Source organism: Ureibacillus yapensis (genome assembly GCF_003515775.1).
Classification (GTDB): Bacteria; Bacillota; Bacilli; order Bacillales_A; family Planococcaceae; genus Ureibacillus; species Ureibacillus yapensis.
Genome location: NZ_QWEI01000004.1, coordinates 57672 through 288357 on the forward strand (window position 1 = coordinate 57672; position 230686 = coordinate 288357).

General features: G+C 39.5%; 227 protein-coding genes, 1 tRNA gene, 2 other RNA genes, 3 pseudogenes and 2 riboswitches (1 of these 235 running past the window's edge). Of the genes and pseudogenes, 175 read left to right on the forward strand and 58 right to left on the reverse strand.

Translation table 11 applies throughout. The features are described 5' to 3' along the window. Positions 1-387: the final stretch of an enoyl-CoA hydratase gene (locus tag D1B33_RS09370; RefSeq protein WP_118876128.1), read on the forward strand. The gene continues 396 nt to the left of window position 1, outside the view; 387 of the gene's 783 nt are visible here — the last part of the coding sequence; the start codon falls outside the window, past its left edge; the stop codon is at positions 385-387. Positions 388-486: 99 nt separating this feature from the next. Here the strand turns inward: D1B33_RS09370 and D1B33_RS09375 are convergent, their stop codons facing one another. Further along, the gene (locus tag D1B33_RS09375) at positions 487-672 is read right to left on the reverse strand and encodes a YhzD family protein (RefSeq protein WP_118876129.1); all 186 of its coding nucleotides are present in this window, start codon (positions 670-672) and stop codon (positions 487-489) included. 181 nt (positions 673-853) lie between these two features. Between D1B33_RS09375 and yhaM the strand changes: the two genes are divergently transcribed. Further along, positions 854-1789, forward strand: a complete 936-nt coding sequence (gene yhaM, locus D1B33_RS09380) for a 3'-5' exoribonuclease YhaM (protein WP_118876130.1) — start codon at positions 854-856, stop codon at positions 1787-1789. Between the two features lie 219 nt (positions 1790-2008). Then, a complete protein-coding gene (locus D1B33_RS09385) occupies positions 2009-2341 on the forward strand; it encodes a zinc ribbon domain-containing protein YjdM (protein WP_118876131.1) in 333 nt (110 codons plus the stop codon). A 60-nt stretch (positions 2342-2401) separates the two neighbouring features. Here the strand turns inward: D1B33_RS09385 and D1B33_RS09390 are convergent, their stop codons facing one another. Next, positions 2402-3313, reverse strand: a complete 912-nt coding sequence (locus tag D1B33_RS09390; protein WP_118876132.1) for a peptidylprolyl isomerase — start codon at positions 3311-3313, stop codon at positions 2402-2404. Positions 3314-3456: 143 nt separating this feature from the next. Between D1B33_RS09390 and D1B33_RS09395 the strand changes: the two genes are divergently transcribed. Then, positions 3457-3549 (forward strand): YjcZ family sporulation protein, encoded by a 93-nt coding sequence (locus tag D1B33_RS09395; RefSeq protein ID WP_118876133.1) that lies wholly within the window; start codon positions 3457-3459, stop codon positions 3547-3549. Between the two features lie 74 nt (positions 3550-3623). On the opposite strand, the gene D1B33_RS09400 is transcribed toward D1B33_RS09395, so the two are convergent. The 6 genes from D1B33_RS09400 to D1B33_RS09425 all read right to left on the reverse strand — a co-directional run bounded on the left by D1B33_RS09400 (position 3624) and on the right by D1B33_RS09425 (position 7039). After that, positions 3624-3809 (reverse strand): hypothetical protein, encoded by a 186-nt coding sequence (locus tag D1B33_RS09400; protein ID WP_118876134.1) that lies wholly within the window; start codon positions 3807-3809, stop codon positions 3624-3626. 117 nt (positions 3810-3926) lie between these two features. Further along, positions 3927-4466 (reverse strand): DUF3267 domain-containing protein, encoded by a 540-nt coding sequence (locus D1B33_RS09405; protein ID WP_118876135.1) that lies wholly within the window; start codon positions 4464-4466, stop codon positions 3927-3929. A gap of 177 nt (positions 4467-4643) precedes the next feature. After that, positions 4644-5198, reverse strand: coding sequence for an HTH-type transcriptional regulator Hpr (locus D1B33_RS09410; protein WP_118876136.1), 555 nt, complete (start codon positions 5196-5198; stop codon positions 4644-4646). A gap of 166 nt (positions 5199-5364) precedes the next feature. Further along, the gene (locus tag D1B33_RS09415) at positions 5365-5754 is read right to left on the reverse strand and encodes a YtxH domain-containing protein (RefSeq protein ID WP_118876137.1); all 390 of its coding nucleotides are present in this window, start codon (positions 5752-5754) and stop codon (positions 5365-5367) included. Between the two features lie 170 nt (positions 5755-5924). After that, positions 5925-6458, reverse strand: coding sequence for a tryptophan transporter (locus D1B33_RS09420; RefSeq protein ID WP_118876138.1), 534 nt, complete (start codon positions 6456-6458; stop codon positions 5925-5927). 152 nt (positions 6459-6610) lie between these two features. Beyond that, positions 6611-7039 (reverse strand): HIT family protein, encoded by a 429-nt coding sequence (locus tag D1B33_RS09425; protein WP_118876139.1) that lies wholly within the window; start codon positions 7037-7039, stop codon positions 6611-6613. A gap of 130 nt (positions 7040-7169) precedes the next feature. Between D1B33_RS09425 and D1B33_RS09430 the strand changes: the two genes are divergently transcribed. Then, positions 7170-7910, forward strand: coding sequence for an ABC transporter ATP-binding protein (locus tag D1B33_RS09430; RefSeq protein ID WP_118876140.1), 741 nt, complete (start codon positions 7170-7172; stop codon positions 7908-7910). Next, the gene (locus D1B33_RS09435) at positions 7903-9105 is read left to right on the forward strand and encodes an ABC transporter permease (protein WP_118876141.1); all 1203 of its coding nucleotides are present in this window, start codon (positions 7903-7905) and stop codon (positions 9103-9105) included. Before D1B33_RS09430 ends, D1B33_RS09435 begins: the two co-directional genes overlap by 8 nt. A 508-nt stretch (positions 9106-9613) precedes the next feature. Here D1B33_RS09435 and D1B33_RS09440 read toward each other — a convergent pair. After that, positions 9614-10132: an antibiotic biosynthesis monooxygenase family protein gene (locus tag D1B33_RS09440; protein ID WP_118876142.1), complete on the reverse strand. Its 519-nt coding sequence runs from the start codon at positions 10130-10132 to the stop codon at positions 9614-9616. A gap of 312 nt (positions 10133-10444) precedes the next feature. Between D1B33_RS09440 and hemE the strand changes: the two genes are divergently transcribed. The 4 genes from hemE to D1B33_RS09460 all read left to right on the forward strand — a co-directional run bounded on the left by hemE (position 10445) and on the right by D1B33_RS09460 (position 14617). After that, positions 10445-11494, forward strand: a complete 1050-nt coding sequence (hemE, locus tag D1B33_RS09445) for a uroporphyrinogen decarboxylase (RefSeq protein ID WP_118876143.1) — start codon at positions 10445-10447, stop codon at positions 11492-11494. Positions 11495-11530: 36 nt separating this feature from the next. After that, complete coding sequence (gene hemH, locus D1B33_RS09450; RefSeq protein ID WP_118876144.1) at positions 11531-12463, forward strand: ferrochelatase; 933 nt, start codon at positions 11531-11533, stop codon at positions 12461-12463. A gap of 17 nt (positions 12464-12480) precedes the next feature. Beyond that, complete coding sequence (gene hemY, locus D1B33_RS09455; RefSeq protein WP_199677390.1) at positions 12481-13899, forward strand: protoporphyrinogen oxidase; 1419 nt, start codon at positions 12481-12483, stop codon at positions 13897-13899. Positions 13900-14080: 181 nt separating this feature from the next. Next, positions 14081-14617: a FixH family protein gene (locus D1B33_RS09460; RefSeq protein ID WP_118876146.1), complete on the forward strand. Its 537-nt coding sequence runs from the start codon at positions 14081-14083 to the stop codon at positions 14615-14617. Positions 14618-15226: 609 nt separating this feature from the next. On the opposite strand, the gene yhfH is transcribed toward D1B33_RS09460, so the two are convergent. Then, on the reverse strand, positions 15227-15352 hold the full coding sequence (gene yhfH, locus D1B33_RS09465; RefSeq protein WP_118876147.1) for a protein YhfH: 126 nt from the start codon (positions 15350-15352) through the stop codon (positions 15227-15229). 489 nt (positions 15353-15841) lie between these two features. Here yhfH and D1B33_RS09470 point away from each other — a divergent pair, with 489 nt between their 5' ends. The 29 genes from D1B33_RS09470 (at position 15842) to D1B33_RS09610 (ending at position 43878) form a co-directional block, all read left to right on the forward strand. Then, positions 15842-16834: a lipoate--protein ligase gene (locus D1B33_RS09470; RefSeq protein ID WP_118876148.1), complete on the forward strand. Its 993-nt coding sequence runs from the start codon at positions 15842-15844 to the stop codon at positions 16832-16834. 204 nt (positions 16835-17038) lie between these two features. After that, positions 17039-17743: a response regulator transcription factor gene (locus D1B33_RS09475; protein ID WP_118876149.1), complete on the forward strand. Its 705-nt coding sequence runs from the start codon at positions 17039-17041 to the stop codon at positions 17741-17743. Beyond that, positions 17743-18729, forward strand: coding sequence for a sensor histidine kinase (locus tag D1B33_RS09480; RefSeq protein WP_118876150.1), 987 nt, complete (start codon positions 17743-17745; stop codon positions 18727-18729). The genes D1B33_RS09475 and D1B33_RS09480 overlap by 1 nt, the downstream gene beginning before the upstream one ends. 154 nt (positions 18730-18883) lie before the next feature. Further along, positions 18884-19660: an ABC transporter ATP-binding protein gene (locus tag D1B33_RS09485; RefSeq protein ID WP_118876151.1), complete on the forward strand. Its 777-nt coding sequence runs from the start codon at positions 18884-18886 to the stop codon at positions 19658-19660. After that, positions 19632-21578 carry an ABC transporter permease gene (locus D1B33_RS09490; RefSeq protein WP_118876152.1) on the forward strand — a complete coding sequence of 649 codons (1947 nt, stop codon included), beginning with the start codon at positions 19632-19634 and terminating at the stop codon, positions 21576-21578. The genes D1B33_RS09485 and D1B33_RS09490 overlap by 29 nt, the downstream gene beginning before the upstream one ends. A gap of 54 nt (positions 21579-21632) precedes the next feature. After that, positions 21633-23171 (forward strand): long-chain-fatty-acid--CoA ligase, encoded by a 1539-nt coding sequence (locus D1B33_RS09495; RefSeq protein WP_118876153.1) that lies wholly within the window; start codon positions 21633-21635, stop codon positions 23169-23171. Between the two features lie 110 nt (positions 23172-23281). Beyond that, a complete protein-coding gene (locus D1B33_RS09500; RefSeq protein WP_118876154.1) occupies positions 23282-23749 on the forward strand; it encodes an S-ribosylhomocysteine lyase in 468 nt (155 codons plus the stop codon). Between the two features lie 125 nt (positions 23750-23874). After that, complete coding sequence (locus D1B33_RS09505; RefSeq protein WP_118876155.1) at positions 23875-25107, forward strand: EAL and HDOD domain-containing protein; 1233 nt, start codon at positions 23875-23877, stop codon at positions 25105-25107. A gap of 147 nt (positions 25108-25254) precedes the next feature. Next, entirely contained in the window at positions 25255-26115 is an 861-nt protein-coding gene (locus D1B33_RS09510; protein ID WP_233549443.1) for a YitT family protein, read from the forward strand. A gap of 90 nt (positions 26116-26205) precedes the next feature. Next, a complete protein-coding gene (gene cccB, locus D1B33_RS09515) occupies positions 26206-26583 on the forward strand; it encodes a cytochrome c551 (protein WP_118876156.1) in 378 nt (125 codons plus the stop codon). Between the two features lie 689 nt (positions 26584-27272). Beyond that, positions 27273-28211, forward strand: a complete 939-nt coding sequence (hprK, locus tag D1B33_RS09520) for an HPr(Ser) kinase/phosphatase (protein WP_118876157.1) — start codon at positions 27273-27275, stop codon at positions 28209-28211. Between the two features lie 26 nt (positions 28212-28237). Next, positions 28238-29101, forward strand: a complete 864-nt coding sequence (gene lgt, locus D1B33_RS09525) for a prolipoprotein diacylglyceryl transferase (protein WP_118876158.1) — start codon at positions 28238-28240, stop codon at positions 29099-29101. A 30-nt stretch (positions 29102-29131) separates the two neighbouring features. After that, on the forward strand, positions 29132-29767 hold the full coding sequence (gene ppaX / locus D1B33_RS09530; protein ID WP_118876159.1) for a pyrophosphatase PpaX: 636 nt from the start codon (positions 29132-29134) through the stop codon (positions 29765-29767). Between the two features lie 4 nt (positions 29768-29771). Continuing rightward, on the forward strand, positions 29772-30281 hold the full coding sequence (locus tag D1B33_RS09535) for an acyltransferase (RefSeq protein WP_118876160.1): 510 nt from the start codon (positions 29772-29774) through the stop codon (positions 30279-30281). A gap of 198 nt (positions 30282-30479) precedes the next feature. Next, a complete protein-coding gene (locus D1B33_RS09540) occupies positions 30480-31646 on the forward strand; it encodes an ATP phosphoribosyltransferase regulatory subunit (protein WP_118876161.1) in 1167 nt (388 codons plus the stop codon). Continuing rightward, complete coding sequence (hisG, locus tag D1B33_RS09545) at positions 31643-32266, forward strand: ATP phosphoribosyltransferase (protein WP_118876162.1); 624 nt, start codon at positions 31643-31645, stop codon at positions 32264-32266. The genes D1B33_RS09540 and hisG overlap by 4 nt, the downstream gene beginning before the upstream one ends. A 15-nt stretch (positions 32267-32281) precedes the next feature. Then, positions 32282-33562 carry a histidinol dehydrogenase gene (gene hisD / locus D1B33_RS09550; RefSeq protein ID WP_118876163.1) on the forward strand — a complete coding sequence of 427 codons (1281 nt, stop codon included), beginning with the start codon at positions 32282-32284 and terminating at the stop codon, positions 33560-33562. A gap of 1 nt (position 33563) precedes the next feature. Further along, complete coding sequence (gene hisB / locus D1B33_RS09555) at positions 33564-34169, forward strand: imidazoleglycerol-phosphate dehydratase HisB (protein ID WP_118876164.1); 606 nt, start codon at positions 33564-33566, stop codon at positions 34167-34169. Continuing rightward, positions 34166-34804: an imidazole glycerol phosphate synthase subunit HisH gene (hisH, locus tag D1B33_RS09560; RefSeq protein WP_118876165.1), complete on the forward strand. Its 639-nt coding sequence runs from the start codon at positions 34166-34168 to the stop codon at positions 34802-34804. The genes hisB and hisH overlap by 4 nt, the downstream gene beginning before the upstream one ends. Before the next feature lies 1 nt (position 34805). Beyond that, on the forward strand, positions 34806-35564 hold the full coding sequence (gene hisF / locus D1B33_RS09565) for an imidazole glycerol phosphate synthase subunit HisF (RefSeq protein ID WP_118876166.1): 759 nt from the start codon (positions 34806-34808) through the stop codon (positions 35562-35564). Then, positions 35561-36202 (forward strand): bifunctional phosphoribosyl-AMP cyclohydrolase/phosphoribosyl-ATP diphosphatase HisIE, encoded by a 642-nt coding sequence (hisIE, locus tag D1B33_RS09570; RefSeq protein WP_118876167.1) that lies wholly within the window; start codon positions 35561-35563, stop codon positions 36200-36202. The genes hisF and hisIE overlap by 4 nt, the downstream gene beginning before the upstream one ends. A gap of 283 nt (positions 36203-36485) precedes the next feature. Next, positions 36486-38009, forward strand: coding sequence for a tetratricopeptide repeat protein (locus tag D1B33_RS09575; protein ID WP_118876168.1), 1524 nt, complete (start codon positions 36486-36488; stop codon positions 38007-38009). A 120-nt stretch (positions 38010-38129) separates the two neighbouring features. Beyond that, a complete protein-coding gene (gene trxB, locus D1B33_RS09580; protein WP_118876169.1) occupies positions 38130-39077 on the forward strand; it encodes a thioredoxin-disulfide reductase in 948 nt (315 codons plus the stop codon). 296 nt (positions 39078-39373) lie between these two features. Beyond that, positions 39374-39835, forward strand: a complete 462-nt coding sequence (locus D1B33_RS09585) for an NUDIX hydrolase (RefSeq protein WP_118876170.1) — start codon at positions 39374-39376, stop codon at positions 39833-39835. A 21-nt stretch (positions 39836-39856) separates the two neighbouring features. Then, on the forward strand, positions 39857-40741 hold the full coding sequence (gene rapZ, locus D1B33_RS09590) for an RNase adapter RapZ (RefSeq protein WP_118876171.1): 885 nt from the start codon (positions 39857-39859) through the stop codon (positions 40739-40741). A gap of 4 nt (positions 40742-40745) precedes the next feature. Beyond that, positions 40746-41711 (forward strand): gluconeogenesis factor YvcK family protein, encoded by a 966-nt coding sequence (locus D1B33_RS09595; protein ID WP_118876172.1) that lies wholly within the window; start codon positions 40746-40748, stop codon positions 41709-41711. Between the two features lie 69 nt (positions 41712-41780). Next, on the forward strand, positions 41781-42725 hold the full coding sequence (whiA, locus tag D1B33_RS09600) for a DNA-binding protein WhiA (protein WP_118876173.1): 945 nt from the start codon (positions 41781-41783) through the stop codon (positions 42723-42725). A 112-nt stretch (positions 42726-42837) separates the two neighbouring features. Next, entirely contained in the window at positions 42838-43095 is a 258-nt protein-coding gene (locus D1B33_RS09605; protein WP_118876174.1) for an HPr family phosphocarrier protein, read from the forward strand. 144 nt (positions 43096-43239) lie between these two features. Then, positions 43240-43878 carry an alpha/beta hydrolase gene (locus D1B33_RS09610; protein ID WP_118876175.1) on the forward strand — a complete coding sequence of 213 codons (639 nt, stop codon included), beginning with the start codon at positions 43240-43242 and terminating at the stop codon, positions 43876-43878. Between the two features lie 51 nt (positions 43879-43929). Here the strand turns inward: D1B33_RS09610 and clpP are convergent, their stop codons facing one another. Continuing rightward, a complete protein-coding gene (gene clpP / locus D1B33_RS09615; RefSeq protein ID WP_118876176.1) occupies positions 43930-44520 on the reverse strand; it encodes an ATP-dependent Clp endopeptidase proteolytic subunit ClpP in 591 nt (196 codons plus the stop codon). A 325-nt stretch (positions 44521-44845) separates the two neighbouring features. On the opposite strand from clpP, the gene D1B33_RS09620 reads away from it, so the two are divergent. Further along, positions 44846-44920, forward strand: a tRNA-Arg gene (locus tag D1B33_RS09620). Positions 44921-45349: 429 nt separating this feature from the next. On the opposite strand, the gene D1B33_RS18445 is transcribed toward D1B33_RS09620, so the two are convergent. Further along, on the reverse strand, positions 45350-45535 hold the full coding sequence (locus tag D1B33_RS18445; RefSeq protein WP_158582955.1) for a hypothetical protein: 186 nt from the start codon (positions 45533-45535) through the stop codon (positions 45350-45352). A gap of 213 nt (positions 45536-45748) precedes the next feature. After that, the gene (locus tag D1B33_RS09625; protein WP_233549444.1) at positions 45749-46375 is read right to left on the reverse strand and encodes a spore coat protein; all 627 of its coding nucleotides are present in this window, start codon (positions 46373-46375) and stop codon (positions 45749-45751) included. A gap of 124 nt (positions 46376-46499) precedes the next feature. Here D1B33_RS09625 and D1B33_RS09630 point away from each other — a divergent pair, with 124 nt between their 5' ends. The 9 genes from D1B33_RS09630 (at position 46500) to D1B33_RS09670 (ending at position 55312) form a co-directional block, all read left to right on the forward strand. Then, positions 46500-46730 (forward strand): glutaredoxin family protein, encoded by a 231-nt coding sequence (locus D1B33_RS09630; protein WP_118876177.1) that lies wholly within the window; start codon positions 46500-46502, stop codon positions 46728-46730. Positions 46731-46851: 121 nt separating this feature from the next. Continuing rightward, a complete protein-coding gene (locus D1B33_RS09635) occupies positions 46852-47880 on the forward strand; it encodes a sugar-binding transcriptional regulator (RefSeq protein ID WP_199677391.1) in 1029 nt (342 codons plus the stop codon). 116 nt (positions 47881-47996) lie between these two features. Beyond that, positions 47997-48995, forward strand: coding sequence for a type I glyceraldehyde-3-phosphate dehydrogenase (gap, locus tag D1B33_RS09640; RefSeq protein WP_118876178.1), 999 nt, complete (start codon positions 47997-47999; stop codon positions 48993-48995). A gap of 295 nt (positions 48996-49290) precedes the next feature. Then, positions 49291-50475 carry a phosphoglycerate kinase gene (locus D1B33_RS09645; protein WP_118876179.1) on the forward strand — a complete coding sequence of 395 codons (1185 nt, stop codon included), beginning with the start codon at positions 49291-49293 and terminating at the stop codon, positions 50473-50475. 12 nt (positions 50476-50487) lie between these two features. After that, positions 50488-51246: a triose-phosphate isomerase gene (tpiA, locus tag D1B33_RS09650; RefSeq protein ID WP_118876180.1), complete on the forward strand. Its 759-nt coding sequence runs from the start codon at positions 50488-50490 to the stop codon at positions 51244-51246. Between the two features lie 91 nt (positions 51247-51337). Next, complete coding sequence (gene gpmI / locus D1B33_RS09655) at positions 51338-52891, forward strand: 2,3-bisphosphoglycerate-independent phosphoglycerate mutase (RefSeq protein WP_118876181.1); 1554 nt, start codon at positions 51338-51340, stop codon at positions 52889-52891. A gap of 145 nt (positions 52892-53036) precedes the next feature. Further along, positions 53037-54329 (forward strand): phosphopyruvate hydratase, encoded by a 1293-nt coding sequence (eno, locus tag D1B33_RS09660; RefSeq protein ID WP_118876182.1) that lies wholly within the window; start codon positions 53037-53039, stop codon positions 54327-54329. A gap of 178 nt (positions 54330-54507) precedes the next feature. Then, positions 54508-54693, forward strand: a complete 186-nt coding sequence (locus D1B33_RS09665) for a hypothetical protein (protein WP_118876183.1) — start codon at positions 54508-54510, stop codon at positions 54691-54693. A 46-nt stretch (positions 54694-54739) separates the two neighbouring features. Continuing rightward, on the forward strand, positions 54740-55312 hold the full coding sequence (locus D1B33_RS09670; protein ID WP_118876184.1) for a DUF6241 domain-containing protein: 573 nt from the start codon (positions 54740-54742) through the stop codon (positions 55310-55312). Between the two features lie 137 nt (positions 55313-55449). Here D1B33_RS09670 and D1B33_RS09675 read toward each other — a convergent pair whose 3' ends face one another. Next, positions 55450-57102 (reverse strand): alkaline phosphatase, encoded by a 1653-nt coding sequence (locus D1B33_RS09675; RefSeq protein WP_118876185.1) that lies wholly within the window; start codon positions 57100-57102, stop codon positions 55450-55452. A 254-nt stretch (positions 57103-57356) separates the two neighbouring features. On the opposite strand from D1B33_RS09675, the gene D1B33_RS09680 reads away from it, so the two are divergent. From D1B33_RS09680 to D1B33_RS09730, 11 genes are all read left to right on the forward strand, one after another. After that, positions 57357-58286 carry a DMT family transporter gene (locus D1B33_RS09680; protein WP_158582956.1) on the forward strand — a complete coding sequence of 310 codons (930 nt, stop codon included), beginning with the start codon at positions 57357-57359 and terminating at the stop codon, positions 58284-58286. A gap of 219 nt (positions 58287-58505) precedes the next feature. Then, entirely contained in the window at positions 58506-58733 is a 228-nt protein-coding gene (secG, locus tag D1B33_RS09685; RefSeq protein ID WP_118876187.1) for a preprotein translocase subunit SecG, read from the forward strand. A gap of 104 nt (positions 58734-58837) precedes the next feature. Further along, complete coding sequence (locus D1B33_RS09690) at positions 58838-59587, forward strand: alpha/beta hydrolase (protein ID WP_118876188.1); 750 nt, start codon at positions 58838-58840, stop codon at positions 59585-59587. Positions 59588-59633: 46 nt separating this feature from the next. Further along, positions 59634-62009 (forward strand): ribonuclease R, encoded by a 2376-nt coding sequence (gene rnr / locus D1B33_RS09695; RefSeq protein ID WP_118876189.1) that lies wholly within the window; start codon positions 59634-59636, stop codon positions 62007-62009. A gap of 104 nt (positions 62010-62113) precedes the next feature. Continuing rightward, on the forward strand, positions 62114-62581 hold the full coding sequence (smpB, locus tag D1B33_RS09700; RefSeq protein ID WP_118876190.1) for an SsrA-binding protein SmpB: 468 nt from the start codon (positions 62114-62116) through the stop codon (positions 62579-62581). A 158-nt stretch (positions 62582-62739) separates the two neighbouring features. Further along, positions 62740-63095, forward strand: a transfer-messenger RNA (tmRNA) gene (ssrA, locus tag D1B33_RS09705). A gap of 180 nt (positions 63096-63275) precedes the next feature. Beyond that, entirely contained in the window at positions 63276-64238 is a 963-nt protein-coding gene (locus D1B33_RS09710; protein ID WP_118876191.1) for a tyrosine-type recombinase/integrase, read from the forward strand. A 793-nt stretch (positions 64239-65031) separates the two neighbouring features. After that, complete coding sequence (locus D1B33_RS09715; protein WP_118876192.1) at positions 65032-65490, forward strand: helix-turn-helix domain-containing protein; 459 nt, start codon at positions 65032-65034, stop codon at positions 65488-65490. Positions 65491-65854: 364 nt separating this feature from the next. Beyond that, positions 65855-66136, forward strand: coding sequence for a hypothetical protein (locus D1B33_RS09720; RefSeq protein WP_118876193.1), 282 nt, complete (start codon positions 65855-65857; stop codon positions 66134-66136). Positions 66137-66266: 130 nt separating this feature from the next. Next, positions 66267-66554 carry a hypothetical protein gene (locus D1B33_RS09725; RefSeq protein WP_118876194.1) on the forward strand — a complete coding sequence of 96 codons (288 nt, stop codon included), beginning with the start codon at positions 66267-66269 and terminating at the stop codon, positions 66552-66554. 706 nt (positions 66555-67260) lie between these two features. Beyond that, a complete protein-coding gene (locus tag D1B33_RS09730) occupies positions 67261-67467 on the forward strand; it encodes a hypothetical protein (RefSeq protein WP_118876195.1) in 207 nt (68 codons plus the stop codon). Between the two features lie 210 nt (positions 67468-67677). On the opposite strand, the gene D1B33_RS09735 is transcribed toward D1B33_RS09730, so the two are convergent. The 9 genes from D1B33_RS09735 to D1B33_RS09785 form a co-directional block, all read right to left on the reverse strand. Then, a complete protein-coding gene (locus tag D1B33_RS09735) occupies positions 67678-68295 on the reverse strand; it encodes a recombinase family protein (RefSeq protein ID WP_118876196.1) in 618 nt (205 codons plus the stop codon). A 180-nt stretch (positions 68296-68475) separates the two neighbouring features. Beyond that, entirely contained in the window at positions 68476-68841 is a 366-nt protein-coding gene (locus D1B33_RS09740) for a hypothetical protein (RefSeq protein WP_118876197.1), read from the reverse strand. Positions 68842-69831: 990 nt separating this feature from the next. Next, positions 69832-70221, reverse strand: a complete 390-nt coding sequence (locus D1B33_RS09755; protein WP_118876199.1) for an adenylate kinase — start codon at positions 70219-70221, stop codon at positions 69832-69834. A gap of 80 nt (positions 70222-70301) precedes the next feature. Beyond that, positions 70302-70655, reverse strand: coding sequence for a hypothetical protein (locus tag D1B33_RS09760; protein ID WP_118876200.1), 354 nt, complete (start codon positions 70653-70655; stop codon positions 70302-70304). Positions 70656-71254: 599 nt separating this feature from the next. Further along, a complete protein-coding gene (locus tag D1B33_RS09765; protein WP_118876201.1) occupies positions 71255-71743 on the reverse strand; it encodes a hypothetical protein in 489 nt (162 codons plus the stop codon). A 70-nt stretch (positions 71744-71813) separates the two neighbouring features. Next, positions 71814-72467, reverse strand: coding sequence for a hypothetical protein (locus tag D1B33_RS09770; protein ID WP_118876202.1), 654 nt, complete (start codon positions 72465-72467; stop codon positions 71814-71816). 56 nt (positions 72468-72523) lie between these two features. Continuing rightward, a complete protein-coding gene (locus D1B33_RS09775) occupies positions 72524-73228 on the reverse strand; it encodes a hypothetical protein (protein WP_118876203.1) in 705 nt (234 codons plus the stop codon). 24 nt (positions 73229-73252) lie between these two features. Next, positions 73253-74086 (reverse strand): HNH endonuclease, encoded by an 834-nt coding sequence (locus D1B33_RS09780; RefSeq protein WP_118876204.1) that lies wholly within the window; start codon positions 74084-74086, stop codon positions 73253-73255. 281 nt (positions 74087-74367) lie between these two features. Beyond that, positions 74368-74565, reverse strand: a complete 198-nt coding sequence (locus D1B33_RS09785; RefSeq protein ID WP_158582957.1) for a GIY-YIG nuclease family protein — start codon at positions 74563-74565, stop codon at positions 74368-74370. Positions 74566-74697: 132 nt separating this feature from the next. On the opposite strand from D1B33_RS09785, the gene D1B33_RS09790 reads away from it, so the two are divergent. The 3 genes from D1B33_RS09790 to D1B33_RS09795 all read left to right on the forward strand — a co-directional run bounded on the left by D1B33_RS09790 (position 74698) and on the right by D1B33_RS09795 (position 78550). Further along, on the forward strand, positions 74698-76788 hold the full coding sequence (locus tag D1B33_RS09790; RefSeq protein ID WP_118876206.1) for an NERD domain-containing protein: 2091 nt from the start codon (positions 74698-74700) through the stop codon (positions 76786-76788). 17 nt (positions 76789-76805) lie between these two features. Further along, positions 76806-77104, forward strand: a transfer-messenger RNA (tmRNA) gene (ssrA, locus tag D1B33_RS18950). A 513-nt stretch (positions 77105-77617) separates the two neighbouring features. Then, positions 77618-78550 carry a hypothetical protein gene (locus D1B33_RS09795; protein ID WP_118876207.1) on the forward strand — a complete coding sequence of 311 codons (933 nt, stop codon included), beginning with the start codon at positions 77618-77620 and terminating at the stop codon, positions 78548-78550. A gap of 191 nt (positions 78551-78741) precedes the next feature. Here D1B33_RS09795 and D1B33_RS09800 read toward each other — a convergent pair whose 3' ends face one another. After that, complete coding sequence (locus D1B33_RS09800) at positions 78742-80676, reverse strand: DUF2075 domain-containing protein (RefSeq protein ID WP_118876208.1); 1935 nt, start codon at positions 80674-80676, stop codon at positions 78742-78744. Positions 80677-80939: 263 nt separating this feature from the next. Between D1B33_RS09800 and D1B33_RS09805 the strand changes: the two genes are divergently transcribed. Beyond that, on the forward strand, positions 80940-81779 hold the full coding sequence (locus D1B33_RS09805) for an aldo/keto reductase (protein WP_118876209.1): 840 nt from the start codon (positions 80940-80942) through the stop codon (positions 81777-81779). A gap of 517 nt (positions 81780-82296) precedes the next feature. On the opposite strand, the gene D1B33_RS09810 is transcribed toward D1B33_RS09805, so the two are convergent. The 3 genes and pseudogenes from D1B33_RS09810 to D1B33_RS09820 form a co-directional block, all read right to left on the reverse strand. Further along, positions 82297-82938, reverse strand: coding sequence for a hypothetical protein (locus D1B33_RS09810; protein WP_118876210.1), 642 nt, complete (start codon positions 82936-82938; stop codon positions 82297-82299). A gap of 63 nt (positions 82939-83001) precedes the next feature. Then, the gene (locus D1B33_RS09815) at positions 83002-83652 is read right to left on the reverse strand and encodes a hypothetical protein (protein ID WP_118876211.1); all 651 of its coding nucleotides are present in this window, start codon (positions 83650-83652) and stop codon (positions 83002-83004) included. 426 nt (positions 83653-84078) lie between these two features. Beyond that, positions 84079-84249, reverse strand: a pseudogene (locus tag D1B33_RS09820) (DNA/RNA helicase domain-containing protein); the annotation flags it as partial. A 246-nt stretch (positions 84250-84495) separates the two neighbouring features. Here D1B33_RS09820 and D1B33_RS09825 point away from each other — a divergent pair. The 3 genes from D1B33_RS09825 to D1B33_RS09835 all read left to right on the forward strand — a co-directional run bounded on the left by D1B33_RS09825 (position 84496) and on the right by D1B33_RS09835 (position 86896). Further along, entirely contained in the window at positions 84496-84978 is a 483-nt protein-coding gene (locus D1B33_RS09825) for an N-acetyltransferase (protein ID WP_118876213.1), read from the forward strand. 242 nt (positions 84979-85220) lie between these two features. After that, complete coding sequence (locus tag D1B33_RS09830; protein ID WP_118876214.1) at positions 85221-85952, forward strand: IclR family transcriptional regulator; 732 nt, start codon at positions 85221-85223, stop codon at positions 85950-85952. Positions 85953-86143: 191 nt separating this feature from the next. Further along, positions 86144-86896 (forward strand): SDR family NAD(P)-dependent oxidoreductase, encoded by a 753-nt coding sequence (locus D1B33_RS09835; protein ID WP_118876215.1) that lies wholly within the window; start codon positions 86144-86146, stop codon positions 86894-86896. An 83-nt stretch (positions 86897-86979) separates the two neighbouring features. On the opposite strand, the gene D1B33_RS09840 is transcribed toward D1B33_RS09835, so the two are convergent. The 4 genes from D1B33_RS09840 to D1B33_RS09855 form a co-directional block, all read right to left on the reverse strand. Then, positions 86980-88392, reverse strand: a complete 1413-nt coding sequence (locus tag D1B33_RS09840) for an amino acid permease (protein ID WP_118876376.1) — start codon at positions 88390-88392, stop codon at positions 86980-86982. A gap of 132 nt (positions 88393-88524) precedes the next feature. Further along, positions 88525-90144, reverse strand: coding sequence for a M20/M25/M40 family metallo-hydrolase (locus D1B33_RS09845; protein ID WP_118876216.1), 1620 nt, complete (start codon positions 90142-90144; stop codon positions 88525-88527). Between the two features lie 53 nt (positions 90145-90197). After that, complete coding sequence (locus tag D1B33_RS09850) at positions 90198-90998, reverse strand: dimethylarginine dimethylaminohydrolase family protein (protein WP_118876217.1); 801 nt, start codon at positions 90996-90998, stop codon at positions 90198-90200. Between the two features lie 49 nt (positions 90999-91047). After that, positions 91048-91938 carry a dimethylarginine dimethylaminohydrolase family protein gene (locus D1B33_RS09855; RefSeq protein ID WP_233549446.1) on the reverse strand — a complete coding sequence of 297 codons (891 nt, stop codon included), beginning with the start codon at positions 91936-91938 and terminating at the stop codon, positions 91048-91050. A gap of 344 nt (positions 91939-92282) precedes the next feature. Between D1B33_RS09855 and D1B33_RS09860 the strand changes: the two genes are divergently transcribed. The 9 genes from D1B33_RS09860 to D1B33_RS09900 all read left to right on the forward strand — a co-directional run bounded on the left by D1B33_RS09860 (position 92283) and on the right by D1B33_RS09900 (position 102427). Further along, on the forward strand, positions 92283-92534 hold the full coding sequence (locus D1B33_RS09860) for a hypothetical protein (RefSeq protein WP_118876218.1): 252 nt from the start codon (positions 92283-92285) through the stop codon (positions 92532-92534). 377 nt (positions 92535-92911) lie between these two features. Continuing rightward, positions 92912-93778 (forward strand): basic amino acid ABC transporter substrate-binding protein, encoded by an 867-nt coding sequence (locus tag D1B33_RS09865; RefSeq protein WP_118876219.1) that lies wholly within the window; start codon positions 92912-92914, stop codon positions 93776-93778. A gap of 241 nt (positions 93779-94019) precedes the next feature. After that, the gene (locus tag D1B33_RS09870; RefSeq protein WP_118876220.1) at positions 94020-94694 is read left to right on the forward strand and encodes an amino acid ABC transporter permease; all 675 of its coding nucleotides are present in this window, start codon (positions 94020-94022) and stop codon (positions 94692-94694) included. Further along, positions 94681-95403 (forward strand): amino acid ABC transporter ATP-binding protein, encoded by a 723-nt coding sequence (locus tag D1B33_RS09875; protein WP_118876221.1) that lies wholly within the window; start codon positions 94681-94683, stop codon positions 95401-95403. The genes D1B33_RS09870 and D1B33_RS09875 overlap by 14 nt, the downstream gene beginning before the upstream one ends. A 493-nt stretch (positions 95404-95896) precedes the next feature. After that, positions 95897-98485, forward strand: coding sequence for a cation-translocating P-type ATPase (locus D1B33_RS09880; protein WP_118876222.1), 2589 nt, complete (start codon positions 95897-95899; stop codon positions 98483-98485). Between the two features lie 128 nt (positions 98486-98613). After that, a riboswitch (TPP riboswitch) is annotated at positions 98614-98719 on the forward strand. Between the two features lie 101 nt (positions 98720-98820). After that, positions 98821-99426 (forward strand): YkoF family thiamine/hydroxymethylpyrimidine-binding protein, encoded by a 606-nt coding sequence (locus D1B33_RS09885; RefSeq protein ID WP_118876223.1) that lies wholly within the window; start codon positions 98821-98823, stop codon positions 99424-99426. After that, on the forward strand, positions 99419-99997 hold the full coding sequence (locus D1B33_RS09890; protein ID WP_118876224.1) for an ECF transporter S component: 579 nt from the start codon (positions 99419-99421) through the stop codon (positions 99995-99997). Before D1B33_RS09885 ends, D1B33_RS09890 begins: the two co-directional genes overlap by 8 nt. Next, positions 99994-101667 carry an ABC transporter ATP-binding protein gene (locus D1B33_RS09895; protein ID WP_118876225.1) on the forward strand — a complete coding sequence of 558 codons (1674 nt, stop codon included), beginning with the start codon at positions 99994-99996 and terminating at the stop codon, positions 101665-101667. The genes D1B33_RS09890 and D1B33_RS09895 overlap by 4 nt, the downstream gene beginning before the upstream one ends. Continuing rightward, a complete protein-coding gene (locus D1B33_RS09900) occupies positions 101648-102427 on the forward strand; it encodes an energy-coupling factor transporter transmembrane component T family protein (RefSeq protein ID WP_118876226.1) in 780 nt (259 codons plus the stop codon). The genes D1B33_RS09895 and D1B33_RS09900 overlap by 20 nt, the downstream gene beginning before the upstream one ends. A gap of 98 nt (positions 102428-102525) precedes the next feature. On the opposite strand, the gene D1B33_RS09905 is transcribed toward D1B33_RS09900, so the two are convergent. Continuing rightward, positions 102526-103290 carry an IclR family transcriptional regulator gene (locus D1B33_RS09905; protein ID WP_118876227.1) on the reverse strand — a complete coding sequence of 255 codons (765 nt, stop codon included), beginning with the start codon at positions 103288-103290 and terminating at the stop codon, positions 102526-102528. Positions 103291-103563: 273 nt separating this feature from the next. Here D1B33_RS09905 and D1B33_RS09910 point away from each other — a divergent pair, with 273 nt between their 5' ends. From D1B33_RS09910 to D1B33_RS09930, 5 genes are all read left to right on the forward strand, one after another. Beyond that, positions 103564-104370 (forward strand): ABC transporter ATP-binding protein, encoded by an 807-nt coding sequence (locus D1B33_RS09910; RefSeq protein ID WP_118876228.1) that lies wholly within the window; start codon positions 103564-103566, stop codon positions 104368-104370. Next, positions 104367-105191: an ABC transporter permease gene (locus D1B33_RS09915; RefSeq protein WP_118876229.1), complete on the forward strand. Its 825-nt coding sequence runs from the start codon at positions 104367-104369 to the stop codon at positions 105189-105191. The genes D1B33_RS09910 and D1B33_RS09915 overlap by 4 nt, the downstream gene beginning before the upstream one ends. A gap of 18 nt (positions 105192-105209) precedes the next feature. Then, entirely contained in the window at positions 105210-106283 is a 1074-nt protein-coding gene (locus tag D1B33_RS09920) for an ABC transporter substrate-binding protein (protein ID WP_118876230.1), read from the forward strand. Between the two features lie 451 nt (positions 106284-106734). Continuing rightward, positions 106735-107160, forward strand: coding sequence for an SRPBCC family protein (locus D1B33_RS09925; RefSeq protein WP_118876378.1), 426 nt, complete (start codon positions 106735-106737; stop codon positions 107158-107160). A gap of 53 nt (positions 107161-107213) precedes the next feature. Next, positions 107214-107588: a nuclear transport factor 2 family protein gene (locus D1B33_RS09930; protein WP_118876231.1), complete on the forward strand. Its 375-nt coding sequence runs from the start codon at positions 107214-107216 to the stop codon at positions 107586-107588. Positions 107589-107749: 161 nt separating this feature from the next. On the opposite strand, the gene D1B33_RS09935 is transcribed toward D1B33_RS09930, so the two are convergent. Both D1B33_RS09935 and D1B33_RS09940 read right to left on the reverse strand, forming a co-directional pair. Then, positions 107750-108682, reverse strand: a complete 933-nt coding sequence (locus D1B33_RS09935) for a DsbA family protein (RefSeq protein ID WP_118876232.1) — start codon at positions 108680-108682, stop codon at positions 107750-107752. 16 nt (positions 108683-108698) lie between these two features. Next, positions 108699-109262: an NADPH-dependent FMN reductase gene (locus D1B33_RS09940; protein WP_118876233.1), complete on the reverse strand. Its 564-nt coding sequence runs from the start codon at positions 109260-109262 to the stop codon at positions 108699-108701. Between the two features lie 165 nt (positions 109263-109427). On the opposite strand from D1B33_RS09940, the gene D1B33_RS09945 reads away from it, so the two are divergent. The 4 genes from D1B33_RS09945 (at position 109428) to D1B33_RS09960 (ending at position 113984) form a co-directional block, all read left to right on the forward strand. Further along, positions 109428-109997: a TetR/AcrR family transcriptional regulator gene (locus D1B33_RS09945; protein WP_118876234.1), complete on the forward strand. Its 570-nt coding sequence runs from the start codon at positions 109428-109430 to the stop codon at positions 109995-109997. An 857-nt stretch (positions 109998-110854) separates the two neighbouring features. Then, complete coding sequence (locus D1B33_RS09950) at positions 110855-112045, forward strand: hypothetical protein (RefSeq protein ID WP_118876235.1); 1191 nt, start codon at positions 110855-110857, stop codon at positions 112043-112045. 47 nt (positions 112046-112092) lie between these two features. Next, positions 112093-113268, forward strand: coding sequence for a M20 metallopeptidase family protein (locus D1B33_RS09955; RefSeq protein WP_118876236.1), 1176 nt, complete (start codon positions 112093-112095; stop codon positions 113266-113268). Between the two features lie 179 nt (positions 113269-113447). Further along, on the forward strand, positions 113448-113984 hold the full coding sequence (locus D1B33_RS09960) for a DoxX family membrane protein (protein ID WP_118876237.1): 537 nt from the start codon (positions 113448-113450) through the stop codon (positions 113982-113984). A gap of 78 nt (positions 113985-114062) precedes the next feature. On the opposite strand, the gene D1B33_RS09965 is transcribed toward D1B33_RS09960, so the two are convergent. Then, the gene (locus tag D1B33_RS09965) at positions 114063-115754 is read right to left on the reverse strand and encodes a methyl-accepting chemotaxis protein (protein ID WP_118876238.1); all 1692 of its coding nucleotides are present in this window, start codon (positions 115752-115754) and stop codon (positions 114063-114065) included. Positions 115755-116340: 586 nt separating this feature from the next. On the opposite strand from D1B33_RS09965, the gene D1B33_RS09970 reads away from it, so the two are divergent. The 4 genes from D1B33_RS09970 (at position 116341) to D1B33_RS09985 (ending at position 120841) form a co-directional block, all read left to right on the forward strand. After that, positions 116341-116877 (forward strand): DoxX family protein, encoded by a 537-nt coding sequence (locus D1B33_RS09970; protein ID WP_118876379.1) that lies wholly within the window; start codon positions 116341-116343, stop codon positions 116875-116877. Positions 116878-117227: 350 nt separating this feature from the next. Then, complete coding sequence (locus D1B33_RS09975) at positions 117228-118181, forward strand: ABC transporter ATP-binding protein (RefSeq protein ID WP_118876239.1); 954 nt, start codon at positions 117228-117230, stop codon at positions 118179-118181. Then, positions 118174-119697 carry an ABC transporter permease/substrate-binding protein gene (locus D1B33_RS09980; protein ID WP_407656722.1) on the forward strand — a complete coding sequence of 508 codons (1524 nt, stop codon included), beginning with the start codon at positions 118174-118176 and terminating at the stop codon, positions 119695-119697. Before D1B33_RS09975 ends, D1B33_RS09980 begins: the two co-directional genes overlap by 8 nt. A 178-nt stretch (positions 119698-119875) precedes the next feature. Beyond that, positions 119876-120841, forward strand: coding sequence for a quinone oxidoreductase family protein (locus D1B33_RS09985; protein ID WP_118876240.1), 966 nt, complete (start codon positions 119876-119878; stop codon positions 120839-120841). A gap of 163 nt (positions 120842-121004) precedes the next feature. Here the strand turns inward: D1B33_RS09985 and D1B33_RS09990 are convergent, their stop codons facing one another. Both D1B33_RS09990 and D1B33_RS09995 read right to left on the reverse strand, forming a co-directional pair. Beyond that, positions 121005-122213: a YhgE/Pip domain-containing protein gene (locus D1B33_RS09990; RefSeq protein ID WP_118876241.1), complete on the reverse strand. Its 1209-nt coding sequence runs from the start codon at positions 122211-122213 to the stop codon at positions 121005-121007. Between the two features lie 140 nt (positions 122214-122353). Further along, positions 122354-123298, reverse strand: coding sequence for an urea transporter (locus D1B33_RS09995; RefSeq protein ID WP_158582958.1), 945 nt, complete (start codon positions 123296-123298; stop codon positions 122354-122356). 150 nt (positions 123299-123448) lie between these two features. Between D1B33_RS09995 and D1B33_RS10000 the strand changes: the two genes are divergently transcribed. From D1B33_RS10000 to D1B33_RS10090, 20 genes are all read left to right on the forward strand, one after another. Beyond that, positions 123449-123751, forward strand: a complete 303-nt coding sequence (locus D1B33_RS10000) for an urease subunit gamma (protein ID WP_118876243.1) — start codon at positions 123449-123451, stop codon at positions 123749-123751. 36 nt (positions 123752-123787) lie between these two features. Next, positions 123788-124111 (forward strand): urease subunit beta, encoded by a 324-nt coding sequence (ureB, locus tag D1B33_RS10005; protein WP_118876381.1) that lies wholly within the window; start codon positions 123788-123790, stop codon positions 124109-124111. Continuing rightward, positions 124108-125820: an urease subunit alpha gene (gene ureC, locus D1B33_RS10010; protein ID WP_118876244.1), complete on the forward strand. Its 1713-nt coding sequence runs from the start codon at positions 124108-124110 to the stop codon at positions 125818-125820. Before ureB ends, ureC begins: the two co-directional genes overlap by 4 nt. A gap of 10 nt (positions 125821-125830) precedes the next feature. Beyond that, positions 125831-126286, forward strand: coding sequence for an urease accessory protein UreE (gene ureE / locus D1B33_RS10015; protein ID WP_118876245.1), 456 nt, complete (start codon positions 125831-125833; stop codon positions 126284-126286). Next, entirely contained in the window at positions 126279-126965 is a 687-nt protein-coding gene (locus D1B33_RS10020; RefSeq protein ID WP_118876246.1) for an urease accessory protein UreF, read from the forward strand. Before ureE ends, D1B33_RS10020 begins: the two co-directional genes overlap by 8 nt. An 18-nt stretch (positions 126966-126983) precedes the next feature. Then, positions 126984-127595: an urease accessory protein UreG gene (gene ureG, locus D1B33_RS10025; RefSeq protein ID WP_118876247.1), complete on the forward strand. Its 612-nt coding sequence runs from the start codon at positions 126984-126986 to the stop codon at positions 127593-127595. Position 127596: 1 nt separating this feature from the next. Continuing rightward, a complete protein-coding gene (locus D1B33_RS10030; protein WP_118876248.1) occupies positions 127597-128421 on the forward strand; it encodes an urease accessory protein UreD in 825 nt (274 codons plus the stop codon). A 46-nt stretch (positions 128422-128467) separates the two neighbouring features. Beyond that, positions 128468-129175, forward strand: coding sequence for a HoxN/HupN/NixA family nickel/cobalt transporter (locus D1B33_RS10035; protein WP_118876249.1), 708 nt, complete (start codon positions 128468-128470; stop codon positions 129173-129175). 169 nt (positions 129176-129344) lie between these two features. Beyond that, positions 129345-129812 carry a hypothetical protein gene (locus tag D1B33_RS10040; protein ID WP_233549448.1) on the forward strand — a complete coding sequence of 156 codons (468 nt, stop codon included), beginning with the start codon at positions 129345-129347 and terminating at the stop codon, positions 129810-129812. 379 nt (positions 129813-130191) lie between these two features. Further along, the gene (locus D1B33_RS10045) at positions 130192-132711 is read left to right on the forward strand and encodes an EAL domain-containing protein (RefSeq protein WP_118876251.1); all 2520 of its coding nucleotides are present in this window, start codon (positions 130192-130194) and stop codon (positions 132709-132711) included. A gap of 456 nt (positions 132712-133167) precedes the next feature. After that, entirely contained in the window at positions 133168-134259 is a 1092-nt protein-coding gene (locus D1B33_RS10050; protein ID WP_118876252.1) for an ABC transporter substrate-binding protein, read from the forward strand. Beyond that, the gene (locus tag D1B33_RS10055) at positions 134249-135106 is read left to right on the forward strand and encodes an alkaline phosphatase family protein (RefSeq protein WP_118876253.1); all 858 of its coding nucleotides are present in this window, start codon (positions 134249-134251) and stop codon (positions 135104-135106) included. The genes D1B33_RS10050 and D1B33_RS10055 overlap by 11 nt, the downstream gene beginning before the upstream one ends. Beyond that, complete coding sequence (locus D1B33_RS10060; protein ID WP_233549449.1) at positions 135084-135932, forward strand: ABC transporter permease; 849 nt, start codon at positions 135084-135086, stop codon at positions 135930-135932. The genes D1B33_RS10055 and D1B33_RS10060 overlap by 23 nt, the downstream gene beginning before the upstream one ends. Further along, complete coding sequence (locus D1B33_RS10065; protein ID WP_118876254.1) at positions 135929-136828, forward strand: ABC transporter permease; 900 nt, start codon at positions 135929-135931, stop codon at positions 136826-136828. The genes D1B33_RS10060 and D1B33_RS10065 overlap by 4 nt, the downstream gene beginning before the upstream one ends. Continuing rightward, positions 136825-137841, forward strand: a complete 1017-nt coding sequence (locus D1B33_RS10070) for an ABC transporter ATP-binding protein (protein ID WP_118876255.1) — start codon at positions 136825-136827, stop codon at positions 137839-137841. The genes D1B33_RS10065 and D1B33_RS10070 overlap by 4 nt, the downstream gene beginning before the upstream one ends. A 30-nt stretch (positions 137842-137871) precedes the next feature. Then, positions 137872-138642, forward strand: a complete 771-nt coding sequence (locus D1B33_RS10075; protein ID WP_118876256.1) for a DeoR/GlpR family DNA-binding transcription regulator — start codon at positions 137872-137874, stop codon at positions 138640-138642. A gap of 15 nt (positions 138643-138657) precedes the next feature. Continuing rightward, positions 138658-139659, forward strand: coding sequence for a histidinol phosphate phosphatase domain-containing protein (locus D1B33_RS10080; RefSeq protein ID WP_118876257.1), 1002 nt, complete (start codon positions 138658-138660; stop codon positions 139657-139659). Positions 139660-139721: 62 nt separating this feature from the next. Next, positions 139722-139880 (forward strand): hypothetical protein, encoded by a 159-nt coding sequence (locus tag D1B33_RS18455; RefSeq protein WP_158582959.1) that lies wholly within the window; start codon positions 139722-139724, stop codon positions 139878-139880. A 444-nt stretch (positions 139881-140324) separates the two neighbouring features. Beyond that, positions 140325-140984: a hypothetical protein gene (locus D1B33_RS10085; RefSeq protein ID WP_118876258.1), complete on the forward strand. Its 660-nt coding sequence runs from the start codon at positions 140325-140327 to the stop codon at positions 140982-140984. A 125-nt stretch (positions 140985-141109) separates the two neighbouring features. Beyond that, the gene (locus D1B33_RS10090; protein WP_118876259.1) at positions 141110-141748 is read left to right on the forward strand and encodes an NAD(P)-dependent oxidoreductase; all 639 of its coding nucleotides are present in this window, start codon (positions 141110-141112) and stop codon (positions 141746-141748) included. 19 nt (positions 141749-141767) lie between these two features. On the opposite strand, the gene D1B33_RS10095 is transcribed toward D1B33_RS10090, so the two are convergent. The 3 genes from D1B33_RS10095 to D1B33_RS10105 form a co-directional block, all read right to left on the reverse strand. After that, on the reverse strand, positions 141768-142499 hold the full coding sequence (locus tag D1B33_RS10095) for a ZIP family metal transporter (RefSeq protein WP_118876260.1): 732 nt from the start codon (positions 142497-142499) through the stop codon (positions 141768-141770). A 360-nt stretch (positions 142500-142859) separates the two neighbouring features. Beyond that, positions 142860-143513: a YczE/YyaS/YitT family protein gene (locus tag D1B33_RS10100; protein WP_233549456.1), complete on the reverse strand. Its 654-nt coding sequence runs from the start codon at positions 143511-143513 to the stop codon at positions 142860-142862. A gap of 2 nt (positions 143514-143515) precedes the next feature. Continuing rightward, entirely contained in the window at positions 143516-143956 is a 441-nt protein-coding gene (locus D1B33_RS10105) for a GNAT family N-acetyltransferase (protein ID WP_118876261.1), read from the reverse strand. Positions 143957-144070: 114 nt separating this feature from the next. On the opposite strand from D1B33_RS10105, the gene D1B33_RS10110 reads away from it, so the two are divergent. The 3 genes and pseudogenes from D1B33_RS10110 to D1B33_RS10120 all read left to right on the forward strand — a co-directional run bounded on the left by D1B33_RS10110 (position 144071) and on the right by D1B33_RS10120 (position 146219). After that, positions 144071-144523: a MarR family winged helix-turn-helix transcriptional regulator gene (locus D1B33_RS10110; RefSeq protein ID WP_118876262.1), complete on the forward strand. Its 453-nt coding sequence runs from the start codon at positions 144071-144073 to the stop codon at positions 144521-144523. A 16-nt stretch (positions 144524-144539) separates the two neighbouring features. Continuing rightward, positions 144540-144662: pseudogene (locus D1B33_RS10115) on the forward strand (GNAT family N-acetyltransferase); the annotation flags it as partial. Positions 144663-144884: 222 nt separating this feature from the next. Then, positions 144885-146219, forward strand: a complete 1335-nt coding sequence (locus tag D1B33_RS10120) for a vWA domain-containing protein (protein WP_118876263.1) — start codon at positions 144885-144887, stop codon at positions 146217-146219. Positions 146220-146340: 121 nt separating this feature from the next. Here the strand turns inward: D1B33_RS10120 and D1B33_RS10125 are convergent, their stop codons facing one another. Continuing rightward, positions 146341-147834 (reverse strand): aldehyde dehydrogenase family protein, encoded by a 1494-nt coding sequence (locus D1B33_RS10125; protein WP_118876264.1) that lies wholly within the window; start codon positions 147832-147834, stop codon positions 146341-146343. A 1121-nt stretch (positions 147835-148955) separates the two neighbouring features. Between D1B33_RS10125 and D1B33_RS10130 the strand changes: the two genes are divergently transcribed. The 3 genes from D1B33_RS10130 to D1B33_RS10140 all read left to right on the forward strand — a co-directional run bounded on the left by D1B33_RS10130 (position 148956) and on the right by D1B33_RS10140 (position 152744). Continuing rightward, a complete protein-coding gene (locus tag D1B33_RS10130) occupies positions 148956-150533 on the forward strand; it encodes an ATP-binding protein (protein WP_118876265.1) in 1578 nt (525 codons plus the stop codon). Positions 150534-150551: 18 nt separating this feature from the next. After that, the gene (locus D1B33_RS10135) at positions 150552-151232 is read left to right on the forward strand and encodes a response regulator (RefSeq protein ID WP_118876383.1); all 681 of its coding nucleotides are present in this window, start codon (positions 150552-150554) and stop codon (positions 151230-151232) included. A gap of 219 nt (positions 151233-151451) precedes the next feature. After that, positions 151452-152744, forward strand: coding sequence for a CitMHS family transporter (locus D1B33_RS10140; RefSeq protein ID WP_118876266.1), 1293 nt, complete (start codon positions 151452-151454; stop codon positions 152742-152744). A gap of 55 nt (positions 152745-152799) precedes the next feature. On the opposite strand, the gene D1B33_RS10145 is transcribed toward D1B33_RS10140, so the two are convergent. Continuing rightward, the gene (locus tag D1B33_RS10145; protein ID WP_118876267.1) at positions 152800-154128 is read right to left on the reverse strand and encodes a glycoside hydrolase family 18 protein; all 1329 of its coding nucleotides are present in this window, start codon (positions 154126-154128) and stop codon (positions 152800-152802) included. Positions 154129-154283: 155 nt separating this feature from the next. On the opposite strand from D1B33_RS10145, the gene D1B33_RS10150 reads away from it, so the two are divergent. The 4 genes from D1B33_RS10150 (at position 154284) to glsA (ending at position 159428) form a co-directional block, all read left to right on the forward strand. Further along, positions 154284-155603, forward strand: a complete 1320-nt coding sequence (locus D1B33_RS10150) for a hypothetical protein (RefSeq protein WP_118876268.1) — start codon at positions 154284-154286, stop codon at positions 155601-155603. Positions 155604-155809: 206 nt separating this feature from the next. Continuing rightward, the gene (locus D1B33_RS10155) at positions 155810-157027 is read left to right on the forward strand and encodes an MFS transporter (protein WP_118876269.1); all 1218 of its coding nucleotides are present in this window, start codon (positions 155810-155812) and stop codon (positions 157025-157027) included. Then, the gene (locus tag D1B33_RS10160; protein ID WP_118876270.1) at positions 157024-158430 is read left to right on the forward strand and encodes an amidohydrolase; all 1407 of its coding nucleotides are present in this window, start codon (positions 157024-157026) and stop codon (positions 158428-158430) included. The genes D1B33_RS10155 and D1B33_RS10160 overlap by 4 nt, the downstream gene beginning before the upstream one ends. A gap of 68 nt (positions 158431-158498) precedes the next feature. Further along, positions 158499-159428, forward strand: a complete 930-nt coding sequence (glsA, locus tag D1B33_RS10165) for a glutaminase A (protein ID WP_118876271.1) — start codon at positions 158499-158501, stop codon at positions 159426-159428. A gap of 66 nt (positions 159429-159494) precedes the next feature. Here the strand turns inward: glsA and D1B33_RS10170 are convergent, their stop codons facing one another. Then, positions 159495-160961 (reverse strand): phospholipase D family protein, encoded by a 1467-nt coding sequence (locus tag D1B33_RS10170; RefSeq protein WP_118876272.1) that lies wholly within the window; start codon positions 160959-160961, stop codon positions 159495-159497. Between the two features lie 179 nt (positions 160962-161140). Between D1B33_RS10170 and D1B33_RS10175 the strand changes: the two genes are divergently transcribed. The 3 genes from D1B33_RS10175 to D1B33_RS10185 all read left to right on the forward strand — a co-directional run bounded on the left by D1B33_RS10175 (position 161141) and on the right by D1B33_RS10185 (position 162221). Beyond that, positions 161141-161428 carry a hypothetical protein gene (locus D1B33_RS10175; protein WP_118876273.1) on the forward strand — a complete coding sequence of 96 codons (288 nt, stop codon included), beginning with the start codon at positions 161141-161143 and terminating at the stop codon, positions 161426-161428. Between the two features lie 169 nt (positions 161429-161597). Beyond that, positions 161598-161915 carry a hypothetical protein gene (locus D1B33_RS10180; RefSeq protein ID WP_118876274.1) on the forward strand — a complete coding sequence of 106 codons (318 nt, stop codon included), beginning with the start codon at positions 161598-161600 and terminating at the stop codon, positions 161913-161915. A 36-nt stretch (positions 161916-161951) separates the two neighbouring features. Further along, the gene (locus tag D1B33_RS10185; protein ID WP_118876275.1) at positions 161952-162221 is read left to right on the forward strand and encodes a hypothetical protein; all 270 of its coding nucleotides are present in this window, start codon (positions 161952-161954) and stop codon (positions 162219-162221) included. Positions 162222-162921: 700 nt separating this feature from the next. Here D1B33_RS10185 and D1B33_RS10190 read toward each other — a convergent pair. Together D1B33_RS10190 and D1B33_RS10195 are read right to left on the reverse strand one after the other, a co-directional pair. Continuing rightward, positions 162922-163833, reverse strand: coding sequence for an SDR family oxidoreductase (locus D1B33_RS10190; protein WP_118876276.1), 912 nt, complete (start codon positions 163831-163833; stop codon positions 162922-162924). A gap of 119 nt (positions 163834-163952) precedes the next feature. Continuing rightward, positions 163953-165944, reverse strand: coding sequence for a catalase (locus tag D1B33_RS10195; protein ID WP_118876277.1), 1992 nt, complete (start codon positions 165942-165944; stop codon positions 163953-163955). Positions 165945-166402: 458 nt separating this feature from the next. Between D1B33_RS10195 and D1B33_RS10205 the strand changes: the two genes are divergently transcribed. The 4 genes from D1B33_RS10205 (at position 166403) to D1B33_RS10220 (ending at position 172526) form a co-directional block, all read left to right on the forward strand. After that, positions 166403-167680 (forward strand): MFS transporter, encoded by a 1278-nt coding sequence (locus D1B33_RS10205; protein ID WP_233549450.1) that lies wholly within the window; start codon positions 166403-166405, stop codon positions 167678-167680. Positions 167681-168073: 393 nt separating this feature from the next. Then, positions 168074-169441, forward strand: coding sequence for an MFS transporter (locus D1B33_RS10210; protein WP_233549451.1), 1368 nt, complete (start codon positions 168074-168076; stop codon positions 169439-169441). Between the two features lie 469 nt (positions 169442-169910). Further along, the gene (locus D1B33_RS10215) at positions 169911-170801 is read left to right on the forward strand and encodes a helix-turn-helix domain-containing protein (RefSeq protein WP_118876279.1); all 891 of its coding nucleotides are present in this window, start codon (positions 169911-169913) and stop codon (positions 170799-170801) included. Positions 170802-170939: 138 nt separating this feature from the next. Further along, positions 170940-172526: a putative bifunctional diguanylate cyclase/phosphodiesterase gene (locus D1B33_RS10220; protein WP_118876280.1), complete on the forward strand. Its 1587-nt coding sequence runs from the start codon at positions 170940-170942 to the stop codon at positions 172524-172526. A gap of 85 nt (positions 172527-172611) precedes the next feature. Here the strand turns inward: D1B33_RS10220 and D1B33_RS10225 are convergent, their stop codons facing one another. Next, positions 172612-172812, reverse strand: coding sequence for a cold-shock protein (locus D1B33_RS10225; protein ID WP_118876281.1), 201 nt, complete (start codon positions 172810-172812; stop codon positions 172612-172614). Positions 172813-173397: 585 nt separating this feature from the next. Here D1B33_RS10225 and D1B33_RS10230 point away from each other — a divergent pair. The 5 genes from D1B33_RS10230 (at position 173398) to D1B33_RS10250 (ending at position 178905) form a co-directional block, all read left to right on the forward strand. After that, on the forward strand, positions 173398-174165 hold the full coding sequence (locus D1B33_RS10230; RefSeq protein ID WP_118876282.1) for a metallophosphoesterase: 768 nt from the start codon (positions 173398-173400) through the stop codon (positions 174163-174165). Between the two features lie 43 nt (positions 174166-174208). Beyond that, complete coding sequence (locus D1B33_RS10235) at positions 174209-174661, forward strand: SACOL1771 family peroxiredoxin (protein ID WP_118876283.1); 453 nt, start codon at positions 174209-174211, stop codon at positions 174659-174661. Between the two features lie 23 nt (positions 174662-174684). Next, positions 174685-176673, forward strand: coding sequence for an ABC1 kinase family protein (locus D1B33_RS10240; RefSeq protein WP_118876284.1), 1989 nt, complete (start codon positions 174685-174687; stop codon positions 176671-176673). A gap of 494 nt (positions 176674-177167) precedes the next feature. Beyond that, complete coding sequence (locus D1B33_RS10245) at positions 177168-177893, forward strand: hypothetical protein (RefSeq protein WP_118876285.1); 726 nt, start codon at positions 177168-177170, stop codon at positions 177891-177893. A 124-nt stretch (positions 177894-178017) separates the two neighbouring features. Continuing rightward, entirely contained in the window at positions 178018-178905 is an 888-nt protein-coding gene (locus tag D1B33_RS10250) for a 5'-3' exonuclease (RefSeq protein ID WP_118876286.1), read from the forward strand. A gap of 25 nt (positions 178906-178930) precedes the next feature. Here the strand turns inward: D1B33_RS10250 and D1B33_RS10255 are convergent, their stop codons facing one another. The 3 genes from D1B33_RS10255 to D1B33_RS10265 form a co-directional block, all read right to left on the reverse strand. Next, the gene (locus tag D1B33_RS10255; RefSeq protein ID WP_118876287.1) at positions 178931-179443 is read right to left on the reverse strand and encodes a C39 family peptidase; all 513 of its coding nucleotides are present in this window, start codon (positions 179441-179443) and stop codon (positions 178931-178933) included. Positions 179444-179612: 169 nt separating this feature from the next. Beyond that, complete coding sequence (locus D1B33_RS10260; protein WP_118876288.1) at positions 179613-179816, reverse strand: 2-hydroxymuconate tautomerase family protein; 204 nt, start codon at positions 179814-179816, stop codon at positions 179613-179615. 315 nt (positions 179817-180131) lie between these two features. Next, positions 180132-180449, reverse strand: a complete 318-nt coding sequence (locus tag D1B33_RS10265; protein WP_118876289.1) for a thioredoxin family protein — start codon at positions 180447-180449, stop codon at positions 180132-180134. Between the two features lie 252 nt (positions 180450-180701). Here D1B33_RS10265 and D1B33_RS10270 point away from each other — a divergent pair, with 252 nt between their 5' ends. The 10 genes from D1B33_RS10270 (at position 180702) to D1B33_RS10315 (ending at position 191102) form a co-directional block, all read left to right on the forward strand. Further along, positions 180702-183086: a 3-hydroxyacyl-CoA dehydrogenase/enoyl-CoA hydratase family protein gene (locus tag D1B33_RS10270; protein WP_118876290.1), complete on the forward strand. Its 2385-nt coding sequence runs from the start codon at positions 180702-180704 to the stop codon at positions 183084-183086. Between the two features lie 54 nt (positions 183087-183140). Then, positions 183141-184313, forward strand: coding sequence for an acetyl-CoA C-acetyltransferase (locus tag D1B33_RS10275; RefSeq protein ID WP_118876291.1), 1173 nt, complete (start codon positions 183141-183143; stop codon positions 184311-184313). An 89-nt stretch (positions 184314-184402) separates the two neighbouring features. Further along, entirely contained in the window at positions 184403-186184 is a 1782-nt protein-coding gene (locus D1B33_RS10280; protein WP_118876292.1) for an acyl-CoA dehydrogenase family protein, read from the forward strand. A gap of 112 nt (positions 186185-186296) precedes the next feature. Further along, entirely contained in the window at positions 186297-186653 is a 357-nt protein-coding gene (locus D1B33_RS10285) for an arsenate reductase family protein (protein WP_118876293.1), read from the forward strand. 84 nt (positions 186654-186737) lie between these two features. Further along, complete coding sequence (gcvH, locus tag D1B33_RS10290; protein ID WP_118876294.1) at positions 186738-187118, forward strand: glycine cleavage system protein GcvH; 381 nt, start codon at positions 186738-186740, stop codon at positions 187116-187118. 331 nt (positions 187119-187449) lie between these two features. Beyond that, on the forward strand, positions 187450-187809 hold the full coding sequence (locus D1B33_RS10295; protein ID WP_118876295.1) for a toprim domain-containing protein: 360 nt from the start codon (positions 187450-187452) through the stop codon (positions 187807-187809). 40 nt (positions 187810-187849) lie between these two features. Next, on the forward strand, positions 187850-188155 hold the full coding sequence (locus D1B33_RS10300; protein ID WP_118876296.1) for a thioredoxin family protein: 306 nt from the start codon (positions 187850-187852) through the stop codon (positions 188153-188155). Positions 188156-188210: 55 nt separating this feature from the next. Continuing rightward, positions 188211-188316: riboswitch (SAM riboswitch) on the forward strand. A 163-nt stretch (positions 188317-188479) separates the two neighbouring features. Continuing rightward, a complete protein-coding gene (locus D1B33_RS10305) occupies positions 188480-189505 on the forward strand; it encodes a methionine ABC transporter ATP-binding protein (protein ID WP_118876297.1) in 1026 nt (341 codons plus the stop codon). Further along, positions 189498-190166 carry a methionine ABC transporter permease gene (locus tag D1B33_RS10310; RefSeq protein WP_118876298.1) on the forward strand — a complete coding sequence of 223 codons (669 nt, stop codon included), beginning with the start codon at positions 189498-189500 and terminating at the stop codon, positions 190164-190166. Before D1B33_RS10305 ends, D1B33_RS10310 begins: the two co-directional genes overlap by 8 nt. 72 nt (positions 190167-190238) lie before the next feature. After that, on the forward strand, positions 190239-191102 hold the full coding sequence (locus D1B33_RS10315; RefSeq protein ID WP_118876299.1) for a MetQ/NlpA family ABC transporter substrate-binding protein: 864 nt from the start codon (positions 190239-190241) through the stop codon (positions 191100-191102). A 239-nt stretch (positions 191103-191341) separates the two neighbouring features. Here D1B33_RS10315 and D1B33_RS10320 read toward each other — a convergent pair whose 3' ends face one another. After that, positions 191342-192244, reverse strand: a complete 903-nt coding sequence (locus D1B33_RS10320; protein WP_118876300.1) for a glutamate biosynthesis transcriptional regulator GltC — start codon at positions 192242-192244, stop codon at positions 191342-191344. A gap of 648 nt (positions 192245-192892) precedes the next feature. Here D1B33_RS10320 and sufC point away from each other — a divergent pair. The 12 genes from sufC (at position 192893) to D1B33_RS10380 (ending at position 204507) form a co-directional block, all read left to right on the forward strand. Further along, complete coding sequence (sufC, locus tag D1B33_RS10325) at positions 192893-193675, forward strand: Fe-S cluster assembly ATPase SufC (protein ID WP_118876301.1); 783 nt, start codon at positions 192893-192895, stop codon at positions 193673-193675. Positions 193676-193693: 18 nt separating this feature from the next. Next, entirely contained in the window at positions 193694-195001 is a 1308-nt protein-coding gene (gene sufD, locus D1B33_RS10330; RefSeq protein WP_118876302.1) for a Fe-S cluster assembly protein SufD, read from the forward strand. Continuing rightward, complete coding sequence (locus D1B33_RS10335) at positions 195001-196224, forward strand: cysteine desulfurase (protein WP_118876303.1); 1224 nt, start codon at positions 195001-195003, stop codon at positions 196222-196224. Before sufD ends, D1B33_RS10335 begins: the two co-directional genes overlap by 1 nt. Further along, positions 196214-196648, forward strand: coding sequence for a Fe-S cluster assembly sulfur transfer protein SufU (sufU, locus tag D1B33_RS10340; RefSeq protein WP_118876304.1), 435 nt, complete (start codon positions 196214-196216; stop codon positions 196646-196648). Before D1B33_RS10335 ends, sufU begins: the two co-directional genes overlap by 11 nt. 22 nt (positions 196649-196670) lie before the next feature. Continuing rightward, a complete protein-coding gene (sufB, locus tag D1B33_RS10345) occupies positions 196671-198068 on the forward strand; it encodes a Fe-S cluster assembly protein SufB (RefSeq protein ID WP_118876305.1) in 1398 nt (465 codons plus the stop codon). 210 nt (positions 198069-198278) lie between these two features. After that, positions 198279-199262 (forward strand): NAD(P)-dependent alcohol dehydrogenase, encoded by a 984-nt coding sequence (locus D1B33_RS10350; protein ID WP_118876306.1) that lies wholly within the window; start codon positions 198279-198281, stop codon positions 199260-199262. A 302-nt stretch (positions 199263-199564) separates the two neighbouring features. Next, the gene (locus D1B33_RS10355; protein ID WP_233549452.1) at positions 199565-200332 is read left to right on the forward strand and encodes an ABC transporter ATP-binding protein; all 768 of its coding nucleotides are present in this window, start codon (positions 199565-199567) and stop codon (positions 200330-200332) included. A gap of 17 nt (positions 200333-200349) precedes the next feature. Continuing rightward, the gene (locus tag D1B33_RS10360) at positions 200350-201342 is read left to right on the forward strand and encodes an aliphatic sulfonate ABC transporter substrate-binding protein (RefSeq protein ID WP_118876308.1); all 993 of its coding nucleotides are present in this window, start codon (positions 200350-200352) and stop codon (positions 201340-201342) included. Positions 201343-201345: 3 nt separating this feature from the next. Then, positions 201346-202176 carry an ABC transporter permease gene (locus D1B33_RS10365; RefSeq protein WP_118876309.1) on the forward strand — a complete coding sequence of 277 codons (831 nt, stop codon included), beginning with the start codon at positions 201346-201348 and terminating at the stop codon, positions 202174-202176. A 24-nt stretch (positions 202177-202200) separates the two neighbouring features. After that, positions 202201-203334: an FMNH2-dependent alkanesulfonate monooxygenase gene (gene ssuD, locus D1B33_RS10370; protein ID WP_118876310.1), complete on the forward strand. Its 1134-nt coding sequence runs from the start codon at positions 202201-202203 to the stop codon at positions 203332-203334. 483 nt (positions 203335-203817) lie between these two features. Further along, positions 203818-204219, forward strand: a complete 402-nt coding sequence (locus D1B33_RS10375; protein ID WP_118876311.1) for a riboflavin kinase — start codon at positions 203818-203820, stop codon at positions 204217-204219. A gap of 12 nt (positions 204220-204231) precedes the next feature. Beyond that, complete coding sequence (locus D1B33_RS10380) at positions 204232-204507, forward strand: hypothetical protein (RefSeq protein ID WP_233549453.1); 276 nt, start codon at positions 204232-204234, stop codon at positions 204505-204507. Between the two features lie 166 nt (positions 204508-204673). Here the strand turns inward: D1B33_RS10380 and cysC are convergent, their stop codons facing one another. From cysC to D1B33_RS10395, 3 genes are all read right to left on the reverse strand, one after another. Beyond that, positions 204674-205270 carry an adenylyl-sulfate kinase gene (gene cysC, locus D1B33_RS10385; protein WP_118876313.1) on the reverse strand — a complete coding sequence of 199 codons (597 nt, stop codon included), beginning with the start codon at positions 205268-205270 and terminating at the stop codon, positions 204674-204676. Between the two features lie 235 nt (positions 205271-205505). Next, the gene (gene sat, locus D1B33_RS10390) at positions 205506-206645 is read right to left on the reverse strand and encodes a sulfate adenylyltransferase (protein WP_118876314.1); all 1140 of its coding nucleotides are present in this window, start codon (positions 206643-206645) and stop codon (positions 205506-205508) included. A gap of 103 nt (positions 206646-206748) precedes the next feature. Then, on the reverse strand, positions 206749-207456 hold the full coding sequence (locus D1B33_RS10395) for a phosphoadenylyl-sulfate reductase (protein ID WP_118876315.1): 708 nt from the start codon (positions 207454-207456) through the stop codon (positions 206749-206751). A gap of 390 nt (positions 207457-207846) precedes the next feature. Between D1B33_RS10395 and D1B33_RS10400 the strand changes: the two genes are divergently transcribed. The 13 genes from D1B33_RS10400 to D1B33_RS10460 all read left to right on the forward strand — a co-directional run bounded on the left by D1B33_RS10400 (position 207847) and on the right by D1B33_RS10460 (position 219968). Beyond that, positions 207847-208920 (forward strand): sulfate ABC transporter substrate-binding protein, encoded by a 1074-nt coding sequence (locus tag D1B33_RS10400; RefSeq protein WP_118876316.1) that lies wholly within the window; start codon positions 207847-207849, stop codon positions 208918-208920. Between the two features lie 177 nt (positions 208921-209097). Further along, entirely contained in the window at positions 209098-209934 is an 837-nt protein-coding gene (gene cysT, locus D1B33_RS10405) for a sulfate ABC transporter permease subunit CysT (RefSeq protein ID WP_118876317.1), read from the forward strand. A gap of 14 nt (positions 209935-209948) precedes the next feature. Then, complete coding sequence (gene cysW, locus D1B33_RS10410; protein WP_118876318.1) at positions 209949-210827, forward strand: sulfate ABC transporter permease subunit CysW; 879 nt, start codon at positions 209949-209951, stop codon at positions 210825-210827. Between the two features lie 12 nt (positions 210828-210839). After that, positions 210840-211910, forward strand: a complete 1071-nt coding sequence (locus D1B33_RS10415; protein ID WP_118876319.1) for a sulfate/molybdate ABC transporter ATP-binding protein — start codon at positions 210840-210842, stop codon at positions 211908-211910. Positions 211911-212171: 261 nt separating this feature from the next. Then, complete coding sequence (gene ssuE, locus D1B33_RS10420) at positions 212172-212705, forward strand: NADPH-dependent FMN reductase (protein ID WP_118876320.1); 534 nt, start codon at positions 212172-212174, stop codon at positions 212703-212705. A 100-nt stretch (positions 212706-212805) separates the two neighbouring features. After that, positions 212806-212952, forward strand: a complete 147-nt coding sequence (locus D1B33_RS10425; RefSeq protein ID WP_118876321.1) for a YezD family protein — start codon at positions 212806-212808, stop codon at positions 212950-212952. Between the two features lie 169 nt (positions 212953-213121). After that, entirely contained in the window at positions 213122-213979 is an 858-nt protein-coding gene (locus tag D1B33_RS10430; RefSeq protein WP_118876322.1) for a DUF72 domain-containing protein, read from the forward strand. Then, positions 213979-214800 (forward strand): sulfite exporter TauE/SafE family protein, encoded by an 822-nt coding sequence (locus D1B33_RS10435; protein WP_118876323.1) that lies wholly within the window; start codon positions 213979-213981, stop codon positions 214798-214800. The genes D1B33_RS10430 and D1B33_RS10435 overlap by 1 nt, the downstream gene beginning before the upstream one ends. Positions 214801-214834: 34 nt before the next feature. Then, complete coding sequence (locus D1B33_RS10440; protein WP_118876324.1) at positions 214835-216196, forward strand: bifunctional metallophosphatase/5'-nucleotidase; 1362 nt, start codon at positions 214835-214837, stop codon at positions 216194-216196. A 400-nt stretch (positions 216197-216596) separates the two neighbouring features. Continuing rightward, positions 216597-217700 (forward strand): HD-GYP domain-containing protein, encoded by a 1104-nt coding sequence (locus tag D1B33_RS10445; protein ID WP_118876325.1) that lies wholly within the window; start codon positions 216597-216599, stop codon positions 217698-217700. Between the two features lie 42 nt (positions 217701-217742). After that, positions 217743-218525, forward strand: a complete 783-nt coding sequence (gene yunB, locus D1B33_RS10450) for a sporulation protein YunB (protein WP_233549454.1) — start codon at positions 217743-217745, stop codon at positions 218523-218525. Between the two features lie 133 nt (positions 218526-218658). After that, the gene (gene lipA, locus D1B33_RS10455; RefSeq protein WP_118876326.1) at positions 218659-219576 is read left to right on the forward strand and encodes a lipoyl synthase; all 918 of its coding nucleotides are present in this window, start codon (positions 218659-218661) and stop codon (positions 219574-219576) included. Between the two features lie 38 nt (positions 219577-219614). Continuing rightward, the gene (locus D1B33_RS10460; protein WP_118876327.1) at positions 219615-219968 is read left to right on the forward strand and encodes a YutD family protein; all 354 of its coding nucleotides are present in this window, start codon (positions 219615-219617) and stop codon (positions 219966-219968) included. A 100-nt stretch (positions 219969-220068) separates the two neighbouring features. Here the strand turns inward: D1B33_RS10460 and D1B33_RS10465 are convergent, their stop codons facing one another. Further along, positions 220069-220335 carry a DUF3055 domain-containing protein gene (locus D1B33_RS10465; protein WP_118876328.1) on the reverse strand — a complete coding sequence of 89 codons (267 nt, stop codon included), beginning with the start codon at positions 220333-220335 and terminating at the stop codon, positions 220069-220071. 83 nt (positions 220336-220418) lie between these two features. Between D1B33_RS10465 and D1B33_RS10470 the strand changes: the two genes are divergently transcribed. Together D1B33_RS10470 and D1B33_RS10475 are read left to right on the forward strand one after the other, a co-directional pair. Continuing rightward, complete coding sequence (locus D1B33_RS10470) at positions 220419-220871, forward strand: DUF86 domain-containing protein (protein WP_118876329.1); 453 nt, start codon at positions 220419-220421, stop codon at positions 220869-220871. Then, positions 220868-221635, forward strand: a complete 768-nt coding sequence (locus D1B33_RS10475) for a TIGR01457 family HAD-type hydrolase (protein ID WP_118876330.1) — start codon at positions 220868-220870, stop codon at positions 221633-221635. Before D1B33_RS10470 ends, D1B33_RS10475 begins: the two co-directional genes overlap by 4 nt. Positions 221636-221959: 324 nt before the next feature. On the opposite strand, the gene D1B33_RS10480 is transcribed toward D1B33_RS10475, so the two are convergent. Continuing rightward, positions 221960-222196: a YuzB family protein gene (locus D1B33_RS10480; protein ID WP_118876331.1), complete on the reverse strand. Its 237-nt coding sequence runs from the start codon at positions 222194-222196 to the stop codon at positions 221960-221962. Between the two features lie 180 nt (positions 222197-222376). On the opposite strand from D1B33_RS10480, the gene D1B33_RS10485 reads away from it, so the two are divergent. After that, positions 222377-223447, forward strand: coding sequence for an NAD(P)/FAD-dependent oxidoreductase (locus D1B33_RS10485; RefSeq protein ID WP_118876332.1), 1071 nt, complete (start codon positions 222377-222379; stop codon positions 223445-223447). Positions 223448-223513: 66 nt separating this feature from the next. On the opposite strand, the gene D1B33_RS10490 is transcribed toward D1B33_RS10485, so the two are convergent. Beyond that, positions 223514-223843 carry a YuzD family protein gene (locus D1B33_RS10490; protein WP_118876333.1) on the reverse strand — a complete coding sequence of 110 codons (330 nt, stop codon included), beginning with the start codon at positions 223841-223843 and terminating at the stop codon, positions 223514-223516. Between the two features lie 27 nt (positions 223844-223870). Here D1B33_RS10490 and D1B33_RS10495 point away from each other — a divergent pair. Continuing rightward, positions 223871-224163 (forward strand): annotated as a pseudogene (locus D1B33_RS10495) (NifU family protein). A gap of 141 nt (positions 224164-224304) precedes the next feature. Here D1B33_RS10495 and D1B33_RS10500 read toward each other — a convergent pair. Continuing rightward, positions 224305-225003, reverse strand: a complete 699-nt coding sequence (locus D1B33_RS10500; protein WP_118876335.1) for a DUF2225 domain-containing protein — start codon at positions 225001-225003, stop codon at positions 224305-224307. A 165-nt stretch (positions 225004-225168) separates the two neighbouring features. After that, positions 225169-226026: a manganese catalase family protein gene (locus tag D1B33_RS10505; RefSeq protein ID WP_118876336.1), complete on the reverse strand. Its 858-nt coding sequence runs from the start codon at positions 226024-226026 to the stop codon at positions 225169-225171. 190 nt (positions 226027-226216) lie between these two features. Between D1B33_RS10505 and D1B33_RS10510 the strand changes: the two genes are divergently transcribed. The 5 genes from D1B33_RS10510 (at position 226217) to D1B33_RS10530 (ending at position 230249) form a co-directional block, all read left to right on the forward strand. Then, complete coding sequence (locus D1B33_RS10510; protein ID WP_118876386.1) at positions 226217-226591, forward strand: HesB/IscA family protein; 375 nt, start codon at positions 226217-226219, stop codon at positions 226589-226591. Positions 226592-226883: 292 nt separating this feature from the next. Next, positions 226884-227159 carry a hypothetical protein gene (locus tag D1B33_RS10515; RefSeq protein ID WP_118876337.1) on the forward strand — a complete coding sequence of 92 codons (276 nt, stop codon included), beginning with the start codon at positions 226884-226886 and terminating at the stop codon, positions 227157-227159. Positions 227160-227196: 37 nt separating this feature from the next. Beyond that, the gene (locus D1B33_RS10520) at positions 227197-227685 is read left to right on the forward strand and encodes a spore coat protein (protein ID WP_118876338.1); all 489 of its coding nucleotides are present in this window, start codon (positions 227197-227199) and stop codon (positions 227683-227685) included. Positions 227686-227797: 112 nt separating this feature from the next. Next, the gene (locus D1B33_RS10525; protein WP_118876339.1) at positions 227798-228295 is read left to right on the forward strand and encodes an NUDIX domain-containing protein; all 498 of its coding nucleotides are present in this window, start codon (positions 227798-227800) and stop codon (positions 228293-228295) included. 157 nt (positions 228296-228452) lie between these two features. Continuing rightward, the gene (locus D1B33_RS10530; RefSeq protein WP_118876340.1) at positions 228453-230249 is read left to right on the forward strand and encodes a carbon starvation CstA family protein; all 1797 of its coding nucleotides are present in this window, start codon (positions 228453-228455) and stop codon (positions 230247-230249) included. Positions 230250-230686: the final 437 nt, after the last annotated feature.

Below are 230686 nucleotides of genomic sequence, written 5' to 3' on the forward strand. Positions count from 1 at the left end.
AATTTTATCGGTATCGGGTTAATCCCGGACGGTGGGGGTCATTTCTTCTTATCGGAACGAGTGGGCATACCAAAGGCAAAACAGATCATTTGGAATGGCAACATCATGAACCCGGAAGAAGCTTATCAACAGGGGCTAATTGATTATAAAGTGGAAGAAGGAGAACTGGATAGCTTTGTGGATCAGTTGGTTGGCAAATTTTTATCTTCACCGATCTTGGCGATGCTTGAATCAAAAAAAATCCTTCATGCTCAAAAGCTGCCTGAATTGACAGCTATATTGAAAAATGAAGCAGAAGGGCAAATCAAGATGCGAAAAACTGAAGATCATCTGGAAGGAATAAAAGCATTTATCGAAAAGAGAACCCAGCAATTCAAAGGGAAATAAGAAGCATAAAATGTGCATTTAGCTTTAGGTGATAGAACAGTGTCTACTTATACTTAGAAAAAGGCGTCCCCAATTTCGGGACGCCTTTGTTGCTTGCTCTTATACATGAAATAAAACTAGTTTCCCTCTGGAGTTTACCAAGCGATGTGTTTGATCGGCTACTCCTTTTTCGTCAATTTGTTTTTGGCCTTCTCTCTTCGCAATCTCTTCACTCTCGAAAGCCCATACTTCATCAAATAAAATTTCCCCTGTTTTTTCAAATGCAGTAAAACGATAATTTTCCATTCTATCCACCCCTTTGTAGAAGATATACAACATTATACATAAAAAAACGCCTTATTTCATTGTAAAAGGGGAAATGAGGAAGTGAAATCTTTCACGCAAATGTTGGTCGTAACCGCTATGGATGCATGGTACAATAGGAGTATCGTAAAAAACAAGTAAATAAAAAAGGAGTGTTTTCTTTATGAAAGGAATCACGCAACTCCAAGCGGGTGAACCAGTTAGCCAATTTTTATTAATCAAGCAAGCTACTAAAGGAGTTACAACAGTAGGCAAACCTTTCATGACACTCATCTTGCAAGATAAGAGTGGGGATATTGAAGCCAAGCTATGGGATACAAATGACGATCATGAAAAAATGTATCGGCCTGAAGTAATCGTACATATTGGCGGGGAAATTCATGATTATCGGGGAAAAAACCAACTGCGCATTAAGCAAATTCGCATTGCCAAACCTGAAGAAGGCGTTGGAATCAATGATCTTTTACCTTCCTCCACAACACCGAAAGAAGAGCTGTTTGAAGAGTTAACGCAATTTTTCTTTGAAATAAAAAATCCAAACATCTCACGCATCACTAGATACATCATTAAAAAGCATCAAAATGAGTTGATTGTTTTTCCGGCGGCATCTAAAAACCACCATGATTATGCTTCAGGGCTGCTGGATCACGTTGTTTCCATGCTGCGTCTTGGAAAGTCGATTTGTGACCTCTATCCGTCATTGAATCGAGATTTAATTTATGCAGGCGTTATTTTGCATGACGTTGGAAAAGTAAAAGAACTAACGGGACCAATCGCAACGGCCTATACAGTTGAAGGAAACTTGCTCGGACATATTTCCATCATGGTCGATGAAATAGGGCAGGCGGCTAAAGAACTGGGGATTGATGGAGAAGAAGTGGTGATATTAAAACATATCGTCCTTTCCCACCATGGCAAGGAAGAGTGGGGAAGCCCGAAAAAACCGATGATTCAGGAAGCTGAAATCCTTCACTATATCGATAACATCGACGCCAAAATGAACATGCTGACAAGAGCATTGGACAAAACAAAACCTGGAGAATTTACGGAAAGGCTGTTCCCGTTGGATAACCGCTCTTTCTATAAACCGAACTTTTAATCTTATTCAGTGAATTTGTGACGAAAGCTTGCGGCAGTTGATATGTTTTTGTCTGTACCGAAAGCGTAGCGACAGGTAACGACTGAGCCCAGCCGTATTCGATGTATTAAACTTAAAGCAGGGTGCCCATATTTTATATTGGGTGCCTTGTGTTTATTTACCGGCAAGTAAAAGAATTGACCTATAAATCATTAAAAGGAATTGAAGGAGGAACCAAAAATGAATTTACCAAATTGCCCAATGTGCCAGTCAACCTATACCTATGAGGATGGCAATCTTTTTGTTTGTCCGGAATGTGGACATGAATGGACAGGAGAAGAGGAAATTGTTGAGGAGTCGCCTGTTGTCAAAGATGCCAATGGGAATGTGTTATCGGATGGAGACTCAGTCTCAGTAATTAAGGATTTAAAAGTAAAAGGGAGTTCGTCCACATTGAAAGTCGGGACGAAAGTTAAGAATATCCGTCTAGTAGAGGGTGACCATAATATCGATTGTAAAATTGATGGGTTCGGGGCGATGAAGTTAAAGTCGGAATTCGTAAAGAAAATATAATAAGTGATGAAAAAGGGGCTGTAGCCGAAAATCATTTCCCGGCACAGCCCCTCATTCATATTATTTTTCAGTTTTTTCTTCTTTAGATTCTTCTTCAGTAGCAGCATCATCTTTAGCCGGCTCTTCTTTGGCTTCGTACTTGTCCAAAGCACCTTTTAAATCTTCGTCTTCGATCTTAACATCTGCTCCATTAACCAACTCGGTAACTTTTGCATTCCAGTCGCCTTTTGTTGCAGCAATTGTTTCTCTAATTTCATCTTTTTTCTCTTCCAATGTTCCGTAATCTTTTACTTCACGCTTGTCCGTTACTTGGATGATGTGGTAGCCAAATTCAGATTGAACCGGTTCGCTGATTTCATCGATTTCAAGGGCATAGGCCGCATCGTTGAATTCCGGAACCATTTTTCCTACAGTAAACCAACCAAGCTCTCCGCCTTGTGCAGCCGAACCATCAGTTGAATATTCTTTGGCCATTGCAGCAAAATCTTCGCCGGCTTTCAATTTTTCATATACTGTACGAGCCGTTTCTTCGTCAGGCACTAAAATGTGACGTGCATTCAGTTCGTATTTTGCTTGATTGTAATATTTTTCGATTTCTTCATCTGTTACTTCAACGTCTTTTACCGCTTTTTCTTGTAATAGAGAGAATCGTACATTTTCTTTAAATGCTTCTTCGGATAAACCATTTGCTTCCAATACAGCGTCAAACGATTCGCCATATTGATCTTTTACCGTTTTGAATTGTTCATCCACTTCTTCATCTGTTACTTCGTAGTTGTTTTCCAAAATTTGTTCAATAACCACTTGCTCAAGCAAGGCATTACCGGCAAGCGATTTAATATCTTCATAAAACTCATCTTTTGTAATATCTCCATATGATGTTGATACTACAACTTCTTCTCCTGAGTTGCTGCATGCCGCAAGGGCTAAAACAGAAGAAGCAAGTGTTAATCCTAAAAATCGTTTTTTCATGTGTAATTGACTCTCCTAACTTCGAATTGAAATCTTAAGTAACTATATCATAAACGCTTTAAAAACAAAATGGGTTGCATGTTTCTTTGCCTAGATGCCGATTCCCCCCATGCATACTATAGTTTTTGAAAGGGGGTGTCGAAATGGGAAATAACTACGGCGGCGGACATGGATTCGCTCTTTTAGTTGTATTGTTCATCCTATTAATTATTGTGGGTGCAGCGTTCATCTACTAATAGCAAAACACAATACCTAAGCAAAATTGGAGCTAAAGGCAAGTGCGCCTTTAGCTCTAAATTATTTTCCGCATTTACATGGCAACATATACTTCCACATAAAAGGATACTAATAAAATCGTGATCAATACATTTATGGTACGGAATATTTTTTCATGTTTTTCTTCAGGAATATCCTTTTGCGTAACAAGTGCATACGTCATACGATTGATCTGGAATAAATAAAATACCGAGAATAGCACTACAACAATAAGTAGCAAGTCTATTCCTCCCCTCTATCACTTCTTTTAAGAATACAAAAAATACCGGTTTAAAACAAGTGAATCGACGTACTCTTCCTATTTTTTCCTGATTGGTATAGTCCTAATCAAGTTTCGTTAAATTTCCGGCACAAGCACTTCGCAGCCCTTCGGTGTTTCTTCGATCAATGAATCCTTGGGTGCTTTCAGCAGGTTTTTAACATATAAAAGATCGATGAAGCAAATGCTGCAATGGTAGGCAAAAAGCAAACAATAAAAATGTGCATACTCCTCGAAAGCGATTGCCATAAAAATTAAAAAACCGTTAATGATAAAGAAAGGTGCAAGCAATGTGAAAAGATAGCGTTTCTTTGGGATAATTGATTTTATGCGCATCCGAATAATCGGAACGAATTTATAATCGATTTTAAACCGAAGTTTCACTGAATCCCTATATTTGAACAATGTTACATAATGTAAAACTTTGTGAAGCGGATAAATAAGCAGGAATAAAAAAACAAACAGCCATAAATAATTATCTTCATAAGTCATGGGAGGAATATCTTCCAACAAGACAAATGAAAATGCAAATACTAGTACAAACAGCAAGGCAGACATAATGGTTAGCCAAGTAGATCCATACTCTCTTTTTATGTTGATCGTTTTCCAACAATGCAAGAAGGACGACTCCTTTTATGTATTATAGTGAAAACATTTTAAATCAAATAAAAAGAAATTGCCACTATATTTTATTTTTGTAAGCGAAAACATAAAAAAAGAGTGTATTTCTACACTCAGATCATTGCTCGTTATAAATATACTTTTCTTGCTCTTCGCTAAGGTTAATCTGTTAAATTACCTTTTTACAATTAGTCTATCTTCGTTTTCAACAATCGAGTCTTTAAAGTTTTTGAATGACCGTTCAAAAATTTCGATGAATTCTTCACCATAAATGTTGCGAATTACGGCCATCACATCCAAAAATTCCGGAAATCTTCCATATAGTTCTTTTAATGCGAGGGATCCATCAAGAATTGAATGGTGTGTATCGTAATAATGATCGTACATTTCCAGGATTAGCTCCGAACCAATTTCTGTCAGTTCGACATACGTATTTCGTTTGTCGTCGTCGCGTTTGGAAAATTTCAAGTATCCTCTTTCTTCCAGCTTCTTGGAAAAGTTGAATGCTGTTGAAACGTGCATAACACCAAATCTAGCAACATCTGAAATGGAAGCCCCTTTTAAGTGGAAAGCGATCCACAAAATATGGTGCTCATTAATATTCAGTTCATATGGCTTGATCCATTGCTGCCAATCTTTTTCCACTGCTTTCCATAATGCTTTTGACAATTGTGCGATCCGTTGGCTATAAAGCATTGCCTCTTTCATTTTGTATGAATCATCGGACAAATCAAGCACCCTCTTTCCTTTACATTATGAAAATATTATAGCAGTAAAAGAAAAAACTTTAAAGTTAGAAAAGTTAAATAATTGAAATTTGCTTGAAAATTGTTATAAATTTCTAAAATACGATTAAAAAATACTCTTTTTATACCCATTTTTTAGGTAAAATTAATTACTGAATCTCTTTGGTTTTGCCTTTGTTTTTCTTCAAATCTGATAGATTCTTCTCGATTTCACCAATAGAATTCTTTAAATCATCTATTTCTTCTTTTAATTTTTCCGTTTTGGGCGTGATTTCTTGCTTATAAGCAGTAAAGGAACCTTTTAAATCATCAATTATTTTAGGTATATTATTTTTCACTTCATTTTTCAGTGTCAAAACAGAATCTTTTACACTTGCTGAACTATTTTTTACTTCATCTATATTGGATTTAGCCGCTTTGGAAGTTTGGGCGATATTGGATCGCAGTTGTTTTCCGGATTGGGGTGTTGTGAAGAGAATGCCCGCTAGTCCTCCAATGATTCCAGTCGACAGTCCAATTAAAAAAGGTTTTGCACGCATATGTTTCACTCCTTAAATTATGTAACGCTAAAAAATTTAATCTTCTATATAAGTTTTCCTTTTGTTAACTATATTAAACCACGTTTGGTTAATTAAAAAAAGAAACGAAAAAACTGGAAGACGAAAAAAGCATAGACAAAGCCCGTAAAAGACTTTGTCTATGCTCAATTTTAAGCTTGTGAAACTGACGTGTTGAAATTTGTTCGTTTTAATAGTCTTGTAATGATAGGGAAGATGATGATAAATGCAATTGCATTTAGCGCAACTGCCGGCAATACAACAGCGACGAATAATGCAGTAAATGCCGCTCCTCCAGGCAAACCAACCAACATGGACGCCATGGACAGGAATACAGTTCCCGAAAGAATTGTACCGAGCGCAACCAACACTGCTCCTACTGCAACTTTTTGCGCTAGATGACGCAATGCTGCAACAATGGCAAAGAACACAATACCTGTTACTACTTTGTCGATAATATTTGGAACAAATCCACCCGGGAAGGAAGAAAACAGTCCAGATAAAACGCCCGTTGTAATAGCCAATAGGAATGTTTCTTTGAAAGTAGGGAACAGCAAGATGCCGATAAACATCATTGTCAGCATAAAGTCGGGCTTCATTCCTTCGCCATAGCCTGGAATCACCAAATAAAGCACCGCTCCTACCCCAACTAAAAGCGCCATTAAAACTAGATTTTTTGTATTCATACTCGTAAACTCTCCTCTACAATTCTATGCTCTTCGATTCCTAACGTGCACTCATTGCCGTTAGCGAAACTTAACTTGATTTTAATCGGTATATAAGTATTTTGCAACAACATATAATAGAATACTAAATAGGAAAACCGATACTATTTAACTTAGTTGTTGTTCAACTTTTCATTAATTTCCGCCGCAATGGATTGCAGAATTTCCGGCGTGAATTCACCTTGTTTCGTTTCCCATTTCATTTTTAACCCATCTGTTTCATCGTAACGTGGGATGAAATGCAGGTGATAGTGGAAAACAGACTGTCCTGCAAAAGCGCCATTATTATTCAATGTGTTCATTCCTTGTGGATTGAAAGCCGCTTTAATGGCATTGGCAATTTTGGGTGCTACCGCATAAAGATTTCTTGCCACATCTTCCGGCATCTCAAATAAATCTTGTACATGCTGTTTTGGGACAAGCAGCGTGTGTCCTTTTGTCAGAGGTGAAACATCCATGAAGGCATAAACGTTTTCATCTTCGTAGACTTTTGTACTTGGAATTGATCCATCAATAATTTTGCAAAAAATGCACTCACTCATGTGTAGCCATCCTTTCGAATTTCACCATAGATGATGAGAAATCATGTTTTTCTTACATTTTACCATATGATAACTGAATCCATTCGCATTTTTTGTTAAACTGTAGAAAGAATAGGAGTGACGTAAAATAATGACAGTATTGCAACTAACGAACGTTACAGGCGGATATACACGAAAGCCGGTAATCAAGGAACTTTCTTTTACAATCGGTGAAGGAGAACTAGTTGGGTTAATCGGATTGAATGGTGCCGGAAAAAGTACGACGATTAAGCATATTATCGGGACACTCCTGCCTCAAAATGGGGAAATCCGATTGAATGGGGTCACGCTGAATGAAAATTTAAACCAGTACCGTTCTTCATTTTCATTTATACCTGAAACACCTGTTTTATATGATGAATTAACATTGAAAGAGCATTTGGAATTAACGGCAATGGCCTATGGAATAGACCGGCAAACATTGAAATCACGGTCGGAAGTGCTGTTGAAAGAGTTCCGGATGGAAAAAAGGCTCAATTGGTTTCCATCCCACTTTTCAAAAGGAATGCGCCAAAAAGTAATGATCATGTGTGCGTTTTTGGTAGATCCACAATTATATATTATCGATGAACCGTTTGTCGGGTTGGATCCACTTGGTATCCAATCGTTGCTCGATCAGATGGATGAGAAGAAAAAAGCGGGTGCTTCCATCTTAATGTCGACGCACATTTTATCAACTGCGGAAAAGCATTGTGACCGAATTATTTTATTGCATGAAGGACGAGTTCGAGCACAAGGAACGATGAATGATTTGCGACGCGCCTTCAAAATGCCCGATGCGACATTGGACGATTTGTATATCGCCATGACGAAGGAGCAAGACAATGAATAATTTGCAGGAAGTTTGGTCAAAGCGATTCAATCATTATATGAATGAAGTGCAAAAATATATGCGCTTTGTATTCACCGGACATTTGGCGCTAGTGTTCGTTTTTGTGCTTGGTGCGTTGGGCTACCAATATAGCGAATGGTTGGAAGCAGTAGATGACACGTTTCCGGCAGAGTGGGTTGTGGCATCCGTAGTGGGCTTCATTATGGCATTAAGCCGTCCAGTTACTTTGCTTCGGGAACCGGATCAGGTGTATTTATTGCCTTTGGAATCCAAGATGCCTTTCTATTTTAAAAAAGCTTTAACTTATACACTTTGGTCACAAATAGGGCTGGTCGTGATTCTTTATCTTGTAGCGGTTCCGTTATTAAGGACAGTTACGGAACTATCATCATCTCAAATTTGGTTAATCCTCATTGTCATCATTATTTTAAAATATTTAAATGTTCATATAGAATTCAATTATCGTTATGCCAACCGTGGGGGCAACCTGCTAATCGATCGAATTGCGAGGATGTTTCTTTCAATACTTGCAATCGAATCAGCACTAACGTTGTCTTATAGCTTTGTAATCATTTTGCTTGTCTTGCTGATTGCTTATAACAGTGCTTTGGCCAAGAAAGTGAAGGAGCAACCCATCCCCTATGAACATTTTGTCAAAGCAGAACAAAACCGCATGATGGGATTCTACCGATTTGCCAACTATTTTACGGATGTTCCGCATCTGCATGGGTCCATTCGTCGAAGAAACTGGCTGAATTTCGTTTATAATCTTGTGCCGTATAGCCAAAAAAGCGCACAAAGTTATTTAGTCTACCGTACGTTCATCCGGACAGATGACCATTTTTATTTGTGGGTGCGATTAACGGCCATTTCCGCTATAGTTGCATTATTCGTTAATATTCCGATGATCACATGGATTGTTGCAGCGGCTTTGGCCTTTGCTACAACGATTCAATTAAAATACGCGTTATTATCATCGGGTGATTTTCGCATGGATCGGCTCTATCCAATTGAGCCAAATCAAAGAAACCAGGCGGTACGCAAAGTATTGCGTCTTTTCATGGTCATTCAAGCGGTCATAGTAATGCTTTGTTCAATTGGACAACCTCTATTTTTCATACCGGCCCTTATCATCATTGCTGTAAGTGAAGCAACATACGTGATGACAAAGGATCCGTCGGTAGAAACAGAATAAATTTTGGAAGAAGTACTTTAAAGCAATTTGCTTTTTAGTGCTTTTTTGTTTGTGTAAGAATCTTGAAGGGGGAGAAGTGCTTTTGCAGAGGAGGTCTCTAGTGTATAGCGCTACATGTGGATGATGAAGGGCAAACGGGGGAGGATTCATCAGTGCAAAGCGCTTCAAGCGGGCGATGAAGTGCAAATCAACACGAATTCTCAAGTGAAAAGCGTTTCATGCGGGTGATGAAGTGCAAACGGGGGAGCATTCATCAATGTAAAGCGCTTCATAAGCCCGATGAACTGCAAATCAACACGAACCCCCAAGTGAAAAGCACTTCATGCAGGCGATGAAGTGCAAATCAACACGAATCCTCAAATGAAAAGCGCTTCATAACCCCGATGAACTGCAAATCAACACGAATCTCCAAATGAAAAGCCCTTCCCAAACCCCATGAAATCCACATCAAAATAAACTCCATAAGAAAAAGCCTTCACCATACCGATGAAGACATCTTTCTTAAAATTTATTCTTGTTCAGATAGTTTTCCAGAGTAAGTAGTAACATAGCTAGCGGCATTGAAAATGTTTTGTTTTTTCACGCCAGGTGTGGCTTGGTCCGGCTTGCTATGAGCTTCTTTAAAGGCTTTTGAATTTTTCCATGCTTCATAAGACTGGGGACCGGTCCACTGTGTAAGGACAACATAGGTGTCGGAACCAATTGGACGCAGCAATCGATAGGCAATAAAACCCGGTTCGTTTTCGATGGCTCCTGCTCGATTTAAAAAGCGGTTTTCAAAGATGGGTCTTCCTTCTTCTGAAACGGGGATATTATTTAGTACAAAGTAGCCGGACTGTTGTATATCATTTACGTGATCAATAACCTCGTATTTGCGTGGTGTGGCAAAGAGAGTTTTTCCTTCCGTCTCATGAAGCAGCATAGAACTTCCCGAGCCGTGCAAAACAATCATCTGTTCCTTCGGCAAATATTTCTTTCTCATGGATTCCATGTATTCTGGAGTTCCAGATGTCAAATAAATAAACATAAACATTACCCCTCTCTATAAAATTCCCTTCCCTTTTTAATAAGAACAAAACCCTGAATTTTTGTCAAAACTTATGAATGCAAAACCCGTGGCGAAAGGACAAATTTATGACATTTAGTTTATATAACTATACAATATGGCGGTAAAAGTATATATTGGAAATCGGATATCAATGTACCATTTTAGTTGGATAAAGAGTGTGCTGCTGTTTCTATTTTATTAGAATTAAGCGCGAAAAAACAGATAGGCTCGAGCCGAAAATCGAGTCCCACTACAGAAAGTGGAGCAATTTTTGAGGGGAAGGTACACACAATGAAAGCGATTAACGATACATTATTGCGTGCTGCAAAAGGAGAGCGTACGGAATACACGCCCGTATGGTATATGCGTCAAGCTGGCCGTTCTCAACCTGAATACCGAAAAATTAAAGAACAATATTCACTTGAAGAAATTACGCATCAGCCGGAACTATGTGCTTATGTAACAAGATTGCCTGTTGAAAACTACAATGTAGATGCAGCCATTTTATATAAAGATATTGTAACGCCTCTACCTGGGATGGGAATTGACGTTAAAATTAAATCCGGTGTCGGTCCCGTCATTTCCAATCCGATCCGTACAGTAGCAGACGTTGAAAAACTGGGTGAATTCAATGCGAAAGAGCATACACCGTTTGTATTGGATACGATTAAATTATTAACGGAAGAACAGCTGAATGTCCCGTTGATTGGCTTTGCAGGTGCACCGTTCACTTTGGCAAGTTATATGATTGAAGGCGGACCTTCAAAAAATTACAACAAAACGAAATCGTTTATGGTGTCCGAGCCGAAAGCGTGGTTTGCTTTAATGGACAAACTGGCTGACATGATTATTGCGGATGTTACAGCGCAAATTGACGCGGGTGCAAAAGCGATTCAAGTATTTGATTCATGGGTTGGCGCTTTGAACGTCGAAGATTACCGTGTTTTCATTAAACCGGTGATGACGCGAATCTTTGGAGAATTGCGAAAAGAAAACGTGCCTTTAATTCAATTTGGAGTGGGTGCAAGTCATTTGGTTAACGAGTGGAACGACCTTCCGATTGATGTGGTTGGCCTCGATTGGCGTATGCCGATTCGCAAAGCCCGCGAGTTGGGGGTCAATAAACCGGTACAAGGAAACCTTGATCCAGCTTTGCTTTTAGCGGACTGGTCCGTGATCGAGCAACGTACAAAAGATATTATCGATCAAGGGCTTGAAGTACCTGGCCACATTTTCAATCTGGGCCATGGCGTATTTCCGGAAGTCAACCCGGATGTGCTAAAGCGATTAACGGCATTTATTCACGAGTATAGCCGCGAGCGTGTAAGTCAGCTAGGTTAATGGTAAATCAGCAAACTAAAATCTGAGGTGAAAAAAGTGAAACCTGTTCGTGGATTATTGGTAATGGCATATGGAACACCTTATAAAGAAGAAGATATTGAAAGATATTACACTCATATTCGTCATGGCCGCAAGCCTTCCGAGGAGCATCTGGATGACTTGAAAAGCCGCTACAAAGCGATTGGCGGAATATCTCCACTGGCTGAAATGACAAAAAAACAAGCCCAGGCGCTGGAAGCTCGCTTAAATGAAGTGCAGGATGAAGTGGAATATAAATTATATATTGGCTTAAAACATATTGAACCGTTTATTGAAGATGCGGTAGAATCAATGGTAAAAGATGGTATTGAGGAAGCGATTTCAATCGTCTTGGCGCCGCACTTCTCAACATTCTCCATTAAATCGTACAATGGCCGTGCAAAAGAAACGATTGAACAATTGGGCAGTACCATGAAATTAACTTCTGTAGAATCATGGTATTACCAGCCAAAGTTCATTGAATACTGGAAACAAGCTGTAAATAATGCATTTGCGGAAATGACGGAAGAGGAACGCGAAAAAGCATGCTTAATCGTTTCGAACCACTCCTTGCCGGAAAAAATTAAACAAGCAGGCGATCCATATGAAGAACAATTAGTCGAAACCGCTCGTTTAATTCAGGAAGCAACAGGGGTAGAAAATGTGGAAGTTGGCTGGCAATCGGCTGGACAAACGCCGGAACCATGGCTCGGACCTGACGTGCAAGATTTAACGCGCGAACTTTTTGAAGAGAAAGGTTTCCGTTCATTTGTTTATGTCCCGGTAGGTTTTGTCACTGAACATTTGGAAGTGCTTTATGATAATGATTATGAATGCAAAGTGGTATGTGAAGAGCTTGGAGCAAACTATCGCCGTCCTCCTATGCCGAATACACATCCTTTATTCATAGATGCGATGGTAGATGCCATTTATAATAAACTGGCGAATTAAATCATGTAGGAAGTGTGATGCGGGTGACTTTGGGAAGACAAAAAGTTGCTGTAGTGGGTGGTGGAATCACTGGTTTAACTGCAGCGTACTATTTACAAAAGAATGCACAACTGAATAATTTGCCTCTGGATGTTGTTTTAATAGAATCATCTCTTCGCCTCGGGGGGAAAATTGAAACTTTGAGAAAAGATCAATTTATTATCGAACGGGGTCCGGAATCCTTTTTAGACTATAACGGCAGTGTGCGCGGATTAGCAAAGGATTTGGGGATTGACCAACAGATGGTCTCAAACAACGAAGGACAAACTTATGTAGCGGTAGGCAGTCAATTGTATCCCATTCCAGCAAATTTAATTTTTGGTGGCCCTCTTGAAGTCACTCCATTCATTACTTCCGGCTTGTTTTCCTTAAGCGGGAAAATTCGCGCAGCAGGAGACTTATTATTGCCAAAAACGAAAGATCAGGAAGATGAGCCAATCGGTGATTTCTTTAGACGTCGTTTTGGCAAGGAAGTTGTAGAAAATTTGGTGGAACCCGTCCTTGCAGGAACTTTTGCAGGGGACATCGATCATTTAAGCATCAAGTCCATGTTTCCTCAATTTTATCAGCTGGAAAAACAATATCGCAGTTTGATTGTGGGCATGAAAAAATCCGGGGAAACGTTGAAAAGCGGGCATGCCGAATCTTATCAATCATTCCAGAATGGTCTGGGGACATTAGTTGAGGCACTGGAAGAAGAGCTGTCGTCCATTTCCATTTTGAAAGGGCTAAAAGTAGAATCGATGGATACTCTAAATGATGGTTCGGTTCAGTTATTTTTCAATAATATGGCGCCGATTAAGTGTGATGCGGTTATAATGACAACGCCATTTAATGCGGCAAAAGATATTTTGGATTTATCTGGTGTGCTTGATCCTCTGCCGAAAATGCAATATGCTACCATTGCAACGGTCAACATGGCTTTTAACCAGCAAGAGACAGAGAAATACAAAGAGGCAATGAACTTTTTTGTTTCGAGAAATAGTGACCTTGCCATTACCACATGTACATGGTGCAATCATAAATGGAATAATGTGGCGCCGGATGGCTTTGATTTGCTGAGAGTCTACATTGGCCGGGTTGGCGATGAAACGATTGTTGAGCTGTCCGATAGCGACATCGAAAAAACCGTACTTTCGGATTTGAAAAAGGCAATCGGTCTCGACCAGGCCCCTCTTTTTACAGTCGTTTCCCGATGGAAGGAAGCGATGCCTCAGTACACGGTTGGGCATGAAGAGCGAATGGACTTGCTGAGAGAGCAACTATATCCCGATTTTCCAAACGTAAAGCTCGTCGGCAGTTCATACGAAGGAATCAGTGTACCGGATTGTGTGTCACAAGGCAAAAAGGCTGCAGAAGAAATGTTAAAAGAAATATTCGAAATGCAGGTTTCTTAACATGCGCTGTCTAAATCTCCTGGAAAAGGTGGTTAGGCAGCTTTTTTTATTTTTATGGCTTTCTATTAATTCACAATATGTTCGATAGGACAGGCTGCGAGGATACGCTATACTAATATTGGTTCAGGATTTTCCATTTAAACCATAGGGTGAGTAATAGCAAACACTGGGGGAACAAGAAATGAAAAAGTGGTTAGTGAGTTTAGTGGTGGTGCCAGCCTTATTAATGGGCTGTTCATCTAATGAAGCGGAAGTAGATACAAATGATGAGCCTGTAGACGTGGCAGCTTTGGAAGTAATCGTGGATATTTTGACGCCGGAAAAGGTTGGGGTCAACGAAACGGTGGAATTGGCTGCGCATGTTTCCCAAAATAATGAAAATGTCAATGATGCGGAAGCGGTTCAATTTGAAGTATGGGAATCGGGTTATCGTGACCAAGCCCAAAAGATTGACGGCAAGTTGGATGGGGATGGCGTATACAAAGCAGAAACAGCATTCGATCATGATGGAGTCTACTATATGTTTGCCCACATAACGGCGCGCGGCCTGCATGTGATGCCTAAACAACAAATCATTGCGGGGAACCCCGACATGAGCAAAGTAAAAGAAGACGATAGCGATCAGTCCATGGATATGGGTGAAGATCACGGAGACATGTCTGAAGAGGAAATGAACCATGATCAAACAGAAGCTCATAACGAAGGGAATCACAAGTAAAAAGTAAATGGTTTTCAAATAGCGCAATGGGAGTAGAAGGGAATACGGCCTTCTGCTCTTTTTTTAATTCTATTATATTTTTGAAAGGCAAATGGAGGAAAAAATAATCTGAGTGAGGTGCATTTCATAAAGGGAATGATGCCTACAGACGGGATTGAGGTTTGAAAGGTTATATAGGAGAGGGTAAATGACCTTTCCCACGGGGATTGAGGTTGAAGGTTATATAGAAGTGCTGTAAATGCCCTTTTACGCACGATTAGAGGTTGAAAGGTTAAATAGCAGTGCTGTAAATACCCTTTGAAGTGGAAATTGGATTAAAAAGGAAACATAGAAGTGCTGTAAATGCCTTTTAACCCAGGATCTAGCTTTAAAAGGTTATATAGCAACGTTTTTAATCCTCTTTCAAAATGGATCTGGCTGGGGGTACTTAATCAAATTACAAAAAACATGAAAAACCCCACAAAACGAAGTCTCTTGGCTTTGTTTTGTGGGGTTAATTGAGCGAAAGAATCAAACTTTCGCAGTCTAGTAAAATAGTGTAAGCATTTTACTTATAGGTTCATCTTTTTCTAGGTGTAGATTGCAAGAAATCAATAATACGACGGACGACTATAAAGAGTTACATTTTTCGCAAGTGCTGCTGTAGCATTCGCTTTGTTCTTCAATTTTCTCTCCACATTGTACACAAACTTTATCGGGTAGATTTTTGAAAAATTCCACTACATTTTCTAACATGCGTAAGCCCCTCCTTTTGGACATCTGTTATATTACTGATTTGATATTTCTAATTGTATTATAACAGTTTCGTTTCGTCAACACCTTTTCCTTTAAAAAAGTAAATTTTCTGAATTCTCTACTTAAAGCATGAATTTTACTTGCTGAAAGAGAAAAAAATATCCTAACTTAGTCGTTAGGTGTTAAACTTCATTCAGTGGAACACCACTGAAACTAATGAACTTAGACTAAGAACGCCACATCCTGTGGCAATGTCTAAGTGACCAACATCCTGTTGGCCTTAAGCCTCCGGCGGATGTCACAGATTTTTAAAGGAATTTTTAAGAGGAAGTTAGCCTAGGGTCGTCGCGTCCTGCGACAACGGCTAACTGACCTGCATCGTGCAGGCCCTAGCTCGATAAAATCTGGACCCAAATACGCCAAGGCGCATTTGATCATACACTCCGTTCCATTTTGGTGTAAAATAGAGCCCAAAGAGGAGTGGAAACCATGTATTTTATTGATAATAAAGGGATTACAGACCCACGCATCAATTTGGCGATTGAAGAATATGTTCTTCGAAATATGGATATTGAACAGGATGACTATTTGCTGTTCTATATTAATCAACCATCTATTATCATCGGAAAAAACCAGAACACAATCGAGGAAATTAATACAGATTATGTTGAGGAAAATGACATCATTGTGGTGCGTCGATTATCGGGTGGCGGGGCTGTGTATCATGATTTAAATAATTTGAATTTCAGCTTTTTAACAAAAGATGACGGCAATAGTTTTCATAATTACAAGAAGTTCACACAGCCCGTGGTGGATGCATTGGCCAAGCTAGGGGTGAGTGCCGAACTTTCGGGCAGAAATGATATTATGGCGGAAGGCAAAAAGGTATCGGGGAACGCTCAATACGCAACTAGGGGGCGGATGTTCAGCCACGGTACGCTATTATTCAAAACCGATGTCGATGCGGTAGTTTCGGCGTTAAAAGTGAAAAAAGACAAAATAGAATCTAAAGGAATTAAGTCTGTGCGTTCACGTGTAGGGAATATATCAGATTTTCTGAAAGAACCCATGACCATCGAAGAATTCCGAATGATAATTTTAAAATCCATCTTTGGCGGCGAAGAAAACATTCAGTATTATGAACTAACTGAAGAAGATTGGAAGAAAATCCACGAGATCTCCGAGCAGCGCTATCAAAAATGGGAATGGAACTATGGCAAGTCACCTCGTTTCAACATCCAAAAAACGAATCGATTCCCATCAGGCAGCATCGACATTCGCATGGAAGTCAACAAAGGAATCATCGAAGAAATCAAAATCTATGGGGACTTTTTTGGTGTAGGCGATGTACAAGATATTGAAAAGCTTTTAGTCGGAGAAAAATATGATCGCGCCACGATTGAGGAAAAACTGGAAGCAATCGACACAACGCATTATTTCGGAGCAGTTTCCAAGGAAGACTTTTTGAAGTTAATCTATTAAATTATGCAATGACTCTTTTTAGGGTCATTTTTTTGTGGAAAAAAGAATTTTGGCGCTTCCAGCAGTGTCTGGTTTATGGGCAATCGACTTTTTGATACACTAATGAAGTAATACATTGAAGACACACATGTTTTGGCAACAGAGCTTGATAGCAGACATGTTATTCTATAGTTTGTACATTCCATTGCATAAGGAGGAATGAGCATGGAAAATAACCGAATTTTTATCGTGGAGGATGACCAAAAAATCGCCTCCCTTTTAGCTGATACATTAAGAAAATATCAATATGAAGTCGAAATGGTCCGGAACTTTGAAAACATTGTGGAAGAATCCACCGCTTTCAACCCACACATCATTTTGCTGGACATCAATCTCCCATCTTATGATGGCTATTACTGGTGCAGGCAATTGCGGCAACATACAAAATGCCCCATCCTCTTCATATCTGCGCGTTCGGGAGAAATGGATCAAATTTTCGCTTTGGAAAATGGCGGAGATGATTTTATCACTAAACCGTTCAACTATGAAATCGTCCTGGCGAAAATCAAGAGCCATCTAAGAAGGACGTATGGTGAATATTCCGCCAGACAAGAAGAACGCACGATTAGTTTAGGACAGTTAACGCTTTACCTGGAGCGAATGGAACTGCATAAAAAAGATGTGGAGATTCCGCTGCAAAAGAAAGAATGCATCATATTGGACTTATTGATGGGACAATCCCCAAAAGTGGTCTCCCGTGAAAAATTACTGGAGGAACTTTGGGATGATCAAGCCTTTGTTGATGAAAATACACTCAATGTGAATATGACCCGCGTTCGAAAGAAGCTTGCGGATTATGGCATCGTCTCGTCAATTGAAACAGTGCGCGGAGCTGGTTACCGGTTTGTTTTAAACTCGGAGGAAATGTAATGGGGTTAAAGATTTTTATAAAAGAAAATTTATCCTTCCTATTATTTGAGCTCATTATCGTGCTTTTTATTTTATCTGTCTATTGGCTGGACGGCTTCCGAAATATAAGCACAGCGATATACACGATTGTAATCAGTATGGTACTAATTCTATCCTTTTTGGGGATACGCTATTTTTTAAGACAAAGCTATTTAAATAAAATCTCCCAGCTGCCAAACACGATGGAAGATGCTTTGCAGAAAAATGCCAAGTCCATTGAACATATCCAGACGGAAAATTATTTGCATGAGCTTTATCGCGTTTACCAACATGAAGTCCAAGCATTGTATGCCTCGCAGACTCGACAAGAGAAGTTTATGAATCAATGGATCCACCAGATGAAAACCCCTGTGGCGGTATTGGAGTTGCTGCTGCAGGAAGAAGAGCCGCTTGACAAAAAAAGCGTTCAAGAAGAAGTTGACCGCATTAAACGAGGTCTTGAAATGGTCTTGATGAATGCGCGTCTGGAAAAATTTGAAGAAGATATGCAAATTGAACAAGTAAACCTGAAGCAGATTGTCACGGCAACAATCAATGAAAACAAACGTTTATTTATTACACATCACGTTTTCCCGGAAACGCAAATCGACGAAGAGTTAGTGGTTGCAAGCGATTCAAAATGGTTAAAATTTATGTTGGAGCAATTTGTCACAAATGCCGTGAAATACACATTCGAAGAGAATAAACGGGTTTACATCACTGCGACGAATCATGATTCAGAAATAAAGTTAACCATCCGGGATGAAGGCATCGGGATTCCCAAGTCGGATTTATCAAGGGTGACAAAACCCTTTTTCACCGGAGAAAATGGACGGAAAACGGGTGAATCCACAGGAATGGGACTTTATTTGGCAAAAGAAATTTGCGAAAAACTGGGTCATGAATTGGAAATCGATTCCGAAGTTGGTGCCGGGACAACTATCACACTGACGTTTCTTAAAGGATAACGAGAAAAGCGAAAGGCGCCCTGCTTAACCCCAAAAGATTTTGAAGACTCGGACAAGAAGGTATTTAAATCTTCTTTGGAGGAGTAGAAACGGTCGAGGGGCTGGGTGCCGGAGCTATACACTAGTGAAGTAAAAAACAAAGAGGGATGCACAAATGCCAATACTGCAAATAGAGGATGTTACGAAAGTATACGAAGGGAAAGTAACGCACCGTGCGTTGAACCAGCTTACTTTTGAAGTTGAAAAAGGCGAGTTTTTAGCTGTGATGGGCCCCTCTGGCAGCGGAAAATCAACTTTGCTTAATCTCATTTCAACAATTGATCGGCCCACTTCAGGAGAGATTATTTTCAACGATATTAAACCGCAAAACTTGAACAGCACTGAGCTGGCCTTTTTCAGAAGACGCGAGCTTGGCTTTGTGTTCCAGGATTTTAATTTACTGCCGATGTTGACGGTGGAAGAAAATATAGTTTTGCCCTTAACCTTGGACAATCAAACGGTGGAAGTAATGGAGCAGCGATTAGCCTCATTGGCGAAAAAACTTGATTTAACTCACTTTCTGCAAAAGCGACCGAATGAGATTTCAGGCGGACAAGCGCAAAGAGTGGCCATTGCACGTGCGTTAATTCATGAGCCGTCCATGATATTGGCTGATGAACCAACCGGGAATCTGGATTCCAACAGTTCGCGCGAAGTTCTGGAGTTATTGAGCAAGATTAATCGGGAAAGACAAGCAACAATTATCATGGTGACACATGATCCGATTGCGGCAAGTTTTTGTGATCGCGTGCTATTTATTAAAGATGGCGAGTTTTTCAATGAAATTCACCGTGATGATCGGCGCCAGACATTTTTTCAACGCATACTCAATGTGCTTAGTTTATTGGGGGGAGGACAAGTAGGTGACCTTTCATCAATTCGCTTACCGTAACGTAATCCGCAATATCCGTATTTATGCCGCTTTTTTTATGGCGAGCTTTTTTTCGGTATTTGTATTTTTCATCTACTCCATGCTGCTGTTTCATCCGAAAATCGAAAATGGCTATTTGGGGAATGTACCGATTTTTTGGATGGTTATTGCTGAAATCATTCTTGTCGTTTTTTCATGGTTCTTTATATTTTACTCAATGAAGGCTTTTCTGGAAGCAAGAGCAAAGGAATTCGCGATTCTGCTGCACTTGGGAATGGATCGTCAGCAACTTTCAAGGCTTGTCTTTTTGGAAACGATGATGATTGGGGCCATGTCCATTATACTGGGAATCCTTTTTGGCTATTCTTTTTCAAAATTCTTTTTTATGATTGTTCGTGAAATTTTGTTGCTGGATGACTTGCCGCTGTATTTTTCCTTTGAACCGTTTTTATTAACAATCGCTGTTTATCTTAGTGCATTTATACTCGTTTCGTTAATTAGTGTCTACTTTGCACCGGAAAGAAGGATTATCGATTTATTATATGGCCCGAAAACGCAGGAAGTTAGTACTCTCTATACGAAACGCAAAGCCATTCTGGGGATTGTCTTAATCATTTTGGGATATGTCTTATCACTCCTGACAACCAGAACAACAATGATTCTATTTTCAATTTGTATTCCTGTCTTGATTACTGTAGGGACCTATTTTTTCTTCATGGATACGATTCAGTATATTGTCGACCGCGTAAAAAGCAGGAAAAACGTTTATTGGAAAAAATCGAGGATGTTGTCCATAGCTGAACAGAGCATTACGTTTAAAAAGAATGGAAAAATGTTCTTTGTGATGGCCATGGTCACAACGTTGGCCTTTTTATCGATTGGATTGCTTGCCACGCTTTCTTCGTATACTTCTCAATACGACAAGTTGAATCCATTAGGGTTGATTTACAAAGGACATATTGATAATCCATTGGAGCTGCGGCATATTTCCTCGCTTGTCGCAGAGCTGGAGGAACAAGGCCTATCTTATCACTTAACTAGATTTACCGTACTGAAGCAAACATCATCTTTTACAAACTATGAAGTAGAAGTGTTCAGGGAATCTGATATTAATAGCTTGTTGTTTTCTTACGGATACCCGATGGTCCGGCTATCAAAGGGAGAGGGAATGTTCATTCCTTATTCGGAGGAATCCATTAAGCAGCTATCAAACAGAACAGTCCATACCGTATTGCTTGAAAATAAAGTACCAATTACCATTGATCAAGTATACCCGGAAATTATTTTCCCTTCTTCCATCATTAGTTTGAATTCGATTGTGATTAGCGATGAAGATTTTGCCCTGCTCGATCGCCCTTACATGGGTTATCCGGAAGAAGAACCAGGATACCATTTATATACGTTTGATATTCCCCAGTGGGTAGAAGCAGCCGACATTGGGTACAAAATCCAGCAAGTTGTAGCAGCGGAATCTTCAAAAGTAGAATATTCAAAAGAAAAATATCCCCTTCCGTATTATTTTGAAAATGCAGGTTTGAATTATTCTTTTCTATTAGCAACCTATTCTTTATTTACGGTGGTGGGGCTATTGGTTGCGGCAGTCTTTCTGCTGGCTGCCGGAAGCTTTATTTACTTCAAAATACACACGAATTTAGAAGTTGAAAGGAAGAAATTTGATGTGCTAAGACGAATGGGGATTTCCAATAAAGAATTAAAATCATTGGTAACCAAGCATTTGATGCCGCAATTTTTCTTGCCATTGGGAGTAGCGCTTCTGCATAGCTTATTTGCTTTTTTTGCGCTGCAAAGCATTCTGAAAAACTTTGCGAATGTCTCCATTGCTAAAGAAGTTGTATTTTCATTTTTGTTTTTGACGATTATCGAGTTGATTTATTTTATGTTAATCAGATGGCGATATATCGCTTACGTGAGAGAGTAGCCAGGACGGCAATATTATCTTGGTGAAACAATGTCCATAAAGGGGATGGAAGTAGTGAATTTAGTTGATTGTGTTCAAAGAATTGCATTGGAACAACCCGATAAAATCGCCTATCATTTTGGGGGAAGCGATACGACTTACAAGGAATTTGACCAATTGATAAACCGGTTTGCAGCCGGTTTGCACGAGCTTGGGGTAAATAAAGGGGATCATGTAGCGTTTCTGCTTGGTAATACGCCGCATTATTTGATTTCCTTGTATGCAACAATGAAAATCGGGGCCGTTGCCATTCCAATTAATCCGATGTATACGCAGGATGAAATCTCTTATATTATCGAAAATGGAGATGTCAACGCCGTTATTGCACTAGATTCGTTGTTGCCGTTGGTGAAGGCAGGGGTAAAGCTTTTCCCTGGAATCAAAGCATATATTATTTGTGAAACCACACCGGATCTAGAAGGGAAATTTAATGCTTTATCCAATGAGGTGAAGAAAAAGGCATATTTATTCTCTGCCATTGCCGCTTCTTCTCCAAGGAATGAGTCTGTTGAAATTAAAGAAGATGATGTGGCGATTATTTTATATACCTCCGGAACTACGGGGGTTCCAAAAGGCGCCATGTTGACACATAATAATTTATATTCGAACGCGCGGGATGTGGCGCAATTTTTCAAAATGACAAAAGATGATCGCGTGATTGCTACATTGCCGTTATTCCATGTTTTTGCACTGACCGTTGTCGTAAATGCGCCACTTTTCCAAGGTGCCTCAGTTTTGTTGGCCCCGCGTTTTAGTCCGGGAGAGATTTATGAACTAGCTGGCAGCCAAAAAGCAACTGTTTTTGCAGGTGTACCGACCATGTTCAATTTCCTTTATCAGTATGAAGGGAATACGGACAACTTTTCCGAATTAAGGCTAGCCATTTCCGGAGGTGCACCGCTCCCGGTACAAGTACTGTATAATTTCGAAGAGAAATTTAAAATGAGAGTGTCGGAAGGGTATGGCCTTTCAGAAGCCTCGCCTGTTACCTGCTTTAACCCGCCTGAACGGGAAAGGAAAGCGGGCTCAATTGGTACATCCATTCCACATGTTGAAAACAAGGTAGTCGACGAAAAAGGCGTAGAATTACCCCATGGCGAGGTAGGCGAATTGATTGTACGCGGCCCGAATGTCATGGAAGGCTATTACAAGATGCCGGAAGAAACGGCAAGTACGATTCGAAATGGTTGGCTGTATACAGGGGATTTGGCAAAACAAGATGACGAGGGCTATTTTTATATTGTCGATCGCAAAAAAGATATGATCAGCGTTGGTGGGTTCAAAGTATATCCACGTGAGGTAGAGGAAGTGCTATTCACACATCCAGATGTGATTGAAGCCGCTGTAGTTGGCTATCCGGATGAAAACTTGGGAGAAGCAGTTCATGCTTTCGTTGTCGCCGGAAAGCCCGACACAACCGCGTTGGACTTGCAGCAATACTGTGGGGAGCATCTTGTAAAATATAAAGTACCGTCCGTCATTCGATTTTTGGAAGAATTGCCGAAAAGTTCGACTGGTAAAGTATTGCGCCGTTCTTTAAAGGAAATCGAATAAAGGAAGGTCGCCAATATACAGTGCTATTTCGGTGGTAAATATGATGGTCTACCTGTAAAATTAACTATGATTGCACACGTTTAAAAATAATAGAAATGAGGGTTTTATAGATGCCAAAAATGAATGTTGAAAGTTTTAACTTGGATCATACAAAAGTAGCTGCGCCATATGTACGCCTTGCAGGGATTAAAGAAGGGCAAAACGGTGACGTTGTAAGAAAATATGATGTTCGTTTTAAACAGCCGAACAAAGAGCACATGAAAATGGATGCACTACACTCAATCGAGCACTTAATGGCGGAAAATATCCGAAATCATACAGATCATGTAGTTGATATGAGTCCGATGGGATGCCAAACAGGCTTTTATTTAACAATGATTAACCACGATAATTATGACGAGGTACTCGACATATTGGAAAAAACACTGCAAGATGTAGTGAATGCAACAGAAGTTCCTGCATGCAACGAAGTGCAATGCGGCTGGGCTGCAAACCACAGCCTTGAAGGTGCGCAAGAGTTGGCCAAGGAAATCCTTGCTAAACGTGACGAATGGGCAACGATTTTTAAAGAAGATTAAGTTTAATGGAAGACAGTCTCGCTGTGAGACTGTTTTTTTATTCCTAAATATTTGTTAAATAATGTAAAGATTTTAATGCGGTGGTATAATAGATAAGGAATTTACATAAAAGTGAGGAATTGCCTGTGGATGTTTTTTTAGGGAGACAGCCGATATTTAACATAACGGAAGAAATTGTAGCATATGAGCTGCTTTATCGAAATGGAGATTTAAATATCTTTGATAATTCGGCCAAAGATTCTGCAACGCTGGACGTCTTGGTAAATTTTTTGCTTTCAATGGGCAGCGATGAAGTAACAAAAGGGCGTCCGGGTTTTGTGAACTTTACGGAGAATTTATTGATGGATCCTGATGTATTGGAGTTAATTGACCCTTCCAAAGTAGTCATCGAAATTTTGGAAGATGTTCCTATTACACCAAAATTAGTAGAACGAGTGAAAGAACTTAAACAGCGAAATTTTAAAATGGCGCTGGATGACTTTATTTTGGCTGACAGCATGGTGGACAATGAAGAGCTTTTCCAGTATATCGACATCATAAAAATTGATTTTCTGGCAACGCCTCTGCTCAAGCGGATGAAAATCGAAAATCGGGTAAAAAATTCTTTTCCCCATATCGAATTGTTGGCGGAAAAAGTCGAGAACAGAAATCAATTCGATGTAGCAAGACATGCTGGCTATACACTATTTCAAGGCTATTTCTTTGAAAAACCGCAAATCATCAAATCAACGGATATTCCAATGAATACGCTGCAATATTTTCAAATTATGCTCTTGTTTAGAGAAGAAGTCCCCGATCTCAATAAAATCGCCCAAGCGATTGAGCGGGATGTTTCATTATCTTATAAACTATTAAAAGTGATTAATGATACAGGATATCGCCTGAAAAAGAAGGTTAGCTCCATAAAACAGGCCATTTTGCTAATTGGGCTTACGGAATTGCGTAAGTTGATTTATTTATTGGCCTTGCGTGAAGGGGAAACCTCAAACCCATCGGACTTGTTCAGAGAATTGATGAGAACATCTTTATTTCGCGCGAAGATATGCGAAAATCTGGCGAAACAAAAATTCAAAGAGAACTACTCCGAGTATTTTTTGATTGGCATGTTTTCCCTGATTGATGCCCTGCTGCAACGGCCGATGGATGTTATTTTAAAACAGCTTCCTTTTTCGGAAGAAATGATCCGCACCATCTGCGGGAAACCAACATCCATGACACCCTACCTCGAATTTAGCATCGCATTGGACAAGCTGGATTTTGAAAGCATAGACCGATTTGCACAAGCATTTAATTTGAATAAAGACCAAATTAGCGCTTTGTATACGGAAGCACATGATTGGGCTCTTACATCTATTTAGTTGGGGAGGTGTCTCATAAGTACCGGGACAGCTCCTTTTTTTGCGGCCAAAGTGGAACGCATCGCTTGCGTATGAAGCCAAAGTTCTCTTTTCCCTTCCCGTTTGTTATAATCATTGCGGAGAAAAAGGATTAAAGTGAGGAAATCTATGACTGAAAAGAATAACATCACGTATTCAACAAAAGATATCATTCAGGAATACTTTTATGTACTTCTGGGGGCGGCGATAATCGCCTTTGGATTTAATGCTTTTTTATTCCCGAATCAAGTCGCGTCCGGGGGAGTTAGCGGGATCAGTACCATTTTAAACGGCCTTTTTGGCTGGAATGCAGGGGTTGTCCAATATGCATTTAATATTCCGCTCTTTATCGCCGGTGTAGTGGTGCTAGGCAAGAGCTTCGGTTTGAAATCCTTTGTCGGAACAGTTTCCCTTCCGTTCTTTGTCATTTTGTTTGATGGGGTTGGCGCACTAACAACCAACGCTTTGCTGGCATCTCTTTTTGGAGGGATTATTGTTGGATTGGGAATTGGCTTCGTTTTTAAAGGAAACGCTTCGACCGGAGGCACAGATTTATTGGCGCAAATCATTACAAAATATACGGGGCTTACGCTGGGAACCAGTGTCCTGTTGATCGACGGTCTAATCGCTTTAAGTGCGGCCGTGGTCTTTGACATTGAAAAAGGATTATATGCGTTAATCGGACTTTATGTCACAACCAAAACAATCGACCTAGTCCAGTTGGGTGTGAGCCAATCGAAAATGGTCTATATTATCACCAATAAACAAGAAATCATGCGAGATACCATTTATGCCGAAATAGACCGCGGGGTAACCAAGGTACCAGCTTTTGGCGGATATACAGGTGAACAAAAACTCATGCTGATGGTAGTTGTGTATCAATCCGAGTTCACAAAGCTGAAACAAGTTATCAAAACCGTTGATCCGGAGGCATTCGTGATTGTTTCAGATGCGTATGAGGTGTTGGGGAAAGGTTTTAAAAGGGTATAAGTTTGGTATAATAACCAGTGTAATCCATATTCTTGTCCTCATTCTGTAAACTGCACGAAGGATTATCATTATTTCTTGGAGGGAAACAAAATGAAAAAAGCATGGTTGGCACTAGTATTCGGTTCAGCATTATTCTTGGCTGCATGCGGCGGTGGAGATGAAGAAGCGACAAATACGAACAATGAAACAGAAAACACAACAACAGAAAACGAAACAACAAATGAAGGAACATCAGGTGAAACTGCAGCTGCAGAAGGAGAAGCGCTTGTTCGGGAAACATGCGCAACTTGCCATGGCGGGAACTTGCAAGGGATGGGCAATACGCCAAGTTTAGCGGACGTGGGAAGCCGTCTTTCTGAAGAAGAAATCCATGATGTGATTGTAAATGGACGTGGCGGCATGCCTGGCGGATTGCTGCAAGGCGAAGAAGCTGAAGCAGCTGCTGCATGGTTGGCGCAACAAAAATAATGATTCGTTTCAAAGACAAAGCCGGGATCGGAACGGCTTTGTCTTTTTTATTTGGTTAGGCAATGGAGTAGAGCAGTTTGAATGGGGCAAGATTTCTGTACAGGATGCGATGTCCTGGCGATAAAGTGGGGATTGAGCGAGTTTGCAGGAGAACGTTCGATTAGGGAATGGGAATAGTTTTTAGGAAAACACTCGATTAGAGAAAATCTAAAGAGATGTTTAGAGATAGATAGCAGGAATACATTCAATTAGAGAATTCTAAAGTCTTGTTTGATGAAGGTTTCTATGTTCTAAACGCCGATTTAGAGTCACTACATGTTCAAACGGTCGAATAGCCGCGTTCAAAACGCCCATTTAGAGTCACTACATGTCCAAACGGTCGAATAGCCGCGTTCAAAACGCCGATTAAGAGTTACTACATTTCCAAACGGTCGAATAGCCACCATCAAAATGCCGTTACAAAGCAAGCCCAAGCGAAACCGGTCCAATAAATACGTACGTCTAAAATCCCACTTCAAGCCACACCAGTACAACAGCAAAAATTTAAAAGCAAACTCAAAGATCCCAAATAGAAAAAACCAACCCAATCTTTCGGAAATAGATTAATTTAAATACAAACTTTCTGGTACATGCTAAAATAAGGACTATATGCTAGCAAACTTAATAGCAAAGGCAGGGACGATAAACCAGTGATTCAAGTAACGACAAAAGAAATGCAAGAAAAATTCAACTTAACGTTAGTAAGTGGACACGAAGGAATTGGCCGATATATTACAACGAGCGATATTTCCAGACCTGGCCTTGAGATGGCTGGCTATTTTACGCATTACCCGGCAAAACGCGTGCAATTGATCGGCAAGACGGAATTGTCCTTTTTTGAGATGCTTCCAACCGAATTAAAAAAAGAACGAATGCTGAAACTTTGTTCACAGGATACACCTGCGATTGTTGTTTCAAGGGAGATGCCCGTCCCGGAAGAGCTAATCCATGCATCCAACCAAAATGATGTTCCGGTATTAACGACTTCGATGAAAACGACGCAATTTTCAAGCAGGCTAACGAATTACCTTGAGAGTAAACTGGCACCCACAGCGGCAGTTCATGGCGTACTCGTGGATGTCTATGGAATTGGCGTGCTCATTATAGGGAAAAGCGGCGTAGGGAAAAGTGAAACTGCGCTTGAGCTCATTAAAAAGGGCCATCGCTTGGTTGCGGATGATTCGGTAGAAATTCGACAAGAGGCCGAAGATTTAATTATTGGAAGCCCGCCCCCTCTATTGGAACATTTGCTGGAAATCCGGGGAATCGGGATCATTGATATTATGACCTTATTTGGAGCCAGCGCCATTCGCCCCTATAAGCGTATTACCCTGATTATTGAGCTGGAAAACTGGGATCCCGAAAAAGCTTACGATCGTTTAGGGTTGGATGAAGAAAAAATGAGAATCATCGATACCGATATTACAAAATTAACGATTCCTGTCCAGCCAGGCCGAAATGTATCGGTTATTATCGAAGTAGCCGCCATGAATTACCGCCTGAAGAAAATGGGGATTAATACGGCACAAGAATTTTCGAGAAGATTGGATGAAGTGATTGCTATCCAAGATGAAATTGATGATTACTAGCACTAAGTATTGAGAGGGGCTTTTTAATGCAATATACATTACTTGCCATTGACCCTATTGCCTTTTCGATAGGGATTCTAGATGTAAGATGGTATGGTCTGCTGATTGCCTTCGGTATTGTATTGGCATATATCGTGGGTCAACGAGAGGCCGTGAAACGAGGATTGCCGGAAGATTTCCTGGCAGATTTGCTGATTTGGGCGATTCCGATTTCGATTGCTTCTGCCCGCATTTACTATGTGGCCATGAAGTGGGACTATTATGGCGCCCATCCGGAGAAAATCATCCAGATTTGGAATGGCGGCATTGCGATTCATGGTGCATTGATCGGAGCTGTGATTACCGCCTATATTTTCTGCAAAAAGAAAAATGTTAGTTTCCTGAAGGTTGCGGACATCGCGGCACCAAGTATTCTGATTGGCCAAATTATTGGCCGCTGGGGCAACTTTATGAACCAGGAGGCTTTCGGTGGGCCGGTATCGCGCGAATATTTGGAAAGTTTGATGCTTCCAAACTGGATTATTGAACAAATGTATATTGAGGAACTCGCTACATATGTACATCCAACCTTCTTATATGAATCCGTTTGGAATTTTATTGGATTGATTATTTTGCTTGCTTTAAGAAGAGTGAACCTGCATCGCGGGGAAATCTTCTTCAGCTATATGATTTGGTACTCCATTGGCCGTTTCTTTATCGAAGGCATGAGAACGGACAGCTTATATTTGATTGGGGAATTGCGTTCGGCTCAAGTTGTATCCATATTGGCAATTGTAATTGCGGTAACGGCCATTGTTTATAGAAGACTAAAGGTCCGACCAATCGTTCGATATTTGGATGAAGAGAAAGTTGATCAGAAGAAAAAGAATCAAACAAGCAAGAAAAAGTAATAAGCGATTTATAAGGAGATGCACAGCCTGATGAAAGCACTACTTTTTGATTTTGATGGAACATTGCTCGATACAAATGAGTTGATCATTCAAACATTTATGCATGTACTGGAAGAAAGATTTCCTGGGCAATATTCGCCAAAAGATTGCATAAACTTTATTGGTCCGTCATTATATGAAACATTTGAACAATTAACCCCTGATGAAGTGGAAGATATGGTAGAGAAATATCGACTATGGAATCAAACGCACCATGATGAATTAGTAACCGAGTTTGATGGTGTGGTTCCTACTTTGGAGCAATTAAAAGAACAAGGCATTCGAATGGCGATTGTGTCCACAAAAAGAAGGGATACAATTGAAAAAGGTCTGAATCTTATGGGAGCAAAACATCTCTTTGAATTCTGGATTGGGTTGGATGATGTAAAGAACGTGAAACCTCATCCGGAGCCTGTTCTTTTGGCCATCGAGAAATTGGGGGTCGAGAAAGAAGATGTGATGATGATTGGAGATAATTATCATGATATCGAAGCAGGGAAAAACGCAGGAGTGAAATCTGCCGGTGTTGCTTGGTCCCTTAAAGGTGAAGAGTTTTTAATGCAATATAATCCGGACTACATGCTGCAGCATATTTCCGACTTATTAACGATTGTGAAGGAGTCATAGGCATATGAGAAAAACGGAGCGATATTCAGTCCAAGGTGGAAACTCATTATGGAATGTATATAAAACAGTGTCATTCTGGAAGGTGATGAAATGCTTTATTTTCATTCAAATAGGGCGTATTACACCTTTTATGAGTTTGAAAAATTGGATTTATCGTACGTTTTTGCATATGAAAATCGGTGAAAGAACTTCCCTTGCCCTGATGGTCATGCCGGACACGATGTTTCCTGAAAGAATTTCAATAGGGAATAATACAATCATCGGGTTCAATACCACTATATTGGCTCACGAATATTTAATTGAAGAATATCGGTTGGGTGATGTGAAAATTGGCAGCGAGGTCATGATCGGGGCGAATACCACAATCTTGCCGGGTGTCGAAATAGGTGATGGCGCCATCGTTTCTGCGGCAACCTTGGTCCACAAGGATGTTCCTGCAGGATCTATGGTGGGCGGAAATCCTATGCGCATTATTTACACTGCCGAGCAGATGGCCGAAAGAAGAAAACAATAACAAAGAATCCAGAAGCCGCGAAGGGCTTTTGGATTCTTTTTTTATGTTTTTATAGCAAAATTAAGGGATAATATGAAATAGTCATAATCTTATGAACCAATCTAATTGACGAATTGGTTTATATTCGATAAAATACTTTCATATATTAATTCTCTAATTCTCTAGCGCACTAAAGTAAAATTGGTAGGATGTGGTATGATGTCATCGATAAAAATGTTTGAAAAGCCATTAGGAATGCGTGATACATTCCCGATTCCATATGAAAAAACAGAGGAAGTACGTCAAACAGGACGTGATTTCTTGCGTTCGCGCGGATTTGATTTTATTCAAACGCCAAGCTTGGAGTATTTCGATACCGTTGGAAAGGCATCTGCAATTTATGATGCTTCCTTATTTAAACTAGTAGATAGCCAAGGAAATACTTTAGTGCTGCGTCCTGATATGACGACGCCAATTGCACGTGTGGCTACATCTAAATTATTGAAAGAAAAAATTCCATTGCGCCTGGCGTATTTTGCGAATGTTTTCCGCGCCCAGCAAACGGAAGGCGGACGCCCTGCTGAATTTGGCCAAATGGGGATTGAAATCATCGGCGACAAAAGTGTCTATGCAGATGCAGAAGTCATCGTTACGGCCGTTCATTTAATCCAAGCTTTTGGCATTGATTCTTTCAAGATTACAATTGGACATGCAGGCGTGCTGAATTGTATTTTAAGAGATTACACCGACAGCAAGGATCAAGAAGATACATTAAGAAGTTTACTGGTGAAACGCAATTACGTTGGCTTTGAAGAGGCCGTAGAATCGTTTGATTTACCAAAAACAAAATCGGACGCATTGCTGCAATTCATTAGCGAAGCAACAAATTTCGCTTCCATCACTGACATTGAAAAATATGTTCGGAAAAACAATGAACTTGATTATATGCAGCAATTGTTAGAGTTGATCGATACAGCCGGGTTGTCAGAGTATGTGGCACTGGACTTTACTTTATCCAGCCATATGAATTACTACACAGGCATGTTGTTTGAAGTGTTTGCAGATGGCAGCGGCTTTGCATTGGGTAACGGCGGACGATACGATGGCTTATTGAAGCATTTTGGCAGCGAAGTGGGTGCAACCGGCTTTGGCCTGCGTGTGGACCGGCTGCTGGAAGTGATTCCTTCCAAACCATCTGCTGCACAAACAGTGGCCGTGCTATTTGAAGATGAAGCTTTCTCGAAAGCTTTACAAACGGCAAATGCTTTAAGAGAAGAAGGGAAACGGGTTACGTTGCAGTCGCAAAAAGGTTTGGTGAATGTAGAGGCATTCACGAATCACTTTGACGAAGTTGTTACTGTCAGTCAGGAGGATTTAGCAAAATGAGTCATTTAACGATTGCCATGCCAAAAGGGCGAATTTTTGAAGAAGCCTACCAGATGCTGATCGAGGCGGGCTTTAACTTGCCGGAAGAAGTGGAAATGTCCCGCAAGTTGATGATTGATATTCCTGAAGAAGATCTTCGTTTTATCTTGGCAAAACCGATGGATGTTCCGGTGTATGTGGAACATGGTGTTGCCGATATCGGGATTGCCGGAAAAGATACATTATTGGAACTGCGCCGCAATGTACATGAGTTATTGGATTTGAAAATTAGCCAATGCTATATTGCATCTGCCGGGTTGCCAAACACAACAATGAATGAAATCGCCCCACGCATTGCAACAAAATATCCAAATATCGCAATGAATTATTATAAAGAGCTTGGCGAGCAAGTGGAAATCATTGAATTGAATGGATCGATTGAGCTTGCGCCAATGATCGGACTGGCGGATCGCATTGTGGACATTGTCTCCACCGGAAGAACGCTGAAAGAAAACGGATTAGTGGAGTATGAGCATATTACCGATGTTTCTTCGCGACTCATTGCCAACCCTGTTAGCTATCGGATGAAAAGTGCGCGAATTCAGGAACTTGTGTCGCGTCTGAAAAAAATTGTTGGTTAGAAAGAAGGGCTATAAATGAATATTACAAAATTAACGAATGCGGTATCACTGAAACGGCAGCTTGAAGGCGGCAATGAAGAACAGTTGAAAACCGTCCGTCAAGTTCTGCAGGATGTTCGTGAAAACGGCAACGCTGCCCTTCGTAAATATAGCGAAATGTGGGACGGCATTTCACTGGATTCTTTTCGCGTAACACCTGAAGAAATCGAAGCAGCCGTACAAAACTTTGATCCTCAGTTAAAAGTGGATTTAGAAGAAGCCGCTGCGAATATTCGTTATTATCATGAAGCTCAAAAACGCGACGACTATAAGCTTCCATTGGATAATGGCTCTTGGCTTGCTCAACGCATCATTCCTTTGGATGCGGTCGGTTTGTACGTTCCGGGCGGGTTGGCGGCGTACCCATCATCCGTCTTGATGAACGTGATTCCGGCCCAAGTAGCGGGAGTAGAACGAATCGTCATTACATCGCCTGCAGGAAGAGATGGAAAGCTGCCGGATGCTGTCCTGGTTGCCGCATCGATATTAGGGGTAGACGAGATTTATAAAGTTGGTGGAGCCCAGGCAATTGCGGCCCTTGCTTACGGAACGGAAAGCATTGCACCGGTGGATAAAATAACGGGACCGGGAAATATCTTTGTTGCTTTGGCGAAACGGGAAGTATTTGGCGAGGTAGCCATCGATATGATTGCGGGCCCTAGTGAAATTGCCGTGCTGGCCGACGAGACGGCATATGCCGATGAAGTAGCGGCCGATTTGCTGTCACAAGCAGAGCACGATGCATTAGCTTGCGCGGTGCTGATTACAACGAGCGAAAGATTGGCGCAGGACGTTGCACTAGAAGTGGAAAAACAATTAAGTGAATTGCCAAAAGAAGGGATTGCCCGAAAATCGATTGAAAACTTCGGACAAATTTATGTGGCAGAAAACATGGAACAAGCAATTGATGCAGTTAACTCGCTTGCTCCGGAACATTTGGAAATTGTCACTACCAACGCAGAAGAAGATGCATTAAAAGTTCGCCACGCAGGAGCAATCTTCATCGGACGTTACAGCTCGGAACCGGTGGGCGATTATTTTGCAGGAACCAATCACGTACTTCCTACGAATAGTACGGCACGCTTTGCAAGCGGTTTGAATGTGGATGACTTTATCAAAAAAACAAATGTCGTTTATTATACTGAAAAAACTTGGGAAGAGAATGCACCGAAAATCGCCCGTCTTGCAAGAATGGAAGGGCTGGAAGGCCACGCACGAGCAGTAGAATCCCGAGGTTGGACTAAAGGAGATAAATAATATGACAGAATTAAAAAAGAGAGTTGCCAAAATCGAACGAAATACGAATGAAACCAAAATTGCCATCGAGATTGAGTTGGATGGGGAAGGCAAGGCGGAGGTCAATACGGGTGTTCCATTTATGGATCATATGCTGGACCTTTTCATGAAGCATGGCCTGTTTAACGGGAAAATCATTGCAGATGGAGATACGCATATCGATGACCACCACACAACCGAAGATATCGGCATCGTGTTGGGGCAGGCAATCCGCGAAGCGCTTGGCGACAAGAAAGGCATCAAACGCTATGGGAACGCTTTTGTTCCAATGGATGATGCGTTGGCACAAGTTGTTGTGGATTGTTCAAACCGCCCGCACCTGGAATATCGAGTGGAGCCAGCATTAAAAGAAAAAGCGGGAACATTCGATACGGAACTTTTGCATGAGTTTTTATGGAAATTTGCTTTGGAGGCCCGCATGAATGTACATGTAATCGTTCCTTATGGCCACAACACGCATCACATTATTGAAGCAATCTTTAAAGCATTGGCAAGAGCAATTGATGATGCGGTACAGATTGACCCTCGAGTAAAAGGTGTACCATCAACGAAAGGGCTGTTAACATGAAAATAGGGGTAATCGATTATGGCATGGGCAATTTATTCAGCGTAGAACAGGCATTGAAACGTCTGGATTGCGAGGTGGTTGTCTCTTCGGATTCCGAAGAACTGGCAGCAACCGATGCACTGATCCTCCCTGGCGTTGGGGCTTTCCCTGATGCCATGAAACGATTGGCTGAAACAGAGCTGGACCAATTGATCCGTCAACAAGTAGAAGCGCGCAAACCGTTATTGGGCATTTGCCTTGGGATGCAGCTGTTGTTTGAAGAAAGCGAGGAAGTGGCCCCTACAAAAGGATTCGGCTTTTTCAAAGGTAAAATTTCTCGTTTTTCCGGTAAAACTGCCACAGGTGAAGCCTACCGCGTTCCGCATATGGGCTGGAATACATTAGAGTTTCACAGTTTGCCTGAATGGCTGCAAGGCGAAGTGATGCCGGAAAGCAAGTTTGTTTATTTTGTGCATTCCTTTTATGCCGCTGGGGTGAAACGCGAACAGCTAGTGGCAAGTGCGGAATACTTTGATGCGGAAGTACCGGGAGTAGTACAATCCGGAAATGTTTGCGGGATGCAGTTCCATCCTGAAAAGTCGGGGGAATTTGGCGTCTTCCTGCTTGAGCAATGGCTGAAAGGAGTCGGGAAATAACATGCTGACAAAACGAATTATTCCTTGTTTGGATGTAAAAGAAGGCCGAGTTGTCAAAGGGGTGCAATTTGTTGAACTCCGGGATGCCGGCGATCCAGTGGAACTGGCCAAGTTTTATGATGAGCAAGGAGCCGATGAATTAGTATTTCTGGATATTTCGGCTTCCCACGAAGGCCGTGAGACGATGGTGGATGTGGTGCGTCAAACTGCGTCAACACTTGCGATTCCATTTACGGTAGGAGGCGGAATCCGGACGTTGGAAGATATGAAACGCATTTTGCGCGCTGGTGCAGATAAAGTATCCGTCAATACGTCTGCATTGGAGCGTCCCGAACTAATAAAAGAAGGTTCCGATTTCTTTGGTTCACAGTGTATCGTTGTAGCAATCGATGCCAGATTCTCCGAAGAAGATGGCACTTGGATGGTCTATACGCATGGGGGACGCAATAAAACAAAATGGCAAGCTGTCGAGTGGGCGAAGGAAGCAGTCCGTCTTGGGGCAGGCGAAATTCTGCTGACAAGCATGAATCAAGATGGCGAAAAAACCGGGTTTGATCTTGAGCTAACAAAAGCGGTCCGGGATGCAGTAACCGTACCGGTCATTGCCAGCGGAGGGGCCGGAAACGCGGAACATTTCGTAGAAGTATTGCAAGAAGTAGATGCGGATGCAGCACTGGCAGCATCGATTTTCCACTATAAAGAAACGAGCGTGGCGGAAGTAAAATCCGTATTGCGCGAAAGAGGAGTGTGTGTCAGATGATAGAAGGTTTAAAGTTCGATGATAAAGGGTTAATCACGGCGGTGGTTCAAGATGCACAGTCAAAAGAAATTTTAACGGTTGCTTATATGAACGAAGAATCATTAAATAAAACCATTGAAACAGGAGAGACTTGGTTTTACTCCCGTTCCAGACAAGAACTTTGGCATAAAGGCGCAACAAGCGGAAATACGCAAAAGGTGGTTTCCATCAAAGCGGATTGTGACCAAGATGCGCTGGTTGTGGAAGTAGTGCCGGCTGGTCCAGCTTGTCATAACGGTACAACGTCTTGCTTTACTGACGTGCTTTTGCAAAATGAAAAAGTTGGTTCCGTGGACGTTCTTCCACAATTGGCCGAGATAATTCGCAAGCGTGAAGTGGATATGCCTGAAGGTGCTTACACTACATATTTATTTGAAAAAGGAATCGATAAAATTTGTAAAAAAGTCGGCGAAGAAGCAACGGAGGTTGTTATCGGAGCGAAAAATCGCGATGCCGAGGAAGTGAAATGGGAAGCAGCGGATTTGATCTACCATCTGTTGGTGCTTCTTCAAGAGCAAAAAATTGATGTTTATGACGTACTGAAGGTACTTAAAACCCGTCATGAGGAAAAACGTGCAAGTACCAAAAATAATCAATAATTTAACATTAACATAATACTAAATGAATGACGTTGAAAAAAATTATGTTATAATGTAACTAACTGTCCAAGGAACGTATTCTGCGTTCCTTTTGCTTTGTTTTTGGAGACTTTTTAATGCAATAAGAACGATGTCCAGCTGCGAACGCCAGCTCCTCGACAACTTCGGCGCTGCCTAAAAGGGCAAAGAGCGCCCTTTTTTTCAGCCCCTCCAGTTGTTGTCGGAGCTAAACGGGCGTTCTCCGCTTTTCTATGTGTAACAAATATAGTTCGGAGGATGAACTTTGGAAAAACAACGTCAGAAAGAAAAACAAAATAATGTTGTCTCGTTTATTCCAAACGGTGACTATTACTTTCATAAAGCGCTGAAAGCCATTGACAAGGATCAAATGGATAAGGCTTATAAATATATGAAACGGGCTGCTGAACTAAGTCCGGATGATGCCCATGTGCTGATGCAATTTGGCATCTTGGAAATGGAAGCCCAAAATTTCGAGAAAGCATATGAATTGCTCCATACCGCTTACAGTTTAGATCCAAGTGAACCTGAACACGTCTTTTTCTTAGCGGAAATTTCAGGTTGTATCGGGATGAACCGGGATGCCAAAAAATACGCCGAAATGTATCTGAAAATGGAGCCCGATGGCATGTATGTGGAGGAAGCAGAAGATATCCTGGATTTTGTTCAATTCGAGGAAGATGAAATCGAGCCATTTGATGAGGACGATTCGGAAAAATTAATTGTACAGGAAAAAGCTAGACGCTATATGGAAGGCGGTCAATTCGATCAAGCCATTGAAGTGCTGGAACAATTAATTGAACAATATCCCGATTTATGGCCTGCTTACAACAATCTGGCGTTAGCCTATTTTTATGTGGGAGATGCAGAGCAAGCAAGAGCATTGCTGCATCATGTTCTACGGGAAAACCTGGGCAATTTGCATGCGCTCTGTAATTTAGCTGTGATTGCATACTATGAAAAAGAGGATCAAGAGCTTAATAATCTCGTTGAAACACTGAAGAAGATTAATCCTTTCGATTGGGAAAATCGCTACAAGCTGGGAGCAACACTAGCTTTAATCGGGGAATACGAAACATCCTATAAATGGCTGCAAAGCATGAAGCGCAAAGGATATGGAGGCGACGCAGGCTTCTATTTCTGGCTGGCGCAAGCTGCGTATTTTAGCGGCCATCCTGAAGAAGGAAAACAAGCTTGGAAAATCCTTGTGGAAATCGATCCTTCTAAAGAGGGGCTGCAGCCATGGCTGAATGCAGCAGAAGAACATGCCGAAGAATCTTTGGAAAGCAACCGGGAGTTTATTATTGAGAAAATCAGCAGCGAATATAGCACGCATCGCATGTTCGGCTTCTTTTTGCTAAGCAAGTCTGCTTATAAGCAAGAAATTGTTGCACATCCTAAACTGATTGATCTTTCGAAATATAGCGGAATCGAAAAACTTTGTTTGGCGTATGCTCTTCAACATCGATTCAATGACCGCAACCCGTTTGAAAAAAACTTTGTCCGCTCGATGGAAGTGGCGGAAGAATTATATAGAAGCACTTCGAGTATTACGCTGGAAGGCCAATATCTGTTCCAAATGTGGTTTGTATTAAGCGAAAGGGCATTAAAAGATGACTATCCTTTTAAAAATATGAAAGCCCTGGCTGCGGCAGTGGAGTATATGTTCTTTTCTACCATTAATAGCAACAAGGTGACAAAGAAACACTATGCACAAAAATACAACATTTCCGTTGCGACTTTAACAAAGTATATCGAAGAGTTAATGGGCTATCTTCCATTTGATTAGTAGGCAAACTATTTGAAGTTCCTTATTGAATGACCTAGGATAAATATAGAAGACAAAAGAGTTTTACTATTTTTAATTGTATAGAAGCGAAAAATCGCTTTAGATTAGGGGGCTTTTAACGTGGCTGAAGAAAAAATTTATGATGTGTTAATAATTGGAGCGGGTCCTGCAGGAATGACAGCGGCAGTTTATACTTCACGCGGCAGTTTGTCAACATTGATGCTGGAGCGCGGAATTCCCGGTGGTCAAATGGCCAACACGGAGGAAGTGGAAAACTATCCTGGATTTGAAACAATTTTGGGTCCTGAACTTTCGACGAAAATGTATGAACATGCCAAAAAATTCGGTGCGGAATATGCCTATGGCGATGTGTCCGAGATTATTGATGGCGAAGAATATAAAACGGTCAAAGCCGGTTCAAAAGAATATAAAGCACGTTCCATTATCATTTCAACGGGTGCCGAGTACAAAAAAATGGGCATTCCGGGCGAAAAAGAACTTGGCGGACGCGGCGTAAGTTATTGTGCAGTATGTGATGGCGCGTTCTTCAAACAAAAGAACTTGATTGTTGTCGGTGGTGGAGACTCAGCGGTAGAAGAAGGGGTTTATTTAACTCGTTTCGCTGATAAAGTAACAATTGTGCACCGCCGCGATCAGTTGCGTGCTCAAAAAATTCTTCAGGATCGTGCGTTTGCGAACGAAAAAGTCGATTTCATCTGGAATCACACATTAAAGGAAATTAACGAAAAAGACGGTAAAGTGGGCAGTGTAACGCTAGTATCGACGGTGGATGGAAGCGAACAAGAATTCCCAGCGGACGGAGTATTTATCTACATTGGCATGGTTCCATTAACGGCGCCGTTTAAAGACTTGGGCATTCTAAATGAACAGGGCTATGTTGTAACGAACGAAAAAATGGAAACATCCGTGCCAGGAATTTTTGCTGCAGGAGATGTGCGTGATAAAATGCTTCGCCAAATTGTTACGGCAACTGGCGATGGAAGTATCGCAGCACAAACTGCCCAACATTATGTTGAAGAATTAAAAGAAAAAGTCAGCAATAAGTAATAAGGTGAAGGAGTATCATCTCCCCCTTTAAATCGTTGCTTCCATTAAAAAAGTGGAAGCAACTTTTTTTGGCGTATAGTGGTATATTCAGTAAAGTTGCGATATCAACTCGACCTTTTTTGGTCGAGTTGTATTTTTTCCGCTATTTATGAATCCCCACGGTTTTTGAAACGTATAGTTTAGTTAAGACATTTATTTTTCGGTCCAATAAAATCCATACTCCCAATGGCGCGAATATTCATTCTGTAAGGTATAATAGGGATAGTAGAAGTAACAAAGAACTTGAGGTGGTTGTCATGCAACGTATAGCGAATTTGTTAGCAATTCAAGATGGGAAGGTCTTGCTTTTGAGAAAGCCAAGAAGAGGCTGGTATGTTGCTCCGGGAGGAAAGATGGAAAGTGGAGAATCCATCTATGAAGCAGCTGTCAGGGAATTTAAAGAGGAAACGAATGTGAGTCCCATCAATCCGCGTTTAAAGGGTGTTTATACCGTTGTTATTAAAGAAGGGGAAAATGTCGTAGATGAGTGGATGCTTTACACCTTTGTAGCAGATGGTGTAGAGGGAAAACCATACAAGGAAAACAGGGAAGGAACCCTGGACTGGCACCCTCTTGACGAGCTGCATATACTTCCAATGGCAGAAGGAGATCGAGATAATTTACTATTCGCTTCATCAAAAGAAGGAATTCAATATGGCACATTTATCTATACAAAGGAGTTTGAACTTTTGGATCAACAGTTTCAAACGTCCGAATAATATAAAAAGAGGGTGAAATCTATGCGTAATATTCAAGAAAATACACATGAAATCGTTATTATCACAGGGATGTCCGGAGCTGGAAAAACAGTAGCCGTTCAAAGTTTCGAAGATTTAGGGTATTACTGCATTGATAATTTACCCCCTGCGCTGCTTACAACATTCCTGGCGCTAATGAAAGAATCGGAACGTAACATTACCCGGATTGCTGCCGTGATGGACATGCGTGGCAGGGAATTTTTCGAATCGCTTATTGATGCCCTGGACGTATTGGAAAAAGAGGCATATGTTAATACACGTGTATTATTTTTGGATGCCGAAAATGAAACGCTGGTTCGACGCTATAAAGAAAGCCGTCGATCGCACCCATTGGCCCCGCAAGGATTGCCGCTCGAAGGTATTCTGAAAGAACGGGAAATGCTGGGCGAACTAAAAGGGCGGGCAAAATTCGTTTACAACACGTCCCATATGAAACCGAAAGAACTTCGCGAGCGTATTGGAAGTGAGTTTTCGAGTTCGAGCAGTCCGAAGTTTTCGGTCAATGTGATGTCCTTTGGGTACAAAAACGGCATACCGATTGACGCTGACCTCGTTTTTGATGTTCGTTTTCTAAACAATCCGTATTATGTAGAAGAATTGCGGCCAAAAACCGGTCTCCAGGAAGAAGTATCCTCCTATGTATTAGCTCTCGAGGAAACGCAAACTTTGATTCAGAAATTAACGGATTTATTCCAATTTATGATTCCGCAATATATCAATGAAGGAAAATCGCAATTGGTGATTGCATTTGGCTGTACGGGTGGGCAACACCGTTCTGTCACACTGGCCGAGTTTTTCGGGAAGCTATTTAGCGAACGTTACCAAACGGCCATTACGCATCGAGATATCAACCGCAGAAAGGATTGACGGAATGAAAAAAAAGAACACGAATATTGTAGTCATCGGAGGGGGAACTGGCCTTTCTACGATGTTGCGTGGACTAAAGAATCATCCTTTTAATATTACTGCAATCGTTACAGTAGCTGATGACGGAGGTTCTTCAGGCCGACTTCGGGATGACTATGATATTCCGCCACCCGGTGATATTCGAAATGTGATTGCTGCGCTATCGGATACTGAACCGCTAGTTGAGCAAATGTTTCAATATCGCTTTTCGCAATCCGTTGAACTGGGCGGCCATTCATTAGGAAATTTAATGCTTACTGCACTGACTGATATTACAGGCGATTTTAGCCATGCAATCGCGGAAATGAGCAAAGTATTAAAGGTCCATGGAAAAGTGATCCCAGCGACAAATTTAAGGATTGCACTTCATGCGGAATTGGTGGATGGAACCATTATTGAAGGAGAATCCAAAATTCCGGCTGCCGGGCAGCCCATCAAACGGGTATTTTTGGTACCTGGAGATGTGAAACCGCTTCCTGAGGCCATTCGGGCGATTGAGAAAGCGGATTTTATCCTTGTTGGACCAGGAAGCTTATATACAAGCATCATTCCGAACTTGCTGGTCAAGGAAATCGGGACGGCATTAGTCAATGCCAAAGCTAAAAGAATTTATATTTGCAATCTGATGACACAAAAAGGCGAAACATTAAATTATCGGGCTACGCATCATGTGCAGGCCATTTACGACCATGTTGGAGAGCCTTGTTTGGATGCCATTTTGGTGAATAATGTAGATTTGCCATTATCCATCAAAGAAAATTACAAGGAAGAAAATGCAGAGCCTGTGCTTTTTGATATAGAAAAACTAGAGGATATGGGTCTGGAAGTGATCAAAAAAGAAATTGCCGCGATTCAATCCGGTGTTGTTCGCCATGAGTCAAACAAAATTGCCCAATGGCTCAGCGAGTATACGCTAACTTCCTTGTCCTAAACAAAATAACGCGGAGGTTCACTTTGTGTTATGATAGGCTTCATACATAGTTGCGAGAGGGGTGAAAAGATGTCATTTGCTTCCGAAACAAAAAAGGAACTAACACAAATTGAATCAGATGATCAATGTTTAAAGGCGGAGGTTTCTGCACTCATTCGTATGAATGGAACATTATCATTTACAAATAGACAGTTAAGTTTGGATGTACAAACCGAAAATGCAGCAATTGCGAGAAGGCTGTATACGATTATTAAAAAGTTATATCCATATAATGTAGAGTTGTTAGTTCGAAAAAAAATGCGCCTGAAAAAGAATAATGTGTATATTTGCCGTATTCGGGAAGGTGCTCGCGAACTATTAACTGACTTGGATATTCTTTCGGAAGATTTTCAATTAAATCATTCCATCTCGAACTCCTTATTAAACAACAGAAACCAGAGACGTGCTTATTTGCGCGGTGCATTTTTAGCAGGTGGCTCTGTAAACAACCCTGAAACGTCAGCTTACCATCTCGAAATATATTCGCTTTATAAAGAACATGGTGAAGCATTATCCGATTTGATGAATAAATTTAATCTTAATGCCAAAACAATCGAACGCAAAAAGGGATTTGTTACGTATTTAAAAGAAGCAGAAAAAATTTCCGACTTCCTGGGAATCGTCGGCGCGGTTTCTGCCATGCTAAAATTTGAGGATGTAAGAATTTTGCGGGATATGCGGAATAGTGTAAATCGGATTGTCAACTGCGAAACCGCCAATTTAAACAAAACGATCGGCGCAGCCATTCGCCAAGTGGAAAATATCCGATTTATTGATAACACCATCGGGCTCGATCAATTGCCTGATAAGCTAAAAGAAATCGCCAGACTTCGAGTGGAATATCAAGATGTGACTTTGAAGGAACTGGGAGAAATGGTTTCCACGGGAACGGTCAGCAAATCCGGAGTAAACCACCGATTACGCAAAATCGATGAAATTGCAGAAGCGTTAAGACGAGGCGAAAAAATCAATTAGCAAAATTTTACACAAGTTTTATAAAATTGTAGGAATCTATCATTGTTCTTTTCATACAATTTAGATAAGATTAAAATATATTGAATGATCGGTTTGAAAGGGAGTATCGTAAATGGTTGAAACCAATGTGGAAGTCAAATTGAAATCTGGTTTACAGGCAAGACAAGCGGCGTTGTTCGTGCAAGAAGCGAACCGTTTCAAATCAGAAGTTTACTTGCAAAAAGATGAAAAGAAAGTCAATGCCAAGTCCATCATGGGGATCATGAGTTTAGCTATTGCAAGAGGTACAACGGTTACATTAATTGCTGAAGGCAAGGACGAACAAGATGCAATTGACGGTCTGTCGGCGCTCATCCAGAAAGCTGAATAGTGTGGGATATAATGTAAACGCTCGCAAGAAGGGATGCCTCACGATTCAATGAGGTGTCCTTTTTTCAGATTGAGGCCGGATGAAGGTATGACTTTTTTAGATTGGTTATACTAATTACAAAAATTATACAAAGGATGCGATTATGTGAATACTGAAATTATATATACAGTAAGTGAACCGATTGAAAAGAATAGAGAAACCTATCCAGCCATTTTTCTAATGCACGGAATGGGAAGCAATGAAAATGATTTGCCTGCTATTGTTAAGGAAATGGAAAAAGATTATTACATATTTAGTTTAAGGGGGCCACTTAGTCAAGGACCGGGTTATGCCTTTTTTACGATTGAACGAATTGGCAAACCACATGAAGAGCCGTTTCGAAGAATTTTAAAGGACGTACAAACTTTCCTGGAAGAAGCGACAAAACATTATCCAATTGATCCACAAAAGATCTATTTACTTGGATTTAGTCAGGGTGCCATTTTGAGTCAATCTTTGGCAACAATTTTAGGAAATCAACTAGCGGGAATTGTTTCAATAGGCGGGTATTTGCCTGAATTAGCTTTAGAAGGGCGAAACAAAGTAGATATGAATGGGTTGCAAGTTTTACTTGCCCACGGAGAACAGGATCCTGTGATTCCTTTTGAATGGAGCGAAAAAAGTAAGGACTTTTTTGAAACTGAGGGAGCCCAAGTGAAATACTTTCCTTACACCGGAGGCCATTTTGTCACTCCGCAACTGGTGGAAGAAATTGAAGAGTATTTTCACAATACAAATAAATAACTACAAAAAGGGTGATGAAGGAAAAATTCCTTCATCACCTATCTTCTTGTCTTATTTATCTTCTAAACGTGTAATGATATTGTCGATTAGACCGTATTCTTTCGCTTGTTCAGCTGTCATGAAGTTATCGCGGTCTGTATCTTTTGCGATGCGCTCCAATGGTTGTCCAGTACGCTCGGATAAAATCTTGTTTAATTTATCGCGTAAGAATAGAATGCGTTTTGCCGCAATCTCGATTTCAGTTGCTTGCCCTTGAGCGCCGCCTAATGGTTGGTGAATCATAACTTCTGCATTTGGCAATGCAAAACGTTTGCCTGGTTCACCCGCAGTAAGAAGGAAAGCACCCATTGATGCAGCCATTCCGATACAAATCGTTGAAACTTGAGGCTTGATGTATTGCATTGTATCGTAGATCGCCATACCTGCAGTAATGGATCCGCCTGGTGAGTTAATATATAAAGAAATGTCTTTATCTGGATCTTCGGCTGCCAGGAATAATAATTGTGCCACGATGGAGTTTGCTACATTATCATCAATGCCACTGCCAAGCATGATAATGCGGTCTTTTAAAAGACGGGAATAAATGTCGTACGCACGTTCTCCGCGGTTAGTTTGTTCAATAACTGTAGGAATTAAATTCATTAGTAAATCCTCCTTAAAAAGATTTAGTCGATTGCTCTTTTGCTAAAAGTTTCTTTTTAGCTTTAACCATATCATACACAGAATAGTCAAGGAAGGTCAAATATAAACCACCGACCTTTTAAAAAAATGGAAGCTGCCTTCTTACTATTCTATGAAAATGGAGCATAATAAAAGTAGTAAAGACAAAAAAACTTTAAAATCAAAATAAAAACCAAAATTTTGTTGAAATCCTTTGTATACATTTGTATAATAGAAAAGTCGTATTTATATTTGACGAGATGTTAAAAAAAACATACAATAGCAGAAGACAAGCAATTTATAAAATGTCCTCGTGGTGTAATGGATAACACTGGAGATTCCGGTTCTCCCGCTGGGGGTTCGATTCCCTCCGAGGGCGCCATTTTACTGTCTTAAATATAAATATGAATAAGCTATACCTTCCTGGGATTATTAGTAATAGCAGCCTAATACTTCCAGAGAGAATGAAAAAATGGGGTAAGATGTAATTACTGTACCAATTTATTTTATCCCAAATTCATTCTCTTTAAACTATCATTACCAATTTCTCATATAAATTTTTTATAAGTCCAGATATATTGCGTTTAATTTTAGTTTGAGGTAATAAATAGATATAAGGGTGTCTCCTGAACGATGGGGGACACCCTTTTTGTGTTTGAACGCTTGCTTGTCTTGACCGAGCTATCGTGTCTGCGGATTGAGGTTGTCTAATCGAGTGTTTTTCGTTGGTCGTCTGTAAAACGTTGCCTTAGAAGCGATCTAATCGACCGTTTTTCTACGAGCACCCCTAAAACGAGTGATTAGAATCAATCTAATCGACCATTTTTCCACGAGCAGCTCCAAAACGGGCCATTAGAAGTAATCTAATCGGCCTGATTTCCGTAAGCACTGTCAACTGGAAGGAATGACCATGGTGGTTGGTAGCGCATGAGATGGGGTTTGCCCGTAAAGTGGCCAAGTCGTGTGGTGTACATGGATGGCAAAGTAAAAAATCCATTTGATGCTCCAAACATCGAATGGATTTTTTGTGTCTAGCTCCAGCGCCCAGCCCCTCGAGTCGCTTCAGTCCCTCGGTCGAAAGCGGGAAAGATGCTTTCGATTCGGGCCTTCCGCCGCACATGGATGTGCAAGTGCCGACAATGCCACACGATGTGGCGTTATTGTCGGCCAGCGCTTGTCGGGGCTAACCAGGGCGCTTGCGCTTTTCAAATTAGTTCGGCATGTCTTTCGCTTTGTCTGCCTGACCGTACATATTTAGCATTGCTTGCATGTCTTGTGGGGCAAGTTGCGGAATTTGGTAATCGCCTCTTTGGTTTTGGTAAAGAGATATTTCGTATGCCATCTCAATGCAGTTTTGAATGGAATCTTGCAACACGCGGCGCACGACTGGGTTAGTTGCTTCAAGTGCAGCCGTTGTTTTCCCTGTAGCAAGTGTTTTATGGCAGCTTAAAAGGGCACCGGAAATAATGGAATCATCAATTTCGTTTGCAGATGTCATTGGTTTTTTAGGCTGGCCAGGAGTTAAGCCATATTTTGAATCGTTGCCCATTTGCATTTTGTATGAACGCGTTGGGTGGCTTGGATCTTGTCCTGTTTTAAAACATTCCGCAGTAATATTGTATTCGTCTAACATGAATGCATATTGGCGATCTAAAATGTTTAATAATTCTTGGTCTTTTACATGAGGACGGTAGAAAATAAATGCATTCAACGCACCGATCGAAGCGCTAAGCACTTCATGAACATCCAATACTTCATGTGCCCCATGGTTCATGGATAGCGGCATATTGCCTTGAGTCGTTTGAGATTGGTTAAACATTTGATTGTTTTGCTCCATATTCAATATTCCTCCTGCAAATTTAGTGTACAAAGTCGTACGGCATTAGTTTGCGTTATTTGTTAGTTGATTATTCAACGAAATTTTGCGATGCTAGGAAGGAGAAAGCTCGGGAGGGAAATTTATGAAAGTTCACTTTTATTCGAGGCCGGATTGTTCATTATGCGAAGAAGGGCTAAGATCGCTCAAGTTAGTCCAAGAAGAAATTCCATTTGAAATTGAAGTGATTAATATCGAAGAAGATGAGGCATTGCACGAAAAATATATGGTCATGATTCCAGTTGTGGAAAAAGAGGGGGAAGTCATCCAATATGGCATCCTGGATTATGCAAGTCTTTATGAATCGCTGCAATAGTTAAAATTATTTGTACAAATGAAAATAAAAATGTATACTCAACATGTAAATTATTTTTTTGATTGTTGTGGGACAAAAAATAATCAGTGGGACAAAAAGTACCCAACGGAAGGTGTGCAATTTGAAAGAACATCAACCAGAACAATTGCTTCAACAGCTTGTTCCTGAACTTTCTGCAATCTTTCAGTTAAGGTATCGGATATTGCAGACAATCGCCGTTTCGGGACCGATTGGACGACGAACGATATTGGAAGTGCTGAATATCACCGAGCGGACGGTTCGCAATGAAACAACTTTGTTGAATAATCAGAATTTAGTAGAAACCACACAAAAAGGAATGATTTGTACACCGAAAGGGTATGAACTCCTTGAGGGACTTAAAGAAACATTCCAGCAAATTTCAGGCTTAAGTTTCAAAGAGAAAAAACTAAGCGAAATATTGGGGATTAAGAAAGTCATTATTGTACCGGGCGATGTGGATATAGATTCCAGCATTAAACAATTGCTGGGAAAAGAAGCATCGGAGTTTTTGACAAATATCGCCGGGAAAGATGACATTGTCGCAGTGACAGGAGGCAGTTCAATTGCTGCTATGGCCAATTTCCTATCGCCTGTAAAATCGCTGGGTACCCTCACATTTGTGGCGGCAAGAGGAAGTCTAGGCAATGAGTTGAATGTAGAAGCCAATACGCTGGTTACGAAATTTGCATCGCAATGCGGGGCGCAAAGCCGTACGTTGTTCTTGCCTGAAAACCTAAGTGAAACGGCATATAATGCGATGATTCAGGAGCCGATGGTAAAAGACATTTTAAATCTTTACGAACAAACGAATATCGTCATTCATGGCATCGGATCGGCACAAGAGATGGCGATTAGACGTCAGTCAAGCGAATCCATTATCGAACGATTGCGCAATGAAAAAGCGGTAGGCGAAGCATTCGGTTATTATTTTGATGAAAATGGCGAAATTATATACCGAATCAATACAATCGGCATCCAGCTCGAGCAAGTAAAGGACAGTCAAAACATCATCGCTGTTGCAGGCGGTTCCACAAAAGCAAAAGCCATTTTGGCGTATTTCAAAAAAGATGCAGCCAAACAAACTGTTTTGGTAACAGATGAAGGGGCAGCAAATGGTATTTTAAATTAAAATCCCATGCCTAATCGACACAAGAAATTGGCCGATTGCATGGTTAAATTATTATTTCTAGGCAAAACTGTTATAGGCCTATAATTAATCAATATATATTCTGGGAGGAATTTGATATGGCAATCAAAATTGCAATTAACGGGTTTGGACGAATTGGGAGATTGGTTTTTCGCGAGGCAATCAACAACAGTGAATTTGAAGTGGTTGCAGTAAATGACCTAACCGATGCACATCAACTTGCTCACCTGTTAAAATATGATTCCGTTCATGGCGTTTACAGCGGAGAAGTTCAATCTGAAGAAGATGCTTTCATCGTAGACGGCAAAAGAGTGAAAGTGTTATCTGAAAAAGACCCTGCAAATCTGCCATGGGGCGAACTGGACATCGATGTTGTAGTAGAATCGACTGGTCGTTTCCGTTCAATGGAAGAAGTATCAAAACATGTTCAAGCGGGTGCAAAAAAAGCGATTTTATCTGCTCCTGCCAAAGGTGAAATGCCAACATACGTGATGGGCGTTAACCATACAGAATATAACGGATCAGAAAATGTTATCTCTAATGCATCTTGTACAACAAACTGTTTGGCTCCCGTGGCGAAAGTATTGGATGAGAGATTTGGCATCAATCGCGGATTAATGACAACAATTCATTCCTATACAAATGATCAGCGCATCCTGGATTTCCCGCACAGTGACCCAAGACGTGCCCGTGCCGGTGCTGTATCAATGATCCCGACAACGACTGGGGCAGCGGTGGCTGTTGCAAAAGTTCTTCCACATTTAAAAGGAAAACTTGACGGGTTCTCAATGCGTGTTCCAACGCCAAACGTATCATGTGTTGACCTTGTTGTTGAATTAGGAAAATCCGTAACTGTAGAAGATGTGAATAATGCGTTAAAAGAAGCAGCAAGCGGCGAACTAAAAGGAATTCTGGATTACAATGAATTGCCATTAGTGTCGATCGATTATAACGGAAACCCTCATTCATCGACTGTGGATGGATTATCAACAATGGTCCTGGAAAACAACCTGGTAAAAGTTCTTGCATGGTACGATAATGAAATCGGCTATTCTAACCGCGTATTGGATTTAGCAAAATATATCCAATCTGTTTAATGTGTCATACTGATTCGCGTTAAATGCGATTCGAAGCTTTATTTAATATGGCATATTTCGCTAAACGTGTAGAAAAAGTATAGCCTTTATAATTATTACCATTTATAATAATGAAGGGTAAAAGAAAGCGATGGATCTCAGACCCATCGCTTTTTTTAGCAAGAACGTTAAAAACGTCTTATCGTGGGTATATATGTAAGATGTAATAAGAGACGCTTACTATCTTGCTTTTTAAGGTTTTAATGGCATCAAAGATAAGGCGAATCGCAACACAGTTTGTAGGAGGGTTTTCTTAATGTTTTCAAAGAAGACGATGAATGATGTAGAGGTAAAAGGTAAACGAGTATTTGTACGTGTGGATTTCAATGTGCCGATGGAAAACGGCGAAATCACGGATGATACACGTATTCGCGCAGCCATTCCAACAATTAAACAACTTGTCGATTCAGGGGCAAAAGTGATTTTGGCTTCTCACCTGGGTCGTCCAAAAGGGGAAGTAAACGAGGAAATGCGTTTAACGGCAGTCGGCAAACGCCTGGCGGAACTGATTGGACAGCCCGTAACCAAATTGGATGAATCCATCGGAGAAGAAGTAGAAACAACAATCGCCAACATGAATGAAGGAGACATCGTCCTATTAGAAAATGTTCGCTTCCATAAAGGGGAAGAGAAAAACGATGAAGAGTTATCAAAATCTTTTGCGAAATTGGCCGACCTTTATGTCAATGATGCATTTGGGGCAGCCCACCGTGCACATGCTTCCACAGAAGGAATCGCTAAATACGTACCTGCTGTGTCAGGGATATTGATGGAAAAAGAACTGGATGTTTTGGGAAAAGCTCTATCCAATCCTGAAAGACCGTTCACGGCCATTATCGGCGGCGCAAAAGTAAAAGATAAAATCGGCGTCATTGAAAATTTATTGGATAAAGTTGATCACTTGATTATCGGCGGCGGACTGTCTTATACCTTTACAAAAGCGCAAGGCTACGCCATCGGTAAATCATTGGTGGAAGAAGATAAAATCGAATTGGCAAAAGGATTTATCGAAAAAGCGAAAGAAAAAGGCGTTCAGCTTCATATGCCTGTCGACGCAGTGGTGGCAAACGAGTTTTCAAAGGATGCCGAAAGCAAAGTGGTCAATATCGAGGACATTCCGGAAGATTGGATGGGACTGGATATCGGACCGAAAACGGCAGAACATTATGCCAACATCATCAAAGAATCAAAACTGATCATTTGGAACGGCCCAATGGGTGTGTTCGAGATGGACAAATTCGCAAATGGTACCAAAGCGGTGGCACAAGCCATGGCGGAAACAGAAGGCTACACGATTATCGGTGGAGGCGATTCGGCTGCAGCAGTTGAAAAATTCGATGTTGCACAGAAAATGAATCATATCTCTACAGGTGGAGGAGCTTCACTTGAGCTGATGGAAGGAAAAGAACTTCCAGGCATTGTGGCGCTAAACGATCAATAAGGAGGCAATTTCATGCGTAAACCCATCATTGCTGGAAACTGGAAAATGTTCAAAACATTTGACGAGGCAGTAGAATTTGCAGAAAACGTACGCGAAAAAGTCCCATCGGAAGAAAAGGTTGATGCCGTCATCTGCGCGCCCGCGATTTATTTGCCAACATTGGTTGATATTGCGGCGGAAACGGACTTGGCAATCGGTGCACAAAACATGCATTTTGAAAACGAAGGAGCCTTCACGGGAGAAATCAGTCCTTCCCAACTTGCCTCCATACATGTAGATTACTGTATTATCGGCCACTCGGAACGCCGCGAGTATTTCAATGAAACAGACGAAGCGGTAAATAAAAAAGTAAGAGCGGCATTAATGAACGGAATTGTGCCAATCATTTGCTGCGGCGAAACATTGGAAGAACGTGAAAGCGCTAAAACGGAAGAAAAAGTAGCTTCCCAAGTGACGGAAGCTTTGGAAGGGTTTTCGCCGGAAGAAGTTAAACACATGGTCATTGCGTATGAACCAATTTGGGCGATTGGAACCGGCAAAACGGCCACTGCAGATGACGCCAATGCAGTTTGCGGCAAGATTCGTGAAGTGGTGGAAGGCTTGTATGGTGAAGAAACAGCCAGTACAATCCGAATCCAATATGGCGGCAGCGTAAAACCTGAGAATATTGAAGAATTGTTATCAAAAGAACATATTGATGGCGCCCTTGTTGGAGGAGCCAGCTTGCAAGCGGATTCTTATTTGGCACTGTTAAATCAAGCAGCCAAATAAAACCCTTGCCTTTATAAATGCTAGTGGCGCAGTACAGCATTTGAACTGCGCCATGTGAAATTGATAAAAATTAATGGAGATGTAAAGGAAAATGCCTAAACAACCTGTTGCATTAATTATTTTAGATGGCTTTGCATTGCGCAACGAGACGTTCGGTAATGCAGTGGCACAGAGCAAGAAACCAAATTTCGATCGCTATATGTCCGAATATCCTCATTCCACATTAATCGCAAGTGGCGAGGCAGTTGGGCTCCCGGACGGTCAAATGGGGAATTCGGAAGTGGGCCACTTGAACATTGGTGCAGGACGCATCGTTTACCAAAGTTTAACGCGAATCCATAAATCGATTCGAGATAATGATTTTTACAAAAACGAAAAGTTCCTGGCGGCAGTCGAGCACGCAAAAGAAAATAATTCTAAACTGCATTTGATGGGCTTGTTATCGGACGGCGGCGTTCATAGCCATTATGAGCACCTTTTTGCTTTGCTGAAACTGGCAAAGTCAAACGGCCTAGATGAAGTCTATGTCCATGCATTCCTGGATGGGCGCGATGTGGGCCCGACAACGGCAATTGGCTACATAGAAGAGACTGAAAAGCAGATGAAAGAAATCGGTGTTGGTAAATTCGCTTCCATTCATGGCCGCTATTATGCAATGGACCGCGACAAACGATGGGAACGAGTTCAGTTATCCTACAATGCGTTGGTGGATGGAATTGGGCAAACCGCAGCTTCTGCCAAAATCGGGGTTGAGTCTTCCTATAGTCGTGAAGTGACGGATGAGTTTGTTATTCCTTTCGTTATTACGGAAGAAGGGAAGCCGGTTGCCACAATCGATACGAACGATGCCGTGGTGTTCTTTAACTTCAGGCCGGACCGAGCAATCCAGCTTTCAACCGCTTTTACAAATGATCAGTTTATCGGTTTCAAGCGTTCTGAAAAACATCCGAAAAACTTGAAATTTGTGAGCTTCACTCATTACAGCGAGGATGTAAATGCAGAAGTGGCGTTTGAAAATGTGGATTTGGTGAATACTGTCGGTGAAGTGATTTCCAGAAATGGATTAACGCAGCTTCGTATTGCCGAAACCGAGAAATACCCGCATGTTACTTTCTTTATGAGTGGCGGGCGCGAACAAAAATTCCCGGGTGAAGAACGGATCTTGATTGCTTCGCCTAAAGTCGCTACATATGATTTAAAACCTGAAATGAGTGCTTATGAAGTAACAGATTCTTTGGTTGCCGAAATTGAAGCAGACCGTTTTGATGCCATCATTTTAAACTTTGCCAACCCGGATATGGTCGGACATAGCGGCATGCTGGAGCCAACCATCAAGGCGATTGAAGCGGTGGATGAGTGTTTGGGAAGAGTGGTTGATGCCATCCTGGAAAAAGGCGGAACGGCCATTATTACAGCGGATCACGGCAACTCGGATGAAGTAGTTACGCTGGAAGGGCAGCCCATGACAGCCCATACAACAAATCCTGTTCCGGTGATTATCACCAAAAATGATATTTCAATGCATGACGGCGGAATTTTGGCGGATCTTGCGCCAACTATGCTAAAATTACTAAATATAAAGCAACCTCAGGAAATGACAGGAAAACCATTATTTGAAGATTTGAAATCATCCAGCTTGCTTTAATCCTAAATCTGAATGATTTTAATAAAAATTAATCTGCAACTAACATTAATGAACTTAGACTAAGTACGCCACTACTTGCGCGCAACGTCTAAGTGACCTGCATTGTGCAGGCCTATCAAATTTGAATCATAAAGGAGAGTTCATTATGCCATTCATTACACAAGTTTACGCTCGCGAGGTTTTAGATTCACGCGGTAATCCGACAGTTGAGGTTGAAGTATTTACAGAGTCCGGGGCATTTGGCCGTGCGATTGTTCCTTCGGGTGCATCAACTGGAGAATATGAAGCGGTTGAATTGCGCGACGGCGACAAATCCCGCTATCTGGGTAAAGGTGTTTTAAACGCAGTAGAAAACGTGAACACAGTGATTGCCGAAGAATTGGAAGGGAATTATTCCGTTCTTGATCAAGTGGTCATTGACAAAGCTTTAATCGAACTAGATGGTACTGAAAATAAAGGGAAACTGGGAGCAAACGCAATCCTTGGGGTTTCTTTGGCAGTAGCACATGCTGCGTCAGATTACCTTGACATTCCTTTATATCAATATCTTGGTGGGGTGAATGCGAAACAACTGCCGGTTCCAATGATGAACATTTTAAATGGCGGTGCGCATGCGGATAACAACGTGGATATACAAGAATTCATGGTCATGCCTGTAGGTGCGGAAAGCTTCCGTCATGCCCTTCGCATCGGCGCGGAAATTTTCCATAGCTTAAAAGCTGTATTAAAAGATAAAGGCTATAACACGGCAGTGGGCGATGAAGGTGGATTCGCACCAAACCTTGGTTCAAACGAAGAAGCTATCACGGTGATCTTGGAAGCGATCGAGAAAGCCGGCTACAAGCCTGGCGAAGAAGTTCGTTTGGCAATGGACGTTGCATCTTCCGAATTATTCAACAAAGAAGATGGCAAATACCATTTGAGCGGGGAAGGCGTAGTGAAAACATCCGAGGAAATGGTTGATTGGTATGAAGAGTTGACTTCTAAATACCCAATCATCTCCATTGAAGATGGTTTGGATGAAAACGACTGGGCTGGCCATAAATTACTGACAGAACGTATCGGAAAACGCGTTCAATTAGTTGGGGATGACCTATTCGTGACAAATACAAAGAAACTTGCTCAAGGAATTGAGCAAGGCGTAGGCAACTCCATCCTGATTAAAGTAAACCAAATCGGTACATTAACGGAAACGTTGGATGCGATTGAAATGGCAAAACGTGCTGGCTATACAGCCGTGATTTCCCACCGTTCTGGCGAATCAGAAGATGCAACAATTGCGGACATCGCGGTTGCAACAAACGCTGGCCAAATCAAAACGGGTGCTCCTTCCCGTACGGACCGCGTTGCAAAATACAACCAATTGCTTCGAATCGAAGATCAATTGAGCGCAACAAGCCAATACCTTGGATTACAATCATTCTATAACTTAAAATAAATGATCAACTAAGCGAATTAAAGCCTCTAATTTATAAAAGTCTCATCACTTTTATAGATTGGAGGTTTTTTGTGCTGTTAAATGTTTCCTCATTTTAGCAAGTTTTGGTTTGTTCTCTTGTTCGCTCCTTTGAAATGTATGATAATGGAATTAGCCACAAAATATGAAAGGGCCGAATATGAATGATCATCAACTATCACGTATTGCGACGGCTTTGGACTCAATCGCTGCAGAATTGAAGAGCAGCTATGATTTAAAGGAAAACTATCATCCTATTACGCCCCTTGTAAATGAAAGATTAAAAGAGATTGCCGGTGAAAACGAGCCATTCGAGCCGGCAATGGCAAGATTATTACTCCAATAAGCCAAGTGATTTTTAGTAAGCATGCAACAGGAAGAGCGGAGGAACTATGAAAAAATTTTTAATTACACTATCGGTACTTGTCGTCATTTTAGCCCTCGGTACAGGAATCTACTATCTAAGTCAATTTTTGAACCAGCCTACTGAAGAAGAAATCCAGTCAGCTCAGGAGGAAATTGACGAACAATTTAAAACGGCAGAAGCGAACATGCCGGAAGGAGAAAGACTTGATTTACAAGTTGAATTTCCCGACGACATGGAAGAGTCTCGAATGATCACGATTATTCACCAAATGTCCCATCAAAAAGTGAAAGCAAGCGACAAATGGGGACAATACCAAATCACCCAAGAACGTGTAAATCGTTTGCTTGAGGTTGCTAAAAGGAATCAACCAGCTTATAAACACGGCAATGTGTATGTGGATATTTTGGGGAAATGGTCGGAAGGCGATTTTTCTAAAGCAGATGAACACCATAATAAGGTTTGGGCTATTTTAGGTGGAAATGTGGGCCAAGCAACGGGATTACTATCACCTGTCGAGGAAAAGGCCTATATTGAAAAGCATTTTAAAAGTACGTCAACCGAAGAAATGAAAAAGAATGAGCAAGATGAGGGAGAATAGTATTCCCAAATCAATTTTCTAAATAAGCCTAATTGGTTCTTACAATCTCTTAAACTGGGTTCTAAATCTTAGAATCCGGTTTTTTGCATAAGAAAAGCTATCCCCACGTGGAATGAGGATAGCGAGTGAAGCGTAAATTATTTTGCGAATTTCACCATTTCTTCAGAGACGAAGAATTTTTTATCATTATAAACGGCTACTGAGTTAAATTCGCGAGTATTTGGGTTATTGCCTGCTACTTCAACTGTCACGATATTTTTGTTTTCAGGAATTTTAACTACACGCTTGTTTTTAGTTGCAACAAATACTGGGTTGTTTTCATCCGTTTTATCGATTGTTGTTGTATAGCCTGCTTCTTTGAATGCAGCTTCTGCATCAACAAAGATATCGTCAGTTAATTCGCCTAAATCAAAGCCCATTGCTTTTGCCATTGTATGAGCAAGATCCGTGTTTTCCACCAATCCAGTTGGCTTTGCAGGTCCGTAAGAATATAGGAATACATCTTCACCAGTGTGGCCACCTGTTGTAAATCCGATATTAGCGCGGTTAGCAAGCAATTGAGAAAGTGTTGAGCCTAATTTTTTGCTATTTTTTAATGCATCTAATTCTTCAGCAGTCAGATCTTTTAAACCATAAGCTGCCGCCACTTCTTTAATGTTGGATTTGTCTTCGTTAAGCAAGCTTAAAGCACCTTCAACTGTCATTGTCGCTTTTTTTAATGGGTCAATGTAAGCTGAAACTGGTGTTTCGTCGTAATTAGAGTCTGTGTTTTTGTTTCCGATTGAAATACCGCTGTTGCCATGGTCAGTTACAGCGATAACCAATGTCTCTCCATCTTTTTCAGCAAATTCCAATGCTTCCGCTACTGCATCATCAAATGCAAGGAAATCAGAAATCATACCGATTGGATCATTAGCGTGTGCTGCCCAGTCAATTTTACTTCCTTCAACTGCCAAGAAGAAACCGTCTTTATCTTCACTTAAAGTGTCGATCGCTTTTTCTGTCATTTCAGCTAGGGAAGGTTGTTCCGGTTTTGTTTCTTTACGATCAAACTCATAAGCCAATGCACTTGGTGCAAAGCTGCCCCATAGTTTATCGGAGTCTGATTTCAATAGCTCATCACGAGTTGTCACATAATCATAATCTTTCTCTTCAAGAACAGTCAGAAGGTTTTCGCCATCTTTACGCGTTTTGTGTAAAGAATCAGATCCGCCGCCAAGGACAACATCGATATTTTGGAAGACTTGTTGTTCTCCGATATCGTTATAGTTTGAACGGCTTGGTGCATGAGCAGAGAAACCGGCTGGTGTCGCGTGCTGGATTTCGGAAGTGGAAATAATACCTGTTGCGCGGCCTGTTTGTTTAGCGCCTTCCAATACATTTGCTACAGGTTTAAAGTGGTCTTCTTCTGCTACCGGCTCAACACCTGGAGTCGTTACAACGGATGGCAGCACACCAACATAACCACTGTTCGATTTATTGCCTGTTCCCAAAGCTGTACCAGCTGGGCCGGAGTCAGTAATCGCCGATTCCGCGGAATATGTGCGAACTCCTCCAGTTACAATGTTATCCAATGCCAAGCTGTCGCCTTTATACCAGCGAGCAAGTGTACTCACCGTACTGCTGCTTCCGTCCATTACTAGCATAATGACATTTTTTGCTTCACCATTTTTGTTGTTTGGTGCTTTTTCTTTTGCATTCGCATCAGACATTGTTGCAAATCCGATTGATGATAGAGCAAGTGTTCCGACTAAAGCTGCCGAAAGCCATTTCTTTTGAATTGTTGGCATGATCCATCCTCCTAAATTGTTTACTTACAAGTACCATACTAATAGCCGAATCTTTAGAAATAGTTTCAAGAATGTAAATTTATATTAAGACAGTCTAAATATTATATTAATTGCTATTATTTTGATGAAAACTAGGGAAAAGAAAAAGTTGAATTTTAATATATTTCGTCTAAAATGATAAAAATCTAGGATGCAAAAAATCGGGAAATAGGTTTATGATGGTTATAGCCAGTGCAAACAGAAGGAGGAATATTGTGCTCAAAATTTATGGAATCATGGCGTTTACAATGTTTTTATGGGGCATCAATCTTGCTCTTTTAAAACTTTTGGTACTGGATATTCCGCCGATCGTCATGCAGGGAACAAGAATTTTTGTAGCGGGCATCTCATTATTTCTCATTCTATTAATCATGAAAAAGAAAATAATCTATAAAGAAATGCCTTGGAAGCTTGTTTTATTAGCGACTTTGCTGGGTGTCATCGGGCATCACTCCCTCTTGGCTGCCGGGCTGCAACAAACAACAGCCATTAAATCTTCCCTTATATTAGGCTTGGCACCTTTAATTACGGCAATCATTGCAGTTGCCACAAGATCAACCTCGCTAACCAAATTAAGATTCTTTGGATTTGTCATAGGGTTTATTGGAATTTCCGTAGCGGTAGTAGAGGATGCCTCGGCTATAAGCGGTTTTGGATTGGGCGATGGTTTAGTGTTAGGGTCAATTATCGTTCAAGCATTCAGCTTTTTTGTCATTCGGCAGATTACGTTAACAATCCCGCCGCTTGTGCTTACAGCGTATTTGCTGACAATCGGCTCGTTTATCATGCTGCTTTACAGCTTAGTAGTTATGCCAGAATCATTTGCAGCGTTTACAACACTTCAACCTATTATGTGGGGCATATTTTTATTTTCGTCTATTCTCGCGACCGCAGTTGGGCATAGTTTATATAATTCGATGATCAAGAAAATAGGCACTGCAGAGACAGCGATTTTCACGAATTTAAGTACCATCTTCGCATTAATCGGAGCCGTCGTGATTTTAGGTGAACCGCTGCATGCATCACAAATCTTTGGCTGTTTATTGATTATTGTAGGGGTATTGATTGGAACAGGCGGAATTGAAGAATGGATTCGGGCGAGAAAGCTAAAAAACCAGCCCCAAGAACAATATGAAGGAAGTTAAAGAGGTATCCTATTTTTAGGCAGTAAAAATAGCGTTGAAAATCAAATTCTGCTCGATTATTGTATCTTCAACCTATTTTTGCTATACTGTAGCTTGTTGGCAAACAGGAAAGTTGTTCTAACTTTCTTATTTGCATAAGCGCAACAAGGCTTATCACCTCAAAAAGCTTGGCGATAAGTCAAGTTTTCTAATGAAGTTTCTATATCAGGAGGTGGAGTTATGCACACATTGTTATTAACATTATTGATCATCGTAAGCGTTGCCTTAATCGTGCTGGTCTTACTGCAATCTAGTAAAAGTACTGGTTTGTCAGGTGCCATCTCGGGTGGAGCTGAGCAGCTTTTCGGTAAGCAAAAAGCAAGAGGAATGGAATTGGTTCTACATAGATTAACAATCGTACTTGCTGTTTTGTTCTTTATTTTAACTTTGGCCATCGTGAAAATTTAACTAAAACATTGAATCCAACGCCTAACCGAAGCATGGTTAGGCGTTTTCATTTATAATAGGGGAGAAAATTATGTATATAAATGAATAAGTTGGAGGAATTCTCAATGCGCAATGCACAGTTGAAACCGTTTTTCTTCGAAGCAGGAAAGCGTGCGGTTTTATTATTACATGGATTTACCGGCAGCTCTTCCGATGTTCGCATGCTTGGCCGGTTTCTTGAAAAAAGGGGCTATACCTGTCTTGCTCCACACTACAAAGGCCATGGCGTTGCCCCAGAAGAGCTGATTACAACAGGACCGGACGAATGGTGGGCGGATGTTGTGGAAGCATACAATACATTGCAGGAGAAAGGCTATGAAGAAATTGCCGCCGTTGGGTTATCGTTGGGCGGCGTATTTTCATTAAAGCTTGGTTTAAACAAGCCTGTAAAAGGAATTGTAACTATGTGTTCCCCCATGACCATGCGCACGACGGACAAAATGTTCCAGGGCGTGCTAAAGTATGCAAAAGATTATAAGCGATTTGAAGGTAAAGGTGAACAGGAAATTGAACAAGAAGTAGAGGCGATTCGTGCAAAAGGAATGCCTTCCTTGCCCGAGCTGCAGCAGCTCGTTCAGGATGTTCGCAGCGAGCTGGATTTGATTTATGCACCGTTATTGGTGGTACAGGCAAAAAATGATGAAATTATTGACCCTCAATCCGCTCATATTATTTATGAGAATAGTGAATCCTTAAATAAACACATCAAATGGTTCGAAGAGTCGGGGCATGTGATTACATTGGATAAAGAAAAACAGCAATTACATGAAACGGTTTATGAATTTTTGGAATCCCTCGAGTGGGAACAAGAATGATCAAACTTAAACAGCATGCTTAGTATTGCAAAAAGGAGGGAAAATCATGACCCAAAAAAATGAATTACAAGAACGAATACTGGATTTATTGAAGCAAGATGATTATAAACCGATGAAGGTCGATGAAATTGAAGAAGTCCTTGGGCTGGAAGAGGCGGAAGAGTTCAAGCAATTGATCAAAACACTTGTCCGTATGGAAGATGAAGGGTATGTCGTGCGCTCCCGTTCCAACCGCTATGGACTGCCGGAACGAATGAACCTGTTAAGAGGGAAATTTATCGGCCATGCCAAAGGGTTTGGCTTTGTAACGCCGGAAGAGGCAGGGATGGATGATATTTTTATCCCGCCTCACGAAGTAAACGGTGCATTAAATGGCGATATTGTACTCATTCGCGTGTTGAAGGAAACATCGGGTGACCGCCGGGAAGGTACGGTCATCAAGGTAATTGAACGCAGCCAGACGACTTTTGTGGGTACATATCAAGCAAATAGAGGGTTTGGCTTTGTTGTCACGGATGATAAAAAATTAAACATGGATATTTTCGTGACGAAAGAAGATTCCCTTGGCGCGGTGGATGGACATAAAGTCGTGGTTGAAGTCACAAATTGGCCGGATGAAATCAAATCCGCAACCGGCATAATCACAAAAATCCTGGGGCATAAAAATGATCCTGGTGTCGATATTTTATCGATCATCTATAAACACGGCATTCCGCCGGAGTTCCCGCAAGCAGTGGTGGACGCTGCAGGGGAAGTGCCGGATGAAATCACGGAAGCTGATTTGGTTGGCCGCCGCGATTTACGCGACCAAACGATCGTAACGATTGACGGCGCCGATGCGAAGGACTTGGACGATGCCGTGACCGTGACAAAAAATGAAGACGGTACGTATAAGCTAGGCGTTCATATTGCTGATGTGAGTTATTATGTGAGAGAAGGTTCATTGATTGACCAAGAAGCTTATGACCGAGCAACGAGCGTTTATTTAACGGACCGCGTAATTCCGATGATTCCGCATCGTTTATCCAACGGCATTTGTTCCTTGAACCCACAAGTGGACCGTTTGACATTATCATGCGAGATGTTGATTGACCAAAATGGACGCGTGGTGGAGCATGAAATTTTCCAAAGTGTAATCAAAACAACGGAGCGTATGACGTATACGGATGTTTATAAAATTTTGGAAGAAGATGATGAAGAACTGCTTCATCGCTACGAAAAGCTTGTGCCGATGTTTAATCATATGGCGGAATTAGCGGAAATTCTAAGAAATAAACGTATGGAGCGCGGTGCCATCGACTTTGACTTTAAAGAGTCGAAAGTGTTGGTGGATGAAGATGGCTGGCCAACGGATATCGTCATTCGCGAACGTACGGTTTCCGAGCGCTTGATTGAAGAATTTATGTTAGCTGCCAACGAAACGGTTGCCGAGCATTTCCACTGGATGAATGTTCCGTTCATTTACCGTATCCACGAAGATCCAAAACCGGAGAAATTGCAACGATTCTTTGAATTTGTGACAAACTTCGGCTTGGTGGTAAAAGGATCGGGGAATTCGGTGCATCCAAAGGCAATGCAGGAAATTATTAAAGCGATTGAAGGAATGCCGGAAGAACCGGTCATTTCGACAATGTTGCTTCGTTCCATGCAACAGGCGAAATATTATCCGGAATCCATTGGCCACTTTGGGTTATCAACGGATTTCTACACACATTTCACTTCTCCGATCAGACGTTATCCGGACTTGATTGTACACCGCTTGATCCGCACGTATTTGATTCAAGGGGATGTGTCGAAGGAAACGACGTTCAAATGGGCGCAAATCATGGATGAAATCGCGGACCATACATCGGAACGCGAACGCCGCGCGGTCGATGCAGAACGTGATACGGATGCGTTGAAAAAAGCGCAATACATGTCCGATAAAATTGGCGAAGAATTCGTTGGGATGGTGTCATCCATTACGAATTTCGGTATTTTCGTCGAGCTACCAAACACGATTGAAGGGCTTGTGCATATTACCAACATGACGGACGATTATTATAATTTTGATGAACGTCAAATGATCATGATCGGTCAGCGTACAAATCGTCAATTCCGTATAGGCGATGAGGTGAAGGTTCGCGTCGCAAATGTTATTATAGAAGAGTCCTCCATTGATTTTGAAATCGTCGATATGGTGAAATCATTTGGCGGAACGCGTAAAGCAGCGCCAAAAGTCATCCATGCCGGTCGAGCAGGCAAAGAGGGCCGCCGAGTAAAAGAAGGCGATGACAAAGGAAAAGGCCGACGCGGCGGAAGAGATCGGAATGGTTCTTCTAGTGAATCGGGTCGATCTGGCGGCCGCAAAGTAAAACAAAAGCAGAAGTTTTACGAAGGCGTAGCCAAAAAATCGAAGAAGAAAAAACCAAAACGAAAATAAAAGGTTTAACCCAAGTGCGTTGAAAAGCGCACTTGGGGTGTTGTTTTTGATTCCAACCTCTCTATGAATGAGTTTGGAATGTGAAAGATTGTGAGGTGTCGCTCTTGGCAAAGGGAACAGGAAAAGTATTAGCGCAAAACAAAAAAGCAAACCATGACTACTTTATTGAAGAAACGATCGAAGCGGGCATGGTGTTGCAAGGAACAGAAATCAAATCGATCCGGGCAGGTAAGGTCCAGCTGAAGGATTCGTTCGTTCAAATTCGGAATGGTCAAGCATGGATTTCCAATATGCATATCAGTCCATATGACCAAGGAAATCGTTTTAACCATGATCCATTGCGCGTTCGAAAATTATTGCTGCATAAAAAGCAAATCAGTGAATTATTAGGTCGCACGAAGCAAGAAGGGTACACGATTGTCCCTTTAAAAATGTACATTAAAGACGGATATGCTAAGCTTTTAATCGGCGTGGGTAAAGGGAAGAAGAACTACGACAAGCGTGATGATTTGAAGAAGAAGGAAGCAAAACGTGAGATGGAACGTGCTTTCAAAGCGAAGAATCAGTATTAAGATTTAATTTGGTGAATTCCGGATATAGAGGCAGAATCAGATATCTTGCGAATTGACCAAGATTGTCTTATAATAAGAGTACAAAGTTGCCAGTAGTGAAAGGCACAAGCTTCAACGCCTTTTCCCCGTATGTGTAAAAACACATCTCTCTAATATAGGGGGACGTTACGGATTCGACAGGGATGGTTCAAGCTTGAGCTGCGCGTCGGAGGTCTCGGCTTCGTCATCAACGGAAGTTATATAATAACTGGCAAACAACAAAATTTAGCATACGCAGCGTAAGCTCGTAAGCGCTCTACCTATCCATCGCCCATGTGGATAACGTAGGGCCCAACTTTAGTGGGATACGGTCGGTGGTGCCGCTTGAGTCACCGTCAAGAGATTTCCAAGCTAGCGTGCAGGACGCCTGTTTGTCGGCATAATGCCACGCGAATCGTAAGTAGGCAAACTACACGCGTAGACGCTTAAGTATTGGAGTTTCTGGACGCGGGTTCGACTCCCGCCGTCTCCATAATTGAATTTATCGTTAGAGATAGCGTTAAATCAACGTTTATAGAAGTTAGGGTATCTAGATGAAGGTGTTAAACTTTCAAAAAGACTCCCTAACTTTTTTCGTTTTTAGGATATTACATTTATATAATGAATTTCGTTTATAAACCTTCTAATTCAGATGATGAATGGGAGGTTTTTTTATTTGGATAAAAGTAGAAAACACGGTGTATTTTCAATGGGAAACGCATGTTTAATCAATCCAAAGAAGAATGATCGTTGGATTCCTATTGAGTATGCTTTGGAAGTCGTATTTAGACAAATGAATATCGCTGGAAACAGGCCGCGTACTATCGACAGCTATGGTTATATTTTCCGTAGCTTTTGCAAGGTAAATAACATCCGCTATGTAGAGGAAATAACAATAGATACAATTTATTTCTATTTGGAGAATTTGGATGTATCGCAAAGAACCAAGAAAATACGTTTGAAAACGATAAAAGCAGTGTTAGGAAAGTTTTATTTTAATGATTGGTTAAAGGAGAAGTTCTGGTTAAAGATTCAAATCAAGGTCGATACAGAAGTGAAAGCGGCAGCTAAAGAAAGTGACATTCTTAAATTAGTTCACTCTATTGATAAATCAACATTCATTGGTTTTAGAGATGTTACTGCAATTTTGTTAATGTATCGGACTGGTATACGCATTCATACACTTTGCGAATTAAAAGAAAGGCATATTGACTTTGAACATAAATATCTAAATTTGGATGGGTCAACATTAAAAAACCATAAGTTTTTAAAACTACCGATAGATGACGAGTTAACAGAAATGCTTCAACTACTAATTAAGCAAAATAAGAAGATACGTCAACACTATAAGATCAGTAATCAAAGTGTGTTCATTACTCAAAATGGCTTATCTATGAGTACGTCAAAATCCTCTAACTGTGCGATTTCAAAGCAGCTTAATAAGTATTCAAAACGTTTTGGTTTAGAAAATATTAACCCTCATGCTATTAGACGAGGATATGCGAAGAATTTGTTGGAGAAAGGTGCTAGTGTGCCGTTGATTAGTAAAGCACTTGGTCATTCAGATTTAGCAGTAACAACACAATACCTTGATCTAAATGTAGATGAAGTAGCCAATAGTTTAAAGGAATATTTATAGACAAATAAAAAGGAGAGTGTTCAAGGCACCCTCCCAAGTACTAAGTGTTTGGCGACACGTTAGTACAACTCTTTAATTACGACAAATTAAATATGAGTTTCAGTCCCTTCATTTTACTTTAAAAAAAGATAAAGTGCAAAGGTCTAGTTTCCTATTGTCTTTTTTAGGTGAAACTCTTTCGTGGTTGCCCACTAACTCGAATCAAAACTAAACTGGAAAGGTTATGACTTAGCCGATGCAATAATTAAGTCTAGGATACAAAAAAGCATTTCCTTGTTAATGCAAGTATCTGAATGGTGCTGACAACCAATAAAGGTCAGGTGTGGAAGATCTGATTAGTTACGGCTATGCAGAATACATCACAAATTGTAAAAGTTGCTGAGTTCCTCGTTAACAGTAGGATAGGCATTAACGAATACGTAGAAGGTCGTATAACGAGTTACAAGAACTATCGGGGGCGGAAGTAGATTAGTAGGTGTATTGTTCGAGAGAACGCATTTAACAAGGGCATACATATACGGATACCTCAAATGACGGATTCATGTATTAAAGCAGATGTCTTGTCTTTGTTAGTTGAATAGTTTTTATTCGCTAACTTAGGCAAACATTATTAGCACCAAGCCGTTTTCCTCAATTCTGGCTTCATGTTTGAGGTTGGTAATTCTATTGTCAAGTTAATTTAATCTCCCCATGTAAATTAAAGAATGCTTAAAAATTTAATATTTCCTGTCCTAATTCAGGTGCTTACAGCAAGTAACTAAGTGTAAGCCACAAAAGAAAAGGGGGGTAATAAATGGTGGCTATGAGAAGTAGTAATGTAATTTGTAAGGATAATCTAAAACCGGGTGAGTTTGAACTATTTCCAATTCAATTAAATTTTTATCTACAGCTAGAGTTAATAAAGCATGTAGATATTAGCGTCTATATGAAGCTATTGCAATTATATAATCGTGAGGAAGGTTACGCTTTCCCTACGATAGCAAGGTTAATGGTGGATTTAAAGATAGGTGGTAAGGCTACTATTGATAATAGCTTAGATAGACTAGAAAAATCAGGACTAATTGAAAAAGCGAAGGGTTATCGAGGAAATAATATTTACTACGTCTACAAACCATTAGATAAATATGAACTTAATAAACTTCTTCCTGAAAAAGTTGTGAAGTATAAAGAGTTTGAAGAAAAAATATTAAAAAATGCAAACCTAGATAAGGTGAGATACCAGCAACACTTACAGGATCAACAGGTGAACTAAGATCAAGCAAATATTTAAAATGTGATTAACAATTCATAAGAATATTGATATACCAGCCTTTGTTTAGATTGAAAGTCACAATTTTTAATAATCACTAAAATAGGGTGTTTTAAAATTGAACTTGAGTAGTTCAGAATCTGTACTTTATATAGTTCTAAAACAGAACGTTATACAAACTTACTTATACAGACTTATATATACAAACTTAAATATATTCTATAAAGAATACTGCTAAAGAGAATGCTATTAAATAAATATAATTAAGAATTGTAATTACGTTCAAATATTGAACCATTGACGACATTGTGGTTTTACGCTGGTTTGTGTGGAGTGGAATGTTGAGAATTTTTCGGAGGGGTCTTAAATGATTGCAAAACCAACTGTTACAGTACAATTAAATAAAGAAGATAATGAAATGTTAAATAATCTGGTCGATAGATTAACCAATGAAACTAGGGTAAATAAAGCACCTTCTAAAGCTGAGGTTTTAAGATATGTGTTAAGGTTTACTAGTCAAAATATGGATTTACCTAAGCTATATGAGGAATTAAGGGTAGAAGCAGAAGTTGATAAAAAGAAAAATGAATTATTGGAACAAGTATATAGTGAGTATAAGAAGAAAACAGATTCAATTATAAGTGAGTAATTATGTGATTAAGTCAGGAAAATATAATTCCTGGCTTTTTTATTTAATCGTGTCCTAAAATTTAATGGATCTGCAAGTACCTAAGTGTAAGGACTGGATAAGTCCTAAAAAACACTTGGGGGTACAGAAAATGAAATATAGTAAAGAGGAACAAGAAACGAATTTTATTTATGAAGCTGCAACAGATCAATGGACAATATATAGTAGCGTTCCATCTCATATTAAATCCTTTATGAAAAACCCTATTCTAAATAAAGAGAATTTCAAGGTATTAACGGAACATGAAGGAAAACCTACTGGCATTGAGTTTAAAGTTGAAAATGCCTTTGTAACAAAGAACTTTTTCAAGAAGAAACGAACTATAAGTGAAGAACATAAACAGGCTTTACGTAAAGGAAGATTAGAAAAAAGGGCATAAAAATAATCCCCCTAAAGCAGTTAAGCAATAAGGGGAATACATATTATATTAAAATGTTCATCTAAATACTACAGCGGCATAAAATTTATAATATTAAAATCTTTATTAAAAGTCTAAAGCTTTCACTCGGTTATTACATAACCTCCGTTTATATCTATATGAAACTAAATTATTTATTACTATCACAGCTATATTTTAATAATTATATTAGTGCCTTATTTATATATAGTGCTATGCACCCGAACGAAGTGAGGTATATCTTTTATAAATGATTCTGTGACAAGAATAGACTTATCCTTAAACCTTAAATACTTATCTTTTCGAGGCTAACGCCCATTTCTTATAACAGTTAATTTAATCTTATATCTCTTAGGTTCTTCTATTACTAGTTCTTAAAACATACCCACTTTACAGGCACTTTTTTAAAGAATTTTTTACCCAATCTTAGAACCCTTGATATGACTGGAATTGTTAAAGTAACAAATTTAGTGATTAACCCTTAATGAACCTGTATAGATTTTTGCCATTTGACAGCATTAGTTTATTAGTCACAAAAAGAGTGATTAACCGTGTGATTATTAAATTCTGTGAACCCTTGATATATAAGGGTTTTTCAAGTTTGTTAATCACAAGGGAAATATTATGTATTATAGCAGGAAAATAGTTCCTTTTGTCGAATTAAGTTGATGAAAGGGGGGGATTATCTATGCCTACTAAGATTACTATGAATAGTGGTAAAGAATTTATAATCGCTGAAAATGCAGAGTACATTATTTCGTCATTTTTTAACGAAAATAAATTGCCGATGGGTGGGACTACTAGGGTTTTGAAAAATACTTTCCTTTGCCTTGATGATAATAGAGATATCTTCATCAATCCGTCACACGTATCATCCGTAGAAACCGTAGATTAACAATTTTCATAAGCACCCATCTTATCTAGGGTGCTTCTTTATACGTGAAATACCGCTTGTACGCTGTGCTTACGTGTGCAATCAGAAAATATTTATTTGCACAAAAGCTAGATAATTAAAGGGTTGAAGCTTTTTTGTTGGTAAGGTATGCACAATTAAAAAAAGAACGACTAATTAGTCATCCAAATAGTTTATTTAGGTATGCTGAAATTATTCTTTTGAAAGTCTTTTTAAAGCATCACCGTTCTGTTCCACCAATTTATTAAACGAGTCTTCAATCCGTACTTTCTTTTTAGCACGGATCAGTGTGCTTTTTGATATTCCAGTTAACTCTTCAACTTGTGTATATGAATTAGTTTCTAACAAATGTAAAGCATGATCAATCTGTTTTTTAGTGTACTTAGGTGGTCTACCTTCCTTAAAGTCAGGACTCTGTTTAGCAATCGCTTTTCCTTCTTGAGTACGTTCTACAATTAAATTCCTTTCCATTTCAGCAACCGCTAGTAAAGTTGTTAAAAAGAAACGTCCCATTGTTGTATTTTCTAAAAGTCCCACATTCAATACATGAACCCTAACACCTCTGGAAAACAGTTCTTTGACTATCTCGATGCCTTCTACAGTGTTTCTTGCTAGTCTGTCTAGTTTAGTTACTACTAACGTGTCACCCTCTTGTATAAGATCCATAACGGCTTTTAATTTTGGTCTATCTGCTTTAGTTCCAGTGAATTTCTCAGAATAAATTTTATCGCAGCTTTCATTTTCTAATTGTTGTAATTGTACCTCTAGATCTTGTCCTTGCGTTGACACCCTTGCATATCCATATCTCATGTTGTTACACTCATTTCTATGTATTTTGAGGTTTGCTTATGACACTAAGTAATGACACCTTTTGATGTCTTGATAATACTGGATCTATAAAACGGTGTCAATACTTTTAAGTTATGACACTTTCATAAAAAAATAAAGCCGAATATAATTCGGCAAATTAAATCCTATACTCAATTTGTCTTACTTGTTACCATTTTTATTTAAAAGCCAAACAATAACGGCCACTAGACTGGCCCCAGATACATACTTCATAGCGTAAATGATAGTTTCTATTATTTCTTTTTGATTATTTGATTTAAAGTAATCTTTTAAAACATCTGCTTTTATATCATCGTTTTCTATACCTTTAATTGCTTCAATGATTTGAAGTGCTTTTTCTTTTTCGTTTATAGAAACCTCTTTATCTAATTCAGTAAAATGCTTTAAAAAATTCAGTTGTTCAAAAGTTTCACCAATTTTGTTTCGAATTTCTGAACCTTTTTCACCTACTTTATTTCTTAAGTCAATTATTTTATTACTTTCATTTTTCTCCACTTTCTCTTCCATCGGTTTCACCTCTCAATTGATTACTATACTAAATCAATATTACTACATCTTCCATATATTGAAAATAATATAGTATCTAGTTTAGAGTACTATCCACTTCTAAGAACAAATGAAACGTAACTATCACAAGTCAACCACAAAGGATTGAACCCCCATGCCCCTTGAAAGTAAAAGTGTTACCACGTATCAAAAATCACTTTCAAAAGGGGGTACTACAAAGGACGGTATCAGGAAGGTATATGAAACGGTAATAGGAAAGTATATGGAACAGATCAGGAAGAAACGAAAAAAAGGAAAGAAAAGAAAAAGAAAAGAAATGAAAAGAACCAGCACCAGCAATGATTGAATGACAAACAGAAAGAAAAAGAAAGTGAAATGAAAAGAAAGACAAACAACTATAAAGGGAACAATACTGCACTAACAGTAAAGTCAGTACAGGTGCTTTTCTTTCTATACATAGGCAAGGTATACAAGGGGGTAGAGGCTACTGTATATGGTCGGTCTGGTACTTGTAAAATATACACCATGTTTTAAAAACCTTTTTCGACGGTAAGCTAATAAATAGACGATGAGAGGACGATTTTAAGCCATTTAACCTTAACTTTGTGGGTAGTTGTCTGTTTCGATTCGTCTGAGGGCTTTATATTGGTAAGGGGTGGTTAAGGTTTTTGGCATTATGAATCAGCCTTATCCATATAAAAATTTTGCGGTATTTTTTTATAACTTTTTAAGCACAAAAATGAAGACTAAAGCTGTTAGAACTTAATTAGCTGTACTTAGCCTTAGCCTGTTTCTTTCTATATTCCTCATTCACAGTGTTCTTACAATCAAAGCAGTTAAACCTTTTACCTAGAAAGCCTGTCTTTTCCTTAGGAAAGCTGTGACTAGGTTTAATAGAATGACAGCTAGTACACTCTAAATAAAGGGTGTCAGTGTCGTCTTTATATGCTTTACGTCCTCTACTACTCATAGCGTATAATCTTAATTCTGTCACTCTATCAACCCCTCAGACTTAAAGTAATGTTTTAGGATATTAGGATTAACCTTTAGTTCCTGTGCTATTTGTTGATAGCTGTAATCCTCCCATATCATTTCGTTAACCTTATTTAGTAAGGCTTGTTGGTCTTTCTTCTTACCCTTAGCTTTATGTCTAGCACTAACGTGTTCTAATCGTTCACCATTCTTGTCACCATAAGGCATATTACATAGGTGTTGCTGGTGTTGTTTACCTAACATATGACCAGCCTTACTAAAGAAAGAAACCCCACACTTATTACACTTACAGACCATTACAGCATGAGGATTAACATAAGCTGTGAGAGGTGTTACAGTGCCACCATAGATCTCACTTAATTTAGTTTCAAACTGTTCTTTATTCAATATAATGACCACCTTTCAAGTAATAGAAAAACCCCACCAGCAATAAAGCCAGTGGGTTATTTTTATGGAAAATTATATTATTAACGTCTATCGTTCATCGCAAGTCCAGCCCTTGCACGTTCCACTTTAGCTTTTGCTTCTTTCTCAATAAACTCTTGACGTATAGCCTCGCGTTTTTCATCAGCCTCACGTAAAAGACGGTTATGTTCTGCTAAAGCGTTACCTAGTTCGTCTTGTTCTTCCGGTGTTACTTTCTTTTGTTCATAGATAGAGAAACCGCTATTCATAGGAACAATTTTTTCATTTCGTCGCATTTCATCAACTGCCATACCTAAGGACATACGAACTGTTAAAGGTAAATTCTTGATTTGGTCATGTGCCTTAGCGTCTCCGTGTGCTAAAGCCTTTACTAATTCTTGATTATATTCTGCCATAGTTAAAACCACCTTATTTTAGATTTTTTTAAGTTTTTCCCTTTAAAGAGAAATTACTATTGTGTAGATGAATAAAATAGGGAAGGCATTAAGCCAACCCAACTCAATAGGAGGTTAATTTATTTTCATTTAATATTAACGGTGAACTAACTTTCCCCTAATACTAGTGTATAAACACATAGGTCAGTACAGGGTGTTTCTAATATTTTATTATTGTGCTTAATTTGTTTTTCTTATGTGGAAAATACCTAATAATTACTTTATATAGTTATATAAAAGCAGGTGTGTTAGGGCTGTAGAATCAAAGTGGCTTCTAAAGATAAAGTTTTTAAAGGAAAACTAGGCGATTACTCTGATATTTTATTCAATAGAGGGCAAGTGAATAGTTGTTAGAGGGTTAAGTTAATAGAAAAACTCTATTATTAGGTAGAATTGGATTAAAAAGAACACTTTAAATTTTAAGGGAAATGTTTAAAATATTTCCTCAGAAATTTTTGAAGTGAAGATGATTATTATTTAATTGAAATAAAAATGGACATGTGTTGGAGTCGATAATAAATAGAGGTGTAGCTACTTTATGAATTACACCTCTATTTTTCTTAATCTTTTCTTGTGAGTAGAAAAATAAATGTTAAGCCTAATACGATGATTGTGATAGTCGAGTTATACTCATCTAATAAATCATCCAATTTATTGTCAACAGTACTATTTAAACCATTTAATATAAATCCAAAAATAATAAATAAAGAAAAAGCAATTGCAATCCAGAAAGCACGTTTATTAGGCTTTTTTTCAATTTTTTCTACTATTAGTAATAGTACAAATGAGAACATCGCTATACATAAGCCCCAAACAGAATTTATATTACTTACTGATGGAAGCAATGTTGCAGCACCGTAAATTATAATAGCTGTACCTATTATGTAATAAAAAGCTAATCTAAGGTTGTTTGGTTTAAACACTTTAAGAATTTGATTTATTAAAAGTCTTAATAAGCGATATTTCCCATTAAGACATTCAGTATAAATTAAATGAATAATAACTAGAACATCTAGCCATATAAGATAATCAATAATGCTGAGTCCCATAACTGTATCTCCCTTAATTATTTCAAAGTAATAATGTAGAAATTTTTACTAATAATGATAGATTTGAATATTAAAGTGAAAAGTGTGCAAGAAAAGTAAGAACTGTCTTATATATTTCCTTAACAGTATCCCAACCAGCAACTATAGTAATTATAGAAGAGATCAACCCAACTATTATAATTATAAAGTTTATCAATTTAATGATTATGTTTTCAGATATTTTCATGAAAGTACCGTACTTAATAATTCCAGACCAATATAGTAGAGTAATTGGAAATGTTACAAAAAACTGTACGCCTTCTTGAAGAAGCTGAATAGGGTTCTTCATTTCTCTTTTAATTCTAGCAATTGTTTCTTCGTAATTTGATATTCGAATTAAAAAGAAATTGTTTACCCCTTGTAATTCATCAGATATTATTACTGGATTTCTTAAAGATTGGACAATATTGACCACAAGGGGATAGTTACTAATCATATAACTGGAAAAAGCAGGTCTATAATCGACAAGACCTGTTGAACCTAATAATTCCTGTGCCTTTCCCGATTTTTTGATTAAATATGTATATAATTGGCTTTCTTCCTCAGTTTGTGTCTCTCTATTTAAGAACTTATCTAAGTATAGAACATAGCGTTCGTTATACTCTAATAAGAATTGTAATTCTTTATTAAATCTAGAAATATCTCGGATTTTTAATATAAATCCGAAGGCAATTAGCCCAAACAATATAATAAAAAAATAAACAATTTTGCATCTCTCGAAATAACCCAGCAGGTTATGTTTTATTTCCTTTCTTTTTGTGATTCTCTTGGTTTTGAATGTTGCTTACTTAAGTAGATTTGTATTAAAGAATCAATTGCTACAAAAGTTACGAATACTTCCTTAATAACATTTAACATTTCGGAAGGAATAATATTTAGATTGATATTTGAAAATGTTAGGAAGTTATAAGAAATATAAATAGCTATCATTATCATGTAGGTGTACATTCTAGTGAAAGCAGTGTTTGTATATTTTTTTAGATAATTTCTAAACAATTTAGTTTTAAAGGATTCAATTATAAATCTCATCACTAGGTTACTCTTATATGCAAAGAAGAGAACTGATAACAAACTTAAAATATATATAATTCCTTGACTATATTGTTCAAGAATAGAATATTTTTCTCCTAGTCTCAGAAATAATAAGGAAGGTAAAAAATAAATACCTAGAAATAAAATTATTGATAAAATAGGTGCAAATGTATACTGAAAATAAATAAAACCAATAGCAGGTATAACTAAAATTTTATTATAAATAAATGAAAGTACCTTATTTTTTTTAAGTATTTCAGAAAATAAGATACCTACACCAGTAATGACTAAAAAGTAGCCCAACCAACCTTGTAAAATAGTGTTGAAGATACCATCAACTGAAAGTGATAAATTCCTTACAAGCAAGTAGCCCATAAATATAAAAAATATGCCTATAATCTTTGCAATAATCACATAATCACTTCCTGATTTAAACTGTTAATTTTTCGTTAAAAAACGCTTTAATTCATCTATAGAGAAAGCTGGTTTTCTTTTGTGAAGCATAGCATGACAATTAGGGCATACAGGTCTTAGATCAGCAATAGGGTCAACTTCATATTCTTCTCCAATTTGATTTAATTCAATTAGATGGTGGACATGGATAAACTCTTTTCCAACTTCACCATACATCTCGGCAAAGTTAAATCCACATACTTTACAGTTGTAACCGTAGTGTTCTATACATTTTTTTCTTGCGTCAGGGTTTCTTTCATATGCGTTAACAGTAATTTGTTTCTTCGCACCTTCTATAAATGTTTCATTTTCAGGTAATTCCTCGGTTAGAATAAATTTATCTATTTCCAAAACAGGAGGTAGATCCATGTCAAAATATTTTAACTTAACAACTTGATTTGGGAATGACACCTTTAACTCATCAGTTGTAATAAACTCTTCCTCATTAAAAAATTTAACATTAGTTAGTACAATGCAACCTATTTCACGGTTGTAATCATATTCTGTGTAGTTAATTACAGAATGTTTTTTTGCATATTTATTAGAACGACTTCTTAATTCCTCAATACTTTCAACTCCATTACCATTACCAAACCGTTCCCATGCTTCCTTTATTGTTAGGTTATCGTAATAACTAAAATTACCTAAACCACAAATTTTACGATAAGGTGCTTTAAGCAAAAATAATAGATTATCGCCTTTTGACAATCTTTTAACATTCCAAGGCGTTGGTGTCCAAAAGTTTATCTCATGTGGAATGTTGTTTCTTTTTACTAAATATGTATACCAATCTATGTCTGTAGGTGCTATTGCAAACATACTATACAATCCTTCCATTACAGTAGTAATAATTTCTTTAGAATGGAATAAATGAAACCTATTTTCCATTCATTGCTACTTTAAAATAACTCAAAACATCCACTAGGTGGTAAATTTCATAACCTTTTTCTTTAAGGTCTATATATGAATCTGTTTGTATAGTTCCCTGTACAATAATTGATTTTACTTTCTTAGCCCTAGACTTAAATATTTTCCCACCGCGAGAAACAATTTCAGTTGTAACAAGGGTTTCTATGTTTTTAATAAAAACTTTAAAATTGTCAACATTCTATCCCCCTATCTTTTGATTTGTAACGATCACCTTTGCCTTTACCAACGTAAAATATATCTCCAGTTTTACATATAAACCATTCATATACATAAAAAATCTTTTCTTTGCTTAATCCTTCTTCACTTGGTAAAGTTGAGAGTCCAACTTTTAATTCTCCATTTTCAAAACCAACCTTAATATTCATCACTTCATATCTCCATTTACTTAAATATTTTTATGATAAATTAACCCTTTATAATTAACTACCTAATTAGTTGTTAATAATTAGAAATTGGTTATTATAATTATATAGGAAATTATTCCAAAGGGTGGAGATTATTTGAAAAGTAAACTAATAGATTGGGAAAATTTTTATAAAGAACAAACAGAAATTTTTGAAGAAATGTTTAATAAGTTTGGAGTTCTAATTGAAAATAATGATTATAATAAAGTTCTTTTTGAGACAATATTTTGGGGATATAAAGGATTTTTTAGTCTAGCAGAGTTTGAATATTTATTTGGATATATTTTGAGTAGGAACAATGTAAATGCTAAAACAAATTGTTTTAGTTTTGATGATTTAACAAAAGTCAAAAAATGTTTAGAGTCGCTATTAGAAGCATGGGAACATTCAAATAATGCAAGGAAAGTTAAGGATACGAAAAATATAAAAGATCATACGAAAAATGCCTTATTAGCGTCTGTAACAAGTGATTATGTATTTCAAAGAGGTGAGAAAAATCTAGATTTACTTAGAAAAACGAATATAGGTATTTTTAGTCAGCTTAGTAGGGAAATGAAAATATATTTTGGTTTTAATATTGAAGAAGCCTATTTAATAATGGATTATGTATTTGAAAAATACAAAGAAGCAATTACTGATATTACAAACCAACTTATTAAGGTTACTAATGGTAATAAAAATTTGTTCTTAGAAAAACTGCCTAGTATTGACAAAAGTGCGTTTTTAATAACTATCCCACAATGTTCAAATGAAACTGGATTAGATAGTTCTGTGATAGAAAAGTTTTTTGAAATGTATAAATTAGAAATAGAAACTATTGAGACATCTTATAACTTTAAATACCCGACTGATTATAATTCATTTAGAGAAAATCCTATTATAAAAATGTCTAACGGCTATATATTACCGTGTATGACTACACTTTATTATGAATTAGCACCTAAATTGACTGAGGCTTTAATTAACAATCAGGCTACTAAAGATAAATTTCTTAAAAAAAGAGGAGATTATTTAGAAGAGGAAGTAAATAATTACTTTGCTAGAGTTTTTCCAAATTCAAAACTTTATAATTCACTTTATTATAAAGTTATTGAAGATGGTATAGAAAAAAGGTGTGAATTAGACCATTTAATAATTTATGATACTAATGTTTTTATTGTTGAATCAAAAAGTGGGAAATTTTCAAAGCCTGCTAGGAGAGGGGCATATAATAGTTTTAAACAAGAAGTTCAAGAAAGTATAGAATATGCTTTTAAACAAGCAAAACGAACTAAAAACTATATCTTTGATAATGAAATTCCAATTTTCACTGATGAAAATGGAACAGAAATTACTGTTAATATAAATAAAGATTTAGTTATAAATTGGTTTTTAATAAATGTAACTTTAGAAAATTTTGGTGAAGTGGCTACTAATCTTAGTACATTAAATGATATTGGTATATATGAATATAATGAATATCCTTGGTCAGTTAATTTAAACGATTTAGAAAAAATATATGAATACTTAAAGCATCCAAGTCAATTTATTCATTATATATATAGAAGACTTCAATCAAATAATAGTCAAACTAATAAGGTTTTAGCATTTTATGAACTAGATTTTTTATATCATTATCTGAATCACAATATTTATTTTGAAGATGAAGAAAAAGCAATAATTTTTCTAGAAACAGGAGGTAATGAAGTACTAAACAATGCGATAACCGATAAGGAAGACCTTAGTAAGTATCAGCAATATATGCCTCTTGAAATTCTACAAGTAATAGAAGAGTTAGAAAATAAAAGACCACTTGGTTATTCAGAAATAATTTTGAATATATATGAACTTAGTAAAGAAGGAAGAGAAGATTTTATAAATGCCTTCAAAAAGGGTATTGAAGATTATAAAAACGTTAATAAAGAAATAGAAATAATTCTTGAATCTGAAAATTTACTTTCCCATATTTTTATAGCTGAAAAAAAGAATTTTGATACTGAAAAGTGGAAGGGATTAACTCATCTAAGATTTTACCAAGCAAGATATAAAAAAATGGTATGTTTTATAAAGTATATGGACGAGGACGAAGAAAAATTATTTAATGGATTCATGATTTTAAGCGAGAAGGAATGGAGAGAAGATCCTGAGATAGAAATGATTTCTGCGAAATTAGGAAATTATAAACTTAAAGGTATTAGTATAAAGTAGTAGGTTGAGATAGAATAGACAGGAAAATAAATTGATATTTTAAAAGGAACAGTAAAAAGATTTTCTTTTTATTTTGAAAAAATAAGTTATACTAATATCTAGAGAAGGTTCTATAGACCGAGTTCAAATTAAATGTAATACACCTTAACTATATAAACTAAATGAGTGGTGCCGCTTGAGTCACCGTCAAGAGATTTCCAAGCTAGCGTGCAGGACGCCTGTTTGTCGGCATAATGCCACGCGAATTGTAAGTAGGCAAACTACACGCGTAGAAGCTTAAGTATTGGAGTTTCTGGACGCGGGTTCGACTCCCGCCGTCTCCATACAGTGAAATGTACTGAATTTCATGGAGTGTCACAAACGTTGATTTATCAACGTTTATGACACTTTTTTAATGCCTTTGAATTGTCCTGAATTGGACTGAAACCTTATTATCCTTTTTGTTGTTCTTAGTGCATTAATCATTTTAGTTGTATAAAAGGACAGAACAAAAAGGTAGTCTTTATTTTAACTTTAATAATTATTATACTTCTTCTTATTGGTGTGGCGATAGTTATTAGAGTTGTTGTGCAAAATTTCGCTCCATACACCAAAAGATTAGTAACTCATTAATTGTAATTAAATAACACATTGGTAAGCCGTATGCCTTAATAGGGCACGTAAGGTTTGATGAGGGGGTGGCCATGAAAATGGTCACCCTACTCTATGTTTATAGAAAATAATTTGTATAACATATTTTATTCACTATCATTAATATATAACTACATTTGCTGTATAATTTTTTTATAGATATTTTAGTTTTGAAAATTTTATAAATGTAGGTGAATAGATGAATATTGATTACATAACTTTAAGTGCTTTAATAATTTCTATACTTGCACTGATATATACTGTTAGGACGTACTTGTTAAAATCAGGAGAAAAAGTGCGAGGAAGTTATGGTGTAACTTCAACTGTTGATAATGAGGATATATACCTTAGTCGTGTTACTTTGGAAAATTTGAAAGATAGAGCAATTGTAATATTTAGTATCTATTTACAAGTTGGGGAAAATTACTATATAGAGTTAGAAGATTTTGAAGAAGAACCATTAATTTTAAAACCATTTGAAGTATACAGAAGTCATTATGATCCTATTTTATTTTACTCTGTCAATACTAAAAGAATTAAACTTGATGATTTAATTGAGGATAGAAATGTTAAGAAAAAAATTATATTATCAACTTCTAATGGTAAGCATGTGGTGAAACCATTTAAAAAGCACTGGAATCCTATTTCATTATTTTTCAAAAATCATCTAACAGCTGTGGTATCTATAAATAGATTAAAGTATAAGGGAATTGGTTATGGTTCGAATATAAAATATTTGATTGAATTGTCCTATGATAAAGAAGAGGATATTGTAATCAAAGTGCATCAAAATGATTATCAAGTAAAAAAATTTAAGAGCTTTACATACACTAAAGAATGTCTTGAAAATAAGGATACCTTGAAACAATTTATGTTACAACAAAGAGAAGAAGGAAAAATAGATTTTGTAAATATAGAAGTGCATGATTTCAAGAAAGCCTATCTAGATAGATTAAAAAGTTTTAATAAAAATGAAATTATAGAGGCAAAATATTATGGAAAGATGAAATACCATATAATAGGAAAATTATATACAGTATACTCTAATCTAAGATTAAAGTATGAAAACAATAAAATTAAGCGTAACAATCAAAAAAAGATCAAAGGAGTTAATAAAAAAACTAGTGAGTAAATAATATATAATAATAGTTGCTCTTATTATTTGAATCATATATATAAAAATAAACTATTAAAAAGTCCAAAAAAGCCTTATAAACATTGATGTGATAAGGTTTTGGGATCTTAGAACAGTAAACACCCGCCGACTCCGTAAATAAATATTTTAAGTTAATAAAAAGAGAATGGAAACAAGCCATTCTCTTTTTAATTATTATAATTCCCTCCATTTTCCGCAACCAAATAAGTCTTAACTTCCCGTTGCTCCTCATACACCCTTCGAATACGTCCCTCCAAATATTCGGCCAAGGCTTTATCGGTACAATACACATAACATCCCTTTTGCCCGCGTGTCATAAGTGTGCGGTACGTATTCCGGATGATTTGGTCGACTTGTTTGTTGGCTTCTTCTGGTTGCTCTTTCATTTTCTTTTTGATGCCTCTGATGGATTGATCGGTTTTGGCGCGTTTTGTATAATCTGTAATAACCTGTCCATTTTCATATCGTAAATCGTCTCCAACAATGACTCCGACATAATCAAATTCAAGACCCTGGCAGGTGTGGATACAGCCGGCTTCTTGAATGGAATCCTCGCTAATTGCCCAGATTTCATTTCCAAGATTCCAACTGATGGAGAAATTGTGATCTGGGATGACAATGTCATGTACATCGCTTTTGTTTTTTCCTTCAGAAATCCAATCCCAGCAATAACCTGCAACCATTCGCGATTTATTATTTATTTTATTTTTCTCTTTTATTGTTTCAAACAGAGTATTTGGATTATCAAATACTTGGAAGTCATAGTCCATTCCTAAATCATTTTGATTGGCCGTTTCCCGAATTCCCAATACATCATCAAGCCAAGCAATGTAACCATCGGAACCCTCACACCGGAATTGAGAAGCCAGTTCTCCGTGAAATACTTTGACACCCAGTTGTTCTGCAAATTTCTCTATTAAGCCCACACTCCCAATATCCTTTAGCGTTACTTTCTGAGCTTCATCGATAAAGAAAATACTAAACTTTGCACTGTTCATTAGTTCTTTCACTTGGTTTTCGCCCAGGTTGCTAAATAAACCGGATTTTTCATTTAATCGATGAGCTTCATCTACTATCAACACATCGAGCTCATTTTGATCGGCAGCATGAAAGCTTCCTGAACCTTTAAATAAATTATCGATACTTTTCTTCTTCATCGTGCCTTTCAGCTTTGTGGCATAGACATCGCGCGGAGCACTGTTTTTCGTGACATACATGGCGAAAAAGTCTTCCTGGATCATTTGAACAAGTAGGTTGATGGCCAGTACGGATTTTCCTGTACCTGGGCCCCCTTGCACGATAAAAACTCCTTTTTCATTCTCTTGAATGCAAATTTTCGCATAGTGAAGAATCTGTTCATAGACAACTTTTTGATCATCAATCATGACAAATTCAGGATTTCCTTGCAGCATGCTTGCCATACTGTCTTGCAAGGACTTGGATGGCTTAATACGTCCGTTATCGATTTGGAAGATGATATTATTTTTATCTCCGTACTTAATGTACTTCTTTATATAAGAACGAAGCTTTTGCATCTCGCCCTTACGGAAAACAGGCGCTTTCTCGATATGTTCAGAATAGTGCAGATCGGTTAGTGGATCGTTCTCCTGAATCAAGTAATTATGTAAATACGCACAAGGCTTCAGTTTAATCGGAATTTCCCGTACGTTTTGATTAAAATCCTCTATTAAACTCGCATAGCTCCAAGCTTGGTAGGAAGGGTGAGTCGTTTGCCGATTGCCGCCGCCAACAAAAGTTTCTACAACGACTGCATCCATTCGGTCGTTCTTCTGCACGGATTCCCACTGTTTTAGCTCGACGATGACCGCGTGATCGTATTGCCCGTCATTGCCTGCAATAATAAAATCCACACGTTTCCCGGTATTCGGAATTTTAAATTCAATGGCGACAGCAGCATCACGTGGTATTTCACGATCACGCAAAACATTGGACATACGTTGGAGTGAATGATCCCAAGAGCGGATCTCATTACGGGATGTCCTGCCGATTTTCTTCTGATAGACATTATATAAACGATCAACAATCTGCTCATTCTCAACATCTGATAAAAATCCAGAGGTTGTAGATGCGTAGATAATCATGAATTGGTCCTCATTTCAACTTCGTAATAATTAATCTTATTATTTATTTTAATGGATAAAAATTACTGTAACAATGAATTTGTAAGATTCCATACTAGAAAAAACAGCTTAGAAAAGTGGATGAGAGCCTTTTATTAGAACAATAAAATATTGAGATATAACAAGGAAACAACCTCCCACAATGCATCGTATTTTTAAGTATTGAATTATAAGGAATTTCCAAAAAATGTGATACGATAGTTGGAAAGGGAGGGAAATAAATTATGAAAAATTTTATTCCGGAAGTAACATTAAACGATGGATTGATTGTTCCGATGATTGGTTTGGGAACATACCAACTCAAAGGAGATGCAGGTGCAAAAGCAATTGAAAACGCGATAGAAAGTGGCTATCGCCTAATTGATACAGCCTACAATTATGAGAATGAAGGAACGGTTGGTGAAGCGGTTCGACGCAGCAGCGTTTCGCGCGATGAATTGATTATTACGTCCAAGTTGCCGGGGCGCTATCAAACTTATGATTTGGCCATTCCGGCGATTCAAGAATCCTTGTATCGGGCGAATTTCGACTATTATGATTTATTTTTGATCCATTGGCCGAACCCACAGCAAGAACATTATGTGGAGGCTTGGCAGGCATTAATTGAAGCAAAAAAACGCGGTTATGTCCGTTCAATCGGCGTATGTAATTTCTTGCCGGAGCATATGGAGCGACTGGAAAGGGAAACCGGTGTGAAGCCGAGCGTTAACCAAGTTGAATTACATCCGTTTTTCAATCAAGCTGAGCTTCGACAATGGCATAAAGACAACGGTATTGTGACGCAGTCATGGAGTCCGCTAACGCGTGCAAGGGAATTGGAAAACGGTGTCCTTCAACAAATTGCGGATCATCATCAGAAGACAATCGCTCAAATAATATTGCGTTGGCATTTTGAACTGGGCTCTATTTCCATACCAAAATCGGCATTACCAGCACGTCAACTTGAAAACTTGTCTATCTTTGATTTTTCACTCGAGGATAAGGAAATGGAGCAAATCGCCGAATTAACCCGTCCGAATGGGAGACTTAAAGGTCAAGACCCTGCAACATATGAAGAATTTTAATAAGTGAATAAACGCTGTTTAAAAAAATTGAGAGAATCATTTAACGATGATTCTCTTTTTTCTACACATAAAATTTTTGTAGAATTGGAGGCTGTTAAGGTCGAAGAGATTAGAACACTCGGTGGTTTTAAACAACGACTATAGAGAATGCTAACCAAAAAAGAACACCTCTCTTTAGAGAATGTCCTATTTTAAAAGTCTATTTCGTTTTACCCTTTGTAGAAATTTTAAACGATCAACAATCTGCTCATTCTCAACATCTGATTAAAATCCGGAGGTTGTAGATTCGTAAATAATCATGACTGTTCCTCATTTCAAGATATTATATATTTATACCAATTCACCTTATTTATTATTTTAGGGGATAAAAGACGCTGGAACAATCAATTCTAATAAGCTTATTAGGATAAATAATTATCACGATAAATATAATGAGAAGGCAAAAACGCTTGGAAATTCAGAGAATCCCCAAGCGCTATACTCTTTATTAAGTTGTATTGATTTTTGAAAACCGAAATTACTGTAAATTAAAGAAAACATTTCCGCCCAACATCTCTTCATAGCGAAGTTGTGCTTTTTCTCCTGTTTTCACTAAATTGGCAATGTAACCTTCTTTTTCGTTGCCTGCGTACATTTCAAAGCTAAAATCAGGGTCAGTTGTTCCAAATACATCACCACTATAAATATCTCCGGACTCACTTACCATGTCAAAATTCATGATCCCATCGATAACAAGGGACAAATCTTGTGTTTCAGATTCAACAAATTTCACTTTTGTTTTGGCCAACACCCATTCATATCCTTCCGGAGCGGCTTCATTAAATTCATTCATAGACAATAATTTTTGGTAGGCCTCATCCCCGCGAATAACCTCTGTGATCGTTAAATCAAATTTGATTGCGTAGGGATTACCTTGGTCATCATATAACTCATCATTTACCGAAGCAGTTTTTTGGAATGGCACAGGATTTGTTCTAGTACCAAGTTTAGATTCAGACTCCTCTTTTTCTTCTTCTGGTTGAGCCGCATCTACTTTTTGTAAATCTTCACTCTGTTGACTTTCTTCATTCAATTCAACATCTTTTGTATCTTGCCCACAAGCTGCAAGAAAAACTGTCGTTAATAATCCTAAGATAAGTAGTTTAAAACTGCTTTTCAATTTTTCTTTCTCCTTTAGTAAGTAGATTGTATTAAAAAATCTAACATGATTTAAAACGAGGTTTTATTCTGTTGTCGCTTCCTCTGCTTCCGCCATTGCCTCAAAAGCATCAGGATAAATGACTTCATCTATTACCTCTTGAGTTGATTCATCTTTCACAGTTATCGTTACCTTATAATTATCTGGATTTTCTCCGTTGAAAAGTTGATACATAGAACCTTGAAAACCTAATCCTAAAATGGCAAATCCATCGAAACTGTTCTCAAAGGATGCTTTATCTACCAATAAAGTAAACTCTGTAAATGATTTGTTATGAGTAATGTCTTTAATAGATACGTAATCTCCGCTGCTTTTCATCTCTTCAATTGCATCTGTAATAGATGTTCCCATTTCAGTCATCATTTTTTTATGGTCAGATTTCGACATTTTATAAGTGATTGAACCATCTTCATTTTTTGTGACTTCCTTAGCTCCGTCTTCTTCTGCCTCGGCAATAACAGTGTCTATATCTTCTCCCTCAATAAATGAAGCTGGTACCGTTACTTCTACATTTAATAGACCTTTGTCAACACTAACTCCTGATTCCTCTGTTTCTTCCTGCTTTTGTTCTGTTGCTTTTTCACTTTCACTACTTTTATCTGCTGATTCATTTGCTGAACAAGCAGTAAGGAAAGTAACCGATAGTATGAAAAGTATGTAGGTTAATTGTTTCATATAGAGTTCTCCCATCTTAATTAAAATATTACAATACTCCTATTGTTCTTCCATTATACTGCTTTTTTAATATATTTGTAGTATTTTTTTAATATTGGTTGTTGTTACCAAATTCAAAAAGGCACTCTCTTCGATTAATTTGTCGGAAAATCCTAGCATGAAGAAATACCGATATTGACCATATTTTATGATAAGGAAATAAAGATATTATAAAAGAAGGTAATCAGGGGTTCGCAAAACCTATGAGAGTATATTAAGAAACGGGTCTTAAGCAATACTGGTATTTTTACATATTAATTTAGAGAGATAAACAACGCTCCCAAAAATCCTATGTTCGACACCCGTCTCCAGAATGAAATCAACATGATTTCCTGAACGTCAAAGTCCTTGATATATTATGGGTTTTGGCTTTTTTTCATTGTCATAGTCTTCACTACCAATATGATTAAGCGTTACTTTCTGAGCTTCATCAATAAAGAAAATACTGAATTTTGAACTGTTTAGGAGATCCTTTACTTGGTCACCTAGGTTGCTATATAATTCGAATTTTTCATTCAATCGATGAGCTTCCTCTACAATCAGTACATCGTATTCATTAAGATTGACAGCATGTCTCAATAATGATTACGTTGTTAGCAATAAACAAGAAGAAAAATGTGGACATAAAGTTAATAAAAAAAGGAATGGAATACATTCTTTAATTCGTATATTCCAAAAATTCAAAAAGAACAATTGCGTTATAAAAGTTTTTATTGCATATTTGTAATAGAGTATTTTTTCAAATTTCTTGAAAAAATAGATTTTTAAAACAAAGCTATTAATTAAAAAAGAAGGGGATAGGGTATGAGGATTTTCAATGCGACAACTGCTGATGTTTATTCTATTTATGAATTGATTAAAATCTATGCAGATAAGGAGATTGTTTTGCCTCGTTCGTTATTATCAATTTATCAGCAGCTGCAATGTTTGTATGTTGTTAAGGATGAAAACAAGGTTGTGGGAGTAGCTGGATTACATGTTTTAGGACGAGATTTAGCAGAGGTCCGTTCCTTGGTGGTTCATCCTGACTATCAACAAAAAGGAATTGGGCGCATGCTGGTTGATCATATTATTATGGAAAGTCCCAAATTAGGAATAGAAAGATTAATCTCTTTAACATATCAAGTTGAATTTTTCAAAAAACTAGGTTTTCAATTGGCTATTAGGGATGACTTGCCTGAAAAGGTTTGGACTGATTGTGTAAACTGCCCAAAAATCAATAATTGCGATGAAATTGCTTTGGTTAAATATTTGCAAAATCATGATTCTAAGACTGCGGTAGTTTAAAAGGAGACACCTTACGTTGAAAAATGGTTATTAATCCATTAAGGCAACGTGGAGGTGTTTTTTCTATGGAATAAGAGTGAGCTATTTAGTAGTAATTAAAATCATTGAAGAATTTAAAAAGAAAGCAATGAAAAATTATGCAACTATTCCTCCTGCCAAAACCTTTTTTCACATAGTGAAAAAATCATTGTACTAAGCTATAATTTTCATATATAAACCCCCGAGGAAAGTGATGTGGCAGAATGCAAACAATCGATCGAGCGATGGATATCATAAAAGCATTAGCAAAAAGTTCCCAACGGCTAACAATTACGGAGTTGTCCAAAGAATGTGGACTTCCGGTTAGCACCATGCACCGCTTGTTGAAATCATTAGAAAAACATGATCTAATTCAACAGAATGAAAAGACGAAGGAATACGGCTTGGGAACACGCTGGCTGGAATATGGCTTGCAAATGTATGATTCCATTGACTTTACGAGTCATATCCGAACGGAAATGGAAAAGCTGATGCATAAAGTGAAAGAAAGTATTTATTTCAGCAAACCGATGGGGACAGAGGCGTTAATTTTTGAGCGTATTGATAGTCCCGAAAATCAAATACGGGTTGTAGATAAAATCGGTTTGCGAGTGCCAATGAATATTGGTGCTGCCAATAAAACCATGCTTGCCCATATGAACAAGGAAAAGTCGGACGAAATTGTTAACGCTCTTGTCATGGAAGAGGAGAAACCAGGTTTTTATCATCAGCTAACTGAAATCAAAAAGAGTGGCTATGGGATAAGCCGTGGTGAACGGACGGAAGGAACGATTTCGGTCGCCGCGCCAGTGTTTAATCATGCTGGTGAAGTAGAAGGAGCGATTAGTATTGGCTGTGTCAGCTTCAACATGACGAATGAAAAACTGCAATTTTTAATTGAAAATGTAACGGAAAGCGGAAAACGCATTTCTAAGAACCTCGCTTATAATGGCTAGTTAGTAGAGATTGTTAAATCATATGAAATTGGGCTATCCGATAATAAATCGGGGGCTCTTTTTTCATTTTCATCGGTATATCCAACGTTTCCTTAACTGCCACCCCTGCATCAACCCAATGATTTTTATTGCACAATCAAGTAATGGTAAATTTATATTAGAGGTGCCTTTTACAAGAAAGGAGAGATAGAATGTCGGATTTTTCAACTAAAACAGTGATTGTCACAGGAGCAGGAAATGGAATCGGTAAAGGGGTGGCCGCTCTTTTTGCCGAAAAAGGAGGGAATGTCGTTGTCGCAGAAATAGACGAACAGCACGGTCAGAAAACGGTGGAGGAAATTCAATCCAAGGGAGGAGAGGCCTTTTTTGTTAAGGCAGATGTGAGACAGGAAAAAGAGATCATCGCTTTAATGGAAAGTACCTTCGAAAAATATGGAAGCATCGATATTTTGATTAATAATACTGGCAAGGCTTTATTTAAATCACCTTATGAAGTTTCGGTTGAAGAGTGGGATGATATTATTCACACCAATTTAAGAAGTGTTTTTCTGGCGTCGCGTGAAGCGGCGAAATATATGCGCAAGAATGAAGATGGAGGCTCTATTGTCAATATTGCTTCCACAAGAGCGATCATGTCTGAGCCGAATTCAGAAACCTACGCAGCAACAAAAGGAGGAATTGTCTCCATTACACATGCTCTTGCAGCTTCCTTTAGTCCAGATAAAATTACGGTCAATTCAATTTCTCCCGGGTGGATTGAAACAGGGGACTATTCACAATTAAGTGCACGCGACCATGAGCAGCATTTTTCCAAACGTGTTGGCAAACCCGAGGACATCGCTCGAGCCTGCCTCTATTTAACCGCAAAGGAAAATGATTTTGTAACAGGCATTAATTTGGTGGTTGATGGCGGGATGACAAGAAAAATGATTTATGAGGAATAAGGGGAAAGGATGTTCAAAAGGGCTGATTTTGTCTTCCACCCCACAAGTGGGGGTCGCAACCCTTTTCGAACATCCTCCTATTTTTAAACTTTCGAAGTTTCTCTTTCGGTTATGACCGTTTCAACAATCACTTCAGCGTCAAGAATATTAACAGGTTCTGGTTTTTTGCGAAACTCATTTTTGAAATAGTAGAATAGATAACACGCAACCAAAAATGCAATCCCAATGATCAATCCCAATAGCTGTGTTGGGTCCGTAGCCAGGAATATTAATAGTCCGCTGCAAGTGACAATACATGCGATTGGTATGAAAGGATAGAATTTGACCTTGTATCTCAAGGCTTCCACTTTTCCGCCGGCTTTTATAAATTTTCGTCTAAACATAAGCTGTGAAACGGCGATGCCGATCCATGAAATGGTGACGGAAATTCCTGCAATCGACATTAAAATCACAAATACTGTATCTGCAGCCAAGACGCTTGTTAATAACGATAACAATGAAAAAATCATCGTGAAAACGAGTGCGGAAAATGGAACTTTGCGTTTATTCAATGAACCAAAGATTTTCGGTGCCATGCCTTCATTCGACATGGACCAAAGCAGCCGAGTAGAGGCATAGATACATGAGTTTCCGACAGATAAAACAGCTGTTAATATAACAAAATTCATGATATCCGCTGCATAAGGAATGCCGACCAAATCCATTAATGTCACGAAAGGACTTTCCAATAATCCTAACTCACTGGCAGGAAAGATCGCAGACAAAATAATAATGGAAGAAAGGTAAAATACAACGATTCGGAATAACACATTTCGGATGGCGCGAGGAATGTCTTTATTCGGATTTTCACTCTCACCAGCCGCAATCCCGATAAGTTCAGAACCCTGATAGGAGAAAATAACATTCATCATCGTTACAAAGATGATCGCAAGTCCAGCTGGGAACAAGCCGGTTGGTACCAGGTTTTCAACAAAAGGAGCTGGACGATCTTCCAACGGCATGATGCCAACTGCTGCAGCAATCCCGATTAAAATAAATAATATGACAGCAACCACTTTAATTCCTGCAAACCAATATTCTGCTTCCCCAAAGGCCTTTGTTGTGAGGGCATTGATTCCAAACAAGAGAGCGATAAAAATGGCACACCATATCCAAATTGACATATCCGGGAACCAGCGTTGCATCAGGATTCCAGCTGCCGTGAATTCAACGCCTGCTGTCGTGGCAGAACCAACGAAATACATCCAACCAAGAGAGAAACCTGCAGAAGGGTTAATGAATTTGCTTGCATAGGTTTGGAACGAACCTGATACAGGCATGTATACGGCAAGCTCTCCCAAACAAATCATCACCATGTATAAGATTAAGCCGCCAAAAATATAGCCAATTAATGCACCCCCGGGTCCCGCTTGATTAATGGTATACCCTGCATTTAAAAATAGACCAGTCCCAATGACGCCGCCAAGCGATAACATAAATAAGTGGCGGCTTTTCATTGCGCGGTTTAATTGATTGGATTGATTTAATTTTTCCACTCGCTTCACCAACCTCTTTTGTATATTAGAAATTCTTATACTTCTAAACAAAACTTGTGATATCCAAAAATTCCGATAACTTTATAGGGTTTTTCACAGAGTTGCTTTGGCTGCATACAAATTTTTAATCAAGTTTTCAATAAGTTTTGGTGTTTCAAGGAAAGCACTTTTTACATGAACACGTTCCGTGATTTGATGAGGGTCCTTGCCGAATGGTCCGACATTTAATACTGGTGCTTGAAGCTCGCTCATTTCCTGGAAGGGAATCGTGTAAACAGAACCCCAAGTCGGTGTGTTTTGCTCGAATGTTGTCCAACCATCAGATGCATCTTGATAATTCACGTAACTTAAATCACACAGGCCATTAAAGTAATGAATTTGCTGGACTTCCATCCCAAAATCTTTTAATGCTGCATTTTTCACTAACTGGATCGATTCTTTTATTAATGCATTTTCCGATGAATTTACCGCTGGGTAGTATGGTGGGGCGAACAGCAATACCATCGCTGGCGCTAATTCCGGACAGCGAATAAGCAGTTCATCCGCAGCGCGCAAGGATTTTTCTCTTTCATCCCATTCACCATTTGCGAACACATCATTCAAAAGTTTTTCAACTTGCTCAGGGTTCAATTTCTTTTTCGCGTACTCTAAAAGTTCTTGATATCGGATGACTTTCACTTCACCAATTGGTTTTATTCCAGCTAGTGCACAAATGGTTTTGTATGATTCATTGCAGCGATTTGCTGCTTCAAGGGCTACTTGCTCGAATAGGTTCATAATATCCTGGGCAGTTCGCTTCATCATAAATACATTGTATAATGCAACAGCACGATATGGTGTTTGTGTGGAGTACTGTAGTTTCAAATCTTTTTGCTGCAATGAAACGGGAAGGGGGGTGCTCTCGCCACGGTCGCTTTCACAGAACAAAGGATTCCATTCCATTAACTGTGTCATGAATGATGCAATGTAGTTTGCGGTCATGCCTTTTAATGGTTCGCCAACATGCGTTTCCTTACCGTAAAAAAGTGCGGCTGGCATAATTTTTCCGATTGTTCCACTGTAAATGTAATAGTTTTCATCCCCGGGCTTTTGAGTAAGGGAAGGCTCACCATTTAAGAATAATTTGTAAGAGAGCTTGTATTGATTGCGTAAGGCAACCAAAACCTTCACAGCGGCACGCATGCCCGATGAATTGACTTCTTCATCTGGAACGGTCACCAAGACGAGGTTGATGGGCCATTCTTCGGAGATCGCTTTCTCAATCGTTGACATGTGAAGTACAAGACCCATTTTCATGTCCATTGTGCCGCGGCCAAATAAGAACTCGCCGGATTCCAGGTCAATTTGCGCCTCTTCATTTAAATCACTTTTACGTTTCAACAATTCTTTTGTTAAAAGTTCAGGATGAAATGCCAAACCTTCAAGATCTCCATATTCCTCTGTTTGTACTGTATCGAAATGGCTAATCAACACAACAGTTTCTGTTGCTTCCGGGTGCTTGTATAAAGCTGTCACCAAATGCCGTCCAAAATCCGCTTCATGAAGGGACAGATAATCAGGATGTTCCTTGAAGTAATCGTTCTCCAATAATTTTTGCTGCAATTTAAAAGGAAATCTTCGTTCTCCTTCTGTATGTGAAATGCTATCCCAACTAACAACTTCACACAATAAGGAACGAAGTTGTTCTGGCGTACTCCATTTGTAGTTGCTCATAAAGATCACCCCTAATTTTTTAATTGAAAATTAAAACTGAACTCACTTCGATATTAAAAACGCAGCGATAAGCAACTAAGCCCTCCATCTTGTTTCTGGAATTCCGACATTTCAAGTACAATTGTTTTGAAGCCGGCTTCTTCAATTTTACGTTGAGTTTCTTCGTATCCTTTTGGAAGAATGACATAGTCATTTACACGAATACAGTTTGCCGAGTATTCATTCGTTTTGGAAACAACGATTTTTTCATACTGTTTAAAATAGGGATGATCAACGAATTCACCAGCTACAACCATTTTGTTATGGCCAAGATACGCAATGCCGGTTTTTAGGTGGAAAAATTCTTTTAATGGAATGATTTTTGCTTGATAGCCTTCAGACTCCAAAATTTCTTTCAGTTGGCGAGCACCTTCTGCATTCGTACGTGTCGAAATCCCGATATAAAAATGATGGTCCGCTTGAAGAACATCTCCGCCATCAAGGGTACCTGGAGATTGGATGTGATAAATTTTGTCATAGAACTCCTTTAACACAGGTTCCATCTCAACAATCTCTCGATTTCTCGAAGCTGCACCTGGATTGGTTACAACCGCAAATTTTTTCGTTAATACGGCTGTGTCTTCAACAAAGGTGGAGTCCGGGTATTCTTCATTCGCTGGGAGGTGAGTGACTTCCACTCCGCATGTTTTTAATGCTTCTATATAAGCAGCGTGTTGAATCAACAATTGATTGTAATCTGGTGTTCCTAAATCTGAAGTCGTTAATCCATTAACGTAGCTTTTTCCTGGAGTTTTGACAATGACATTTCTAAAGGTAATCTCCCCAGAAAACTTTATCGTTTCATTTTGCAACATCGCTTATCTTCCCTTCTATTTATCTTGATTAAAAAAGGCAGTTGGATTTTTAGGTGCGAACAACTGGACAAGTTAAGCAAGTGGGTCCGCCAGTTCCTTTGTAGCTAATTTCTTTTCCTTTATATTCGTAAACCGTAGCACCAGCATCCAGCAATTGTTTCTTCGTCAGTTCACTTCCTTCGATCATGACACAAATCCGTGGTGCCAAAGCCAGCACATTGCATCCTAGATTCAGATACTCTTCATCAGGAACTTCGATTAGTTTAATACCGCGTTGAATCAACAACTGTCGGAAGAAAACGGGCATCAACCGAGAATGGACAACCGCTAAATCATGGTCAACCATACTAATTAATGACATCAAGTGAAGGCATTCATTTTCCCCTTGATCATGTGGAAGCTGCACAACAATGAATTCATCAACCAGATCCTTGGTGATTGTTTTTAATTGATGAATGGCTTCCAAGTTTGTGCGATATCCCAACCCGACAACAAGTGTACGTTCATCCAGCCATACTAAATCTCCACCGTCTGATACAGCTTCGCCGGTTAATTCTCCCAGGATGGGGATTCCATTTTCCTTTAGAAACTCTTTATAAACCTGGGCTTCGGACTGTCTAAGTTCTTTGCCTGACTTTAAAATGATCGCTCCATGTTTCGTGAATTTGACTGGATCATGGGTATAGATTGAATCCAAGCCTACTTGACTGAATTGCGGCAGGAAATTAATTGTAGGTACATGATTTTTTAAGATTGATAGAAAATCTTCATATTCTTTAATGCTTTCATCAAAATTGGGTTCTTCAATGTAATTGAACCTTTGCCAGTTTTCTTTTAAATGAGCCTGACTTATAAATGCGTCTTTTGGATGTTTTACAAAGACTCTTTTCAAGGGGGTGACCATTGAAGAACAATAATTAGTGGACGTTTGAGTTGTCATTTATAGACCTCCTTTTTCACTATGTGGAAAAATGTTTCGATAAATGGAAAATACATTTTAAATTTACCATTGCATCACCATTCAGTCAATTTAATTTTTTGAATATTTAATAAATAAAACAGGCATTTCAAAACCGTTTTATTTCGCGTGAGGATTTAGGGTAATGTCCTTTCAAATTCTGGCGCTTGGAAACTGTAAAAAATAGCGATTTGTGTTAGGTTATGTTGTTAATCTGAACGGAATATAATGAACTAAATGCACAGTGTAAGTTAAAAAGTTGCAAAACTATTTTCTGCTTTCGTCTTTTTAGGAGGGGTTGAGAAATATAGAAAGGAGTTGCAAATTTGTCGATTTTAAATTCTCGCTATTCATTTTTGGAGACTGATTATGATAATCCTTGCTTGACTCAAAAAGTTGAAAATTCTCTAGAAAAGGTAATGAAAAATGGAGAGGTTAGAACAGATGATAATATAGCGAATAAAAACTTAAAATCGAACCTATATTTACAGTTGAATTGGAAATTTGGAAGTCTTGTATGGATACCTGCAGATATTTTTTGTATTGCTTTTTTGGTCATTGTTGAAATTTTATCGTAATTTTGATGTGGTCAAAATCTGGACATAATATTTGTTCCGAATCTCCTAGAGAATCTAGTAAAAATAGGATTAGCCAAGGGAGTAAGTTCGAGAAGGCAGTCAAAAAAGCAGAATAATCCCTGTTATTTTTATAACTTATAATCTAGGGATTGTATTGATTTTCACAACAAAGGCAATCATTCAGATAGGTGTCTTTTAAAGTTAAACCACAAGGAAAAGATAGAAACTAGTAGAAAGCGTATCTGTAAAAAATATTTTGAATATTCTAACTCTATATATTAATATAGAGAGTGAGATAGTTAATTACATTAAAAGTAAATAATGGAAAGAGCTATCTTAAATCTTTATCGTAAAATACAAATAGAGGGGGAAGGGTTTTGAAAAAGGGAATCTTATTTTTATTTTTGCTAGTATTTGGGGCTGTGTTATTAGCAGCTTGTAGTTCTTCTGATAATACATCAGGGGATTCAAAAAATGCTTCAGGGGATTCAGAAACGGCTCCTGTTTCTGGAGAAGCAAAAAACTTGGTAGTTCGAGTGGGTACAAGTCCAACTTATCCACCGTTTGAATCGGAAGTAAATGGTGAACTTGCTGGGTTTGATATTGCTCTTATCAAAAAAATTGGGGAAGAAGAAGGTTTTGATGTTGAATTTTCTCAGATGCAATTTGATGGGTTGATTCCAGCGTTGAAATCCGGACAAGTTGATGTAGTTGTTGGGGCACTCTCAATTACTAAATCACGAATGGACAGTGTAAATTTCTCAAACGCTTATTATGAATCCGGGCTTTCAATTCTGACTAACCCAGACTCAGGGATTACTGGTTTTGAAGATTTACAGGATAAATTGATCGGTATTCAAAAAGGTACTTCATCTTACAACTATATGGTTGAAAATGGTATTGAAGATTCAAATATTAAACAATATGCAGACATTGCTACCGCATACATTGCGCTTGAAAATGGGGGAGTTGATGCCATTCTATACGACCACCCATCAAATATTAACTACATCCAGACTCAAGATACGGATGCCCAAATTGTAGGAGACATTTTAGCTGGTGAACATTATGGTATTGCCATTAATAAAGAAAAAGAAGAGATCCTTCAAAAAGTTAATGACGGATTAGCAAAAATCCAGGAAAATGGCGAATATGAAAAATTATTTGATGAATATTTAAATGGTGAAAAGAATGGCTTCATTGATGAAGTAATCAAACCTGAGGATGTTGTGATTGACCGTTAATCTATGAAGCTAATTCTATCTATTAATAGTAGTATGGGAGATTTTCGCAAAAGAAATTGGCATCGTGTCAATTTCTTTTGCTCCTTTAACAAAAAAAATGAAATTCGGAGGCAATTATTTAATTCAAGGTTGTTAGTTGACATCGGCTTTACATGGCAGTTGAACTCCCGCTTAGTTACTTTTACTTCTCCTTGCAGAGTACGTTTTGACATCTATAATCCTTTAGAAAGAAGGGAGTACTATGAATTTTCAAGTGATTGGAGAGAACCTTCCGCTTTTGTTGGAAGGTCTTAAATTAACAATTTATTATTCAATTGTAGCAATCATTCTGGCAATCATTTTCGGTTTAATTGCAGCCTTAATGAAACTTTCAAAGTTTAAAGTTTTACGAGGGTTATCAACGGCTTATATTGAAGTTTTCCGCTCTACGCCATTACTTGTCCAGCTATTTTTTATTGTTTTTGGTTTAACTGGAATTTTACCATTAAATGAATGGTTTGGACAAAGGCTTTATCCAATCGTTGCTGCAGCAATAACGCTGGGATTGCATGAGGGTGCTTATATATCAGAAATTATTCGTGCAGGAATTCTTGGCGTCAATCGGGGGCAAAAAGAGGCAGCGGCAAGTATAGGAATGACCGACCACCAAACCATGCGGTATATTGTATTGCCGCAAGCATTTAAACGCATGATTCCACCTCTTGTTAATCAATCGGCCCAGACAATCAAGGATACCTCTTTACTGGCTCCGATTGGAATTATTGACTTAGTATACCGTGGGCAAATCATTATTTCGAATACATTTGAACCGTTTACCATTTGGCTTTTGATTGGAATAATCTATTTCATTATTATTTTTATGGTGTCACAATGTGCCGGTTATTTAGAAAGGAGGCTTCAACTTGATAAACGTTGAAAATCTTCGCAAATCCTTTGGAAATCTTGAGATTTTAAAAGGAATAAGTACTCAAATTCAAAATCAAGAGGTTGTCGTAATAATTGGCCCTTCCGGAAGCGGTAAAAGTACATTTTTGCGTTGTCTAAACGGATTGGAAACCGCAACGGACGGAAAGATCGAAATTGCCGGGATGGAATTAACAAATCCGAAAACCAACATTCATCAGTTGAGGCAAAATGTAGGTATGTGCTTCCAGCAGTTCAATTTATTTTCACATTTAACCATCATGGAAAATATTACAATAGGTCCCATGAAGGTCTTGAAAAAAAGTAAAGAAGAAAGTGAACAAATTGCCCGCGAATTGCTAAAAAAGGTGGGGCTTCAAGAAAAGGAAAATAGTTATCCAGATCAGCTTTCAGGTGGCCAACAGCAAAGGGTTGCCATTGCTCGTGCCTTGGCGATGAAACCGAAAGTTATGCTATTTGATGAACCGACTTCCGCCCTTGACCCGGAAATGGTTGGGGAAGTACTAAAGGTAATGAGTGATTTAGCCCATGAAGGAATGACAATGGTTATTGTTACACATGAGATGGGATTCGCCCGTGAGGTGGGGCACCGTGTGATATTTATGGATGAAGGGTACCTAGTGGAAGAAGGAACTCCCGCTGAAATTTTCAGTAATCCAAAAGAAGAACGTACCCGAAGCTTTTTAGCGAAAGTATTATAGTAATCATATCAAATTTATATGGTGAAAACTTAGGATGTCTTAGCTGGACATCCTTTTAAAATTGGATAAAAAATTCCTTCCAGCCGATAGGGAAATCCGCTAACTCCGATTAATACTAGTATTGTTTTCCTAGTTATGGGTGAATATTTTTAGTTGCTATAGAACGGAAATAAAGAACTGAACATCAAAACCCTCTAATTATAGGGTTTTGATGTTTTTTTGTGTTCTGGCCCTTCCCAGTTTCCATTTATGAATGGTGAATTTCTTCTGGGAGTTAACTTTAACTTAGATTACGTCTTTTTGACAGGAGAAGAAGTAAATCTCTTTTTTTATTGCTAGTTATTCATTTTAACATTAAAACTCTCATACAGTGTTCTTGTGAGAGTTCTCGGAATTATAAAGTGGTTACTTTAATAGTTGCTTTAAACTGATCAACATATTTTTATAGAACTTCGCTACAGTACTCTAAAAACTTAAAAGAGGGGGGTTTCTCATGAATGCTACAGAATACTACCGAGCATCTGAACAAGAAGTAATGAGAAAGTTGGATGTCACGCAGCATGGGCTAACGGATTACGAAGTTCGTTATCGGCAGAAAAGGTATGGCTATAACGAACTGAAAGAAGGTAAACAGAAAAATGTGATGCAGGTTTTAATAGAGCAATTTCAGGATTTTTTAGTCATTATTTTAATGGTCGCTGCCATTATTTCTATGTTTCTGGGAGATGTGGAAAGCTCTATTGTCATTCTAGTAGTGATTGTGTTGAATGCGATTCTGGGAACGATTCAGCATATAAGAGCAGAAAAATCGCTAAATAGTTTGAAAGAATTGGCAGCGCCCGTTTCGAAAGTATTGCGTGAGGGACAAGTTATTGAAATACCCTCAAAGGATGTGACCGTTGGAGATTTGCTCATCTTGGAGGCGGGGGATTTTATCAGTGCTGATGGTCGGGTGATTGAAAGTTATCGATTGCAAATAAACGAAAGTTCCTTAACCGGGGAGTCATTGGCAATCGATAAAATGGCCAATACCATTTACGAACCGGATATTGCTCTTGGCGATCAGAGGAATATGGTGTTCTCCGGCAGTTTTGTAACCAGTGGACGTGGACAAGCGATTGTTACTTCTATTGGAATGGAAACAGAGATTGGGAAAATCGCAAGTCTGCTGGATGAGGCAAAAGAGAAAAAAACACCATTGCAAGTCAGCCTTGACCAATTCGGAAAACGTCTAGCCATCGGGATCATCATCCTTTGTGTCATTATATTTGGATTGGATATTATTCGAGGACGAGAGTTGGTTGATTCCTTTATGTTCGCCGTATCATTGGCCGTAGCGGCAATCCCGGAAGCACTCAGTTCGATTGTTACCATTGTTCTTGCGCTAGGGACGCAGCATATGGCGAAAGAAAACGCGATTATCCGGAAATTGCATGCCGTGGAAAGTCTGGGCAGTGTGTCGATCATCTGTTCCGATAAAACCGGGACACTGACGCAAAACAAGATGACTGTTCAAAAGGTGTATACAGGCGAAGAAATTTTCTCGGTTGACGAGTTGCACCTGAACAACCAGAGCCATAAAAAATTGCTCGATTTGGCGATTCTCTGCAATGATTCGGTGATATTGGAGGATAAACAATTTGGCGATCCAACAGAATTAGCCCTTGTAAAATTAGGGCGCGACTATCAACTCAATGAGCATATTGTAAGGGGCCTTCATCCACGTGTCGGTGAATTGCCTTTCGATTCCACTCGTAAATTAATGAGTACGGTGAACCGAATGGGAAATCGTTCCGTGATGATTACAAAGGGGGCCGTGGATGTGCTTCTCCCTCGCCTTAATCGAATCGAATCAGGTAATGGCGTAATCACGAAACACCAACTGGAAAGAATCAAACAGGCCAATCAAACCTTTTCAAATGACGGATTAAGAGTCATTGCCATTGCGTATAAAGACGCATTCTCTACCCATATAAGAGAAGAAGATGAGCGGGATTTAACATTTGTCGGATTAATCGCCATGATGGACCCACCTCGCGAAGAATCGGCACAAGCCGTTGCGGATTGTATCAAGGCGGGCATCAAACCTATCATGATTACAGGCGACCACAAAATCACCGCGGCAGCAATCGCGAAACAACTGGGAATATTAAAAGAAGAGAATGAAGCGATTGAAGGGAAGGAAATTGAAAAGCTTTCAGATGAAGAATTGAAGAATCAGGTGGAAAAAATCTCGGTGTATGCACGTGTTTCACCAGAGCATAAAATCCGAATTGTGAAGGCTTGGCAAGAAAAAGGACATGTCGTGGCCATGACGGGAGACGGTGTGAATGATGCGCCGGCATTAAAACAAGCGGATATTGGTGTAGCCATGGGTAAAACCGGAACAGAAGTGGCAAAAGATGCGTCCTCGATGATTTTAACTGATGATAATTTTTTAACCATCGTTAAATCCATCTCAAATGGGCGAAGCATTTACGCCAATATTAAAAATGCGATTCAATTCTTATTATCCGGGAACGCAGGCGCAATTTTTGTTGTGCTATATGCCACACTTTTTGCCTTGCCAGTTCCGTTTCTGCCGGTTCATCTGTTATTCATCAATTTATTGACAGACAGTCTGCCAGCGATTGCCATTGGGTTAGAGCCGCATAACAAGAAACTTATGAAGGAACAACCGCGTAACACCGATGAGCCGTTGCTGAATAAAAAATTTGTCTCCCAAGTAGGGTTTGAAGGACTTATTATTGCGGCAGTGACTATCATCGCCTTCCAACTGGGATTATCATCAGGTGATACAGGAGTAGCCACGACGATGGCATTCGCGACACTCTGTTTATCCAGACTGTTCCACGGCTTCAATTGCCGCTCGGAAGAATCGATCTTTAAACTGGGAATCTTCTCAAATTTAGCGGTGTGGATTGCATTTTTAATCGGGTTTATCTTACTAAACTTCGTCCTTATTACAGGATTATTTGAAGTAGCAGCCTTGAACCAATTCCAATATCTAATGATATATGCACTTTCGTTGATTCCCTTGGTTCTGATTCAGGTGAAGAAACTGTTATTTAGGGTTCGTTAGATTGGGAACGGGAATCTGCAATTCCCATAATAAATTAGAAAAAACATAATATTTTGATGATTCTCTTAAAATACCTTTACAAACAGAAAATCCTTTGTTATGGTTCTAGATAGAAAACTGCATACCGAGATAAGCACTAGGGGAGCTATGTAAATGGCTGAGAAGAACTGTTTGTTCTGACTCTTTGCACCCGATCTGGATAATACCAGCGTGGGGAAGTGCGGTTAGGTCATTTACCTTTTTCATTTTGTCATTAAATACTCTAACTGCATTCCTCTGGGATGCAGTTTTTTGTTGTCTTTGAGCAAGAAAACATTCGATGAGGGGGAAGTAAAATGACAAATCAAAGTTGTGGAACCAGTAAAATTGCGGGCGCTAGTTTTTCCTTGCACCCAATGAGTGATGATTTTATCGACATCATCACAGGCGCACTTAAGGAAGTCGATACAGCAAAGGTATGGATGAAGACAGATGATGTGACAACAACTGTTCGTGGGAAAATGGTGCATATTTTTGATGTTACCAGTGCCATTTTTCTAAATGCGGCAAAGTCGGGAAAGCATATTGCTTTTCAAGCGACCTATTCCATCGGCTGTCCAGGAGATTCACAAGGTGATGTCTATCTGGTTGAAGATGATCAGCCTGCCAATGCTCTCACGTGTGAGCAAATCAATCAACACATCGCAGCAAAGTTCTCTTTATATCCGTTAGGAAATGATTCATACATGGATGTCATCTATCAACAAATTGAAGCAATAAAGGAATATGCGTCTGTGACACCAGCTCATTATTCAACACGTCTGGAAGGAGACGCTTCAAAAATTTTCAAGGGCCTTCAAACCGTATTCGAGGAAGTTGTAAATGCTGGCTCCAGTCACACTGTCATGACAGTAAGTATCTCAGCGAATAGTCCATCGCACGGAGGTGACCAAAATGAATAATTGGCGTTTTAAAGAAATTGTTGTGCTTTCTGCATTGTCCGTTGTTTTCGCTGTTGTATACTTGGCGTTCCTGCCTCTCGGTAAGTTGCTCGTTGGTTTCTTTGGTCCCATTGGCTATGATTTAATTTTTGGTATTTGGTTTATCGTTTCGATCATTGCTGCTTATATTATCAGGAAACCAGGAGCTGCTTTCTTATCTGAAACAATTGCCGCTATGGTTGAGGTGCTGATCGGGAATGCGGTTGGTCCTATGTTGATCATTTCTGGCATGATTCAAGGTATTGGCGCAGAAGCAGTCTTTGCAGCAACAAGATACCGAAACTATTCCACATGGGTTCTTATGCTCGCGGGAGTTGGCTCTGCTGTAACAAGCTTTATTTACGGATATTTTATGGGTGGTTTTGCAGCACTTGGAACTGGTTATGTGATCGCAATGTTCACTGCACGCGTTATCAGTGGTGCCTTGATTGCAGGTCTTCTTGGAAAAGTTATTAGCGACGGACTTGCCAAAACAGGTGTGCTTTCAAGCTATGCACTCGGGAAAGAGGTTCGGAAGGGGAAAGTAGCATGACATCCCTTGTTGAGGTTCAAAATCTTTCGTTGCGGTTCGAATTCACGGAAAGAGATATTTTGTCCGAACTTTCATTTTCGTTAGAGCAAGGTGAAAGTATTATGATTCTTGGACCAAGTGGATGCGGAAAAAGTACGCTTACGCTTTGCCTAAATGGACTTTACCCTCGTGAATTGGACGGGACAATGTCAGGAGAAATCATGATTAATGGGAAACCGACAACTTCCTATAAACCTGGTCAGCTAAGCCGTTTTGTAGGAGTTGTCTTCCAAGACCCGGAAACACAATTTTGTATGCTGACTGTGGAAGACGAGGTTGCATTTGGCTTGGAGAATATATCCGTCCCAAGGGAAGAGATAGAAGAACGAATTGACCATGCTTTACACCTGGTGAACATGGAGAATTTTAAACAATCAACCATTTCAACGTTATCGGGAGGCCAGAAACAAAAAATTGCCTTGGCATGTATTCTTGCGATGAAGCCGAGCCTGCTTATTTTAGATGAACCTACCGCCAATCTCGATCCAATCGCCAGAATGGATTTGATTCAAACTATTAAGCAATTGAAAAAAGAGATTGGATTTTCATTGATTATTATCGAGCATCAGCTTGATGAGTGGACCGAATTGGCCGATCGATGCCTCTTGTTCAATAAAAAGGGATCGGTTTTTTATGATGGATCATTGCGGCATGCGATTCTTTCACAACGAAAGGAAATTGAAGAAGAGGGGATCTGGCTCCCCAAAGTAGTCCAGCAGCTTTTACCGTATGCAGGTCCTGATTCCAGTGTTATTCCCTTAACATTGGAAGAGTTCTCACATGAAGCTCATCTTTGGTCTAACGCTCAATGGGAGGGAAACGCTGAAAAAAATGAACGAGAAACTCAGGATGTATTCATGGAATGTAATGATGTTTCTTTTATAGTCAACGGCCAAGATATTCTGAAAAATATTTCAATAACCGTTGGGGAACAGGAGTTTGTGGCGATTGTTGGGGCGAATGGAAGCGGGAAAACCACTCTGTCCAGGATTCTCTCAGGCCTGCAAAGACCTACAAATGGGACTGTCTTGTTGCATGACAAAGCTCTGCACAATTGGAGCGAAACGGAGCTTCGAAAGGAAATCGGGTATGTGTTTCAAAATCCCGAACATCAATTTATCATGAATTCAGTCTACGATGAAATCGCCTTTAGTCTACAAATGAAGGGTATACGTGAAATTGAAATACAGCAGCGTGTAGGTCGAATACTAGAACATTTCGGATTAACTGACTATTCAAACGAGCATCCTTATGCACTCAGTCAAGGCCAAAAGAGAAGGTTAAGTATTGGCGCCATGATTGTCGATGAACAAAAAATGCTTATTTTAGATGAACCCACTTTCGGACAAGATGCGTCGACAAACGAGGAAATGATGCGTATGTTGGATGCGCGGTATCGAACAGGTACCGGCATTGTTATGATTACCCATGACATGGATCTCGCTCATACTTACGCAGAACGAATAATCGTCTTGTATAAGGGAATGGTTGTGGCAGATTGTACACCTGCTGAACTTTGGCAACAACCTATTGAGGTGCTGCAAGAGTGGGGAATTGATCTACCGATTCAAGTAAAAATACAGCGACTATGCGAAAAGGAAGATCATGATTATGTTCTTGCATCAACTTAATCCGACGATGAAAGCTGTAACAGTAGTAATTCTGGTGGTACTGCTCGCGTTAGTGTTCGATCCGGTTACCCCTTCCATTCTACTTTTTAGTACGGTATTGCTCATGTTGGTTGGAGCAAAGGTGAATTGGAAAAGATATTTTCTTTACTTTCTGCCTTTTCTCCTGTTTTCATTTGGCATGTTCTGGACCACATTGATTTTTGGGAAACAACCGAATAGTCCAGATGAAGTAATCACGATTTGGACTTTTGAATTTCCACGTGAATCTTTTATTGTCGCACTGGCATTGGCTTTGCGTGTTCTAAGTGTTGCTGCCTTATCATTGCTCTTTATTTTTACGACCAATATTGTACATTTTATTTTAAGTTTGATACAGCAACTTAAATTGTCGCCAAGGATTGCTTATGGAGTACTGGCTGGGTATCGGTTTCTGCCCATGATGAAAGACGAACTGAAGATCATCCGGGAAGCGTATCGAATTCGAGGTGTGCATCAGGCAACTACCATCAGAGGGAAGTGGAGTCAGTATAAGCGTTATGCCATTCCACTTCTTGCAAGCGCCATAAGAAAAGCTGAAAGAACCGCCACTGCGATGGAATCAAAAGGCTTTACAGGCGAAAGGAATCGAACCTTTTTGAGGCAATTCACAATCACTAAGAAAGATTGGCTATTTCTCGTGATTATGCTTGCTCTTTATGCAGCAGCAGTGTATACATCTTCCTCGCTTGGTTTTTTGAAGCTGTATGATGGTGAACTATAATATTTAAGCCCTCTCCGGATTGGAAGAGGGCTTTATCTTAAGTCTTTCATTAAAAGGGCAGGGCATGTACAAGTGCTCGAGTCGCAATTGAAATGCTGCTAATACCCCAATCTCTCAGAAATCATATTCCCCGCATGGATCAATTCTTTTGCTAAAAGTTCGATGCGCTGCTTTGTAAAGCGATGTTTTGGTCCTGCAAAATTTATGGCAGCTATGACATTTCCATTATAATTTCTTACTGGGGCAGATATAGTAATCACTCCTGGATTCAATTCTTCATTGCTAACCGAATATCCTCTCGCATAGATGAATGCCAATTCTTTTCGAAAGATTTCTGGATCGGTAATAGTATTTTGGGTAAACTTTTTTAACCCATTTTTTATCACATGTTCTATCACGGTAGGATTACTGTGAGCTAGCAGTAGTTTTCCTGAACTTGTGCAATGGGGAGGATTTTGCAGACCGGAATGAGTTATTACTTTAATCGAGTTAGTGCTTTCGATTTTGCAAAGATAAACAACTTGCATCTCTTCCAAAATTGCCAAGTGTGCAGTTTCCTTCCAATTTTCCACTAACCTTTTGATGATCGGCAACGCTTCTTTATGCAAATCAAGGTGACCTAGTACAATAGAGCTTAATTCTAAAACAGAGACCCCAAGTTCATATTTATTGCTCTCATTATTTTTCTTTACAAATCCTTCTGATGCTAGTGTTGCTAATATTCTTTGCACACTGCTTTTTCCAAGATCTAGTTCATTTGCTAATTCTCTTACGCCTTTTTGTGGTGTATCCATGCTGAATGCTTTCAAGATTTTCAATGTATTTTTGACAGATGAAAGTAAATTTGCTTGAGAATTATCCATTGGTTCACTCCTTTTTTTGAATTTTCTAAAAAAGTAGCCAAGTGTCCCCGATATAGGGACACGGTTCTTGTATTTGGGATGCAGTGAAATTATATTGATTATACAAATATTTCCTTAAACCTGTAAAGATAGTTAAAGAGGGGGCGGAATTATCATTAAAAAGAATATTTTTGGAAGGGTTTACATCAACTTAGTAAACAATTAATGGGAAACGATTGATGGGTGCTCAATGATAATAGCGAAATACTGTTCATCTCATGGGGAGGGGTTTAAGTGTCGATACTAGTAAATGATGCCTTAGATCGAAATCTTGAAACAAACTATCAAATTGAAATTCATAATATCTATAAGTCATTTGATAAAAGGGATTCAGCAGTTACTGTTCTAGAGAATATCAATTTAAATGTTAGAGCTGGAGAGTTTATATCACTGTTGGGTCCAAGTGGCTGCGGTAAGTCTACGCTATTAAAACTTATTGGCGGATTGCTTGACCAGTCGAGTGGTCGTTTAGAGATTGATGGACATGCAATTACTGGACCAAGCAAGAAAGTGGGATTTATGTTTCAAAAAGCTGTGTTGCTTCCTTGGAGGACCGTCCAGCAAAATTTGCTTCTCCCTATAGAGCTTTCGAAAGGGAACGTTGAAGAAGCGAATGCGCGGATAGGACAACTATTGGAGCTGGTTGGTTTAAAAGGCTATGAGCACTATTATCCCAAAGAACTTTCCGGAGGGATGCAGCAAAGAATTTCACTTGCACGAACTTTAATGACAGATCCGGATATTTTGCTGTTGGATGAACCGTTTGGGGCATTGGATGAATTCACTCGTGAAACACTTAACTTTTCACTAATGGATATTGCCGAACAAAGCGGGAAAACAGTCATACTTGTTACTCATAATATCAGTGAAGCTGTTCTTATGTCGGATAAAGTAGTTGTTTTGGGAATCAATCCAGGCCATGTGCTCGAAACAATTGATATCAATATACCAAAGCCAAGAACGGACCAAGTCATGGCCACAAAACAATACTCTGAATATGTGCTTCATATTCGGGATCTGTTGGGGGTGGGCAGAAAATGAAAGCGACTTTGGAGAAAGCAGATCCAGTGCAAAGTAAAAGCGGTTTTATAAGGAAAATATTTAAAAAAGAAGCCTTGCTTTCTATTGCTTTGTTAGTATTATTGCTGGCTGCTTGGGAAATTTTGAGCAGAATTGGCGTTTTGCATCCTCTGATTCTTCCAGCACCAACCGTAGTTTTTAGTGCAACCCTTGAGTTGCTGGCATCTTCCTTTTTATATTTGCATCTTGGCGTCACGCTTTACGAAACGATTGCAGGATTCTTTATAGGATCTTTCCTGGCAATTATTTTAGGCATCGTGGTCTCATCAAATCCTACCTTATATAAAGTCCTGAATCCTTTTATTGTTGTATTTCAAGCAATTCCCAAAATTGCACTTGCGCCAATTTTTGTAACATGGTTTGGTTTTGGTCCCACTGCCAAGATTGTAATGGCGATTACAATTTGTTTCTTCCCAACATTCGTTAATACAGTTGTGGGATTGAAGTCTGTAGATGAAGAGAGCAGACTGTTATTTCAGTCGCTGGTAGCAAAGAAAAAGGATACTTTCTTTAAGCTTTCATTACCGACAGCCCTTCCATTTATTTTTGCAGGTTTAAAGTCTTCATTAACCTTTGCTTTAATTGGAGCGATTGTTGGAGAATTTGTCGGGGCGAACGAAGGGATCGGAATGCTACTGGATACTTTCAACTTCCAACTTGAGATGGGGAAGGTATATGCATTAATCGTCATACTGTCAATCATCGCATTGCTTCTATATTTACTAATTGAATGGTTAGATAAAAAGCTGATTTTCTGGGCAGATCGGGATAATAACAATTAAATAAACGGGGGTATGGAAATGAGAAGAATTCAGTTGCTGGTAGTTTTGGTTTTGGTATTAATTCTTGGTGCATGTTCAAGTTCGTCTTCAAGTTCGTCCTCAAGTTCATCCCAGACGGTTCCAACAAGCGGAGACAGCAGCTCGTCTACTAAAGGCGATTTGGAAAAGGTGCAGCTATTATTGGCCGCAGAAGGGAACGCAATGTATTATGCGTATATTGCTAAAGAGAATGGTTATTTTGAAGAGGAAGGATTGGATGTCGAGCTAGTGGCTGGAAAAGGCGGCACCTATGTAATCCAACAAGTTGGAGCTGAAACGGTGGATGTTGGAATTACGGCTGTATCATCACTTTTGCCTGCTTGGGATAAGGGGATTGATATAAAGGTAGTCTATCAAGTCAATGTAACCAACTTATTTGATTTCATTGTTCCAAAAGACTCGGCGGTGAATGATATTAGTGAGTTGAAAGGAAAAGTTATTGGTGTCAGCGACCTCGGTGGAGGGGAAGTGCCAATGGTAAGATCAATCCTTACAAGTGCGGGACTAAATCCTGATCAGGATGTGACGATCCGTGCCATTGGAACGGAAGCTACTTCGATTTTGGCAGGGTTTGAAAAAGGTTCGGTAGATGCTTATAGTGGAGGAGCTCATGATTTAATTTCCGTTTATGCGAAAGGTTTTGAATCCAAATCCTTGATTCCTGAAGAATATAAATCTCTTCCTTCAACAGGAATTGTTGCAAATGGTAAAACATTAAAAGAAAACCCTGAAATGGTTGAAAAAATTTCACGTGCCGTAGCAAAGGCAACAGATTTTTCTATCAAAAATCCGGACGAGGCGTTCGAAGTGATGAAAAAAGCTGTTCCTGAACAATATATGGATGAAGAGCTAGGCAGACTATTCCTGGATACCTTCATTAATCTTTCCACTCCTATTGAACCTGAAAAAGGATATGGCTATATCTACGAAGATTCTTGGAAAATACTAGTTGACCAGTTTAGCGTAGGCGATAATCCGGTTGTAAAAAATGACTTAGATTTGAATAATTATTTAGATTCGAGTTTCCTGGAAAAAATAAACGATTTTGAGTGAGCAATTTCTAACGCTAAGAAAATGGGCATCACAGTCTCACATTCTTTACAGAGGATAAAAAACATCTGTATTGAACTGAAGTTAAAATAGACTTTTTTGCAAAAAGTAGAAATCTCGCTTTGAAAACCTATAAAAATTTTTTATTCCCCTTGATATTACAAGTATATTAAGGGGATTTATTCTGTTGATTGAATAAAAAAGATTGATAGTAAGTAGTAACTTCACTATCACGAGAACCTACTACTATCCAAGAAGCGTGGTCCCATCTATTGTTCAAACTTTAAAACAAAATCAATTATATTAAACCAGTTGAAGAAAGATTCTTTTATTTGCTTGGGGAATTTTTAAGGCAGTTTTGTTGAAAAAGGTATACTATTGGTAATATTAGTAGTGCAGAACTGAAAAAAAGGAGGATACATACTTGAAAGATGCATCAACTGCCAAAATAGAAATGTTGATCAGAAAACCGGTTGAAGAAGTATTTGAGGCTTTTATAGATCCTACCCTTACTACAAAATTCTGGTTTACCAAAAGCAGCGGAAGATTGGAAGAGGGAAAGCGTATTCGTTGGGATTGGGAGATGTACGGAGTTTCTGCTGAACTAACGGTTGAACAATTAGAACAAAACAAGAGAATTCTCATCAAATTTGACGATGACACTACCGTGGAGTGGATTTTTACACCTCGGACAGAAGGAACCTTAGTTACAATTATTAATGAAGGATTTAAAGGGAATCCAAATGAAATAGTCAATCAAGTGATAGATTCAACAGGAGGATTTACAATTGTGCTATGTGGTTTAAAAGCACTTCTTGAACATAACATCGTCTTGAACCTTGTTTCGGATCGGTTTCCTGACGCTCACATAAAAAGTTAAGAATTGTCCTTTCTTAGCTTTTGGTTGAATAATTTAGAAAGGATGATTTTGCAATGAATAATTCTATTAAAGAGAAGGCTGCGTCGTTTTTGCAGCTAGTTTCATCGGGGAAAGTACGGGAAGCATACCAAAGGTACATCGGTCCGGATTTCCTTCATCATAATCCTTTTTTCAGTGGAGATGCTGACTCACTCATGATCGCAATGGAAGAAAACGCCACCAAGAATCCTCACAAAGTTCTTGAGGTAAAACGTGTTATCGGAGAGAGTGATATGGTTATGGTTCACTCTCATGTAAAGCAAAAGCCAGAAGAACTTGGGGTAGCTGTGGTTCATATCTTTCGCTTTCATAACGACCTTATCGTCGAATTGTGGGACGTGGGGCAGCCGATACCGGAGAATTCCCCCAATGAGAATGGTGTGTTTTGATGTAGGTTTTTGTTGAAGTCAATCATGGGCATGGGTTCGATATTGAGTCGATTCCTGGACTTTTCTATAGCTGAAATGTGCTTGTTTGTTGCAGTGTTTGTTGTTAAAAAAACGGCACCTCAATTGTTGGATTGTGCTAACAATTGGGGTGCTATTTTATTTTAAGAATGTTTCGCAGCCGTAAAAAACCATTCACCCAAAATTTCCTTTGCTTCATAATTCTCAGCTGAAAGTTCCTTCTCAATAAAAGCTTGAACCTCTGATTTTTCAATATCATACATGACTTCAATTTCTTTAGAAAACAGAAGTTTTTCTCTTTGGAGCAAGTCAGAAAGCGTTGGCTGCTGTTTTGGCTGCAGTTCATCCACATTCAGCACTTGCATTAGGCCATCAACATAATAGTCAAACGAACGTCCGCCAACGATTTTGACGCCTTGGTTTTCTTTATTCATGATAATGATGGTTGGAAAGCCTCTCACGCCAAGTTTTCTTACAAGGGCAAAATCTTCGTTCAGTAATTGTTGTCCAATCGGTTGTTCGGATTCTTTGATAATTTCTTCTCCGTCAAGGCCAAGGTGGTTTACGATTTCCTTCATAACAGATGGGTCCGAAATATTTTGATTGAAGGCGAAAAGCGCTTCTCTTGCACGGCGCAAAGATGCATAGGCCAATTCATCATTATGTTGTCTTTGAATCACCTTAAACACACGGGATGGCGGATAGGATGATTGAACGGGATTGTCAATCATGAGCGAGCCATCAATCGGCATGCGTGAATATTCCCCCACTTCCCGCCAGTGGCCAGACACATCTGCAGGTCCAAAAATGCCGTTCCCGGGATCGACCGGGCCCCCGCCCCATTTTTCCAGCAATCCACCCATTACCGTGTGAAAGTTAAAGTAATGTCCATACTGCTCTTTGAATCGACGAAGAACAGGCTCGATTGCCCAGCAGTGCGAACAGATTGGGTCAGTTACATAATAAACATCAATAGATTTTTGAGATTGGTTGAAATCAATCATCTCCATTTCGTCCTCACCAGCTGCTCCACAAATTCCTGTTTCAAGATCGCATATCATATTATGGTTTGTCATTTTCATTCCCTCTTTTCTATTTATTTCGAACAGTTTGTAATGCAGTTGACCATGCCACTACATCGTCCAATACTTTGTTTAAAGAATCTTCGTGGTATGGCGCGGGATCAAAGATGTGCATATCTTTGAAGTCGGTAAACAAACTCATGGCAACACTCGGCCCAACGACTGCTACTTTTGGAACGCTAAGAATTAAGCGCAAGTCGTTTGTTGCTGTCACCCCTAAAGTTGAACCGTAACTTACGACGCCGGCAGCCTTGTTATTCCACTCAACATATAAATAATCGATGGCATCTTTTAAACCAGACGTAATCCCTTTGTTGTATTCAGGAGTTACAAAGATGAACCCATCGAATTCGCTGATTTTCTTGGACCATACATGTGCTTCTGGTGCCTTGTACTCTTGGGACATAATGGCAGGGATAGGCTCGTTGAACTTTGGTAAATTAAAATCTTTGATGTCCACTAATTCGTATTCTGCATCACTACGTATGTCGGCGATGGATTTTACCCATTCCGCTACTTGAATATTGACTCGAGCATCCCGAGTGCTTCCTGTAAGAATTGCGATTTTAACCATTTTGCATTCCTCCTAATTGGTGGCTTCTTGTTAGGGAAGCCTTGTTATTTTTCCTTATAATGGTATCTTAGAAGATAACGAAACAAAGCAAAACCAATAGTTCGTTCGATATGTCGGATATCCAACACATCGATGGAATTGTTGAAAAAGTGGGAGTGAAATCGAATGACTCAATCCAAAACGGATCCTCGTGTTCTCCGTACGCGCAAATTAATCATGGATTCTTTCATTGAACTTTCAGCGAAGAAGGAATTTAAGGATATTACCATAAAAGACATCACCACAGAGGCCATGATTAATCGAGCAACCTTTTATTATCATTTTGAAGATATCTATGATTTGTTGGAAAAGGTATTATCGGAAGTATTGCTGGTGAATCTGAATTGCAGTTCCTACCAAAATGACGAGTTAAATGAAGAAGTTTTCGTCAGTATTTTCACGGCCATCACCAATTTTCAAAAGTCATTGTCCAACCGTTGCCATAGGGGATATGAAGACACCATTGCACGGATCATCAGGGAACAACTCGAAATTATTTTTTACAAAATGCTGGAAAAAACAGAATCTGTGAAAGAAGAGGAGGCGCTTAGAACCATTGCCGTCATCCTAAGCTGGGGAATCTACGGTGCTTCTGTTGAATGGAAAAGATTTGATATGAAGGTGCCGCCGGAAGAATTTATCAAGTCAGCCATTCCTTATTTAATGTCCGGGATAGAGATTGGCTCCCGAAAATAAGTTAGCATAAAGAATATTGGAAATGTAGCTGGATTAAAATTAAGGAAGGTGGAAGAATGCCATTCTTAACAATCATTACGATATTCGTAGTTGGTGTAGCAGTATTTATTGCTGGATTTATAACTAAAACAAAATGGTTAAAACTCCTAGCAATCATTCCGCTTGCTATTTCAGTGTGGATGCTTCTAAGTCTATTTTTAATGAGTTTTTAGAATTTATTAATTTGATATAGATAGAAAATTAAAATTGACCTCATCCTAGGGAGGTCTTTTTTTATGCAATTCTTAGTGTTAGAAGATCGGCTAATAATAAATGATTAGAGCTGCGCTAAAGCAGTGTTTCGAATAATTTCAATCAAAAATGCTCGATTAAACTCCAGCTAATGAAGTAATTTGGACAAGATTGGTTGAAAACAATAGATTAGAGCTGCTCTAAAGTGATGTTTAGAATGATTTCGGCCAAAAATATTCAATTAGCCCCCGTCTAATGAAGTGTTTTGGATAAGTTTTGCCGAAAACACTCGATTAAAACTGCTCTAAAGCACTGTTTCCAAAGAATAGACCCGCAGACACTCAATTAGAAAATCCCAAAGTCTCAATGCTATTGGAGAGAGATTCTATAAAAGGAAAATAATTATATTTAAATAATATTTTATTATATTTAAAATAGTTTTTAAATGAAATCAAACAACCAATGTCAAGATGTAATTCTGTTATAAAGGCATATATTTCTAATATTATGATAGAATTTTGAAAATTATTAAATAACCTTTACTCTACTAATGATATAGGGATATAATTTACGAGCGTTATTAAAATAATATTCTAACAATTCAGAAAGAGAGAGGGTTTTATTCTATGTCACAAATGGTTGCACTAGTCTTGGTGCTTTTAATTTTATATATCGGAGATTTTGTATCGGTTCGTACTAAAGCCTGGATTCCGTCAGTATTCATCAGCGCAATGTTATTCCTGATTGGATTTTGGACATTCTTTCCGCAAAATATTGTTGAGATTGCTGGGATTCCCAGTACAGTAGCCACAATGGTGATGTATCTGTTGGTCGTGAATATGGGAACGCTCCTTTCCGTGAAGGAGCTAATGGCACAATGGAAGACGATTGTTATTTCTTTATCCGGAATTTTAGGGATCATTGTCATTCTGTTTGCAATTGGGTCACTAATTTTTGATATGAATACGGTTATTGTCGCGATTCCACCTTTAGTTGGAGGACTCGTATCGGCCTTGATTATGTCAGAAGGCGCAGCGCAGGCTGGGTTAACTTCTTTATCGGTATTTGCCATCGTCATTTATGTTATGCAAGGGTTCGCTGGTTACCCGTTAACTTCCATTGTATTAAAAAGAGAAGGAAAGCAGCTGTTGCAAAAATACCGAAATGGCGAATTGGCACTTAAAACAACTACTAAGGTAGAGGAAGATCCAACACAAGCGAAAAATGGCTTCAAACTCTTCCAAGTACCCGAAAAGTATAATACAGACTACTTTAAGTTTCTTAAACTTGCAGTGGTTGGTTGTTTAGCGTATCTTACTTCTGTATTTCTGGCACCGGTTGTTGAAATTAATGGACTTGTCCTTTGTTTGGTGTTCGGTGTGATTGCGAAAAGTATTGGTTTCTTGGAACAACATGCTCTATATAAGGCCAATGGATTTGGATTTGCCATTATGGGATTAATGCTGTTTATCTTTGATGGATTAAAATCTGCCACACCGAACATGATGCTGGAGATTCTAACGCCACTGATTGTTTGTATCATCTTGGCCGTCATTGGTATGTACATTTTCTCCTTTATTGCAGGCAAAATACTGAAAGTGAGCAAAAACCTTGCCTTTGCTGTCTCGCTGACAGCGCTGTACGGTTTCCCGGCGGACTATATTATCACGAACGAAGTAATTAAATCTTTAACAAATGATGAAAAAGAACAAGAAGCGTTAACAAATCATATGTTGCCGCCTATGCTGGTTGGCGGATTTATCTCCGTAACCATCGTATCGGTGATTCTGGCAGGAATTTTTGTTGGATTCTTATAATGAATTATGAGGCCCATGGATTTCAAAATGTAAAGGGGAGCAGGAAAATGATTAATCAGAAAATAAAAGAAGCCATTGAACAATATAGCGAGGAATTAACTGCAATTCGCCGCAAACTGCATAGCGAACCGGAGTTATCATGGGAAGAGTACGAAACAACTGCTTTTGTTTCAGACTATTTAACTGCGCTGGGTATCGAACATCGCAAAACTGAACCGACTGGTGTCATCGCTGAAATTAAAGGCGGCAAACCGGGAGAGACGGTAGCGTTGCGTGCGGATATGGATGCTTTGCCGGTTGAAGAATTAAATGTCGACCTTCCTTACGCTTCAAAGGAATTGGGGAAAATGCATGCATGCGGTCATGATGCACATACGGCGATGCTCCTTATTGCGGCAAAAACATTAAATGAAATAAAAGAAGAGCTGCGGGGAAATGTACGTCTTATTTTCCAGCCTGCAGAAGAAACGGCGATGGGTGCAAAAGCGATGGTGGAGCAAGGTGCCGTATCAGGTGTCGACAATGTATTCGGTATTCATATTTGGTCGCAAATGCCATCAAAAAAAGTTTCCTGCAGCCCTGGACCAAGCTTTGCATCTGCCGATATTTTTACGGTAACGTTTAAAGGGCGAGGGGGACACGGCGCGATGCCGCAAGATTGTATCGATGCTAGCATCATTGCGTCATCATTCGTTATGAATGTACAATCCGTTGTATCCAGAACGATTGATCCGCAGCAGCCTGCAGTGGTCACAATCGGAAAAATGGACGTAGGAACGCGCTTTAATGTGATTGCGGAAAATGCGGTCATTGAAGGGACAGTTCGCTGTTTTGATGCCGAAACGCGCGACCATATCGAAAAACAGCTGCAAGTGTATGCGGAAAATGTAGCAAGCATCTACGGCGGAACGGCGAAAGTGGACTATTTCCGCGGAACGCAAGCTGTCATCAACGGAGAAGAAAGTGCGAAGTTGGTACAAAAAGTGACTGCAGCTGCCTTTGGTGAAGACGCTGTTTACGATGAAAAACCAACAATGGGCGGGGAAGACTTCAGTTTTTATTTAGATGAAGTCCCAGGAAGCTTTACTTTAGTTGGATCAGGCAATCCGGAAAAAGATACGCAATGGGCCCACCACCACGGCAAATTCAACGTCGATGAAGATGCGCTGGCAACAGGCGCTGAATTATATGCGCAATATGCATGGGCATATTTAAATAAATAATTAGGGAGGAGATCAACCTTTTGGGGTTGGTCTCTTTCATTTTTGTTAGAAATATGTTTCATTCGCAAATAAGTTATAACAATTATTAAAATATTATTAAGATTAACAAAAATATACCATTCCTTCTCTATCAAAATGATATTGTTTTTATAAATATAAAATTTGAAAGGAGAAATGTTATGTTATTGAACTGGTGGAGAAATCATAGAATTGCTGCTTCCATCTTAGTGATATTAAGAATTTACCTGGGGTTTGGTTTCCTGGTTGCCGGGTGGGGGAAACTGACAAGCGGTCAATTTGATGCCCGCGGGTTTATAGCAAATGCCATTAAGAATCCTGTAACGGGATCAGACGGAAACCGAGTTTATGGCATCTATACTACATTCCTGGAAACAATCGCATTGCCCAATGTACACATTATTAATGTCCTCGTGCCTTGGGGAGAAGTATTGGTAGGTTTAGGATTGCTGTTGGGTTGCTTAACGTCTGCAGCGGCGTTTTTTGGAATGTTGATGAATTTCTCTTATTTAATGGCTGGAGCGATTTCACAGAATCCCATTTATATTTTAGCAGGATTTTTAATCTTAACAGCCGGCGCAAATGCAGGGAAGTTCGGTTTGGACTTTTATATTTTGCCTTTATTGAAAGAACTAGCGTTCAAAAGGAAAAACCGGTCAATCAATAATAAAATTGAAAAAAAGGCAAACTTAATATAATGCATTCAAAGCTAAAAAAATCACCTTACCTCAAAAGCAATACATAGAGGTAGGGTGATTTTATATGCCTTTCCCGATTTAAAGTTTAAAACGACGAACTAATTCATTCAGATTTTCAGCTAAACGCGCAAGGTCTTCAGAACTGCTCGCCACTTCTTCCATCGAGCTGCTGATTTGTTGGGAAGAGGCAGAAGTTTGTTCTACGCCTGCAGCTGACTCTTCGGAAATTGCGGCAATTTCCGATACGGAGGCATTCATTTTTTCGGTATTGGATGCAATGGTTGATAAATTCTCGGAGACCATTTTAATATTGTTTACCATATTCGTTACTGCTGAGCTGATTGCAGCAAAGGTTTCCTGAGTCGTATTGATTTGGGTTGTTCCTTGCTTCACTTCGTTATATCCGTCTTGCAAGGATTCCGCCACTACACTGGATTCAGATTGGATGCCTGCAACAATGCCCGTAATATCGGCTACAGAAGTTGAGACTTGTTCGGCTAGCTTTCTGACTTCATCCGCAACTACAGCAAACCCTCTGCCGTGTTCGCCTGCTCTGGCTGCTTCAATTGCTGCATTTAAGGCAAGAAGATTGGTTTGGGCGGCAATTTCCTGAATCACTGAAACCAATTTTGATATTTCTTGTGACTTAACATCCAAACCTTTCACTTTTTGTACTGCATCCTGTACGATTTGGTCGATTTTCGCCATCTGTTTGTTTGAGGATTCCATCAACTGGCTTCCCTCAATCGTCATTTCGAACACTTCATTCGAAGCTTTTTGAATGCTCTCGCCATTTGAGTTAGCTTCGAGCACAGAAGTTGAAAATGCTCCCATAATGCTCGCCAGGTCGCTTGCCGTTTTGGCTTCTGTTTCGGTACCCGCCGCTAATTCCTGCATTGTAGTAGCAATTTGCTGGGAACCGGCGTTTACTTCATTTGCAGATTCAGTCAAATCTTTGCTTTGGTTTGTTATTGATCCAGAGGCCACGTTTATTTCATTTAGCAATTCACGAATATTATTGCTCATTTCGTTTGTCGCCAGAATCAGATGACCTACCTCGTCTTGCGAATTCACTGCTAATGGTTCATTGCTTAAATCACCGCTTGCCATCAGCTTCATTCGTTCCATCACTTGTATGATTGGTTTAGCTATAATATTTGAAGTAATAAGTGCTGCCGCGATACTGACCAACATAACCAAAATTGTTACAATCATGACTACTTGTATAGTCTTTTGGCCATTTGCTACAATTTGGCCCTGTTTTTCATTAATAATATCCCGACTTTTACTTGCCAGCTCTTCATAACCAGTCATGATTTCTCTTACATCCTGATTTCTTTCAGCTAGCTTTTGTCGAGCCAATTCTTTATTTCCACGATCATACTCTTCAAAAACTTCTTCTGAAACGTATTTTCTCCACTCAACGGTCCTTTGGATGAGTTGGTCAAATTCCTCGGAAGCCCCAATCTCTCTGACAATTGCTTCGTGTCCTTTACCTTCTTCTGTATAAGCGTCAAAACGTTCTTTAAAGTCGCCGCCATACAACACGTACCCACGGGCCGTTGCTATGCGATTAGCCAACGTTCTAGACATTTGTTCATTGGCGATTAACATTGGAAGCTCTCTCTCTACAATATTTTTTGCTTCCTCATTACTCTTCTTAATAGATGAATAATTATAAATGCCAAATAATACGACAAGTAAAATAACCAATGAAAACCCAAATAGTATTTTCGTTTTTATACTTTTAAAATTAAATTGTTTCTTCAATTCTTTTTGCACCTCAATTTGTTATTGTTGCATCTACAGTTCTTCAAAATTATCTAATAAACTAGTTTTTTATTATTTCCTAAATAGATAATCTAATCAATTAGTGACAGCACTTTCTAATCCATTTGTATCATGATTCCGTTCTCCTTCTTGGATTTTAGGGTTTTTTTGCATAGGAAAAGTGAACCTAAAGAAACTAGGTTCACTTTTTTTCTAATTCTTTGGAGGCTTGGTTTACATACCAAAAATAGTTTGAATTCCGCAGATTTGTGTCCTAAGTCTTCCTCTATAGTAAAACTATAGTAATAGCGATATTATAAAACAAGATTCGACAATATGACAATACTTATACGGAAATAAATTACTTTAACATATCTTTTTTCCTGCATTTGTATAATTTTCTCCAATTTTCAACGCCGTTCAGTAAAGGAAACGCTTTCTCTCTATTGGCAATAAATTGTATTCAAAATTGTGTCATAACATTATTACAGAATAATGAAGGCTATCAAAAAAATGATGCAAAATCTTGCTAGGGTGCTATTCTATGAGTGTAAACAACGAAAACAAATTGAAAGGAAGTTATGTTATGTTAAACAATTGGTGGAGAAATAGTAATATAGCTGCTGGAATTCTTGCTATATTAAGAATTTATTTGGGGTATGTTTTCCTTACTGCAGGCTGGGGAAAAATAACTAGCGGTCAATTCGATGCGAGCGGTTTTATTGCAAATGCCATCAATAATCCGGTAACAGGGCCAGATGGCGGCAATGTCTTTGGTTTTTATACATCCTTCCTGGAAACATTCGCAATGCCGAATGTTCACATCTTTAATGTTATGGTGCCTTGGGGAGAATTCTTGGTAGGATTAGGTTTGATTCTTGGCTGCTTAACATCGGCGGCAGCGTTCTTTGGAATAATTATGAATTTTTCGTTCCTAATGGCAGGCGCGATTTCACACAATCCAATCGATATTCTATTAGGCTTTTTAATCTTTGTGGCGGGTGCCAATGCAGGTAAATTCGGAATCGACTTTTTCCTATTGCCTCTATTAAAGAAACATGCGTTTATAGACAAAAAAGGGTCTTCCGATAAGAAAATGGGTAAAAAGGCAAACCTCGTTTAGAAAAATTGTAGACATAATTTCGATAAAATTTAAATAAAAAGTACTTTTAAAAGTGGGTATCCATCAAGTTTGGATGTCTGCTTTTTTTGTTGAGATTTAGCTAGCGATGACTATCATGTTTTCTCTTTTAAGTTTAAAGGTAAGTAAATAAGTGCTGAAACACATATCTTTAAAGAGGTTTGTTACAATTATTTTCAAGAGATAGTAGAATTTTGGCTTATATAGAAGAGCAATGCATTGAGCTCAGATTTTAATTCACCCTATTCTTTACGATCAGGTTCGCCATTTTAGGAAGGCAACAATGCAGAGGGAAAGATTGTCGTAAATCTCAAATAATGAGGAGTATAAATATGATTCGTTTTGAAAATGTATCCAAGCAGTTTGATGATGGAACTGTTGCGGTTAAGTCGCTTAACCTCAACATCCATAAAGGAGAATTTTTTGTCTTGGTTGGTCCTAGCGGCAGCGGTAAAACCACAACCCTGAAAATGATTAATCGATTGATTGGCATCTCCGACGGCACAATCTTGATCAACGATAAAAAAATAAGCGATTATGATATTCATGAACTAAGGTGGAATATTGGCTATGTTCTTCAGCAAATCGCCCTCTTTCCTCATATGACCATTCAAGAAAATATTGCCATTGTTCCGGAAATGAAAAAGTGGAATAAAGAAAAAATCGCAAGCAGAGTAGACGGGTTGCTTGAAATGGTAAGGTTGGACCCAAAAACCTATAAACATAGGAAACCCAGTGAGTTATCGGGCGGACAGCAACAAAGAATTGGCGTGGTTAGAGCCTTGGCTGCCGATCCTGAAATTCTTTTGATGGATGAACCTTTTAGTGCGCTGGACCCAATTAGCAGGGAGAAGTTGCAAGATGATTTGTTAAAACTGCAAAAATCGATAAAGAAGACGATTGTTTTTGTTACACACGATATGCAAGAGGCGCTTAAGTTAGGCGACAGAATTTGTATCATGAAAGATGGGGAAATTGTCCAAGTCGGGACTCCCAATGATTTGGTTCATCATCCTGTTAACGACTTTGTAAAAAAATTTCTTGGAAGAACGGAACATGGAGATTTTCAAATTCATCTGGAAGAAGCTTTGTCGCCTCACACCAATCTTCAATTTAATGGGCATGTAATCCCCGTTAATAGCTCCTTGGAGGAAATATTGGAAGCCCTAACCCAACGAGACTTGGTAGGTGTTGAAAAAGATGGCGAAATGGTTGGTCTATTAACGAGACAATCAGTCATCCAGCATCTGTTAAACAATGTGAAAGAGGGCAAAAAAAGTGAATAAATTATACGAAACGTTCATGGACAGACGTGAGGATTTGTTGAGTGGGCTCATCCAGCATATACAACTATCGTTTATTGCCCTCATCATTGCTTTATTAATCGCCATTCCTCTTGGGATTTATCTAACCAGAAAGAAAAAAGCTGCGGAGATTGTCATTGGAATAGCAGCCGTCTTCCAAACAATCCCTTCATTGGCGTTGCTGGGACTGCTGATACCGCTTGTTGGAATCGGGACATTACCGGCGATCATTGCACTCGTTATTTATGCGATGCTTCCTATTTTAAGAAATATTTATACGGGAATTAAAGAAGTTGACCCAAATTTGCTAGAAGCTGCAAAAGGCTTGGGCATGAATAATAGAAGATTGCTGATCAAGGTAGAGCTTCCTCTTGCCATGCCCGTGATTATGGCTGGGATAAGAACGGCCATGGTTCTTATTATCGGGACTGCGACCATTGCTTCCCTTATTGGAGCAGGAGGATTAGGTGATTTAATTACTGTGGGGATCAGCAGGAATGATATGGACCTCATCTTATTAGGAGCCATTCCTGCGGCGCTTTTGGCTTTATTTTTTGATTTTCTCCTCAAACAACTTGAAAAACTATCATTTAAAAAATCACTAATTTCGATTGTTACTGTTATAGCAGCTTTTTTATTGGTTATAACCGTCTCTTCATTTTCCGAGTCGAAGGAACCTGATTTAGTTATTGGCGGAAAATTGGGTGCAGAACCGGAGATTTTGATGAATATGTATAAACTTCTAATCGAAGAGAATTCTTCCCTTAAAGTCGCGCTAAAACCGAATATGGGCGGCACAACATTTGTCTATAATGCCTTAACTTCGGGGAGTATAGATATTTATCCGGAATTCACGGGGACAATTATCGTTGATTTATTAAAAGAGCAACCAGCCAGCACAAAAAGCGAAGAAGTCTATGAACAGGCAAAAGAGGGGATATTCAATCAATTTGATTTAGTATTGCTGGAGCCAATGAAATTTAATAATACCTACGCATTGGCGGTACCTGACTCCCTTGCAATTAAATATAACCTAAAGGCGATTTCTGACTTGAAAGAGATTGAAGGAGAGATTAAGGCAGGCTTTACACCGGAATTTCCGGAACGTGAAGACGGCTACCTCGGAATACAAAAGCTTTATGGCCTTCAATTCCCAAACATAAAAACGATGCAGCCAGAACTGCGGTATGCCGCTGTAAATTCAGGGGATATCAATTTAGTGGATGCTTATTCAACGGATAGTGCAATTCAAAGATATAACTTAACTGTATTGGAAGATGATTTGCATTTATTTCCTCCCTATCAAGGAGCGCCTTTGTTAAAGAAAGAGACGCTCGAAGAATATCCGGAATTAGAAGGCATTCTGAATAAACTTTCCGGAAAAGTTACCGACGATGAGATGAGGGAAATGAATTACAAAGTAGCGGTAGAGAAGGAAAAGGCCAGCAGTGTCGCTAAAGAGTTTTTAGAAAGGAATAATCTGCTCAATAGTGATTAAGATAATCTCGGACCTTGGTGAAAAAATGAATATATTATGTGTTGTGGACTTGCACACTTGAGTTAAGAGGATAAGTTTTATGAGCAAAGCAAAATTTTATGATAGTATGACGATATTAACATGATTTCAATTGGCAAGAAATCCAATGGAAAATTCAACGGAAGAATGGAGCAGTACAATGAAAGCACTCACGTTTGAAACGTTTGGGGGACCTGACGTTTTACAATATAAAGAAGTTCCGAATCCCATTATTAAGGAAAATGAACTATTAGTGAGAATGAAAGCAATCGGGCTTAATTTTGCCGATGTTTACAGAAGAAAAGGAAACTATCATCTAGCAGGTGAACCGCCTTACATCTTGGGTTATGAAGGGTCGGGAATTGTGGAGCAAGTTAATGGAGAGGCGATGGGCATAAAGGTTGGGGACCGCGTGGCTTTTGCGGATGTACCGTTTGCAAATGCTGAGCTGGTATCAGTACCGATGGATAAAGTCATCCCTCTGCCCGATGGAATTTCCTTTGAAACAGCATCAGCTGTTTTATTGCAGGGATTGACTGCCCATTATTTGACGCAAGATAGTTATGCTATACAACCAGGCGTTTCAATGCTTGTCCATGCGGCTGCAGGTGGCGTCGGCCAGAATCTTGTCCAAATTGGAAAACTTCTTGGAGCGCGTGTAATCGGTCTTACATCGAGCAAGGAAAAAGCAAAAGTTGCCTTTGAAGCAGGTGCCGATGCAGTTTACTTATATAATGACAAATGGGTTGAACAAGTAAAGGAAACAACAAACGGTGCGGGAGTCGATGTTGTGTACGAATCAGTAGGGTCCACGTTGCCGGATAGTTTTGAAGCAACAAGGATTGGCGGGACGGTTGTATTTTACGGCATGTCCGGTGGAGATCCTAGCCCAGTTGATCCGCGTATGTTAATGGATACCTCAAAAACCCTTACTGGAGGAGACCTTTGGAATGTACTTACTTCATTAGAAGAGAGAAAAGAACGATCAAAACAATTATTTAACTGGATTATCCAAGGGAAATTGATAATAAAGGAACCTACAACCTTTTCCTTGGAGGAAGGTGCCAAAGCACATCAGTTATTGGAAAGCAGAAAAAGTGCAGGGAAGATTTTATTGATTCCATAATTATATTTGCGAATAACTAAAGGATTGAATTCGGTTTTATGCCGATTCCAATCCTTTTTATTAACTGTTGAGATTATTGGTTTTGGGCTTCTTGTTGCTCATTAGGTTCTTCAGTTGATTCTGGCTCCATCATGAGATGTGCTCTAAATGGTCCTAATAATGACTAACTAAGATTAGTTGATGATGCATTTTCTTTTCTTTTCTTAATATCCACAAAGACCATGATAATGATGATTGCAGCAACAAAGTAGATGGATATTGCCAGTAAAGCCGAACCTAAACCAGCCTGCATTCTTCCGCCATAATAAAGCAAAGCTCTCATTCCATCAACCATATATCGTGTGGGTAAAATGGCGCTAAAGACTCGGTGTACTTCAGGAAGCGTTGATAAGGGAAGTGCTCCACCGCTTGAAAAAATGCCCATAATATTGACAGGGAACATGACCAGCATACCCCAACCTCCGAAAAGCAAAGCAAGGGTTTTGAATACTAAGTACATAGTGTAACAACAGAAAAAGCAGAATATGAAAATAATCCAAATACTAGAGGCGTGTGTACTTCCGAAAAAGCCAAAAACAGCTAATTGGGATGCAGCGGCAACACCAAATGCCAACATGGCACCGAATAGTAGTTCCATTTTTAACAATTGAGAATTACTTAAAGGTATACCTGTATTTTTTAACGTACCATTTCCTCGTTGCAGATAGCCATAGATCATATTTGCACCCATGATTCCTGCAATTGAAGAGATAAGAACCAAGACAAATGGGGTCATTCCATTATTAAGATTCTTGGAAATCCCCAGTGCATTCACCGTTGCGGCTTTAACGGGGTTTTCTGCTAACCCAACCTTGTCGGCAGATACAGATAGCCCTTTTTGTTTTAGTTCTTGTTTTAAGTTTCTGCTAAATTCTGCCGAAGCAGCAGTTACGACTTGCTGTAAGGTATTATCTGCAATCATCGTTGCAGTTGGTCCAACACCTTCATTTAATAATATTTTGAGTGTAGCCGCTTCTGTCTTTCCAGTATCATTCACAATCACTTCATGTAATTCATCAAGTTGATTGGAAAAATCAGAGGGGATTACCAACGCACCATAAGCTTCATTATCCCTTATGTCCTGCATGGCTTGTTCCTGATTCCCAACTACACTCCACTTGAAAGAATGTCCATTGTATTTATCAACTAAATATAATAGTATATCATCCCCAGCAGGTCCCTTGTCTTCGTTCACCACGATTAGGGGAGCATTTGTTAGATTATTCGTACCTCCACCGAAAGCCGGCAAATAGATACAAATCATGATTAGCATAAGAACGGAAATTAACCAAATCGGAAACCAGGTGGTCCGTAGTCTAAGTATTTTCTTCACTGACAAGTCTCCTCATTTTGAAATTCTCATCAGAATAAAATAAGAATTAACCTTGTATATCTGTCTCGAAATAAATGTAATGATAAGATTTTCTATCCTTTACATATCAATAGTTGCACCAACACTGATATGCATATCGGTTATAAATTGGTTAAGATCTTCCGTGCGCCCAAGAAGAGCCAAGTAGTCAGCACAAAAGGCAACGTCAAAACAGGGAGTCCATAAGGCAAGATCCAGGTAAAGACACTTGCAGTCAGCAAAACGCTAACACAGGCGGCCACAATCCCCGAAATAAATCGGAAGCGGTTCGCTGCAGTACCGAACACCACTGCGACTGCCATACAAGATAAAATGGTGTTGTAGCCATAGAGACCGCGAAAGATTAAAGAATGTTCTCCGCCAAGTCCGTAAGCAAGAAGTAATCCTATCGTATTCCCGATTACGGCAACAATCCCCCATCTCCAATTGCCCAAGAAAACGGCGATAAATAGAATTGCTCCGGATAAGGGATGATCCAGGAAAAAGATTTGCCCAATGCCAGCAAAAAAACCTTCTACCCAATTTACCTTCCCTGCAATTTCCAATTCCCAGTACGCTAGACTTTGCGGCACTAAGGACTCGCTTAAATGAAATGCTTTCAGACGGTAAGAAACCAAAAGCATAAACCACGTCAGCAAGATAAATGGAATGGTGAGAATGGGAAGTTCCACGTTTTTCATGAATTGCACAATGGTTGCAGCAAAAATCGCCGTAATGGCTGCTGCAATTAAAGCAATAATCCACTTGGAAGATCCGGTTAAAAATAAGGTCATCGCCATCCCGGCCAGCACTGAATTATAGCCATACAGACCATTGTTGATGCTAGTTGCCGGTGCACCACCGATTTTTCCGATAAGTGTACCGATGATGGAAGACAAAAGTGCAATGACTCCCAATGACCAGGAAGAAACCATGATGGCGATTAAAATAACGACTCCGGAGACTGCATTTTCAATAAACAGGACTTGAGAAATTCCCCTGAGCGAAGCCAGAAAAACTGAAGCAGCTCCTTTTTCTGATAAATGATCCTTTTTTTCTGCCGACATAAGCATCCCCCATGAAAATTATTTCACAACCGATTTAAAATTGTATTTTGTGGTCAAAATGTAGATGTTTGGTTCTCCTAACTAATAACTTAGTATGTGCAAACAATGGAGAATTCAATATGGAAATTACAAGAAAAGGGGAGGATTGTCATGCAATTGGTACCTCGCGAGATAGACAAGCTCATGATTGTGGTTGTAGCCGATCTTGCTAGAAGAAGAAAAGAAAGAGGCTTGAAGCTGAACTACCCGGAGGCTGTTGGACTTATTACTTACGAGATATTGGAAGGTGCCCGGGACGGAAAAACGGTTGCTGAACTGATGGAATACGGCACAACAATTTTATCCCGTGATGATGTCATGGAGGGAATTCCCGAGATTGTTGATGATATTCAAGTAGAAGCGACATTTCCTGATGGCACCAAGCTGGTAACGGTGCACGATCCAATTCGATAAGACAGAACAGGAGGGCAAACCATGGAACGAATTGAAATGGAGCCAGGGCAACTGATTTTAAAAGAAGAAGATATTATTTGCAATGATGGAAGGGGCCTTTTTAAGGTTACCGTCATTAATACCGGAGACCGTCCCGTTCAAGTCGGGTCGCATTATCACTTTTATGAAGTAAATGAAGCGCTCCAATTCAATCGGGAAGAAGGACTTGGAAGACGTTTGAACATCCCTTCCGGTGCGGCGGTTCGTTTTGAACCCGGCGATGAAAAAGAAGTGGAATTGGTTCCATATGGCGGGGAACGTAGAGTGTATGGATTTAACAATAAAATAGATGGACCCATAGAAAGAGGGGCTAATGAATGAGTTTTAGAATGACGAGAAAGCAGTACGCTGAAATGTATGGCCCAACCACGGGGGATTCCATTCGATTGGCGGACACTGATTTATTTATAAAAGTTGAAAAAGACTATACAACTTATGGTGAAGAAGTAGTTTTTGGCGGCGGTAAAGTCATACGTGATGGAATGGGGATGCACCCCCTTGTAACTCGCGGTGATGGAATTCCTGATGTGGTCATAACCAATGTCGTTGTATTGGACTATACTGGCATTTTTAAAGCGGATGTTGCCATTCGCGACGGGAAAATCGCGGCAATTGGAAAAGCGGGAAATCCGTTGGTGATGGATGGTGTCGATATCATTATTGGGGCTTCCACGGAAATCATTGCCGGTGAGGGGATGATTTTGACCGCTGGCGCCATTGATACGCATGTTCATTTTATTAATCCTGCACAAGTAGATGTAGCACTTACTTCCGGTACTACAACTTTAATCGGCGGGGGGACGGGTCCGGCTGCCGGGTCGAAAGCGACAACCGTTACTCCAGGCGAATGGAATATTCATCGAATGCTCGAAGCTGCGGAAGGTCTCCCAATCAACGTAGGTTTTACGGGGAAGGGACAAGCGGCAACAAAAGAACCGCTTGCAGAACAAGTACGTGCCGGGGTTATTGGGTTGAAAGTCCATGAAGACTGGGGGGCTACGCCTTCTGCTCTGGATCATGCATTGCAAGTGGCCGAGGAATTTGATGTTCAAGTCGCTCTTCATGCGGATACTTTGAATGAAAGCGGGTTTATGGAAGACACGATGGCCGCGATCAAGGACCGTGTCATTCATATGTATCACACGGAAGGTGCGGGAGGCGGCCATGCTCCCGATTTGATCAAATCGGCTGGTTATTTGAATGTACTGCCCTCATCTACCAATCCAACATTGCCCTATACCGTGAATACGGTCGATGAACATCTGGACATGCTGATGGTTTGCCACCATTTGAACCCTGCTGTACCAGAGGATATCGCATTTGCCGATTCTCGAATCCGAAGGGAAACGATTGCAGCGGAAGATATCCTTCAAGATATGGGTGTATTCAGTATGGTCAGCTCGGATGCTCAAGCAATGGGCCGCGTGGGAGAAGTGGTATTACGTACTTGGCAAACCGCGGATAAAATGAAAAAACAAAGAGGCATCATGCAAGGAGATAGCGAGTATTCGGATAATAACCGCGTCAAGCGTTATGTTGCGAAATACACCATCAATCCGGCTATTACGCATGGGGTTTCTGAATATATAGGTTCCATTGAAGTTGGGAAAATTGCAGACCTTGTCCTTTGGAATCCGGCATTCTTCGGTGTGAAACCTGAAATGATTTTAAAAAATGGTTTTGTTGTGTATGGGTTAATGGGGGATGCCAATGCATCGATTCCAACACCGCAGCCAGTTATTCATCGCCCAATGTATGCCACATTAGGAAAAGGCTTATCAAAAAGTAACATTACGTTTATTTCACAGGCGGCTTTCGATGATCGAGTACACGAAAAATTGGGATTGCAAAAGATTATCCTTCCTGTTCGCGGAATTCGAACATTAACAAAAAAAGATATGAAACTTAATTTTGAAACGCCCGAAATTACGGTCGACCCCCAAACTTACGAAGTAAGGGTAAACGGGGAACATATTTACTGCGATCCTGTAGATAAAGTGCCAATGGGACAGCGTTATTTCTTATTTTGAGGTGAAAACAATGATTATTGAAAGTATTGTAACGAATATAGAAGAGATGCCCATGGAAGAACTTTCAAAACGGCATAAAGAAAAAGTGCTGCTGGAAAGTTCGGATTTGGTGAAACGTATTCAGAAAGTCACAACAGACCATGGCAAAGAAATCGGGATTCGATTAAAAAATCCACGTGATCTTAAAGCCGGTGATGTGTTGTTTATGGATGACAAGAACATGATTATCGTGGATGTTTTATCGGATGATTTGCTTGTTATTCGTCCTCGTTCCCTGCATGAAATGGGAACGATTGCCCACCAGCTTGGAAATCGCCATCTGCCCGCACAATTTGAAAATGACGAAATGCTCGTTCAATATGATTACCTTGTAGAGGATTTGCTGCAGGAGTTGCAAATACCTTATCAACGTGAAGCGCGGAAAGTGAAACAAGCGTTTCGACATATCGGTCACAGTCATGCTTGATCGAACATTGTCGCTGTTCCAGCTTTGCGATTCTAATTTTCCAACAGGTGCCTTTAGTCATTCCTATGGTCTGGAAAGTTATATTCAAGAAGAGATTGTGTATAACCAGGAAACATTTTCAGAATGGCTTCGCGTGTATTTAAATGAGCAGCTCATCTATTCAGATGGGCTGGCAACCCGCCTGATCTATGAAGCATTGGAGAAAGGCGATATGGATAAAATATGGAAAATGGACCGGATGCTCATGGTTCAGAATTTGCCTCGGGAAACACGGGATGGCACCCAGAGAATGGGGGAACGGATGTTGAATCTGGTGGAATCCTTATATCAAAATCCAGTGCTCTCCCAATACAGGGAACGAATCCGGCATAAGCAATCCTTTGGGCATCCGGCCATTGTATTCACCATGGTTGGTTATCATCTAGGTGTTTCACAAGAGAACACGACACTCTACTATTTATATTCTACCGTGGTAAACCTTGTGCAGAATGCAGTACGGGCCATTCCGCTTGGCCAAACTGCAGGCCAAAAAATTATTCAAGAATTTCAAGGTGACTTAGCAAAAGCAACACAAAAAATTCAAATGTTGAATGAAGAAGATTTCGGAATTGTGTCACCGGGCTTGGAGTTGGCCCAAATGATGCATGAGCGTGTAAATATTCGTATTTTTATGTCTTAAGAAAGGACGTGTTTTTGAATGGAACCGATTAAAATTGGAGTAGGCGGTCCTGTAGGTGCGGGAAAAACCTTGCTGATCGAGAAACTGACGCGAAATATGGATGGAGAAATTAGCATGGCAGTTGTAACAAATGATATTTATACAAAAGAAGATGCGAAGTTTCTTATGCAGAACGGCGTATTGCCTTCAGATCGTATTATTGGTGTTGAAACTGGCGGATGTCCCCATACGGCCATCCGTGAAGATGCATCCATGAATTTCGCTGCCATTGATGAATTAAAAGAAAAACATCCGGATGTCGAACTGATTTTCGTGGAAAGCGGCGGAGATAATCTGGCAGCTACTTTCAGTCCGGAATTAGTTGATTTCTCAATTTACATCATTGATGTGGCGCAAGGTGAAAAAATCCCCAGAAAAGGCGGACAAGGGATGATTAAATCTGATCTATTCATTATCAATAAAACAGATTTAGCACCATATGTAGGCGCAAGCTTAGAAGTCATGGAATCCGATACAAAAGTATTCCGCGGAAACAAGCCGTTCATTTTTACGAATTTAAAAAATAACAACGGGCTTGACGAAGTGGTGAATTGGATTAAACAGGAGACCCTTTTAAAGGGAATGGCTTAATATGGCTGGATGGACAGGAGAATTGCATTTAGATGTTGAAAACCGACGAGGAAAGACGGTAGCGAAAAGGGTTTACTTTCAGGGGGCATTAAAAGTAATGCGCCCTATTTATCATAACAATACGGGAGAAGTCTGCTACTATATATTAAATCCCGGCGGAGGTTATTTGGACGGAGATCGATACCGGATGAATATTAAAGTGGAGGAACAGGCCAGACTAACCTTAACGACACAATCCGCTACGAAAGTGTATAGAACCCCGGAAGGACATGTTTATCAGGAAACGGAGATTTTTCTTAAGAAAGGAAGCATCCTGGAATATATCCCGGATCCCTTGATTGCTTATCAGCAGGCGAGATATAAGCAGAAAAATATCATCCATATGGAAAAAGGAGCTACGTTGCTCTATTCGGATATTATTACACCGGGATGGTCTCCGGAGGGGAAGAGGTTTAGCTATGACTGGGTTCAATTAATCAATGAAATTTATTTGGATCAGGAACTTGTGGCCTTTGATCATATCAAGTTAAGCCCTTCGCTTCGCAATGTGGAAACAATCGGATCCATGGAAGGATTTTCGCACTTGGGATCCTTGATCGTCATCGGGGAGCAAACTACTCCCGAGCTTCTGGATCGGTTATATCAAGCAATCAAGCCGCTGACAAATGACTATAAAGTGGGTTTGTCCCAACTAGCTGTTAAAGGCTTCACTGTACGGATTTTAGCGAATTCAACACAAATGATTGAAAGCATATTTACGAATCTCCATCATATGATTAGTCAAGAGTGGTTCGATACAACGCCAAGTTTCCTAAGGAAATATTAGGGTCAAGCTTGGAGTCGAACCACGACTAAATTGACGGGGGTTCTAGATGGAGATAACGTTACTTTCTGTGTTGGCACTCGGTTTTCTATTGGGGATCAAGCATGCGATTGAGCCGGATCATGTGATTGCCGTATCCACGATTGCCAGCAAAAGCAAAAAATTATGGGATGCTTCTCTAGCAGGAGTGTTTTGGGGGATTGGACATACAGCAACACTTTTCACCCTTGGCATCATATTAATTCTCATGAAAGGTGATTTATCCGATAAATGGTCCATGACATTGGAATTTCTTGTCGGGATTATGCTTGTCTATCTAGGTATTACCAGCCTGCTCTCCTCCAAAAAGAATAAACAGCAAGCTCATCTTGAAGAGGAACATCCAGAGAATGAACAGCCAGAGATTGACTATTTGGAGAATAAGCCAGTAAACAAGAAGGAGCAATCCTATCTAAAATCATTATTCATTGGATTTGTCCATGGACTGGCAGGAAGCGCGGCAATGGTTCTGCTGACCATGAGTACAGTTAACACGGTTTGGCAAGGCAGTTTATATATTTTGATATTTGGCGTTGGGACAACCATCGGGATGCTTGTATTTACAACGATTCTCGGGCTCCCGTTTGTACTTAGCAAGAAACGGCTTACATTAAGCCGAAACCTGATCATGGCCACAGCGATGATCAGTGTGCTATTTGGCGTTTATTATATGTATAATTTAGGATTTAATGAAGGCTTGTTTAGACTTTGGATGTGAAACTAAAATTGGATGAGCTCAATTCCCTGCAGAAAGGGATTGGGCTTTTATATTGCCAAAAAAGAGGTCATATTTATTTACATGAGCAAGCCGTAAGAAATAATTTGTTCATCATTTTTCGAGAATGTTTGGACATCCTATAAATGTATAGCACTAAGGAGGAAAAATGATGACGAATCAAAATGGAGAACAAGCAGAGGTAAAGAATTTCGAACTAGAAGACATGCTTTCCGAACACCCTAAACATAAAAGACATGCATTCTCTTTCAGTGTGGATGGAAATGAGTTTAAAGGGCATTTTCACGAAGGTGAAATTGTATGGATGAATCCACACCCACAACAAAAGTATAGTGAGGAAAAAGTAGCTAAAATCGAAAACACAATCCATGACATAATGATTCAGCGGGGAATCTCGAATCAGCTTAGAGACATTGAAATGACGCAGGCTTTCGAAGATCGTCTTCACGAGCGTCGCCAAGTAACGCTTAAAGTAGCAGGTCGCGAGTTCAAAGGATTGGTTCACGAAGGAGAAATCAGATGGTTCCATCCTCATCCGCAGCAAGACCTGCACGATCATCATGTGGAAGCGATTGAAGCAGAGATTCATGAGAAGGTCGCTAAAGAGCCGAATGAATGACGGAAAGATTAAAAAATGGATAACCTCGTTCCTTTCGGGACGGGGTTATATAGTTTATGGAATGGAAGTACGGGGAATCTTTGTTATGTAAATGTAGAAGTGTATTTAACTAGATTGTTACGTGAAAAAATTGATTTTAGAAAAGCCCTTGATTCAAGGGTTTTTTATTTTGTATGAAAGAAGTCGCTTGAATCACCTGTCGATTAGTAAAAAATGCGTGTTTACGATTTTAAAACTAAGAGGGTCTTTAGTCATTTATTCTGTCGATATTAAATATTATTCTGTCAAAAATGATTCTTTCCTGTTAATTTTGGTAATATAATAGGTAGCTTAATTAATTGCTAGGGGACTTTAATTTAAATACTAAGGAGTTTACTATATGACGAAGCATAATGTTGAGGATACTTTTTATCGTTCATTGTTTGAACATAATCCGGATATCGTCCTTTATTTAGATAGGGAAGGAGTTATTGCAAAAGCTCATCAAAATCTGTCCAGGATAATGGGATATTCAGTTGAGGACGTTTCTGTTGTCCCTCTGATTAATTATTTACCGATGCACGAACAGGATAGATACCGAAAAAACTTCTTGGACGTTCTGAATGGGGATCCAAAAAGTATGGAAACTCTCTTTATACATTCCGACGGGAAGCACATCCCAATTAATATGGTACTGATTCCGGCAATTGTTGAAGGACAAGTTACGGGTGTTTTCGTTATCATAAAAGATCAATCGGAACTGCAAAGTATTGAAAGCAGTTTACTTGAATCCGAGTTGAAATTTAAAGGAATTGTGGAGGAAGCTTTGGTAGGGGTTTATATTTTAAAGGATACCCATCTCTTATATGCCAACCCGCACTATTTTCAACTTCTTGGAAAAAGTTCAGCCAGCTATTTGAACATACTCGATTATGTTCATCCAGAGGATCGAAATGAAGTTTTATCCGCCTTTGCGTCTTTAAAAGAAGGCGAAAAAGGATTAACGCATTATGCCCGGGTCATTCGGGAAGATGGAAATGAGATTAAGGTGGAAGCACATTCCAAATTACTCCTGATAGACAAAGAACCAATCATTATGGGAACAATCATTGATATTACGGAAAGGGAAGAGAACTGGAAAAAAATCAATTTTCTCGCTTACTATGATCAATTGACAGAGCTGCCAAATCGAAAGTCCTTCGAAGAGAGCCTGGAAAAGGAAGTCGTCATTGCTAAAACATTAGATCAAAGGCTTGCCATCATGTATCTTGATTTGGATCGATTTAAATCGATAAATGACACATTCGGACATCGTGTCGGGGATGAGCTGCTAATTGCGATTTCTAAGCGTCTTCAAGAAGTACTGGGCGATGGGCACCGACTCTTCCGAATCAGTGGAGATGAGTTTGCCATTATTTCACCTGACTGTAAAACAATCAACAAGGTAATAGAGATGGCAAACCAATTGATTAGTTCCATGAAAGAACAATTCTTGGTGGGTTCACTTAGACTTTTTATGACAACAAGCATTGGCATCAGTCTTTTCCCCGCTGATGGGGAAGATACCATCTCCCTCATGAAAAATGCGGATGCCGCGCTGCATATCGCCAAAAGCGAAGGGAAAAATAATTTTAGAGTCTATTCTTCCACCATGGATATTCGGACATTTAGAACCTTTAAGTTAGGGGCCGACATCCGTTCAGCGCTTGAGAACAATCAATTGGAGTACTACTTTCAGCCAAAGGTAAGCACGGAGGATTATAAAATCATAGGGGCAGAAGCCCTCATCAGATGGAATCATCCGGAGTGGGGAGTGTTATCTCCAAATGAGTTCATTTCCATTATTGAAGAACAGGGATTAACAGCTGAAGTGGGCAAAAAAATGAACTGGAAGGTAGCGAAGCAAATTAAAGTCTGGCATGAGATGGGGCTTCCGAAAATACCCATTTCCGTGAATTTATCAGCCAAACGATTTCTGGATCAAAACCTGGTACCGAACTTCCAGGAGATTTTGGCTGACACCGGACTGGACCCGCAGTTTTTGGAAATTGAAATTACCGAAACATCCATGCTGGAAAACGAGGAAATTGTTTTGGAAACCTTAACGAATCTCATTAAAACGGGAATAACGATCTCTTTGGATGACTTTGGCACAGGATACTCATCGCTTTCTTATTTAACCAAGTTTAAAAATTATATTGATACCTTAAAATTGGACCGTTCTTTTATTACCCATTTAAGCTCCGATGAAGAGAATGAATCGAACTTTATCACTCAAACCATCATTAAGGTGGCAGAAAGAATGAAGATGAGCTTTGTGGCAGAAGGGGTCGAAACGTATGAGCAATTCTATCTCTTAAAGGAGATGGGATGCAAGATTGTGCAGGGATATTTGTTTTCAAAGCCACTGCCGGCCAGCGAATTTGAAGAAGTACTAAAGAAGGGGACCATTAATATCCCCCATGATCATGAATTGGAGCAACAAATGGTAGAGGAAAGAAGAAAAGATTTCAGAGTACCTCTTGATTATCCGTTGAGTAGCTCAATGACTCTTTCACGGATTAATGGACGTAAAGTAGAGGTAGGAAAAACGGTCGTATTAATCGAGAGCCTAGGTATCGGGGGTCTTCGCTTTTTAACGGATTTAAGACTGACGGTAAATCCCAATATTATTTATAGTTTCGAGATAGTTTTATTCGGTGAGACCATTAAACTACTAGGCTCCATTATATGGATGGAGGAAATCAAACCGGATATCTATCAATATGGATTGGAATATGCCATTGATGAAAATGAACGCGCCGAGATAACGCCGATATTGGACAAACTTGCTTCAGAACTTCGCAAGGACCCTGTACTGCCTGACTGTAGTTTTGTGACAGAGGATCGTTATACCTTTATAGAGAAATTGAGACAATAATTAAATCGTTACTATTATATGAAAAGTACTTATAAATCGAGACGTGCCAAGCGAGCCATACCAATTTATTTGGATGGCTTTTTGTTTTTGTTGCTTTTTTATGAACAGGCGTTGATCCAACAGGGATTAACGCCTATTTTGTTATCCTGGCATATTAATTATTAAGGAATATTACTCGAAATTAATATTTAGTTTACAAACCTTAACCATTTGAAAACGTCTGGTTTACATTTGCTTGTTAGATTATTAAATGTAATCAAACACAAAACAAAACGAACCAAAAACAAAACAAAAATTTACCAAGTGTTTGATTAAGAAATAGCGATACTGTTTTCATCAAAGATCTACTACGGGGGTGCAAGATCACTAGTTAAGAATGATATGCGGTGTTGATCGATCAATTCAGGAAATTAATCCGATTAAAATAAAACTTTAAATGTAGGGAGAAAACAAATTATGAAACTAACAAAATTAAAAACGATAGCTGGTTTAGGTATGATCTCATTGGCTTTAGCTGGATGTGGAACAGATTCAGAAAACAACGCTGCATCCACTGTAAATGAAAATGATTCGTTGGAGACGATTACGGAAAAAGCAAAAACTGAAGGTGAAATTGCAAGTGTGGGAATGCCTGATACATGGGCGAACTGGGAAGAAACTTGGGATGAAATCGAAACGGAATATGGCATTACACAGTCCGATACAGATATGTCCAGCGCGGAAGAATTGGCGAAATTTGAATCCGAAGGCGAAAACGGGACGGCGGATATTGGGGATGTTGGCATTAACTTCGGTCCGTTAGCCGAACAAAAAGGCTTAACGCTTCCATACAAAACAACTTATTGGGATGAAATTCCGGAATGGGCGAAAGACGATAACGGTGATTGGTTATTAAGTTATACAGGAACAATTGCTTTTATTACGGACAAGCAAAATGTAGATCAAGCGCCAACTTCATGGGAAGAGCTGGCAAACGGCGACTATAACGTTTCTGTCGGGGACGTAATGAAAGCAACGCAAGCGCAATTCGGCGTCTTGGCTGCTGCCATTGCAAACGGCGGAGATGAAGGAAATATCCAGCCGGGAATCGATTATTTCAAAGAACTTGCAACGGACGGCCGTTTGACTTCAGCGGAAGCCAATATCGCCAACCTGGAAAAAGGTGAAATTGATGTTGCGATCGTTTGGGACTTCAATGGCTTGAACTATCGTGATCAAATTGACGCAGAACGTTTTGACGTGACAATCCCGACAGATGGTACGGTCATGAGCGGTTATACAACGGTTATTAACAAAAACGCTCCGCACCCGAATGCTGCGAAACTGGCAAGAGAATATATCTTATCTGATGAAGGGCAAATCAATTTAGCAAAAGGCTATGCTCGTCCAATCCGTGATGTTGAGCTGCCTGAAGAAGTGCAAGCAAAATTATTGCCGGACGAAGCTTACAGCAATGTCAGCCAAGTAGAAGACCATAAAGCTTGGGATCAAACGGCTGTTCAATTACCGCAATTATGGCAACAAGAGGTGCTAGTCAATGCTCAATAAAAAAGTAATCATGATCACACTGGATGGCTGTCGCTATGACATCGCCATCCAGACACTAGGAATTTTAAATCATTTTGTCGAGAAAAAATTGGCAAGCCGTTTTAAAGTGCTATCCGAAACACCAAGCAACTCCAGACCTTTATATGAGGTTCTATTAACGGGTGTGCCTACGTATGAAAACGGGATTTATACAAACTATTCGGTACAACGCTCCAAGGAACAAAGTATTTTTTCGTTGGCAAAAGAAGCTGGAAAAACGACTGCAGCCGCCGCTTATCATTGGGTGAGCGAGCTTTACAACCGGGCGCCGTTTTCCATGTTTGAAGACCGTATCCAGCATGACGAAACAAAAAATATCCAGCATGGGATTTTTTATTCGGATGACACGTATCCTGATTCTCATTTATTTCAGGATGCACATCACTTAATCAACAATCATCAACCTGATTTTATGTATATCCATTCCATGAACATCGATGATACAGGCCATAAATTTACCGGAAATTCGATTGAATACCGCCGTGCGGTCAATAAGATCGATACGATTTTAGGCGTATATCTCCCGCTTTGGCTGGAAATGGGCTATCAAATAGTAGTTACCTCCGACCACGGGATGGATGATTTCGGGAACCATGGGGGTACGCTGCCTGAGCATCGGGAAGTACCATTGTTTATTCTTTCCGATTGCATCCCTCCGCATATTGGAACAAAAGTAATTGAGCAGCTGCAGTTGGCTCCGCTGGTTTGCCATATGCTTGGCATCGAGAAAGGGCAAAAGATGCAGGAAATTGATTGGGAAGACCTAACAGATGGGGTGATTGTGCTTGAAGAGCAGAAAATCAATTAAAAGCGTATTTTTGCTGGTTCCATTTTTCCTGATTGCGATTTTGTTTTTGGTTGTCCCGATGGTTTTAATGGTAACGTCCAGTTTTACAAGTGAATCCACGGGAACTTTTACTTTCGATAATTATGTAGAAGTGCTGACGAATCCATTTTATTCGCAATCCTTTGTCAATAGCGGAATGATTTCTCTCTTTTCCGCTGTCGCAGGTATTGTTTTGGCAATCTTTGTTTCTTATGCCATGACGAATCTTCCTGAAAAAATCCAGGATAAATTGACAGTATATATTAATCTGGCAGCAAATTTTGCCGGGGTACCATTGGCTTTTGCTTTTATCATCTTACTAGGGAATTCAGGGGTCTTTACCCTCTTTATTGAAAACTTAAACCTGCCATTTCTGAGTGACTTTAATCTTTATTCTTGGCAAGGGTTGGCGATTACCTACCTTTATTTCCAAATCCCTTTAGGCATTCTTTTTATCTATCCATCTTTGAAAAAAATCAGAAAAGAATGGAAGGAAGCGGCATTCATGCTGGGTGCTTCCCACTGGACGTATTGGAGAAAAGTCGGTTTGCCAAGTATTATGCCAAGCATTGCCGGAACGTTCGTGATCATGTTTGCGAATGGGATGGGGACTTATGAAACAGCGTATGCCTTGACCGGCAGCAACGTGAACTTGGTGACAATCCAGATTGCTGCGCTTGTATCCGGTGACATCTATGCACGCCCGATTATCGGTAGTACGCTGGCCGTGATTTTTGCCATCATCATGATTGCGATCCTCTTTGTATCGCAAATGCTTCTGAAGAAGGTGAGGAAAGATTTAGCATGAGAACGAAGAAACGACATTTTGGCAGCTATTTGATACTCGCGATTTTTGGATTATATATGATTTTTCCGTTTGTCTCCACATTCTTTTATGCAACATCTACTAAGTGGTCCAATACGATTTTTCCTGAAGACTTTACGCTCCAATGGTTTATTGGACTGATGCAGGATCCAAATTTTATTTCCGCTGTCCTGAGATCAATCACCCTGACGCTTACAGCATTGGCGGTTGTTCTGATTGTGATGGTCCCTACGGTATTTCTAGTATATATGTACTTTCCTAGAGTGGATCAGTTTATGAAAGGGCTTGTATTGATGCCGTATGCAATCCCGGGTGTAATTTTGGCAACCGGTTTGCTGAGAATGTATTCTGGTGCGGCCATCCCAATGTATGCCGTATTGGTTGGGGGATTATTTATCGGTTCACTGCCGTTTATGTACCAGGGGGTTCGAAATAGTTTAGAAAGTCTTCAAACGAAAAAATTAATGGAAGCAGCCGAAATTTTGGGTGCAAACAAGTTTACTTCTTTTATGAAAATCATCTTGCCCAATATTCGGTTAGGCTTGTTGGTTACGACGTTATTAATCTTCTCCAGTTTTTTCGGAGAATTTGTGTTGACGAATTTATTGATTGGCGGCAGATATGAAACCATCCGCATTTATATGCTGAGAAGAATGAACGAAAACGGCCATTTGGCAAGTGCCGTTATGGTCGCGTACTTTATGTTATTAATGATTATCAGCTTGGTGATTACGTATTTAACTTCTTCAAAAAGAGGAGCAAGAAAAAATAAACTAAAACCAGTTCGAAATGCCGGCACGATGCCGCTTACTCCAAAATTGGAAACCGTATCAATATCCAACGCACAAGTCAACAAAGAAGAGAGGCAGAAACTATGAGCTATATCGAGATTGATAACTTATCCCTTAGCTTTGGGCAAAATAAAGTATTAAAAGATATCTCTTTAACGATCGAGAAAGGTGAATTGATCACATTATTGGGCCCAAGTGGATGCGGCAAGTCCACATTGCTCCGAGTGTTGGCCGGACTTGAAACGTTCCAGGAAGGCGAAGTGTATCTGGACGGCGAGGAAATCAGCGAGGTGGCTCCAAAGGACCGTAATGTTGGAATGGTGTTTCAATCTTACGCGCTTTTCCCGAATATGACGGTTTATGAAAACATTGCTTTCGGTTTATCGATCAAAAAACTGCCGAAGAAAGAGATTAAAGAAAAGGTAATGGATGCTTTGGCTTTGGTGAATTTGGAAGATAAGGCGGATTATTATCCGGACCAACTGTCAGGTGGGCAACAGCAGCGAATCTCTTTGGCTCGTTCGTTGGTGACGGAACCGAAAGTACTTTTATTGGATGAGCCATTGAGTGCTTTGGACGCAAAAATTCGAAAGCAGCTGCAAATGGACATTCTCATGCTTCAGAAAAAGCTGGGCATCACGATGATATTTGTTACGCATGATCAAGAAGAAGCGATGATTTTATCGGACCGCATTTTTGTGATGAACGGGGGAGTCATCGAGCAGCAAGCAACACCTGCTGAGCTTTACTCTCAACCGAAAAGCCAATTTGTTGCAAGCTTTATCGGCAATTATAATATTCTTTCAAGGGACGACCTAATGCAATTGGATCCAGCCTTCTCTCCCAAGAATGAAAAAAGCAAGTATGCCATCCGCTCTGAAGCGATCCAACTCGAACCGATTGCTGGTGAACAAGCATTGCGCTTTAAAGGGAAATTTGAGCATAGCATCATTCTTGGAAGCACCATTCGCTGCTATTATCAAGCAGGTCCATATAAGTTGACAGTCGACTTATTAAATAGTGAGATTAATAGTAAAGACCTGCATGATTTAACAGATTTGTATATTCATCCAGAGCAGGTTGTCGCAATTGATGGATAAGAAATAATGGTGTGATAGAGGAGAAGCTGTATGAATAAAGAAGAACGGCATTATTTTATTTTGGAACAATTGGAGATTGACGGTAAAGTGTTCGTGACTGATTTAGCTCGGATGAAAGAGGTAACTCCGGAGACAATCAGGCGTGATTTGGCGGAGCTTGAGCAGCAACGGAAATTAACGCGTGTTCATGGTGGCGCTGTTCCATACAACTCTTCGGAAACAGAAATGCTTTATGATAAAAAGCTGTCTTTGCATCTCGAGAAAAAGAGGACAATTGCAAAACGTGCCGCAGAAATGATTAACGATGGGGATACCATTGCCGTGGATGTAGGGACGACAACCGTTCATATTGCAGATATGATCCAAGATGTCCGCGGATTGACCATCGTGACTAATTCGTTAAGTGCAGCCTACCGCTTTAATTTGGCAATTGAGGAACGGCGGATGACTGGACAGGTGATTATGTTGCCGGGTGTAACCAACCCTTACCAAGCATCTGTAAGGGGTACCTACACTGTCGAATTTTTAAAGAGATTCCATTTTGATAGAGTGTTTATTTCCTGCGGCGGAATTACGAAGGAAGAAATCTATGATTTTGATATGGATGAATGCCTCGTATCGGAAACAATGATTGCGTGCAGCAAGGAAGCGATTCTCCTTACAGACTCTTCAAAACTAAATAAAAAATCCGTCTTTGAAATAGGCCCCATTTCAAGCCTATCCAAAATCATCTGTGATGACGAGCAACCAGAGGGCTATCATGGAAATGGCGTTGAATGGATCTGTGCGGACACTAAATAGGAAAGGTCGTAAAACATGAAAGTAGATTACCATATCCATCTGGAAGAAGGACCTTACTCGCTTTCTCTTGTGGAAAAAACTTTGAAGGCAATGGCGTGGTACGAACCGAATGAAGAAATGCATCATTCCAAGAAATGGCTTGAAAAAAGCATTGCCATAATGAGCAAACGGTTAGCTGAGGGGGAATACTCTCAATGGTGGTTGGATTTTTACCTGAAAGAAGCGATTACTAAAGGAATCAAGGAAGTAGGAATCGTCGATCATCTCTATCGATTCAAGGAAACAAAGGACTATTTCACAAAATATATGGACGTCGAATCAACTGAAGTGGGGACAAAACAGGCAAAGTGGCTGGATCAAGTAATGGTCAGAAGCCTGCCTGATTTTGTGGAATTCATCCAATCGCAAAAAGAACGCTGGGCATCCAAAGGGGTGCAGCTGAAACTTGGAATGGAAGCAGACTATTTTGTCGGCGGTGAAGCAGAGCTCGAGTCACTTTTGGAAGGATACGACTTTGATTATATTATTGGATCTGTCCACTTTAATAATGGGTGGGGATTCGATAATCCCGAACTTCAGCACAAATTCCAGGAGCATGATTTGCATGCGCTTTATAAGGATCACTTTGAAACGGTAAAAAAAGCAGCGGAAAGCAATTTGTTTGATTTTATTGCCCATCTGGATAATATGAAAGTCTTTAACTATCGCCCCGATGAAGCCTCTTTAATAGAAATGTACAAAGAGGTTGCCCGCGTGTTGGTTGAACAGGATATTGCGACGGAAATCAATCCGGGCTTATACTATCGTTATCCGGTGAAAGAAATGTGTCCAAGTGCGCAGTTTTTGGATGTGCTGCTTGCGGAAGGCGTTAAATTCACCATGTCCTCCGATTCGCATTTTCCAAACGATCTTGGAATTTATTCGAATGAAATTAAGGAAATGCTAGTGAAAAGAGGCGTGACAGAGATTGCGACCTTCGAAAAGAGACAAAGGATTATGAAGCCTCTTGTTGATTAATAGCAGAATAGATGAGTTGAAAATTTGGCCTTCTTAACGGTATGTTAAGGAGGTTTTTTTCGTTGTGGAGAACAGATGATTTAATGCTGGAAAAATTTAGAGCCAATGACTGGGCGCTTTTGCAGATATGTAACGATTTGTGGCTGAGGAAGGAAAAACACTCGATTAGATTATTTCTTATGGAAAGATTTGCGGCAGAGCACGGAAAACGATTCAATTAAATCGATTCTCATACCGCATTCTTAGACTGGACTGTCCATGTAATTGTGAAAATGGCTTAATCCTCTTTAAAGGATTAAGCCTTTTTTAATCTTGTATTCAAATATTCTGCACTATTGGACAACTCCGGCAGTAAGTGGTGCATTCCAGTCTAAAACCAGCTATTTATTCGACAGCTACGCAGTAATTCCCGCAACCGGCCCCCACACTGTCTCATATCGGGACAACACTTGCTCTATTTCTAAAAATCAATAGATTCTATTAAAAATTTGATACTTTTGGTTAAAATTCGATGAAGAGGGGATATATTAAATAGAATTTATTACGGTCACTTAAATTATATAGGCACATTTATGAAAATTTGCAATGAGAAAGCTGCCATTTTGTACATAATTCTACTACAAGTTGGCATATATAGTAACCGTACATAAAAAGGAGGTAGAACCGTGAGAAAAATATTATCCTTAATAGTTATGTTACTTGTGTTTGGGCTTGGGTTTTCAATATTTAATGATACTACCATTGCAACAGAGTCCACAAAGATAAATAAAGATGCGAACAATGCAGCCAACCTTCGTGCACAACCTAAAGTAGATGCTGCAACTGCTATATCGAAGAAAAAGCCAAAAGCTGCACCGACAACCATTACGGGTGGCCTTACTCCAAAAGAGGGGTTGGTCCTTACGTATAGTCCGTCATTCTTGGACGATCAAAAAGAGACTTTTTATGTAGAAAAAGATGGCGAGTCTACTTATCTCTACAATCCGAAGAGTCCTCATTATCCCCACATGCCAAACTATACGTACATTGAAGACAAAAAAAGACTTCTCGTGGGCGTAGCCAATTCGGATGTACTCTTCTTATCGGCATCGTATCCATTAAAACAAGGGAAGCACACAAAGGATCCTTGGAGTGAAAATAAACTATTAATAGAAAGCACAGCCAAGACCTTAAAAGTCAAAGCCGGAACATTCAAGAATGTAGTTGTATTCCGTTACCCCGATGGCTCAAGGGCATACCTTGCAAAAGATATCGGAATTATCAAGGGGACAGATAAAAACGGAAACACTACGATGGAATTGATTTCCGTGAAAGAAGAGAAGTAAGGAATTTTCCTATAAATAGCAGTGGGAACCGTAATGCTTCCCGCTGTTTAATTTTGTAAATTTAATTGAATCCAATAAGAAAATTGACCGTATACATAATAAACAGTTTCTTTCGGAGGCGTAATATGGATCAGTCATATAAGATAGCGATTATCGGTGGAACAGGTAAGGCGGGGCGTCATATTGCTTTTGCAGCGCTGGAGAATGGGTATCAAGTTCGTATGCTTGTCAGAAATCCGGAAAAGTTAGCTTTAAAGGATGATAGGATTGAGATAGTAAAAGGAAATGTAGAGAATGTGGAGGATATCCGAAATTTACTAAAAGGCTGTCAAATAGTTATTAATGCTTTTGGCCAGCCAACCAAAGAAAAACCGATTTACAGCAGTGTAACTGAAAAAATACTTGAGGTTATGGCCGATATACAAATTGATCGTTATCTTGGTGTTACGGGCGGCTCTCTAACTATTGCCGGAGATAGAAAAAGCATTTTAAATAAAATTGGGGCCAGGATGTTTGAACTCCTCTACTCTGAAATGATGATCGATAAGAAAAAAGAGTGGCATATTCTCAACCGAAACAAAAATATTAAGTGGACTCTTATCAGACTTCCTTTTATCGTTGAAGGCAAAGAGATGGGGTTGATCAAAGAAAATCTTGTAAATATGCCGGGTACAAAAATAACGAATCGGGATATAGCGGCTTTTATGATTAACGAAATTGAAAAACCGAAGTATATACAAAAAGCACCCTTTATCTCAAACTAATCATTGAACGCCTTTTTCGCTACCTAAACCAATCCGTTAAACAAACCATGGTAATAAATCCGAGGATAAAAGCAAAAGTCGCTGCTCTTTCATTGCCATCCCCATGGCTTTCAGGTATGAGCTCTTTATAAACAACAAACAGCATAGATCCCGCTGCGAACGCAAGAGCATAGGGGACAATGCCTTCAAATGACTGGCCAAATAATAATCCAACGATTCCCGCAAAGAGTTCAATCAATCCCGTTATCGTAGAAAAGAGAATGGCCTTGAATGGATTGATGCCCTGAGTGAATAAGAATAAGGCAATTAAAAAGCCGTCGGGTATATTCTGCAAACCGATCGCGAAAGAAACCATAGGTCCTAATTCTTGCGCAGGGCTGATGATGCTCGTACCGACAGATAACCCCTCCGGTATGTTATGTATTGACATGGCGATTAAAAATAATAATAGGTTCGGACTGTGTGAACTTTTCGCCGAATGGTTTAAATCAGTATGTGGTATAAGGCTTTCTATGATGGTAAGCACTAAAGTACCTATTAAAATACCGACGACCAAAACTGTAAGATTCGAGAGTTTGAGAGCGGAGGGTATTAACCCATAGGCCGAGGCCGAAACCATAATTCCAGCAGTATAGGCCAATAAAATATCTTTTCCTCTATGGGAAACGTCCTTGATCATGAGCACAGCCATAGCGCCTATGCTTGTACATAAAGAAGAAATCAGAATACTGGTTAGTGCGAGCGAGCTCATTAGTAACCTCCAGCAGATTAATAGTTGTTTCATTTTATGTTTGGACAAGGATTTTAGAAGTGTCGCAACCAATAACCATTTACGAGCAAGGCGTTTAACAACACTTTACAAATAATGCATTTGAATTTTTTTGCATGAGAATGCTGCCTTTATTTATCTATATAGCCCTCCAAATTTAACCTTGCCAAAATAAAAAAAGCCCCGGAAAACTGTAAAAACAGTCTCTCCCGGCTTTTATCTTTCCATGGCACGTCTAAGCGAGAATTTTCTCTCGGAGCAGGCAAAACGCGGTGCTGCAGAACCAAAGAAAACAATCACATTGTGTTATACACACGATTGAATTCTAGTATATTTAATTTATTAGATTGTGTGATCTTTATTAGTTGGTGGGACAATCGTTTTTATTGTCCCCTTAGAAGCCATCCCATTGATGACTGACATAAAGAATTGCAGAATGGGACCTCCCAGGCAAACGGTCAATATCGTGCCAATCCCGATTGGTCCATTGAATAGCGCGGCCATTGCCAAGAAAACAATATAGATGATGGTCTTCGCAAAGAACAAGCTTTTTCCACTTAAATCCCGAATGATCAACATCAAACGATCGACGGGGATGGGTGCCAAATTTGCGTGCAAGTAGATAGCGCTTCCCAGACCGATCACGATCAACCCGATTGCCAGACAAAGAAGTTTTGTAGCAAATAGTTCCGGCTGTAGGGAGTCCTGCAATAAGAAAAGCCATAGATCAATACCTACCCCTGTTAGAAAAGCAGTGAGCAGACCCGAGAATTCAGGTCTTTGTCTGGCCAAGAGCGAATTAATAACAATGATGCAAAAGGCAATCAGGATTTCCCAACTTCCTACCGTAAGACCCACTTTTTTCGAAAGCCCAACCAACAGAGCATCAAAAGGTGATGTCCCCAAGTCGGATAGAATCGTCAGCACAATCCCAAAAGTTAATAGAAAATTACCGATAAAATAAAGGAAATATCTTGTTCTATGTAAACCGTTCATCACTATTTCGCCACTAATTCTTTCGTCATCAGGACATGCGGAATGCCGTCTTCCATAAACACATCCGAAGTAGTTTGATAGCCAAGCTTTTGATAGAAACCTTCTGCTTGTGTTTGACCATGCAGCTTAACACGTTCCATCCCTTTTTCTTGTGCGATTTCTTCCAGTGTGTGAATGATTGCCTTTCCTAGGCCGAATTTACGGTAAGGCTCCAAGATGCAAATTCTCTCCAATTTACCGAACTCATCCACAATTCTTAATCTTCCCGTTCCGACCACTTTTTCTTCGTAGGAAATCAAAATGTGCTTGCAGCGTCCATCCAGCGTGTCAAATTCATCAAATTCATCTTCCAATGGTACGCCTTGTTCCTTTACAAATACTTCTTTTCGGATACCAAACGCTTTTTCCAAATCATTTTCATTCGTTATTCTTTTTGCATTCATCGTCTTCGGTCCTTTCGGGAATTTATATATGTAGACAAATCATCATAATCTTTGTACAGTATATACGAAAGTAATTTTGTTGTAAATACAACAAAAATGTTGGGAGTTTTTTCGATGAAGGACATTCTTCGTGAAATCGGGATGATTGCAAGGGCATTGGACTCGATCAGTAACATTGAATTCAAAGAGTTTGACCTTACCAAAGGACAGTATTTGTACCTTGTTCGAATTTGTGAACATCCCGGAATCATACAGGAGAAATTGGCCGGAATAATCAAGGTTGACCGGACAACAGCAGCACGGGCCATAAAAAAGCTGGAGATTCAGGGGTTTATTGAAAAGAGAGATGACGAAGACAATAAGAAAATTAAAAAGCTTTATCCAACTCAGAAAGGAATGCAGGTCTATCCCTTTTTAAAGAGAGAAGGAGAGCATTCCAACAAGGTGGCGTTAGACGGGTTTTCCGAACAAGAAGCAGAAACCATCTTTCATCTTCTTCAAAGAGTCAGGAAAAACATCGAAGGGGACTGGGAATCTGTGAAAAAAGGAAACAAGCGGGATTACTAAGGAGCTGAATGGAAACATGACGATAAAAAAGTGCAATCATGATGATTTGCAAACACTTCAAGAAGTAAGTATCGAAACTTTCCATGATACATTTAAAGAGCAGAACTCACCTGAAAATATGAAAACTTGGGAAAAGCGTTAATTCTAATCAATTGGATGTAGAGCAAACGGATTTTATTATGAGCAAGACGCTTTCCTGATTCAGGGGAAATTTAAGATGGGATGGGACAATTGGCGCAGGAAAAAGGGAGAATTTTGTGCGATATACAATGATAACTAACTCGGTTACCATTAATCTTATAGTAAAAAAACTGTGAGGTGAATCTTGTTGAAAAAGCAAAGGTGGCTGGGGATTTTCATAATGCTAATCTGCTTGCTGGCCGCATGCAGCGAGGAAGAACCTGTAGCTGAAAATGAGAAACAGCAAGAGGAGATGAGTGTGGAAGGACCTGCTGTATCAGAACAAGAAGATGAAAAGGTTGAGGATTTAAAAGATAGCGCGCCTATACCGCAATCGTTTTCCGAATCGACAGCCTATCCACAGAGAGGAAAGTTTGCAGGAGAGACTTTTACAGATCAGCAAGAGATAATGGAGGTCCTGGACAACTTCCCCGTATTGACTGAAAACTCCTCCGAACAAGAGAAAAAAGAGGCGAAGCAATATTTATTGTCTTTATTTAAAGAAGACTTGAGCATGGTTGACGTTCCGATCGATCAATGGGAATCCATGCAATTTAAGGACCCCGATGGCGAAAGTGATTCGCTTGCATTAAAAGAAAATTACAATGTCGTCATCTTGCTGGATTCCAGCGGGAGTATGGCGAACTATGAAAATGATAAAACACGCATGCAATTGGCGAAAGAGTCCATACAAGCGTTTGTTGAAAGCCTTCCGAAAGAGGCAACCGTTTCATTACGCGTTTACGGACATGTTGGAACTGGCAGTGAGGAAGATAAAGCAAAGTCTTGCTCCACAGTTGAAGAAGTGTATCCGCGCAGTACATATGAAAGCAGTAAATTTTCCGAGTCATTGAACAAGTTTGATCCTGCCGGGTGGACGCCAACAGGATTAGCGATAAAACAAGTGGAAGAGGATTTTAAGCAATATAGCGGTGAGCAAAATACGAATATCCTGTATATTGTCAGCGACGGAGTGGAAACATGTGATACGGATCCGGTCGGCGCAATCGAATCACTTGCAGATTCCGCAATCCAGCCAGTTGTGAATATTATTGGTTATCATGTGGATAACGAAGGATTGGAACAGTTGAAGGAAATGGCAGAGGTTTCGAATGGAAAATATGTTAACGCCGTCAATCAAGAACAATTAAATGCCGAATTTAAACAGACGGTTGATATGGCCAAAATTTGGTCGGATTGGGATAGTGATACGAAAGAAACCTTAAACCAGTTGTTCCAAACAATTCAAACACAATTGAATGATTGGCACAAACAGCAACAGGCCCTTATTAATCTTGAACATAAAAATTTACAGGCTGCAACGAACTATTTGCATCAAAAGGAGATTTTAAGTGGCGACGTCTTTTTGGAATTCGATCGCGATTATAGGGACTACTTCCTTACGGTTGATTCGGATGCGAGAGATCTTTTTCTTGAGCTGGACAGTTTAAACAGGGATTCATTTCTGGATAACTGGAAAAATGTGACGGATCGCTTTTTGGAAAATGTCCATTAGTTTTATGAACAGAGAACTTTCCCGCTTAGGGAGGGTTCTTTTTTTAGTTGGAGCAATCTCCTGCTGTTGAAAAGATAAAAACCACTCTGAGTGAATGGTTTTTATCTCACTACTATTTAATCTAAAATGGGAATTGCCGTTCCTGTTCTTGTACCGACACCCATTTTGTTTCGGTGAATTCATCAACAATCCAAGGATTGCCATAGCGGCCAACTCCACTTGCTTTAACGCCGCCAAACGGCACATTCGGTAAATCGTTGACAGTTTGGTCGTTCACATGTGTCATGCCGGCTTCCACGCGTAATGCCAGTTCCTCTCCGCGAATAATATCTTTTGTAAAGATGGCGGAGCTTAAGCCGTATTCCGTGTCATTTGCCAATTCAATTGCGTGGTCATCAGATGTAGCTTTAATGAGTAAAGCAATCGGCGCAAATAGTTCATTTTGTGCTGCTTCACTTGTATTATCCACATTTCCGAATACATATGGCGTCAAGACATTGCCGTCCAGTTGACCTTCCAGTAATAGGTCGGCTCCCGCAGCCTTCAGCCTTTCAACGTTTTTCAAAGCTTTCTGTAATTGTACTTGGTTAATCAGCGGGCCTATAATTGTCGTTGGATCTTGTGGATTTCCATACGGCAATGAACGTGCATGTTCTACAAATTTTTCCGCAAACTCTTCATATAAATCTTCATGTATGATAAAGCGATTTATAGCCATACAAATTTGTCCTGCATGCAGGAATTTACCGAATATCGCAGCTTTTACGGCTTGGTCAACATCCGCGTCTTTTAAAACGATGAATGGACTATTTCCGCCGAGTTCAAGTGCCACCCGCTTGAATAATCCGCCAGCTACTCGTCCAATATGGCGACCAACTGCTGTAGAGCCTGTAAAGCTTATTAATTTTACATCTGGGTGATCCAGCATGGCATCGCCTATCTCTTCAATATCTGTTAACAAAGAGTTGAAGACCCCCGCTGGAATGCCGGATACTTCAAGTGCCTTTGCAATCACGGAGCCTGATGATAGACCTGCTTGGATATCCGGCTTGTGAACAACAGTGTTTCCTAAAGCCAACGCAGGTGCAATGGAACGGATAGATAAGTATAGCGGAAAGTTGAAAGGAGCAATTGTTGAGACAACCCCTAAAGGCAATCGGTAGACATGGTTCGCTTTATCGGGCATTGTGGGATCGGCCGTTTTTACTTTTCCCAGTGAATCAACAATTTTCAATGTTTCTTCCAACAATCCAAGTGTTAAGTGTAATTCAATATTGCTCTTTAAGACACTGCTGCCTGTTTCCAAAACTAATGTCTGGACAATCGCTTCTTTATGATCTTGTAAATATTGAATAAAGTTTTTCAGAACATCTTCACGCAATTTCGTGTTTGCTGCCCATTCCGCTTTCGCTTCTTTTGCCGCTTTGAAAGCGTCTTGAAGTTGTGCCTTGGATGCAATGCGGATGGAAGCAATTGGTGAAGCATCAAATGGATTCAAGTCATCATAGGTGCGCCCCGAATTGCCTTCTACCCATTGCCCATTAATAAAACTTTTGGTCATTGATAAAAAGGCTGAATTTTTTGCTCCCTCATTTGTGAGTTTGACGTGTGACATTTTTTTCTCCCCTTTGCTTTCGTCTAAAAAACTGTAAACATGTTAGCTATTAGCTAAATAAAACACTGTTTACAAGTTTAGTATATATAAATAATTTGAAAAGTTAAATAATTGTTGTGTTAATTTATGGGAATTATTTCTTGGTGAGATAGAGCGAAGCTGAACTGTTCGGGTTTTTGATATGTGATTGAATTGGGTGATATTTGTATGCGATCGTTGTTGAATTTAGCGAGTTATAGGAAGTTTCTAATCTACTGTTTCTCACTGAGTTCCAGTCAACTGTAGTTTTACAAATGTTCTAATCGAGTGTTTTAGCATGAGGGTGAGTCAAATGTGGTTATAGAAGCGTTCTAATTGAGTGTTTTAGCATGAGGGTGAGTCAAATGTGGTTATAGAAGCGTTCTAATTGAGTGTTTTAGCATGAGGGTGAGTCAAATGTGGTTATAGAAGCGTTCTAATTGAGTGTTTTAGCATGAGGGTGAGTCAAATGTGGTTATAGAAGCGTTCTAATTGAGTGTTTTAGCATGAGGGTGAGTCAAATGTGGTTATAGAAGCGTTCTAATTGAGTGTTTTAGCATGAGGGTGAGTCAAATGTGGTTATAGAAGCGTTCTAATTGAGTGTTTTAGCATGAGGGTGAGTCAAATGTGGTTATAGAAGCGTTCTAATTGAGTGTTTTAGCATGAGGGTGAGTCAAATGTGGTTATAGAAGCGTTCTAATTGAGTGTTTTAGCATGAGGGTGAGTCAAATGTGGTTATAGAAGCGTTCTAATTGAGTGTTTTAGCATGAGGGTGAGTCAAATGTGGTTATAGAAGCGTTCTAATTGAGTGTTTTAGCATGAGGGTGAGTCAAATGTGGTTATAGAAGCGTTCTAATTGAGTGTTCTAGCATGAGGGTGAGTCAAATGTGGTTATAGAAACATTCTAAACGCCCGTTTATGCTCAAAGCCATGTCAAACGGGATAATAGAAACGTTCTAAACGCCCGTTTATGCCCAAAGTCATGGATGACCCAAATCCTGCACCATAAATGAATAGGATGAATTTTCTTTAAAATTAATTTGATAGAATTTGGCCCTATCTTTACAATAAAGGTAAACGAACAATAAAGAGGTTGCTGTTTAATGGCAAAACGATCACTACATACAAAGATTGTGGGACTCACTTTATCCCTAAGTTTTTTCATCATTCTTCTATTAACAATTTACTTTACTTATATGAACGGGAAGCAAATCGTGGAAGATCGAGGGCGCTTGGCTTTGGAATTATCGAAAACCGTTTCGCTCATGCCGACGATTATTGAGGCCTTTGAAACGGACAACCCTTCCGGAACAATCCAACCGGTTGTGGAACAAATACGACAAAAAACAGGGGCAGAATTTATCGTGGTCGGAAATAAGGATGGCATCCGCTATTCCCACCCGAACGAAACCGAAATTGGAAAGAAAATGATGGGCGGGGATAGCCAAAGAGCCCTTGAAAAAGGGGAATATTATGTCTCTCAGGCTCGCGGATCCCTTGGGTTATCTATGAGAGGAAAGTCTCCCATATTTAATGAAGATGGCGACATTATCGGTGTGGTTTCAGTCGGGTTCCTGGTGGAAGACATTGAGAACCAGGTAGCGAAAGTGCTTTCGAAAGAAGTGGTTATTTCGCTATTGGTGCTCATTGCTTCCATAGTCGGAAGTAATCTGCTTTCGAAAAGTATACGGAAAGATACCTTAGGGTTGGAGCCTTATGAAATCGCCAATTTATATAAAGAAAAAAATGCCGTCCTTCATTCTGTACAAGAAGGAATTTTGTCGGTCGATCAGCAAGGGATGATTACGTCGATGAACCAGCGGGCAAAAAGTTTGCTGGGCATCAGAGGGGCTGTTCGCCATTCGAAGGTAGATGATTTATTTCCATCCCATCATTTATATGAAGTGTTAAAAACCGGAGAGCCCAAGTTCGATAAAGAAATAACATGGAAAGAAAAAACGATTATTGTCAGCTACACACCGATTTTCGACGAAAAAAGTGTTAGAGGGGTCGTTGCCTTGTTCCGGGAAAAGACGGAAATTGAACAGATGATCAATGCCTTATCGGAAATGAAAACTTATTCTGAAGAGCTGCGGGCACAGACTCATGAATTTACCAACAAATTATATGCACTGTCGGGATTATTGCAGCTGGGAGAATATGAGGAAGCAATCATCATGATTCAAGGTGAAACATCTGAACTGCAGTTCCAGAATCAAATTGTATTCCAGCAGATCAAAGATACGAAAGTCCAGGTGATTTTGCTAGGAAAGTTGGGGAAGGCTTCGGAGAAGAAGATATTATTTGAAATCGATTCCGAAAGCTACATCGAGAAGCTTCCGGAGCATATCAATCTTTCCCAGTTAACGCTGATACTTGGGAATATCATTGACAATGCATTCGAGGCAGTTTACGGCAGCAATGACCCCATCGTAAACTTTTTTGCGACGGATTTAGGAGAAGATATCATCTTTGAAATCAGTGATAATGGTACCGGCATTTCTGATGAAGACCTGCCTGTCCTATTCCAACGGGGCTTTACATCTAAAGATGGTGAAAATACAAGAGGATATGGGCTTTCTAATGCAAACAAAGCAGTAAAAGAACTGGGTGGAATTATAGAAGTTCATAATGGGAAAGAAAACACTGTATTTACGGTGTATCTTCCTAAGAAAGTGTAGGGGGAAAGAACCGTGAAAATTATTAAAGCCGTCATTGCGGAAGATGACTTTCGTGTAGCCACGATTCATGAAAAGTTTTTAGTCAATTATAAGGAAATTGAAGTGGTCGGAAAAGCTTTAAACGGAAAAGAGACACTTGACCTGTTAAAGCAAACGAATCCCGATTTGCTTTTGCTTGATGTATATATGCCGGATCAACTAGGGACTGATTTGCTTCCAATTATTCGCAAAGAATTTCCAGCTGTGGATATTATAATGATTACAGCGGCTACCGATAAAGAAATTCTGGTCAAAGCACTACAATACGGAATCGAGCATTTTTTGATCAAGCCGGTAAAAATGGAACTCTTTCACCAAATTATCGAAGAGTATCTAACGAAATCGCAGCTTCTTGAATCCAAACAAGAAGTGGATCAGGATTTAGTCAACCGACTTTTTCGAAAAATCGATTCTTCATCGAGTAATTCGAAAGACTCTTCTTTGCCGAAGGGAATTGACGAGATTACCCTGGTTAAAGTAAAAAGTGTTTTAAAATCATGTGAAACCAGCTTATCGGCGGAACAAGTCAGTGAGAGAATCGGGGCTTCAAGAACCACTGCGAGACGATATCTGGAATATCTGATTACCGTCAAAGAATGCAAGGCGGAAGTGGTTTACGGTGTTGTCGGCAGACCGGAGCGCAGATACCATAAAATTTGAATCAAAGTGGACACTTCAATGGAGAGTGTCCACTTTTTTCGTTACACGAAATTTTATCTACATCCCTTCCTCGTGAACACAATGAACAAAACATTCACAATGGTTTTAAAACACAATATTTTGCAATCGCTTACAGGAGTAGAATGATAATTTATAATTTTCAGAAAGGAAGATGAGGTAAATCGCTCTACAGAATTTAAACAAGGGAGGATGTATAATATGTTAGCTTTATTAGGATTTCTAATGATAATAGTGTTCATGATTTTGATTATGACAGGGCGGCTTTCGGCAATGGTTGCGTTGATTGCAATTCCGATCATATTCGCTGTTATCGGTGGGTTCGGCGCAGAAATGGGCCCCATGATGTTGGAAGGGATTAAAGGCGTTGCTCCAACAGGAATCATGATTTTATTCGCCATTCTGTTTTTTGGTGTTTTGATTGATGCGGGAGTTTTTGATCCCATTATTAATACGATTCTTAAGGTGGTAAAAGGCGATCCTGTAAAAATTGCCATTGGTACGGCAATTTTAGCTCTTCTAATTTCTTTAGATGGTGATGGTACGACAACTTACATGATTACCATTTCGGCCATGCTTCCGCTTTACAAGAGAATTGGCATGAAACCGATTATCTTGGCAGGTATCGCCATTTCGGCTTCAGGGGTAATGAACCTGCTGCCTTGGGGAGGACCAACTGCTAGGGTAATGACATCTTTGAATCTTGAAATGTCCGAAGTGTTCACACCAGTTATACCTGCTATGGTTGGAGGAGCCATTTTTGTTCTGTTTATGGCTTTCTGGTTAGGAAGACAAGAAAGAAAGAGAATTGGTGTAGCGCAAATTGACTACTCAGCAATGCTTCAAACGGCAGCGACAGTGGAAGACGACCATCTTAAGCGTCCTAAATTGATAATTTTCAACTATGCTTTAACAATTATCCTTTTAGTAGCATTAATCTCTGAGTTAATGCCGCCGGTTGCATTGTTCATGCTTGGTTTTGCCATCGCGATTACTGTGAATTATCCAAAAATGAGAGACCAGAAAGAACGTGTGGCCAATTATGCGGATAATGCGTTATCTGTTGTATCCATGGTCTTTGCAGCAGGAATTTTCACGGGAATTTTATCGGGCACTGGAATGGTGGATGCAATGGCAAACTCCGTTATTGATTATATCCCGGATGCATTGGGTGCCCGGTTTGCCATTATAACAGCTATCCTAAGTGCACCTTTTACGTTCTTTATGTCCAATGACGCCTTTTACTATGGAGTACTTCCGCTGCTTGCCAAGGCAGGAGCAGTATACGGGATTGATCCTGCAGTACTCGGGCGTGCGGCACTTTTGGGGCAGCCGGTCCACTTATTAAGTCCGCTTGTTCCATCCACTTTCTTGTTGGTAGGGATGGTAGGGGAAGACTTCGGGAAATTGCAGCGTCTTGTTCTGCCATGGGCATTCGGTTCAACGATTGTCATGATTATCGTATGTGTCCTATTAGGAATTATCCCTTTTTAAGATTCAATTCAAAAGGAAGAGCACATTTTTATTGCTGCTCTTCCTTTTTTGCATTTTATTTTAAAATATTGAACTCCGCCAAGATCAATTCCTCTGTTTGTGGCATGGTGATTCCCAAATGCCAACAGCCCATTCCGGCTAATTCGTATTCATGAATAAGCCGCATTTTTGCAAGAAGGCTTCGTGAATCTTCAAACCATACTTCATGGGGGTCACCTTGTTCATCTACATAACGAAACCAAGGTGTCGCCGCTTTTTCATCAAAATGAATTTCGCTTTCTGTTTTTGTATAGAGCTTAATTGCATGTTGTATGGAATAAGATTTTGCATCTTTATCCTCCCCATTGATTGTCCAATCATAGGCATACTGGGGAATGCCAAGCATCAATTTTGAACGGGGAACAACCGAAACCGCATAATCCAATGTGTCTCTAATTTTGTTGATGGGGGCAATCGGACCGGATGGACCACCCGGCCAGTGCCAGTTATAAGTCATTAAAAATAGCCGGTCCACGTATTTGCCGAGTGTTTCATAATCGTAGGCAGCGGAATAATCCGGAATTCTGTCGCCTTCTTTTGGAGGAACGGCCATCATCAGTTCCATGCCGACCGGATGAAGCTTTGCCGCCAGTTCTTTTGCAAACAGATTCAGGCTATCTCGATCTTCATTTTTGATGCTTTCAAAATCAACGACAATCCCTTTATAATCATGGCTATCCAAAAGAGCGTAAATGTTGGAAATCAGTTTTTTCCGAATGGAGGCGTTATTTAGTATTTCGTGCGTCAAATCAGGGTCGAACCCTTTTTCGGTAATGTTGGTTAACGTCGCATAAGGAACCAGTTGTTTTCTCCACGCCAGTAGATGTGCTTCATTTTCCTCAACCAAAATAATATTTCCATTTGCATCTGGACGATATTCAAATACGAAAACGCCGGACAGTGTATTTTTATAATTATCCAACATCCAATTATTTTTTTCTTTATCTTTCGGAATTAAGTAAGAGCCAATCCAAAGAGGTGCTTTCGGCAGCCTTGGGATGACTAATTTTTGCCCGGGAATAATTTGGGAGCTGGTTATGTTATTCTTGTTCATCAATGTTTCTTCACTGATGGCATGATGTCTGGCGATTTTCCAAATCGAATCCATTGGCTGCACCACATAATTGTCGGTCGGAATCAACAATGCCTGTCCCAAAACAAGATGGGAATTCACAGTTAATCCATTTAATTTGGCAATGTCATCAATCGATATTCCATATTGCTTTGAGATTTTTGTTAAGCTATCACCGGCGTTCACCTTGTGAATGACTTGTGCATTGGCCGTGAATGGAATAGCGAGAACTACTAAACAAAATAACAACAGGATGGATAATTTCGTTCGCATATGATCATCTCACAGTCCTTTTGGATAGTATAAGCGGAATACTGTTATAAATACCTCAAAGCTTTTGTACTCTTTTCAATTCCTAATTGTGAAAAAAGTGAATTGTTTAACAGATTGTGAGAAAATGGGGTGAATGATTAAAAGAAGGTGAAGAGATGTATAAAGTCGGAATTGTCGGTCCGGAACGTTCGGTTGAAAGAATTATCTACTATGCCGAGAAAATCCAGAATGACTTGACGTTTATTGGATATTCTTATCATACTGCCAGCGAAACGGTCGAAATCCTGGATAACCATCATAATGAAGTGGACTTTTGGTTGTTCTCGGGTAACATTCCCTATACAATTGCCCAGCAGTCAAAACATTATTCGAAAGAACGGATGCAGTTCATAAATATATCGATTAATTCCTTCTATCGCGGCATCTTGGAACTAAGCCATGAGATTGGCAGGCTCGCCAAAAACGTCAGCGTCGATACATTGGATATTTTGGAACAAGACTATCAAACAAGAATTGAAGAACTAAAAGGTCTATTGGATCATCTTTTTATTAAGCGTTTCAATTCACAGACAACCATCGACGAAATTGCAGAACATCATTTGGCTCTTTGGAAGAATAATGAAATCGACATCGTGATGACCGCCTATCCAGCCGTTCAGCAAAAGTTAAAGGACAAAAACATCCCCGTCTATTGGATCGGGCCTATGGAACAGGATATCTATTATACATTGCAGCTATTCAGGGAAAAAATTCAGACCTTTTATTATAAAGAAACGCAAACAACCGCGCTGATTGTACAAGTGAAAAACTTTGACAAAATTAAGAAGGAGTATGCGCATGGCTATGGGCTTCACTTCAGGAAGTTAAATTTAACGAAAATTGTCCTGCAAATTTGCGAAAAAATAGATGGTTATTTTATCGACGAAGGAAATGGGCGATTTATACTGTTTAGTTCCCGTGGGATTGTCGAACGCAATATAGATTCCATCTATGAAATGATTTCTATTTTGGAAGTGGAAGCAGGGCAGCCGACACTCGCCGGGATTGGACATGCCACGACGGTTTACTATGCAGAGAGCTTTGCAGATAGTGCCTTGCAGCAGGCAGTGGAGAAAGAGATTAAAGGCATTGTCATTATGGGGGAAGATGGTACCATCACTGAATATCTTCAAAATTCATCAAAACTCACCTACGCGAGCAGAATTGAAAATATGGAAGTGATTGAAAAATTGCAGGATACCTCCATAAGTCCCAAGATGTTCAGTAAAATAGAGGCAAAATTAACCGAATTAAAGTTGAACAGTTTTAGCGCCAAAACGTTGGCAAAGGAAATGGATATGTCAGATCGCAATGCCCAACGCATTCTCTCGGAGTTATTATCTGTTGGCCTTGTTTCGTATTGCGGAACCGAAAATCGAAGTACACGGGGACGATCGGCAAAATTATATGAGCTCAGCAAGGAAATATATGACTAGTAAAGCCCTCTTTAGCTTGTTGTACAAAGTGAAATTCATTTTGTACAGCAAGCTTTTTTAATTATTAAAACGCCGGAAATTGGGCAATTTAAGTGGGGATAAAACTATTTCCAAATTATTTTATTGCTTAACATCTTGTATTTCAATTAAAATAGAAATATAATTTGTGAATAATTAACGAAATATTCGTTAAAAGGGGGCTTTTTATGACAGAAGTAGTTTTGGAAAAAAAGATGAGAAATATGTTGGTTGTTTTATTGTTTTTAGGGTGGGCAGTCGGTAATCTCGACCGCTATTTAATGAACTATGCGATTGTGTATATCGGCGATGATTTATCATTGACAAATACCGAGACAGGCATGGTATTGAGTTCATTTTTCCTTGGATACGCTTTAATGCAAATGCCAGGTGGAATTTTGGCAGACCGCTTCGGTGCTAAGCGAATCTTATTGTTTGCAGTAATCATATGGTCAATCTTCACTGGATTGACAGCGGTTGCATGGACATTGGGGATTATGCTTGTTATCCGATTTTTATTCGGTATTGGAGAAGGTGGATTTCAACCTGCTGCATCCAAAATCATTACCACGTATTATCCGGAAAACGAGCGAAGCAAGGTAATGTCCATCATGCTTTCCTCTAGTTCGATTATGTCGATGTTGGTACCGATTATTTCTGCAGTACTGCTCGTAACAATTGGTTGGCGTGCAATCTTTGTAATCGCTGCCATCATTGGTGTCATCATTGTTGTTTTATATTGGAAAGTTGTACCAAGTGATAAAGTGGCTCAGGAGACGGATGAAGCTCCTAGAGTAAAGGAAATTGTAGGGAAATTAGTGAAGATGCCATTTATGTGGAGTCTTGTAGTTTCTTACTTCACGATCTACGCTGTAAACTGGGGATTGAATTCGTGGATTCCGACGTATTTATCGAATGTGCGCAATCTTGATTTATTGTCCATCGGCGGATGGCAAGTAATACCTGGCGTCATTATGCTGATTGCCATGTTTTTGAGTGGGTACTTCATTGATAAATTGGATTTAAAAGTATCCAAAGTGATTGGTGCTGTTTTTGCGTTATTACTGGCGGTATTCTTATTGCTTATGTTCAATGCGACTAGCATCGGTTTGTTTATCACGTACCAATGTATCGTCATGTTCTTAATGACATTCGTGATTTTGCTGCTTCCTTCATTCATCTTAAAGAAAATTCCGGCTGAATATGCGGGAACGGCAATGGGAATGGCAAATACCGGCGGACAGCTGGCAGGATTTGTCACGCCAACTTTGATTGGTATGATGGTAGATGCATTTGATGGATCTTATAATGCAGCGGTTTGGATGCTTGTCATCATCTCGATTATTTGCGTAATCAGTATTTTATCGATTACACAAAGAAAACAAAATGTGGGAGGTACAGCATGACTTTATCAAACAAAGAATTCAATGTCTCGGAAGTAATTAATGCAAAAAAAGAGATGTTTACTTCATTGAGTGATAAAATCTGGGAACATCCCGAATTGCATTTCAAGGAAAAATATGCCGTATCGCTAATGGAAGAAGCACTGTCGGCAGAGGGTTTCCAAGTTCAAAAGAATGTAGCCAATCTAGAAACGGCGATTATGGGCAGCTTTGGCAATGGCCCAACAGTTATAGCCTTTTTGGGCGAATATGATGCACTGCCATTCTTAAGCCAGGAAGGCGGCCAGACCGAGTTTTGCCCGGTAGAAGAAGGCGGCAACGGACACGGATGCGGGCATAATCTATTAGGTGTAGGTGCTTTTGCTGCGGCAGTAGCGGCAAAAGCTTATGTAGAAAAAACAAACGCACCGTTTACCATTCGCTTTTATGGCTGCCCGGCTGAGGAAAATGGTTCGGGAAAAGCCCATATGACAACACATGGCGTTTTTGATGATGTCGATCTGGCCATTTCATGGCACCCGAACTATATGAATAGCACCATGAATATGAGAACGCTTGCAAATTATTCCGCTGTCTTCAAATTTACAGGGAAAAGTGCACATGCTTCAGCGGCGCCGCATCTTGGCCGTAGTGCGCTTGACGCGGTGGAACTAATGAATGTGGGCGTGAATTATTTACGTGAACATATAATTCAAGAGGCACGCGTGCATTATGCTGTGCTGCATACAGGCGGTACATCGCCGAATGTTGTGCAGCCGTATGCGGAAGTAATGTATTTGATCCGTGCACCAAAGAAACAGCAGGTCATGGAGATCCATAAGCGCATACAAAAGATTGCGCAAGGTGCAGCATTGATGACCGAGACCACAGTTAAGGAAGCATTCGAAGGAACGGCATCTGATTTGATACCTAATCAAACACTTGCAGAAGTCATGCAGATGCAATTCGAAAAAGCAGCACCTCTTCATTTTGATGAGCAGGAGCTAGCATTTGCAGCAAAAATCTATGAAACGTTGGATCCGGAAGTGAAATCGGGTGCAGATATGGCCCTGTCGCCGGATCAGAAAAAAGCCTTAGGTGATCACCGATTATCGAACCTTATAATGCCCCTTGCTCCTGAAGCCATGTTATATGGCTCAACGGATGTGGGCGATGTGAGCTGGGTAACGCCAACCGTACAATGCTTCGCAACAAGCTTGGTATGGGGCACTCCACTTCATACATGGCAGGTTGTTTCAGTGGGGAAAACGTCGATCGGCCATAAAGGGATGCTTTATGCAGCAGAAATTATGTCGAGAACGGCCATACACTGTATGGAAAATCCCGAAGTGATCGACCAGGCAAAGCAGGAACTAAAAACGCGTTTAAATGGTGAACAATATAAATCGCTAATCCCGGAGAATTAGCATCAAAGAGGAGATGTTCCGTTTTATTGGGCATCTCCTTTTTAAGACTTTAACAGCGAGGTGATGAGATGATTGAATCTATTATTGAAAAAGCGAAAGCAGAATCGCAGAAAGGGCAATTGGCGTCCTATATTCCGGCGTTGGCCAATCAGCCTAAGGATTTATTTGCTGCATATCTGATTGATGAAAACGGAGAAGTCTTAAAATTTGGAGATATTGATTTTAAATTTACGCTGCAAAGCATCTCGAAGGTCATGAACTTTATTGTGGCTGCGGAATCTTTGGGTCTTGATAATGTCCTCGATAAAGTGGATGTAGAGCCAACAGGGGATCCTTTTAATTCGATTGTTCGGTTGGAAGTCGCCGAGAAAGGGAAGCCATTTAACCCCATGATCAATGCCGGAGCCATCACGGTTGCATCACTTCTGCCGGGAAAAAGCGTTGATGCGCGTGTCCAGTCGGTTACAGATTTTCTAGCGGAGGTAACAGGGCACGCACATGCAGTAAATCAGGAAGTGTATCAGTCCGAACTTGAAACGGCTTATCGCAACCGCGCCATTGCCAATTATTTAAAAGCGAATAATTACCTGGAGGGAACGGTGGAAGAAGCAGTTGAAACATATCTCCAGCTGTGCTCAATTGAAGTTTCAACAGAAGATTTGGCGAAGTTTGGGCTGTTTTTAGCCTATGATGGGTTGGACACAAGTCAGGATAAACGCCTAATCTCCCAAAAAACAGCCCAGTTTACAAAGGCGCTCATGATGACGTGCGGTCTCTATAATGCTTCGGGAAAATATGCTGCAACAGTTGGTTTTCCTATGAAAAGCGGTGTATCCGGAGGAATTTTGGGAACCATCCAGACCGGGCAAGTCGAACATCTCAAAGGGCGCATGGGTATTGCTGTATTCAGCGCGGCTATTGACGAGGTAGGAAATAGTGTAGCAGGAATGCATTTTTTGGAAAGTTTATCTGAACAATATGATTTAAGTGTGTTCTAGGAAAGCCAGTATGGGAAAACGAAAGCATAAAATTTCTGCTGTGGAATTTTATGCTTTTTAGTTTTCCTAATAGGTTGTTACTTTCAAGGTTTGTTGGAGGGTATAAATCCAGCGTTGCCACCAGGAAAGAGTATCCTGGAATTCTTCTGCATCGAGTGTATACATAGCGTCCTCATTTTCCCAAAGACGCTCAAAATAATTTTCCATGCTCACGACTAAATCACTTTTATTTGGAGCCATGATGCGCAGGTTATTTTCCAAATTGTAATTATACAATGTTCGCTCTGTATAATTGGCGGAGCCGCTGGAAATAATCGTTTGTTCTTCGGTTTGAATCCAGATTGCCTTGGTGTGATACTGGCCGACAACGGTATTGTACCAGCGGATAGCTAGATAATTCTGATCCGCATCTTCCAGCAGTTCATTGACAACAGGCCTGTTCGGAAGGCCCGTTTTTTCCCTGCCAAAAGAGTTTTCATTCGGATCTAAAATCATCTTTATCTCTACGCCTCGATTAGCTGCATCTGTCAAGGCGTCCACAATCTTGCGCTCTGCAATGAAAAACATCCCCAGCCAAATTTTATCTCCTTTTTTCGTAGCGGCTATGTCACTGAGTAAAGCGTCCAAAATTTTTCTTTCAGTTAAATACTGTACTTTATACTGACCGCCGCTTTCCTTGGGCTGCGTTGCTCTCGGTAATTTTGGACCGCCCGACATGATGGATACTGCTTCCTCGGATTCCAAAATATCATTGATGACAGATCCTTGGACTTTTAATGCCAGGTTACCATGGAAGCCGCTTCCGTCGTGTGGGTTTGATGAGGTGATAATGGCTTCCTTTTCCGATACGGCAGCTTTTCGATGATTGGCTTTGACGTTTAATAGTTCGAGATAAGAGGAAAGGTTCATTTTTGGTGCTTTACTGGACATCGCATTGCTAATCCATCCTTCCCCTTCATGGTCAAACCATTGGAGAAATATGCGGTAAATTCCCGAATAAGCCGGTGTTGAATCACGCAGCTTTTTTAGATCCGTATAAACAATTTCTACACCTGCTTCACGCATTTTTTTAAACCATTTCGTTTCATAGGAACCATAGCCTTTGTTTAATGGGTCCGTAATGAAAATAACCGGCATATCCGGATTTTCTCTCTTTTTATTTGCAAGTTTGGAAGACATGGTATCCGCAATTGGCGGGAAATCTTCCTTTTCATCGTAATATCCATCCATTAAAAAGAAGTCTACCACAACAAATTCTTCCGCTTCCTCAATCAATCCATAAACTTCCTTAAATATATGATTTTCATGTTGACGGCCTGTCCCTTTTTTGTCCTGTGCGAATGTTAAATCAGTGATCAACTCAATATGATCTGTTTCATGAAGCTCCCCTTCATAAGAAATACCTTTTGGCAGAGGTTTATATGTGTGCCATAAAATCACTGCTATATAAAGTGTAAAGAGCAGCAGTAAAGAGGCTACTATAATTTTCTTTCTTCTACTCCAGCTATCTATTTTCTTTTGGACTTTTTTCATTGAAAAACCTCCGATGGGATTGCTTCTTTCTAAATTTTTTCCCGTCATGGCGGAAAGTTAAACAGCGCTAGGTTGATTGATTAAGAATAGATAGATGGTATTTTTTACAAAAAATGTAGAACAAGGCTTAGCGAGGTTATATAATATGCATACCAAAATAAATGAAAAGTAGGGTACTTATGTCGATTTCCTTTTCGCAGATTTTCATTGTGTTTATTTTTATTGGGGGGCCGCTGCTGCTCCAAATCATGGCAAAAAAATGGACTTGGCTCGCTACAGTCATTGCAGGGTATATTTTATATGCATTATGGGGAATGGTTCTGCACAGTACGTCGGATGTGACGGAATACGGCACTGGCTATGGAATGCTCATTCCTCCTTATTTAATCTTCATTACATTATTAGGCATGTTCTTGCAAAAAATGAGCGATAAGTCAAAAAAGGAAAAAGAACATCTGAAAGAATGATTCCCTATTCATCAAGAACTTGGAAACGTCAGACCCTCTTTTCGTCGGAGGTTTTGACGTTTTTTATCTAATTAGCCTAGAAATTGACTAAAACATGTTTGAACCTGATGAACTTGAGGGTAGTGAACAAGTATGCAGGATGCATGAAAAAACTGTAGGAGGAATCACGATGAAAAAATTGATGAAATCGGTAGTTCCTGTATCGGCACTTCTTTTAATGTTGGCAGGATGTGCAGAAGATGAAGAAGACGTGAATGTAGATGTGCAAGAAGAAGAGCCGGCAACAACTGATGGAGAAGATGACGTGAACATCATTGAAGAAGATGGTGAAGGCGAGAGCAATACAGAAACAAATACAGAAACGAATACGGAATTGGCGCCAAGTACTGACTCAGAAGGAAGTACTGAAGATGAAGCGGAAGATTCTGTAGAGACTCCGGATGACAGCACTGAAACTACTCCAGAAACTGAAACAGAACAGCAATAGACAAACAAACCGTTTTAATAGGAGGGTAATGTAATTATGGCTAATTTATCAACCTATGAAGAACAATTAAGAGAAAAATATGTAGATCATGAAGAAGTGGTGAAAGTCGGTGAAAAAACATTCGTTTGCGTTTTATCGTTGAAAGGCGGCTATGAACATATCGGCCATGCGACAGACAATAACTCGACAGACGATAAATTCACGGACAATGCCCTTCGAGAGAAAGCGCGCAAAGCAGCTTACGAAAGCCTTGAAAATTACGATCGTTTCCATGAAGCGTACACGAAAGTTTCGGGCGCTATTTAATTCCAATAGAATTTTAATGTTTTAGCTAATAAAAGTTTTTTCCTCCCTTAAAAAACATATATTAGTTCGAAGAAGCAGGGTTTCTTTTGTGAACCCTGCTTTTTTGGTGGATTTTGAAACATGGGGTGAAGCTTTTGGGACAATAGAAAGTGTGAAAGTTTGATAGGAAGAGTGTGCTAGGGTAGGCACAAGTAAAGAGTGTGTAAATGTCCTTTTGTAGGAAAATCCATGTTTAAAGGTAATATAGAGGAGCTGTAAATTCCCTTTTGCAGTGAAAGTTATGTTCAAAGGTCACATAGAACAGCCGTAAATTCCCTTTTGCAGTGAAAGTTATATTCAAAGGTCACATAGAGGAGCTGTAAATTCCCTTTTGCAGTGAAAGTGATGTTCGAAGGTCACATAGAGGAGCTGTAAATTCCCTTTTGCAGTGAAAGTTATGTTCGAAGGTTACATAGAATAGCTGTAAATTCCCTTTTACAGTGAAAGTGATATTCAAAGGTTACATAGAGGAGCTGTAAATTCCCTTATATAGTAAAAGTTATGTTTAAAGGTTGCCTAGAGGGGTTCTATATGCCCTTATAAAGTAAATAACATACTCAAACGTCATATAGTGATGAAATACCAATTGGGATAAGAACGTTTATCTAAAATATCAATAACCGAGCAACCTCCAAGTGAAGCTGCTCGGTTTCCATATAATTTATGCAAAGATTTGTCCACCGTTGACATGGATGATTTGCCCCGTCACAAAGGCGGAGTCATTCGATGCTAAATAGACATAAGCCGGTGCCAGCTCGAATGGCTGACCTTGGCGATCCATTGGATTTCCTGCTTGCGCTACTTGCTCCGGTGAAAAGCTGGCAGGAATCAATGGTGTCCATACTCTTCCTGGTGCGACCGCATTCACGCGAATTCCTTTGCTTACCAAACTTTTTGCCAGCGAGCGTGTCATTCCCACGGTTGCGGCTTTTGTCATGGAATAATCCATCAATTTGTCATTTCCGTCAAATGCGACGACAGACGCCGTATTGACGATGGCACTGCCGGATTTCATGTGTTTCAACGCTTCGCGTGTTGTATAGAAATGAGAGTAAACATTGACTTTGAATGTTTCATCAAATTGTTCATCCGGTATTTTGGTAAAGTCTGTTTGTTCATATTGAACACCCACATGGTTTACCAAAATATCCAGTTGGCCAAATGTTTCAACCGTCTTTGTAACAATGTCGCTGCATTGTTGTTTGTCTCTTAAATCACCTGGCAACAGTAAGCATTTTTGGCCCAGTTCTTCGATTCTTGTTTTTGTCCGATTGGCATCTTCTTCTTCCTGCTCACCGTAGTAGGAGATGGCTACATTTGCGCCTTCTTTGGCAAATGCAATGGCTGTCGCTGCGCCAATCCCGCTGTCTCCGCCTGTTATAAGAGCGACTTTATGTTTTAGCTTGCCGCTGCCTACATATTGAGGATTTTCAATAATCGGCTTTGGCTCCATTAACCCCTCAATTCCCGGTTGCTGCGGTTGCGTTTGCTCAGGAACTGTAAGCGTTACCTCTTGTTCTTGCGTAATTTTTTTGTAATTTGGATTTTTTGGATATTCTTGTTCATTTGTCATGGTTGCTTCAATCCTCCTAATTGTTGTACGCAGATGCTACTAAACCAATAAAGAAGAAGAGCATGTAATTCAAAAGAGAAAACATGCTCCCATAGCCTATTTAAATAGGTTCGGTTGACTTAGCCGATAGCTGTTGGGCGATTCCAGTGACGACCGATGCGCAGTGCTTCGATAAATGATTCGATTGTTTGGACAACCCCTTCGTCCCCAACCTTTACAGTTGGATTAGTTGTAGGGGCAACCAATAGAGAAATCGGTTTATAGTGATTGAAAGTTTCTGTGATAAACTCATTTAGTTTATTTTTCATCTTTTGATCATCGAATTTTGCTGCTACAATCAATCCATCATAAAGCACTGGGTGAGTCGTATCCATGGTATGGTCAACTACTAACCCCTGGATTGTTTGTTGGCGGTCGCTTACTAATTCAACCGTAATTTTTTCGGCTTTTAACGGCTCTATTATCTTTGCCAGATCTTCCGTGGTCTCATTCACAACAATCGCTACTTTTTTGGTTTCTGTAGATAGCACAGGGTTGATATACATACTAACTGCTGGAGAAACTTTGTCGGTTTCTACATGCTGTTTATTTGTTGGTGGTTGTACTCCCACATTCATCGCCAATTGTGTAGCCAGGTTCCCATCAATATGCGAGAACATTTCCACGACTTGCTGACGAACTTCAAGACGCATTACTTTCCCCACTTCGAAGCTGGCTGCTTTAATCAGATGTTCTTTTTCAATATCCGTCAAACTCAACCAGAACATACGAGCTTGAGAGAAATGATCTTCAAAGGACTTGCTTCGTTCACGCACCTTCATGCCATCCACTTTTTCTTGGTAGTGTTCGTATCCGCCCTCACTCGCCGGTACAGGGGCAGGAGTATTTTGATGGATTGAGTTTTTGTGATAGCTTACTGGTCCGACATTGATTGTTTGGCGGCCATATCCATCACGCTGATTATTATGGAAAGGGCAAACTGGACGGTTGATCGGCAGCTCGTGGAAGTTCGGACCACCCAAGCGAATCAATTGTGTATCAGTGTATGAGAATAAGCGCCCTTGCAATAAAGGGTCATTTGAAAAATCGATGCCAGGCACAACATGTCCTACATGGAAAGCGACTTGTTCCGTTTCTGCAAAGAAATTATCGACATTGCGATTCAATGTCATTTTCCCTAGAATACGAACCGGCACTTCTTCTTCAGGCCAAATTTTCGTTGGGTCCAAAATATCGAAATCAAACTTGAACTCGTCTTCTTGTGGAATCAGTTGAACTCCTAACTCAAATTCCGGGAAATTTCCTTGCTCGATATTTTCATATAAGTCACGGCGATGGAAGTCCGGATCTTTACCGGCCACTTTTTGTGCTTCATCCCAAACGAATGAATGTACACCCAGTTTTGGCTTCCAGTGGAACTTAACAAAGTGGGCTTTGCCCGCTGCATTGACAAAACGGAAAGTATTGACGCCAAACCCTTCCATCATTCGATAACTGCGCGGAATCGCACGGTCAGATAGATGCCACATAATCATGTGAGCTGATTCCTGGTTATTCGCAATATAATCCCAGAATGTGTCATGGGCGCTCTGTGCTTGTGGGATTTCATTGTGGGGTTCAGGTTTTACTGCATGGATAAAGTCCGGGAATTTAATGGCATCTTGCATGAAGAAAACAGGAATATTATTCCCTACTAAATCATAATTGCCTTCCTCAGTATAAAACTTTGTGGCAAATCCACGTACGTCACGAACAGTATCCGAAGAACCTCTAGACCCCGCTACAGTGGAGAAGCGAACAAATACCGGTGTTTGTTTCCCTTTTTCCGAGAGGAATTTTGCTTTTGTTATGTCACTCGCGTCTTCATAACATTCAAAAATCCCATGGGCGGCTGTTCCGCGAGCATGAACAACGCGTTCCGGAATTCGTTCATGGTCAAAATGAGTCATCTTTTCACGGAAGTGAAAGTCCTCCATGATGGTTGGACCACGAGAACCAACCTTTAATGAGTGTTCATCTTCGGAAACTTTCAGGCCTTGATTGGTTGTCAAAGCTTTATTGCGATCGTCTGCTTTATACTGTTCAAGCTGCTGCAGTTTTTTATTCGTCATGAAAATTCCTCCTCTTTCCAAAAAATCATTCACCAATTCTTCTATTCCTTACTAATGGTTGCGGGAAACTACTACTTAAGTCTTATTTTAAGTAGTGTTATAATCTTCTGCTTTCCTGTAAACAGAGAAGTGGAGGATCTTTTGGGATTTAGCGAAAAAGAGTTTATGCGAGAAATTAAAAGTCTTAGCAATTAAATATTTGAATATACATAAAATTTAATTCTATATTGAACCTGTCTTTGGTATAATAATATAAACAAGTAAAAATTATTGCCAGCCAAATAATCAGTCTTAAAGGTGGTGATGGAGACAGGGGAAGGGGTTAAACATAAGCAATGGCCAAGCAGCAAGGAGAGAATGGGAAGAAAGAGAAATAGCAAGGAGAATTCATCTGCAAATATATTTCGGAAAATTCAAAATTTTTTTGAGAAAATAACACATAGGAAGGACGTTCTATTATGGGAAAATGGAAATTTTGGTCTTATGAAAATAAATTAGTCTTGATTTTCTTCTTTACTGTCGGATTTGTATTTTTTGATCGTTTAGCGATCAACTATTTATTCCCAATGATTTCTGCAGATTTAGGATTAAACTATACACAACTTGGACTGTTGGGAGCAGCTCTTGCATTAACTTGGTCCGTGTCGGGTCCTTTAGGGGGATTTATTTCGGATAAGGTAAAAAGCAAGAAAAAGATGTTGGCAATCTTGGTTCTTTTATTTTCCGTCATTTCATTAATGCATGGATTGGCGCAATCTTTTGGGATGTTATTTGTTTTGCGCCTGTTAATGGGGATTGTAGAAGGTCCGCTAATTCCACAAACACAATCGATTTTGGCGATGGAATCTTCCGAGCGCCGTAAAGGTTTCAACTTGGGCTTCACGATGAATACAAGCAACGCACTGTTTGGCAGCATCTTGGCTCCTATAGTGATTGTTGCGTTGGCAAGCGCATTTGACTGGCATACGGCATTTTATTTAACGATCATTCCAGGGCTGCTTTTAAGTTTCATTATTTTAAAGTCAGTGAAAAATCCAGATCCAGCAAAATTCCATAATATGCATTTAACAAAATCAATTGAAAAAATAAAAGTAAAAGATATATTGAAACACCGCAATATTTGGTTATCCATTGTTGTTTTCAGCTTAGTGATGACAACGCTGATGGCATTCCAGATTTTTGGTCCAACATACTTGGTGCAGGCTAAAGGGTTATCGGATACAACGATGAGTTTTGTGATGGCATCATTTGGTGTTGGATATGCGATTTTCGGCTTTTTAATTCCGGCGATTTCAGAACGCACAGGACGTAAATCGGCTTCAGTGGTGTCGGGGCTGCTATTAATTCTTGTACCGCTTTCAATAGTTTTTGTCGATTCGATTCCGTTAATGATGCTGCTTTTATTTATCGGATCAGCGGGTTCAGGGGTCATCGGGATGTCGATGTCGGTTATACCGGTCGAGTCTGTGCCATTGCAATATTCGGGTCTTGCCATTGGTTTAACGATCGGGATTGGAGAGTTGTTTGGCGGTTTCTTGAATCCCATGGTAAACGGTGCTTTGGCGGATGCATTTGGCATCCAAACACCGTTGCTCGTTGCAGCAGGTGCAGCGGTGGTTGCGCTGATCTTCACGTTCCTGTTTAAAGAAACGGCACCTTCAAAAGTGGGAACTGCTGCATTGGAAACTTCTTTGGAGGAAGAGACAGAAGAAGCAAAAGCAACTGTACAAATCTAATTTTTTACGATTGTCTTAAATAGAGAGAGCTTTAAATTAATATGCGGTAGAAGAGTTATTCCGTTTAGGTATGGGATAACTTTTTTTATTGATGTACACAACGAAATATAATATTTACATAATTTGGATGTGATAAAACCCTATTTTAGAAAAATAGATGAATAGGTCAAAATAAATATGAAAGAAAACTATGACTATTTTACGTTCTAAATATAAGAGAAAAATTCTTAAAAGGACTAAATAATAAGTTGAAACTATTATTAATTATGATAATAATACTATTATTCTTAATTTTTGAAATTATTCTTGAAAACCTTTACATTAACTTTTATACTACTAAAAAGAGCAAATTTCTTTTTTTAAACGTATATTTTGTATTTAGGAGGAATTTTATTGAAAATAAATGTAGCAGAAGTTATAAGCAATAGTAAATTTAACCGCTTTCATTTTATGTTGATTGCCTGGTGTTTTTTAATAATTTTATTTGATGGCTATGATTTAGTCGTATACGGGACGGTTGTTTCTGGATTAATGAATGATTGGGGCATTGATTCTGTTCAAGCAGGTTTAATTGGAAGTTATGGTCTTTTTGGAATGACGTTTGGAGCTATCGTTCTTGGGATTTTAGCCGATCGCTTGGGACGCAAAAATGTAACAGCCATTGCACTTGTGCTTTTTAGTTTATTTACTTTTTTGTGTGGGTTTGCCAATGACCCAACGACATTTTCGATTTTTCGATTTTTGGCAGGAATAGGACTTGGAGGAATCATGCCAAATGTCATTGCTTTGCTGACAGACTATTCGCCAAAGAAAATACGGAGTATGGTTGTTTCCATTGTATTATGCGGATATTCGGTAGGGGGCATGTTGGCGCCGATTTTGGGAATAGTGTTGATGCCTGACTTTGGCTGGGAAGCTATTTTTTATGTTGCAGCCATTCCATTGCTTTTACTTCCTGTTATTTATAAGCAGCTGCCTGAATCTGCTGTTTACTTAGCAAAGAAAAATAGAAAAGAAGAGTTATTTAAAATTTTAAAGAAAGTTGACCCGAACTTTACGTATAGCGAAAACGATGAAATCATGCATCTACCGACAGGAGAATCGAAGGTACCTGTTATTGATTTATTTAAAGAAAAACGCGGCTTGAGCACGGTCATGTTCTGGGTTGCATTCTTTAGTTGTTTGTTAATGGTTTACGGATTGAATACTTGGTTGCCAAAGTTAATGATCGAAGCGGGCTATGGTTTAACTTCAAGTTTAAGTTTCTTGGTAACACTGCAAGGCGGGGCCATTGTAGGTACATTGATTATTGCGCGCCTATGCGATAAATTCGGTTCCAAGAAAATGCTTGTCCCGATGTATGCTTCAGGGGCAATTGCGTTAACATTGTTAGGATTCGGTGGAAGTACATTTTATATTTATATTTTAGTAGCGATTGCAGGCGCGGCTACAATTGGTGCGCAAAATATCGTACAAGCCTATGTTTCCCAGTATTATCCGCCGTTTATCCGATCTACAGCCCTTGGAATGGCGTCGGGCATTGGACGGTTTGGCGGAATGATGGGACCAATATTGGGCGGATTCTTGCTTGGTGCAGGGTTATCCATGGAGCTGAATTTCCTGGCTTTTGCGATTCCAGGTCTAATAGCAGCAATTGCATTATCTCTGGTTCCAGAAAAGCGATCATACATTTATAATGCAAGCAGTAATTCGAAACAAAAATATAAAGAAAACAATATATCTGAAATTGTAGATCATTAGGAAATAGGGGATATCAAAAGGAGAAAACTCTTTTTGATATCCTTTTTTCCTATTTGTATAGTTAAAATATGGAAAATAATAAAAATATCTGAAATAATAAACTTATGTAAAAAGAGGAAGTTTATGATAATATAGGGGATTGTGTTAGGATTTGTTCTATAATGCAAAAGAAAATAAAAAAAACCTCCCATATCATGAGAGGACGAACAATTACAGAATGGTTTTCATAAGCAAGATATTTATTGAAAATTAATATCCGATAAACCATACAAGAGGTTGAACTGTTGGTTCAGTTGCAACAGCATAAGCAGCGGCAGCAACAACTGCAAATTTAATAAAAGAAGTAATTTTTTTCAAAGTGCTCCATTCCTTTCGTTAAAAATTTACTATAATCATATTGTACTAGTTAAAATTTAAATAAAACAAAATGTAAACTATTTTATACATATTTAAAGAAAGGGAGAACCAAATGGAAATAGGACAAGTTATTCGATATATTCGTACAAATAAAAAGATTACGCAGCAAGAACTGGCAAATGCTCTCGGAATGACGCGACCCTATATTGCACGCATTGAATCGGGTAAGAATAGTATTTCTTCCGATAAGTTGACTGAGATTCTTGAGTATTGCAATGTAACATATAACGAGTTTTTCTACATAAAAAATGATTATAAAAAGTCCTCGAAAATGAACGAGTTTAATAAAGTCATTGGCTTGTACTATGAGAACAAAATAGATGAAATATCAAAGATTAAAGAAAGCGTAGATCAGAAATATAAAGAAACTGGAGATAATTTTTTAAGACATCTATATATTCTCTGCCATTGTATGGAGAATAATCTAGACACCAGCAAAATTAAAGAAGAATATATTAATGAAATTGCCGAATATTTATTGAGTATGGAAGAATGGTGTTATCATGAGTTGGCGCTTTTGAATAATTTTATTTATATATTTCCGCCTGAAACAGCATTTATGATGACTAAAAACTTATTCAACCGTGCAGATAAATATAAAAACTTGAATCTAGATAAAAACATGTTGAGCTATATTTTCTTTAATCTATTAGAATCCAGCTTTAAACATGAAGGTTATCAATATTCGAAGATTGTATTAGATGCGACGAAGCGCTACTATACCAAAACAAGTGATTTCTTCGAACAAACTTTTGTCATTTATTATGAAGGAATGCTGAAAATTGTAGAAGGTTCGATTGCCGAAGGTGTTGAAGAATGCAATCGCGCATTTACCATTTTCCAAACATTGGGTCATGAACAACTTTATAAAAAATACAAAGCAGATTTGGATGATTTATTGAATAAAGTGGTTCATAAAAACTCATCTGGTGAGAATGTATAAAATAATGCACAAAAAATAAAATCCCTCTTAAAGTACGATTAAATTAAAAATAGCTACTTACAATATTCTGATGGTGCAAATTTCCTAAATACGTTTATTGCAGAAGTAGTTACATTGATTTAATAAAGAGGTGAAAAGGTGAATATAAAAAATGAGTATTTTTCCCTACATAAGAGGAATTTAGTATATATTATTACGGCATTGATTTTATTAACCTTATTATTTTTTATGCTTATTGCTAAAGGGTATGGACCAAATGCGGTTAGCTTGACCATTGTCTTCGTCATTCAATTATACCTGGGAATTTGCGTGAAAAAAATTTATGATGGATCCATCAAGTCCTTGCACGACACAGAACAACGCTTATATCATTCAGAAAAAGACAAACATTTTCTTTCTTATTATGACGACATTACAAAATTGCCAAATGAACGATATTTATTGGAAAAAATTAAAGAAAACCTTTCACTTGATACATCCAGTAAAGCCGTTCTTGTACTGGAAATCGATCGGCTGAATACCATTAAAACTTCTTTAGGCTCTTTTTATACGAATAAAATGCTTGAGTTAATTGCTGAAAGATTGAAAGTACAGTTCCCCGGCAGTACGATCGGCAAATTGAGGGAAGAGCAATTTTTAATCTTGATTGAACAAGATAATGGGCGGGAAGTGCTTCGTACGCAATGCAGGCAACTAATCCAAATGCTAGAAAATCCATATCATATTCAACATTTCTCATTAAACATATCGGTTCATATTGGCATAGCTTATTATCCTGAAGATACTCAAAATGAAGAAAACCTCATTAAATTTGCCCGATTTGCCATATTTGAAGCAAAAAAGCTGCCCGAACAAGTTACTTTTTATGAGCCGTCAATGGCGAACGGTAGAGAAGTGCAATTGGTTTTGGAAAATGAATTATACAAAGCACTCGAGAATAATGAGTTATTTTTGCAATATCAGCCTCAGCTGAAACTAAATAATACGGATCTGATTTCAATGGAAGCATTGGTTCGCTGGAAGCATCCGGAAAAGGGATTGATTCCGCCTTCGGATTTTATACCAATCGCGGAAGAGTCCGGATTAATAGTGCCTATTGGTAAATGGGTATTGGAAACAGCCTGCAGACATACGAAAGAACTTCAAGATGCTCTGGGACAGCCAGTGAGAGTAGCGGTAAATTTATCTCTTGGCCAGTTATTCCATGAAAATTTCGTTGAAGTGGTTCGGTCCATTTTAAAAGAGACGGATCTTTCTCCGGAGAGTCTGCAATTGGAAATAACCGAAAGTATGACAATGGACACTCAGTTCTTAATGCCGATTTTGCAAGACCTGAAAAAATTGGGTGTAACGATTGCTCTGGATGATTTCGGAAAGGGTTATTCTTCTTTGGCTTATTTAAAAGACCTGCCAATTGACTGTTTGAAAATTGATCGGGATTTTGTGAAAAATATGAAAGACGACGAACACGAGCCGTTAGTGGATTTAATTATTTCCATGGCAAAGCATTTAAAGCTGAATGTGGTTGCAGAAGGCGTAGAAACGATTGAACAGTTCAATTATTTATTGAATCGTGAATGTGATGCCATCCAAGGGTATTTGATCAGTAAACCAAGCTCGTTTGAAAAAGTACTGCATAATTGCAAAAACAAAGTAAATAGTCTTTGTTATAAAACGCAATCCGAGTATTATGGCTATATCAAACAACTATTTAATACAGATTAGAAAAGGAGCTGACTCAGTTCCTTTTTTCTTTTTGCATAAAAAAAGGGCAATCCCAAAATTGGGATTGCCCTTTATAAGCTTCAAATTAAAGTTTTACTACGTTAGAAGCTTGTGGTCCGCGGTTTCCTTCTTCAACTGAGAATTCAACTTTTTGACCTTCTTCTAAAGTTTTGAAACCGTCGCCTTGGATTGCAGAGAAGTGTACGAATACATCGTTTCCACCTTCAACTTCGATAAATCCAAAACCTTTTTCTGAGTTAAACCATTTTACTGTACCTTGTGTCATATTAATAGACCTCCAAAAAATTTACTGAATAACCAATTACTTCATAATACTAGAAAAAAATTCACACATTACAAAAAGTACCGAACGTTCACGATTACTTTTTGTAACATGTGAATTCATTAGATAAGAAGCAATATAATTATTCTTCTTAAAGTATACATGGGGTTGAAATAAAAGTCCACTGTTTTGTTGTAAAAGTTGATATTAAATTAAATTGTCGCGTTGGGAAGTTGAATTTTAAGGGAATTAACAGGCGTTTCCCCTCTTTTCCATTGTCCAGATACGAACGCCAGCCCCTCTAGCGTTTCGACTCCTCCTCCGAAGGCAAAAAGCGCCTTCACGTCGGAGTCTGCAATGCCTTTCGGAGCTAACGGGCGTTCTCCGCTTTTTATTTATGATATAAAAATTTTCCAAGTGAATATGATATAGTAGAATTAAGCAAGTTTTTTACTATTAGATATTTTTTTGCTTCATTTAATGGGGATGACCTAATTAAATGAAGTCCAGTCTCGGTGATTGTTACTGAAAGCTTTAGCGACGGTCACATTTCTGCCAAGGCGCATTTGATTTAAATGGGGTGTATAAATGAATAAAGTTTTTGCAATCGGCGATATTCATGGTTGTTATGATTTATTGGAAGCTCTACTGACGAAATGGAATCCACAGGAAGAGCAGTTGGTTTTCCTGGGGGACTATATTGATCGTGGGCCGGACAGCTTGAAAGTGTTGAAAAAAGTAATGCAGTTATCCCATGATTACGATGCCGTGGCATTAAGCGGAAATCATGAGCAGCTTTTTTTAGGGTGGCTTGAGAAGCCGGAAGAACTTTCGGAATTTTATTTCAATCCGAAGGTAGGGGGAGAAGCCGCGATTCAAAGTTTTTATTCCACGCCAGACTTTCATTTGATTGCGGACAATTTTTCCATTCATGAAATTGCCGCAAAAATTCAAGAAGAACATCATTCAGTCGTAGAGTTTATGAAAAGTTTGCGCCGCTTCTATCTTTTTGATCCTTTCCTTTTTGTTCATGCAGGAATATCTTGCACTGTTGAAAATTTCCGGGAAACGAAGCGAGATGACTTTTTCTGGATCCGGGAAGAGTTTTATGCCGTTCCACATAAGGCGAAGGAAATCGTCGTTTTTGGACATACGCCAACGGTTTTATTGAATGAAGATAAATCCAGCGATATTTGGATTTCTCCTTGCCAAAGAAAAATCGGCATTGATGGAGGAGGAGCCATTTATGAAAAAGGACAACTGCACGGAGTGGTTTTCGAAAAAGGATCAAAAGAAATTACGGATCATTCAGTTGGCTTAAATTTCGGTATCACTACCAAACACATCCGATTATAAATGAAAAGAGATAAAGGCATTTCGTGTAATGAGGTGAAAAGAAATGACGAATAAAGTGGAACATATTTTTAAACTGCAAACGAGCTGGAATGGCGGAAGAAATGATTCGAGTGAATTTGAGTGCGGAAATTTACAAACATTGTTTTCCATTCCACGTGTAATGGATGGTCCCGGAATCGGAACCAATCCAGATGAATTGCTGCTAAGTGCTGCTGCGGGTTGCTATATTATCTCGCTTGCTGCCATGCTGGAACGTTCATCCATTCAAGCTTCTCTTTCCCTCCATTCAGAAGGAATAGTGGAAGAGGAGAACAACATTCTTACTTATAAACAAATTACGCATCACATTGAAATTATCCTCAACGAAGCAAGCGATTCCAAGGAACGCATTGCCAAACGTTTAGCTGCCAAGGCAGAAGAGAGTTGCATGATTAGCAGAGCACTAAAAGGGAATGTAAAGGTTATAGTGGATTGTAAAATCAGTTCAGAAATTTAGAGATCGGAAAGAGAGTGAGGGTAATGACCTTTATCAAGCCAATCCTCCTAATATTGCTCGTTGCCGTTTTTATCTTTTTTATTAGTGGTCGACTAATTGGAGCAAACGTAAATATTTTCAAAAAAATCTTGTCCGTTATCATAAGTGTATCCTTCACAACATTCATCTTCTGGTATACCTACTTAAAAGGGACCGACTATAATTTTGATACAATGGGCAGTGTCGTCAATACTTCAAACTTATTATGGGTTGGCAGCATGCTGCTTATTTCAATGCTAATTTACTTGTTTTTTGAATTATTTGACCCTATTGCGCTTGATGAAAACAATGGCCGCCATTCTGGAAGAAAGTCTTTTTTTAAAAGATTGCTAGGCTACTGGAGACATCAAAAAAGATTGCGCAATGTAGTCAGTATTGCTGTTAAAAATGGAATCACGCGTACCGTTAAATATGCCAGAAATCGGGACAGTGACCGCGAGCTGGCCATAGCCCTGAGGGAAACTTTAGAGCAATGCGGAGGCATTTTTATCAAATTTGGCCAAGTGCTTTCTACTCGAAAAGAATTATTTTCACCTGTCTTTATAAAAGAGCTGGAAAAGCTTCAAAAAAACGTAAGTGAGTTGTCGGAGAAGCAAGTTCAAACCATTTTAAAGCAAAATCTACGAGGGGAACTGGATGAAGTTTTTTCCTATTTCGATACCAACCCGATTGCAGCTGCTTCGATTGGCCAAGTACATAAAGCAGTTTTGCGCAAAACAAATGAAAAAGTGGTTGTGAAGTTACTGCGCCCCGAAGTAAAAGAGATTATGCGTGAGGATTTAAGTATCTTAATCGAATTTGCCAACTGGATTTCCGACAAATCCCATTGGGCTGAAAGTATAGGATTCCGTGATCTGGCACAAGGGTTTGCAAGTTCACTCAGGGAAGAAATCGATTTTAATATAGAAGCCCGCAACATGATCCAAATACGCAATATATTGAAACAAAGCAAGCTGAATGTATCCATTCCAAAAGTTTATGAAGAATATAGCAACGAAAATATCCTGGTGATGGACTATGCAAAAGGCGTCTCTGTTGCCAATCTTGCGCAGGAAGATCTGTTGAACTGCCATGAGGTTGCCGAAACGATTCTTTTCTCTTATTTAGAGCAAGCACTTATTTCCGGTATTTTTCATGCGGACCCTCATCCAGGCAACATTCACTATGATGCAGCAACGAATGAAGTCGCCTTGCTGGATTTTGGAGCAGTTTGCCGACTTTCTTCCTCGCAGCAAGAAGGCTTAAAGCTGTTTTTCATGGGCATTCAACAAAACGATACAACCATTTTATATGATGGAATTTCCTTGTTGGTCAAGAACCGCAGCGATGTTGACCGTGCGGAACTGGAACATGCTGTGAGCCAAATTATTTTGAAAATTTCATATGTCGAACGAATTCGAACGGATGAAATTGTTTATTCCATTTTTGCGGTTATTCGTGATTTTGGTTTGCAATTTTATCCTTCGGTAAGCGTGGCCTTACGGGTCATTGTTACGTTGGATGGGACATTGCGGATTATCGATCGCAATTTCAATCTCTTTGAGGAAGCGAAACGTTTTTCAAAGAGTTATTTAAAAAACACATTAAAGAGACCGTTGTATGAACCGAAAGAAACGAAAGATCGAATCGAAGAAGAACTGGCACTGATACTGCCGAATTTAAGAAAAATTCCTCGAAGAGTAGACCAGTTATTCAAAAAAGTAGAAGATGGAAAACTCATCTTGCATCATGACATCTTTTCGGATAAAAACAATGCAAAATTTGTGACCCAATTATTTTCTAAATTTGTCCTGCTCTTTGTCGGGATTACCTTTGGCATTATTTCAGTGGCACTGTTGGCCATTTCTCAATTCATCAATACGGCGTATGCGATCTATTTAAACACGGCTGCCTATTTTGGCTTGTTTTTATGCGCCATCCTCCTCGTGAGATTATCCATCCAAGCGATCCGGGATATGAAGCGAAATGAATAAACTATCTAAAAGCCTCTTTCATTTAAAAAAGTGAAGGAGGCTTTTTTATGTTGCCGCCCTCAAAAAGAATAGTTAAATAAAAAGTTCAGAAAAATTAGTTTCTGAATAGAAAATGGGATATTTGTTAATAATTTCATCACCAACCATTTATTTTAATAAATGGAATCTATCTAAACCATTTACCTAAAGTAGACTTATTTAAAGGGAGGTAATAGTAGAAAGATAATAATAAAAGAATGAAATTACTTATTAGTAATATTATTTATCGGATTATTTCCACCTTTATAGCCTGCTTAAATCGTAATTAGAAGAATCAAATTGTATTCCCCAGGAAATATCTTTTTTAAAGGAAAGTCGTTAATTATTATTTTAATAAAATAAATTCTCCATAGTTTATCAAATCTAAATTGAATATGTATATTTCTATTTTCAAATTAATATATAAATACTAGAAATTATTTAAACGGATTATATAGAGTCGAGGAGAGTGTCCCATGCTGCAGATTAATAGAAAATTATTTGCATTGCCGGTTAATATCGTTTATTTTAAACCATTAAAATCTGATAGTCGCTTTGAGCCCAAAATTGTTCAATATACGCACATATTAAAACCGAGCCGTCAATTGAAAGGGCAAAAAACCGTTCATATAAATTTGAAACAAGATGAGAATACCTTGTTGCATGGCATGTCCAAACAGGTAATAAACTTGCTGGATCAAAATAGAATCTCTTCTTGGAAAATTACGAGACTGCATCATCCAAAAAGAGAGGAATTACTAGAATTCCAGCAAATTTATAATCGATTTGCAAAAGGTGAAAATGACAGAAAACTAACTAAATCCGATATTCAAACATTGCAACTTCTGCAAGAACAAGGCGGTTTAGTCATTACGAAGCTGGAAAATGAAGAAGCTGAAACCATTTGTACACGAATATATGCAGTGAGCGATGAAGTGGTAATGGTTTTGTATCATAGCGGTCAGGAAATCATGAGTGAGCAAATGAATAAAGGTGCCAATTATTTTTTATGCTGGGAAAATATCAGGTATTTTAGAACATTGGGCTATCAAATATATGACTTTGGCGACATAAAGAACTCGAACGAATTAGAGGAAATCAAGGAAAACTTCGGTGGAAAAACCGTCACTGTTTTTTCTGGCTATGTCACTAAATCACTGTTCGGAAACCTCATGCTGCATTTAAATAGACGTGGGCTGTAAGAAATTATTAATGTTCAGATGCTACTTCAGTTAACGATGGACTAAGTGCTTTCATTTTATTGCCATATCATTAAGCTATAAATTTGTTATAATAAATGCAGTAGATTTAGAGAGGATTTTATGAATGACAAATAAACCGCATCTTTTATTGGTTGATGGTATGGCCCTTCTGTTCCGTTCCTTTTTTGCTTCAAGTGCAATGGGTCATTATATTCGTTTGCAAGATGGAACACCAACGAATGGAGTGCAAGGCTTTGCCCGCCATGTCTTAACAGCACAGTCCCTTATGAAGCCAACTCACTTAGCTGTTTGCTGGGATATGGGTGCCCAAACTTTCCGCAATGAAATTTTTGATGGGTATAAAGCAAATCGTCCGGCTCCGCCTGAAGAAATGCTTCCTCAATTTGATATGGCAAAAAGAGTGTCCGAGATGATTGGCTGGCAAAACTTTGGTGAAGTGGGAATGGAAGCGGATGATATGATTGGCTCCATGATTGAAAAATGGAAAGACGAAGCTGCCATTACGGTAATTAGTGGTGATAAAGACTTGCTTCAATTATTGAATCCTTCGACGAGAATCGCATTTACGAAAAAAGGGTATTCAGAATACGATGTGTATACTGAGCAGCGCTTTAAAGAGGAATATTTAATTGAGCCTTATAAGTTTGCGGATGTGAAAGCATTTATGGGAGATACTAGTGATGGCTATCCCGGAGTGAAGGGAATTGGTCCAAAAACTGCTTTGCAATTGATTCAAACGTATGGCTCCGTCGAAGGGGTTCTGGAAAATTTACAAGCATTAAAACCAGCGCAGCGAAATAAAATTTCCGAGCATCTTGAAATGCTGCAGCTTTCTCATCAGTTAGCCAAAATTCATCGAAACATGGCAATCGATACGGAGCTGGATCAGCTTCAATTGACGGATTATGAGTACGGAACTTTTGAATTCCTTGAAAGCAAGGGATTCAGTGTTATTGCAAAACATGCCCGTTCTCTTTATTCATTCGTCTAATCAAAAGCCCGAAGTGACCCATTGATCACTTCGGGCTTATTTTTACATAACTTAATACTTTACGATTTTCCGCGTACTTTACTTTTCGGATTCTGCTCTTCCTTTGTCTCCCGCCATTATCATGAACGATTAAATGTAAATCGTCATCTATTCTTTCATAGCCGATTAGCGGTACCCAATGATATTTAAAGGCAGGTTTGGAGAACCATTGAAACGTAAAATATTTATCAAATTTCATGGCCACTGGTCGACCTGCTTCTAGTTCTTTTAAAGCTTCTGCAAGGGTACAGCCTGCCACAACCCAATTCGAACCCAGTAATCTCCGCAAGTTTCTGATCAACCGCCATTTGAACAAACCAATCTTTGTTCCACCTAGAAGTTTATACAGCTCATTGATTGTTTTATAATTTTGCCGATCTTTAAATAAATAGTTCAAAATCACATAGACGGTTGTTGGGCCACAGGCGGAGTTTTGGAATCGCGGAGAAACGTCGCTGCTGTATTGGGAAGTTCCTTCTGCATTTAATTGGACACGCAACGTTTTCACCTCGATTTATTCTAAATAAAGAAGTAGTATAGACCTGGTGTCTAGCTCCAGCGCCCAGACCCTCGAGGTCGCTTCAGTCCCTCGGTCGAAAGCTGAAAAGATGCTTTCGATTCGGGCCTTCCAGCGCTTGTCGGGGCTAGACAGGGCGCTTGCGCTTTTCTTACTTGCCTTCTTTTCTTCTATTTGTAACGGTTTCTCCAGCAATGCCCCAATTATCGGTATTTACTTCATCGATTACGACAACTGTTGTAGCTGGGTTTTTGCCGAGTACATCCACCAATAATTGTGTAGCTCCCTTGATTAAGGCCTCTTTTTTTTCCGGTGTGACGTCTTCATTTGTAATTTTAATATTTACGTAAGGCATCTCTTACATCCTTTCATTGATTGATAACTATAGTTTAATCGAATAGAAAGAATTGCGGTAGAATTTTACAAAGCTTCAAATACGCCTTGGCGTATTTGGATCCAGATTTTATCGAGCATTCTCGATAAACTTCCATTAAAAATCTGTGACATCCGCCGGAGGCTTTGGGCCAACAGGATGTTGGTCACTTAGACGTTGCCACAAGACGTGGCGTTCTAGTCTAAGTTCCTTATTTTCAGTCGGAGTTTGTATACCGACTGAATGGAGTTAAAAAAGGCTATGAATGAGTTTTTTCATTCATAGCCTTTCCCGTGTTTAAGCTTGAGCGTTCAAGAATTCTGTTACATCTTGTGGTGATTTAGCATTGGCACTATGTAAGTGAGCTAATTTTTCACCATTTTTGAAGATTAATAAACTTGGAATTCCTAATACCTGATATTTCTCGGCTAATTCCGGGAAATCGTCGCGATTGATTTCATACCATGCGTATTGTTTGTATTCTTCGATGATTGGATCAATAAACATATTCATGCGTGTACAATCAGGGCACCATCCAGCATAGAATTTAACAATAATAGGTTGCTCTGAAGCGATTATTTCTTGGAATTGCTCATTAGTAGTAATTGGTTGCATTAAAAATCACTCTCCTTATAAATAGTGTACACGTTTTCACCATTTTGAAAAGTAATTCGACTTCAAAATAACTTATAAAAAAACAGAGAAAGATAAATTATCAGAAAAATAAGTTAAAAGATATTGCCTAAATTTAGAAAATCAAATACACTAAAGACAGAAATTTTCATTTAAAGAATCCAACTTAAATTTTTATTTTTTTTCAGCAAAAAATGAATGACCATTCATTCAAAATGGCAAGGGGGATGTTGTATGTCTTATAAAATTCAAAAAGCGGCTGTATTGGGTTCAGGGGTGATGGGGTCAGGAATCGCAGCACATTTGGCAAACATTGGAATACCCACGTTATTATTGGACATTGTACCAAGTGAACTAACGAAAGAAGAGCAAGCGAAAGGGCTTTCGCTGGAACATCCAATAGTAAGAAATCGTTTTGCTTCGAATGCGATTCAAAAACTGGTAAAGCACAAACCGGCACCGCTCACTTCAAAGAAAAGCTTGGCGCTCCTTACTGCCGGAAATTTGGAGGATGATCTAGAGAAATTGAAAGAAGTGGACTGGATCATCGAGGTTGTTGTTGAAAACCTGAATATAAAAAAAGAACTGTTCTCACGTGTTGATTCGTTTCGAAAACCGGGAACGATCATCAGTTCCAATACTTCGGGCATTAGTGTCAATTCGATGGTTGAAGGTCGTTCGGAAGACTTTCAGCAACACTTTTTGGGGACGCACTTCTTTAATCCGCCAAGATACTTAAAATTATTGGAATTGATTCCGACCGAAAAAACATTGCCGGAAGTTGTTACTTTTATGAAGAACTTTGCAGAAGATAACTTAGGCAAAGGTGTTGTGGTCGGCAAAGATACGCCAAATTTTGTTGCTAACCGCATCGGAACATATGGGTTGCTCGTTACATTAAGGGAGATGCTGGGGCGCGGCTATTCGGTAGGTGAAGTGGATTCGGTTACAGGGACACTCATTGGCCGGCCAAAGTCCGCTACATTCCGGACCTTGGACGTTGTGGGGTTGGATACCTTCCTTCATGTTGCTAAAACCGCTTATGATCAAACAGCTGGCGACGAACAGAAAATATTCGATACACCAGAGTTGATGAAGAAAATGGTGGACAATGGCTGGCTGGGCGCTAAATCAGGGCAAGGTTTCTTCGTGAAAAAAGGAAAAGAAATCTTTGAAATCGATCCTGCAACACTACAGTACGGCCCAATGAAAAAGCTCCAGGCCCCTTCCGTGGAAATGGCCAAACAAACAAAAGGACTATCAAATAAGGTCAAGACATTGGTTTATGCAAATGATCGAGCCGGGGAACTTTTATGGAACGTGTTTGCACCAACCCTCATTTATTCTGCCGAAATGACGGGCATTATTGCCGATAACATCGTAGAAATCGATCGTGCAATGAAATGGGGCTTCGGTTGGTCTCAGGGACCCTTTGAAATGTGGGATGCGATTGGAGTCAAACAATCGGTAGAAAAAATGGAATCAGAAGGCCGAACAATCCCAGGCTTCGTGAAAGAGTTATTATCGCAAGGCTATGACTCTTTCTATCAAGAACAAGATGGAGATTTAACTTTCTATGATGGCACGGGCTATACAAAAGTTCCAGTCAACAGTAAAGAAATAAATCTAAAACAATATAAGAAAAAACACGGGGTACTAAAATCAAACGCAGGTGCCAGCTTAATAGATTTAGGAGACGGTGTGGCGCTGCTGGAATTTCATTCGAAGTCGAATGCCATTGGTTTGGATATTGTGCAAATGCTGAATTTCGCAATTGATGAAGTGGAAGCGAAGTTTAAAGGCCTTGTAATCGGAAATCAAGGCAAAAACTTCTGTGTTGGCGCAAACCTTGGCATGATTTTAATGGAAGCGCAAGATGATAACTTCTTCGAGCTGGACTTTGTTATTCGTTCTTTCCAAAAAGTGATGCGCCGTGTGAAATACAGCAAGAAACCGATCGTTGCAGCACCATTTAACATGGCGCTCGGCGGAGGTGCGGAAGTATGCTTGCCGGCTGCCCATATCCAGGCTTCTGGCGAAACATATATGGGATTGGTGGAAGTTGGTGTAGGCTTGATCCCTGGTGGCGGCGGCAATTTGGCGCTATATGAAAAATTCCTGAAGGGGCTCCCCCATGGAGTGGAGATTGACTATCAAGGGATTGCGAATAAGGTGTTCGAAACAATCGCGTTGGCGAAAGTGTCGACTTCCGGGGAAGAAGCCCGTGAAAACAATTTCCTTGATTTTGCTGATGGCATTTCCGTTAATCCGGATCACTTGATTTATGATGCAAAACAAGCAGTTCTTGCACTTGCAGATGCGGGTTATACAGCACCTGTTCCGCAGAAGGTGAAGGTTGTGGGCGCTCCGGGTTATGCAACGCTTTTGATTGGTGCTCAAGGAATGCTGCAATCGGGCTACATCAGTGAACATGATTTGAAGATTGCGAAAAAACTTGCGTATGTCATTGCAGGCGGGCTTGTGCCATACGGGACAGAAGTTACGGAAGACTATTTATTGAATCTGGAACGGGAAGCATTCCTTCAGCTTGTAGCAGATCCTAAATCACAGGCAAGAATGCAGCACATGCTGGTAAAAGGGAAGCCGCTGCGCAATTAGCTTGAATGACACTGAAACTGATAAAACCATGCAATACAAAAGGGGGATATGAAGATGCGTGAAGCCGTCATTGTTGCAGGTGCAAGAACACCGATTGGCAAGGCGAAAAAGGGGTCGCTTGCAACTGTTCGACCGGATGACTTTGGGGCAGTTGTCGTAAAAGAAACATTAAAAAGGGCTGGATATAGTGGACCCATTGATGATTTGATTATGGGATGTGCGATGCCAGAAGCAGAACAGGGGATGAATGTTGCCCGCAATATTGGGGCACTTGCAGGGCTGCCGGATTCAACGCCGGCCATTACGATTAACCGGTTTTGTTCATCCGGTCTTCAAGCGATTGCTTATGCAGCGGAACGTATCATGTTGGGGCATTCCAAGGCGGTTCTTGCTGGAGGAGTAGAATCCATGAGCATGATTCCAATGACAGGAAATACAGTTCGGCTCAATCCAAAGCTTGCTGAGGAAGCGCCGCAATATTATATGAGTATGGGCCATACCGCCGAAGAAGTGGCCAATCGCTATGAGGTTAGCAGAGAAGACCAGGATGCTTTCGCTGTACGTTCGCATGAATTGGCAGCCAAGGCCATTCAAGAAGGTAAATTCAAGGATGAAATTGTCCCGGTGGAAGTGGAACAGCATTATGTCGATGACAATAACAAACTACAATCCAGAACATTACTATTCGATACAGATGAAGGCGTTCGCCCGGGTACTTCCCTGGAAGGGCTTGCAAAACTGCGTCCGGCGTTTCATGTGAAAGGGTCGGTCACTGCAGGAAACTCTTCCCAAACATCGGATGGAGCAGCAGCGGTACTGGTGATGGATCGTGAGGAAGCGGAAAAGCAAGGATTAACACCTATGGCCAAATTTCTAGGCTTTGCTGTAGGGGGCGTGCCACCGGAGGTAATGGGAATTGGGCCCATTGAAGCGGTACCGAAAGCTTTAAAGATTGCCGGTCTCACAATCGAAGATATCGATCTTTGGGAATTAAATGAAGCTTTTGCTTCCCAATCCATACAAGTCGTTCGCCATTTGGGCATTAATCTCGATAAAGTAAATGTCAATGGTGGAGCCATTGCCCTAGGTCATCCACTAGGCGCAACAGGGGCAATCTTAACGCTGAAGCTTATTCATGAATTAAAACGCCAAGGAAAAAAATACGGGGTTGTCACAATGTGCATTGGCGGCGGAATGGGTGCTGCAGGGGTTATTGAAATTTTGTAATGAGAGTTAGGCTGCACCCGAATTTATTGCTTTTTTCTGCAATACTAAAATTCTTATAAAAAAGCCTATTTAAAAAGGGAGGAAATTAAATGGTTCAAACAACAAAAATTATCAAAGGCGGGAGCTTTTTAATTGAAGATGTAGAACTAAGCCGAGTGACTACCCCTGAGGATTTTACGGATGAGCAAAAAATGATTGCCCAAACAACGGCGGAATATGTGGAGAATGAAGTTCTTCCTGTATTGGAAAACTTGGAAAACCACGAATTTGAACATTCAGTGCGTCTATTAAAGAAAGCGGGGGAACTTGGCCTATTAGCCGCCGATGTACCGGAAGAATACGAGGGCTTAGGTTTGGATAAAATTTCTTCTGCCCTCATTGCAGAAAAAATCTCGCCTGCAGGGGGATTCTCCATCACACATGGAGCACATGTAGGAATCGGTTCATTGCCAATTGTCCTCTTCGGGAATGAGGAACAGAAATCGAACTATTTACCGAAGCTTGCTTCAGGTACATTGATTGCAGCTTATGCACTGACTGAACCTGGCTCAGGTTCCGATGCGCTCGGTGCCAAAACAGTTGCAAAATTGAATGCCGAGGGAACGCATTATATTTTAAACGGTGAAAAACAATGGATTACAAACGCAGGGTTTGCCGATGTTTTTGTGGTATACGCAAAAATTGATGGCGACAAATTCTCTGCCTTTATCGTTGAACGGAATTTCCCTGGTGTCTCGGTAGGGGCAGAAGAGAAGAAGATGGGCCTCAAATCATCTTCTACACGAACATTAATTTTGCAGGACGCTCGAGTGCCGGTTAAAAACTTGCTCGGTGAAGTTGGACGCGGCCATGTGATTGCTTTCAATATTCTAAACATCGGCCGCTATAAATTGGGGGTTGGAACGGTTGGTGCATCCAAGCGTGCCCTGGAATTGGCGATTGCCTATTCAAACCAACGCCAACAATTTAAAACGCCAATTTCAAGCTTCCCTCTAACAAAAGGAAAGCTTGCTACAATGGCTGCGCGGTTATATGCTTCCGAATCCTTGAATTATCGGACGGTAGGCTACTTCGAAGACCGTTTAAATCAATTGACGGAAGAAGAGCAAAAAGATGGGAAAGCCATTGCAGCGGCGATTGCTGAATATGCCATTGAATGCTCGATAGCGAAAGTTTTCGGTTCCGAAACATTGGATTATATTGCAGATGAAGCGGTTCAACTTCATGGTGGCTACGGATTTATGGCGGAATATGAAGTGGAGCGAATTTACCGTGACTCCCGCATTAATCGTATTTTTGAAGGAACAAACGAAATTAATCGTTTAATTGTACCGGGAACTTTTATGAAAAAAGCGTTAAAAGGTGAATTGCCATTGCTTCAGGTGGCGCAAAAACTGCAGGAAGAGTTATTGATGCTAATGCCTGAAGAGATTGGCGATGAGGCATTGGCGCAAGAAAAGTATTTAGTAAAAAATGCGAAGAAAATTGGGCTACTGGCAGCCGGCGCTGCAGCACAGGCATTTGGCACAAAGCTGGAAGCTGAGCAGGAAGTGCTGGTCAATATCGCCAACATTGCAAACCAGCTATACGCAATGGAATCGGCCGTTATTCGAACTGCAAAAGCGATCGAACGGGATGGAATGGAGAAGTCGAAACAAAAAATTCTTTACACTGAAATTTACTGCCAAGAAGCTTTTGCAGAAATCGAAAAAGAAGCAAAAGAAACGATTCTTGCTTCAACCGATGGAGATGCAGGCAGAATGACATTATCAGCGCTCCGCAAATTAACGCGCCATAACCCTTACAACCTTATTGCCAAAAAACGTGAAGCTTCCAGAAAGCTGATTGAAGCGGAAAAATACATTGTTTAATAAACTTTAAGCTAGAGGGCATCCTATACATACAGGATGTCCTTTTTATTAATGCAAATGCGCATTTGCCTCTGCTATACTTGAAATAATCCAATGGAAGGAGACTTAGATAATGGGCGTAAAACTGATTCAATATCCTCGTTGCACAACATGCAGAAAGGCACAAAAATGGCTGGACGAAAATGGAGTCGACTATGAAGCGATTCATATTGTAGAACAAACGCCATCGAAAGAAGAATTAAGAAACTATTGGCAAGCTAGCGGCCTTCCACTAAAGAAATTTTTCAATACATCCGGCAAGAAGTATAAAGAACTGGGGTTGAAGGATAAATTAGCTTCGATGAGCGAAGAAGAACAGCTGGAATTGCTGGCATCGGATGGAATGCTAATCAAAAGGCCGATTGTTGCAAATGGTGAAAAAGTGACGCTTGGATTCAAGGAAGAAGAGTTCACAGAATGTTGGAAATAAACCGCTGATTCATCTTGTTTTTAGCTGTGGAATGTGTCAAACTAAAATAAATCATTTATTACATACATTTGGAGGAGTTTTTTAATGAGCACACCGAAAGATTTACGTTATTCTAAGGAACATGAATGGGTAAAAGTAGAAGATGGAAAAGCGCGTATTGGAATTACTCACTTTGCGCAATCGGAATTAGGTGATATCGTTTTCGTGGAACTTCCACAAGTTGGGGACGAAATCAACCTTAACGAACCATTCGGCAGTGTAGAATCTGTTAAAACAGTTTCTGAATTATACGCACCACTTTCAGGGAAAGTTGTCGAAGTAAACAGCGAATTGGAAGACAGCCCTGAATTTGTAAATGAATCACCATATGAAAATGCTTGGATGATTGTTGTCGAGCTAAGCGATGATTCAGAAGTGGAAGCCTTATTAACTCCTGAGCAATATGACGAATTAATTGAAGCTTAATAATTTAGTAAAAACGCCAGAATATAGCTGGCGTTTTTTTACATTTAAGGGATTCGAACGAAACCAAATCCAGTCAAACCAAATAAACCAGTAATGCATTTTCTGCGCATTTGTAAAAATACTTCGTTTTTTTCGCAATATACTCTAATAAGTAACCATCTTTTTATGTTCATGCAGCATATGTTGAAATAAGGGGACAATATATCATAAGATGAAGTAAGAAAGGTGGCAAGGTAAGTCAATCAAGTTAGAGTCACCAGGCACAATTGATCCTTATGCATAATTGCAGACATTATTTAGCTGTGTAACTACAATTCGTGGGGTGAAGCAAATGACTGTTGAAAAGTGTATAATTGTTGAGGGACGATCAGATAAGTTGAACATTGCACCAATCTTTGCCGAGGATGTTAAAATTATTTGCACAAATGGTACAATCAGTGAGGATGCTTTACTGGACCTGCTGGAGCCATTTGAAGAGTGCACATTTTACACCTTGTTTGATGCAGACAAATCAGGGGAAAAGCTGAGAAGGCTGACGAAAAGAATTTATTCGGAAGCTGTTCATCTTTTTATTCCGAGAACATATATAGAGGTCGCCAATGCGCCCAAAAAAGTGTTGGCTAATTTATTTAGCGACGCAAGATTCTCTGTTCATAAACAATATTTAACTTCGGCAAGCGAGTCGTTTTGACTCGCTTGTTCTAAGATTATACTATATAGGATGGATTGCCATGAAAGAATGGACTAAGGAAGACTGGGAACACCAGCAAAATGAAAACTCAATCGCCGCTTTTTATTTATATACACCGATGTGCGGCACTTGTGCGGTGGCAACGAAAATGTTGGAAGTTGTTGAAACGATGCTTCCGGAGCTTCCGTTGGGAAAAGCGAATATCAATTACTTGGAAAACCTCGCTATGGAATATAAAGTGGAAAGTGTTCCGTGTTTGCTGATTAGCAACAAGGGAGAAGTCGAAAAAATCTATGCTTTCCAATCTGTACCATTCCTATACGATAAGTTGAAAAAAAGTAGTTGACTGTCTTTTGCTAACATGTTAAAGTTACTCACATAATGTTAACTGAATATCGTAACTCTTATAAAGAGCGGTGGAGGGAAGTGCCCTATGAAACCCGGCAACCATCACAACATGTGAAAAGGTGCCAAATCACTCGAAGTGGATGCTTTGAAAGATAAGAGAGCGGTTGCGTATACCATAAACAATGATTACGTTCCCTTCTACTTGTCTTGTAGAAGGGTTTCTTTATTTGCATGAAAGTGGCGATAAGCTTCGATTGACAGCCGTATTGTACTATAAACTACATCACGAGACTCGCAAAAAGCAAATAGTAAAGGAGTTCATATGATTGAATTAAAGAATATATCAAAAATATATAAAACAAAAAACGGTGAAATAACGGCAGTTAAAGACGTCAATCTCTCCATACATCAAGGGGAAATTTTCGGAATTATTGGATATAGCGGTGCCGGAAAAAGTACCATGATTCGCCTGTTAAATGGGTTAGAGAAACCGACAACAGGAACAGTAAATGTAAATGGGCAGGAAATATCCTCGATTTCCGGCAACAAGCTCCGTCAAGCTCGGCAAAAAATCAGCATGATTTTCCAGCATTTCAATCTACTATGGTCACGAACAGTAGCGGACAATATTGCGTTTCCATTGGAAATTGCAGGCGTTCCAAAAAGTGAACGTGAGCAACGGGTAAAAGAGTTGATTGATCTGGTTGGGTTAAGCGGTCGCGACCTGGCTTATCCATCCCAACTTTCGGGTGGCCAAAAACAACGTGTCGGAATCGCAAGAGCATTGGCAAACAATCCGGAAGTACTGCTTTGCGATGAAGCAACAAGTGCGCTCGATCCGGAAACAACAGATTCCATTCTCGAGTTATTGCTGGATATCAACAAACGGCTTGGTCTGACAATTGTCTTAATTACCCATGAAATGCACGTAATCCGCAAAATCTGCCATCGCGTTGCAGTAATGGAGGCTGGACAAGTTGTGGAGTCAGGCGAGGTATTGCAAGTGTTCCAGAATCCGCAAGCGGCCATCACAAAGAATTTCGTGATGCAAGTTTCCGGCGCAAAGGAATCGAAGGAGTCCATCGAGCAGATTTTGGTGAATTATCCAACAGGGAAAATTGTTAAAGTGACCTTTGTAGGGAATAATACAGAACAACCGATTATGTCGCAATTAATTAAGCAATTTAATGTTGATGTCAATATTGTGCACGGCAATATTTCGCAAACGACAAGCGGTCCTTATGGAACATTAATTGTTCAAATTGATGGAGAACAAGAAAATGTCCAACAAGCACTGAATCTATTAACATCTTTAGATATTCAAACGGAGGTGATTGAACATGCTTAATCAATTATTTCCGAATGTAGATTGGCAGGACATGTGGCAAGCTACTTACGATACATTGTACATGACGGCCATCTCTACCGTTGCAACATTTGTTTTAGGTTTATTGATAGGAATCATCTTGTTTTTGACAAGCCCTCATCAAATTTGGGCAAATAAGATAGCGAATTTTATTACGAGTTCGGTGGTCAATATCTTCCGCTCGATTCCTTTTATCGTATTGATTATTCTATTAATACCGTTTACAAAGTTCTTGCTTGGAACAATCCGTGGTGTTGATGCAGCTTTGCCGGCATTAATCATTGGTGCTGCACCATTCTATGCGCGAATGGTATTAATTGCATTAAGAGAAATTGATAAAGGTGTAATTGAAGCAGCGCGCTCGATGGGAGCCAAAACGTCCACGATTATTTGGAAGGTGTTAATTCCGGAATCCATGCCGGCACTGCTTTCGGGTATTACTGTAACGGCTGTTACTTTAGTGGGCTATACGGCAATGGCGGGAATTATCGGTGCTGGTGGTTTAGGAAACTTGGCGTTTATCGATGGATTCCAGCGCAGCCGTGAAGATGTTACGTTAATGGCTACAATTATTATTTTGATCATTGTATTTATTATTCAGTTTATCGGAGATTTCATTACAGCTAGAACAGATAAACGCTAACGATTTTTCAAAAGGTGGCTACGGTCTATCCGTTCACATATAAACGAAACAGGAGAAAAGGGGAACAAGAACATGAAGAAATTATTATCATTCTTGCTTTTATCAGTGGTTGTTCTTGCTTTGGCGGCATGCGGCAAAGCTGAGGAAGAAACAAATACCGCAACAAACGATAATGCTGCCAACGAAGAGGCTACTACAGAACAAACTGCATTAAAAGTTGGTGCATCTAACGGATTGCATGATTTAATCCTTGAACAAGCAAAACCGATTTTGGCTGAAGAAGGAATCGAATTAGAAGTCGTTCCTTATCAAGATTATGTAATGCCTAACCAAGACTTGGATTCTGGTGATCTTGATGCTAACTATTTCCAGCACATTCCGTATCTTGAAAACGAAATCGCTGAAAAAGGATACGATTTCGTAAATGCTGGCGGAATTCACATTGAACCAATTGGCGTCTATTCACAAGATTATAAATCTCTAGACGAACTTCCAGATGGCGCAACAATCATCATCTCGAACTCAGTAACTGACCAAGGCCGTATTTTAGCGTTTCTTGAAACACAAGGTTTAATCAAATTAGCAGACGGAATTGATAAAACAGCTGCAACAGTAAAAGATATCGTAGAAAACTCTAAAAACTTGGTAATCGATGATAGCTCAGCTCCGGAAATGCTGGTAACTTACTATGAAGAAGGCGAAGGCGATGCAGTTGTAATCAACTCCAACTTCGCAATCGATGCCGGTATCAATCCAATTGAAGATTCAATTGCAATTGAAGGTTCAGAATCTCCATATGTGAACGTAATCGCAGTTCGTGCTGAAGATAAAGACAACCCTGCGATCAAACGCCTAGTAGAAGTACTGCACTCTGATGAAATCCAACAATTCATCATAGATGAGTGGGGCGGCGCAGTCGTACCTGTAAACGAATAATTTTCAAAAACGGTGAGGATTTTTTCCTTGCCGTTTTTTTGTGGATTTTTCTAATTAGAGATACTGGTTCTTAATTTGAATGTGAGATGAAGGGCTTTTGGGAGAAAGAGTATGAGGGAAAAGCGCTTCACAAGTGGGATGAAAGGCTTTTGAGAGAAGGATTGCGTCGCAAAAGCGCTTAAAAAAATACATAGAGAAAAAAACGCCCAGCCGTACCGTACGACTGGGATTTCCGCATTCTATAAAAACTGGTTCAACCGTGAAAAGAACGAATCAATAAATTTCAAAAAGACTTGTTCCGATGGGCCGAGTTCCCTGTTGGTTGGATAAATGACGCCAACGGTTCTCGTAATTGCCGGATTTTCGACCGCCATTTTCACTGTCAACCGAGGTGTAGAGTCATAGAGGGAACTTTCAGGAAGCAAGGTAACGCCGATTCCAGCGGCCACTAACCCCTTCAGTGCATCCATATCTTCCCCAACCGTTGTGACATTCGGAACAAAGCCCGCAGCTTTGCACGCGTCAACCGCCACTTTATTTAAAATATATCCTTCCGGGAAAAGAACGAAATTCTCTTTACGTAAATCACTCAAGTTAATTCTTTCAAGATTTGCCAAGGGATGGTTGGCAGGAAGCAAAGCATGGACTTTTTCGCTAAACAATATGCTGGTATGTATACTTTCGTCATTTGGTGGAACTGGACCTAAAAAAGCCAGGTTTAACTCTCGATTTTTGACCGCCTCTATTAAATAACGATACGAACCTTGTCTAAGGTGAAATTGTACATTCGGGTACTGTTTTTTAAAAGCGGAAATAACCGTTGGCAAAACGTAGCTAGCAAGACTTGTGGGAAAGCCGATCTTGATGGTTCCTTTGGCGGGATCCAAATATTCTTCCACTTGTTTGACGGCAAAATCAATTGCCTTCAATGCAGCAACACTGTGTTCCAAAAAGGTTTTACCGATTTGCGTTAGCTTTACATTTCGGCCCACTCGTTCGAAAAGCGCTGTACCAAGTTCTTCTTCCAGGTTTGAAATTTGTCGGCTGACCGCGGACTGGGCGACATGAAGATGTTCGGCTGCCTCTGAAATATGTTCTCTTTCCGCTACTTCCACAAAATATCGCAATTGACGTAGTTCCAAACTTTTCACTCCATTCATCGAATTATTAGATAAATTCCACCAAAAACTATATATCATTAATATTATTTTATAAGCCCTAAAATGTAAATAAGTTATTAATGAGATAGTCAGGGGAGTATATTTATGACTTTTCATCATTTTCATGCAAGTAGAGGTCAAAGCTTGGTTGTTTGGCAATTAAAGAATGTTGCAACATCGTCCAATTTTTTGGCTCCCGATGTGATTGTAAAAACGTAATGTAATTTTCGAGTATATGGTCAGCACTCGAAAATCACTCTTTTATTTATGAGAAGAGGAAATTTTTCTAATATAATTGTTTCTGTGAATGTATAAGAAGCTGATGAGGATTCGCAAACTAATTTGAAGAATCCGCTGCATAGTTGAAATTATTTCCCCTATCACAATAGTGAAATGAATTCTCAATTAAAATGCATTCATTGAAAATGTTGGTTTTCCAATTTTTCGCTATCTTACTTTCCTGCAAAACGAATGAAGCATCAAAAACTCCAATATTTTAATGGTTTTAGACCAAATAAAGTGTTTGTAAAATAAATCTTTTGCAAGGCATGAACATTTGGGTTAAGATTAGAATGATAATAAATTAGAAATGGGTTTACCATTCAACGCACAAACGACGGAGGTAATGGAATGTCAACTTTAGTAATTAAAGATCTTCACGTATCCATTGAAGATAAGGAGATTTTAAAAGGTCTAAACCTTACAATCAATACAAACGAAGTACACGCAATCATGGGTCCAAACGGTACAGGTAAATCGACATTGGCATCTGCAATTATGGGTCACCCTAAATATGAAGTTACTCAAGGTACAATTGAAATAGATGGTGAGAATGTGCTTGAAATGGAAGTTGATGAGCGTGCTAAAGCGGGTCTTTTCCTGGCTATGCAATATCCTTCCGAAATTTCCGGCGTAACAAACGCTGATTTTATCCGTTCGGCAATTAATGCACGCCGTGAAGAAGGCGATGAAATTTCATTAATGAAATTCATCCGCGAATTGGATAAAACAATGGACTTCCTGGAAATGGACCAAGATATGGCTCAACGCTACTTGAACGAAGGGTTCTCTGGCGGTGAGAAGAAACGCAACGAAATTCTTCAATTAATGATGATTAAGCCTAAATTTGCGATTTTGGATGAAATTGACTCAGGTCTAGATATCGATGCATTGAAAGTTGTTGCAAAAGGAATCAACGAAATGCGCGGGGAAGGATTCGGATGTATCGCAATCACTCACTACCAACGTTTGCTGAACTACATTACGCCTGATCATGTCCACGTGATGATGCAAGGCCGCGTTGTAAAATCTGGTGGTCCGGAATTGGCTCAACGCCTGGAAGCAGAAGGTTATGACTGGATCAAAAAAGAATTGGGAATCGAAGATACAGACGCGGTAACAGAAGAAGCATAAAGAGGGGGACGAATCAGCATGACAGTTGAAACAAAATTGGCGTTATCAGCTACAGAAGTGAACTCGTTCTCGGAAAGCAACAACGAACCAGCATGGTTTGCTTCATTGCGTGCAGCTGCAATTGCAAAGGCAGCCGAGCTTCCTATGCCAACGCCTGATAAAACAAACATTACAAAGTGGAACTTTACGGAGTTCCCGCAACATACAGTGGAAAGTGCTCCATTCAACTCTTTGGAAGATCTTTCTGCAGAAGTAAAAGAAATTATCGATATTGAAGGCCAAGAAAACCTTTATATTCAACGCAACAACACACCTGCTTTCCTTAAAATTTCTGAAGATTTGAAAGCACAGGGTGTTATTTTCACGGACATTTTAACTGCGGTACGTGAACACGGTGAATTGGTGCAAAAATACTTTATGACAGATGCCGTGAAAGTGGATGAGCACAAATTGACTGCTTACCATGCAGCATTGGTTAACGGCGGTGTTTTTGTATACGTGCCACAAAATGTCGTGGTTGAAAAACCATTGCAAGTTGTCTTCTTGAACGACAATCCAGATGCTTCATTATTCAACCATGTATTAGTGGTTGCTGACCGCAACTCTGATGTAACATATGTAGAAACGTATGTTTCAACTGTTGAGGAAGCAAAAGGACAAGCTAACTTAATCGAAGAAGTTATTGTATTGGACAACGCAAAAGTAACGTTCGGAGCGGTTGATGTTCTTGCAAAAGGATTTACAACTTACGTAAACCGCCGCGGTTCTATTAAACGCGATGGGAAAATCGACTGGGCATTAGGGTTAATGAATGATTCTGATACAATTTCCGAAAACATTACGCACCTGATTGGTGATGGTTCTTTGGCAAATACGAAGACAGTTGTAGTTGGACGCGGGGAACAAAAGCAAAACTTTACAACTGAAGTTCGCCACTGGGGCAAAAACTCGGAAGGTTATATCTTAAAACACGGTGTTATGAAAGATGCTGCCCAAACGATTTTCAACGGCATCGGCAAAATCGAACATGGTGCAACTAAGTCAAATGCACAACAAGAATCCCGTGTATTGATGCTTTCTGAACAAGCACGCGGAGATGCAAATCCGATGCTTTTAATTGACGAAGATGATGTAATGGCAGGACACGCAGCCTCTGTAGGACGCGTGGATCCACTTCAACTTTATTATTTAATGAGCCGTGGTATTTCAAAAGCAGAAGCAGAGCGTCTTGTCATTCATGGTTTCCTTGCTCCTGTTGTACAAAATCTTCCAATTGAAAGCGTAAAAAATCAATTGACGAAAGTCATTGAAGGGAAAGTTCGCTAATGAATGAAATTCGTAAACAATTTCCTGTACTAAATCAAGAAGTAAACGGGCATCCGCTCGTTTATCTTGATAGTGCAGCTACATCCCAAAAACCAATCTCAGTTTTGGAAGCAATCAAAAGCTATTATGAATTGGATAATTCCAACGTGCACCGCGGTGTGCATACACTTGGCAATCGTGCAACGGACTCGTATGAAGGAGCGCGCGAAAAAATCCGCAAGTTCATCAATGCGAAGTCCACGAAAGAAATTATTTACACTCGCGGTACAACAACTTCTCTAAACACAATTGCTACAGGCTATGGCCGGATGAATATAAATGAAGGGGATGAAATTGTCATCTCCTACATGGAACACCATTCAAACTTGATTCCATGGCAACAGCTTGCGAAAGAAAAAGGTGCAGTCTTAAAGTATTTCGATCTTGAACAAGATGGTACTATTACGTTGGAAACAGTTCGTAATACAATTACGGATAAAACGAAAATTGTTGCTATTACGATGGCATCCAATGTACTTGGGACGATTAATCCAATTAAAGAAATTGCTGAAATTGCACATGAGGCAGGAGCAGTGATTGTGGTGGATGCTGCACAAGCGGCACCTCACATGAAGATTGATGTACAAGATTTGGATTGCGATTTCCTGGCATTCTCGGGTCATAAAATGTGCGGACCAACAGGTATTGGGGTACTATATGGTAAACAGGCGCTTTTAGAGAACATGGAACCCATTGAATTTGGTGGAGAAATGATCGACTTTGTAGATTTATACGAATCTACCTGGAAGGAATTGCCTTGGAAGTTCGAGGGCGGTACACCAAATATTGCAGGGGCGATCGGCTTGGGCGCCGCAATTGATTTCCTTACCGAAATCGGCATGGATAAAATTGCGGAACATGAGCATAGTCTAGTAGAATATGCTCTAAATGAAATGGAAAAAATCGAGGGTCTTTCTATTTATGGACCACGTGATCCGGAAAAACGCTGCGGATTGATTACGTTCAATATTGATGGAGTGCATCCACATGATTTGGCAACAGTTCTGGATATGAACGGAATTGCTGTCCGTGCAGGCCATCACTGTGCTCAGCCACTAATGAAATGGTTAACATGTACTGCAACGGCAAGAGCAAGCTTCTATATCTATAATACAAAAGAAGATATTGATGTTCTTGTTGCAGGATTGCGCCAAGCGAAGGAGTATTTTAACGATGTCTTTTAATAATTTAGATCAACTCTACCGCTCAGTCATTATGGATCATTATAAAAAACCGCGCAACAAAGGTTCGCTTGAGGGTGACAGTGTTACAATCGATATGAATAACCCAACATGCGGCGACCGAATTCATTTAACATTGAAAATTAACGATGGTGTAGTCGAAGATGCTAAATTTGATGGTGAAGGCTGCTCGATTTCCATGTCTTCTGCATCGATGATGACAGAAGTCATTAAAGGAAAGAAAGCAGAAGAAGCACTCGAGCTGGCAGAAATTTTCTCGAAAATGATGCTGGGTGAAGACTATGGCGATAAATATGATTTGGGAGATGTTGAGGCACTGCAAGGTGTTTCGAAGTTCCCGGCACGTATTAAATGCGCAACATTGGCTTGGAAAGCAATGGAAAAAGGCGTAAACGAACAAAAATAATTGTTTGAACGGAGGAGAAACAATGGCTAAACAAATGCCAGATATCGGCGATTACAAATACGGCTTCCATGACAAGGACGTATCAGTTTTCCGTTCAAAACGTGGATTAACTGAAGATATTGTCCGTGAAATTTCAACTATGAAAAACGAACCCGAGTGGATGTTGGACTATCGCTTAAAAGCGTTGGAAATTTTCTACTCAAAGCCAATGCCGCAATGGGGTGGCGACCTTTCCGCTTTAAACTTCGATGAAATTACTTATTATGTAAAACCATCTGAAGCAACTCAAAAATCATGGGATGAAGTGCCTGATGAAATCAAAGCAACTTTCGATAAATTGGGAATCCCTGAAGCGGAACAAAAATACTTGGCAGGTGTATCTGCCCAATACGAATCTGAAGTAGTATACCACAATATGAAAAAAGATCTTGAAGATCTAGGAATCGTGTTCAAGGATACAGATTCTGCTTTACGTGAAAATGAAGATATTTTCAAACAATATTGGGGTACCGTTATTCCATCTTCAGACAACAAATTTGCTGCTCTTAACTCGGCAGTTTGGTCTGGTGGATCATTCATCTACGTACCGCCTGGCGTAAAATTGGAGACACCGCTTCAAGCGTATTTCCGTATCAACTCTGAAAACATGGGTCAATTCGAGCGTACGCTGATCATCGTGGATGAAGGCGCAAGTGTCCACTATGTCGAAGGATGTACAGCTCCTGTTTATACAACAAACTCACTACACTCTGCTGTCGTTGAGATTATCGTTAAAAAAGATGCTTATTGCCGTTACACAACGATTCAAAACTGGGCAAACAACGTTTATAACTTGGTTACAAAACGTACAGTTGTTGAAGAAAACGGTACAATGGAATGGATTGATGGCAACATCGGTTCCAAATTAACGATGAAATACCCTGCATGTATCTTAAAAGGTGAAGGTGCGCGTGGTTTGACACTTTCCATTGCCATTGCAGGTAAAGGGCAACACCAAGATGCGGGTGCAAAAATGATTCACTTGGCACCAAATACATCTTCGACAATCGTTTCGAAATCGATTTCGAAACAAGGCGGGAAAGTAACTTACCGCGGAATTGTTCGTTTCGGTAAAAAAGCAACAGGTGCTCGTTCAAACATCGAATGTGATACATTGATTATGGATAACCAATCTACTTCAGATACAATTCCATACAACGAAATCTTAAACGATAACGTATCACTGGAACACGAAGCAAAAGTATCAAAAGTATCCGAAGAACAACTATTCTACCTAATGAGCCGTGGTGTTTCTGAACAAGAAGCAACAGAAATGATCGTAATGGGCTTCATCGAGCCATTCACGAAAGAATTGCCAATGGAATATGCAGTAGAAATGAACCGTCTGATCAAGTTTGAGATGGAAGGCAGTATCGGTTAAAATCGTTATAAGCCTTAATATATCTATGTTTAATTTAGAGAAGGAGATGAACTTTTTAAGTTCATCTTCTTCTTTTTTTAATAATTTAAATACAAGAAGTTTTTAAACTGAAGCAAAACATCATGATTGTTGTACAGATTTGAACGATAGGTCTATTGATTCGTATTTCTCGAATAATATAAAGGAGTAAAATGAATTTGAGGTGTATAATTGAAAGCCATTGTGTACACAAGATATGGTCCCCCGGATGTTCTTAAAGTGAAACATGTAGAGAAACCCATTCCAAAAGAAAATGAAATCTTAGTTAAAGTAAAAGCCACGACAGTAACAGTAGCTGATATTCGGGCACGAAAGTTTTCTGTTCCACCGGCTTTTTGGCTACCTGCACGTATAACACTTGGTTTGAGACAACCAAAAAAAGGGATTTTAGGGATGGAGTTAGCTGGAGAAGTAGAGTTAGTTGGAAAAAATGTAACAAGGTTTAAGAAAGGAGATCAAGTTTTCGCAGCGTCCTTGACTGGATTTGGTGCTTATGCTGAATATAAGTGCTTGGAGGAAGATGGACCTGTAGCTATTAAGCCTTCAAATCTAACTTATGGAGAAGCTGCCGCCATACCAATTGGAGCTCGTACAGCATTATATTTTCTTAGAAAAGCTGGCATAAAGAGCGGTCAATCGGTTTTAGTCTATGGGGCTTCAGGAAGTGTAGGAAGTTATGCAGTTCAAATTGCTAAATATTTTGGAGCAAACGTTACAGGGGTCTGCAGTACCACAAATTTGGCATTAGTAAAGTCTTTGGGAGCTGACAAAGTAATTGATTATACAGCAGAGGATTTTTCTAATACCGATCAACTCTATGATGTCATCTTTGAAGCGGTAAACAAGAGTTCCTTTTTAGCTTGTATGAAATTGCTGAAGAACAACGGTACCTATATAAATGTTACTGAACCACTACCAAGTGTTCAAATGCTATGGACAAAATTGACGAGTAGCAAGAAGCTGTTATTGAGCCGAAATCCACCTGAAACTCCAGAAGCATTAAACTTCCTTAAAGAACTTGTTGAGATGGGGAAGTTAAAGGTGGTCATTGATAAGTATTATTCATTTGATGAGATTGTGGAAGCTCATAAATATGTCGAGAAAGGACACAAGAAGGGTAATGTGGTTATAAATGTGGAAAATGACAACAACTAAAATAAAATGCATTATTTTATGGGGTTATTTAAAAGTAAATTAGAAAATTCTTATAATTCTTATAAAATTAGTTGACATTAAAAATTCAATGAACTAATATAATGAATATAAATAAACAAACCAAATCAATAACATGTTAACCGACTAGACGACTAGAGGTTCCTTATCATCATAAGGGACCTCTTTCTGTTTTCTCAAGACTTTTAAAGTCGATTAGAAATTACAGTAAAAATTTTTTATAATTTAAACCCACTATTTCAGTTGGAATAGTAAAAATAAAAATACGTTAGGGAGGTATGAACTTGGCTGTAGATATTCAAATTGTCGAAAAGTCATTCCATATGGAAACAACAAAAAATATTGTATTGAATGGTATTGATTTGAGGATAGAAGAAGGAGATTTTCTTACAATTATTGGTCCAAGTGGATGTGGAAAAAGCACTTTATTAAAAATAATGGCAGGGCTTGATACAGAATACAAAGGAGTAATAGATATCAATGGCAGAATAGTAGAAAAGCCAGCCATTGCCCAAGGATTCATCTTTCAGGAACATCGACTGTTTCCCTGGTTGACAGTGGAACAAAATATAGCGGCTGATCTGAATTTAAAGGACCCAGCCGTCAGACAAAAAGTGGATGACATGATTGAAATTGTTCGATTGAAAGGCTATGAGAAGGCATTTCCAAGTGAAATTTCAGGTGGGATGTCTCAAAGGGTAGCGATTGCAAGAGCGCTCATTCGTGATCCTGAAGTGTTATTGCTAGATGAGCCATTCGGTGCCCTGGATGCATTTACTAGGCAGCATCTACAAGATGTACTTATCGATATTTGGCAGAAGAAAAAAATTACGATGGTGCTAGTGACGCATGATATTGATGAATCTATTTATTTGGGAACTGATATTGCCATTCTAAGAGCAAATCCAGGGGAGCTGCAAAAATTGGTGCATGTTGGGCTTTCTTATCCAAGAAGCCGAACAGACCCATCCTTCCAAGCTATTAGACAAAAAGTTTTGAAGGAATTCGAAAAAACGGATACAGAAAGCTATAAGGACGGAGAAGGCATTTGATTAGAGGAGGAAACGTTATGAAATTACGATTTCGATTATTTAGTGCTTTGGTTTTGCTTGGATTGCTAGTTGTATTAGCAGGATGTTCAAGCAATGCCGAGGGAAATGAAGGTTCTCAGAGTACTGTAAGAATTGGTATTCAACAATCATTGAGTCCACTATGGATTGCAAAGGAAAACGGTTGGTTTGAAGAAGCATTCAAGGAATTAGGTGTAGAAGTGGAGTGGGTGGAGTTCCAAAGTGGTCCCCCGCAGTTTGAAGGAATTGCAGCAGGCAAACTCGATTTCACAGATGTGGGGAATACCCCGGTAATTGGCGGTCAGGCAGCAGATGTACCATTTAAAGAAATTGCCGTAACTGCGGATGGCATGTTAGCCAATGCAATTCTTGTTAATGGGGACAGTGGCATTAAGACGGTCGAAGATTTAAAAGGAAAGAAAATTGCAGTTGCAAAAGGAAGCAGCGCATTTGGTTTCTTATATCAAGTATTGAAAAAATACAATATTGATCCAAGTGAAGTGGAAATCATTCAATTACAGCCTGATGAAGCAACACCGGCCTTTGAAAATGGTTCAGTTGATGCGTGGAGTATTTGGGAACCGTTTATCTCGATTCAAACGATTCGCAATGATGCGGAAATACTGATCAACGGTAAAGAGATGAATCTTTCCTCACCTTCTTTTGCTGTTGCCCGCCAAGGAATTATAGATGAACATCCTGAATTTGTAAGTACATTCTTGGAGGTATATGCTCGTGCGGCAGAATGGCGGACAGACAATAAAGAAGAAGCAATTGAATTTTTCTCGAAAGCTCGTGAACTAGAGCCGGAAGTTGTGGAAAGTGTGCTTAATAATACAAATTACTTTGTTTCCCCCATAACGGATGAATTTAATGCAGGCCAGCAAAAAGTTGCAGATTTATTATTCGAACTTGGTGCGATTGAGAAATCAATTGATACTTCAAAAGCGTATGACAATGAGTTTGCCGAAAAATTACAGAAAGGAGAATAGCCGATGAAAGTGGATGCGCAACAAATAGCTTATTCAAATGTTGACCCTATTATAGAAAAACGTAAAAGAAAGCCTCCACTTTGGCTAAAGGGATTTGTACTGCCAGCTGTTGTGATTGCAGTATGGCAGCTGATTGCAGGATTAGGCTTCGTATCAGAAACCGTGTTGCCGAGCCCCCTGCTAATTGTTCAATCATTTATCTCTCTAACGCTAAGTGGTGAAATATTTGGACACTTGAAAATCAGTATCCTTCGTGCACTTTGTGGGTTTCTGCTTGGTGCCGGAATTGGTTTAACACTTGGCTTAATTGTAGGGTTTTCAAAGAGGTCGGAAGGTTATATTGATCCGACGATGCAAATATTGCGGACTATACCAAATTTAGCTGTAACGCCGCTCTTCATTTTATGGTTTGGATTTGATGAATTATCAAAGATATTACTCATCGCATTTGCTTCCTTCTTCCCGATATATGTGAACACATTTAACGGTATACGGTCAGTAGATGCAAAATTATTTGATGTAGCAAGAGTATTGGAGTTTAGTAAAGGAAAGCAATTAACTCGGCTTATTTTCCCTGCATCCTTGAGTTCTATTTTATTGGGTATTCGTTTATCATTGGGTGCGGCTTGGCTAAGTTTAGTAGTTGCAGAGTTAATGGGTTCTAGCTCTGGAGTAGGATACATGATCATGGATGCCCGTCAATTCTCGCAAACTGAAAAAGTGTTTGTTGGGATTATAATTTTCGGAATTGTTGGTAAGTTGACAGATTCGTTTGTGAAAATATTAGAAAAACGATTATTAAAATGGCGAAACAGTTTTGATGGAGTTAATTAATCTTAATATACAGGAGTGAGTTGAATGGAAATTTTATGGTTTATTCCAACGCATGGTGATGGTCGATATTTAGGAACTGCAAAGGGTGGTCGCGAAACAAATTTTGCTTATTTAAAACAAGTTGCACAAGCTGCCGATCAATTGGGTTATGAAGGAGTCTTAATACCAACAGGGAAATCTTGCATAGATCCCTGGGTGGCTGCTTCAGCCCTTGCAACCCATACATCGAAATTGAAATTTTTAATTGCTGTGCGTCCAGGAATTACAAAACCAACAGTTGCTGCACGGATGGCTGCAACACTCGATGAAATATCCCAAGGAAGACTTTTAATCAATGTTGTTGCAGGTGGAGACCCAGTAGAACTTGAAGGAGAGGGCATATTTGCTTCACATGATGAACGCTATGAAGAAACCGACGAATTTTTAAATATTTGGCGCAAATTATTAGCTGGTGAAAAAGTAGATTATGAAGGTAAATATTTAGCGGTGAAAGGTGGAGAACTTCTCTATCCTGGAGTGCAAAAACCTCATCCCCCAATTTACTTTGGCGGCTCTTCCGATGCCGGAATCGCAGTAGCAGGAAAACATTCAGACGTATATTTAACATGGGGTGAACCGATAGAAGACGTAAAACAAAAAATTAAAAAGGTTCGTGACGCTGCTGCCAAAGAAGGGCGAGAGGTGAAATTTGGGATCCGTTTACACGTTATTGTGCGCGAAACCGATGAAGAAGCTTGGAAGGCAGCGGAAGAGTTAATCAAGTATGTTGATGATGAGGCAATAAAAAAAGCACAGGAAGTGTTTAGTCGTTTCGATTCCGTGGGTCAAAAAAATATGGCATCACTTCATAAAGGAGATCGAAATAAACTGGAAATTAGTCCGAATCTATGGGCAGGTGTTGGTTTAGTTCGTCGTGGTGCAGGAACAGCTCTTGTTGGCAGTGCAGAAACGGTAGCAAAACGTATTCGTGAATACCAAGAAATTGGAATAGAATCATTCGTGTTATCAGGCTATCCACACTTGGAAGAATCATATCGCTTTGCGGAACTTGTTTTCCCATTAATTAATTACAATCAACAAGTGGAATTAGATAGTAAAGTTTCATTGGGTGAAATAATTGGTACCGAACACCGTCCATCCGATTTAGTTAAATCTTAAAGTGTAGGTAATAATAAACAATAGCTAGTTTATTAGCACTTCTAGAAAGATTATCGTTTTTCACTTATGCGATACTAGTGAAATAATCCTTTTATATTAATAGTGTAAACCCACTAGATGACTAGAGGTTCCTTATCTTGGTAAGGGCCTCTTTCTTTTTTCTCAATGGAAAAGCGGCGAGAAAATGAGCTAGTAGAGAGACAAATCAAATCAAATCAAGTTGAAATCGAGCATGATGCAATCGAAATTACAGGAAATAAAAGGTTTCATTTTCCTTATTTCAATTTGTTACAAAAACTTGGGGGAAATTTTTGTAACAGATTATTATACTAAATAATTGCATCATGCTCGATTTTATTATTTGGTCTAGTTTGAAGAAGTGTTATTAACCCTTAAATATGTATATACAAATTGGCAACTAGATCAATGGAAGCTTTTTAAAGTCTTTGAACCTAATGACTTTATTTAAGAAGGAGGGTTAGTATGAATGCAATAAGCCAATTGAAAAATCCTCTTGTAGTAGGGAGGGTTGTGAAAGGGAAACAGCTAGGGAGAACAATCGGATTTCCAACCGCCAATCTGCATTTACTAGCCGGGTTTTCATTAGAAATAGGTGTGTATGGCGTATCTATTTATCATAATTCCAGTAATTATATAGGAATATTAAATGTTGGAAAAAGACCTACGTTTAATGATGGAAATCATCAAACAGTGGAAGTTCACATTCTTGAATTTAATCAGTTGATCTACGATGAATATTTAACAATTGAAGTAAAGTTCTTTATTCGAAATGAAATGAAATTTAGTCATTTGCAAGATTTAATAGCCCAATTAAAAGCAGACGCCTTTTATGCTCGTAAAAAGTTTAGGAAAATAACAAAGTAAGGAGGAATTGGAGTGGATAGATTTGGTCAAGTATTACATTTACCTGACTTGCAATTTTCTCAACTATGCCAACAACAATTTTCAATCAATAAAGGCATCTACAATACAATTGATAGTTGGTTTTATCATAATGGGGTCATCAATATTTTAGATAGGAGGCAGATGATTTTACAGTTCATGTCGATTCATACGCAGGATGAAACTAGCGCTAAATTCGGGCCTGGGGGATTATCAAAAAAACTAGAGGATTTTTGGGATAAAATAATTGCAAAGATTCCCATGCATTAGGGTTCAGGCTTCAACTAACAGAATAAGTTAAATGTCTACAATAGTTATTAAAAATAAAGACCAATATGCTATTTGACCCGGACATGGAAAGGTAGAAGAAAATGATGAAAAGAAATAGCTGTTAAACAAGTTCCAGTAACAACTCATATAACAGCTATTTTAATTATTATTTAATATAGTTTTTCGAAGTTAAAAATTCAATAAGTTGTTCTGTACATTCTTCAATCGTAAATTGCTCACTATCCACAACAATTTCAGGATTTACTGGTGCTTCATAAGGAGCACTGATTCCCGTGAAGTTTTTAATTTCTTCATTTCTTGCTTTCTTGTAAAGCCCTTTTGGATCACGACGCTCGCATTCTTCAACAGAGCATTTTACATAGACTTCGATAAATTCACCTTCAGCTACAAGTGATCTGACAACATCCCGATCTTCTTGATATGGAGAAATGAAGGCAGTTAACACAATTTGGCCACTTTCTACAAACAGCTTGGAAACTTCACCGATTCGACGAATATTTTCTTTACGTGAATCTTCATCGAAACCTAAATCTTTATTTAGCCCGTGGCGGATATTATCGCCATCCAGGACGAAGCTTTGATTTCCTCTTTCGAATAATGCTCGTGCTAATGAATTAGCAATGGATGATTTTCCAGAAGCAGAAAGACCTGTAAACCAAAGTATGAAACTTTGATGATTGTTTTTTTCTCTTCTTTCTTCTTTACCGATCGATGCTTCATGCCATACAATATTGGAACTCAAAATGGACACCTCTTTATTATGTAATGGGAATAATTATTTTCTGGACTTTGGTAGTGTCCAGCTGCGGCGGCTAGCTCCTCGAAAACTTTCAGTGCATCCTGAAAGGGCAAAGAGCGCCCTTTCAGGATGCACCTCCGACACACATGGAGGTGTTAGTGCCGACAATGCCACACGACGTGGCGTTTTTTGTCGGCCAGTTTTTGTCGGAGCTGAACGAGCCGCCTCCGCTTTTCTTTTATGAATGCGTTTTTTGGCGTAAACCGCGAATTAATACTTCAATAACTTCTTTTCTGCTGAATGTGCTTGGTGGAATTTCACCGTTTCTTAGCATTTCACGAACTTTTGTACCTGATAAGATAATGCGTGAAGATGCATCATGCGGGCAAGTTTTCGTTGTTGCCATGCCTTCGCAAGCCGTGCAATAAAAACTATGCTCAAATTTCATAGGAGTGATGCCGATTTCTTCAGGTGTAAAGTTTTCAAAGATTTTTTGAGCGTCATACGTACCGTAATAATCGCCTACACCTGCGTGGTCGCGGCCAACGATGAAATGCGTGCATCCGTAGTTTTTGCGAACCAGCGCATGGAAAATCGCTTCTCTTGGACCAGCGTAGCGCATTGCAGCAAGGAAAACGCCTAATTGAACTCGCTCTTTTGGATAATATTGATCTAGTAAAACTTCATAGCTTTCCATACGGATGTTGGCCGGAATATCGTCGGATTTCGTTTCGCCCACAAGTGGATTCAGGAAAAGACCATCCACTGTTTCCAACGCTACTTTTTGAATGTATTCATGTGCGCGGTGGACAGGGTTTCTTGTTTGGAAACCAACGATTGTTTTCCACCCATTCTCCTCAAAAATCGCTCTTGTTTCTTTTGGTTCAAATGTATAAGCAGGGAATTGTTTTTCGGATTTTTTGACTAAAACCGTTTTTCCACCTACATATGTGTTGGGGCGATCGTGCAATTTTTTGACGCCTGGATGATTTAAATCGTCCGTGCCATACACTAAACGAGCTTCAACATTTTTGTCTGGTGTATAGATGTCATTAATTTCGATTATTCCATACACTTCACCGTTAAATGTTAACTTTGCTTTTTCACCAATTGTTAAATTTGCAACAGTTTCATCTGCTACTGGCAATGTGATAGGAATACTCCAGACTGTTCCAGAAGAAAGACGCATATTTTGAACCACATTTTCATAATCTTCTCGAGCCAGGAAACCGTCAAGTGGACTATATGCACCAATTCCTATTAACTCAAGGTCACTTAGGGCAATGGCATCCAATTGGATTTCCTTTTCGATATTTTCCAGTGATTCATTTGGTTTGTAAGTTTGAACTAATACTCCTCCGTGTGGTTGAAGACTCATTTACATTTCCTCCTATTGTTGAAAGATTAAAAAGTACTAATATTTTGAATACTGTCCAGCTGCGAATGCCAGCCCTTCGTGTAGAGCCGCCTTCGCATTTCAATTAGTCATGCAATCCGCATTCTGTTTTGTTTTGTCCTGACCATCTTCCGGAGCGCAAATCGTCCATTGTGAAAGCTGGTTTTGTACAATGTAGGCAGCCGATACTTGGATAGCCTGTATCGTGAAGCGGGTTGTATGTTAATTCATGCTTGCTGACATAGCGCCATACATCTTTCCAAGTCCAGTGGATAAGAGGGCATACTTTAACAGAGTTGAATTTGTTGTCAAGATTAATAAATTCCGTATTTTTTCTTGTCTCGGATTGGTCTCGGCGCAATCCGGAAATCCATGCTTTTGCCCCAGTCAATGTTTCTCGCAAAGGCGTTAATTTACGGATGGCGCAACATTGGTTCGGGTTAGTTTTCCATAATTCATCGCCGTATTGCTCAGCTTGTTCTTCCAAAGTAAGTGCCGGTTTCTTCATTTCAATACGTAATTGCGGGTAACGCTCTTTCACTTTATCAATCGTTTCATAAGTTTCTTTAAAGTGAACATCCGTATCCAGGAAAACGATCTTGGCATCCGGTTTTACTTTGGCAATTAAATCGATTAAAACAATTCCTTCAATCCCGAAGCTGCATGCATAAACAATTTCTTCGCCATAATGTTCGTAAGCCCATTTTAAAACATTCAGGGCACCTTTATATTCATCGTCCACTTCAAATTGAACGACTGTATCTGTATCCTCCCATGTATCATAAGTAAGCATGGATGGTTCCTCCCCTTATTAAATAGTTAAAGCGTTTTGCTGCTTTATAAAAACGTCTTTAAAATTAAAAATAAAGCGATCTTTTTTAACATCTGGCATCTGTTGCCTCAATGCAAAAAAGCTTTCTATGATTTAAAGTATACTATATTAGTAGAAATAGTCAATTTTAAATTGTTTTTTAATTCCAATCTTTATAATTTTAAAATTTTTTAATTCCTTGTTGACTTATCGGAAAAGTTAGATTATTGTGTTAACAAGATGATTTGTTCATATTCATCTTAAAAAATAATTGAATATGTACCGATCAGACACACTGAAGGTTGCATCTATCCCTTACTTCAAAGGGATAAGTATGCAACCTATTTTTTTTCAAAAAAAGGGGAGAAGAACATGGGGAAAATCAAAAAATTGCTTTTACCGCTATTATTTTTAGTTGCAGTACTGCTTGTAGGATGCGGTGAGGACACAGAGAAAGCTGCGGAACAAACAGGTGAGTCGAAGGAAACGCCAACGAATGAAACAACAGCCGCGAAAGAGCCGGTGGAAATTTTAAACGTTTCGTATGATCCAACACGTGAATTGTATACAGAGTTCAATGAAGCATTTGCTGCACATTGGAAAGAAGAGACAGGTCAAGATGTAACCTTCCAGCAATCGCATGGTGGCTCGGGTAAACAAGGACGCGCTGTGATAGATGGTTTGGAAGCGGATGTCGTGACATTGGCATTGGCATACGATATTGATGAAATTGCACAAACACGTCAGTTATTAAATGAAGACTGGCAAACTGAATTTGAGCATAATTCATCACCTTACACATCAACAATGGTCTTTTTGGTTCGCAAAGGAAATCCAAAAAACATTAAAGACTGGGAAGACTTAGTAAGAGACGATGTGTCCGTGATTACGCCAAACCCTAAAACGAGCGGCGGGGCCCGCTGGAACTATTTAGCCGCATGGGGCTATGCAGCCAAAAAGTTCAATGGGGATGAAGAGAAAATTAAACAATTTATGAAAGATTTGTTTGTAAATGTGGAAGTGCTGGATTCTGGTGCCCGTGGTTCCACGACAACTTTTGTTGAACGTGGGATCGGTGATGTATTAATCGCCTGGGAAAATGAAGCCTACCTTTCATTAAATGAATTAGGCAAAGATGAATTTGAGATTGTGACGCCTTCATTAAGTATTTTAGCGGAACCACCTGTAGCGGTTGTAGACAAAATCGTGGATAAAAAAGGGACGCGTGAAGTAGCTCAGAGCTATCTGGAATATTTATATTCCGATGAAGGGCAAGAAATAGCTGCCAAAAATTACTATCGTCCACGCAATGAAGAAATTCTTGAAAAGTATAAAGACCAATTCCAAACATTGGATTTAATCACAATTGATGATTTCGGTGGGTGGCAAGAAGCGCAAAAAACTCATTTTGCTGACGGCGGCACTTTCGACGAAATCTATCAATAATAAAAGAGAATCGTAATCGGAAATTCTAAGGTCTTACAAGAGGCGTCTCGAACGGAGACACCTCTTTATTTAAAAGATTTAAATTCATGGCATTATTTAGCTGTGAAAGGAAAGCAGCCAGCCTGAACTTTTCTTGATAAGAAGACTTGTCGTACAAGATTCTAAAGGGGGATACATATGGAACTAACTTGGAAGAAACGAAAAAAGAATACCATTATACCCGGTTTTTCTTTAACCCTTGGCTACACCATGATTTATTTGAGCCTTATTGTGCTGCTGCCACTATCAATGGTTTTTTTTAATACCATCTCGATGAGTTGGAATGAATTTTATGAAACGATCACGCATCCACGGGCGGTTGCCTCCTACAAATTAACTTTTGGCGCCGCATTTGCCGCTGGTCTTATAAATGTAGTATTTGGAACGATTATTGCCTGGGTTTTAATTCGCTATGAATTTCCGGGCAAAAAAATTATCGACGGTCTTGTGGATTTGCCGTTTGCTTTGCCCACAGCGGTAGCCGGAATTGCCTTAACCTCACTGTATGCACCGAATGGATGGATTGGGCAATTTTTTGACTTCAAGATTTCCTTTACGCCCTTAGGGATAATCATTGCTCTTACCTTTATCGGATTGCCTTTTATTGTTCGGACAGTTCAGCCTGTGCTTCAAAACTTGAGCAGTGAAGTGGAAGAAGCTTCTGCGAGTTTGGGGGCCAACCGTTTTCAAACATTTACAAAAGTTATTTTTCCGGAACTTTTGCCTGCAATCCTTACCGGTTTTTCATTAGCATTTGCCCGTGCACTGGGAGAGTATGGATCAGTCGTCTTTATAGCAGGAAATATGCCGATGAAAACGGAAATCACGCCACTTATTATAATGACAAAACTTGAACAATACGATTATGCAGGCGCTACAGCAATTGCAACGGTCATGCTGGTCGCTTCCTTTGTCTTGCTGTTTGTCATCAACATGATTCAATGGGTTACGAATCGAAAATTTAACCAGCAATAAGGAGGGAAGAAACGATGGCAAAGTTAATCGACATCAATCAAGAAGCTTCAGCTTCCATTAGCACAACCTCTACGAAGCCGTATGTTTTGCAAGAAGCAGCTTGGATTAAATGGACACTTATTACAATTTCTTTATTATTTTTAACGCTATTTTTATTTTTGCCGCTTGTCTCCATTTTTGCCACTGCACTTAGCCAAGGGTGGAATACTTATGTTGCCTCGATTACAGAACCTGATGCTTTATCGGCAATCAAACTTACCCTAATTGTAGCGCTGATTGTTGTACCGTTAAATGCGATTTTTGGAATAGCGGCAGCATGGGCCATTACGAAGTTTTCATTTAAAGGAAAGAATTTTTTAATTACATTAATTGACTTGCCATTTGCGATTTCCCCGGTTATCGCAGGGTTGGTATTTATTTTGTTGTTTGGTGCGCAAGGTTTGTTTGGAAATTGGCTATTTGAACATGATATAAAAATTGTTTTTGCTTTGCCGGGCATGGTGCTTGCTACCTTGTTCGTTACATTCCCTTTTGTCGCAAGAGAACTTATCCCGCTTATGCAAATGCAAGGAATCACAGAGGAAGAAGCGTCGATTTCCTTGGGCGCCAGCGGGTTGAAAACATTCTTCCGTGTCACGTTGCCCAATATTAAATGGGGATTACTATACGGATTGATTTTATGTAATGCCCGTGCAATGGGCGAATTTGGTGCCGTGTCGGTTGTATCGGGCCATATTCGCGGAATGACTAATACCATGCCGCTGCACATCGAAATTCTTTATAACGAATACCAATTTACAGCCGCTTTTGCAGTAGCTTCATTAATGTCCATACTTGGCATTATTACAATTATCATTAAAAACATTATTGAATGGAAAGCAAAGAATGTATAGGGAGGCCAAACGATGAGTATTAAAATCGAAAATGTTTCAAAATCCTTCGGTTCATTTCAGGCGTTAAGTGATATTTCGATCGATATTGAATCCGGTGAACTGATTGCGCTTCTTGGGCCATCGGGTTCCGGGAAAACGACTCTGTTGCGCATATTGGCTGGTCTGGAAGGGTTGGATGAAGGGGCAATCTTATTCGATGGCCAAAATATCACAAATGTCAGTCCGAAAGAGCGGGAAGTCGGATTCGTCTTCCAGCATTATGCATTATTTCGCCATATGACGGTGTTTGATAATGTAGCTTACGGCTTGAAAGTACGACCGCGCAAAACAAGGCCGTCCAAAGAAGAGATTGCCAAAAAAGTGAAGGAATTATTAACTTTAGTCAAACTCGAGAATTTTGCAGATCGATATCCAACGCAGCTTTCTGGCGGTCAGCGTCAACGGGTAGCATTGGCGCGCGCTCTAGCTGTAGAGCCTAAAGTTCTTTTGTTGGATGAACCTTTTGGGGCGCTGGATGCGAAGGTGCGAAAAGAATTACGCCGCTGGCTGCGCAAGCTTCATAATGAATTCAATGTGACAAGCATCTTTGTAACGCATGACCAGGAAGAAGCGCTGGATGTGGCCAATCGGATTATCGTCATGAACAACGGAAAAATCGAACAAGTTGGAACACCGGAAGAAGTATATGATCGGCCGAACAGTCCCTTTGTTTATGATTTTTTGGGCAATGTGAATTTATTTAGAGGACGTTTGCACAAAGGAAAGTTAACGCAAGGGGAATTCGAGATTCATGTACCGACTTATTTAGATTCGCATGAAGAAGCCGTGGGATATGTGCGCCCTCATGATATACAAATTGAAAAGGAAAAGGTTAATAACGAAACGGTTGCTGCAAAAATTACTTATATTCATATTATTGGTCCGATTGTGCAAGTCGAGCTAAAACGTGAAGATAGTGAAGAATACCTTGAAGCGGAACTGACAAAAGAACAATATCTTGATTTAAACATTCAAAAAGGAGAAACAGTCTACGTTCGTCCAAAGCAGTTAAGGGTGTTTATACCGGAAGATTTTTCGATATAAAGTTTTAGAAATTATGCGTTTAAAGTAAAAAATATATACACTAGATAGAATGGTTAGGCAATGTTAAGAAAAATTATTGACAATTTTACAGAAAATGATAAAGTATTCTTATAAGAATGGTTGGTTTTAATTTGATTTATTGGTGAATTATTATAATTAAAAACATTTAGCTGATTAGACAAACTAAAGGCTGCATCTTTTTTTAGGAGAGATGTAGCCTTATTTTGGCCAAAGTTAACTATTTAAAAAGGAGTTGTCGGTATGGTTCAAGCAGTCATTATAAATGGGAATGTTAAGAAAGACTCCAGGTTAACGGGAATCCATCAATATATTGAGAAATACTTGGAAAATGTCAAAGTTGCAACTCAATCTATTTTTGTGTATGAACTGCCAGCAGAAGATTTAATTACAGGGAATTTCTCAAAAAAAGAAATTGCAGAAGCAAATAAAATTGTTGCTGAATCGGAAATTATAGTTGTACTAACACCGATCTTTAAAGCCTCGTATTCGGGCGTTTTAAAAACATTTCTGGATGTTATTCCCCAAAAAGGTCTTGAAAACAAAACCATCGTTCCTATAGCAATCGGTGGTTCGATTGGCCACTTATTGGCAATCGAATATACATTAAAACCTGTGCTATCGGTTTTGGGCGCTACTCAAATTTTAAATGCAGTCTTCATCCTGGATCAGCACGTTGAAAAACTGGATAAAGGTGAATATAAAATTCAAGATTCAGCATTAGAGCGATTAAACAATGAACTCCAAAAGTTGCCTATTCGCCAATTCGTAAGTTAATTTATTTTTTATCTTAAAACTAAGTAATCTAATCTGATTACATCAATATAATAGGGTTATACCGGAAATTTACGATTACTTTTAAGAGAGGAAGAGGGCTATGAGTAAAAAGCAAGAGAACATTCAATTAGTATTAAAGAATATTGAGAAGATGTTATCTTCAATGAATTATGGTTCGATTACACTGGTTGTTCATGATGATTCTGTGGTTCAAATAGAAAAAAACGAAAAGATCAGGCTAAAGTAAATGTACTTTAAAAAGTTCGATTTGCGCGACTTGCGTGAACGAACTTTTTTTATCTTCCCGAGTCGGGCGGGCCTTCTTCCCTTTTTTGAATGGAATGGTTTATACTCAAGGAGAAAAGGAATTTATACATATTAGAAATGATATTAAGCTAAAATAAAGGAAGAGAATAATGATAAAAATTGGATTAACCGGGTGGGGAGATCATCCTTCGATTTATCGTACAAATTCAACAAAACGAGATAAGCTTTTTGATTATAGCGGTCATTTTCCGATTGTAGAATTGGATACTTCTTTTTATGCGATTCCCTCAGCTCAAAATATCGAAAAATGGCTAAATGAAACGCCGCAAAACTTTCAATTTGTCATGAAGGCCTATCAGGGGATAACGGGTCATCTAAGAGAAGACAATCCCTATGAAACCCGCAATGACATGTTTGAAGCCTTCCGCCAAAGTGCTTCCATTTTCCAGGAGGCAAATAAGTTGGCAATGGTGCTTGTACAGTTTCCTCCTTGGTTTGATTGTACAGTAAAAAATGTCAATTATATTCGCTATGTAAAACAGCAGCTTGACGGTTTTCAGGTTGCCATTGAATTCCGCAACCGAACTTGGTACAGCGCGGAAAGGAAAGAGGAGACGATCAGCTTTTTAAAAGAGCACCAATTCATTCATACCGTTTGCGACGAACCACAAGCGGGCATTGGATCTGTTCCGTTTGTTGCGGAAGCGACACACCAAAAAGCGTTGGTAAGAATTCATGGACGAAATGTGTTTGGGTGGCGAAATTCCGGGTCAACGGAAAATTGGCGGGAAGTTCGTTTTCTTTATGATTACAATGAGGAAGAATTGTCTGATTTAGCAAATAAAATTAAGAAGTTGGAACAGCAATGTGATGAAGTTTATGTACTGTTCAACAATAATTCAGGGCATCATGCGGCGGATAACGCAAAGACTTTGCAGCAAATGCTGCATCTCGACTTTGAAGGACTTGCCCCGAAGCAGCTGGATTTTTTTGAAGGAGAATTTTGATGGAATATTTATTGCTTGCCTTGATTGCCGCAGCAGCCGGAATCGTTGGCTCACTTGTAGGTTTGGGCGGGGGCGTTGTATTAATCCCCGCTACTTTGTTTATTGGAGTAAATCTTGGAATGTTTCCTGAAATCACTCCACAAACCGTTGTTGGCTTGTCCGTAGTTATGATGATCTTTACGGGACTGTCTTCCACTCTGTCCTATATGAAAAATAAACAAGTCGATTTTAAAAGTGGATTTATCTTTTTTATCGGCAGCATACCAGGAACGATTTTGGGTGCCTGGTTGAATAAATTCCTGAATTTACCCTCATTTAATTTGTACTTCGGATTATTTTTGGTTTTTATCTCGATTTTGCTGGTAGTCCGCGATAAATTAAAACCCATTCACTGGTTTGTCAATCATGGAACAAAAAGGGAATTTACAGATAAAAACGGCCAGCAATTCGTCTATGGCTATCCTATTTGGTTTGCACTTGCTTTTTGTTTCTTTGTAGGAATCATTTCAGGAGTATTCGGAATTGGTGGAGGTTCTTTACTCGTTCCGGCAATGGTTTTATTATTTTTGTTCCCGCCGCATGTGGCAGTGGCAACTTCCATGTTTATGGTGTTTTTATCGTCCCTTGTGAACTCCACCAGCCATATCTATTTGGGCAATGTGCCATGGATGTATACTGTGCCTGTTATCGTCGGTGCTTATATAGGTGCAAAAGGCGGTGCCGCCCTGAATAAAAGAATGCAATCAAGAACAGTCATCCTTGCATTGCAAATCGTTATGTTGTTAATCGGGATTCGGTCTATAATGGAAGGACTATCCTAACGCAATAAGCACAAATTTATAGGGGGTGATCCGATTGCTTGAAACCATTCATATTTTCCATACAAATGATGTACATAGCCATTTCGAATATTGGCAGCGAATGCATGACTATATTCGAAATCAACGCTTGGAGTTCGCCAAGTTGGGAGAACCTAGTTTTTTATTTGATATAGGAGACCATCTCGACCGTTCCAATATTTATACAGAAGGAACTTTGGGGAAAGGAAATGTAAAACTCTTAAATGAGGCGCAATACGATGTTGTGACAATGGGCAATAATGAAGGGATTACCCTTTCTTTCGAAGAGTTATATTCACTTTACGAAGCGGCCGAATTTGACGTTGTGGTAAGCAACATTGCGCCGATAGAGGGGCCGCAACCAAATTGGCTAAAACCGTACACTATCCTGCACACCAAATATGGCACGAAAATTGGGGTAATCGGCGCTACGGCCAATTATGAATTGTTTTACAAGGAATTGAATTGGCATATCTCCGAACCCAGAAAAGTGCTTATGCAAATGGCAAAAAAATTAAGAAATGAAGTCGATATTTTAGTGTGTCTTTCGCATCTTGGCATTACAGAGGATGAATTATTGGCTAAGGAGTGCCCGGATCTTGATGTTATCTTTGGTTCCCATACGCATCATCTATTGGAGCAAGGAAAAGTCGTTAACGGTGTCTTATTGACGGGTTGCGGCAAGTTTGGCGCCTATACAGGCCATCTTAACCTGGAGTTTGACCATTCATCCCATACTCTAGTAAAGAAGAAAGAAGAAGTCATTGAAAATGCCATTTTGCCTGAAATGGATGGCGAAGCACTGTTTTTGGCGGATCTTTCAAAAGAAGGAATGCAGCTATTGCAAACCCCTATTTTTCAAACAGCGAAACACTATAACAAAGAATGGTTCCACTATTCACGGCTGTCGAATCTTTTTGCCGAAGCGGTACTGGACTTTACAGGTGCAGATTGCGCAATGTTCAACGCCGGAATTTTCCTTCATGGTTTAAAAAAAGGGAATATTACTTCATATGATATTCATAAAATTTTACCTCATCCGATAAATATATGTGTAATAGATTTGAGCGGGAAAGAGCTGAAGGAAGTCTATTTGCAAGCTCAAAACGAAGAGTGGCCTTTGCTTGAGTTAAAAGGGCTTGGCTTTAGAGGATCGATTTTCGGAAAAATGCTGACTTATGATTTTTCAATGAATAAAAAGAGGGACCTTCTCATAAAAGGCGAAATAGTGGAGTTGGACCGGCAATATAAACTGGCTACTTTGGATATGTTTACATTTGGCTACTTTTTCCCGACCTTTAAATATGCTCAAAAGCATTATGTTCTACCGTTGTTTTTGCGTGATATTTTAGCCGAGTATTGTAAAAAGACTTTTTAACTTCAATCAGTAAAATATTCTACTTTTATTTATAGTGAGATGAATGCAGAATGTTAATGCATTTTGTGCAGGTTCAAAGCAACTGAAATAAATGAACTTAGACTAATAACGCCACGTCCTGTGGCAGATGTTTTTTGTGCGAAAGCGAAGCGACAGCAACAACGTCTAAGTGACTAACATCATGTTAGTCTAAAGCCTCCGGCGGATGTCATAGATTTTTAAAGGAAAATTAAAGAGGACGTTAGCCTAAAATCGTCGCGTCCTGCGACTACGGCTAACTGACCTGCATCGTGCAGGCCTAAGCTCGATAAAAATCTAGACCCAAATACGCCAAGGCGAATTTGATTATAGCCATTATTAAGACTGTTGACACATAGGATTAGGATTGAGGTAAAGTGGGATGCGTTTAATATCAATAAATGTTGTGAAACCAGGCATGGTAAACGGAAAGACAATCTGGAACGAGGCAGGGCTTCCTTTAATTCAAAGGGATGTCGTACTGTCAGATCGGCTGATTGATCGCCTGAAACAATTGAAAATTCAATATGTTTATATTGAGGATGGCATTTCAGATGGAATTGCAATTGAAGAAACCGTTCCAATTGAAGTCCGCAAAAAGGCAGTAAAACAAATTACCGGTTCATTTCATGAAATAAAAGGATTGAGGGGCAAAACAGCTGCCCTTGTTATCGATAAGAAAACGAAGGAAATCGGAAAAATGGTAGACGATTTACTTGATTGTCTGTTGAATAGTGACGAAATGTTAATGGTTTTAACGGATACACTATTATACGATGAATATATTTATCAGCACTCCTTCCAAGTAACGCTTTATTCGCTTGCCATTGCAAAAGAGTTGGAATACTCCCGAGATGATTTGAAAATGCTTGGACTGGGTGCGTTATTGCACGATGTAGGCAAAATGCAGGTGCCTTGCGAAATACTGTTTAAACCAGGTCGTCTTACGGATGAAGAGTTCGAAATCATGAAACAACATAGCCGGGATGGGTTTGAAATTTTAAGAAATTTACATACCGTTTCATTGATCATCGCGCACTGTGCATTTCAACATCATGAACGAATGGATGGCAGTGGGTATCCACGGGGTCTCGTAGGTGGCGAAATCCACCCATATGCCAAAATTATTGCGGTGGCTGATGTGTTTGATGCAGTCACATCCAACCGCGTGTACCGCAATAAAATGCTTCCTTCCCAAGGCATAGACATTATTCAAGCCGGAAGAGGGAAGATTTTTGATGAAAAAGTCGTCGATGCATTTCTGAAAAGTGTGGTTCATTATCCAAATGGCACAATCCTTTTATTGTCGGATGGGCGCCGTGGCATCGTTGTAAAACAAAACATGCGAAACGCAGCATTGCCAAGTCTGCGGATTTTTGAAGAGAATGGACAACTATTAAAATCTACCTATTTGTTTAACTTAGCTGAAGAAGCAAATGTCTCTATAGAGAAAGTGGAGACGGATTACATAGCAGAAACCGAATAGAATGCTCTTCCTGTTCATAAAATTGGAGCAGGAGGAGATTTTTTGTTTTCTCGTCAACCGAATAGAATGATGTTTTCAAAACGTCCAAAATACAGGAAGAAGTTATCCAATCGTTTCGCCTTGTTTATCGTTAGTTTTTTCTGTGCGGTTGTTCTGTTTTTATACATATTGAATGCTCGTTTAATGCCTACGTATGTTCAATATGCAGAGGTGCAAACGACCAAAATAGCTTCACATGTTGTAAGCAAGGCCATTAATTCACGTACTTCCAGTGTACTGGACATCAACGAAATTATTGAAGATTTGCCTTCTGAATCCGATTATATGCTGACAACCAAATTCAATACGGAAATCATCAACCAAATACGGTCAGAAACGGTTACCTTGGTAAAAGAACATTTGGAATTGGCAGAACAAGGGGATTTGTCCCAATATCCCGATTTGGAGAATGTAGAGTACGATGTGAATGAAATACAAAAGGGTGATGGGATTGTCTTCTATGTGCCGATTGCGCAAGCATTGAATTTGCCCCTGCTGGGTAATTTAGGTCCCAGGGTTCCGATTCGTTTTCATATTATAGGAAGTGTGAGCAGCAGCGTTAATTCTTCCTTTAAGGAATTTGGCATTAACAATGCGCTGGTAGAAGTAAATGTCGACTTGGAAGTAAAGGTTCAAATTATTATTCCCTTTGCCAGTCAACAGGCGACAATAAAACAAACAATTCCTGTCGCTATCGGATTGGTACGCGGACAGGTACCCCACATTTACACGCAGGGGGGAGAAGGCGCACAGCCTTCTGTCGAAGTACCCATTCCATTTGATTAATAGATACTATTTTCCTTTTCATTAACGATCAATGGAAGTTTCTTATCGAAAGTTAGTTGTTTTCGCTTGTCATAATATGTTACATTGACATCAGAGTGAATTATTTTGGTTATTTGATAGGGGATGAATAGAGATGACTACTAAAGCTACCGGCGAAAAGGAAGTTTTGCGTAAACCGGATTGGTTAAAAATTAAATTAAATACAAACGATGAATATAAAGGGTTAAAAAAATTGATGCGCGAGAAAAACTTGCATACAGTTTGCGAAGAAGCGCGCTGTCCAAACATTCATGAATGCTGGGGCGAAAGAAGAACGGCAACGATGATGATCCTTGGTGCGGTTTGTACTCGTGCGTGCCGTTTTTGCGCAGTTAAAACAGGCTTGCCAAACGAGCTGGATTTAGCCGAGCCGGAACGCGTTGCAGAGTCTGTGGAAATCATGGATTTAAAGCATGTCGTGATCACGATGGTTGCCCGCGATGATTTGAAAGATGGCGGGGCAGGGGTTCTTGCCGAGACTGTTCGAGCCATTCGCCGCAAATCACCTCAAACATCGGTGGAAGTTTTGCCATCTGATTTAGGCGGGGTAGAAGAAAATCTACAAATGCTAATGGATGCAAAACCGGATATTTTAAACCATAATATTGAAACGGTGCGCCGCTTAACGCCAAGAGTTCGTGCACGTGCAAAATACGACCGCTCTCTGGAATTTTTAAGAAAAGCAAAAGAAATGCAGCCGGATATTCCTACAAAATCTTCCTTAATGATTGGATTAGGAGAAGAATGGGATGAAATCCTGGAAGTCATGGATGATTTGCGTGCAAACAATGTGGATATCATGACAATCGGTCAATATCTGCAGCCAACGAAAAAACATTTGCCGGTAAAAAAATATTACTCGCCTATAGAATTCGGAAAACTGCGTAAAATTGCGATGGATAAAGGCTTCAAGCACTGTGAAGCTGGCCCATTGGTTCGTAGCAGTTATCATGCGGATGAGCAAGTAAATGAAGCGACAAAAACGAGACAATTGCAAGCAGAAGAGGTATAAGAACTTCTTTCTAAGTTTATTAGAATAGGAGGATGCGAATGATCATTGCAGAAGGATACACATACGAAATGGTCGAAAATGTGCGTGATGGATTTAAAGAAGACGCTTTTTTGGCCAGATATTCAGATATCTTGACGAAGTATGATTATATCGTCGGCGATTGGGGATACGGCCAACTTCGCTTAAAAGGCTTCTTTGAAGACAGAAACCAAAAAGCCACGTTTGATACAAAAATCAGTACGGTGGAAGATTATTTGTTTGAATATTGTAATTTTGGCTGTGCTTATTTTATAGTCCGGAAAACCGGGAAAGTATCGCCAAAGCAATTGGAGTCTGCCCCGGTGCTTGAAGCTGAAACCATCCCGCCGACAATCGAAAAAAACGAAAATTAGTTCATAAAGAAAAACCGGGTTTTTTGCCCGGTTTTTCTGTACCTGCCGCTAAAACCAGCGGCACAAGATTAGGGGGTTCAGAAAATGAGCCCCCGCTTTTTTATGCCAATAATTCAGTTAAATATTCGCGCAAATCCTGCGCTTCTTCTTCGGATTTATGAAAAGCATGCTCCAGGTAGCCTGGTTCCTCCAAGTCATCCGTTCCGATAATGGCAAAACGATTCATCTGCATATCCAAAACTAGCACTTTTCCAAAAAAACGAGAGGATTGCATAATCGCTAAATCATAACGCAATGTTTTGCCAGTGAAACTGACAAATCTTGTTTTTGTATCTTCCGTATCATCATATAAGAAAAAACGCTCCATCTTGTATAGGACTCCTTCCAAATCTAAAGAATATGTTACTATAGAAGAGAAATAACTATCAACTTTTTTATGGGGGCACATGTATGTATTTTGTAGATCGCAATAAAATAACTGTCACTTTAAAACATTTAGAAGAGCTAATTTCTATTTTTGAAAACGAAAAGAATTGGCTGCAAAACGATATAACAAAACTTGCTATGCAACGTATCGGACATAATGCCATGGAAGCCATGATGGATGTCGGGAATTTAATCATTGATGGTTTCATTATGCGTGATCCGGGAAGCTACGATGATATTATCGATATTTTACTTGATGAAAAGGTCATTACAAAAGATATGGAAATGCCTTTAAAAGACGTTGTAGGCCTCCGAAAAATGCTGGTAAGGGAATTTGTTCAAGTAGACAACGAAGAGGTATTAAAAGTGCTTACAGGAAGCCTTGGAGCAATCAAAGAGTTTGTTCCATTGGTGGCAAACTATTTGGAAAACGAGCTTGGACCCGTTTCCGCATTTTTACCGGAGAATGAGAAATGAAATCATATAAAGCCTATTGTTTTGATCTAGATGGGACGGTGTATCGGGGGAAAAATGCGATTGAGTCAGCCGTTCGTTTTATTCATAAATTGCAAATGGAAAAACTGGAATATTTCTTTGTAACGAATAATTCGTCGAAAACACCGGAACAATTACAAAAAGTATTGGCGGATATTAATATTGAAACGCCAACTTCCCGGATCTATTCGAGCGCTTTAACAACGGCAAAATACGTTGATCTCCATTACAAAGATGCGAATATTTTCATGATTGGTTCCGATGGCATTCGTTCGGCGCTGGAAGCCCACGGTTTAAATATCATCGATACCGATGAAGCAAGGCCGGATGTAGTTGTCATGGGAATTGACCGAACAATTGATTACATGAAATTGGTAAAAGCTTCACTTGCTGTACAAAGCGGTGCCGAGTTGATCGGGACAAACGAAGATATCCGTTTTCCTGCCGAACTTGGGTTTATCCCGGGAAATGGTTCCTTTGTGCACCTTGTTGGAAACGTCGCACAGGCAAAACCAACATTTATAGGAAAGCCATCGCCAGTCATGCTCGAAGTCATCCAGCAGGAATATGGATTCCAAAAAGAAGAGATGGTCATGATTGGAGACAATTATGATACAGACATATTATGCGGCATTCGATTCGGCTGCGATACCATCCATGTCAATACAGGCGTTGTTAGTACAGAGCTTGTGCTGCAAAAAGAACAAAAGCCGACTTTTTGTGTTGAAGATCTAAGCGTTTTTTAAAAAATAAAATTCCGTGCAACTATTAGTGCACGGAATTTTTTCTTCTATAAAGGAACTTATAAAGTTTACTAAAAAAATTTCAATTAGTACATTCTACATCCAGCTCCAGCGCCCAGCCCCTCGAGGCGCGGTCTGCTGCTGTCGCTACGCTTTCGCGCAAAAAAAATCTGTCCTCGGTCGAAAGCTGAAAAAGCTTCGCGATTCGGGCCTTCCGCCGCACAAGGATGTGCAAGTGCCGGCAATGCCACACGACGTGGCGTTCTTGTCGGCCAGCGCTTGACGGGGCTAACCAGGGCGCTTGCGCTTTCGTTATATTCCGCCTCTTTAGAAAAGAGGATTTTCTTCGATATGTTGATAAATTTTCTTCGTTAGCTCTTCTGGTGTTTCGGCTTCCACGATATCGCCATTCACCAAAGCATAAAACGTTTGATCACATATACTGCAATAGCTTAGGCATCCATATTCGAGAACGTCAATTTCCGGATCGTTTTCCAATATATCATATGTTTCTTGTGCACCTTTTGCCAGGTTGCTTATGCAAAATTCTACTAATGGATTCACGAGTTGTCACCTCACAAAAACATGCTACTCTGTTTTTGTTTTTTCGTCAATGAAATCAGTCTTATGTGAAACTTTTCACATAAATTTGGCAAAAGATATTGTGAAGCTTCTCACAATCAGTTATACTATTTATGAATAAATTGTGACAATTCAAGTTTAATAGGTATAGGGGAGTATTTTATGAGAAAACTAGTATTACTGGGCGGAGGTTATGGGAATATGCGTATTCTACTGCGCTTATTGCCGAACAACTTTCCGGAGGATACAACCATCACTTTAGTGGATCGTACACCGCATCATAGCTTGAAAACAGAATTTTATGCTTTGGCAGCAGGCACAACGACTGATAAAGATGTTCGAGTTGACTTTCCTGAACATGAGCGTCTACAACTGGTTTATGGAGAAATCACAAAAATCGACCGAGACGAAAAAGCCGTGTATTTGGAGGATGGCCAAACAATTGCTTATGATGACTTAGTAATTGGTTTAGGCTGTGAAGATAATTATCACAATGTACCAGGTGCTGAAGAAAACACGCTCAGTATTCAAACAATCGCGAAATCGCGCTCTACATTTGAAGAGCTGCTTGGTCTATCTCCCGGATCTGTTGTAGGAATTGTAGGAGCAGGTTTAAGCGGGATTGAGCTGGCAAGCGAATTACGCGAAAGCCGTTCCGATTTGAAAATTAAACTGTTTGACCGTTCTCCTCGTATTTTACGGGATTTCCCTGAAAAGTTAAGTAATTATGTGAAAGAATGGTTTGTTAAAAATGACGTGGATGTTATAGCCAATTCCAATATAACTAAAGTTGAACCGAATAAATTATATAATCATGAAGATGTCATCAATGTTGATGCAGTTGTTTGGACTGCCGGCGTTCAGCCTGTAAAAATTGTACGCGATATGGATGTACAAAAAGATCGAAAAGGACGTCCTTTGGTCAATCAATATTTTCAATTGGTGGATGATGAGAATGTTTCGGTTGTAGGGGACTGCGCTTCATCCGATTTACCGGCGAGTGCCCAACTTGCAGAGGAACAAGCGGAACGAATCGTAAAAGTGCTTAAGCACCGCTTCAAAAACGAACCGCTGCCTGAAAAAATGCCGGAAATCAAATTAAAAGGATTTATGGGCTCTTTAGGCAAGAAGCAAGGGTTTGTTCATCTGGCAGATACAACCGTAACCGGCCGTATTGCACGTTTGATGAAATCAGGATTGCTTTGGATGTATAAACGTCAAAATAATGGTTAAGTTAAAAAAGAGCTGTCATTTACGACGGCTCTTTCTATGTTATCTAAGCTGATTGTACGTTCTTGATTAGGAAGTCGCTACAAATCCCAAGTTTTCCAGTGCCGCAAAAACTGGTTTTATCTGAATATAGCCTTCGCCGATGACCTCATTATTAATAAGTACGAGCGGGTAGAAATATTCGTCGTTGTGGATGCGTTCTGCCCATTCTTGGTCACGTTCATTCTCTAAAGCTCCCTCAATATCGACATAACGAATGGTAAATGGATTATTGGGATATTTTCGGCCAATTGCCGCTTCAAGCCATTCATATGTATCCTTGGACGATGGTGCATTGACACAGCTTGCACAAATCACATCAGCACCGAACACTTCAATGATCGGATTATTTTCTTTCATTGTTGCCACCCTTTCATAACTCAATTTATGGATTTTTTCGCTTCTTCACATTATAATGATTTTAGGGAAAGGAGTCGAGAGAAATGACAGAATTAGAACAAAAAGAACAAGTACAAGAAGTTTTAGATAAATTACGTCCATTTTTACTGCGCGATGGTGGAGATTGTGAATTAGTCGATGTAGAGGACGGCGTTGTCCGTTTACGCCTATTGGGTGCATGCGGAAGCTGCCCAAGTTCCACGATTACTTTAAAAGCAGGTATTGAACGTGCTCTTTTAGAGGAAGTACCAGGAATCGTTGAAGTAGAACAAGTTTTCTAAATGATATTGCAAAAAGGATACTGTCCAAAAAGTTTGGGATTAACTTTTTGGACAGTTATTCTATTATAAGGCTTAATGCGCCTGCCGTTTCACTTTCGGCGCAAAAAAGGAGATGTCCCGGGACTGCTGGGACATCTCCTTTTATCCTGCTGATCGGATTTTTTCTTTTTCCTCTCGTACAAGCTGCCATTGATCTTTTGCCAATTCCAGTAGTTTTGCTTCCCCGCCATTTCGCTGGCTTTCAATGACTTTGGAGAAGTAGCGTGTGGCATTGTCCAAATCGCCAATTCGTCTCGACAGTTCTGCAATCATATAGATGACTCGGGTACCGGACATTTGAGTACCAGCATAGTCCTCCGTAGAAAAGGAGTTTATGTAAAGATCACGGGCAATTGTCAAGAATCGATGTTCTTGGCCGCTATTTTGCAATTTCCGGTAAAGCCATGCAATTCGCAAGGTAATGCCCGCTAAAGTTACGTATTTTTCTTTTTTCAATGTCCCGCTGACATATGCCAGCTTGAAAGCTTCGAGGGCTTCCGCTAAGCTGCGTTCGTGGCTGTAGCTTCTAGGAAACCATTTATTTGAAATTTGCTCCGTTATTAGTTCTTTTATACCGGGAGCAAAATACTTTGAAAAATCTTCAGTAAATGAAAAACCGCAGTGCTCACAAACAAAGACGTTGTAATACAGAGCAGGCACAGATTCTTCTGCATATATTGGGCAAAAGTCCGTATCGGTACTACCCACTTTCACTAATTTCGACCGGATTTTCAGGGTATTAAACGTTTTTTTGCAACAGAGGCATTCAACTTTTTTCTCATAGTAAGGTGATAATTCCATCTGATTAGCCCCCTTCGAGTATCGGGAATTTTAAGACTATTATATCACTTAGAGTGTGTTATGTGGGGTTAATTATTACTATTTATTATTGAAATAATTATGAACAAGAAGCGTGAAAATGCCCAATAAAAAAACACCTCCGAGGGGGAGGCGTTTAAATTCAAATTATTTCATATCCTGGCCAGGAAGGGTATTATGCAATGATGGAGGAGCTGGGCTTAGTATTGGTTTTTCACCAAAAGCTTTTCCTTGAGCATAATTGAAAGGATGTCCATCAGGAGCAATGCCTTTCACCCAATCAAGGGCAGCACTGTCCTCACCTTCAGAGTGGTTATATAAAGTATGGGAATGTTCAGTTGCTTCCCATTCAGGTGGAACAGTGGTAGGGCAGACTACGCCGCCTTCTTTTTCTTCCAGATCTTTAATTGCAGCAATCCATTGATTTTGATGCATGGTGTCTCGCGCCAATAAGAAGGATAACATGTCTTTTACTCCTTTATCCTCGGTCATGCTATAAAGGCGGGCAACTTGCAATCTTCCTTGGGATTCTGCATTTAGATTGGCACGCATATCAGCGAGCAGATTTCCGCTGGCCACGATGTAGCCCGCATTCCATGGAACACCTACCGAACTTACAGGCATTGCGCCAAGCCCGGAGACAATAGCATGTTGTGGATTTAACCCTTGTACCAATACGTCTTTTGGATCTTGACCACCCATAATGGCACCAATTACAGGATGTGATGCGCCTTTTTCTTGTTCAGTGACGGGAGCGTCTTCCAATAATCGAGCGACCATGGTAGCAATCATTTCGATATGCCCAAGTTCTTCGGTGCCGGTGTCCATCAATAGGTCTTTGTATTTCTCGTTTCCGCGAGTATTCCAGCCCTGGAACAAATACTGCATGGCAACACTCATTTCGCCAAACTGACCGCCGATAATTTCTTGAAGGTGCTTTGCCATTATTGGATCCGGCTTATCCGGAATCGCATTGTATGCTAGTTCTTTTTTGTTGAAAAACATATTACATAACCTCCTCTGAATTTTTTAGGACAGTGTAACAGTACCCGTGCTTTTTTTTGATAAACAAAAGTAAAAATACAATTAGTATGAAACTGTATGGATAAGATAAAGATAGCGGTCAGGTGCACAACTCTTTATTTTTAATTTGCAACTTGATATGATAAAGAAATAAGAAGGAAGGTGAATGGGAATGACAAGTGAAAAGAAGGTAATTGAGTTAACGGAAGCGGCTTCGATTCGTGTGAAAGAAATGCAAAAGCACAATGAGGAAGAAGGTTCTTTTTTACGTGTAGCGGTGCATGGCGGCGGTTGCAGCGGTCTTTCCTATGGAATGAATTTTGATCGAAATCAAAACGAAGATGATTTAGTGGATGAACAGCACGGTTTGAAAATTCTTGTTTCCCGCGAAGATGCACCAATTTTAACGGGAACGAAAATTGACTATAAACAATCTTTAATGGGCGGCGGATTCACCATCGACAATCCAAATGCTATCGCTGCTTGTGGCTGCGGTACTTCATTCAGAACGGCCAAGGTTGAAGGTACGCCGGAAGTTTGTGAATAAATAGAGTCAACTAAATTTTATGAAGGCAGTTTATGTATAAATAAACCCTACCATTATTGGGGTTATAAAAATAAGTCTCTTTGATTTGTGATGTTGCAGAACATGACAAATTGAGGAGGCTTTTTTATTTTAAGATCTTCCTTTTTGTTCAATCTACCTCTCTCTAAATTTATTCCTCTCTATTTGTAGTCCTATTTCTATTAATAAAAATCAAAGAATTATAACATTCACCCAAACGCATTGATCAAGTAGACATATTCTATATCAGGTTGAGAAAAAAGGAGGGATCTAATTGGCAAGACATCCTCGAAAGGATCATAAACGGAGAAAACATAGCAATAAAAGAAATCAAGAATTGGTGCCTTCACTAGAATCATTGAATTCATTAGACTCAGTGACTTCGCTAACAAATCAAAGCATAAACCTACTCGTAGATAATATTTTCCGAAGACAAGGCGTTAAGATGAGAAAACCTACATTAAGCACACAAGAGAAAAGGGACCTAAGAAAACTTTTAATGAATTTACAAGATAGAGTTGAAAAACTAACCAAAAGTACAAAAGAATAAATGAATACAAAATTATATTATAGGAGGAATATTAAAAATGGACAGTTCAGTTTGGAAAGGATCTCCCTCATATTCACATGGAGTAGAGGGAAGAGAGGAATTCAGAAGATGGAGTGCATTGGACCCTAAATCTTCACATCCATTAGATAGAGACGGTGATATTTCAAATGATTTGGAAGGTGTAATTGAAAACATCCAACAATCATTTGAACAAATTATTGTCATTGATTCTGCAGATGTTACAGTGACGACAACTGATAATCAGGCTGCGGTTTCCCTTCAAGTTGCACTTCAAGCAGCAATTGCCTTAGTGATCAGCATTTCAATTGCGGATAGCCAACAGGCGGAAAGAATAACACAGGATTTATTGGCTAGAATTAGAACTCAACAAGTCAACAGACAACAGACGATTATTGAGAATTCAAGAGGTGTCACTGTTACAACAACTGATAATGATTTAGTCGTAAATATTCAATTATTATTACAAGTATTAATTGCGCTAATCGTAAGAATTGATATTCTGTAAAATTCGCCATCATAAACCTTCTTAAGGAATAAAATCTTTAAGAAGGTTTTTTATTTATACATGAACGATGGTAAGCCTATAATGTTAAAAAAATCAAAATTAGGTGATATGGATGAAAAAAGAGCTGGGAAAAGTTTGGCTTGGGGTTGCAGGAGTGGTCATAAACAAAGAAGGGAAGTGGCTTGTAGTAAAAAAGAAATATAGCGGCTTAAAAGGAGTTTGGTCATTGCCAGCCGGATTTGTTCAGCCGGGAGAAACGGCCGATCATGCAATTGTAAGGGAAGTGAAAGAAGAGACGGGCATTGATTGTGAAGTCTCGGGGTTGATTGGTTTCCGTACAGGGGTTATACGGCAGGATATTAGTGATAATATGGCCATTTTTTGTTGCACGCCGCACGATGATCGGCAAGCAATTGCCATCCAGGAACTCGAATTATCGGACGTTCGCTGGTTGTCGGTTGAAGAGATTGTGCATAGCGGAGAAGCGTCGGTCATGCTGGAAGAAATGGCTGGCCATGAGCTGATCCAGCATCAACTATTCAAAAAAGAAGGAATCAACCCAGGCGATGTGTTTGAATATTCGTCCTACAAGCTATTCTTCAACAAATAAATCATGAGTGATAAAAATGTTTATGGAATTCATGATTTAACGAATGGATTCATATCTTTTGGTAGAGTGCTCGAGCCACTTGATTTAATAAAATAGTGTAATTCATAAGCCCGGTTATTGGATTTTCATTTACTATTCAAGACAAATGGGGGATATTATGAATGCGTTATCAATTGTAATCGGTGCAATTTGTGTTCTTATTATAGGCTATCGCTTATATGGCTATTTTTTTACGAAAAAGGTATTAATGATTAATGATAACAGCCCAACTCCTGCTCACGCACTGAATGACGGGAAAGATTATGTACCGACGAATAAATGGGTTGCCTTTGGTCATCACTTTGCGGCAATCGCTGCAGCAGGGCCGCTTGTCGGGCCGGTGTTGGCTGCCCAATTTGGTTACCTTCCGGGACTGTTATGGCTGTTGATTGGTGCGGTCATTGGCGGGGCTGTGCATGATGCGGTTGTGTTGTTTGCATCCATGAAGCGCGGCGGCAAATCGCTATCGGAAGTAATGAAGGAAGAACTCGGTCCGGTCGCTGGTTTTTGTACGGGTCTAGCCATGTTATTCATTATTACGATTACGATGGCAGGGTTATCGATGGTTGTTTTGGGAGCGTTGGAGCGCAATCCTTGGGGAACATTTGCCGTGGCGATTACAATTCCTATCGCCATGTTGGTAGGCATCGCTTATAAAAAGACGGGAAATTTGCTCATTACGAGTGCATTCGGCTTTATTCTTCTAATGATTGGCGTTTTTGTAGGACCTTATATTCAAGGAACGGCTCTGGGTGATTTTTTAACATTTGATCGCCAAACATTAGCCATTATCTTGCCGGTTTACGCATTCTTTGCTGCCGCGCTGCCTGTTTGGTTTTTGCTGGCACCGCGCGATTATTTAAGCAGTTTTATGAAAATTGGGGTATTCATCGCACTGATTGTTGGTGTTTTCTTCGTTAACCCGGTCATTCAATTTCCGGCAGTAACGGAATTCATTCACGGTGGGGGACCAATAGTAGCGGGTCCGGTATGGCCTTTTGTTTCCATTACTATTGCTTGCGGCGCCATTTCCGGATTCCATGCATTTATCGGTTCCGGTACGACGCCCAAGATGTTAAATCGCTGGGAAGATATAAGAGTGGTTGGATTTGGGGCCATGCTTGTGGAGAGTTTAGTAGGAGTCATGGCCTTAATCGCAGCGACTTCTCTGCATCCGGGAGATTATTTTGCAATCAATGCAAATCCCGCGGTTTTTGCCACTTTAGGGATGGATACAGTGAATCTGGCGTCGCTATCACAAAGCATCGGGATGGATCTTGAAGGGCGTACTGGAGGGGGCGTATCCTTGGCAGTGGGAATGACGCAAATCTTTACCGGCATTCCTTGGTTTAGCGGATTATCTTCTTATTTCTATCAATTTGTCATTATGTTTGAAGCGGTGTTTATTTTAACGGCAATCGACGCAGGCACGCGGGTCGCTCGTTATTTAATTCAAGACTTTTTGGGTGATGTGGTAAAGCCATTAAAGCGAACAGACTGGCTGCCGGGTACAATCTTTGCAAGTGCATTGGCATGTTTCTTGTGGGGGTATTTATTATACTCTGGAGAAATCGGACCAATTTGGGCATTATTTGGCGTATCCAATCAACTCATGGCATCCATTGGCTTAGTTGTGGGGGCAACCGTCATTTTAAAGATGGCTTCGAAGAGAATTTATGTGCTCACTTGCTTAATTCCGCTCATTTACTTGTATATCACTGTCAATGTGGCAGGGATTTGGATGGTGAAAAATGTTTACTGGAATAGTTTAGCAGCGGGATACTCCGTTCTGAATGGCGTGCTGTCGATTATTATGCTAATATTGGGTCTCATTATTGTTGTAACGGCAGTGAAAAAATGGATTTACCTGTGGAATAGTCCCCGTTTCGTAAATGGCAAAGCGATTCGGGTTTAGGGTGCTTGATAATAGAATGTCCTTAAGCTAGTAGATATGCAGGAAAAAGTTTTAACAACCCGACTAGGTTTGGTCGGGTTGTTTTTTTCTATTAATAGAGAAGTATAAAACTAATAACATCGAAGTTTAGCCGCTGCTAAACGCCCATTTGAGATGGGGCTTGCTTGAAATGGTCATTAAGAAGGTTGCTAAATGCCCGTTTGAGCTGAGGTTTGCTTGAAATGGTCATTAAGACGGTCTCTAAACGCCCGTTTGACCTAAAGATTGCTTGAAATGGTGATTAAGAAGGTTACTAAACGCCCGATTGAGCTGAGGCTTGCTTAAAAAGGTCATTAAGACGGTCTCTAAACGCCCGTTTGACCTAAAGATTGCTTGAAACTGTCATTAAGGAAGTTGCTAAACGCCCGTTTGAGCTGAGGCTTGCTTAAAAAGGTCAT

Bases quoted from the DNA above. Each gene is read 5' to 3' on its own strand.
- D1B33_RS09375 (WP_118876129.1), bottom strand. From the start codon at position 672: ATGGAAAATTATCGTTTTACTGCATTTGAAAAAACAGGGGAAATTTTA.
- yhaM (WP_118876130.1), top strand. From the start codon at position 854: ATGAAAGGAATCACGCAACTCCAAGCGGGTGAACCAGTTAGCCAATTT.
- D1B33_RS09385 (WP_118876131.1), top strand. From the start codon at position 2,009: ATGAATTTACCAAATTGCCCAATGTGCCAGTCAACCTATACCTATGAG.
- D1B33_RS09390 (WP_118876132.1), bottom strand. From the start codon at position 3,313: ATGAAAAAACGATTTTTAGGATTAACACTTGCTTCTTCTGTTTTAGCC.
- D1B33_RS09395 (WP_118876133.1), top strand. From the start codon at position 3,457: ATGGGAAATAACTACGGCGGCGGACATGGATTCGCTCTTTTAGTTGTA.
- D1B33_RS09415 (WP_118876137.1), bottom strand. From the start codon at position 5,754: ATGCGTGCAAAACCTTTTTTAATTGGACTGTCGACTGGAATCATTGGA.
- D1B33_RS09420 (WP_118876138.1), bottom strand. From the start codon at position 6,458: ATGAATACAAAAAATCTAGTTTTAATGGCGCTTTTAGTTGGGGTAGGA.
- D1B33_RS09425 (WP_118876139.1), bottom strand. From the start codon at position 7,039: ATGAGTGAGTGCATTTTTTGCAAAATTATTGATGGATCAATTCCAAGT.
- D1B33_RS09430 (WP_118876140.1), top strand. From the start codon at position 7,170: ATGACAGTATTGCAACTAACGAACGTTACAGGCGGATATACACGAAAG.
- D1B33_RS09435 (WP_118876141.1), top strand. From the start codon at position 7,903: ATGAATAATTTGCAGGAAGTTTGGTCAAAGCGATTCAATCATTATATG.
- D1B33_RS09440 (WP_118876142.1), bottom strand. From the start codon at position 10,132: ATGTTTATTTATTTGACATCTGGAACTCCAGAATACATGGAATCCATG.
- hemE (WP_118876143.1), top strand. From the start codon at position 10,445: ATGAAAGCGATTAACGATACATTATTGCGTGCTGCAAAAGGAGAGCGT.
- hemY (WP_199677390.1), top strand. From the start codon at position 12,481: ATGCGGGTGACTTTGGGAAGACAAAAAGTTGCTGTAGTGGGTGGTGGA.
- D1B33_RS09460 (WP_118876146.1), top strand. From the start codon at position 14,081: ATGAAAAAGTGGTTAGTGAGTTTAGTGGTGGTGCCAGCCTTATTAATG.
- yhfH (WP_118876147.1), bottom strand. From the start codon at position 15,352: ATGTTAGAAAATGTAGTGGAATTTTTCAAAAATCTACCCGATAAAGTT.
- D1B33_RS09470 (WP_118876148.1), top strand. From the start codon at position 15,842: ATGTATTTTATTGATAATAAAGGGATTACAGACCCACGCATCAATTTG.
- D1B33_RS09475 (WP_118876149.1), top strand. From the start codon at position 17,039: ATGGAAAATAACCGAATTTTTATCGTGGAGGATGACCAAAAAATCGCC.
- D1B33_RS09480 (WP_118876150.1), top strand. From the start codon at position 17,743: ATGGGGTTAAAGATTTTTATAAAAGAAAATTTATCCTTCCTATTATTT.
- D1B33_RS09485 (WP_118876151.1), top strand. From the start codon at position 18,884: ATGCCAATACTGCAAATAGAGGATGTTACGAAAGTATACGAAGGGAAA.
- D1B33_RS09500 (WP_118876154.1), top strand. From the start codon at position 23,282: ATGCCAAAAATGAATGTTGAAAGTTTTAACTTGGATCATACAAAAGTA.
- D1B33_RS09510 (WP_233549443.1), top strand. From the start codon at position 25,255: ATGACTGAAAAGAATAACATCACGTATTCAACAAAAGATATCATTCAG.
- cccB (WP_118876156.1), top strand. From the start codon at position 26,206: ATGAAAAAAGCATGGTTGGCACTAGTATTCGGTTCAGCATTATTCTTG.
- lgt (WP_118876158.1), top strand. From the start codon at position 28,238: ATGCAATATACATTACTTGCCATTGACCCTATTGCCTTTTCGATAGGG.
- ppaX (WP_118876159.1), top strand. From the start codon at position 29,132: ATGAAAGCACTACTTTTTGATTTTGATGGAACATTGCTCGATACAAAT.
- D1B33_RS09535 (WP_118876160.1), top strand. From the start codon at position 29,772: ATGAGAAAAACGGAGCGATATTCAGTCCAAGGTGGAAACTCATTATGG.
- D1B33_RS09540 (WP_118876161.1), top strand. From the start codon at position 30,480: ATGTCATCGATAAAAATGTTTGAAAAGCCATTAGGAATGCGTGATACA.
- hisG (WP_118876162.1), top strand. From the start codon at position 31,643: ATGAGTCATTTAACGATTGCCATGCCAAAAGGGCGAATTTTTGAAGAA.
- hisD (WP_118876163.1), top strand. From the start codon at position 32,282: ATGAATATTACAAAATTAACGAATGCGGTATCACTGAAACGGCAGCTT.
- hisB (WP_118876164.1), top strand. From the start codon at position 33,564: ATGACAGAATTAAAAAAGAGAGTTGCCAAAATCGAACGAAATACGAAT.
- hisH (WP_118876165.1), top strand. From the start codon at position 34,166: ATGAAAATAGGGGTAATCGATTATGGCATGGGCAATTTATTCAGCGTA.
- hisF (WP_118876166.1), top strand. From the start codon at position 34,806: ATGCTGACAAAACGAATTATTCCTTGTTTGGATGTAAAAGAAGGCCGA.
- hisIE (WP_118876167.1), top strand. From the start codon at position 35,561: ATGATAGAAGGTTTAAAGTTCGATGATAAAGGGTTAATCACGGCGGTG.
- D1B33_RS09585 (WP_118876170.1), top strand. From the start codon at position 39,374: ATGCAACGTATAGCGAATTTGTTAGCAATTCAAGATGGGAAGGTCTTG.
- rapZ (WP_118876171.1), top strand. From the start codon at position 39,857: ATGCGTAATATTCAAGAAAATACACATGAAATCGTTATTATCACAGGG.
- D1B33_RS09595 (WP_118876172.1), top strand. From the start codon at position 40,746: ATGAAAAAAAAGAACACGAATATTGTAGTCATCGGAGGGGGAACTGGC.
- whiA (WP_118876173.1), top strand. From the start codon at position 41,781: ATGTCATTTGCTTCCGAAACAAAAAAGGAACTAACACAAATTGAATCA.
- D1B33_RS09605 (WP_118876174.1), top strand. From the start codon at position 42,838: ATGGTTGAAACCAATGTGGAAGTCAAATTGAAATCTGGTTTACAGGCA.
- clpP (WP_118876176.1), bottom strand. From the start codon at position 44,520: ATGAATTTAATTCCTACAGTTATTGAACAAACTAACCGCGGAGAACGT.
- D1B33_RS18445 (WP_158582955.1), bottom strand. From the start codon at position 45,535: ATGGATTTTTTACTTTGCCATCCATGTACACCACACGACTTGGCCACT.
- D1B33_RS09625 (WP_233549444.1), bottom strand. From the start codon at position 46,375: ATGGAGCAAAACAATCAAATGTTTAACCAATCTCAAACGACTCAAGGC.
- D1B33_RS09630 (WP_118876177.1), top strand. From the start codon at position 46,500: ATGAAAGTTCACTTTTATTCGAGGCCGGATTGTTCATTATGCGAAGAA.
- gap (WP_118876178.1), top strand. From the start codon at position 47,997: ATGGCAATCAAAATTGCAATTAACGGGTTTGGACGAATTGGGAGATTG.
- D1B33_RS09645 (WP_118876179.1), top strand. From the start codon at position 49,291: ATGTTTTCAAAGAAGACGATGAATGATGTAGAGGTAAAAGGTAAACGA.
- tpiA (WP_118876180.1), top strand. From the start codon at position 50,488: ATGCGTAAACCCATCATTGCTGGAAACTGGAAAATGTTCAAAACATTT.
- gpmI (WP_118876181.1), top strand. From the start codon at position 51,338: ATGCCTAAACAACCTGTTGCATTAATTATTTTAGATGGCTTTGCATTG.
- eno (WP_118876182.1), top strand. From the start codon at position 53,037: ATGCCATTCATTACACAAGTTTACGCTCGCGAGGTTTTAGATTCACGC.
- D1B33_RS09665 (WP_118876183.1), top strand. From the start codon at position 54,508: ATGAATGATCATCAACTATCACGTATTGCGACGGCTTTGGACTCAATC.
- D1B33_RS09670 (WP_118876184.1), top strand. From the start codon at position 54,740: ATGAAAAAATTTTTAATTACACTATCGGTACTTGTCGTCATTTTAGCC.
- D1B33_RS09675 (WP_118876185.1), bottom strand. From the start codon at position 57,102: ATGCCAACAATTCAAAAGAAATGGCTTTCGGCAGCTTTAGTCGGAACA.
- secG (WP_118876187.1), top strand. From the start codon at position 58,506: ATGCACACATTGTTATTAACATTATTGATCATCGTAAGCGTTGCCTTA.
- D1B33_RS09690 (WP_118876188.1), top strand. From the start codon at position 58,838: ATGCGCAATGCACAGTTGAAACCGTTTTTCTTCGAAGCAGGAAAGCGT.
- rnr (WP_118876189.1), top strand. From the start codon at position 59,634: ATGACCCAAAAAAATGAATTACAAGAACGAATACTGGATTTATTGAAG.
- D1B33_RS09715 (WP_118876192.1), top strand. From the start codon at position 65,032: ATGGTGGCTATGAGAAGTAGTAATGTAATTTGTAAGGATAATCTAAAA.
- D1B33_RS09720 (WP_118876193.1), top strand. From the start codon at position 65,855: ATGATTGCAAAACCAACTGTTACAGTACAATTAAATAAAGAAGATAAT.
- D1B33_RS09725 (WP_118876194.1), top strand. From the start codon at position 66,267: ATGAAATATAGTAAAGAGGAACAAGAAACGAATTTTATTTATGAAGCT.
- D1B33_RS09730 (WP_118876195.1), top strand. From the start codon at position 67,261: ATGCCTACTAAGATTACTATGAATAGTGGTAAAGAATTTATAATCGCT.
- D1B33_RS09735 (WP_118876196.1), bottom strand. From the start codon at position 68,295: ATGAGATATGGATATGCAAGGGTGTCAACGCAAGGACAAGATCTAGAG.
- D1B33_RS09740 (WP_118876197.1), bottom strand. From the start codon at position 68,841: ATGGAAGAGAAAGTGGAGAAAAATGAAAGTAATAAAATAATTGACTTA.
- D1B33_RS09760 (WP_118876200.1), bottom strand. From the start codon at position 70,655: ATGGCAGAATATAATCAAGAATTAGTAAAGGCTTTAGCACACGGAGAC.
- D1B33_RS09765 (WP_118876201.1), bottom strand. From the start codon at position 71,743: ATGGGACTCAGCATTATTGATTATCTTATATGGCTAGATGTTCTAGTT.
- D1B33_RS09780 (WP_118876204.1), bottom strand. From the start codon at position 74,086: ATGTTTGCAATAGCACCTACAGACATAGATTGGTATACATATTTAGTA.
- D1B33_RS09795 (WP_118876207.1), top strand. From the start codon at position 77,618: ATGAATATTGATTACATAACTTTAAGTGCTTTAATAATTTCTATACTT.
- D1B33_RS09800 (WP_118876208.1), bottom strand. From the start codon at position 80,676: ATGATTATCTACGCATCTACAACCTCTGGATTTTTATCAGATGTTGAG.
- D1B33_RS09805 (WP_118876209.1), top strand. From the start codon at position 80,940: ATGAAAAATTTTATTCCGGAAGTAACATTAAACGATGGATTGATTGTT.
- D1B33_RS09815 (WP_118876211.1), bottom strand. From the start codon at position 83,652: ATGAAACAATTAACCTACATACTTTTCATACTATCGGTTACTTTCCTT.
- D1B33_RS09825 (WP_118876213.1), top strand. From the start codon at position 84,496: ATGAGGATTTTCAATGCGACAACTGCTGATGTTTATTCTATTTATGAA.
- D1B33_RS09830 (WP_118876214.1), top strand. From the start codon at position 85,221: ATGCAAACAATCGATCGAGCGATGGATATCATAAAAGCATTAGCAAAA.
- D1B33_RS09835 (WP_118876215.1), top strand. From the start codon at position 86,144: ATGTCGGATTTTTCAACTAAAACAGTGATTGTCACAGGAGCAGGAAAT.
- D1B33_RS09840 (WP_118876376.1), bottom strand. From the start codon at position 88,392: ATGAAAAGCCGCCACTTATTTATGTTATCGCTTGGCGGCGTCATTGGG.
- D1B33_RS09845 (WP_118876216.1), bottom strand. From the start codon at position 90,144: ATGAGCAACTACAAATGGAGTACGCCAGAACAACTTCGTTCCTTATTG.
- D1B33_RS09850 (WP_118876217.1), bottom strand. From the start codon at position 90,998: ATGTTGCAAAATGAAACGATAAAGTTTTCTGGGGAGATTACCTTTAGA.
- D1B33_RS09855 (WP_233549446.1), bottom strand. From the start codon at position 91,938: ATGACAACTCAAACGTCCACTAATTATTGTTCTTCAATGGTCACCCCC.
- D1B33_RS09870 (WP_118876220.1), top strand. From the start codon at position 94,020: ATGAATTTTCAAGTGATTGGAGAGAACCTTCCGCTTTTGTTGGAAGGT.
- D1B33_RS09880 (WP_118876222.1), top strand. From the start codon at position 95,897: ATGAATGCTACAGAATACTACCGAGCATCTGAACAAGAAGTAATGAGA.
- D1B33_RS09885 (WP_118876223.1), top strand. From the start codon at position 98,821: ATGACAAATCAAAGTTGTGGAACCAGTAAAATTGCGGGCGCTAGTTTT.
- D1B33_RS09890 (WP_118876224.1), top strand. From the start codon at position 99,419: ATGAATAATTGGCGTTTTAAAGAAATTGTTGTGCTTTCTGCATTGTCC.
- D1B33_RS09895 (WP_118876225.1), top strand. From the start codon at position 99,994: ATGACATCCCTTGTTGAGGTTCAAAATCTTTCGTTGCGGTTCGAATTC.
- D1B33_RS09900 (WP_118876226.1), top strand. From the start codon at position 101,648: ATGTTCTTGCATCAACTTAATCCGACGATGAAAGCTGTAACAGTAGTA.
- D1B33_RS09905 (WP_118876227.1), bottom strand. From the start codon at position 103,290: ATGGATAATTCTCAAGCAAATTTACTTTCATCTGTCAAAAATACATTG.
- D1B33_RS09915 (WP_118876229.1), top strand. From the start codon at position 104,367: ATGAAAGCGACTTTGGAGAAAGCAGATCCAGTGCAAAGTAAAAGCGGT.
- D1B33_RS09920 (WP_118876230.1), top strand. From the start codon at position 105,210: ATGAGAAGAATTCAGTTGCTGGTAGTTTTGGTTTTGGTATTAATTCTT.
- D1B33_RS09925 (WP_118876378.1), top strand. From the start codon at position 106,735: ATGTTGATCAGAAAACCGGTTGAAGAAGTATTTGAGGCTTTTATAGAT.
- D1B33_RS09930 (WP_118876231.1), top strand. From the start codon at position 107,214: ATGAATAATTCTATTAAAGAGAAGGCTGCGTCGTTTTTGCAGCTAGTT.
- D1B33_RS09935 (WP_118876232.1), bottom strand. From the start codon at position 108,682: ATGACAAACCATAATATGATATGCGATCTTGAAACAGGAATTTGTGGA.
- D1B33_RS09940 (WP_118876233.1), bottom strand. From the start codon at position 109,262: ATGGTTAAAATCGCAATTCTTACAGGAAGCACTCGGGATGCTCGAGTC.
- D1B33_RS09945 (WP_118876234.1), top strand. From the start codon at position 109,428: ATGACTCAATCCAAAACGGATCCTCGTGTTCTCCGTACGCGCAAATTA.
- D1B33_RS09950 (WP_118876235.1), top strand. From the start codon at position 110,855: ATGTCACAAATGGTTGCACTAGTCTTGGTGCTTTTAATTTTATATATC.
- D1B33_RS09955 (WP_118876236.1), top strand. From the start codon at position 112,093: ATGATTAATCAGAAAATAAAAGAAGCCATTGAACAATATAGCGAGGAA.
- D1B33_RS09960 (WP_118876237.1), top strand. From the start codon at position 113,448: ATGTTATTGAACTGGTGGAGAAATCATAGAATTGCTGCTTCCATCTTA.
- D1B33_RS09970 (WP_118876379.1), top strand. From the start codon at position 116,341: ATGTTAAACAATTGGTGGAGAAATAGTAATATAGCTGCTGGAATTCTT.
- D1B33_RS09975 (WP_118876239.1), top strand. From the start codon at position 117,228: ATGATTCGTTTTGAAAATGTATCCAAGCAGTTTGATGATGGAACTGTT.
- D1B33_RS09985 (WP_118876240.1), top strand. From the start codon at position 119,876: ATGAAAGCACTCACGTTTGAAACGTTTGGGGGACCTGACGTTTTACAA.
- D1B33_RS09995 (WP_158582958.1), bottom strand. From the start codon at position 123,298: ATGTCGGCAGAAAAAAAGGATCATTTATCAGAAAAAGGAGCTGCTTCA.
- D1B33_RS10000 (WP_118876243.1), top strand. From the start codon at position 123,449: ATGCAATTGGTACCTCGCGAGATAGACAAGCTCATGATTGTGGTTGTA.
- ureB (WP_118876381.1), top strand. From the start codon at position 123,788: ATGGAGCCAGGGCAACTGATTTTAAAAGAAGAAGATATTATTTGCAAT.
- ureC (WP_118876244.1), top strand. From the start codon at position 124,108: ATGAGTTTTAGAATGACGAGAAAGCAGTACGCTGAAATGTATGGCCCA.
- ureE (WP_118876245.1), top strand. From the start codon at position 125,831: ATGATTATTGAAAGTATTGTAACGAATATAGAAGAGATGCCCATGGAA.
- D1B33_RS10020 (WP_118876246.1), top strand. From the start codon at position 126,279: ATGCTTGATCGAACATTGTCGCTGTTCCAGCTTTGCGATTCTAATTTT.
- ureG (WP_118876247.1), top strand. From the start codon at position 126,984: ATGGAACCGATTAAAATTGGAGTAGGCGGTCCTGTAGGTGCGGGAAAA.
- D1B33_RS10030 (WP_118876248.1), top strand. From the start codon at position 127,597: ATGGCTGGATGGACAGGAGAATTGCATTTAGATGTTGAAAACCGACGA.
- D1B33_RS10035 (WP_118876249.1), top strand. From the start codon at position 128,468: ATGGAGATAACGTTACTTTCTGTGTTGGCACTCGGTTTTCTATTGGGG.
- D1B33_RS10040 (WP_233549448.1), top strand. From the start codon at position 129,345: ATGACGAATCAAAATGGAGAACAAGCAGAGGTAAAGAATTTCGAACTA.
- D1B33_RS10045 (WP_118876251.1), top strand. From the start codon at position 130,192: ATGACGAAGCATAATGTTGAGGATACTTTTTATCGTTCATTGTTTGAA.
- D1B33_RS10050 (WP_118876252.1), top strand. From the start codon at position 133,168: ATGAAACTAACAAAATTAAAAACGATAGCTGGTTTAGGTATGATCTCA.
- D1B33_RS10055 (WP_118876253.1), top strand. From the start codon at position 134,249: ATGCTCAATAAAAAAGTAATCATGATCACACTGGATGGCTGTCGCTAT.
- D1B33_RS10065 (WP_118876254.1), top strand. From the start codon at position 135,929: ATGAGAACGAAGAAACGACATTTTGGCAGCTATTTGATACTCGCGATT.
- D1B33_RS10070 (WP_118876255.1), top strand. From the start codon at position 136,825: ATGAGCTATATCGAGATTGATAACTTATCCCTTAGCTTTGGGCAAAAT.
- D1B33_RS10075 (WP_118876256.1), top strand. From the start codon at position 137,872: ATGAATAAAGAAGAACGGCATTATTTTATTTTGGAACAATTGGAGATT.
- D1B33_RS10080 (WP_118876257.1), top strand. From the start codon at position 138,658: ATGAAAGTAGATTACCATATCCATCTGGAAGAAGGACCTTACTCGCTT.
- D1B33_RS10090 (WP_118876259.1), top strand. From the start codon at position 141,110: ATGGATCAGTCATATAAGATAGCGATTATCGGTGGAACAGGTAAGGCG.
- D1B33_RS10095 (WP_118876260.1), bottom strand. From the start codon at position 142,499: ATGAGCTCGCTCGCACTAACCAGTATTCTGATTTCTTCTTTATGTACA.
- D1B33_RS10100 (WP_233549456.1), bottom strand. From the start codon at position 143,513: ATGAACGGTTTACATAGAACAAGATATTTCCTTTATTTTATCGGTAAT.
- D1B33_RS10105 (WP_118876261.1), bottom strand. From the start codon at position 143,956: ATGAATGCAAAAAGAATAACGAATGAAAATGATTTGGAAAAAGCGTTT.
- D1B33_RS10110 (WP_118876262.1), top strand. From the start codon at position 144,071: ATGAAGGACATTCTTCGTGAAATCGGGATGATTGCAAGGGCATTGGAC.
- D1B33_RS10120 (WP_118876263.1), top strand. From the start codon at position 144,885: ATGCTAATCTGCTTGCTGGCCGCATGCAGCGAGGAAGAACCTGTAGCT.
- D1B33_RS10125 (WP_118876264.1), bottom strand. From the start codon at position 147,834: ATGTCACACGTCAAACTCACAAATGAGGGAGCAAAAAATTCAGCCTTT.
- D1B33_RS10130 (WP_118876265.1), top strand. From the start codon at position 148,956: ATGGCAAAACGATCACTACATACAAAGATTGTGGGACTCACTTTATCC.
- D1B33_RS10140 (WP_118876266.1), top strand. From the start codon at position 151,452: ATGTTAGCTTTATTAGGATTTCTAATGATAATAGTGTTCATGATTTTG.
- D1B33_RS10145 (WP_118876267.1), bottom strand. From the start codon at position 154,128: ATGCGAACGAAATTATCCATCCTGTTGTTATTTTGTTTAGTAGTTCTC.
- D1B33_RS10150 (WP_118876268.1), top strand. From the start codon at position 154,284: ATGTATAAAGTCGGAATTGTCGGTCCGGAACGTTCGGTTGAAAGAATT.
- D1B33_RS10155 (WP_118876269.1), top strand. From the start codon at position 155,810: ATGACAGAAGTAGTTTTGGAAAAAAAGATGAGAAATATGTTGGTTGTT.
- D1B33_RS10160 (WP_118876270.1), top strand. From the start codon at position 157,024: ATGACTTTATCAAACAAAGAATTCAATGTCTCGGAAGTAATTAATGCA.
- glsA (WP_118876271.1), top strand. From the start codon at position 158,499: ATGATTGAATCTATTATTGAAAAAGCGAAAGCAGAATCGCAGAAAGGG.
- D1B33_RS10170 (WP_118876272.1), bottom strand. From the start codon at position 160,961: ATGAAAAAAGTCCAAAAGAAAATAGATAGCTGGAGTAGAAGAAAGAAA.
- D1B33_RS10175 (WP_118876273.1), top strand. From the start codon at position 161,141: ATGTCGATTTCCTTTTCGCAGATTTTCATTGTGTTTATTTTTATTGGG.
- D1B33_RS10180 (WP_118876274.1), top strand. From the start codon at position 161,598: ATGAAAAAATTGATGAAATCGGTAGTTCCTGTATCGGCACTTCTTTTA.
- D1B33_RS10185 (WP_118876275.1), top strand. From the start codon at position 161,952: ATGGCTAATTTATCAACCTATGAAGAACAATTAAGAGAAAAATATGTA.
- D1B33_RS10190 (WP_118876276.1), bottom strand. From the start codon at position 163,833: ATGACAAATGAACAAGAATATCCAAAAAATCCAAATTACAAAAAAATT.
- D1B33_RS10195 (WP_118876277.1), bottom strand. From the start codon at position 165,944: ATGACGAATAAAAAACTGCAGCAGCTTGAACAGTATAAAGCAGACGAT.
- D1B33_RS10205 (WP_233549450.1), top strand. From the start codon at position 166,403: ATGGGAAAATGGAAATTTTGGTCTTATGAAAATAAATTAGTCTTGATT.
- D1B33_RS10215 (WP_118876279.1), top strand. From the start codon at position 169,911: ATGGAAATAGGACAAGTTATTCGATATATTCGTACAAATAAAAAGATT.
- D1B33_RS10225 (WP_118876281.1), bottom strand. From the start codon at position 172,812: ATGACACAAGGTACAGTAAAATGGTTTAACTCAGAAAAAGGTTTTGGA.
- D1B33_RS10230 (WP_118876282.1), top strand. From the start codon at position 173,398: ATGAATAAAGTTTTTGCAATCGGCGATATTCATGGTTGTTATGATTTA.
- D1B33_RS10235 (WP_118876283.1), top strand. From the start codon at position 174,209: ATGACGAATAAAGTGGAACATATTTTTAAACTGCAAACGAGCTGGAAT.
- D1B33_RS10240 (WP_118876284.1), top strand. From the start codon at position 174,685: ATGACCTTTATCAAGCCAATCCTCCTAATATTGCTCGTTGCCGTTTTT.
- D1B33_RS10245 (WP_118876285.1), top strand. From the start codon at position 177,168: ATGCTGCAGATTAATAGAAAATTATTTGCATTGCCGGTTAATATCGTT.
- D1B33_RS10250 (WP_118876286.1), top strand. From the start codon at position 178,018: ATGACAAATAAACCGCATCTTTTATTGGTTGATGGTATGGCCCTTCTG.
- D1B33_RS10260 (WP_118876288.1), bottom strand. From the start codon at position 179,816: ATGCCTTACGTAAATATTAAAATTACAAATGAAGACGTCACACCGGAA.
- D1B33_RS10265 (WP_118876289.1), bottom strand. From the start codon at position 180,449: ATGCAACCAATTACTACTAATGAGCAATTCCAAGAAATAATCGCTTCA.
- D1B33_RS10270 (WP_118876290.1), top strand. From the start codon at position 180,702: ATGTCTTATAAAATTCAAAAAGCGGCTGTATTGGGTTCAGGGGTGATG.
- D1B33_RS10275 (WP_118876291.1), top strand. From the start codon at position 183,141: ATGCGTGAAGCCGTCATTGTTGCAGGTGCAAGAACACCGATTGGCAAG.
- D1B33_RS10280 (WP_118876292.1), top strand. From the start codon at position 184,403: ATGGTTCAAACAACAAAAATTATCAAAGGCGGGAGCTTTTTAATTGAA.
- D1B33_RS10285 (WP_118876293.1), top strand. From the start codon at position 186,297: ATGGGCGTAAAACTGATTCAATATCCTCGTTGCACAACATGCAGAAAG.
- gcvH (WP_118876294.1), top strand. From the start codon at position 186,738: ATGAGCACACCGAAAGATTTACGTTATTCTAAGGAACATGAATGGGTA.
- D1B33_RS10295 (WP_118876295.1), top strand. From the start codon at position 187,450: ATGACTGTTGAAAAGTGTATAATTGTTGAGGGACGATCAGATAAGTTG.
- D1B33_RS10300 (WP_118876296.1), top strand. From the start codon at position 187,850: ATGAAAGAATGGACTAAGGAAGACTGGGAACACCAGCAAAATGAAAAC.
- D1B33_RS10305 (WP_118876297.1), top strand. From the start codon at position 188,480: ATGATTGAATTAAAGAATATATCAAAAATATATAAAACAAAAAACGGT.
- D1B33_RS10310 (WP_118876298.1), top strand. From the start codon at position 189,498: ATGCTTAATCAATTATTTCCGAATGTAGATTGGCAGGACATGTGGCAA.
- D1B33_RS10315 (WP_118876299.1), top strand. From the start codon at position 190,239: ATGAAGAAATTATTATCATTCTTGCTTTTATCAGTGGTTGTTCTTGCT.
- sufC (WP_118876301.1), top strand. From the start codon at position 192,893: ATGTCAACTTTAGTAATTAAAGATCTTCACGTATCCATTGAAGATAAG.
- sufD (WP_118876302.1), top strand. From the start codon at position 193,694: ATGACAGTTGAAACAAAATTGGCGTTATCAGCTACAGAAGTGAACTCG.
- D1B33_RS10335 (WP_118876303.1), top strand. From the start codon at position 195,001: ATGAATGAAATTCGTAAACAATTTCCTGTACTAAATCAAGAAGTAAAC.
- sufU (WP_118876304.1), top strand. From the start codon at position 196,214: ATGTCTTTTAATAATTTAGATCAACTCTACCGCTCAGTCATTATGGAT.
- sufB (WP_118876305.1), top strand. From the start codon at position 196,671: ATGGCTAAACAAATGCCAGATATCGGCGATTACAAATACGGCTTCCAT.
- D1B33_RS10360 (WP_118876308.1), top strand. From the start codon at position 200,350: ATGAAATTACGATTTCGATTATTTAGTGCTTTGGTTTTGCTTGGATTG.
- D1B33_RS10365 (WP_118876309.1), top strand. From the start codon at position 201,346: ATGAAAGTGGATGCGCAACAAATAGCTTATTCAAATGTTGACCCTATT.
- ssuD (WP_118876310.1), top strand. From the start codon at position 202,201: ATGGAAATTTTATGGTTTATTCCAACGCATGGTGATGGTCGATATTTA.
- D1B33_RS10375 (WP_118876311.1), top strand. From the start codon at position 203,818: ATGAATGCAATAAGCCAATTGAAAAATCCTCTTGTAGTAGGGAGGGTT.
- sat (WP_118876314.1), bottom strand. From the start codon at position 206,645: ATGAGTCTTCAACCACACGGAGGAGTATTAGTTCAAACTTACAAACCA.
- D1B33_RS10395 (WP_118876315.1), bottom strand. From the start codon at position 207,456: ATGCTTACTTATGATACATGGGAGGATACAGATACAGTCGTTCAATTT.
- D1B33_RS10400 (WP_118876316.1), top strand. From the start codon at position 207,847: ATGGGGAAAATCAAAAAATTGCTTTTACCGCTATTATTTTTAGTTGCA.
- cysT (WP_118876317.1), top strand. From the start codon at position 209,098: ATGGAACTAACTTGGAAGAAACGAAAAAAGAATACCATTATACCCGGT.
- cysW (WP_118876318.1), top strand. From the start codon at position 209,949: ATGGCAAAGTTAATCGACATCAATCAAGAAGCTTCAGCTTCCATTAGC.
- D1B33_RS10415 (WP_118876319.1), top strand. From the start codon at position 210,840: ATGAGTATTAAAATCGAAAATGTTTCAAAATCCTTCGGTTCATTTCAG.
- ssuE (WP_118876320.1), top strand. From the start codon at position 212,172: ATGGTTCAAGCAGTCATTATAAATGGGAATGTTAAGAAAGACTCCAGG.
- D1B33_RS10425 (WP_118876321.1), top strand. From the start codon at position 212,806: ATGAGTAAAAAGCAAGAGAACATTCAATTAGTATTAAAGAATATTGAG.
- D1B33_RS10430 (WP_118876322.1), top strand. From the start codon at position 213,122: ATGATAAAAATTGGATTAACCGGGTGGGGAGATCATCCTTCGATTTAT.
- D1B33_RS10435 (WP_118876323.1), top strand. From the start codon at position 213,979: ATGGAATATTTATTGCTTGCCTTGATTGCCGCAGCAGCCGGAATCGTT.
- D1B33_RS10445 (WP_118876325.1), top strand. From the start codon at position 216,597: ATGCGTTTAATATCAATAAATGTTGTGAAACCAGGCATGGTAAACGGA.
- lipA (WP_118876326.1), top strand. From the start codon at position 218,659: ATGACTACTAAAGCTACCGGCGAAAAGGAAGTTTTGCGTAAACCGGAT.
- D1B33_RS10460 (WP_118876327.1), top strand. From the start codon at position 219,615: ATGATCATTGCAGAAGGATACACATACGAAATGGTCGAAAATGTGCGT.
- D1B33_RS10465 (WP_118876328.1), bottom strand. From the start codon at position 220,335: ATGGAGCGTTTTTTCTTATATGATGATACGGAAGATACAAAAACAAGA.
- D1B33_RS10470 (WP_118876329.1), top strand. From the start codon at position 220,419: ATGTATTTTGTAGATCGCAATAAAATAACTGTCACTTTAAAACATTTA.
- D1B33_RS10475 (WP_118876330.1), top strand. From the start codon at position 220,868: ATGAAATCATATAAAGCCTATTGTTTTGATCTAGATGGGACGGTGTAT.
- D1B33_RS10485 (WP_118876332.1), top strand. From the start codon at position 222,377: ATGAGAAAACTAGTATTACTGGGCGGAGGTTATGGGAATATGCGTATT.
- D1B33_RS10490 (WP_118876333.1), bottom strand. From the start codon at position 223,843: ATGAAAGAAAATAATCCGATCATTGAAGTGTTCGGTGCTGATGTGATT.
- D1B33_RS10500 (WP_118876335.1), bottom strand. From the start codon at position 225,003: ATGGAATTATCACCTTACTATGAGAAAAAAGTTGAATGCCTCTGTTGC.
- D1B33_RS10505 (WP_118876336.1), bottom strand. From the start codon at position 226,026: ATGTTTTTCAACAAAAAAGAACTAGCATACAATGCGATTCCGGATAAG.
- D1B33_RS10510 (WP_118876386.1), top strand. From the start codon at position 226,217: ATGACAAGTGAAAAGAAGGTAATTGAGTTAACGGAAGCGGCTTCGATT.
- D1B33_RS10520 (WP_118876338.1), top strand. From the start codon at position 227,197: ATGGACAGTTCAGTTTGGAAAGGATCTCCCTCATATTCACATGGAGTA.
- D1B33_RS10525 (WP_118876339.1), top strand. From the start codon at position 227,798: ATGAAAAAAGAGCTGGGAAAAGTTTGGCTTGGGGTTGCAGGAGTGGTC.
- D1B33_RS10530 (WP_118876340.1), top strand. From the start codon at position 228,453: ATGAATGCGTTATCAATTGTAATCGGTGCAATTTGTGTTCTTATTATA.